The following is a 230686-nucleotide window of genomic DNA, read 5'->3' as shown; positions in this document are numbered from 1 at the left end:
ATTGATGAAGCCATGCGTGCAATCGAGGCTGATAATAAAAAACTCAAAAACGTACTTCCAAAGAATTATGCCAGTCCGGATCTTGATAAGAAAATCCTCGGCAATGTCGTTGACCTCTTTACAAACATGGATATGAGCGATACGGAAGGCAACCGTGATGTTCTCGGCAGAACCTACGAATACTGCATCGCTCAATTCGCCGAAAAAGAAGGCAAAGGTGGCGGTGAATTCTATACGCCGTCAAGCATCGTAAATACACTAGTGGCAATTTTAAAGCCTTATGCAAATTGTCGCGTATATGATTGCTGCTGTGGCAGTGGCGGCATGTTCGTACAGAGTGCAAAGTTCATTCAGGCACACTCCGGTAACCGAGGCTCAATTTCAATTTATGGTCAGGAAGCTAATCCGGATACATGGAAGATGGCAATCATGAATCTTACGATTCGCGGGCTTGATGCAGACCTTGGTGCTTATCATGCAGACACATTTACAAATGACCTTCATCCAACATTGAAAGCAGACTTCATTCTCGCCAACCCTCCCTTCAACTACAATCCGTGGGGACAGGAAGATCTGAAGGACGACGTTCGCTGGAAATACGGTGTACCTCCTGCAAGCAATGCCAACTATGCATGGATTCAACATATGATTCATCATCTTGCCCCGAGCGGAAAAATCGGGCTAGTTCTTGCAAACGGAGCATTGTCTTCCCAGAATGGTGGCGAGGGCGAGATCAGAAAGAAAATCATTGAAGATGACTTAATCGAAGGTATCATCGCTATGCCTCCCCAACTCTTCTATAGCGTAACTATCCCCGCGACGCTTTGGTTCATTACAAAGGGCAAGAAACAAAAAGGCAAAACAGTTTTTATCGATGCACGAAAAATGGGACACATGGTAGACCGTAAGCATCGAGACTTTACCGAAGAAGATATCCAAAAGCTCGCAGATACAATTGAGGCTTTCCAGAACGGCACGCTTGAAGATGAAAAAGGTTTCTGCTCTGTAGCGACGATTCAGGATATAGCAAAGCAGGATTACGTTTTGACTCCGGGACGCTATGTTGGTATTGAAGAGCAGGAAGATGATGGTGAACCGTTTGATGAGAAAATGACCAGACTGACATCAGAACTTTCTGACATGTTCGAACGCTCTCATGAGCTTGAAGACGAGATTCGTAAGAAGTTGGGGGCAATTGGATATGAAATATAAATGGACAATTAAGACTTTATCTGACATTGCAGATTTCAATCCGAGGGAGAGCCTTTCAAAAGGCACCCTTGCAAAGAAAATTGCAATGGATAAACTGCAACCATTTTGCAGGGATGTTCCATCCTTTGAGCTGGAAAAGTTCTCCGGTGGCACGAAATTCAGGAATGGCGATACGATTATGGCACGAATTACTCCGTGTCTTGAAAACGGGAAAACTGCAAAGGTCAATATCCTTGATGACGGAGAGATAGGATTTGGTTCTACAGAGTATATTGTTTTTCGAGCAAAGGAAGGAACCGATAAGGATTATCTGTACTACTTGGTATGCAGCCCATTAGTCCGTGAACCAGCTATCAAATCTATGGTTGGATCATCCGGACGGCAACGTGTGCAAACAGATGTAGTGCAAGGATTAAGTATTGCAGTTCCACCAATAGAGGAACAACGGCAGATAGGAGGTATTCTCAGGGCATTAGATGACAAAATTGAGCTAAACAACGAGATAAACAAGAATTTAGTGGCTTAAAGGTCGATGTTGGATACATCAAGTTCGCCGGACATTAGCTGCGGCAATAACGTATCTCGCAAGTCAGCAAGACGGGCAGTTTCAGTTTGTCTCTCCGAGATCATTTCAAACATTGGAGCCACGGTCTCATGAAAACGAGTTAGCATATATTTTGGTGGAATCAAAATAGAGGTATTCTTGAAATCTGTCTTATTAAATTTGGGCTGAGCAGATCCTCCTTTTATTCCCTGTATGAGTGCTTGGCTTGGAGATACTTAAACCAAATATAAAGGTAGTAACGTAAATGGTCATCCTCTGGTCTAAGCATAATAATGTTATTTCCTAGGGTCATGCGGCCATCCAGCTTCGGACAAAGGAATACACTTCCCACGTCACCAACATTGGAAATGATAATCTCTCCGCCATATAGGGTAGATTTGGACAAGAACTCATAGGAATGTTGGTCAACGAAAACTCCAAAGGAACCCGACTTCAAATCAGTGTTTCTAATGAAATAGGCATAGTTTGGCTCTTGATATAGGTTAACATTAGCTTTTAAAGACGCAAAGCTACCATTGGCCACATAGTCGGTTACGAGCATGGGTAAATTGCCAACCTTAACGACGGTGAAGTCCTCAGGTATTTCTCCAAACTCAGAGTTTACACGATGGCTTATGCGAGATAAGGAAAATATAGAAAACCAAGAGCGAAATAACTCAACAGCTTGCTCTTCTAAATTCTTGTTTAACGTACAGCCATAACTCTTGCGAGTGGCGAGAGTTAAAAATAGGGATTGCCACTCCGTAGTCTTTCTCTACGATAGAAAAGGAGAATAGACTATGAAACAGAAAGTAATCAATGAGGTTATGCAGGGCATGCTCGGCTACCTAAACAATATGCAATTAGAAAAACTGCAGGAAGTGCTGGAGCATACATTGTTCCACAAACAAATAAGCGAGACGGAGGAAGAAGTCAATGCAGGACTAACAAATGAAGAGTTCCTGAATAATTTTCTCTCGGCAAAACGGATCGAGGGATGCTCTGAAAAGTCGTTAACTTACTATCGGGCAACAATTGAAAGTATGACAACAAGAATTAAAAAGAATGTCCGAGAGATAGAAACAGATGATCTGCGTACATATTTGACAGAATATCAGCAGGAGAAAAACTCAAGCAAGGTTACTGTGGACAATATTAGAAGAATTCTATCGAGCTTTTTCTCTTGGTTGGAGGATGAGAATTATATTCTAAAAAGTCCGGCACGCCGTATACATAAGGTTAAGGCAGCATTGACCATCAAGGATACATATACCGATGAGGCCTTGGAGAAAATGCGCGATAGTTGCGAAGAGCTACGAGATCTGGCACTTATAGACATACTTGCTTCAACGGGGATGCGTGTCGGAGAACTAGTTCTCCTTAACAGAGATGATATCAACTTTGAGGAGCGAGAATGTGTGGTGTTCGGTAAAGGCAGTAAGGAACGAATGGTGTACTTTGACGCACGAACTAAGATTCACCTACTTACCTACTTGCAGGGACGTACTGATGATAACCCGGCACTGTTTGTTTCACTCCGAGCTCCGCATGAGAGACTGAAAATCGGCGGGGTTGAATGTAGACTCCGAGAGCTTGGAAATAAGCTGGATATAGAGAAAGTTCATCCGCATAAATTCCGCCGTACGCTTGCTACGATGGCGATTGACAAAGGTATGCCGATCGAACAATTGCAACAACTGCTTGGCCATAAGCGGATTGATACTACACTGCAATACGCAATGGTAAAACAAAGCAATGTAAAATTAGCACATAGGAAATATATAGGTTAGGACGGTGGCATAATGACAGATTGGGAAAATATCGAACTTGGAAATATTTGTGAGGTTGTGAGAGGAGGTTCTCCGCGCCCCATAATCGACTACATAACTGATGAACCAGATGGCGTAAACTGGCTCAAAATTGGCGATGTAAAAGAAACAGATAAGTTTTTTACTCATGCCAATGAGAAAATAAAGCCTTCGGGTATTCCGAAAACAAGAGAAGTGAAGGCGGGAGATCTTATCCTTTCCAACTCAATGAGTTTCGGAAGAGCATTTATAACGCTGATTGATGGGTATATTCATGACGGATGGCTTAGATTACGATGCGATGAGAGCAGACTCGACAAAGAATACTTATATTATTTCCTTACTTCCAATCTTGCCCAAAACCAGTTTAAGGCTATAGCAACGGGGTCAGTCGTAAATAACCTGAAGTCAGATACGGTTAAGGCGATAAAAATAGATTTGCCAACACTTGGAGAGCAGAAAAGGATTGCGGAAGTTCTCTCCATGTTTGACGATAAAATCAAATGCAATGAGGAGGTAAACAAGAATTTAGAGCAGCAGGCGCAAGCTCTTTATCGTGAGATGTTTGTTAACACAACAAACGATCAAAGACGCACTTGCCGAGCAGAAGAATACTTTGATATTGCTATCGGAAAAACTCCTCCGCGCAAGGAACATCAGTGGTTTACGACAAATCCCTCCGATGCTACATGGGTTTCCATTTCGGATATGGGTAGCTGTGGCACCTATATCATCAGGAGTTCCGAGCAGCTTACGCAAGAGGCCGTTGATAAGTTCAATATAAAAGTTGTTCCCAGCAATACTGTTCTCTTGAGTTTCAAGCTCACAGTAGGTCGAATTGCAATCACTCACGGTGAAATGATTACCAATGAGGCCATTGCACACTTCAAGACAGATAAGGCTTTTATCAATGAGTATCTGTACTGCTATCTGAGGGATTTTAATTACCAAACTATGGGAAGCACTTCCTCAATAGCAATCGCAGTCAATTCAAAAATCATCAAGGCTATGCCGTTTGTTATTCCTGCGGATGATGAGATTTCTCGTTTCCACTCCGTTGTTGGTCCGATGTTCGAGCAGATTCTAAACAATCAGCTTGAAAACGATTCGCTTGCTGATTTGCGAGATACATTATTGCCTCGCCTTATGTCTGGCGAAATAGATGTTTCCGACATAGACCCCTAAGCCGCTAAATTCTTGTTTGAACCAGAGCATAGATGAATGAAAAATACTCCAAATAGGAGGATAATGTAAGAGATAAATAAAGGAGTAAAACTCATGCCAGGATTTTATACAGAAGCGGACTATGAGAGTTCGATAATAGAATTATTCCAAAATATGGGATACAGGTATGTCTATGCACCAGATTTGGAGCGTGACTTTCATAGCCCCTTATACGAAGAGGAATTACTGTCAGCGTTACATAGGCTAAATCCAAAAATGCCGGAAGATGCTATAGCCGATGCACTGTTCAAATTGAAAAATTTTGAAAATGCTGAGCTTGTCCAGAAGAATGAACTATTTATGGACTATCTTCAACACGGAATTGAAGTTAGGTACTTCGTGGATGGCGAGGAACGCTTCGGCCTCGTATATATTGTCGACTATAAAAATCCTGATAATAACTCCTTTGTTGTAGCAAATCAGTGGACTTTTATTGAGAACAGCAATAAACGTCCGGATGTGCTTCTGTTTTTAAATGGCATGCCAGTTGTACTTGTTGAGCTGAAATCGCCATCTCGTGAAGAGACTGATGCTTCAGAGGGCTATCTGCAGATTAGAAACTATATGCAAGAAATCCCGTCGATGTTTATATATAACTGCATTTGTGTTATTAGCGATCATCTGACTAGCAAAGCCGGCACCATCACTTCCGGTGAGGATCGCTTCATGGAATGGAAAACAAAAGACGGTAGTTATGAGAATACACAATACGCTCAGTTTGACACATTCTTTGAGGGAATGTTTGAAAAAGAGCGTTTGCTTGACATCATCAAAAACTTTATTTGTTTCTCCAATGACGGGTTGAATAAGTTTAAGATTCTGGCGGGTTATCACCAGTATTTTGCAGTTCGAAAGGCTATCGAATCTACAAAAAACGCAACAGTCACTGACGGTAAAGGTGGCGTATTCTGGCATACACAGGGCAGCGGGAAATCTCTATCTATGGTTTTTTATGCCCACCTTCTGCAGGAAGTATTGGATAGCCCAACTATCGTAGTAATTACAGACCGTAACGATCTTGATGATCAGCTTTACGGACAGTTTGCTAAGTGCAAAGATTTTCTACGTCAGAATCCGGTACATGCTACCTGTAGGAAATTGACAGAGACTTCCGGTAAAAATGATATCGGATTGAAAGACTGGCTGGAAGGCAGGCAGGCAAACGGCATCATTTTTACAACGATGCAGAAATTTGAAGAATCATCAGAGCCACTTTCTAAGCGCCGTAACATCATCGTGATGGCTGATGAAGCGCATCGTAGCCAGTATGGGTTGAAAGAAAAAATTGACGCTAAAACCGGTGAGATAAAGACTGGAACGGCACGTATCATACGTGACAGTCTGCCAAACGCTACATATATTGGCTTTACTGGAACACCTATTGCCGCAAAAGATAGAAATACTCGCGAAGTGTTCGGTGACTACATCGATATTTACGATATGACGCAAGCTGTAGAAGACGGTGCTACAAGACCGGTCTATTACGAAAGCCGCGTTATTAAGCTAAAATTTGATGAGCCTACGCTTCATCTGATCGATCAGGAATACGACATTATGGCAAATAATGCTGACCCTGAAGTGATTGAGAAAAGCAAGAAAGAGCTTAGCCAGATGGATGCTGTTCTAGGCAATGACGCTACTATTGATTCTCTTACTAACGACATTATCAGCCACTACGAAAACTATCGAGAAAACCTGCTAACCGGAAAAGCAATGATAGTTGCTTATTCTCGCGAAATCGCTATGAAAATTTACAAGCGTATTCTTGAGGTTCGCCCAAGCTGGCAGAAAAAGGTTAAGGTCGTAATGACCGAGAGTAATAAAGATCCTGAAGAGTGGCGTGCTGTTATTGGAAATAAGCATCACAGGGATGAGCTTGCTAAAGAATTCAAAGATAATAATAGCGAGATGAAAATCGCCATAGTTGTTGATATGTGGCTTACAGGATTTGATGTTCCTTCTCTTGCAACAATGTATGTCTATAAGCCAATGCAGGGATATAACTTGATGCAAGCCATTGCCCGCGTCAATCGTGTTTTTAAGGATAAAGAAGGCGGTTTGATTGTTGACTACGTGGGCATAGCGTCAGCATTGAAACAAGCCATGAATGACTATACAGCTCGCGATAAAAAGAACTATGGGGATACCGATATTGCTAAAGTTGCATATCCAAAGTTCCTTGAGAAGCTTTCCATTTGCCGTGATCTATTCCACGGATATGATTATTCCAAGTTTACGAATGGTACTGATCTAGAACGCTCAAAGACTATCACCGGTGCAGTTAACTTTATTGTGAGCATTGACAAGGAAAGAGAACGTGAAGACTTCATCAAAGAGGCACTGCTATTGCATCAGGCTTTGTCGCTCTGCTCATCACTTGTAGAGAGAGGCCTTCGAGTAGAAGCTGCATTCTTTGAATCTGTTCGCGTGCTTGTTATGCGCTTAATAAATCAGGGTGAAGATAAAAAAATATCTCTGCCGGAAATGAACGCTCGCATCAATGAACTTCTGAAATCCAGCATCAAGAGTGATGGCGTTATTAATTTGTTCTCTGATGTTAAAGAAGAATTCTCCCTATTTGATCCTAAATTTCTTGAGGAAATTTCAAAGATGAAGGAGAAAAACCTTGCTGTTGAACTTTTGAAAAAATTGATTGCTGAGCAGATACAGATCTATAGACGATCAAATGTAGTCAAATCCGAGAAGTTCAGCGAAATTATTCAAGGTGTTATGAATCGATATCTTAATGGGATGCTGACAAATGAAGAGGTTATTGAAGAGCTTTTGAAAATGGCACAGCAAATTCAAGATGCCCACAAGGCTGGAGATGAACTTGGCCTTTCTGAAGATGAGCTAGCCTTTTATGACGCATTAACCAAACCACAGGCTATTAAGGATTTCTATGAAAATGATGAGCTGATTGCCATCACTAAAGAACTTACTGAAACACTTCGTAAGAATCGTACGATTGATTGGCAAAAACGTGATTCCGCACGTGCTAAAATGCGCATGATGATTAAAAGGCTTCTCAAACAGCACCGCTATCCACCTGAGGGTATGGAGGATGCTGTCAAAACAGTAATGACTCAGTGTGAGCTGTGGACGGATAGAACAGATCTATAGTTTTGCATAATTTATGATCATTCTTCCAGTTCGATTTTTCAATGACACAAAGTGATGAAAAGACCCAAACGAATATGACGACACCTGCGCCGATTTTGTTTGGGCAGGAAGGATGAGCGATTCGGTGCTATAATTGAGAGCATGACTGTACACAAAGATATTAATAAACAAGGAGAAATGCATGGCTTTTGATTTTGATGCCGATTTTAAACCGGCCGCTCCGTTCACCGGCTTAGACGACCCAGCGACAGCTGACAGCCTGAGTTTTAACGGGGGCATCGCACAAAATAAAACAGATTTGCTGGCCGGACTGAATGAGCCGCAAAAAAAAGCAGTATTACATAAGGACGGACCGTTACTCATATTAGCCGGGGCTGGCTCGGGCAAAACCAAAGTTATAACTCATCGCATAGCTTATTTAGTTGAGCATGAAAATGTGCCGGCGTCATCGATCTTGGCGATAACTTTTACCAACAAAGCGGCTCAGGAGATGCGCCAAAGAATTATCAAGCTTATCGGCAACCGGGTACAAGGTATGTGGGTAGGCACATTTCACGCAATGTTTTTGCGAATCTTGCGCAACCACGCCGAATTGCTTGGATTTACCAAACGTTTTACGGTCGCCGATACAGATGATCAGCTCAAAATGATTAAAGCCTGCTTGGATGAGCTTGAATTTAATGACAAATCTTTTCCGCCGCGGCAAGTCCTCAGCATGATCAGCAAGGCCAAAAATCTATTGCAAAATCCGGACGACTATCGGCTGAGCGGCAAGGGAAACTACTTTATCAATCGAGTTGCCGATGTTTACCGCCTCTATGCCGCCAAACTGCAATCCGCCGATGCTATGGATTTTGACGATATTTTGTATTATGCCGTGCGGTTGTTTACCGAACACAAAGATGTTAGATATCACTACTGCCAATTGTTTAACTACATTTTGGTCGATGAGTACCAGGATACGAACGGCGCACAATATCGCCTGATTAAATTGCTGACTTCCGGCAAAAATAACCTTTGTGTCGTCGGTGATGATGACCAATCCATCTATTCGTTCCGTGGGGCGGACATCACCAATATTTTAAATTTTGAAAAAGATTTCCCGGCCTGCGAAGTGATCAAGCTTGAGCAAAACTATCGTTCCACAGAGTCGATTTTGGGCGCGGCCAATGCCATTATCGCCCACAACACGGAACGCAAGGACAAAACTTTGTGGACTGCCAAGGCCGGTGGCAACAAAATAAAACTCCTGAATCTTGCCAACCAAGACGCGGAAGCCAAATATGTAGCTGCCCAAATAATCGATATGCGACGCGCCGATCCGACGCTTAATTACAGCGATTTCGCGATCTTGTACCGGCTCAACGCCCTTTCCCGTTCCTTAGAATTTGCTTTGCGTGATCAGGGAATTGAATATCGTATATATGGTTCGGTTCGTTTCTTCGACCGCAAAGAGATTAAAGATGTGCTGGCTTATTTGCGTCTCTTGGCCAATCCTTACGATGGCATCTCTTTCAGCCGGATCATCAATGTTCCGCGCCGCGGCATCGGGGACATTACTCAGGCAGCGGTGCTTAATCTGGCTGAAACGGCCTCAATAACCCCACTAGAAGTTTGCCGGCGGGCCGGAGATTTCCCGAGCCTGGAACGTGCGGCTTATAAGTTGCAGACGTTTGCAGCATTGATGGATGAGCTGGCGGCTTCTTTACAAAATGCTAAAACATTTGCCATGTTCATTGACGGAGTTATCAATGATACCGGCTTGCAGGCGGAAATTATTAATCAGGCCAAAAAAACCGGTGAAGACCCGGCAGATCGTGTGGCCAACCTGCAAGAGCTGGTTTCCGACGTCGTGCAATTTGAGCATAATCCTTTGCCGCCGGATGTCGTCATGCTGGAAGCCGAAAACGATGAAGTTACCACTTGGAGCCGCAGCGAATTGCTGGATGCCTACTTGGATCGTGTTGCCCTCATATCCGGTAACGACCAAACCGAAGACGCGGATGCGGTAAAATTGATGACGATTCACAGTGCCAAGGGCTTGGAGTTTGCCAATGTATTTTTGATCGGAATGGAAGAGGGCATATTCCCCGGCTTCCGTTCTTTGGAGACAGAAAATGGGGTGGAAGAGGAGCGTCGGCTGGCCTATGTTGCGGTGACACGGGCTATGCGCCGTCTATTCATAACCATGGTCAGGGAAAGAATGCTTTATGGGCGGACCTCACATGAGATTCCGTCCCGATTTGTTGCGGAAATTCCGACCGAATTTTTGGAAACGCAACGCATTGCTGACGCAAACGAACGACATGCCGCGTTTGGGCGCACCGCTGCAGCTGGGCATTTTACCGCCGGCACAGGTTCTTTTTCCACAGCTGCTACAGCCGGAAATTCCGCGGCATCGGTATATTCCGCTTCATCCGGGCAGATAGCCTCGTCTGGGCGCAAACCACGGCCGAAAACCGAGTGCAGTTTTCAAGCGGTAAAAGCAGCGACGCTCGGGGCGTTAAGCGACAATCTCTCCAGTCCTGCAAATCCTGCAAATCCTGCGACGGGCAATATTTTACGGCCGGCCGACCTTTTTGTCGGTCAAATGGTTAGACATCCGCGCTTCGGGGTTGGCGAAATAGTTAGCTTGAGTGAGGTCAGCAACGATGCTATCGTCAATATTAATTTTGCTGACGGAAAAAAGCGGATGTTGGCATTAAGTGCCAAACTTACTGCGGCTGAATAGGTGAAGGGGCGGCAAAATCGTATGAATAAAAAACATCATTTTTTCGGTTTGCTTAGTCGTATGCGTTTAATTAAACGCTGGAGCTTGATGCGAAATTTAAACTCAGAAAACATCGCCGAGCATAGCTATGATGTGGCAATTATTGCGCACAATCTTGCCTGGCTACGAAAACTGCGTTTCGCTGATCAATATTCATGTTGCCCTGATCCGGGTAAGGTGATGCAGTTGGCTGTCTTTCATGATGCCCCGGAGATAATTACGGGCGATTTGCCGACTCCCGTTAAATATTATGATCAAAATTTGCGTCAATCGTTTGCCTGCTTAGAGGAACAGGCGATTGCCCGGCTGATTTCTCTGCTGCCGCTGGATTTGCAGCCGATTTATGCTGATTTATTGCGGCCGGATCGCGCTACCCAGGAGATCAACCAAGCCTTGCTGCTGGTGAAAGCCGCGGATAAACTTTCAGCGTATTTGAAATGCTTGCAGGAAACTCAGCAAGGAAATTCGGAATTTGCTCCGGCTCTCGCTACGACCTTAGCCGCTATCCATGCCTTGAAACTGCCCGAAGCAGAATGCTTTTTGACGGAGTTCGCCCCGTCCTACGTGTTACCACTGGACGAACTGCAGCCGGTAGCAGAAACTGCCGAAGGCCCGGCAACAGTACAGGCGAAAGGGCAACCGACAGTGCAGCCGAGAGAGCAACCAGCAGCGCAGCCAATCAACTTGGTAAAGGACAATTGTAATGATCATCAATAATCTTGATAAATATCCGCTCCGATCCGTTCTTGGCGGGGACAGTGCCGTCTGGCACAGCTTGCGACCGATTATTTTGCCACATTTGGCGGCAATGCTTTTAAGTGAAATCCTATTTTTCATAAATGACAGACTGCCGGATTCTGCGGCCTTGCCTTGGCCACTCGTCGCCGGTTTTCCGCTTGCTCTCAACATAATTGTCATCATTATTTATTATTTGAAATTACGGCATATACGCACACTGCTTAATTTATCTTGGCCTGTACAAAAAAACGACCAATTGATTTGTATGCGCTGCCTTTTGAGTCTGGCGGGGGTAGGGGTAGGCCTATACTATGGCCAAACTGTTTTTGGTATCAGCAAATTTTTTCTTATACCGCTGATTTATCTCGGTCTTATTTTCCTGCATTACGAATTGACAGTTTTGCCGTGGGAAATAATTTTGTATCTGGTTTTCGGCGGTTTGACAACCGTGGTTAGTGTGGTGTCATTTACCATTTTTGATCACTGGCTCAATGCGGGGCGATTGAATGGAGATTTTGACTGGACTTGGCCGAAGCTCTTATCTTTTATTTTGGCTATTTTATTCGCTTACTGGACTAATAGGCGTTATGTATTCGCAAGTAAAGGGGAAATTCTGGGTGAGTTTTTCCGCTTTGTCGTCGCGCGGGTCGGCAGTTCGCTCGTTTTTGAGGGTGGCGGGCTGTATCTTCTAGTCAACGTACTTGGTCTCGGCAAGCAAGCATCCAATTTGGCCGTGGCTATTTTAGTGGTGATAGCTAATTATGTGTTGAGCAAAGTTTCGGTTTTTAAAGTGGAGCGAACGTAATAATGTGGACATATGAAGAAGCAATGCAATATTTGAATCAGTCGCTGGTTTTTGGCCGAAAAAAAGGCCTATATCCAATGCGACAACTGTTGAATTATTTCGGTAACCCGGATCATAATCTCCGGTTTATTCATCTGGCCGGCACTAACGGTAAGGGCTCTACCGCTATGGCCTTGGCCGTGATGTGTGCTGCGGCTGGCCTCAAAACCGGTCTGTACACCTCGCCTTATGTTGAAAGATTTTCCGAGCGGATTCGTTGCCTATGCAAGGAAAACTATATGGCCGCTCAGGTGCAGCGTGGCGATGGAGAAATCGACAAGGAATCGCTCGCCCGCCTTTTAGCCAAAGTAAGAGCTGGGGTCGAAGCGATAACCCCGGCAATTAGTGCTTATTATGGCGAAAAATGGCAACCGTCTTATTTTGAAATTTTGACTGTTTCAGCTATCTTGTACTACGCGGAATTGCATTGTGATGTGGTGGTTTGGGAAACCGGGCTGGGTGGAGAATTTGACTCGACGAATGTCATCGAACGGGCCGAAATTACCATTTTGACAGCACTTAACTATGATCATTGCGAATATCTCGGCAACACTTTGGCTGAAATTGCCGCTGCCAAGGCTGGTATAATTAAGCCTGGCACTACGGTTTTCCTTTATGATATCTTAACAGCTTGTCCGGATCCTGTGGCCGCCGGTGAAGCTCTGCGGGTGGTAATGGACAAATGTCAAGCCTGTAAAGTTCCGCTGTATGTTATAAAACCTGGCGATTTTGCCGTCTGTGAACGTGGCCTTGATGGGATCGAGATCGACCTGCGGCAAGCTCCGACTTGCCTGTATAAGCCGGCCGGCTGCTCGTCCTTGCCAACCGGCAGCCCGTCCATGCCAACCGGCTGCTCGTCCTTGCCAACCGGCAGCCCGTCCATGCCAACCGGCTGCTCGTCCTTGCCAACCGGTATGATGAGAAAATATTTTATACCTTTGATCGGCCAACATCAGGCGATGAATATGGCGGTAGCGATTTTTGCCGGCGCGACATTTTTACGGCAGCAAACAAATTTTACCGACGCACAGACAGTAAGCACAATTGTTGCCGCATTGCCGGAACTGTACTGGCCGGCTCGCTTGGAAGTTTTGCAAAAAAAACCGCCGGTGTTGCTGGACGGCGCTCATAATGTTCAAGGTGCAACAGCTTTGGGGGCTGCTTTACATGACTTGGGCATCGGCCACGCGGCGATTTGGGTATGCGGCTTTGTGCGTGGAAAAAATCATGTCGAGATGGTCAGGCATTTGATCGATACGGTTGGCCGAGCCCCGCTCGCGATAATTTGCTTGACACCGCCTGAACCTAAGCGTGCCGTACCGGCAATGGAGCTGCGCCAAGACTTGACCAAACTTAATTTGTTTGCGTCGGCCGGTGGCGACACGGCCTTTTTTGTGGCCGCGGATCCTGCTGAGGCTTTAAGTATCTGGCAGCGAGACTATGCGACCGCCCCGTTGGTTGCTTTCGGTTCTCTTTACTTGGCTGGTCCGTTTAAGCAGGCATGGCGCAAATTCCAAGAAACGCGAAACAATGAGTGAACTAGGAACATTGAGCTGACTCAGTTACTGAGTTACGCAACAGCCCGGTTTTGTTTACCAAGCTGCCGCTGCCGGCCATGATACAAGTTTTAGCGGCCAAGATGAATTACTAGATTGTCTTATACGGGGAGAGCAATTTATAATATATACTGACGTCGGTTACCGAATCGGAACGGTGCTGCCCGACAGCTGGCAGATTACCGTAATGGCAGCCGAAATGTAAGTCCCATATTTTATAGGAGCAGATGATGAGATATATCAGCACACGCAGTGATTTCAGTACCGAAAGTTCAGCCGAAGTTTTAATCAACGGCATTTTACCGGATGGCGGGGTATTAGTACCGGAATATTTACCGTTTTATGATGAAGCCGGTTTGGCCGAGCTGGCACCACTTTCTTTTAACGAACGAGTTGTGCGCATTTTACACGATTTTTTGCCGGATTTTTCACCGACTAGATTGCGCGAGTGCGTAAGCAAAGCTTTTAACAAGGAAGCATTTCCCTCTGAACGTGTAGTTTCCGTGGTAGGATTAAATAAGTATTTGCAACATGAATACCTACTCGAAATGTGGTACGGACCGACCGGATCATATAAAGATATTGCGATACAACTATATCCTGAACTGCTGAATTTGGCCGCTACCTCCATGGGCAAAAATTGTCGCTACTGCTTTATCAATGCTACATGCGGTGATGCCGGAATTGCCGCTACAGCCGCTTTAAAGGATTTTCCACATACTGAGGCACTCATCCTCTACCCCCAACGTGGTTTAAATGAAGTGCAACGACGACAGTTATTGGATGGCCGTGGCAAAAATATTCTTATTCACCCGGTAAACGCAGGTTTTGATCAAATCCAAATTCTGACCAAAAAGATATGTCAGTCGGAGGAAATCCGACAAGCGGCAGTGGAGGCGGGAAAGTTAGTCGTAACAGTAAACGCCAAGAGCTGGGGACGGCTTTTACCCCAGGTGGCGGTATTTGTTTCAGCCTATGCTGACCTGCTGGCCACGGGTGAAATTACAGCGCACGACAAATTGAATGTCGTCGTTCCGAGTGGTAATCTCAGCAATTTACTGGCGGCATGGTATGCGCGGCAAATGGGGGTGCCGTTTCGCCATTTGGTCTGTGCTTCCAACCGAAATAAAGTTACTTCTGATTTTTTCAGCAGCGGCAAGTTTGATGCCAACCGTAAATTGATGCATACAATCGCGCCGAGCATGGATATTTTGCGTCCGGAAAATATGGAGCGGTTGTTGTTCGAGCTGAGCGGCCATAACTATGAGCGAGTCAACGCTTGGGAGCTTGCGTTAAGCAATGACGGCGGATATCAGGTGGAAACGGATATATTGCGCCGTATTCAGGCAGTTATGGTCGGTGGTTTTGCTGATGACAATGCTATTATGCGCACGATCAGGGAAGTATATGATCGAACCGACTTTGCGGTTGACCCACATACGGCGGTTGGCTTTAATGTGTATGGCCGATACGAACAACGTTCCAAAGATGAAGCGAAAGTGCTGTATGTTTCGCCAACAAGCCCGTATAAAACGCCTAAAGTCATGTCCAATGCTTTAGGATTGGGTAAGGGGGCCGCTTCCGTGCCTGAAACCGAGCTGATCAGTGATCTAGCAAAAGAAATAGGGGTGTATTTGCCGAAACAACTGGAGAGCTTAATCAATGCGGCTACCCCTGCTGCAACGGTTGCGGCCACTGCAGAGACGGCTACGGCGATCGAAACTAATACTAATACCGCTGCGGACAACGACAACACCAAGGCTAATGTGGCGGCCACGGCTACGGTGGATGAAACTGATGTTGTCGCTGTGGACAATATCAAGGCTAATAATATGACGGCTATGTCTCAGTCTATGTCTAAGCCCACGTCTCAGCCGACATCTAAGCTCGACGTCAGTGAAGAGCCTGTTTCATTGACCCTACAACAGGTCATGCCGGCGGTGCTTGAATTTGTCAGACACGGCTGCGATTAACTGGTGAAGCAACACAACGACACGCCAGTATAACTTTTCTAACGCTCAACGGGGCAGCATGTCCGTTGCTCTTGCAACACTAATTTTTTATTAAAGCAGACAGTACATAATTGGCCATCAGCAGTCCGGCGGTTGCCGGAACAAATATCATTGAGGCCGGTGGCATTCGTTTGCCGTCTACCGCTGGGGTGCGCAAAGGAACCTCCGAGCTGAACACAACCGGAAGATGCCTTATGCCGCGATGCCGCAGTTCAGTGCGCATGACTTTAGCCAGCCGACAGTTGTAAGTTTTGCTGATGTCACTTATGCCCATTTTGCTTGGATCAAGGCGATTACCGGCTCCCATGGCACTGATAATCGGAATGCCATTTCCCAGACAATACTCAATTAAGTGTATTTTGGCACTGACCGTATCTATACAATCCAAAACAAAGTTTACATCGTCAATAAAGTTCAGCTCGGTTGTGGGGCGTATAAAAATTTGCCTGGTTACAACGTTAATCTGAGGGTTTATTTGCGCTATCCTTGCCTGTGCGACCGCAACTTTCGCCTGCCCCAAAGTCGCTTCGGTAGCGATAATCTGTCGATTTAAATTGGACAGAGCCACCGTGTCGGCATCGACTAAGATCAGATTACCTACACCGGAGCGCGCCAATGCTTCCATGGCCATCCCTCCGACGCCTCCAACTCCGAAAACAGCTACTTTACTTTGAGTCAACTTGCGGCAAGCGTTTGGGCCGATTAGCCGCTCCGTCCTGCTGTCGGCGCGTTCTTGCGAATTACAAGCAGATGTATCGCAGCAAGGTGAGCCGCCTTTGTCGCCAAGACCGCTGTGCGGGTGGAATTTAGCAGCCGCTGCAGTGGGATTTGCCGTGGGAGTTGCAACGGGGTTTGCTGTGGGACTTGCTGTGGGACTGGCAATTGGATTATCTATTGTCATGCTATTCTCCATTGGTTAAAATTAATAATAGGGATCGCGACCGGCTCAAGAATTAAAAGTGGCTAGGACGCGAACCGGGAATAGTATAACTGAAGGAGACGAAAATTTGAAGATTCATCCTCCGGAACAATATGGCGATAACTTAACGACATCTGCCGCCTCTGATAAAACCGTTCAGGATCCGAATCAAACTGCGGATAAAAATGGTCAGAATCCGGATCCGACTCACGCTGCGGATAAAAATGCCCGGAATCTGCCTTCTGCCGCGGCCGGACGATATTTTCGCTGCTTTGCAGCGCGACGAACTAAAATTTTACATGGCAAAATTGATGAAAGAGTGCTGAGCTTTTTCACCCTTTTGCTTATGGGAGGTTTTTGGTTGAGCGGGTGGGGGAAACCTTTAATGCTGTTTCCATGCTTTTTTATTATCTTTTATGAAAGAAAATCGGAACTGTTGCGTTATATGGCGACTGCCGCTTTGATGTGGACAATGCTGAACTTGATTTTGCTCGCCGGAACAGAACTTTTTGAAAACATATATGTGGCGAAACTGCTTGAGCACATCAAAACTTTGCCGCCGACATTGCTTGCGAAAACTAATAGATTATCTTACAATATTCAAGCCGATATCGTCGCCGCACAAACCAAACGTATAAGTGCGTTGCTTGGCAATTTAGCTGGCCTCGGGTTTGCCGGTCAAGCGGTTGCTGCAATCTGGCGAAAACAGCTCAAACTTCCTTTGGTAGATGACCTGACACTTCGGCTCCTTGCCTGTTTTAAAACAAACTAAACAATAAATAATTGTCTCAGGAGGGTATTATGGAAAACAAAATCATTCGCGCGTTAACAATTGCCGGCAGCGATGCTAGCGGCGGGGCGGGGATGGCCGCTGATTTAACGACTTTCGAGGAATTCGGTATCTTCGGCCAAGTCGCTTTGACTACGGTCGTTAGTATGGATCCAGCCACGTGGGGGCATAAAGTCCAAGACTTGCCGCTTCAATTGGTGCAAAGCCAACTCGACACCGTTTTCGCTTCTGATGTGCCGCTGCACGCTATGAAAACTGGGATGCTCGGAACTCCGGAAATTGTGCGCTTGGTACGCAAAACCATCGACAGCCACACTATTGGCAAGGTAGTTATTGATCCGGTTCTCGTATGTAAGGGTACCGACGAGGTGCTGAATCCGAGCACAGCCGATGCTATACGCGCTGAACTCCTGCCGGTTGCCGATGTTGTTACCCCAAACGTCTTTGAAGCAGGGGCTTTGTCGGAGATGGGAAAACTTGAAACTTTGGAAGAGATCAAGGAAGCAGCCCGCAAGATTTGTGCGTTGGGAGCGAAGACAGTAGTCATCAAGGCCGGCCGTACGTTGACTGGAGATAAGGCAATAGACGTTTTTTATGATGGCCGGGAATTTACCTTGCTGGAGATGGATAAAGTAACCTTGGCCCATACCCATGGAGCCGGTTGTACATTTGCGGCCGCTGTTACCGCTGGACTTGCCTTGGGTAAGAGCGAAAAAGAAGCGGTTGCTGCGGCGAAAGACTTCGTCTATGCTGCATTGGTACATGGATTTGCTTATAATAAATTTGTTTCCCCGGTATTCCGTCCGGCTCAACGTTGCTGCCGATAATCAAGGCTGCTGCCGATAAGCCGATAAAACGAAAAATTAGGAAGCAAAAAATTAGGGCTAAATAATAAAACAAAAGTGACAAAAGAAAGCCCAGGGAAGATAAATAGATAAAAAGCCTGCCCCGTACAATACGTACGAGGCAGGCTTTCTTCATTATCACTTATTGACTATCAATCTAAAGGACTTAATACGCTCATCCTTCGTTAAGGTTCTATCTACATCTAAAGGCAATTACAGCAAGCTTTTTTCAGTTTCCGGATCGAACAGGTGGATAGATTCCGGCCGGAAGGTGAAGGAAACTTCAGTGCCGAACGACACGCCGCCCTTGAATTCAACCGGCAAATCGGTGGTCGGAACACGTAAAACGATGTCGTATTTATCTACGGTTACGTGCAGGTGGTACTCACTACCCATCATTTCCGACACGTCAACCTTACCAGTCAATGTGTTTTCACTGGGTGTATGTACAAAGTCAATATGCTCAGGTCTTATGCCCAATGTAACATCTTTAGAGGTGATCCCTTGCGCCGCCAACTTCTTGGCTGTTTCACCTGTCAGTTTGATTTTGGCAGTGCCGACTTGCACCATATAATCATCATCTTTGCCGGTAACCTTGGCGTCAAAGAAGTTCATTTGCGGTGTGCCGATAAACCCGGCGACAAAAATATTGGCTGGATGTTCAAATACTTCCTGAGGCGTACCTATTTGCATGATGTGACCATCTTTCATGATTACGATACGATCGCCTAAGGTCATGGCTTCGGTCTGGTCATGCGTAACATAGATGAAAGTTGTATTAATTCTATGGCGCAATTGAATAATCTCAGCACGCATCTGGTTACGTAATTTAGCGTCCAAATTTGACAACGGCTCGTCCATCAAGAATACTTTAGGTTCACGGACAATTGCCCGTCCGATCGGTACACGCTGACGTTGACCACCGGACAGTTGCTTCGGCTTGCGATCCAAGTATTCGGTAATTCCTAAAATCTTAGCAGCTTCACGCACTCGCTGATCAATTTCTGCCTTAGGCATTTTGCGCAACTTAAGCGCGAAAGCCATGTTTTCATAAACGGTCATGTGCGGATAAAGAGCGTAGCTTTGGAACACCATAGCGATATCTCGATCTTTTGGCTCAACTTCGTTCATTCTTTTGCCATCGATCAGCAGCTCGCCGTCGCTGATTTCTTCCAAGCCGGCTACCATTCGTAAAGTGGTTGATTTACCACAACCGGATGGGCCAACTAGGACGATGAACTCTTTGTCGGCAATGTCCAAGTTGAAACCGTGTACCGCAGTTACTTTGTTCTCATAAATTTTTTTGACATCCTTTAATGTTACAGTTGCCATATCTACCCATCGTGATAAATTCGCCTCTGCTCATTTACCTTGCCTTGAGGGGGTCGAACCCTCAGACTTTACGACACGTCTCCACATTGTCGCACCGCCGATGTGCGGAACCTCCTGTTTGAGTTGCCCCGGATTATGGAGAGGGGCGGTTGTTGTTCTTTCTTATTATAAACTACCTTTGACAATTTGACCATGCTTAATTACCGATTTCACGGAAAAATCAGGGCTCAATACGACAATATTCGCCATTTTGCCCAAATCTAAGCTGCCATAAAGGTCATAAATGCCGACTGTTTTGGCGGAATTGACAGCTGCAGCTTTTACTGCATCAGCCGGATTGATGCCGAAGCTTATTGCCGTACGCATGCAATCCATCAGATTAGTTACGGAGCCGGCGATTGTCCCGTCTTTTAAGGTTGCTAATTTGCCCTTGACGATTACGTCTTGTCCACCTAGAGTGTAATCTCCGTCCGGCATGCCGGCGGCGCGCATGGTGTCACTTACTAAAATCATTCTTTCTGCTCCGAACATCTTGAAAGCGGCCCGAATCGCCGATTGATGTACATGAATACCGTCCGAAATGATTTCCGTACGGACTTCTGCATGATCGAGTGCGGCCCCGATGACGCCTGGATCGCGGTGCGCTAAAGGCGGCATGGCATTGAACAAATGGGTAAGAGATTTTGCCCCTGCTTCCATACCGGCTGAGGCTTGCTCATAGTTGGCCATGGTGTGAGCTATGGAAACGGTTACCGTTTTGGCTGCTTCACGGATAAAGTCGACTGCACCGGGTAGCTCCGGCGCAATTGAAACCAGTTTTACCAGATGACCGGAAACGGTTTCCAACTCGTGCAGCAAGCTTATATTAGGTTCTTGCAGCCAAGCTGCGTTCTGCGCACCCTTTTTGGCGGGAGAGAGAAATGGCCCCTCTAAATTAATCCCGACAATTGTCGCACCTGGGCGATTGGCTTCACGATGCTCCCGAGCTGTCCGGCAGATCTTTTTCAGCTGTTCGGCCGCCAAAGTCATACCGGTCGGGCAAATCTGTGTAACTCCGCAGCTAAGCTCGTATTCCGCTATTGTTGCGAGGCCTGCGGCATCGCCGTCCGAGAAATCTGCGCCGCGGCAGCCGTGAAAATGAATATCGGTAAGTCCCGGGATTATGTAGCAGCCTGACACATCATATACATTTGTATCTGAGGCCAGCGGTGTCGCGATTTTTTCACCCTGCCAAGCGACATCTGCCCGCACGAAACCGCATGCCGGATCAAATTTTAAACCGTTCTTTAAAAGCATAAATACACTTCCTTAACAATATTTTTCTATAGCTTCTTTAATCATAGTGCAGCACGCCTCGATAACTGCCTCGTCGGCCGGAACAGCCGGAGCCAACGGCTTTCTTACGCTGCCGATGTCAGGACCGCCCTGCTTACGAAGTACAGCTTTGATAATGGCATACATGTTGCCGTGTCCGGAACAAAGTTTGTAAATAATTCGACAAATATCGTTCTGGATCGCGGCGGCCAAGGCAATATTTCCTTGCAGCAATTCGGTGCGCGCCTTGAGAAACAGCTCCGGCATGGCAGCGTAAGTACCGCCGATACCGCCGACAGCCCCGATAGTCAGGCCGGAAATAAACTGTTCGTCAGGTCCGTTAAAGACGATCAATCCTTCGTCATGGAACATTTGGATATCTTGCACCGGCATTGAAGAGTTTTTCACTCCGATAACATTCTTGTTTTTCTTCATCTCGCGCAACAGTGACATAGTCAGAGCGGTGCCGGCCAGTTGCGGGATGTTGTAAATGATGAAAGGTGTGTGCGGGGCGGCGGCGGAAATATCATTCCAATATTGGGCAATGGCATGTTCCGGCAAATGAAAATAAATCGGTGGAATGGCGGCAATCGCATCTACCCCCAAACTTTCGGCATGGGCGGCAAGTTCGCAGCTGTCCGCTGTATTGTTGCAAGCGACGTGGGCAATGATCACTAACCTGCCGGCGGCCGCGGCAACGACGTTCTCCAAGACTGTTTTACGTTCGGCAACACTTTGGTAAATACATTCACCGGATGAACCACCGACGTAAACGCCTTGAACATGTTTACTTATCAAATATTCGGTAAGCGCACGTACAGCTGAGGGACTTATTGCGCCGTCAGCGTCATAACAAGCATAAAAGGCGGGGAAAACCCCTTGAAATTTTTTCGTATCCATAATGAAACTCCTATTCTAGAGCTAAAAGCTCTGTAACGTTAATTTATCAGACTGAGCGAGTGACTGCCACTGTAGGCCGTTGCGGCGACCTGATCTATTACTTGTTGTCGTATCTTAACCCTTAAGAAGCGGCAAGGCTCGTTCACCCTTTAACCGCACCCATAGTAATACCTTGAGTGAAGTATTTCTGGAAGATTAAGAAAATAGTGACAATCGGCACGGCAGCCAAAGCGGCACCGGCCATAATCAGTCCGAAGTCACTGGCCATTTCACCTTGCAGATTGGCGATACCGAGGGAAATGGTCAAATTGTTATTGCTGTTCAGCATGAGCAATTGCAGGAAATAGTCATTCCACGAGTTGATAAAGGTGAAAATGGCCAATGCTCCTACGCCGGGCTTGATTATCGGCATTACCACACTGTTGAAAGTACGTAATTCTCCGGCTCCGTCAATTCGTGCCGCTTCCAACATCTCAGTCGGGATGGTTTCGGAAAACTGCTTCATCAGGAAGACCCCGAATGGCCAACCGACAGTCGGCAAAATAACGGCCAACAAATTATCGTGAATACCGAGAAAGGCCATTTCTTTCAAAAGCGGAATCAAAATAACCTGTTTAGGCAAAGCCATGGCGGCAACCATCAGTGAAAACAGGAACACCCGCCCCTTAAAACGCTTTTTCGCCAATGCATAACCGGCCAAGGAAGCGGTGACGCAAGTCAAGCCCATCGCGGCAACTGCCATTAATACCGTGTTAAACAGCCAGCGAAAGGCCGGACGCTCAAACAAGCGAACATAGTTGTCCAATGTCGGAGCCTTGGGGAACCACTCCGGATCAATGGCGTTGATGGCCGCGGCGTCCTTCAGAGACCCGGTGAGAATCCAATACAGCGGGAAAGCGAAAAGTACGGCCAGAATGAACATTATGATCAGTGATACTACGTAGTACGGACTGCTTTTTTTTGCTTTTAACATGAGACCCTCCTAACTATTAGCCTTGCCGGCAACTTTAAATTGGACGGCGGAGAACAGGGCAATAATTATTGCCAAAATGATACCCATGGCATTGCCGTACCCGTATTGGAACAGTTTGAACGCATTGTAGTAAATATAGTACATTATGGTTTGGGTCGAGTCTTGCGGACCACCGGAAGTCAACAACTGAATTAAAGCGAAACATTGGAAACTGTTGATGGTCGTAATTACAACGATGTATAGCGTTGTGGGCATAATTTGCGGCCATTTTATCCGCCAAAAAACCTGCAGCTTTGTTGCTCCGTCGACCGAGGCGGCTTCGATCAGTGACTGATCAACGTTACCTAACGCGGAAACGTACAACACGATCGGTTGACCGATAGAAGTTGTGAAAAGGATCAGGATAATGCACCATATAGCGAAATGAGCATCTCCGAGCCAGCTGATATCCTTGTCGATGAGACCTAGATGAACCAATATGTAGTTGAAAATTCCGCTATCTTTATCAAACATCCATTTCCAAACAACTGTAACGGCGACACTTCCGGTGACTACCGGCAGATAAAAGATACAGCGGAAAAATGATCTTAGTGCAGCGCGCATCGGATAAATGGCGGAAGAGACCCACAAAGAAAAAATGGTAACGACCGGAACGGCGACAACGACAATAAGAATTGTATTGCGCAAAGCTTTATGAAATATCGGGTCGTTCAGCAAGCGTTTATAATTATTGAACCCGATAAACTCGAATGCTGTATCGGTATAATTAAAAACACTTGAAACCAGACAAATTAGCATCGGTACGACAACGAAGCCGACAAAAAATATTAAGCTGGGAAGTAAGAAGAGGTAGGCTGAAGTTGTTTCACGGCGTGCCAGAATACGACTGCGATCGCCCGGATTGGGGACGGTGGACATGATTATTCCCTCTCTTTCGATAAAAATACGTGTAGTAAAGCTGATAATGCAATAGCAATCAGGTTGCGGTTGCAATAAGAACGCACCCGCTCGCGAAGAGCGGATGCGTTAATTAATTTATGCTGTTCAGCAATTATTTCGTTGCAGCTGCTCTATTAGCTGTTTTGGAATAGGTATCTACAGCAGTCTTTACATCAGTGCCGCCGAAGATTTGTTGGAGCATGTTCCACCAAGCGGTGCGTTGTTCAGCCCAACCGGCGGTTACGTTGTAATAATCGCCTAAGTAAGGCATCATAACTGAAAATTCAGCATTCTTTTCTTTTTCAGTGCCGGTGTATATATCACCCAATGAAGCACGAGCTGGGAAGAAACCGGTGGCATAAACGCTCTTTTTGGCTTGGTCTTTGTCATCACAGACAAATTTGATGAATTTCTTGGCCGCGGCTATTTTGGCTTCGTCGCCATTGTTGAAAATACCGAAACCCCAGATACCGCCAGCTAATTGCGGCTTATCCATGGAGGTCGGGAAAGCCATAGCAAAAGGTTTGAATTTTACTTGCTTGGCATATTGTGCGGCATTGGAAGCGTTCCAGCAGAAGGATACGGCCGTCGTTCCATTGGCGAATTTCTGCAGTTCTTCTGCGGCGGCGATTCCTGCATCATAGCTTAAGCTGCCTTCTTTGACCATATCGGCGATGAGTTGAAGTCCTTTGACTCCCTTTTCTCCATCGATGGTGTATTTGGTGTGATCTTTATCAGTAAATTCGGCTCCGTATAGGTTGGTAACGAGGGCACGAGTACCTTGGTCACCGCCCTGACCGCCGCAATATACGATACCGGAGGACTTGGTTTGCTTGCTTTCGGCAACGGCTTTCATTGCTTTGCGGAAGTTTTCGGTCGTCCAAGTGCGAGTTTTTTGATCAAGATATTGCAAAGCGTTAGCTTTTTCGAATACATCATAGTTGATGGCCATGCAGTGGGTGGTCATGCAAAGTGGGTATTCGTAGAATTTACCATCTTTGGTATGGCAGGCATCGACTATAGCTTGGCTGGTAGCGACAATGTCTTTCTTAACTTCATCGGTCCACAAGTCTGAAATGTCGACCATTTTACCTTTGGCACCCCAGTTGGCTACCAAGCGTTCCGGACCTTCTAAAATGATGTCGGGAGCGGTTTTTGCTTCGAGCGCGGCAGTAACTTTATCGTCACCGGATTTGTAATCGAGGTACTCTACTTTGACCTTGATATTTGGCTCTTTTTTGTTGAATTCAGCGATGAAAGCATCAACGGTTTTGGCGTCTTTCCACTCACCGATGGGGTATGTCCACAGGGTTATTTCAGCCGCTTTACTTTCGCTTTTTTCAGCCGCTTTAGCGTCGGTTTTGCCGCTTGCCGGCGCTGTTTCCTGCTTGTTGCAGGCTGTCATACCGAGAACCATGGCTCCGGTAAGCAACGCCGCCACTATCTTTTTGTGATTCATCTTGCAATCCTCCCGTTAATTGTTTATTGATTTTGTCGTAAACAATGCGCACATATAGCACGCTTTATGGTTAAATTGTATAAGAGTGTTTCGTCTTTGTCAACAAAAAATGGAAAAAATTTTTACGATTTCTTGCTAAATGGTAAAAATTTTCAAAATCGTTTCAGGCATGTTTGTCCGCTAAAGCATCGGCAATATTTTTGCGATGGACGCGGCAGCTTTCTTCGTCGCGGCGACAAACTTCTGTAAACAATATGTCTAAGACAAAAAGCTGCGCAATGCGTGCAGCGATTGAGCCGAGTTGCAAGGGATTTTCGTTGGAGCCACATTGCAGGACAACATCGGCCGCTTTTCCTCCGGGGGAGCAGGGAAATCGGGTGACTAGGATGAATTTAGCGGCAGATTTGTGTACTATCGGCTGCACTTCAAGTAAGTCACGGGTCGCGCCAGAATAAGAAAAATATAAAACGGCGTCTTTGGCAGTCAGTTGGGTGGCGACAATGGCCTGCAAATGTGAGTCAGCGATCGCAAAGTATCCAGGCAGGGCAGTGGTGAACAGATGAGCCGCCTCTTGCGCCATAATCATTGAGCCGCCTTGCCCCATGCACAAAATCTTTTCAGAACGGCAAAGAATATCCGCTGCTGCAGTTACGGCGTTGAAATCAATGAGGTTTAGTGTCTGTTGTAAAGCCGTTTCATTAACTTTCAGAAGTTTGTTTCCAATTAATTCGAGGTCATCTTTGGGAAAAATTTCATCCGCCAGAGGATAGGGACGGGAGGGAAGGCTGCCCGCATTGGCAATGGCCAGTTTGAAAGCATTATAGCTTTTATACCCGATTTGCCGGCAAAACCGGGAGACGGTAGCTTCGGCTACTTCACTGGCGGCGGCCAACTCGGATATTGACATAAACTGAGTATTAAGCTGCTGACTGATAACAAAATCGGCCACTTTTTTTTCGGCGGCCGTGAGTTGGTAGTAGTGGTGAATAATTTTACTGAAAACATTATTGTTTTCGGTTTTAGCTTCAATGGATCGACCGGTGCAGGCGTTGCTTTGACCGATTTCAGTGGCATTTTTGTCAAGCATGGATTCTCCTTATAAGACGATACAAAGCGATGTAAATATAGTTTTAAGAATATCGGCGAGGAAGGGCGATCCTGTCGCCCTTTGCCGATCAATGATTACTTATATACTTATACTTCCCGGATGTAAGCGATTTATTTCTTAATTCGTTTTTCGACTATTTCTTTGCCAAAATTTGATCAATTATTTTATCTGTCATAATTAAGCTGCGCATGACGTGGAAGGGGCCTTTGAACGTGCTACCTTTGCAGGGCGGTTCCGTTGGCTTACCGTCGCGCCGCAGATAGCCGTACCATTCGCCATAGGTCGGATCGGAAAAGTGATCGCGGCAATATTTTACTGTTCGTTTAAACCAATCTAAATATTTTTCATCTTCGGTATCACGGTACAACATCATAGAAGCAATCATAATTTCGTTATGCGGCCACCAGAGTTTCATATCGTGTTCGTAAGCTTCCGGTGGGCAGCCTAAACAGTCGATAAAATACAACAAACCGTCGTATTCTTTGTCCCAGCCGGCTTCGATGGCATTGTTAAAAATATTGGCGGCGATGTTGTGTAACTCCATATCATGACGTCGATTGGCTTCCTCCAGCATGAACCAGCTACACTCAATATCGTGGCCGGGGTTGACGATGCGTCCTACAGTGACATCACGCATGAATTCGCCGTTCAACCCCACGGTTTCCAGGGTGCATTTCAGTTCAGGCTTATAGTGATATTTCACGATGGAGTCAGTGCATTCGGCGGCTCGGCGACGATAAATTTCCTGATAAGTTGAATCGTGGTCGACGCGTTGTAGCACCGCAGTTATGTTGAGATAAATCATCGGATCAGCGAGTGAACGGCCGCTGCGTGTTGCAGGATCGGTTTTCGGGCCGAAACCGGTTGGATCTTTGATAAGTCCATTGTTAAGTTCATAAATCAGCTCATAGGCGGCACGCGCTCGTTCCAGGCAAGCCTTTTCTCCGGTCAATCCGAAATATTCAGCATTGGCGATGCAATAAAAACCTTCCGAGAAGCAGTAACGCCGTTGACGCAAGGGTTTTCCGTCCGCAGTTACCGTAAAATACATGCGGTTGCCGGCGGCGCGATTGATACAATATTTTTCCATAAAATCGAGGCAGGAGCGCGATGCTTCGAGCCATTTCTGCTTTACGCCGTAAATGTGGCAGAGATAGGCATAAGTCCAAGCACAACGTCCCTGCATCCAGACACTTTTATCAGTAGAATAAATCTTGCCGGCGCGGTCGAGACAGGTATATACCCCGCCGTGTTCACGGTCGATACCGTGTTTTAGCCAAAATTCGGAACAGTGCATCAGTTCCGCTTTAGCCCACTGTTGGTATTGCATCAATTCTTCTGTATTCATTTTAATACCTCACCTGAAATTTACTCGGCAACTGCCGGCGGACGGTTTGATAATAACATCGCTGAAAATAATTTTCAATCGACGACGATTTGGGTAGAAATATTGTAATGGAACATGTTAAGATTAAAAAAAACTAGGTGAGGTGCAGTATGGAACGTTGGGGCATTCAAGTCGAAATTAAGAATAAACCGCAGCTAGATAAAAATTTTATACCGCTAAACAAATTCAATGAGGCTTTCTTAAAGACGGCTCATGAACCGTTTGCGGTGGCTGTGGAGCGAGCCGACAAGCAAATTGCTGCTTGGCATACGTTTATTCACGGTACCGCGGCTATGGCCAAGGCGGACATATACTTCTTGGAGCGCATGATCAAGGCAATTTTATGGCTTAAAGGCGGTTTCCGCATTTATTTAGCCGGCAACCGGAGTATCTGTGCCGAGTTGGCCAAAATTTTTGCGGCGAACGGTAAGCGCGCCTTTGATTATAAGTTTATGTCCGGAGTCTATGAACATGAATTTGAAGTGGTAGTTTGCGATAAAATTCCGCCGGAATATTCAAAATCAGAAGCTCTGGGTCGGCATTTAGATGGTTGCCGGATCGGATTTGACGCTGGCGGCAGTGATCGTAAAGTTTCCGCCGTCATCGACGGGAAACCGGTGTATAGTGAAGAAGTTGTCTGGTTCCCAAAGATAACTGCGGATCCGGAATACCATTTCAATGAAATCGTTACCGCAATGAAGACGGCGGCTGCTAAAATGCCGCGGGTAGACGCTATCGGTATTTCTTCGGCGGGCGTTTATATAAATAATCGTACGATGAACGCCTCATTGTTCCTAAAAGTAAGTCCGAGTGACTTTGAAAAAAAGGTTAAGGATATTTATATTAGAGCGGCCAAAGAAATCGGGGATGTTCCAGTTGTCGTTTGCAATGACGGTGATGTTACCGCTTTGGCTGGGGCGATGAGCCTAGATGCGGACAATATCCTTGGAATTGCCATGGGAACGAGTGAAGCGGTCGGTTTCGTCGATAAAGACGGCAAAGTAACCGGCTGGCTGAATGAACTGGCGTTCATGCCTTTGGACGCCAATCCGGAGGCGGAAGAGGACGAATGGTCTGGGGACATTGGTGTCGGATGTAAGTACTTTTCTCAAGATGCCGTCATTAAGTTGGCTCCCCAAGCAGGAATCGAATTAGATCCTGAGCTTTCGCCGGCGGAAAAACTCAAGGTAGTGCAGGGATTGATGCTGGCCGATGATGAAAGAGCAGCGGCCATATATAGATCGATCGGCACGTACCTCGGGCATGCATTAGCTTTTTATTATGATTTCTATAAGTTTGAATATGTCTTGCTTCTGGGAAGGGTGATGTCCGGCAAAGGCGGCGATATCATCATGGCTGAGGCTAAACGTGTCCTTGCTGACGAGTACTCCGATTTGGCCGCGGTTATTAAACTTACTTTGCCTGATGAAAAATTCCGTCGAGTGGGGCAATCGGTCGCGGCTGCCTCATTGCCAGAGCTGAAATGATATGCGACTTTTCGATCCGGATAACGCACTTTTCCGTCGGGTAGGTATGGTGGCTGATGTGTTTGGCCTGAGCATATTATGGCTTTTTACATCAGCACCGTTATTCACTATGGCTCTTACTTCGGCTGCTTTGTATGATGCTGTCTACCACTCGTTACGTCTGAAAGAAGGTCATGCTTATGCGCGTTTTTGGCAGAGTTGTCGGCAAAATTGGCGGATACTACTCCCGGCCGGCTTGATCTGGGGCGTTGCCGCTTACTGGCTGTATTATGCGGTCAGTTTGGCGGGCGCTCTGGCACATGGCGGTGATAAAACGGCAATTATAATTTACACAGCCGCGAAAATATTGTTAGTTATCCCGTTCGGCTGGTGCGTTTGGTCGGTCGTTATATTGGCGAGGTTCCGGCGAACCTTAAAAGAAGCGCATGTTTTAGGCTTCAAACTGGCGCTGGCTTCCTTGCCCTCCACCATTGTGATGGTGTTGCTGGTTGTGGAAATCTTTAAACTTGGCGCGAAATATTATTTTACGACGCTGGTTTCGCCGGTGCTGACGGCATGGCTGCTGTCGCTTTTTGCCGAAAGAATTTTTGCCAAATACACCAAAGATGACAGTGAGCACTGATATCAATTTGCTAATCAAATATGACCGGATTTTGCCAATTCTCTTCAAGTGTTTTATAATATAAAAAGTTTCTTGCGCCGTTGCAGCGGTGATGGCCGATGAAATTTAATTTTGTTCTCGTAGCTCAGCTGGATAGAGCGACCGCCTCCTAAGCGGTAGGTCGGAGGTTCAAATCCTCTCGGGGACGCCATAAAATGACGACATAACGGATACAATCCGGTGTCGTCTTTTTTTGTGTCTTGAAATCGTTGGTATTAGGGTGCAGAGATTACCAGAACTGAGATTCAAACGCTGTTTATTAAAGGCGCAAATATGCTGGTTAAAGATAAACAAGAAATCATCGCAACACATAAAGAGATGGTAAAAATACCGGTTTTGAGTTTGATAAATTCTAATTTAAAGACAGAGTATTCTTGGTATATTATAAATAATATCAACATGAAGAGGCTTGATTAATATGAAAATATTATTTTTACACGGACTTGGTCAGAATAAAATATCGTGGGGCGAAACGATACAATTACTTAATTGTAGAGATGTAAATTGTATTGATGTAATTCCAAACAACATCGAAAATCAGAGTTTTAGTTCTTTAGCAAATCAACTTGAGATTAAAATAAATGAGGAAAGCAGCCCTTTGATTATTTGTGGTTTAAGTCTAGGTGCAGTATTAGGACTGGAGTTATATTTTAGGCAACCCCAAAAAAATTGCAGCGTTAATTTTGGCTGCACCACAATACAAGATGCCTAAATTTCTTATTTGTATTCAAAATATGGTATTTAAGTTGACGCCAAATAAGATATTTTCCAAAATGGGAATATCAAAAATCCTGCTGAATTAGCGAGAATTATAAACAGAATTTACGAAGAAAATAAATGAAATATTTTTATAGAAAACTATATACAAGATACAACGCACGCATTTTTTGTGAAAGAGTCTAAAGAAAACCCGCCAACAATTTATTACAATGACATGTTTGAATCAGAAGGCGCAATCCGTCTTTCTATTTTTCATGAAATTGGGCATTATATTTGCGAAGATGAAGATGATTCTAAAGATGATTTAGCTGATTATTTTGCACGGCATTTTATGTGTCCAACTGCTTATCTTATGTTGAAGGGTATAGAATCACCTAATGAGATTGTGGCATTTTGTGGTGTAAGTTTTGAAGCTGCGCGCAATGCAAGCGCAAATATTGCAAGTCGTAAGAAAAAATTCGGATTTAAATTATTTAGTCATGAAGAGGAATTTATAAAAAAGATTGATCCAATAGCATCGGTTGCATGAATCGGCATAAAAGGGGGAGTAAACGTGAATGAACCAGTAAATTAAAACGCTCCTGAATTGTTGGAGCAATTCAAAAGCGTTTTATGTAGGCGTTATAAAACACCCATCTAAGTAATGAACATTTTATCAAGCCTGCTAAGTAACTACAAGACAAAATAAAGTCCGGCGGTCATGGTCAGACAGGTCTTAAAGAACTGAATAAATACGACATTGAGTATCATATCGTGAAAACATATCCTAATGGGGTGAGGGTTGGATATGTGCCGGATCATAAGAAACGTGCAAAACAAGATGGTGTTAATCCAGCGTGGTTTCCGGCTAGTTGGACTACCAAGGACATTAAGCATGCAGGAGAACATGTTGCTAACTTAAAAGGAAACAAACATATGAGAGATAGGGTTATTGTATTTGGTAATTGGAAAGGAGTGCGTGTGGGAGTTATACGAACACACGGTCAAATCGGCACATTATTTCCTGATTCAAATCAACAGTTCAAGAAAAGAGGTAATAAATAATGGATGTACAAAGATTTAAAGAGGTAATTAAAAAGCGCAATGAAACGCATGATGAATATGATTATGGCAGAGAAATAGTTGAATGTTATAAAAGCTTGATGGCAAAATTTCCTGAAGAGGCTAAGAGATATCACGTAGATTTTTGTATAGAGTGCGCCGAGGATTTTCTTGAGGCTACTGATGTCTAAGAAGGATATCAACAACTTCATTTAGAAGATTCAAGTCAAAGCCTTGTTTTTGTGCCAGTTTTAAGTCTTTTTTAAACCGATTGGATAGCACTACTTCAAGCATTTAACACCTCGGACATTGCATCAGAAAAAGAAGAATAGCGTTTATATTTTTCAGGATTTGCTTTCATTTCACTATACTCTACTAATGCAGCAATGGTTTCAGCGTTAAAGACATCACGTTTGATTTCAAATGGGATAGCTTGTTCTCGTACAGTCTGGCGTAAAAAAATGTAACAGCGGTTGTAAGATCCATGCCTAACATAGAGATAGGCTTAAGTATAAGCAGGTGGCAGGACAAGAGGAGTTTGATAGATTTTAACGCTGGTTTAATAAAAGTTGTAAATACGCATTTATTTTAAAAGTGCGCATTAAAGTCTTTACTGAAGGATGTTATAATACTATAAATGGATTTAATTAAAATGCGTATTTACAACATAGTTTTAAATGAGGTGTGTAGATGGAAGTACAAAGACCAAGATACTTAAACCAACTTATAGATAAAAAAGATAATGGAAGAGTAAAGATTATTACAGGCATTAGAAGGTGTGGGAAATCATATCTTTTATTTGAATTATACAAAAAGCACCTACTTTCCTGTGGAGTAAGTGAAAATCAAATGATAATGATTGCCCTTGACAGTCTACAGAATATTAAGTACAGGAATCCAATCGAGCTGGATAGCTTTTTAAGAGGTAAAATTGAAGATAATGGAATTAAGCACTATATTTTTATTGATGAGATTCAGTTTGTAGAAGAAATTCCCAATCCATATTTGGAAGGAAGTTATTCAAAAATTACATTTGTCGATTTGGTACTAGGATTAATGAAAATACCGAATGTAGATGTGTATATTACAGGCAGTAATTCCAAAATGCTTTCATCAGATGTATTGACGCAATTTCGAGATCGTGGTGATGAAATAAGGGTATACCCATTTTCATTTGCAGAGTTTTATTCATGTTATGAAGGGGATAAAAGAAAGGCTTTTGACGAGTATTGTCTATATGGCGGAATGCCAATGTCTGTACAGCTTAAAAGCCATGAAAAAAAGAGTGAGTATTTGAAGAATATTTTTACAAGTACCTATATTAAAGATGTAATAGAGCGTAATAAAATCTTAAAAGACACATCTATATTGGATGATTTGCTAGATATTATATCTTCATCTATTGGCTCTTTATCTAATCCGACAAAATTAGCTAATACTTTTATATCAGAAAAAAATATAAAGATATCTCAGTTTACAGTAAGCACTTACCTAGATTATTTTATAGATGCTTTTTTAATTGAGAAAGCCAGAAGATATGATGTGAAAGGGAAAAAATATATATCATCTCCGTACAAATACTATTTTTCAGATATTGGACTTAGAAATGCAAGGTTAAATTTCAGGCAGAATGAGCAATCACATATCATGGAGAATGTAATATATAATGAACTTCGAATGAGGGGATTAAATGTAGACGTTGGTGTTGTGGAATACAACTATAAAGATGAGAGTAAAAAAACTGTCAGAAAGAACTTAGAAGTCGACTTTGTTATAAATAGGGGAAGTAACAGATATTATATTCAATCGGCACTTAATGTTGATACAAAAGAAAAGCAAATACAAGAAACAGAATCTTTGAGGAGAACCGGAGATTCCTTTAAAAAGGTTGTTATAGTTAGAAATAATATTGTGCCAAGATATGATGATGATGGTATTTTATATATTGGTGTAGAGGACTTTCTTTTAGATGAAGCTGCATTGGATTTATAAAAATAGCAATATTAAATTTAATAAAAATGCGTATTTACAATATTTGAATAAATTTGAATTTATACAAAAGAGGGAGTCATGAGTGAAAATATTCCATTCAAGATAAAGAAAAAAATAAATGATATTCGATTACTTCAAGTAGAGATTAAAAACTGGAAAATGAAAACAGAAACAGAAGTAGTTAATATTCTAAAGTTATTTGAAAAAACACCTAGAGATGAAATGTCATTATACTATTCTCCGTATTTCAAAGATGACAAATTTGCTGAGGAACTTTTACAGATAGCACTTAATTATTCAGATAATGAAAAAATACTATTGAATATCATATCTATTTTGGGAAATATGATACTAAGATACCAACTTGAAGAAACCACTGAAATTTATAATTTTATTTTATCAAATGCTTATAAAAAAGGACTTGCAGGTTATGTTTCTAACTATTTACCGCGCTTAAAAAATTTTGAATATTACCCTGATAAATGGAAATACTTTATGAGTATGCAAAAAATGACACCAAAAAAAATTGCACATCAAAATTTGGTATATATTATTAATCAAAATATTCAAAGTGTCCCTGAAGAATACAAAAAAGAAGTAATTTCTTTTTTACAAACAAAGCATGATTTAGCTAATAATGATGGTGGTAAGAAATTTTATTTAGATATGATAAAAAGAATAAAGTAGACGCTTTTTCATGATTGGGAAGTTTAATTTATAATCTTAGTTTGTAGAGATAGAATGATGGATTCTTATATGATACTTAAAAAAATAGAACAAAGACTTAAAGATTTAAGTACAAGTGAGTACGAAAAGATGCAAGATGCCATAGATAACTCGAAAATATTTGATGAGTTAGTAGTTCAATTAAAAATTCTAATTGAAAAGTGTCTTAGGGAGGATAATAATGCTTTGGCTATAAAAGCTTTGGTTTTGCTTGCGGATAATATAGATTGTGCGGAGGATATGAGCGCAACAGAAAAGTTTATCACATGTTTACAAGACGAAAATCTACTTTCACAAAAAACCTATAAAGCATTTTATGATAATCTAATAAAGAAATAATAAGTTTTGTAAAATCTTTCAAAGAGGAGAATATAATTTCAATTATCTTGCCGGTTAGAGAATTTGACTTTTCATATACTGATAATACTAAAGTTAAGATTTCGGCAACCGATAAAGTGGGAAAAGAAATATTGGTTTACAATGGGAAAAATATGAAATCTGAATTATATATAAATAAAGCCTTTATGCAGTTAAAAAAGGGTGATATAGATGGTGCTGTTTGTAGCATGAAAAAGGTTATTGAAACGAATGACGATATTGTATCGCTTGTTCAAGCACATTGCCTTTTAGCTGAGTACTATTTTATCCGTCAAAATTATGCTTGTTCAAAGGAACATATAGATTGGATTATGGAGCGGCAAGGTGAATTAGAAAATGAATATGACGATTTATTAAATGATGAAATTATAAACACAAATGTTTTGGGAGAACTTATTGATAAATATTTACTGGCATAATATATTGATTAACAAATTATAATTTGTAGGAGATACATTATGTACAATAAAAATGAGATATTAGATAGATTAAACTTCTTTAGAAACAGAGTAAAAGAATTAGGTGGATTTACAGAAGAAATTGTTTGCAAAGATGTTGCAAAAGAAGAAGATATTCTAAAGCTTGAAGAAGAATTAGGTTACAGTCTACCAATAGAATTTAGACAGGCATTGAAAAGAAATTTCATCACATCTAGAGTTTTTTGGGGATACTTATATTGAAGGAAAAGAAATACTACCATTACCGAGTGAGTTGGTGGAAATTTCTGCGGGTAATTTGCATTTTGGAATAGATTTAATTCCCATTTTTGAAGAAAGTAGAAAAGGTTTGGTAGATATTTGCTATCCTAATTATGATAATCCGTATGACAAGATTTTTCACAATAAGCTGGTATTTCAGGAGCTTGACAATGGTGATTTATTAGCTATAGATTTAGAAAAAGAGTCTTATGGGAAAGTAGTCTACTTAAGTCACGATGGGAGCGACTTACATGGTTATGTAATGGCAAATTCTTTTGCAGAATTTCTTGAAGAATACACGAAATTAGGCTGTGTCGGAGGAGAGGATTGGCAGTGGGAAGTGTTTACAAACAATCATACAACACCTATTGACAGCACTTGTGAAAATGCAAAAAAGTGGCTTGAACTTATGCGTTAGTTAAATAGATAGTATAGGATCAAATTAGAATTTGAGTATAGGTATTAAAATGGAACAGTTGATAAATAATTTAAGAAAAATAAATTATGAAAATCTTAATCTTGATGAGGTCCTGACTGGAAGAGAAAACACAACCTTTGATGGCGAATGGATAAGAGTATTTGATGAAATTAAAGTATTAAAAAATAGTGTAAAAATAACTGACAATACGAATATCAGAGAATCGGCTTATTTAATAGCGTATGAGAACTCAAATTCAGACGATTTAGCAGCCTATGTTTCTGATGATTTTGGTTTAATTTTCGATAGTATTATTTTAAATTATAGAGATGAATAGTTTGATAAATTGATTAGGTGTTATGAAGAATTAAATATACCAAATGGGATATTATAAATTTAGATACGAGGATTAAGAGACTATTGGGTTATAAAAATTTAAATTTAGAGGACTTAATGAAAAATAAAGAAATACAGGAACTTGTACAAAATGAGATAAAAAATAACATGATGGATTTGGATGAATGGAGAATTAATAATCTTAAACAAATTTTACTTGAACTTAAGCAATTAGAAAAAGATCCTACATATGTACTTTCTTATCCAAGATATATAATTGATCAATGGGAGTTTGATAATCCACTAATTGTTAAGCTTTTAGAATATGCAGAAGATATAGAAAGAATGCAATCTCATCGCAAATAAATCCCGGATTGTAGAGCTGGAAAATTGAATTTGAAGAAGCTGTCCGAGGAAGAAAAGAAGTGGGCGAAAAAGATTGCACAGAAGTCGGATTTACTGAAAAATCCAAAACCCCAGCGAGGGCGGAAGTAAAGAACAATAAAGTAAAATATGGAGGAAAAATAAATGGGAATGATTGCAAATTATCAGTCAACTACTGACATTGAATTGGAAAAATTTATGTGTCTTGATGATGTGGAAGACGCACAGGAAAATGTGAACTTAGAAATTTGTGATATAGATAAAACGTGGGACGCACTTCATTTTTTGCTGACAGGAAAATCTGCCGGCGAACCGATTGAAGATAATTTAATCAGCGAAGCGATTGTAGGACAGTTTAATATTTCCGGGGAAGAAATCGAAGAATTTATATCCGGAACGAAAACTGATAGAGTGAAAGAAATTGCAAAGGCATTGCAAGAGCTTGATTTTGAAACATATATTGATAAATTTGATATGAGTGCGTTTCGCCAAAACGATATTTACCCTAATATTTGGGAATACGAAGATGAAGCAGATGCAATTAAAGATTATTTAAGAACCTCATTTGAAAGGTTGAAAAAATTTTATGAGAAAATGGCAGCACAAGAGAGCGCCGTTTTAGTGTCAATCTATTAACTGTACAATTTCAACTGTTGCGGAAATAGCAAAGCCAGCCGAGCGACCTAAGAAGAGGAACTAACAATGTTTGAAAATAGTGATTTAAAGGATTTTTGGAATAGGGGGTAACAAGCACAAGTCTTTATTTGGAAAATTTGGGAATGAATTTTGCTTTAATGAATGGGAATATCCACGAGATATAGGAATTATTATTGCAGATACAGAATCTGGTGGACATGATATGATCTATTTAGATTATCGTGAATGTGGAAAAGATGGAGAACCCAAATTATCCGTTTGTTTTCAAGAATATGATTATGAAGTTCAAGTCCTTGCAAATAATTTTGAAGAATTTATAGGGATGCTAATATCAGAGGAAGAACTTGAATAAAATGCAACCTGTCGGAAATTCCGACAAGTTCGCACCGAAAGAAATTAAGAAGAAATAAAGGTGTTAGTAAATCCCCGTTCCTAAGCCAGCTCAAACCTTTTAACGATAGCCTTGTTCTATCGTTAAAAGGTATACTTGACAAGTTTCCTAAAACAGACATCTGGAGTTTCATTCATACAGACGAATCGTTGCATGTGGAGACGGTGGTAGTGATATCTCATAGAATGCAAGAAAACGACGGAAACGGGAAGGACTGCATGATTACTGAACGATTAAAGATAAGAAAATTTACCAATAATGATCTAACGGAACTCTATAATCTACTTTCAGATGAAGATGTCATGGAATTTATAGAACCGCCTTTTTCATGGGAAAAATCAGCAAATTTTTTAAATAGTGCCGCACTGATTGAGCCTCCTTTGATCCATGCGGTAGAAGATTTTAATCAGAAGTTTATCGGATATGTAATATTCCATGAGTATGACAACGACTCCTTCGAACTTGGTTGGGTACTCAATAAGAGAGATTGGGGGAAAGGATATGCCGATGAGTTAACAAAAGCCTTTATAAAGCGTAGTTCAAAGATAGGGAAAAACTTGATTATTGAGTGTGACCCGAACCAGAAAATCTCTAAACGAATTGCGATGAAAAATGATTTTGAATTTCTTGGTGAAAGTAATGGTTGCAGTGTATTCAAAAGAAAGCTGGTTAATAAGATTTGAAAAGGTTGTGGAGTAAGAAATTGCAGGATACACAACCTTAGGTTGCTGAACAAATTCCGGTTTAAGGAGAAAAACAGATGGATTGTGAAAGTGCTATCGTTCAGGAATAGCTAGGTCATCTAAAGAGTTTGGATGTTAAAACAAAAAAGATGTTTGACTGCTTATGAATAGACGGCCAGTGAGAAAAAAACTACAAATTCTATTTCATACAATTAGCAACTAAATTAAAAATCCACTTAAAAACAGTGCCTACTTTAGAGAGAATGATATGTACCCTCTTTACCGGAGAAAACCAGTAAAGGGGGTACATATCAGAAATCTAGGGTAGGCATTGTTTTCTTGAAATTCTTAATAAATACCGTCAGATTTTACCTTTTATGACTAAAAATATTGATATTATAGATTACAACTGTCTTATTGCTACATGCTTCAATTGTAGCAATATATTATTTTTTTTACTAAACGCGGGGGCGCAAGGATATGTTGAAATGTTAAAAAATTTGACACCAAAAACCCGACTGGGTTGAGTGGTTGTCATTACATCTCGACTAAAGTGCTTGAAAGCAGGCAAGCTCAAAAAGATATTATATTTTACCCCGTGTTAATTAAGGCTGAAAGACGGCTTTGACTGTAACTTAAATGTAATAAAACACAATATATGGTGGAGGCTGACTTGAATATCCACAATCAAAGGTATACAATAACTCAGGTAGCAAGGAGGAGACAAAGTGACACCAAGTGAAAATTATCCCAAAAATTTATATAAAAATTTTGACCTCAAGGTGATAAAGCGTGATGGACGCAAGGTCGCTTTTAACGATGAAAAGATCCTACAGGCCTTGATTAAGGCGGAAACCGAAACCAATGGAATACCTACCGATGAACGCTTGGAGCGGCTCAGCCAGTTGGTTCAGATCATCAATTGCGAGATTGCCGATCGTTTTCATCAGGATATTAAAATTTATGAGATCCAGAATATAGTTGAGCATTTCTTGCTCGAAGAACATGAAGTCGAATTGGCAACTGCCTATATTCGTTACCGTTCGCAGCGGGATATTGATCGTGCCAAAGCGACAGATATCAACTATACGATTCAAAAATTGCTGCAGAAAGATCAGACGGTAGTGAATGAAAACGCGAATAAGGACAGCGAAGTTTTCAACACCAAACGTGATTTGACGGCCGGAACGGTGGCCAGAACGATGGGCTTAAAGATGTTGCCGCAGCATGTGGCAAATGCTCACCTCAAGGGAGAAATCCACTATCATGATTTGGATTATCATCCATATTCCCCGATGACTAACTGCTGCCTGATCGATTTTGCCGGCATGTTCAAGGAAGGTTTTAAAATTGGCAACGCCGACGTTGACAGTCCACGTTCGATTCAGACCGCTACCGCTCAAATGGCCCAGATTATTGCCAATGTGGCCTCGAGTCAATATGGCGGCTGCTCCGGTGACCGCATTGATGAAGTTTTGGCTCCCTATGCGGAAATTAACTATCAAAAGCATCTGGCCGATGCACGTGAATGGATTGAAGGGGAGGAAAAACAGATTGCTTTTGCGCGCAAAAAAACGCAAAAAGACATATATGATGCAATGCAGTCGTTAGAGTATGAAATAAACACCTTGTATTCTTCCCAAGGGCAGACCCCCTTTACGACCATAGGTTTTGGTCTCGGGACAGGTTGGATTGAGAGAAATATTCAGCAGTCTATTTTGCGGGTACGGATTGCCGGTATCGGCAAAGAAAAGCGCACGGCAATCTTCCCGAAACTTATTTTTACTTTGCGCCGTGGTGTCAACCTTGATCCTGGTGACCCGAACTACGATATCAAGCAGCTGGCACTGGAATGTGCGACCAAGCGAATGTATCCCGATGTAGTGAGCTACGATCAGGTTGTGCGCATTACCGGGAGTTTTAAAGTACCGATGGGCTGCCGCTCGTTTTTGCAAGGGTGGAAAGATGAGAATGGCAAAGAAGTCAACGCCGGCCGGATGAATTTGGGCGTGGTTACCTTAAACTTGCCCCGTATCGCCATGGAATCGCAGGGTGATAAAAAAGTGTTCTGGGATATATTTGCAGCGCGCCTGGAAATTTGCAAAGATGCTTTGCTTTATCGCATCAAACGAGTGAAAGAGGCTACGCCTGGCAATGCCCCGATTTTGTATATGCACGGTGCTTTCGGCAAGCGACTGAAAAGAGAAGATTCGGTCGACGAACTTTTCCGCAATTGCAGGGCGACGGTATCACTAGGCTACATTGGTCTGTATGAGGTCGCTACAGTATTTTACGGCGGAGCGTGGGAACACAATCCGGAAGCCAAAGAATTTACCCTGGAAATTATGCGGCGCATGAAAGAAAAAACTTTGGCTTGGTCCAAAGAATATGGCTATTATTTCAGCATTTATTCGACGCCTAGCGAAAGCCTGACTGACCGGTTCTGTAGATTGGATAAGGAAAAATTTGGTAGTGTGAAGGATATCACGGATAAAGATTATTATACCAACAGTTTTCATTATGATGTGCGCAAAAATCCGACGCCTTTTGAAAAATTGGATTTTGAAAAGGACTATCCTCCGTATGCTTCAGGTGGATTTATACACTATTGTGAATACCCGGTGTTGCGCCAAAATCCTAAAGCATTGGAGGCAGTGTGGGATTTTGCTTATGACCGCATCGGCTATTTGGGTACGAACACGCCGATTGACCATTGCTATGCATGCGGTTTTGACGGCGACTTTGAACCAACTGAAAATGGATTCAAATGTCCCAATTGTGGCAACACGGATCCGAGGACGTGTGATGTGGTTAAGCGGACTTGTGGTTATCTCGGAAATCCGCAGGCCCGTCCGATGGTACACGGGCGGCACAAAGAGATCTCGGCCCGGGTCAAACACATGAACATGAATGATCGCCGGACGTTGGAATTTAAATAGGCAAAACCGCAAATCTGACCGAGTGAATTTAATACAGGTAGCACGTGTTCATGCTACCTGTAATCATTTATTGCTATTATCTATCAGTAATCATTTGAATATAATTACTATAGGCAAAGACTGCGGGAAAACAGCGTGGGTAACTGGGGGTGAAATTTTGGCAAGACAAGTAAACGGGGCGACGGAACCAGGAAATGGCGGCAAAAATTCCCCGCTAAGCTGGACATCAGCGGCTTACAGTCAAAATCGGGTGGCTGATTATAAGCCGTATAATTTTGTTGATGGTGAGGGAGTACGTTGTTCTCTGTATGTGAGCGGCTGTCTCTTTGCCTGCCCGGGCTGCTACAATGCCTCAATTCAAGACTTTTCCGCCGGTTTTCCCTATACCCGGGAATTGGAACAAAAAATACTTGCCGATCTGGCGGCGCCTTACTGCCAAGGCTTAACCTTGTTGGGCGGTGAGCCGTTTTTAAATACCGGCGTTTGTTTGTCCTTGGCACGGGCAGTGCGGCAACACTTCGGCCATACTAAGGATATTTGGGCGTGGAGTGGCTACACTTGGGAAGAATTGCAGGCGGCACAAGGGGATAAGTGGGTGCTTTTGCAGGAAGTAGACGTACTTGTTGACGGACGTTTTATATTGAGCCAAAAAAACTTGCAGTTACAATTTCGTGGCAGTGAAAATCAGCGTATTATTGATGTACCGGCCTCAATCGCTGCCGGGCGGCCTGTTTTGTGGGCGCGTATGCAGACCGACAATTGACATAACGGCTCCAATCTTGTAGCCCTAACTTGCATACATATTCAATCTTTCGACCCCTCACTTGTTTAACAGCTCCGATTGCTAAAAATGAACTGAATATATTTGTTGTTTTAGAGAAATAAATATAAGATGAAATTTTATCAAAAACTTCAGTTTACGCTCTCAATTATAAATTTTTTTGGAAAAAATAATTAAATTGGCACAATTACCGTATAAACTGGTTGACAAATTCGATAATAACTATAAAATCTATATACATATATGCAAAAAATGCTGTAATTTAATTGCAAATGATTAAGAACTTGCGTTAAAATGAACGCGGCGATAATAAGATAATACTCAACGGCTTTCTATTATGTGATTACCGTAATGATGACCTTGTTGACAATCAACTTATATTTGTCGGATTATTTTAGCGGTTTTTAGGATTTGCGGGTTAATTACAGGATTTTGCAGAGTAAATATTAGGAGTGGTAACGATGAAAAGAGAAGAAACTTCGCAAAAGGTAGAGAAATCAGAAGGCATGGATATGCTGAAACTGGACAGCCAGCTTTGCTTCCCACTTTATGCTGCGGCTAGACAGATAACCAATATTTATTCACCTGTCCTTAAACCTTACGGCCTTACGTATACACAGTACCTGGTTTTTCTGGTATTGTGGGAAAAAGACGGTCAACCGGTTGGCGAATTGTGCCGCCGTTTGCATCTTGATACCGGTACTTTGACACCGGTGCTGAAAAAAATGGCCGCCGCTGGTTGGATTAAGCGGGAACGTAGCACAGTTGACGAGCGTATTGTAATTATCAGCCTGACCGAGCAGGGCCGTAATTTCAAAAAAGAGGCCGAGATTATTCCGGAAAAGGTTGGTGCTTGCTTGTCCATGACTTCAACAGATGCCAAAATGCTCTATGATTTGTTGTATAAATTATTGGCAGGCATGAAAGAGATTGAAGAACGTAGCTGATTTGGCTTGACAATTTGTATCACCGATTAGCCATTATATGAAGTTTACAAAAGCCTTGTCATCATTGGGGATGGCAAGGCTTTTATATTGTGGTTTCTATTTGCTCAGCAGCTGACGGATGGCCTTGCTGAGTTCGTTAATGGCCTCTGTATCATCTGCTTTTACAGCTTCGATCACGCAATGGTTGATGTGTTCTTGCAGGATAATTTCGCACACCCCGTTTATGGCGGATTTTATAGCTGAGAGCTGGATGAGGATTTCCGGACAATCGCGATCTTCGGCTACCATGTTTTGTACTGCTTTAACATGGCCGGCTATACGCGCTAGGCGGTTTTGCACGGCCTTAAGATGTTCCGGAGAGTGGGTGTGATGATGAGAATGCGCACGCGGGGCGGAGGTCTTAGGTCGGGACTGCAAGCTGTGGAGTCGCTTCAGATTGATCGGTTTTAAATGTAATTTGCCGAAGTTCGTATGAATACTACTTTTGAGGATCATTGTACTACCTCCGTCATCAGTATTATTTATCTGGGTGAGGGATTTCATTATACTTCATTTTTTCGGCTGCGGCGTATTGCTGCCTAATTAATCAAAATCAGAATAGCATAATCGGTGCAAGATCGGGAGGTCAAAAGTCCAATATACAGCAAGAGCCGGCGGTTGAGCCGGCTCTGTTACTGTAATTTGTAAGTTTGAATGTGGAGCGTTTGATTGGGTTGCGATTAATCATCCCACCGCCCATCCGTCCACTTCGTATCTCTGGATATCCGCTCACTTCGGATATCCGAAGCACTTAGGCCTTCACCGGGTCTTAACTTAGGCCTTTTCGGGCTGTTCTGGTAAGAAAGAAGAGGTCATACGGCGGTCGGCAATTTCAGCCACGACCTTCGATATGAACTCAGCTGTCGGAAGCTGAATATTTTCCTGGCGGTCGCGCAAGCGTAAGGAAACTCGGTGCTCATTCATCTCTTGATCACCGATAATCAGCATATAAGGAATTTTTTCCACTTGCGCCGCCCGAACTTTGAAACCGATTTTTTCATTGCGATCATCGAATTCAGCGCGAATACCGGCATTTTTCAGTTCAGCCAAAAGTTCGGAACAATAGCTGTTTTGATTATCCGAGATGGACAAAATACGTACTTGCACCGGTGCCAGCCAAGTCGGGAATTTGCCGGCCAAATGTTCAATAAGGATACCAATGAAACGTTCGATTGAACCAAGAACGACGCGGTGAATAACGATTGGACGATGACGGTTGCCGTCCGGCCCGATATATTCTGCTTCAAAGCGTTGAGGCAATTGGAAGTCGAGTTGAATCGTGCCGCATTGCCAAGTTCTGCCCAAGGAATCTTCCAAATGGAAATCCAGTTTCGGTCCGTAGAAAGCACCGTCGCCCTCATTGATGACGTAAGGAATTTTTAAGTCTTCGACTGCTAAGCGCAAAGCTTCCGTCGCCATATTCCACTCTTCGTCCGTTCCCATGCTGTCTTCCGGTCTGGTTGACAATTCGATATGATATTTAAAATTGAAATGGTGATAAACTTCATCAATCAATCGCACAACACGTTTTATTTCATCACGAATTTGATCTGGGGTCATAAATATGTGCGCATCATCCTGCGTAAAGGCACGAACCCGCATTAAGCCGTGCAAGACACCGGATTTTTCATGCCGATGAACCAAACCAAGCTCTGCGAGTCGCAATGGCAAATCACGGTAAGAGTGGATGGTGCTCTTAAAGGTCAACATGGAACCGGGGCAATTCATCGGCTTGATGGCAAAATCCTCGTCATCAATTACCGTAGTGTACATGTTGTCGCGATAATGGAACCAGTGGCCAGAAGTTTCCCAAAGATGGCGATTTAGCATAATCGGCGTGGAAATTTCGCGATAGTCCTCGCGGCGATGCACTTCGCGCCAGTAATCAAGTAACGTGTTTTTCAAAATCATGCCGTTAGGCAGGAAGAAGGGGAAACCAGGACCCTCCTCTGAAAACATGAAAAGATTCATTTCTTTGCCAAGTTTGCGGTGATCACGTCGTTTAGCCTCTTCCAGTTTCGCAAGGTAGTCATCCAAATCAGCTTGTTTGGGGAAAGCGGTACCGTATATGCGTGTCAGCATTTTGTTCTTTTCGCTGCCGCGCCAATAGGCCCCGGCGATGGAAGTAAGTTTGAAAGCCTTAACCGGTTTGGTGGAAGCTAAGTGGGGGCCGGCGCAAAGATCAACGAATTCGCCTTGTTCATAGAAACTCAGGGCGGCATCAGCCGGCAGGTCGTTAATCAGCTCCACTTTATACGGTTCACCGCGCTTTTCCATTAATGCTATCGCTTCATCGCGAGGCAAAAGAAACGACTTTATCGGCAAATTTTCTTTGACGATTTTTTTCATTTCTGCTTCTAAAGCGCGGAGTTCTTCATCGTTGAAAGGATGATCACGGTCAAAATCATAATAGAAACCGTTTTCAATCGCCGGCCCGATGGCCAATTTGGTATCTGGATAAAGTCGTTTCACGGCCTGGGCCAGAATGTGCGAGGCAGTGTGGCGAAACGCGTGCCGGCCGCCTTCATCGTCGAAGGTCAAAATGTTGAGGTGAACGTCGTGATCAATTACGTAACGCAGATCTTTCAGCTCGCCGTCAACTTCTCCGGCACAGGCCACTCGGGCCAGACCTTCACTCAGATGCCGGGCGATTTCGGCAATGCTCATCGGTTGCTCAAATTCAATTTTTGAGCCGTCTTTAAGTGTTATTTGCATAATTTCTCCTTCCGCTGTCCACAAAAAAGCACCCGGACAGCTCGATGCTGTCAAGGGTGCCCATAATTGGTACACGGTTCCACCTTGATTTTTAACTCTTAAGTTCCGTTGTCGCCGGATTACGGACTGTTCATCGCAGTCGGCTCGGGAGTGGTTTTCGGCAGGAGCAAGCGGAAACTCTCAGCAACGTTTCCTCTCTGTAGCTTACTTGTCTGCGTACTCGTTCCGTCAACGCTTGTCTCTTATTATCTAGTGTTTGAAGTTTTTTGTCAATGACCGATCAATTTGGCCACGCTTGCTTCTCATTTATTTTAACTAATATAAGGCTCTTGCGCTGCCATGAATGTGAAAATGAAAACGGCGTGCCGTATTTCGACACACCGTTAACACTGTTTCTACTTACTATTATTTGTTAAAAGGCATATAACCATCGTAAGCGGGAATCAAGATTTCCTTGATCATTTCACTGACAATCGGTGTGCGCGGATTGGCCGGCGAGCATTGATCTTCATAGGCCAGATAAGCAATTTTTTCCATTGCCGCATCCCAATCATCCTTGCTTATGCCCTGTTCACGGAATGACATCTGCACATCACATTCGCGGCCTAAGTTGTAGATGGCCTCGGCAAGCTTGGCCACGCCCTCTTCTTTGGTATTGAATTCTAAGCCTAGCATACGAGCGACATCAGCATATCTTTCATCGGCATCATAATACTTGTATTTCGGCCAAATACCGGGCTTGGAAGGCTGAGTTCCGTTAAACTTGACGACAAAAGGCAGCAGGGCGGCATTTATCCGGCCGTGAACTCCGTGGAATTCCGCACCGATTTTGTGGGCGAGAGAGTGGCTTATGCCGAGGAAAGCGTTGGCGAAAGCCATACCGGCCATAGTTGAAGCGTTGTGCATCTTTTCACGTGCTTCTTCGTCTTTGGCACCGAGATGGACAGCACGCGGCAAGTATTTGAAGACCATACGAATTACCTGCAAGGCAAGCGCATCGGTGTAGTCGCTGGCAAGGATACTTACATAAGCTTCCAAAGCATGGGTCAGAACATCCATACCGGTATCGGCAGTTACCGTTTTTGGCAGAGTCATGACTAACGCGGGGTCGACGATGGCGACTGTTGGGGTTAAAGAATAATCGGTCAGAGGATATTTTTTGCCGTTGGCCTTATCACTGATTACGGCGAAAGGCGTGACTTCGCTGCCGGTACCGCTGGTGGTAGGAATACAAACGAGCTTGCTCTTTTTGCCCAATTCAGGATAACGGAAGGCACGCTTACGAATATCCATGAATTTTTGCTTCAAATCATCGAAATTAACATCGGGTTGTTCGTAGAAAAGCCACATACCTTTAGCTGCGTCCATTGAAGAACCGCCGCCCAAAGCAACGATGGTATCAGGCCGGAACGCGTGCATCAAACTCAGGCCGCGTTTTACTGTCGTTATATCCGGATCCGGCTCAACGTCGCAGAAAAGTTGAATTTTGACATTGTTGCGGCGTTTGTGTAATTGTTCAGTAATGCGATCAACATACCCTAGATCAACCATTGCACGGTCGGTGACGATGAAAACACGTTCTACATTACGCATGTCATGTAGATAGGTGATGGCGTTCTTTTCAAAGTAAATTTTAGACGGCACTTTGAACCATTGCATATTATTTCTCCGTTTTCCGATTTTTTTAATGTTTAGCAGATTTACGGCACTGATGTTGTCGCTGACGGAGTTGTGGCCGTAAGAACCACAGCCTAAGGTAAGAGATGGAATCATGTTGTTATAGACATTACCGATACCGCCAAGGGTGGACGGAGAATTGACGCAGATACGGCAAGCTTTCAGACGGGTGCCAAATTCACGTACCAACTCATCGTTTTTGGTGTGAATGCAGGCGGTATGGCCGAGACCGTTAAACTCAACCATCGCTTCTGCTTTATCGAGACCGTCGGCGGGAGACTTGGCGACCAACAAAGCGAGGACTGGTGACAGTTTCTCACGCGTCAGAGGTTCTTGTGGCCCGACTTCTTTGCATTCACAAATGAGAATGGAGGTGTCTTCCGGGACGCTGAAACCAGCTTTTTCGGCGATCCAAGCAGCGGTCTGTCCGACCATGTCAGGATTGAGCTTAGCGTTCGGAGCTTCATCGGTATAAGAGTTTACGCCGAAAGCGAATTTTTCGACCAAAGCCTTTTCTTTCTTGTTACATATATGTGCTTTGTATGTTTTGAGCAGTTCAATGGCTTCGTTATAAATGGGTTGATCAACAATTATCGCCTGTTCGGAAGCGCAAATCATACCGTTGTCGAAAGTTTTGGACATAACGACGTCGTTGATCGCTTGGCGTAAATTTGCACTGGCTTCGATATAAGCCGGCACGTTACCGGCACCGACGCCCAAAGCCGGCTTACCGCAACTGTAAGCCGCGCGCACCATTGCATTACCACCGGTAGCGAGAATCGTCGCCACATCAGGGTGATGCATAAGAGCGGTTGTTCCCTCCATGGTAGGAGTCTCAATCCATTGAATGCAGTTCAGGGGAGCACCGGCGGCGACAGCTGTGTCGTACACAATCTTGGCGGCGGCAGCGGAAGATTTCTGCGCACTTGGATGAAACGCAAAGACAATCGGATTACGCGTTTTCAGAGCAATTAAAGATTTGAAAATAGCTGTTGAAGTCGGATTGGTTACCGGAGTTACACCGGCGATAACGCCTAGTGGTTCAGCAACGTAATACAGTTCTTCAACTGGGTCTTCTTTAATAATGCCGACAGTTTTGAGATGGCGCATGTGGTTTACTACATACTCACAGGCGAAAAGATTCTTGGTGGCCTTATCCTCGAATACACCGCGCTTTGTTTCCTCTATAGCCAATCTGGCCAATTCGCCGTGTTTGTCCAAAGCGGCTACGGAACATTTAGCTACGATGTAATCAATCTTTTCCTGATCGTAAGCGTAAAATTCACTCAGAGCAACTTTTGCCTTAGCAACCAGAGCGTTAACCTCGGCTTGGGCCGAGCTGATTTCCGGTACTTGTGCGTTCGTTTCTTTCATAGTTTCCTCCTCCGACATTCAATCAATTCGAAATTGTTATGCTTTAAATTTAACGATGGCGAGGCGTGTTTACTAGAAAGATTTTGTCACTTTGTGCAACGTTGAATGAATAAGCAAAATTTTGCTATTGCGTTTTCTCTTACGGTTAGGAACAGTTTTAGGCTGAAACTTTAAAAATAGATATTTGGTTAATTTGTAGGCTTTAGCTTTGTTGACAAAAAATACTTTAGCAGATTTCAACAAGCATAAGTGCATTTCTAGAGGTGATCAAGTGGGGCGGTCTTAAAATTTGGTAATTGTGTCTACGTTGGAGAAAAAAGGGTAGGGCAAATATTTAACATTTTGCCCCACCCTGGTTTGAAAATGTGCTTTTTTGACGTAAAAGCAGTATATAAAAATTGTTTTATTCAGATAAATTTCCGGCTTCTCCAGGCTTATTTACTGGTTGCAGCTGGGCATCGCCGTGTCTTACCCGTAACATACAAATGATGGCAAGGATCATGCAGACGGGGGCATATACGAAAATCGTTTGGTAAGTTTGGGTGAAATCGCGAATGATGCCGAAAAGAATGGGGCTGATGATGGAGGCTCCGAAAGAAAAGAAATAATAGTAGCCTGTAAACGTGCCAATTTCTTTTTCCTTGGCCAGTTCGACAACCATGGGCAGGGAATTGATGGTGACACAAGCCCAAAAAGCTCCGGCGAATATTAAGCCGATGCGCAAAAAGAGCATGAAATTGCTGAAAGCCATGCCGAGAAACAGAAGTAAAACCGCAATAAGCCCGATGAGTATCAGTTTGCGGCGACCGAATTTTTCACCTAAATAACCGGCTGGAACGGCAAAAACAACGAAGGAGACAGAAAAATAGGCAAGCAACAAGGTTGCTTGGCCTTTGCTTAGATTGAGTTCTGTTACAGCAAAGGAGGTATAAAACGTTTCAAAGGCGTTATAGCCACAAAACCAGAAAAATATGGCTAGCAACATAAATAGTAGGCTGGTTTTTTGTGCCCCGGAAAGGTTGTGAAAGGCGGCAAGTCCGCTCATAAGATTGTTTGTTACATCATTTAAGGTGGCAAGTTTAGACTTCCTTGTTGTCTCAGTTTGTACTTGTATTTCAGTTTTTGCTGGCGCGGCGGATTTTTCTGTGAGATTATGCTCGGTGATGGTAGCTGAGGTTGGGGTATTGTCTGAAGCGGCGTTATCGCTCGAAGCGGCGTTGAAATGCATTTCTCGCAGCAATTTATTCTCTTTGATGCCGGCAAACAGAATACCTACGCTGATCAGCATTATAACTGAGCCCATTAAAAAGGCATATTCCACGCCTGCGACATCGGCAAGGCGTCCCCCACCTAAAAAGGCGATTATGGCCGCTATCCCCCCCATCAGGTTGATAACACCGTTGGCCCGGGAACGCAGATGAGGCGGCGTTAAATCAGGCATTAAAGCAATCATCGGTGCACGCCAAGCAGACATGGTAAAGTTGAATGTTATAATGAACAACATCATAAGGAAAATATTTTGGGTAAAGGGGATCAAGGCGAAAAGAACACCGCAAATCGGCGCACCGATCAAAATGAACGGCATGCGACGGCCGAAACGGGTCTTTGTTCGATCGCTCATCGCTCCGAATAAGGGCTGAAAAACTACCCCAAATAAATTATCAATAGTCATAATTGCCCCGACTATGGCGGAAGAGGTAATGAATTTTTTTAGCAGCAACGGAACGAAGCTGTTATATAGCGCCCAAAGCAAGGCCCCGGCAAAGAAGCCGAAACCTATAAGTACGGTTCGCGGTATATTAAGGCGATTGTTCGGGGTGGAAAATGGTTTAAAGGGCATAGGTTCTCCTTCGAAGAATGGATTTGGTCTGGCATAAGCAAAATGAAGAAAGGATAAATAAAAAGCACTAACCAAGTTTACCCTGATTAGTGCGTTCGGTTATTTGGTGGTGGCAGTTCGCACTTCCAAGGCGATATCTGGGTGGTTAGTGATTATGGAATCTACGCCTAAGGTGTAAAGCCTTTGCATGTCGTTTCGTTCGTTTACGGTCCAAGGATTCACTTGCAGTTTGCGCGCGTGACTTTCCTTGACGTAGTCGGGAATCATAAGATTTTTATAATGCGGATGCAGGGCATCGACTCCGAGGGTATCGGCATACCGCCAAGGCATGTACAACGGTGAATCATAGAGTAGGCCACAAGGGGAAGTCGTGCCGAGGTGCTTCATTTTGACGACGGAATAATGATTGAAAGAGGAGTAAATGATTTGCTCATCTAGTTTCATATCATGCACAGCCTTTAAGGTTCGTTCTTCTAGTTCAGGATAAAAAATAATTGAATTTTTCAACTCTATATTAAGAATCATGCCGGTAGCTTTTACCAGCTCCAAAACTTCATTCAGTGTCGGAATCTGATAAAAAGGTTGAGCAGTGTAACCGTTGGCGAAGTTGAAATGACGCAATTCGTTTAGGGTATAGTCTTTGATGAGACCGGAACCGTCGGAAACGCGCTTGATGTCTTCATCATGGGCGACAACCAGAACTTGGTCTTTAGTGAGATGAACGTCTATTTCTAGACCGTCAGCGTGCATTTGATGTGCCAATTCAAAAGCAGCCATAGTGTTTTCTGGGGCGTAGGCTGAAGCCCCGCGATGCGCCAAAATTTTTGTTTGCATTGGATTAAGCCTCCTGCGTAAGCTTTTGATAGTATATGGAGTATAGCATTTTGTTCCACTTTTTTAAACGGCAAGTCGGAAGTTGGATGACGGATGACTACTTTGTACTGCGTTTGGTTTCGCGCCGGAGCAATGTTATACTTATATGTAATAGGCGAAATTGTTTGAGGCGGATCTTTGAGGAGGAACGGTGAATAAGCAGCGACTGATTTCCAGTTTTAAACCGATGGTGCCGGGACGACACGGCTCAGCCCCTATGTCCAACTGGATGGCTAGGTTTTTGTTGACTTTGCAAATTTTGGGTGGACCGATTTTGACGGCGGTTGATTATAAAAGTTTGTTAGATACGCCTTTGGGGCGGTTTCGCAATCCCGCTGTCACTTGGCGTTACGGTCTCGGCTTAACGCTTTTGCTGAATTTGCTCATTGGATTGATTGTTAGTCTGGATAGGCGGGGAATTACCAAAGCCGCTTTGGTACCGCTGCGACGGAAGGAAAAGCGCGTTATCTTCGGTATTTCCGTAGGTGTGACGGTGTTGATGCTTATTTTGACGCTGGTTTACGGCATTAGTTAGTTTACGGTAGCCGGATCATACCCCGATTAAGGCCTTTGCTAGCTTACGGTAGCCGGCATCTCGATTACAGCAGCTGGCTTAAGTGTCGGTGGACGGCGGCTATGGGCAACCCCATCACGCCATAAAAATCTCCGCTTAGGTGTTTGATCAACAACGCACCTTGATCTTGTACCCCATAACTGCCGGCTTTATCAAGCGGGGAACCGGTGGCGACGTAAGCTGCGATCTGTGATTCACTTAAATCATAAAATTCAACCTCGGAGCATACCGCAAAACTGTCAATTTTGCTCGGGGCTAAAATTGCTACTCCGGTAATGACCAGGTGTTTTTGCCCGCTTAATTCACGCAACATTTGAGCAGCGTGTGCAGAGTCAGCTGGCTTGCCTAAAATTTTCCCTTGAAAATAAATGACCGTGTCGGCACCTAAGCAGATGCAAGATTTTTGCTTCTCTAAATACACGTGTTCTGCCTTGCGCAAGGCGAGTTTTTTTATCGCCGCTGTTGCAGTCTCCTCGGAACAGGGAAAGCTGAGATCGAGAGTTTCGTCCACCCGCGGTGCAACGGAGGTAAAGTCATAGCCGGCCAAACGTAAGATTTCTTTGCGGCGTGGCGAAGAGCTAGCCAGTACTAAAGGCAAGGGCAACGATAAAGGTGAAAGTAAAGTTAATGACATAGTTGGCTTGTCTCCTTCGGTTTTGATTTTCAGACTAACTTTGTTACGGCTGCTTGTCAATCGTGCAGTTGATCGGACTGCTGTCGTCCAGCTATCGGCCGGCAGCCGAGATATTCTTGATTGATTCACAACAAGTAGCGACGTACTAATTTTTTTTTAAATATTCTAGCAAAATATTCCAAAATGACTTGAAATAAATTGATTATAGTTTACTATTGCTAACATCGTTGAGTTTTTAGGGAAACTTAATTCCTCATAGAAATAATAAGTGGGAGCGTAATATGAACAAAAAGGCCTTAAGAAGGGGATTAATCATACCGATCGTGGCGGCTTTAATTTTGAGCGGCGGTGGGTGCTCGTGGTGGCGACAGGAGAAGGATAGTTCAGCTGAAGAAACGAAACCGTCCGTTGTTGCAGAACAGATGCCGCATGATAAGCATGAGGCGGATGGCGCGGCGAAAAAGTCATCTGCCGGCAGTAAAAAAGAACTTCAAGAAAAAAGTGATTTAACCGGCAACAATGCTCAAAATGGCGGCAATCGCACAGAATCCGGCGAAAAAACTGACTTGACCATTAAACCTGGGGCGAAGGCGACGAAAAACAAGTTTAATGGCAAGGGTGGGGCGGCTCCTAAATCAGGCTTGGGAAGCAAACCGGGTGCGCCGTCCAAGGCTGTGCCGAGCGGCGGAGCTGCTCAAAAGGAAAAGTATACTCGAAAGCCGTTAGCACCATTCCCGAAAACTGAAAATGGGGCTGACAGCGATTACACTCCGGCTTTTCCCTATGACGGGTATTATTTCGGCGGCGGTAATTCGCAACCTGGTACGGGGGAACACAGCGGCAGCGGGTCGACTGACGTAACACCGCCGCAACCTGCACCGCAACCGAAAATTCCGGCCATGAACGAGATCTCAACCGGTAAATTACATCAATTGGCCAATGGGTTGGAAAAAAACCGCTATCTGGTATATCGCAAACCGGAGACGGAAACTTTGGCGCAAGCTACCGATAAAATTTTGGCGGCGGCCGTAAGCTCTGCCAAAAATGGAGTGTATTTTGTCAGGCCTTATACGGATGAAAACATAATTTTGGCCATCGCTCCGAGTTCAGCCTTTGATTTTGGTAAACTCCCGCGGTGTCGGGTTGCCGATTTGCCGGTTAAAGCTGGTATTTGGGTCAGCCAATCGGGCCAATCCGGCCAATCCGGCCACGCGACGACAACGCCCCCCGGTCAGGTTCAGGAACTGCATTTGCTTAGCCATCCCAAGGAAAATGAGCCGATTAAAGCTGATGTGGTTATGACGGCAGGAAAAGTTAAATGTGCGGCTGCGATCTCCGGCAATTTGGTGATCGGCTTACCGGGCAATGAGAGCCATTTAAGTGTAGTTGTAACTGCTGCGACCGGTAGCGTGAGCGGTATCAATTTTTATGCTTCCGACACAGAACTACCGCCGGCGGCCAACAATGCGGCCATTTCGCTGACGAAAGAAAAACTCGATGTTGATATAGAGAACAATCAGGTGTTCTTTGCCGGCAAAAAGGCAGAGATGGCTTTGGGTATTGTCGCGTTCAGCATGCAAGGTCGGGTTAACATTACTAATAATAAGTTTTACGGTAAAAATCTTGCTGAACAGAAACATACTGAAAACTATGGCGTCATCAATACGATGTCGAAGGCCAAAAATGAGTTAAATTTACAAATTAAGAATAATGAATTTACCGATATTGCCAGTACAGCCGTAAATATCATGATCGGCGATAAAGATGATGTTAATATTATCGGCAACAAAGTAAATGGCACGGATGATAATGGCATCCTGGTAAACATTTTCCCTCAAGCATACCCGAAATTTAATAAGCTCACCATAGAAAATAATGAGATCGGGAATTATGGCCGTGGCAAATATGAAGGTTTTTCCGATGGTGGTGCCGGCAAATTAATGCCATCCAATCAGAACGAGTTAGGCATATCACTGCAGTATGTCGAGCCCACCTATGGCAGCAAGGTTAACGGAACGTGGGTTTCCAACGCGGATGAGCTGAAAGAGTTACTCAACCGCCAAAACAAAATTATGCCTAAAGCCGAAAACGACTTGCAGGACAATGTGGTAGACAGTCAGCCGGTAGGCATCGGTCACAAGAATAAATTTATTGATACAAAGAAATACATAAATAAGCCCAGCCGGTTGAGTCGGAGAGCTTCGCTGGTTATCACAAAAAATGAAAACGGTACGGTAACCTATGGCCAGAGCAGTGAAGATCCGACCGCCGGGATTACCGTGAAGAACCTATACATAACCGGCAAAGGTAGTGGAACGGTAATTTTACCGACAACTTTGCACATTACCGACGATTTGATTATTGATCTCCCCAATGGCCAGGTGCAAAATAACGCGGTAATCGGCGGCAAAACAGTAATCAAAGCGCAATCTGAAATAAAAAATGACGCGGTGTTCAGTCTTTCGCCTGAGAAAATCATCAGGGGTTCGGCTCCGGCGCAAGGAATCATAATTACGGTAAGCAATATCAAAAACGATGCCGGTACGCCGATAGCCGCGTCCGAAAGTAAATTGAATGGCGTTAAAGTGTATGTAGACGGGAAACTGCTAGCAGAAGAAAAATATACGGTTGACGAAGCAGCCGATAAAATTATTCTAAAGCCTTCAACAGTTAACGCTCTGACAGACGCTACAAATATCAAGGTAAGCTTCAGCGATCCGACGCATAAGGTCAGTGAGCTGATGTCACAAAATCTTGTTTTGCAGATAGTTGATAACAGCAAAGCTGAGTTTACCATGAGCGATAACAGCTTCACCCATATGAACCCCGAAAATAAGGAAATCGCCGTTCAAGTGAAAAACTTGCACGACAAAAACGGAAAACTGATTGACGCGGCGACCTCTCAACTCCAGGCTTACTTTGAGCGGAGCGGCTTTCGGGTTGATCAGCAGTTTTTACGGGTTGATGATGCTACGGATACCGTTTATTTGACGAAAGAGCTTTTGGCAAGTTTGCCGGCCACCAAGTACAGCGGTGACGATAATCAGTCGTTTGGTGACACGTCTTCTTATACTTTGATTGTGAAAGACCGCAAAAATGATGTTGGACAGTTGAAAAAGAAACTTGAATTTGAAATTACAGATAAAAGTAAAGCTAATTTTAGCTTCGAAAGCGGTATGACTTTCACCCAAGGAAAAGCTCCGGCCGAGGGAATAAAAGTATTTGTTCGTGATATCTTGAACACAAGTGGCAACAAGGTAACGCCTGCTCAATCGGTGTTGCAGAACAATATTAATATCGAACCTTTCCCGGTCAGACGTTCCGCCAGTGACGACAGTGAGCTTATTGTTGAGCGTGACAGTAAGGGGCAGTTTATTCGAGAACGCTTTAATCCAAAATATTTGATAATTGATGATGCTGCGGACACGATTACTTTTACTCAAGAGTATTTAAACCACATGAAAGTCGACACCTCCACCGAGTCTGGAGTTAAGACATTTACCTTTGTGTATCATGATGAAAAGGCCAGGGTGGATATGCGTAGCGGCAAAATACCACTGTACATTAAGAAAGCAGAACTTCCGCGCAGTAAGACCACGGCGATTGCGTTTGAAACTGGAACTGTGGCCCTCAAAGGAAATGAAATTGTCGCGGCCGGCCAACCGATAACTTCCGAGTCAACGGTTGAATCGCTGCTGAAATGGGTAAGAAAGATTAATCCACGTCAGCGTGTCTTTATTCAGGATGCACAGGGCAAAATAAAGCCGTATTTCTATACGCTTACTAACGGAGATACTTTAGTGGTAGTTGCCGAAGACGGAGAGAGCAAAGTCACCTATAAGATACAAGTAGCGGAAGTCACTAGGCCGGCTTTAATAAAAGCAGTAGATAAGGCATATATTTTCAGTTATACAAATACGCTTATACGTTACAAACAAGGAATCAAAGTCAAAGAATTTACTGCCGCGATCACTTGTGAGCCCGGTGTTGAAGCCCAAGTGCTCTCATATAACCGGCATACCAAGGACTATCGCAAAGCTGTCGGTGAAGCTACTTTGCAAGACAAGTATATTTTGCGTATGATCCGGCAAGGCAAGAATTATGACTATATTTTGTGCGCTGAACGTGCTGGGAAACGTGTGGCCCGGGTGCTGTTGGTAGGCAATCACGATTATGCAGGCGAAAAGATGGACTTGATCGGACCGCCGAATGATCTTCGTATGATGGAAGCTGTTTTCCGGGGTAACCGTCTGGCAAATACGCAAACAGAAGTAAATATCGCAAAAAATGTGACGAAAAAAGAATTTATGAGTGCGCTGAACCAGGCTTTCAGCGGAGCAACGGAGGACGACGTGTCCTATCTTTATTACAGTGGCCACGGCAACAATGTAAACGGAATTTCTTACCTTTGCACGGTGGATAATTTGCTATTGAAGAACGGGAGTTTCGATCCTAAGGCGTGGGTAAGTGTTGATGAGTTGAAAGCAGCTCTGGACAGGGTTCCCGGCAAAAAAGTTCTGATCTTAGATTGCTGTAACGCCGGTGGTTTCATTGGCAAAGCGGCGATTGACGGAGTAAGCACACCTACGCCCCATGCCGGCGGAACAGCCGTTGTGCCGCAAAATTCAGGTATCAGACAGCAGAAAATAACAACATTTAACGGACTGCCACAAAGTGATACGAGTGTTGCTTTCATAAAAGATGTTAACGCTACTTTCCGGACGGAAGCATCGGCGGTAAATCGTCATGCTTTAAAGGAAGTTCAGAGTGACCGTGCGAATGCCTCTATGGATCGAGCTGCCGACCAGCCGCGAAGCGAGTATTACAAAAATCTCAATTACCTGACAGATAATCCGTATAAAGTTTTGGTGGCCAGCTCCGCCAATGAATACAGTTTCGAAGATAAAAAAGAAGGGGTCGGAAAGTTTACGAAAACTTTGGCGATTGCTGCTGGCCTAGAAAACAGCGTTATGAAAGGTGATCTTAACAAAGATCGGAAACTGAGCCTCGATGAAGCGTACAAATATCTGACGGGTAACGTAGCTTCAATTTCCCACATTCAAGTTTATCCGTTTAACGACCAATTTACGTTATTTGAAAACGTTGATGTAACTCCACTGAGCCGCGATACCAAAATTTCTTCTACAGTTTACAAAGTATCTATACGTGTGAACAGATTAAGTGGAAAATGCCGCGGTACCATCACGGCCCAAGCCGGTGAAGTAATTGATGCCGAACAGACGGTGGCCGAATTTATTGCCAAATTTAAAAAAGGTGAGGAACATCAGGTGCTAGCGGTTAAGGAAATAAAGAATCCCGGAGCCTCCGGTGGCACTAAAACTCTGGCTGAAGCTGAAAAACTTGGCGAAAGGTTTTTGTACTTGTCGGTTACCGCTCAAAACGGTGACGAAACACTCTATCCTTTCAGTGCTAAACGCCCCGCCGGGCATGGCAAAGCCGCATCGACGAAAATATCTTCCACGGATGCACAAAAGGTAAAAATAATTCAGCAAGGCCCGGTTACTGCAATTAAAGTTACCGGCAACATGACAGTCGCGGAATTTTTGCAAAAAATTAAAAGGGATGATCCCGCCCAGCAGCTGCAAGTATGCCATAAGGGTCCGGCGGGTGAGGCAGTCGTTAAAGCTACGACCGAAGCTTTGGCGAACCTTGACTGGTTAAACTTCATTTCGCCGGATAAATCACAAACTACAAGGTATAACATAACTTTGCTTGCCGGCAGTGTACCCGGAACCCTTTCCCCAGATGCAGCTGTACCTGACTTCGGCGATAACTTTATTGTGCGAGGTAAGGAAATTGTCAGCGGCAAGATGAAATTAACCGATAAAATGACGGTAGGAGAATTTTTAACGCAACTGAAGAACCGCGCTCAGTTTGCTGGCTATGATACACATACATCCGGCATATACGCTTCCGGAACGTCGCTTGAAAGCCCGTTTGCCATGAGAAAACGCCCGGAAAATAAGCTGGCGAATGGCGACCGGTTGGTGTTTAAACCGGGCTTTGATTCCTACCCGGGTTCACAGCCTCCGCTTCCAATCCTGGTCTATACCCTGAATATGGATGCTGTATCAGTACGCGAAGAAGGTATGCCGAGCGAAAGCTCAAGTAGGGCTGCGTATGACACCGTTCCGCAGCCTGTCATCACCATCGGCAGGGCAGTTGGTTCATACGGCGATTAAAGCAAATTAAGCAAATTAGCTTGCTTATTTAAGCGGCCGCTAAGTCTTCAAGCGAGGACTAGCCGGTCGCTTTTTTTGCTTTTTTAAATGTTCAAAAAATTCCTCTAACTTCTGGAGTTGGGGGAAAACTTGATAAGTTATTATAAAGTCATAATAAAGTTATTATAAAGTATGAGATTACACATTACTCAGCACTTGCGTGTAATGCGAAGCCGGCAATTATCTATTACTCGTACTCGTCATTTTTAAGTAATGGATAACTACTTTTGTTATTATTTTTCAGGCGTTCCCCATCCGACAAACAAACCAATTATTTTAGTATTCAGTAGCTTGCTAATGGTTATATAAGGTGGTGGATAGGTTTTATTTCCTGAAAGTAAGGTTGAAAAAAGACGGGAATGCTATTGGCAATGAGTCTTAAATATTGCATTATTAGTACGTAATCAACAAGAAAGGAGGAAATGGGACGAGCAAAGGCACAAAAAAACAACTCGATAACTTAGCCTTAATCACGATGAGAGTGGTTTTAGCAACTAAGATAATCGAGTTGCTAACAGCAATTCTCAAGTGGTTAACCACTTGAGAAACGGGGAGCTAACGCTCCTCGCTCATCTCTAATTGTACATGGATAAGCAAGAAAAAACAATGCGCACTATTTTATGGCTAATCGTAGGAATCAGTGTGATTGAGATTGTAATAACAATACTTGATTTATTGAAATGAAAGGAGCTGCAGTACGCGGCCGAAGCAAAGGCTCGAGAAAAGAAACGGATAGCTCAAGAAAAGGAGCGCGAAGCGCAGCGCAAAGCGAAAGAGCAGGCCGCAAAGCGCAAGGAGAGAGAACTGGAAGCACGGCGTAAAGAAAGGAAAGCGCAGAAAAGAATGCTAGAATAGAGAAGGTTGACAATAAATCTCGTGCAAAGGTTAGCAAAAAGACCATAAAAGAGTTGCTGGCTAAAAATTGGACTCCTGAATTTAAGAAAAAAGCGCTTAGCTTTTATTATGATATGAACAAAGCTGGAATCGAGTTTTCCAGCCATGCAGTAGGGCGGGTATTGGATCGGGTTATTTCCCAAGTATTAATGAGTTCTGACGAGGTAAAAGTTATGATGAATTCTAGTCCTAAGTTTGTCCAGGCAGATGGCCGGATGCTATACAGTAAGAAAAATGTATATCTAATCAGAGACGCTATAACGGGGGATATTGTTTCGGTTGTTGTTAGGAAAGCACCCAAGCCAGAATGGAGGGAACTCAATGAATGAATTGCAAAACATATTATGGCGGATAGCTGAATTTCTCGGAGACGAAGCAGCTAAAGAGAACGATCTTTCACTATGGTTAGAGTTTTTTATTTGCGAAAATTATGAAACTATATCTGCCATTAGTGCCGATATTGCAAGATTTTTAAATGACGATATTGTAGATATTTGCGAACAAACTGAACCCGGGCTTGAAGGTACTCAATTCAGAAAACAGATTGCTGACGCATATTATAAATTACTTGAAATGGTTAAAAGGGTTAATGACGCCAATGCCCACCAATGATTATGACGTTATCGTGTTCAAACGTTTAGTTTACTATTATGCTTGCTTAAAACGTACAACTGTATTTAAGCAAAGCGAATTTGACCTAATTACTAAGAAAGCAGATAACGAGGAGTATTTGTTATATGTGCTGGAGATGATGCAAGATGAAGGCTTAATCAAAGGCTTAACGCTTACGAGAGCTTGGGGACAAGTGCTACAAGTGGTGCGCTAATCTAGTTGGAACATTCAGATACCCGGACGAAGTACCGCCCGACGTATGGCGAAGGCCCCGGCGATGCACATGTATGGTGGACTTTATCATCAGCAAAGAGCGAACGAATGTTTACAAGAAAAAAGAGGCTGGGTCGGCGGAACACCGAGTCGCGCAAGCGGCGTTAATTGAGCGGCAATACGCGGCCGAAGCAAAGGCCCGAGAGAAGAAGAGAAGGAACGCGAGGCACGGCGCAAAGATAGAAAAAGCGTAGAAAAGAATGCTAGAATAGAGAAAAATAGTGATAAGCCCATCATTATTAGTCCCGCTCAATTTTGGAAAAAAACAGGAAAGCATATGAGTGAGTTTGGGCTAGATGCAAAGAGCATTGATGATAGGGCGAAATTTGAAACGATTGTTCGCGGAATTGTCGAAGGCAACCAAGAACTCTTGAAAGGGCTACAATGGCGAGGACAAAACGAACCCGTAACTGCCTATATCAAAGGTAAAGACGTAGTTTTGGTTAATAGCAAAAATGAATTCATAACAATACTAAAGAAGGTGTTAATAATGCGCGGATTAAGGACAAAAGAGTGTGCAAAATTCATTGATTTTTTTGAAGAAGTCCAAAAAGCTGCTGGACGGTGTAATAAAGTGTTTTTTTTAGATTTCGGCGAATGTAAAGACATAGAGGCCAATGGAGTTTTGTTGGACGACTTGTTCGGCTGGTTAGTACCTACAAGTAAGGCTTCTGAATTTGAGAAACAGTTCTTAAAAAGGGAACCGCTCGATGCTTGGGACGATTATCTGGTTTGGGCTATCCCTAGTTATGAAGGGCAAACCTTAACTGTAGAGTTTGAACAGTAGGGACTTAAAGCAAAAAATGTACCAAATATTTAAGGTAAAAGAGATAATAATGGTGTCATTATTTACTCTAAGAGTGGGGCACATATTATAGGAGGAAATCCCAATGAAACTTAAACAGTTTGAAGGGGAAACCGTAATTGTAGTTTTACAAAGTGGCGAGCGACGCGAGGGAGTGGTTACTGACTTTTTGTCCTCAGATGAAAACAACCCTCCCAAAGATAGCATTATAATGCGCTTAGGGAATAATAGCCTTACAGAAATTTATGCCGAAGAAATTTCTACTATTAGTCCCCGGAGTAGATGAGTTTATGTCCGCCAATGATTATGACGCTAAGGCAATATCTTTGAACTGCAATTTCACACGCCTGAGTCATTAGGTGTAAAAGATAACGGTTTGCACCAGTTATACGAAAAGCAGCGTATTCTGGATAAAACTAAAGATAAGAAGGAATGGGAAAAGATAAAAATAGAAATGATTAAACTAAGTGGTAGCATAAAAAATCCACCTGAAGTAGAAAGGATAAAGTAGATGGCTGATTTCCGTTTGCATGACCAATATTTTTATTGCCCTGACTACAAGAAATATGTTCACTGCAAAGATGGCATGTTTTATTGTGTGAAAAATGGCAAAGAAGTATATAATGATTTTTATAGCAAAATTTTGATAGGAAGTATCTATACCGAGGACATAACCGAGGAGGAATACAGTGCTCAATTACATTAGAGCTTTGCTAATAATGTTATGGGCTCATAAAGGCCAAAAAGATAAAGGCGGTCACTTGTACTGGGGGCATCCGTGGCGTGTGTCTTGTCATGTAAAAGGTTGGCGTGCTAAAACGATAGCTCTGCTTCATGATGTTATTGAGGATAATCCAGTTTTAACTTTAGCTAATTTTTATTTTTTAGACGATGAACAGCGTGCTGCGTTAAAATTACTCACGCATGATAAGTCGGTGCCTTATTTTGATTACGTGCAGCAGATAAAAATGAATAAACTTGCCAGAGAAGTTAAATTAGCTGACTTAAACGATAATATGGATCTGACGAGATTGGGTAAGATTACTCATAAAGATGAAGAAAGGTATAAAAAATATGCTTACTGTGTGGAGATCTTAAAAAATGCCCACCAATGATTATGACGCTATCGTGTTCAAACTTTTAGTTTACTATTATGCTTGTTTAAAACGTACAACTGTATTTAAGCAAAGTGAATTTGACCTAATTACTAAGAAAGCAGGCGTTAATGAGGAGTATTTGCTAGATGTGTTGTAGATGATGCAAGATGAAGGCTTAATCAAAGGCTTGAAATTTACGAGAGCTTGGGGCAAGTGCCGGAGTGGTGCGCCAGTCTAGTTGGTACATTCAGATACCCGGACGAAGTACCGGCCGACGTATGGCGAAGGCCCCGGCGATATACATGAATTGCGCGGCATATCAAGCATTTCTATTTAACGGTACAAAAACGGTACAAAAAAATTGCGGAGAACATAAAACCTAGTGTAAAAATCCTATATCTTCTGTATAAAATGAAGCAACCACCACAATATGTGGTGGTTGTGACGTTTGGCGGAGAGCAAGGGATTCGAACCCTCGATACCATTTAGGGGTATACATGATTTCCAATCATGCGCCTTCGACCAACTCGGCCAACTCTCCAAACGTGTTTATTCTAACAGATTAGCGAGAATAAGTAAATACCGGTATTGACATAGTATCGTGTCAATCCATTCTCGGTTTCGGTTAGCGTTTTCAGCGAATTTCCGGAGGCAGGTCAACTATCCGGGGACTACCATATTCCAAGAACTGCATATATCCTGTCAAATCAAGCACATTATTGTATACGGTACGCAGACGTAAGCTGAACGACTCCAAGGTAAGAGAGTTTTTATCAGCTGTAACGGACATATCAATTTGTACATTTTGGCCATTCAGCTCACTTAGATCCATGTGAAAAAGGTCACGACATAGCATAAAGAACAGACGGTTTTTGCCGCTGTAAGAAAATATTGTTTTATTTTCGTTCTCGCTTGCCGACAATCCCTGATTCAACTGCAGAAGATCATATATTAGAGTGTATGCCGGAGAGCTAGCCTTAGCGGTGACTGGTTGCCTGACCCAATTCCCGGAAGTAAGGACAAAGTTCCCGGACGGGCTTTCAACAAATTCTTGTAATACATCCGTGCGGTCATTCTGAACCCGACGATCTCCGCGAAACAGGTAGCCCGATTTCAGCTTGACCACCTGTCCGCTGTTAACGGTGTGCCCATGTAAGCCAGCGTTAAGCGTATTGTAAACATATTTAACATCACTTAAAATTTTATAGGTTTGATGTTTCATCAGTTCAGCTTGCAACGTGCTGAGCCGTTTCCAGCGTTCCGCTTCGTCTAAAGAGCGGTCATTTCCTTTTCTGCCAGCATTGACTGAATTGCTTGGTGCAACCAGATTCAGCGGTTGATTGATGTCATAAAAGATGAGTTGTACTTCGGCCGGCACCGAATTCTTTCTAGTGTCTATGATTTGCACATTTACTTGCTGAATTTGCCCCGATTGAGGAACAACATAAAAATGGGCTTCAGCTTTTAAGCCGTTCAGCGGGAGGTGCTGCAAATTGATATTGCCGATTTGGCTCAGTAATTCCATGATGGATTTGTTGGTGCTTCCATAAAAATACTCTACCGGTTCATGGGGATCTTTTGGGCGTATCAGGGTAAATTTATTTTCCAGTTTAGTAAAAACATTGTAAGCGGTAAGGACAGACAGGGATTGATCGGGGTTATCGTTGGTCGGCTCCCAAGCGGAATCGTTGCGTTGGATAAAAGCACAAGTGGAAAGCCAGATGAAATTTTCCGAGCCGTCATTACTACGCGATGAACCACGGGCGGAAGTTAGTGATTGATTTTGGTCATATTGATAAGCGTAGTCTCCCTCACGTTCTTCATTGATGGAGAAAAAACGAGATTCGGTATTCGATTTGAGGGAAAATTTGGTTTTTCCGGCAGTAAGTGTTGCCGCATGGCTGTGAATGTTGCGGATTATATCCTCATCTTCGAGGGGTCGTTCACTTCGAGCGGGCGAAACGGCTGCACAGCTGCTTACCGACAGCGCGAAAATTATGATCAGCAAACCGGAAAGCCTGCTGTGAGAAAAATTTAAATTCATAGAATCGACCTCTTGCCTTGCTAAATCTGTTTAAAGATGTAACAATTAGTGTTACATTAATCACAAGTGATTATAGCATATTGTATTATAAGGGCGACAATGGAGAGTGTTCGATGAGCGTTAGCACGGTGCGTAATCGTAAGAAAAATCATAATTTTGCAATCATAATCACGTTGATGTCACTTGTTTTAGTGGTTATGGCCGGTGCGGTCCTTTACTTGTGGCTGCATGGGCGAAGCGACAGCGGATCCGGTGGTTTAATTAATACAGCTAAATTAATGACTGAGGATACGACGGCTGCACAGGAATCGAGCGAAAATGGGGGGAATGGTGGCCGTAAGTCGCTTCCTTCGGCTACGGTAAGACTGTCCATGGTCGGAGACGTTTTGCTGCACAATTCAGTTTTGACAGCGGCTCGGGCTGACACTGACAATAACAGCGATTTTTCATTTATTTTTAAGCATATTGTCGATCCATACAGGAATTTTGACTTGAATATTGTAGATATGGAAGGGACGATGGGGCCGCCGCCGTTCACGGCTTACCCACTTTTCCATTCCCCGACTAAATTGGCCGAAGACATGCATAAGGCCGGTGTTGGAATGGCCATTACGGCTAATAACCATGCGATAGACGCTGGAGAGAAAGGTGTAACCGATACTTTTAACGCGCTAGTAAAAAACAATATTATACCTGTTGGTACTTCATTGGATGCTAAGAAAAAGACTTGGTGCATAAGAGAAATCAACGGGATTAAAATCGGCTTCTCGGCCTATACATACGAAACGGTGCGTCAAAATGGCCGCATCGCAATCAATGCTTTGATTTTGCCGGAAAGTTTATACGGCCGTTTGGATAGTTTCAGCTATGAAGACGACCATTTCGATGACGATAAAGCGAAACTGGCTGCTCGTGAAAAAGAAATGCGGGAGGCCGGCGCGGAGGTTACTGTCTTCTTTATGCATTGGGGGACAGAATACGATTCAAAACCGACTTTTTACCAACGTGAATTGGCCAAAGCTCTGGCTAAGGCCGGCACCAATTTAATTTTAGCCTGCGGCCCGCACGTTATTCAGCCTATTGAAACGCTACCGGCCGATAATTCTGATGGCAAATGCCTGGTATATTATTCGGTCGGCAATTTTGTATCGGCGCAATATTTTGATACGGGCGACAGTAATGGACGAGCGGAAGACGGTTTGATGGCCATGGTTGAGTTCAAGCGAGATGAAGAAGGTGAAGTAAAATTGAACCGAGCAGGATATTGCCCGCTTTATTGCTATAAACCGGTAAAATTTGGCGGAGCCGCCTCACAAGCAGTCCCTAACGCCGCCGCTTTGGCTGATCCCAAATTGGTGGACGGCAGGACATCATTAGTAGAAGCTTCTAAAATGCGCATAGACAAAATTATGGCAGAAAATAATGTTGGAAAATTGCCATTTTCCAAATTTGAATTTGGCTATTTTGACGAATAAAGTGGCATTAAAAATCTTGTGTATTGACGAACAGCGGACGAATTAGTATTCTGTCAATATATGGAGGAATGCAATATGACTGAAATAAAAAATGCGATGAGTTCACGTGTTGCTGAAGAAATCAAAGCTGATACCGGATATACTCCGGTTCAAGCATCCAAGCATGATTATTGGTATGCGCTTTCCAAAGTTGTTATGGAGAGAATTGCTGATAATTGGCAAAGAACAAACGACTTGTATTTGAAGTCTCGCCGCCAGCATTATTTTTCGGCCGAATTTTTGGTCGGGCGTGCGTTGCTTAACAATCTAACCAACCTTAATATGTTAGAAGAGGCACGTGATGCCATGGCATCGTTTGGTCTTGATATTAACGATATTTTGGAAGAAGAAACTGATCCGGCTCTCGGCAACGGCGGTCTGGGTCGATTGGCCGCCTGCTTCATGGATTCTTGCGCGACGTCAAATTATCCGGTGCAAGGCTACGGAATTTTATACCGCTACGGTCTGTTTTATCAACTTATTGAGGACGGTTTCCAAACTGAAAAACCTGATGAATGGATGGAGCGCGATTATCCATTTGTGGTAAGCCGGCCCGCAGAAACGGTGTTGGTACACTTCAGTGATTTTGATGTGAAGGCAATTCCGCACGACATGCCGATTACCGGTTACGGCACCAAGAACGTCAATACTTTGCGCCTTTGGCAGGCTAAAGCACTGGAAGAATTTGATTTCCAACTCTTTAATGATCAGCATTTTACCCAAGCGCTTAATTTTCGCAACCAGGCACAAGATATTTGCCGGGTACTTTATCCTAACGATACCACACGAGATGGTAAAACCTTGCGCCTTAGACAGCAGTATTTCTTCGTTTCGGCCTCGTTACAAGATATTTTGCATAAGTATATCGCAGAACACGGCGAAGATTTTGCGGCCTTCCCCAAATACAATTGCATACAGTTAAATGACACTCACCCGGTTATTGGTATCTTGGAACTCATGCGTCTACTCATTGATGAGTACCACCAAACTTGGGATGATGCTTGGGCGATTGTCACCAAGACGTTCGCCTACACCAACCACACGGTTATGCAGGAAGCATTGGAAAAATGGGACGTTGACTTGATGCAGGGCCTTTTGCCGCGAATCTATGAGATTGTTGCAAAATTAGATGTGCAGCTGCGCCAGGATCTGGCCGGTTTGGCAGTCTATTCCAGCCGCATTGATCAAATGGCCATAGTGGCAAATAATCAGGTACATATGGCGCGTTTGGCATGCTATGCATCATTTTCGATTAACGGCGTGGCCTCGATGCACACCGAAATCTTGAAAAAAGATACATTGAAAGATTGGTATCAGATTTGGCCGGAGCGTTTCAACAACAAAACCAACGGCGTTACCCCACGGCGCTGGCTTAGAATGTGCAATGCTGAATTGTCGGAGTTGCTTACTGAATCACTTGGTAGTGATGCGTGGGTTACGTCACTGGATGAATTGGCTAAACTGGCCAATTTAGCAGAAGATCCCAAAATATTGCGGCGTTTCTTGGCGATTAAGAAGACGAAAAAACAGCAATTGGCGAATTTCTTGCACAACTATGAAGGTGTTGACGTTGACACGACGGCAATCTTTGATGTTCAGATTAAACGTTTACACGAATATAAGCGACAACTGCTGAACGGTTTGTACATTCTCGATTTGTATTTTCGGGTCAAAGAAGATCCTTCTGCTTTGATTCAGCCGCGGGTCTTCATATTCGGAGCGAAAGCTGCTCCCGGTTACTACAGAGCTAAGTCGATCATCAAATTCTTGAATGAGATTTCTCGATTGATTAACAATGATCCTGACATGAACGGCAAAATAAAAGTTGTTTTTGTACATAACTATTGCGTGTCCGTGGCTGAAAAACTTTTCCCGGCGGCAGATATTTCCGAACAGATTTCTACAGCCGGTTTGGAAGCTTCTGGTACAGGGAATATGAAGTTCATGATGAATGGAGCTTTGACCTTAGGTACCTTGGACGGGGCTAACGTGGAAATCATTCAAGCTGTAGGTGATGAAAACGGTTATATCTTCGGTGCTAAGGAAGAAGAATTAGCTGAGATCAAACCTAAATATGATCCGTATCAACTTTATTTGACAGTCCCCGGTTTGCGCCGTGTCATGGATTGCCTGACCGATGGAACATTATGTGACGGAAAAACCGGCAGATTCTTGGATTTGTTTAACGGTTTGGTTAAAGGCTCCGGATGGCAGGCCGGCGATGTCTACTATGTACTAGGTGATTTTGCAGCTTATCGCGAAGCGCGTGATCGTGCCGCCAAAGATTATGTCGATGCTTTGGGTTGGGCCAAAAAATGCTGGATAAATATAACATCATCAGGCATGTTCAGTTCTGACCGTACGATTAACGATTATGCGAAAGAAATATGGCATTTGCAAAGCTTACCGATTGAGTAGTAAATTGCCTTAGAAATTGAGCATATCGTGTATAGAATCCACTTATACTAAGATAAAATAGTATTATGTAAATAAAGCAGTGAATCGTTTGGTTCGCTGCTTTTTTCATATTTATAATCCATATTCAATATTTAATTATCGAAATTAGTGTTGACTTTTTTAGTGACTTCGCGTTATACTATGTCGCATAGAATATCAAAATATGAATAAACTAAAATTATTATAATGAGTTTTGATAAATACGATAGTGATTGGAAAGATTTTTTAGGTGGAAGTTGGCGCCATGGTGTAAATTCAAAACATGTATGGTCTAAATACTATCATGGAAAGAAGGTGCATAAGACAACAGTACAAGGAGCCGGGAATAAAGTATCTACTTCCGGCTGGGTAACACCGGGCGAAACTGCACTTGCTTCGTGGGAAAAAGCAACATACGGCAACAAAGCATGGGCTGACGTATATGACAATTAGACTATAACATATAGGCATTACTGACTATTCATTTTAGTCAGTGATGCCAATTGTTGGGGTTGGTATTATGAAAAAAACAATTGGTCTGCTAATATTTTTTCTGTTGGTACTTATAAGCGTTGGAAAATTTTACTGGGATGAAAGCTCTATTCTGCGTACTTTTGCCGCTAAATTTGATGCAGTCGTAAATATTGCTACAAAACCAGAAAATATGGCTGTAAAAAAAGTTTTTATACTTAATTCGGCTGCAAAAGATAAATTAAGCTTGTCTACAATAACAACTGCTACAGGGGATTCTAAAGAGGAAAATGGCCAAAAAATAAACTTTTATCTTTTTTTGCATGATACGGAATGGTTTAAAGAATCTTTTAAAAGTACTAGAATTATAGAAAACAAACATGGCAATAATAAGTTTTACAAAGCCGACCAACTTAATATTCTTACGGCAAAAAAAATACAGCTTTTACCTTTAGAGGAATTGGACGCCGATTCAATCAGTGCTGATTACCATGTTAAAGGTGAACCTAAAAACATAAAAACATTTGTTGAAGAATTAAATGGCAAAAACGGACTTTCGATACAAGCCGTAATAGAATCGAATCCAAATATTGGCAGTTACTTGTCTGCATTTGAAGTTGACTTCTTTCTTAGCCTTATTCTTAATTTGAGCGTATTTATACTTTTCAGCCTTTTTGTCTACAATAGCCAAATAGCGAAAGAAATTGTCATAACTAAACTTTTGGGATATAAGCAAGCCACTTATATTTGCCAAAAAACTTGGCAGTTATTACGTTTGCCGTTTTTTCTCAGCCTAAGCGTGGTGACGGTGGCAATGTTATGGTTAATTAAGCCAAATGCTCTGCTGCCATTCTTTTATGCAACCAAAGTAATTTATTGCTTGTTTTTAATTACTTGTGTTATGTTGTTTAGCCTAGAGTATTTTTTGTTAACTCTGGTCAGCAAACGTATAGCCATAATTGCTTGGCTCAAAGGCTACAGAAATAGCTATGGCAAGAGCTCAGTCCTTGTTAAGTTAATTACTTTAATTATAGTGCTATATCTATTTGTAATCAGTGTATTAGGAATAAATCAATATCTTGAATTAAGACCGCAGCTAAATACTTGGGAGCAAGCAAAAAATTATGTTGACCTAGCTTGTACATGGCCTTGGACTTATGAAAAAGAATACAGAAAGTTTGAACTTGTAGTCACGCCAAAATTAAACAGACTATGGGATACTTTAGATAAGCAAGGGGCGATTATGTTCAGTGCGCCAAATGCCGAGGCCGAGTACGAAAAATTTCCGGATGAAAAAAACAATAATCAAGGTGCTTTTTACGGACGATATGCCTATATAAATAAAAATTATCTAAATATAAACAATTTAGTTGATTCGGAAGGCCGTTCACTAAAAGAGTATCAAACTGAGCCTAATGAGTGGATAATTTTTGTGCCGGAAAACATAAAAATAACTGATAAAGATAAATCATATATTAAAAAGCTGCATTATTTCAAGGCTAAAGCTACGTCGCAAAAGCTTAATGATAGATATGTTCGGCTTAAAGCTGATCAAACTACATTCGGTTTTGATGCGGAGAAAAAGTTAGATGGACAAATTTTTTCTAATTATAGCTTCATCTTAGTCAATGGAGAAGAACTTAGATTTAATATGTTGAAGATTGCAACACTATCTAACGGGCAATTTCATCCATTCGTTCCCGACAGATCAAACTTTACCTCGATTAAAGAGACGATTCGCAATACGGGGGCTGGACAATATATCCTCTATATCAATGGCGTATATGATCGCGTTGCCGAGCTTATAGGCCGTTTTAAGAAGGAGGCGATCCTTAATATGCTGGGTTTGGTAATCTCAATATTAATATTCTTGCTGGAGATTAAGATCGATCAAGATACCTACTACTACAATGATGGGCAAAGAATAGAGGCCTCACGTTTATTAGGATACAGTTTCTGTGATGTCCACGGAAAAAAGTTGTGGAAAAATGCCATGATTTATTTAGCCGGGGTAAGTGGCCTAATTTGGTTGCTGCGTTTTGGTAATTCCATTCCAATTGTCAGATCATTTTTCTTTGAACCGCGCGGCGGATGGGATTTCAGTAAATATTGCATCGGCTTCTTGCTGGCAGTAGGCGGAACAGTTATCGGTTCGTTTTATGAAATTATGCAGCTGAAAAGACAGGAAAAAAGTATTGTGCTTAGTCTGAAGGGGGGGAATTAAATGGAAGAGAAACATTTACAATATTGTTTGCAGAACGTTAGTAAAAAATATGGCTCGCATTTAGTATTGAATAAAGTTAATTTAAACATATATGAGGGCGATCTCATATGCATATTCGGCAAAAGTGGCAGTGGCAAGAGTACTTTACTAAGCATTATGGGACTGCTTGACACTTACAATTCAGGTAGAATTGAATGTTTTGGTCAGGTTGACCCGATTAAAAAAGCTAAAGCCTGTGAATTGTTGCGGCGGATGAACATAGCCTATTTGTTCCAAAATTTTGCCTTGGTAGAAAAAATGACGGTAGTTGAAAATATGCTCTTGGCGTTAAAATATAATCCGGAAAAAAATAAAGAGAAATTAATTGACTTGGTTAAGCAGCCGTTGGATGAAATGGGGGTGCTGGACAAACTTAGGTCTAAGATATATGAACTTTCCGGTGGTGAAGCTCAACGGGTTGCTCTGGCCAGAAACATGGTTAAACCGTTTGACATCTTGCTAGCAGATGAGCCTACAGGGTCTCTGGATAATGAAAATAAGCAAATTGTGATGAACACATTGGTTAAACTTAATAATGCAGGCAAGACTGTTGTAGTAGTAAGTCATGACATGGATTTTAAATATTTAGCTAAACGAAATTTTTTGATCGAAAATGGAGAACTAAAGGAAATTCCATAGGAGAATCCATAAATTAAAAATATGTACTAGTATACATTATAGATTTGCCCGTTAAATTGGGGACTTAAGCTGGCGGAATAAAACTGCCAGCTTAAATCTTTGTTGCACCGGTTTCAATTGCTTTTGGGAGATGTCAAATCTTTAACGTCGGTAAGTTTAGCGTATACCAACAGGCGTTGATCAAATGACGGCGGATTGACGCAGGTGATCATCAGTAGATATTTATCAGCTGTTTTCTCTTTTATTAGGGGAACTATTTCTTGTGGCTGTACTATTAAGCGCTTATCGACTTTATACGTGTACTCCTTATTGTTGCCGAGAACCTTTACTTCTGCGCCTATTTCGACTTCGTCAAGACGATTAAAGTAATGTCCTTTCTCAATCATGTGGTGTCCGAATAGAACAGATAAACCGCTATCACCGTAAAGTGGAGCTGAGGTCTGGTGATGCCCGATTCCGTAACGTAACTCAATCAAACCGGCTTTGCTGAGAATTGGTAAACTTAAGTCTATGCTGCTGATTTGCAAACGACCTATCGGCTGAATTAGGACTTTTTTACCTTGGGGGTAGGATTCTCCATTGTTGGAAAAAACTTCCCATTGTTCGCCGGCAACTTTGTTAGCATCAGGATCGACATAGATGCCTTGGCGGTTATTCGGATCTACTTGTTGCTCGACTGGAACCAAATCATAAAGCTCGGAGGATATTTTTTTCTGCTTTTCGCGCGTCGCACGGGAAGAAATAAAGTAATAAGCAGCGGAAGAAAACATAATCAGAGCCACCAACAAAATTATGGCGTCATACCATTTAAATTGCCAACGCCGCTTTGATTTTGACGGTTTGTGATGGTCTCGCTCAAGGCTTACGCGTTGATCGGCGGCAATGAAATTTTGTCTCGGCGGATAAGCGGCTTGTTGCCAGGCCTGCGGTTGCTGAAAGGGTTGTTGGTAAGGCGTATTATAAGGTGGCTGGTTTGGTGTGCCGAAATTTTGCGGATTGTTTGAGTTATCATTTGTTCCATTCAGGTGATTGTTTTTTTTCATGCTGACTCCTCATACTAATATTTACAAGAAGGAATATAACTAATTTTAGCACACTTGGAGCTCTATGCGGGAGCCTTGATTTCCGTTGAATGTTAAAAAAATACTACATAATGATAAAATTATAATTCATCCGTTATTTACAGAAAACGCCGAACGCTGATAACTATTTGTGATAAAATACAATAGCATATTTCTAGATTTATACAAGGAGGTAGCTATGCTGTGGAATGATTTCCAAAAATTGATTTCCGAACCGATGACAGTTTTTCTGTTACCTTTTTGTGACGATTATTATGAAGTTCCTTCATTCAAAAGCAAGGGCATGGAAGACTTTGCCGCTATTTTACGCTGTGCGGCGGTGTTTAATCAAAATTCATTTGAGTTTGCCAATGCACTTGAACCTTGCTTAGATGAAGCTGCGCGCACGAGATTGCTTTCTTTAGCAATATGCTTACCGCCACCTAAAAAGCACACCAAATATTTAAACCGGTTGATAAAGTCGTGGTTTGAGTTTACCCAAGTTTTTCTGCAATGCGCTGATCCCACATCTACCCCTGCGTCCGTACCTGAGGCAAATTTGTTGTCTACAGGCGCAGCGAAAGATGGAAGGCCGCTAGGTGCCGATGTGACGACTGAAAAAATCAATATCATTAAGTCGCGAGATGAAGCCCGCAAAATTGATGCTGTAGTTACTGATGAATATATAAATAAGTTACTTGCTGCTTCAGCTGAGTTTTTCGCCGCTTGCGTTGGGATCTTGACCGACATTGCTTTAGAGAGTTTCCCGGCGCAGACAAAGAAGGCTGCCGTTGCAGGGGAGGCCGAGGCTGCCAATTGCATACGAGCGGAGAAAACTAATGGCATGACCGAGATAAGCGAAGAAGATCGCAAGATAACTGACGCCGATATAGTGCGGTTACACGCCATGGCTCCGGGGTTGAATTTGCCAAAATTGGCTGTTCTCGCCACAACTTGGTCGCGACAAAAGTTTTTAGCGGCCGTAGATGTCAATTTAACCAAGTTTTACATGCAAATAGCTTTGACTGAGATGGCTTGCTTTACGAGCATTATCAATCCGATCGGCAAGGCATTCATTGATAAAGGTTATGAAATTTTGTATGAGTCAGAAATCCTGACTGACTTGCAAAAAAAAGTTGTTTGCCTGCACCAAATACAATATGAACTGAGCTTTTTTTCTCATTATACAATTACCGATTTGCATTTGTTACTGCGACATTTACAAACAGTCTGTCCATGGATTTGGCAGGAAGCTACCGGCGAAAATATTTTGTTCGCAGTCGCGGAAACTTTGAATAATAATGCTGCATGGCAAGATTTGCTGGATTTGGTAACATCGGTCCCGGAAAAATACTGGAGTTCTCGTATTTACGGACTTGTGCGGCAGGCAACTATAGAACTTAATCAATGGGAACTTTGCCTGAAATATTGCGAAAATGAATTGCAGACCGGTAAGGCGGAAGTTAAGACGTATTATGATGCTGGCTACGCCTGGTACAATTTAGGCGAATTTGCCGATTCATTGGCGGTGCTACGGCAGGGAATGGCTATTTATGGCCATTTGGTCAAACTTAGTATTGGGTCGGCTTACGCTCTGATAGCAATGGAAAAATATGATGAGGCTCTTAATTGTCTGTATGAGGTAGCAGACGAAGTGCATGAAAGTGGATATTGCGAAATCGATTATAATTTGGCACTTGCTCAGACTTATGTAGCCCTGAAGCGTCCCGGCAAAGCTCTCCCAATTTATCGGTATTTAACCAATGTTTATGGCCCGCAGGCTGTGTTTTGCCGTGATCGGGCGCGAGCTTTGTCGGAGATGGGCTATAAGGAAGAAGCTTTGCGGGTAGTACGTGAAGGGTTAAAGTTTGAACCCGAGGATACCAACCTATTGTTGACTCGGTGCTTTTTGCATGCTTCTATGCCTTATTTGAGTCATAAGCAGGCCTTACTTTCTTTTAAACAGGCCTTGGCCGGAAATAAATTGACGGCTGAAGAACTTGATCAATTAGCCGTGGCGGCCTTGCACCTCGATTTGTTTGATATTGCCGGGGAAGCTATTATAACCGCTTGGCGGCAAGACAAATATTTTGCACCTCTATACTACACGATAGCTTTGTATTGGCAGGCAAAGGGTCAGAGCGAATTGGCTCAACGCGTTCTTGATTACGTCCTACAGTTTGCTGATGATCGCTATGATTACTTAATGTTTAAGGCCACTCTCTATATGGAAAGCGGTGAGTTTACCACTGCACTGGAATATCTCGATTACTGTCAGCATATTAATGGCGTAAATCTGGAAATTGCTCTCGGCAAAATGCAAATATACCGGTTTTGGGGTCTGGAAGATGAACGCTTGGTATGGAGCACGATTGCCAAGTCCTTAGGCGAATAAATCTATTTTTGATATGTAAAAAGTCGACTGCTTTAAGTGGCCGGCTGTCGTGTGCTATTAATTGCGTTTTAAGTGGCTGCTCAGGCGCGGAAGCTATTATTTGTAGCAGTAAGCTGCGTTGCAAGCTGGTATTTCAGCAAAAAGCGAATGTCTAAGCGTCAACAGTTTTAGCTCGAACTATTTTGCAAACTAACGGACGAATAAAGCCTAGTATGGAAACTTACTTCTCAAAATGCTATTATACACGAATTTTTGGAAAAATTGTCAACATTAGACTTGTATTCAGGATTAGCTGAATTTTTATCAAAAGGGCAAGTATATTTCTGCGAATTTATGCTAGATTTTGCTAAGCAAAGAATAAAAGAGATGGACGAGATGCTTGCTGTGTATAGCTTTAAACGGAAAAAATCTTGCTACCGCCGTTTTTCAAAGGAGTAAGCGGGATTCGTTGTATAGATTCGTCAATCTATAACAGCCGGTGGTTACAAGTATTGATTTTATATTGGCTCTTGGGTTCCCAAAAACTACAATAAATTGACGCGGTCATTTCTCCGTGCCCATCTTTACTTATTCGGGAGATGGGTGTAGAATTAAAGAAGTTAGTTAGGACTAACTATAGGATAATCGATTCTAAACTAGCAGTCTATAAAGCAGAAATTTCTTTTTCTGCATGAAAGGCATCTATGAACTGAATCGAAATGTACCTAGGGTATATCCTTCCCTTTTTGAAAGAAAAACTTTATGCGTGTGATACAGAAAGGAGTTTTCATTCTATGAAAAGAACGCCCATATTTACTGTCCTACTCTTGTGTTTGAGCATTTTGCTGACGGCTTGTGGAGCTCAAAAAGAGCAAAACTTGTTGCTACGCATTGGCGGAATGAAAGACTTCAAGAGTAGTGGGAGTGCAAGAACACTTGTATTCGATCCTCTTACTCGTTTGGATAAAGACTTGAAGCCGATTCCATACTTAGTGTCGTGGGAGGCTGATGAGCAACAGAAAAAGTTTAAACTCAATGTCACAAAAGATGTCAAATTCCATGATGGAACAGCACTGAATGCCGATATCGTCCGTTGGAACATCGAAAGCTTGGGGGCGCTCTATTACTGTGGATATGCAAACTACCTTGAAAAGGTTGATGTGAACGATGATCTTACATTAACGGTATCTTTTAAGCAGAGTTACCCGCTTTTCCCTGAGGAGCTTGCCACAATCCCCGTAATGCCGATTGACAATATGTCCGAAGATTATAAAATCGCTTCCTTTAATGGCACAGGACCGTATCGTCTGGAAGAATACGTTGAGAATCAAACAACTAAATTAAAGAGAAACGAAAACTATTGGAACAAAGAAAAGAAACCTAAAATTACAGAAGTGGATTGGGTTCCTATCGCAGATGGAGCCGCCAGAGTTATGGCGGTCACTAATGACCAGGTTGATGTCGTGGGTCTGACAGATGGATACAATGCTTTCTCTTTCAATCTTCTGCGTGACTTAGAGAAAAATGATTCCGTCAGCATGATTGTAGAGCCTGCGGAGCAATTTACCAGTGCTAATTCTCTTGGGTTGAATTGGCAAAAAGGCGTTCTTGAGGACGTGAATTTGCGTGCGGTGATTTGCTATGGAATTAATCGGGAACCGTTAGCAAAAAATATCCTTTTCGGTATTCCTCAGGTTGCAGAACACTATATTGGTGGAGCCTATTGGGATGCACCCGAGCATTTTGTAGAAGGCATTGGCTATGATCCCGAAAAGTCAAATGAATTTCTAGCAAAAGGGGGCTACAAGCGGGTGAACGGGAAGATCACAAAGGATGGTAAACCAATCAAATTGGACTTCGTTGTCCGGGCAGAAGATGAACAACCCGAAGTCGGTCAGTACATTAAAGCAGAATTGGAAAAGCTGGGATTTGAATGCAATCTGATTATCCTGGAACCAACCCAAGCCTTTGAGCGTCAGAAAAAGTTAGAGTATGATGTCACGATCAGCTGGCCGTGGTACGAACCGGTAGCCGCTTCCTTGCCATCCATGGGGTTGAGCAAAGAATATCAAGGAATGGGTCTAGGAGGATTAGTGGACAAAAAGATGCTGGATTACGCAGATGAATTTTATAAAGCTAAAAATCGAGATGAGGCAAAAGTAGCTCTTCAAAAAATATGGAAGACGCAATACGACAATTACTTGGCTGCCCCACTCTATGCTACGACTCGTGTAATTATACACAACAAAAAATACGATGGATACTTATTGGACGGCAGCTACTATCAGGTTGACCTGTCCGAGATCCATTTAGCGAAATAAACAAGTGATCGGATGAGGATCAAGAATGAGAATATCTTATATTCTTCGTAAAATATTCGTGGTACTTCCGATGATATTTGTTATTTCTCTGCTCTGCTTTAACATGATATATTTTGCTCCAGGAGACGCCGGAAAGCTTCTCCTGGAGACAAAATCGGGGCGTGGAGACAGGTTTTCTGCTTCGGATATTGCGGATTTTTCGGAACGAACGGGTTTAAATTTAGATGTTGTCGAAGCCTATCGGAACTGGAGTTGGGATCTGCTAAAAGGCGATATGGGAGAAAGCGTCTTATATTCGGAGTCGGTGTCGAGTGTGGTGAACCGTTATTTCCGAAACACACTTGTCATGGTTGGCATTGCCTTCATGGTTTATCTAATTACGGGGATTTTTTTAGGCTTTGCATCAGGTCTTAGACCAGGAGGTTTTTTTGATCGACTCAACCGTTTTTGGGCGATACTAACTCTGTCGCTTCCCTCGTTTTGGATCGCGACACTTGTTTTGTTTTTATCAACGAAGTTTTTCCCGGGACTTCCTGTTCTTTACTTTGACGGATGGCGTTCTTTTGTTGTCCCCGGGGTGATTATGGGTCTGGTTTTTGCTGGTAATTTAGCTATGATGTTGCGAGATCGTGTTCTGCGTGTTTCGGAGGAAGATTTTATTGACTGTGCAAAAGCGATGGGCATTTCACGTTCAGATGTTGTGTGGCGACACATTTTCCCCAACGTCTTAGCTACGATGATCTCAGTCAGTGCCTTGGATCTTTCTTTCATGCTTATGGGGAGCCTGGTGGCGGAAAAAATTTTTTCGATTCCTGGGATTGGACAACTTTTCCTAAAAGCTGTTAACGTCAAGGACTATTTCCTGGTTGCCGGATGCACTCTTTATTTTTGTTTGTCTGTGAGTTTATGCAACCTTATCGCAGAGCTGATCTACCCTTTCATTGACAGGAGGCAGGTGTGTTCACGAAACGAAATGCTATGATCAAAATACGGTGCTACATCGCGCTCCTTTTAGTCGTCCTGATTGTTTTTGGATTCCTTGCTTATGGCACAGGAGAGCGATTCAATGCCATGTCTCCTGAAAATCAGCTTTTGGAACCATCGTTGAATCACCTTTTCGGAACTGATGTTTTCGGAAGGGATGTTTTTCTTAGAACGGTCAGAGGTTTCATGAATGCGTTCCTTCTTGCGATTTTATCATGGATTATTGCATTTGGCTTTGGGATTCTCTTGGGAATCTTTTTTGCATATGTCGGAGGTTTAGCAGATGCCATTTTTTATCATGTGTGCAATTTTATTTTTAGTTTTCCCACCATGGTATTGGCGATCTATCTGGCATCGGCAAGCGATGCGAAAATACCAATTCTTATTTTCCTGACATCGTTTGCCCTGATCTTTAGCAATGCAAAAATTGTCCGTGCATTGGTCAAAAGCCTCATTAAAGAGAATTATATGATTCAACTTCAGATTATGGGGGCGGGATTTTGGCATATGACTCGTTACCATCTATTAAGGGAGTCCATACTCAATTTGCTTCCCATTATGCCGTTGATGATCGGTCATATTATTCTTGGAATCTCAAGTTTTTCCTTTCTAGGATTTGGCATACAACCTCCGGAAGCGGAAATCGGGCTACTCCTCTCCGAGAATTTTAAGCTGATTACTATTGCTCCTTGGACGTGTCTTTTGCCGGGCCTTTTCCAATTTCTCATCATCTGGGCACTCAGCTATTTAGGCGAGATGACGCGAAAGTACTACACAAAAGAAGGAGTTTCGCATGATGAATTTTAAAAGTGACAAGCTGTGTGTTCAGCCCGATCCTTTATGCGAGAATAAGGGAGCAGAGAAAAATAAAGAAGTCCTTCTTTCCGTCCGAGAACTTTGTGTCAAAGTAAGAGAGTCAGAAAATCAAAAAATGCTATTGGACAACCTTTCTTTTTCCCTTCGAAGAGGCGAGGTTTTAGCTCTCGTCGGGGAAACTGGCAGTGGCAAAACAATGACTGCAAAAGCGATTATGGGGATGCTGAACGCGAATTTAAGTGTAGAGGGCAGGATTGTATTAGAAGGACAAAACCTGCTGGATCTCAATGCACAAGAAATGCACGCACTGCGTGGCCGAAAAATTGGCATGGCTTTTCAGAATCCTGAAACTGCCCTCAATCCGCTCCTGAAGAATGGAAACCAACTCAATTTGATTATGGGGAAAAACGAGAGCGATCAAGTGCGTCGCCTGCGTTTATTTGGCTTGTGCGATAAAAGGATTCTTAAGCAATATCCATTTGAACTCAGCGGGGGAATGGCACAGCGATTCATGGCCTCGCTTTCTCTCGGCCATGGCGTTGAAATGGTTATTTTTGATGAGCCCACTCGTGGGCTTGATCCTGATAATCGGAATCTTTTAGCCGAATTGATCTTGCTTTTATCCAAGAAGAGACATGTTGCTATTTTGCTTCTTACACATGACATGGGCCTGATTGAGAGAGTCGCCGATCGCTGTATTGTATTACAGGATGGAAAAATCGTTGAACATGGCAGCGTAGACACTATTCTTCATCATCCGACATCGTCTTATATGAAAGGCATACGTGATGAGGATCCTCGGTTTCAACGGATTTTGCCGTTGCTTGATTCAGAAGAAAAAAAGCAGGAAGAGACACCTATATTGGAGCTTAGGGATATTCATTGTTCTTACGCTCTTAATCCCTTCAGCAAGGAGCGTCACCAAGTGCTCCACGAATTGAATATGAGTGTATTTCAAGGCGAAATCTTAGGTCTTATCGGTGCCTCAGGATGTGGGAAGTCAACATTAGCATCATGCATCTTAGGATTATTAAATTATCAGGGAGAGATTTTATTTAGCGGTAAATTGTTGAAGATGCGTGGCAGACCTCAGATTGGGCACATTTGTCAATCAGCAACAAGTTCATTTGATCCGGCACGTACGATTCGCCAGAGCTTGGAAGAGGTTTTTTTAGTACACCCGGAATATGCATTGCCAGGAGAAAAAGAGAATCAAATTCATCACGTCCTAAAAGTTGTGGATTTGTATCATTTATTGGCGCGTTTGGATTCCTACCCCCACGAGTTTAGTGGTGGTCAGTTGCAACGTTTTGCCATTGCACGCACATTGCTTTCACAGGTGAAGTTTATCATTTTAGACGAGGTGACATCCATGTTGGATTTAAAAACACAGGCATCGATTATTCGTCTCCTTGCTCGTTTGCGAAAGGAACGCGGCTTAACCTATATTTTTATCACTCATGACTTACCGTTGGCCCAGCAGTTCTGTGATCGAATATTGCAGATGAAAGACGGCTGTGTAAGAAACTGTTTAGAATGGGAGGAAACAGTATGTTGATTCACAAACGTTTACGCGACCTTATTCAAGGCGTGGAAGTCTTTGTTTTTAGCAAAAGCCTTTTATCGGTCTGCGTCAGCCTTACGTATATTGCACAAGCCGTTCTATTTGGACAGGTTATCCAGATGCTTTACGAGAGTGCTGGGATGGATGCCTTGAAATGGCATGTCTTTTGGATTGCATTTTTAATTTTGGTCCGTCTATTTCTCATCACAGGACTCAATGTGTATGGAAAGTGGATTATCGGCCAAATTAAGAATCGTCTGCGCAAGCGCACCTTTATTCAATTGATGAAACTGGGTCCTGCCTATCTTCTTGATGAACGAAGCGGAGAGATCCAATCTAAGGCGATGGCCGGAATTGACTATCTTGAGGGATATTTGAGCCTTTACATTCCTCAAATCCTAACTGTTTTTATTGTCTTATCCGGCATTTCCATTTATGTTTTTTCGATTCACTTCGCTTTGGGAATCCTTATCCTCGCCACCGCTGTCACCGCACTCTTTATGCCTTATCTTTTCCTCTATAAGATAACCAGTTTCAGCGAAGAACATTGGGCGGCCTACACCAATCTGAGTGCTGAATTTGTTGAAACAGTGCAGGGCATGATGACGCTCAAGGCCTTTAACGCCTCAAAAAGGGTTGGTACAGGACTGAAGGACAAAATGCATCGTCTCTTTGACAAAACAATGAAGAGTCTTACCATCAGTTTGATGGAAACGGGACTTGCAAATTTCTGCGTGACCATTGGCAGAAACTTCACACTGGCTCTTGCTGCCTATTTTACCGTCAAAGGGACAATTCGTGTCGGTCAAATGGCTATGTTATTCTTCCTTGTAGCTGAAGCGTATAGGCCACTTCAAGAGCTGGGCCAGTATTTCCATCAAGGTTTTATGGGGATCACTTCATGTGATGGACTCTTTGAAATTTTAGATCAGAACATCAAGATTAAGGACGCGGGCACGTCGACAAAAATTAATCGTCCGAGACCTGAAGCCTCGGAGATTGAATTTTCAGGGGTGGAGTTCAGCTATCCCGAAAGCGAAACGACACTGTTCCACAATTTAAATATACACATTGCTCAAGGCGAGAAGCTTGCTTTTGTCGGCGAATCCGGTGGCGGGAAAACAACGATTGCAAGGCTTCTGCTTCGTTTCTATGACCCGGATAGTGGCAGTATTCGCTTAGGTGGAGTGGATTATAGGGAACTTCCGCTTTCTGAGCTGAGAAAGCAGTTCTCTGTGGTTTCCCAGGAAACCTATCTTTTCTATGGAACGATTATGGAAAATCTGCTTTTAGCTAATCCTAAAGCCAGTGAAGAGGAAGTCAAGCAAGCGGCAAAACTCGCACAGATCCACGATTTTATTCAGGCTCTTCCTCAAGGTTATGAAAGCAAGGTAGGGGAAAAGGGAGTTAATTTTTCTGGCGGAGAGCGTCAGCGCATGGCGATCGCCCGAGCCTTGTTGAAAAATGCGCCGATCATCATCTTCGATGAGGCAAGTTCCAGTGTGGATACAAAGATCGAGAAAGAAATTCAAGAGCATCTACAAGACGCTCTTAAAGATAAAACGACTATAACGATTGCTCATCGTCTTTCGACGATTCAGGATGCTTCGCGGATTTATGTCCTGCGCCACGGAGAAATCGTTGAAGAGGGCACGCACGAAGATTTGATGAAAGGTGATACCTACTACAGTCATCTCTTTGCCACTCAAGAGGCCGCAGAGCAAGCACAAGAATACGAGCAGGAATGGAGCTAAGACATGCATAAAAAAGTATCTTTTATGACGAAATATCATAATATTCTAAAGCTTTCGAGCTATGCTTTTCATTTTAAAGCAACCTTTTTCTCCACAATTCTCTGTGGTGTTGCCAATCAGACTTTTTCTCTGCTCACATTACTTCTTGGTGCGCTTCTGATTGGGAAAGCGTTCGCTGGCACTGCTTCAGAGAAAATTTTAAGCTATTTTCCGATATTGCTTCTCCTTTGCCTACTTCAAGGCTTGTTCACATATCTACACATGTTGGTGACACATATTTTAGCGTATAAGGTTTTGGAGGCTATGCGAAGAGATGTGTATGATGCCGTAGAACGTGGAACACCATTGACAACCTTGCATTATCAGAGTGGAAATTTGAACGCCATCATTATGGAAGATGTGGAGACGTTGGAGATCTTTTTTGCCCACGTCATGGGTGATTACGTCATCGCCTTTATTAGTACTTTTGTGTTTTTTGGCATTTTTGCCCAATTTTCGCTGCCCTATGCATGCCTAAGTCTCCTCTGCGCCGTACTAATCGCCATCGTGCCCTACACCTTCCCTAAGATCAAAGGCGAAATTGGCCAAAAATTGAGGAGGGGTAGAGGACAAAACAACGCCTTTGCACTGGATGTCATTCAAGGTCTAAGAGAAATTCTCATTTTCAACCGAGAAGCCAAGTATATCAATCGACTGGAGAAGGACACGCTGGGTCTCAACAAGCTGGAGATGAAGGACGGATTTTATCAAGGACTTCAGAACACACTTATCAACCTACTTGTTTCCGGATTTGCCCTTTCCTTTGTCCTTTTGGCGCATCACCTGTCCATGACGGGCAGTTTATCACCGGAATATCTATCTGTATTCATCGTGATGGTCCTAAACATCTTCATACCGGTACTCAGCGTTTCGGGCACGGCGGCCAGCTTAAATTCAGTGGCAGCATCAGCCGATCGTGTGGATAGGATTTTACAGGAAGAATCACCGCTCCAGGAAACAAATCCCCAGCTTCCACGTTTGAAGCGGGACACGATCTTTTCCCTTAGAGATATCTACTTTTCTTATAAAAAAGAGGATCCAGTTCTTCAGGGAATAAGCCTGGACATAGATGCCGGTGAAAATGTGGCACTTGTTGGTGCCTCCGGAGCAGGTAAGAGCACCCTAGTTAAATTGCTTCTGCGCTTTTATGATGTGGATCGTGGTGTGATCTATTTTAAGGGAGCGGATTTAAAAAGCATGGAGCCGGAAGTATTACGTGAGTCAATAGCAATTGTTCCGCAGGATTGCACCCTTTTTCGTGGTAGCTTGCTTGATAATCTTCGACTGGGGAAACCAGATGCAAGTCTAATGGAGGTAAAAAAAGCCGCCGACCTTGCTGTGGCTTCAGACTTCATTGAAGCCCTGCCCAAGCAATATGACAGTGAGATAGGTGAAGGTGGACTGAGCTTTTCTGGTGGCGAGCGTCAGAGGTTGGCAATCACCCGTGCCTTGGTCAAAAACAGCCCTGTTCTGATTATGGATGAAGCCGTCTCCAATCTTGATGCGGAGAATGAAAAGAACTTCCATCAGGCTTTAAGACAGATGAAGCAAGGTAGAACCATCCTTACAGTTGCCCATCGACTCTCAACCATTTTGGAGGCAGATCGGGTGATCGAGTTGGCAAATGGAAAAATCATCTTTGATGGAAAAACGCAGGATTGGCAGAGCTATCGTGCAAAGAAGGCGGCAGCACTCTTATGAAATGCTCATTTTATAGTTTCGTTCTTATTTCACACTTCCCAAATCACCAGTGCGATGATAGATCATGTTTCTTTGCAAAAAGCTGACAGCAAAAGAACACGAGATATACGGCGAAAGAGAAGTGATAAAAGTTTCAGGCAATGAACCGCAGCATATAGAACTTATTTACAATGCTGTGTATAGCTTTAAACGGAACAAATCTTGCTACTGCCGTTTTTCAAAGTAGTAAGCGGGATTCATTGTATATATTAGTAAATCTATAACAGACGGGGTTACAAGTATTGACTTTATATCGGTTCTTGGGTTCCCAAAAACTACAATAAATTGACGCGGTCTACGTGAATTAGGCTCTTGCAAGTGATCGAAAATTATGGTAGAATCGACCTTGCGCTTATGCAAAAGAGGAGGTGTAACAGATGGCAAAATGTGAATTGTGTCAAAAAGATATTTTATTCGGTCGTAAGATTAGCATTACGCGTTCACAGGTTTCAAGACGTGCTTTGGCCAAGCAAAAACCCAATGTTCGCAGAGTGAAGGTTGTGGTTAACGGCACACCATGCACCAAGTATGTTTGCACTCGGTGCCTCCGTTCCGGTGCGGTAACGAGAGCTTGAGGCGAGTTGACCGTTTTCGGACAAATTCGACTGATATTTGAAAGCTTGTCTGCGGACAAGCTTTTTTGTTTATAAATATAAGACGACGCCAATCTCAAGATCGGCGCCGTTTTGCGTATGCGTTCGGCCATTGCCTGGCCTGAATGTGAGTCTGTTTGCTGGTTTTGGTTTTAGTTTTATTGATTCGAGGTTGACTATACCGCTTGTCTTATTGCCCTTGCCCGCTTTTAGTTTGGCTCTGCTTACTTACCGCAGGATTTTTCAATTTTATTACCAGGCGGACCGGTAAATGGTCGGCATATTTGAAGCCAACATCGGCAACGGCAACATCGACGATTTCCACGTTGGGAGAAACTAAAAAGCCATCCAGTGAAAAATACTGTGCATCATTTTCTCGGCCTTTAATTGGCTGATCGTTGAGCCGATTGGTGTATTTTTTTGTATCGACTGCAAATTTCCAGTCCGGCGCGAAGTCATCGGCCGCAAGTTTGGGTGGATGCCAAAAATTAGTGTTTTTTACCGGAATGTCCGGTGCTCCGGGCAAAACTTGGTTCCAATCACCGCCAGCTACTACGTAATTACCTTTTTCATATTCTTTTTGCAAAAATTCTTGCAACATTTTACTTTGTGCCGTCTTACCTTCACCGTTATCATAGGCCTCTAAATGCAAGTTAACTGCCACCAGCTGGTGATCAGATTTTTCGATAGGATAGCGGTTAACCAGTAGACAGCGTTTCAGGTTGACCAAGCGTACCGGCCATTTAAACGGCACTGGTAAAGCTATCCGTTCGGCTCCTGAAATTTCGTAGGTGGATAGGGTTTGCAGTCCGCTGGCAACTTGGCCGATGGGTGGCCAAGGGTAGGGAATATAATTGCACTTGAAGTTGTAAGCGAAACTGTAGCCTAGATCCAAAGCTTTACTCAAATAGGCAGTCTGTTCGACGTTGTAACTACGGTGCGAATCCTCGTCCACTTCTTGCAGAAAATAAAAATCGGCCGGCAAAAGTTGCAGCTGTTTGCTGATACCGTGCAAATTTTTGTGAACGTCATTGATTGAATCAGGCCGCACCATTTTACCTCCGTCCATGAAGAAATCTTGCTCTTCACCTAAGCCGGCGTAGCCAATGTTGTAGGATAGAAAACTGAGCTCGCTGTCAGCTTTGATTTGGCGCGGATTAGGTGTTTGAATTATACGCGTCTGTTCTACGGGATCCGGAGAAAATTCGGTCAAAGCCAGATAGCCTATACCTCCGATCACGACCAAAAGCACAATGATCACAAGGCTTAAAACGATCTTCAAAAGTTTGGACAAAATTTTTTGCGCCATAAGTCACCTCACAGATAGAATACGTTGATTTTATCACTTATTGGCTCACTTGGGTACGGCTGTTGGCACCTTTAGGCCATCTTTGGGCTTCGTGACTTAAACTGTCGGCTCGTATATAATTAGAATAAAATGATTTTTAGGGAGGCTTAATATAGATGGTTTCAAATTCAACTTCGCTATCTGCGAGACTAAAATATTCGCCGGAACTATATCCGATAATTCCCGAACCGCGCGAGGTGTTTGAGCAATTTGCGGCGGTAAGTGCCGTGCCGCGTGAGTCAGGGCATGAGGAAGCAATCGCCGAATTTATGCTTGATTTTGCGCACAATCTGGGCTTAGAGGCTCAACGTGACAAAGTAAATAATGTGATTATTCGTAAACCGGGTACGGCTGGCCGAGAAAATTTGCCGCCTCTGATTTTACAGGGGCATTTGGACATGGTGTGCGTAAAAAGACCGGAGTCAAAGCATGATTTCCGCCGTGATCCCATCAAATGGCGGGTAGAAGGAGATTACTTGTACGCTGACGGTACTACTTTAGGCGGCGACGATGGAATAGCTGTGGCTTATATTATGGCAGTTTTGGCATCCCAAAATCTTCCACATCCGCCGCTAGAAATTTTACTGACAACTTCGGAAGAAACCGGTATGGGTGGGGCGACGGAATTGGACGGCAAGGCTTTGCACGGTAAGACTTTGCTCAACCTCGACTCCGAATGGGAAGGAATATTTTTAGCCTCCTGTGCCGGCGGTAGTAATGTTTCCTTACATCGTCCGTTGCAAAGAATTAAATGCCCGGCTGAGCAAGCGTTTAGATTAAATGTTTCCGGCTTACAAAGCGGACATTCCGGGGCGGAAATTGATAAACAACGGGGAAATGCGATTCAACTTTTGGGGCGGGCTTTATACTGCTTAAATAAAAAGTTCGGGCTGCTGCTGACCTCGGTTGAAGGAGGCAGCAAGCACAATGCCATTGCGGCCACCGCGGCAGCTGAATTTACCTTGATTAGTGATGGCTCTAAGCGCAATAGCACTGACCTGCTGAATATGATTGCTAACGAAGTGGCCGAGTTGAATGCCGCTTTTAAGCTTGAGCTGGCGAGTGCCGATCCGCAAGTCGAATTAACCTGTGAGGTCGGGGCGACGGTAACTGCAACTTTTACGCCGGATTTAAGCAAGGATATAATTGATCTTCTCTATCTTTTGCCGCATGGTGTGCAGGAAATAAGTCCGGAAATTGAAGGCATGGTGCGAACAAGCCTGAATCTGGGTGTTTTGCATTGCGAAAATGACGTGATCAGCCTGCTGATTTCCATTCGCAGCAGCTTGGCCTCACAAAAAGAATACATACGCAATAAATTAATTCTATCGGCTGAACTGTGCGGCTTTACTGCTGACATCACTACTGACTATCCAGCTTGGGAGTATGCGCCTAAGTCACCTTTACGCGATTTGGCGTGTAAAATTCATCACGAGTTGACTGGTAAGGATCCGGTCGTTACCGGGATACATGCGGGGCTTGAATGCGGGCTGCTGACCGAAAAAATCCCCGGCGCCGATATGCTGAGTTGTGGCCCTAATTTATACGATGTACATACGTTTAATGAACATTTGAGCATAAGTTCGGCCGGTAGAATCTGGCAATTTCTTCGTGCTTTGCTGGCTGCCTATCAAGGCTGATTGTACGGAAGACGTCAGTTGTTGAAATAAGGTGATAAAATGGATGAAAACAAGCAGATGATCGAAAAAACGGACGGGAGGCCTCGAGATGCTGAGTGTCCGCCGCTGCCAAATGCGAATAATTTAAGCACTTTGGCTGAACTGCAAAATTGGGTCAAGACAACTGGGCAACCCATGGCTTCCGCCGCCGCAACCGACGCTGGGGCCGGTGAAAAAATATATGCCGGGTTGATCGAAACATTTAATCGGCGATTGCAGGACGCCGTTAAAGCAATGCACGCCGCGCCGGAAGTGGCAAGTGGCGAAGGGAAGAGAATGAGGCAGAGTATGGGAAATAATGCTGATACAAACATGTGTGCGGCGGATTTAGCTGATACAGCTGACGCAGCTAATGTAGCTGCTGTTAGGCGCGATTTGGCTAATTTAAATGAAAAGGAAATAGAAGCTGTTAATTCTTTTGTCGATAAATATTACGTTGATCGGCGCGGAACCGATTGCCGCAAATGGGATGACTTGGCGGCAACTTACGGCACGACGGATTTGCTGCCGCTTTGGATTGCCGATATGGATTTCGCTTTTGAGCCGAGTTTTGCGGATCGTCTGTCAGATAGAGTGCGGCACGGTGCCTTAGGCTACCCCGTGGTCAGTGCAAGCTATTATGACACTGTAGGCAAGTGGTTGGAGGAACATTATGGCTATAAACCGTGGCCGGAATGGTTTTTGTTTTCGCCGGGGGTAGTCAGTGGACTTAGCTGGATCATACAGGCTTTGACTGAACCTCAGGATTCAATCGCTGTTTTTACCCCTGTCTATCCGCCGATCCGTAAGGTGGCAGCTATGGATGGAAGAAAAAAAGTAGAATTTGAGCTGGACTGTGACGCTGCCGGACGTTTTACTTTCGACCCGATAAAATTGGAAAAAGAATGGCGTGAAGCCGCTCCCAAGGCAATAATCATTTGTTCTCCGCACAATCCGATCGGACGCATTTGGCAGGAAGATGAGTTGCGGGTTATTTTGCAGCTAGCGGTAAAATATGATTGTTTGGTCATAGCTGATGAAATTCACCAAGATATTGTTATGCCTGGTCATAAGCAAAAATCAATTTTGGCAATTGACGACGGCCGTTATGCGGATCGTATCTGTGTTGCGCACTCAATTTCCAAAACTTTTAACATGGCCGGATTGGCCCATTCAAATATTATTATTCCTAATAGCCGCTTGCGGGACAAAGTGTCGGAGGTAAGGGAAAAATGCTGCCACGGTGGGCTGAATGTGTTGAGTTTGCTGGGAACGGAATATGCGTATGAGGTGGGACAACCATGGCTTGATAAGCTCCTTTTGACAGTTAGATATAATTATCTTCAACTGAGAAAATTGGCAAACACTTTACGAAACATACGGTTGGCCCCCCTAGAAGGTACTTACTTATCTTTTATGGACTTAGGTGCCTATTTGCCGCTTATATCTGCTGCGGCGAAAAATGTTGAGATGCATGACGCGATGGCTGATCTGGTGGAGAATAAGTGTCATTTGGCGGTCAATTACGGTGACTCTTTTGGCGAAGCTTACGGTACTTGGATTAGAATTAATTTGGCAACTTCGCCGGCAAATATTGCCGAGGCCTGTGAACGTTTGAAGCAGGTTTTGAGCATTGACGGCGCGACGGAAAAAAGGCAAAATTAATTACAAATGCAGATTCGTTTATAATGTGGTAAAATATCTAACAATATAGTTGGCAGAAAAGGAGAGAATATGCGAGTATTATTAACTAAAGATTATGCGGCAATGAGCAAGGCTGCAGCAACAGTTATGGCGGCACAGATATTGAGCAAGCCAGACAGCGTTCTCGGCTTGGCCACCGGATCTACCCCCGAAGGGATGTATGCGGAATTAGTGCGTCGTCATCAGGAAGACGGTCTTGATTTTTCCGGCTTGAGGACGGTTAATCTGGATGAGTATGCCGGTTTGGACGGTAAGCATGAACAAAGTTACCGCTTTTTTATGCAGAAACATTTATTTAACCACGTCAATATCTTACCGGAAAATACGTTTGTCCCGGAAACCACCGGTACCGATCTTGAAGCAATGTGTGAAGCTTACGAAAAAAACATTGCCGATTTAGGCGGAGTAGATATTCAAGTCCTAGGGATTGGTCATGATGGCCACATCGGGTTTAACGAACCAACGGACTATTTCCCTGATGTTACTCATGCGGTTAAGCTGGATGAGAGAACTAGGTTGGCCAATAAGCGGTTCTTTAAATCGCTTGAAGAAGTTCCTACTCACGCTTACACTCAGGGTATTGGCACTATCATGCGTGCAGCCAAAATTCTTCTTTTAGTCAGCGGTAAAGACAAACATGAGATTTTGCATAAGGCACTCTTCGGGCCGGTAACCCCGCAAGTTCCTGCCAGTATATTGCAGTTCCATCCTGATGTTTTGGTTATTGCCGATGTGGCGGCTTGGGAAGAATAAGTCGAGGTGGAATGATGTATTAGCTGGATCTGGTGCTAGCTGGATCAAAAAAAGATAATAATAGAAATTTTTTATTCAAACAGAGGAAATTACGAAAGCGGTGCAAAAACTGCCGTAAGGGATTTCCTCTGTTTCGTTCTCTGCCGCCTGCCAAGCTTTTAAATCAGCGCGGCAATTTGCAGTGGCGTTTTTGTTTTTTGGTGCTTTTTTCAACTACTAAGATGATTACGATGATTAAAAGCAAAATTAATATGAGCAAGGAAATAGAGATGACTGCTTTGCGCTTGAAGGCGGAGGTCGTGAGATCCGGCGTTATGTCATTTGCTGCGCCAAGTTCAGTTTCAGTGAGTTCGGGTAAAACATTGGTTAAAGATTCCGCCGCGCCGGCCTCTACACGTGGATCTTTTCTGCCGGCCGGAGACAGTGTGCCGGAAGTAACCCCTATTTCTTGCAAAAATTCTGCCAGCTTGTCTGCCGCTGCCCGCTGTTCGGTCTCATCCGGATGCCCTAAGAGGCCGTTGCGACCGCTGGGCAGACGTAACGAATATACATTGGCAGCATCGCCGCCCAACTGACGCACAGCGGCTTCAATTTGATACTCAAAGGGGTTGACTTCAATCATCATGCCGTAGAGCCAAACGATTTTTGCCTGGGGATTGTACTGCCTGATCAAATTCGTGAAGTTGACTACGCCCATATAAAAATTACTAGAACTTTCTTTTATCGTATGCTCAGTACTGCGGGTGTTCCAGTCGTTGGTTCCGAGGTTTACGCAAACCACATCTGCCGCCGGTTTAAAGTGGTATAAACCGCTCGCCGTTGCATCCTTGAACCAATCAGTGAATGGATATAATTTAGGCATGGTGTGATCATTTCCCCAACCGCTGATCAACCCGTAGCCGGAAATAGCCAGCAGCGAGCAGTCTAAATTTAGCTTTTGGGACGTCAAAAAAGCATAGCTACCAGTAGCATCTTGCTGATAAGGATCCCCCATCGCATAGTCTTTCGAGGGCGGGTATATCCCGAAACCAGCGGTGATGGAGTCGCCGACAAATTCGATACGGGTTTGTGGCGGCAAGACGCTTAAGCTACCGTCGAATTTTAATTTTTTTAAAAATATATCGCCGAAGCCGATTTCATTTTGTCGAAAAAATGAAATTTTATGCCGCCCGCGTGGCAGATTGCTTGCCAACTTAATTTTAAAATTGCCGTCGGAATTTTGCTTACCATCGGTCAGTTCTAAAGAGTTTTCTCGTCCCTGTCCTTGTCTTTGCCCATCGACCAAAACCGTAAAATACATGTGATTGTAATTGCCTTTAAATTTGATTTGCAACTCTAACTCAACGTCACCTTGCATTTCTCCGGCAAAGGTAATTCCAGATGCGGGATGAATCAGTTTTAGCCCTTTATCGGTATACGGTGAACGGCCGTGTACTGCAATTTTGCTTGCTGTGGCCGCTTCATCCGAGGTGTGAACCGCAAACTTATGTTCGAAGGCGGCGATTGGCTTAGTATCGGAATTTATTCCCTCGGCTAGCAGTAAAACCAAAGTAAAAGAGATCAGACGTTTAAGTATTGTTGATGTCGCTCGTAGGTGACACACACGCATGAATGGACTCCTAACTTTAATTAAAATTAAAATTAACGAATGGACATGTAACGAATTGACATGTTAGGCTGAAAAGATTATATACCATTCGGGACAATTTTGCATGTTGGGAGGGCTGCATCGTTTAAACGGAGATCGAGCACGCGGAAAATGAGCACGCGGAGATTGAGAGCAAAGAAAACACGTAGCGCAGAAAATTAAATATTGTTTAAGCAACTGCCGGATTGTATAATTATAAGAATGGCAAAAGACATCGGTTGCGGTACAGACAACGTACGGCTGGGCCGGAGGTCTGACCGGCAAAAAGATCCGTAGGGGGAGTACACAGGATGAGCCAACTCAATCGCAAACAAAATGCCAGCGTTTTTGATATTATCGGTCCAAATATGGTAGGCCCGTCAAGCTCACACACGGCCGGTGCCTTGCGTATCAGTTTAATGGCCCGTAGCTTTGTAGAAGCTTCTATCCGAAAAGTTACCTTTATTTTGTATGGCTCTTTTGCCCATACCTACAAAGGCCATGGTACGGATAAAGCTTTACTGGCCGGAATTTTGGGCTTTAAATCGGATGACATGCGAATTCGTGATTCATATCGTTTGGCTGACGAGGCGGGATTGCGCTATGAGTTCATTCCCGATACCGAGTCGGCCGCTCCACACCCGAATACGGTAGATATCATAATTGAAACTGCGACGGACGAAGTCATGACTGTGCAGGGAATATCTATCGGGGGTGGGCAGGCGGTGATAACGGCCATAAACGGGGTTGATATTGAACTTTCCGGGCAATATGATTCCCTGATGGTGCAACATTTGGATCGCCCAGGTGCACTGGCAAAAATAACGGCTCATCTAAGTAAGCAAAGAATCAATATTGCTGCCTTGAAATTATATCGTGAAAGCAAGGGCCTTAATGCTTTCGCTATCATTGAGGCTGATGAACGTATACCGCGCGAAATTGTCGATACAATAGCCGCGGATAAGGGTGTAATAAAAGTTATTTTGATCCGCAAAACGGAGATTTGAATTTATGAGTATTATCATTGATACAAAAACAGTATTGGCACGCTGCGCTGAAGGTAATCTGACGATAGGGCAGGTCATGCTCGAGCGTGAAGTTGAACTGCAAAGCGTGCCGGCAGCGGAACATTTGGCACGTATGGCAAAGTCCTGGCGGATAATGCAAGAGGCGGCCAAGGCGGCGGTTGGACATCCGATCAAGTCCATGGGCGGTCTTATCGGCGGCGAAGCTCAGAAACTTGCTCAGACGGCCAAGCGCGAGCGTATGGCTCTGTCAGGTTTGGCCAGACGGGCAGTGACTTACGCGATGAGTGTTATGGAAGTCAATGCATCTATGGGGCTGATCGTGGCCACGCCTACTGCAGGATCGGCCGGAGTGCTGCCGGGGGTATTATTGAGCTTAAAAGAAGAGTATGGTTTTGAAGACGAGGCAATGATTGATGCGTTGTTTGCTGCTGGTTGTGTTGGTTTCTTGATTAATCAATCGGCTACTTTGGCCGGGGCCGAAGGAGGCTGTCAGGCTGAAGTTGGTTCGGCTGCCGCGATGGCCGCTGCCGCCACGGTTCAGCTTTTGGGGGGGCCGCCTGAAAAGAGCATGGACGCCGCTTCGATATCCCTTACCAATATGTTGGGTCTTGTATGCGATCCGGTGCGTGGTCTGGTAGAGTTGCCGTGCCAATTGCGCAATGCGCAGGGCGCAGTTACCGCATTGACAGCTGCGGAACTTGCGCTAAGTGGTATTGGGGCGCCGGCGCCTTTGGAACAAATGATTCCGATTATGTATCGTGTAGGCCAGAGCATTAGTGTCGAACTGCGGGAGACGGCCTTGGGCGGAACGGCAACGGCACCGATTTTTAAAGCGACAGCCTGTGACGGTTGTCGTGCTTGTGAATAAAAGGACATTTTTCCCTATTGTATGATACTAATTACGAGTGTATAATTCTGGAAGTACATTTTAGGAGGGAAATATGAGCCAGAAAAGAATCATTCAAGTGGATGAGCGGGTCCCCAATAAATTATTGATTCCGCTCAGTATACAACACACATTCGCAATGTTCGGTGCCTCGGTTTTAGTACCATTATTATTCGGTATTGATCCGGGCATTGTTTTATTAATGAATGGTGTTGGAACATTGTTGTTCTTATGTATCGGAAAGATGCGAGCTCCTGCATATTTGGGCTCAAGCTTCGCGTTTTTGGGACCGGGGGCGCTGATTATAGCCGGATACGGCGGAGGCAACCTCGGTTTTCAATATGCCCAAGGAGCATTCGTAGTTACCGGTTTAGCCGGGTGCGTGCTGGCTCTGATTATTTATAAATTCGGAGTTAAATGGATTGACGTGTGTCTGCCCCCAGCGGCTATGGGCTCGGTTGTTTCACTGATCGGTTTCCAATTGGCGATGAGCACGGTAAACGGGAATACCGGTCTGGCCGGCGAGATTGGTGCGCATATTATGCATAACGGTAAGTTAGTTGCTACCGGAAATGATGTAATAATTTTTGGTGTGACGCTTTGCGTGGCCGTTTTCGGCAGCATTCTATTCCGTAAATTTTGGGGAACGATTCCGATTTTGTTGGCTATAATCGCCGGATATATTACGGCGGCACTTCTGGGACAGGTGGACATTACTCCGGTGCTTAACGCACGCCTCTTTACTTTGCCGCATTTCCAGCTGCCGCACTTTGCTCCTGGGGCGATTGCCACGATGGTTCCGGCTTTGCTGGTTATTACTGCTGAACATATAAGTCATCAGGTAGTTACTAGCAACATAATAGGACGTGATTTGTTGAAAGATCCTGGTTTGCATCGGACAATTTTCGCCGACAACTTTTCCACCGCACTTTCCGGAATGGTCGGTGGTGTTCCGACAACCACGTATGGTGAAAATATCGGTGTCATGGCTATTACCGGCGTTTATTCGGTCTACGTAATTGGAGGCGCGGCCGTAATCTCCATATTTATGGCCTTTATCGGTCCGTTGGCGGCTTTAATTTCAACAATTCCCGGTAATGTAATTGGTGGGGTTACATTCTTGCTCTATGGTATGATCGGGGCTTCAGGTATCAGACTGTTGGTGGATAAAAAGGTTGATTACAGCAACAACAAAAACTTAGTCATCACTTCAGTGGTCTTTGTAACCGGCTTAAGCCAAGTGGTTTTGCGCCTTGGCGCGGTTGAATTTTCCGGCATGGTTTTGGCCAGTGTCGTGGCGGTAATAATAAGTTTGGTTTTTGCGCTGTTTGATAAATTTAAATTGAGCAACAGCGAAGCATAATTCTGAAATTGGCATACACCGAAATTGGTATACAGTGAATTGGTATGTCCGAAATTGCTAGGCATTAAAAGATCTGTCGCGGCCGTATTCGCTCGGTCACGGCAGATTTTTTGCCTTTTATACCTTTGTTTAAAATTTTGCTTTCGAATTGCTACAGTTAATTGTATGACATAAGTTGATAAAAAATTATTGAGAGTTAAAATATTTTGCACGTCCGGAAAATAACAAATTAGATGAATATTGTTTTATTGTTGTTAGCTAAAGTTAACCGGAGTTACATCGTCAATTGTTGCTATTTTGCACAAAAAGCATCCGCGCTTTACCGAAATGAGTTAAAATAAACTTGTTTCATGAAGAAACAACCTCACGAAGAGGTGGCTTCAGGTAGAAGCAAGATCATATTTTCACTTTATGGAGGTAGTTATGAGGAGTAACGGCAAGAAAGGTCTGCCAGTCTATTTAGGAGTGGCTTCCGTTTGGTTTGGAGCGCATTGCGGTCCAGGCGTGGCATCAGGTAATCAGGTGGCAACATATTACAGCAAGTTCAGCATATGGGGGTTGTTCACCGGCATTTTAGCTATGGTTTTACTCGGCTTGTGCATTTATTATTCGGTAGAATATTCCCGTTTGGCCAAAACATTCAACTTTAAAGATTTCGCGGACAGCTTTTTCGCTCCGTATCAGAAATTTTTCGCCACATTCTTTGAATTTACTTATGTTGTAACAGTACTGCTGGTTTTAGGCTCGTGTATTGCTACCGGTGCTAAAGCTCTTAACCAACAATTCGGCTGGCACTTGTACTTGGGTATACTGCTGCTTGCTGCTTTGACCGTAGTTTTGACCATTTTCGGGTCGGCGGTGGTTCGGGCTTCCTCAACAGTGATGACTGTAATGATTCTTGCCGCTATCGGGATTATAATTATCGCTGGCTTGGCATCTTCACAAAGCCGGTTCGCAGATCATTGGCATCAGGTGGCGGATTTGCCTGCAACTTTGCCGCATTTCAGTGTTGATTTGCTGTGGCCTGCTATCTGGTCAGCTATTTTGTATGCAGGATTCCAATCGGCCGGCAATATGGCCAACGCAGTTTCGGTTGCTGAAGGCATGCGCAGCAGGAAAGATTCGGTCAAAGCTACCGTGGCTGGTATAATGAGCAATGCTGTACTTATATATGGAGTTGCTTTTATGCTGTTTGCCTATCCAAATATTTTGGGCGAATTCTTTAATCCCAACCGCACCTCAAAAAGCTTTATTCCTAATTTGGAAGTGGTAAATTCGATCGGCAATACCACTCTGCAGTACCTTTATTTATTGGTTCTGCTGCTCGCGATAATAACCACTTTGGTCGGTTTCGCTTTTGCTGTCATAGCGCGTTATGGAAAATATGTTCCGGTAACCAATGGTGTAGTACGTGATCTTATTGTTGTCATTTGTCTTTTGATCCTTTGCGGTTTAGTCTCTTTGATCGGCCTCGATGCCATCGTTTCCAAAGGCTTTAAATATCTGGCATACGCTTGCATAGTCGTTGTAATTATTCCGACGATAGTGATCGGCCATAAAAAGATTAAAAAATTAAATGAAAATTGCTAGAAATATTTACAAAATCGGTTGAAAGTACAAATATAGTAGATATCTTTACCGGCCGCAACCGATTCAGGTTGCGGCTATCGGAATAAAGGGGGCAGTTTAATGCAGTTTTTATCGTTTGACAAAATAGATTTTGCCATTCCAGGATTGGACGAAGTTAAAATACCTAAGTTTGTCAGAATAAGGCAGATCTATGAGTCTGATTATATCGCTGATTTGGCGGAGCATTTGCGCCGTGAAATGCATGAAAAATTTGCCGGTGAAACTAAGTGGCGGGGCAAAAAACTTTGCATCACGGTCGGCAGCCGCGGGATTCCCGGGCTGGGAACTATGGTGCGGACGTTGATAGAATGTTTGCAGGAACTAGGCGCGGAACCTTTCATCATTCCTTCCATGGGTAGCCACGGTGCGGCCTCCGTTGCCGGTCAGCTGGAAATCCTTGAAGGTTATGGGATTACCGAAGCTGCTATGGGAGTCCCGATAAAGGCAACGATGGATGTGGTCGAGTTAGGCAAATTGGATGACGGAACACCGGTGTTTTGCGATCGTTACGCTTATGAATCAGATGGCATTATTATCATGAACAAAATTAAGCCACACACTGATTTCCGCGCTGCTCACGAAAGCGGCTTGGCGAAAATGATGGCAATAGGAATCGCCAACCACAAGGGTGCGTCAATGTTCCATCGTATGGGGTTCCAAAGCTTCGGCGAGCGAATCCCGAAGGTTTGCCGTCTGTTTCTTGAAAAAGCACCGGTAGCTTTCGGTGTCGGCATTGTGCAAAACGCCTATGATGACATAAGCGAACTTGAGGTGATCAAGCCGGAAAAATTCTTGGAACGAGATGCTGCTCTATTGGAAATTGCCAAACGCCGAATCGCCAAATTTAAAAATCCTAATCTTGATCTGCTGATAATCGATGAAATCGGCAAGAATATCAGTGGTAACGGCCATGACCCCAATATCACCGGACGGAGTAACTCACCGGGATTCGAAAAAGAGCTGAACTGCCAAAAAATATTCATTCGTGGTATTTCTGAGGCAAGCCACCACAACGGTGCCGGGATTCGCGGTGCTGATATCACTACCAGGAGGTGCTTGAACGACATTGATTTCCAAGCTACCTGGACGAACGTGGCGACAGTTAATATTTTGACTGGCGGGGTTATTCCGATGTTTGTCGAGACTGATTTGGATGCTATAAAAGTATGTATTCGCACCTGCCTCGGCATAGATTATACTCAAGCGAAAATAGCCCATATAATTAACACTTTACACATGCAAGAAATTGAGGTTTCGCTGCCTTATTGGGAGACCATAAAAGATCGTAGTGACGTGGAATTGATATCCGAACCGTATGATCTAAAATTCGATAAAGACAATTTCTTGATTAATAATTTGTAAAAGGTGCTGCATGTAGTCATAAGATGCGTATTTGCCGAAGTTTAAGTGCGAATGCGTATCTTGTGACTTATGAAAAAACGGATACGGAAGGTATAAGTTCACAGGTAACGATTAGAAAAAGCAACCGCAAAAAGTTATAAAAAATTGTCATCGGTCTTTGGCTGCTTATACTATTTAATTATAAAAAGTATTTACAGCATAAGCTGTTATTATAGTGTTTTTGGCGGAAATGCATATATTGTTACCTCTGATAAATGTTATATTATTGCCATTTATACATAATTGGCCTCAAAACACCAAGTTCTTGCGATATAATGCAGACATCAGAACTTAAGAATCTTGTTACGTAAGGAAACAAAATTGGAGGTGTGTTATGGGTAGTAGTAAAAAGGGGCTCCCTGTATATTTGGGGGTAGCTGCGGTATGGTTCGGTGCTCACTGCGGTCCTGGTGCAGCTTCTGGCAATCAGATCGCGGCATTCTACAGCAAATTCAGCATTTGGGGATTGTTCACCGGCTTAATCGCAATGATTATTTTGGGCATGTGCGTTTACTATTCGGTTGAATATGCTCGCTTAGCCAAGACTTACGACTTCAAGTCTTTTGCCAACAGCTTTTTTGCCCCGTATGAGAAGTTTTTCTCTACATTCTTTGAATTCGTCTATGTGATGACTGTTTTTATTGTAGTCGGTTCGTGCATTGCCATGGGAGCTAAAGCCCTCAACCAACAGTTCGGCTGGAGCATTAATTTCGGCATAGCATTACTTTGTATCATAACGGTTGTCTTGACGATATTCGGGTCTGCCGTCGTGCGCGCTTCTTCGACATTCATGTCCTTGGTGATTTTGCTTGCCGTAGGTGTTGTTATCGTTGTCGGCCTCGTTTCCGCCAAAGCAAATTTTGCCGGACACTGGGCAATGAGTGCCGATCTGCCGGCCACGTTGCCTAAGTTCAGCGGCAGCCTGTTAATCCCGGCAATCTGGTCAGCTATCTTGTATGCCGGTTTCCAATCAGCTGGTAACATGGCCAATGTGGTTTCGGTTGCTAAAGGTATTCAAACTCGCAAAGATTCAGTGAAAGCTACCATGTGGGGCATAGTTACTAATGCACTGCTAATTTACGGCGTTGCCTTCCTTCTGTTCGCTTATCCGAATATTCTGGGCGAATTCTTCAATCCTAACCGTGCCTCCAAAACCTTCATTCCTAATTTGGAAGTTGCCAATTATTTAGGAATCGACGTTCTGCGGTATTTGTACGTGCTGATTCTGTTGCTGGCCATTATTACTACTTTGGTAAGCTTCGCATTTGCCGTTATTGCTAGATACAGCAAATTTATACCGATGAAGCCTGGTGTAGGGCGCGACTTGGCAGTTGTTGTAGTATTGCTTATAATTTGCGGTTTCGTGTCTTTGATCGGGTTAGATGCTCTTGTGGCTAAAGGGTATAAATATCTGGCCTATGCTTGTATTGTTGTGGTTATCATTCCGACTATTATCATCGGCCACAAAAAGATTAAAGCATTTGCCAATAAGTAGGAAATATATCGTTTGTCAAAGCGATTAAAAAATAGGTTTACAAGCAGCCGCAGTTTGTGCTGAGGCTGCTTATCGCCATAATCTCAGCATAGCGATTGCGAGATACGGCTTAAATCAACAGCTACCAGTGCAGGATTTGCGCGGTGCGTCGGCTTCTGAAAAGATAGAAATCTTAGCAGGGTCGATATTCAAAATAAACAAAGTTTTATAGAACATTAAAGAACAGGGATGAAGCTTTAATTATGTACTATCTTGGAATTGACATCGGTTCAACGACATCAAAATGTGTTTTGTTGGATGAAAACGGTAAAGAGTACTCCAAAACACTGATGATTGCCGGTATTGGAACGGACGGACCGGAGCAAGTTATGAGTCAGTTGTTACAGGAAGCGAAGATTAAGCGTGAAGATATAGCTTTTATTGTAGCTACCGGCTATGGGCGTAAAATTTTTCAAGGCGCTGACAAGCAAATGAGCGAATTGTCTTGCCATGCCAAAGGTGTAAGCTATGTTTTTCCGGCCGCACGGACGATAATCGATATTGGCGGTCAGGATGCGAAAGTTATGTCCGTAAACGAATCAGGCAAATTGGTTAATTTTTTGATGAATGATAAGTGTGCGGCTGGCACTGGGCGTTTCCTCGATGTTATGGCAAATATCTTAAAACTTGACATAAGCGACTTAGAAAAGGAAGCTTTCAAAGCTGAAAAATCGGTTAGTATTTCCAGCACTTGTACGGTGTTTGCGGAATCTGAAGTTATTTCGCAGCTGGCATCGGGTAATAAGCGGGAAGATGTGATAGCTGGAATTTGTGATTCGGTTGCGGCGCGGGTGGCTTCGCTGGCCAAACGCGTTGGGATAAGAGAAGAAGTATGCATGAGCGGCGGAGTAGCACGTAACGGGGGAGTCAGACGAGCCTTGGAACGCCAACTTGGGGTAACTATTCATTATTCGCCGGACGCCCAATTTATGGGGGCTTTCGGAGCAGCGCTGTTTGCATATGAAATGCGTTCAGCAAGCTGAAGCAGGCGCGAAAAAAATCCGATTTGATTTAACTTATTTATAAGTTGATTAATAATTGGACTAAATACGGAAACAAAAACAGGAGGTAGGAAATGGCAGAAGAAGTTAAGACAGAAGCAGCAAAACCGGAAGTAAAGAAGCCGAAAGTAATTGACACAAATTCCGCCAAGTACAAGCTCGGCCAGGTGATAGTCAAACACTATCGCGAGGTATTCGAGGCTAAAGAACGGGGCGAAAAAATCGGCTGGTGTGCAAGCAACTTCCCCGAGGAAATTTTTGAAACCTTGGGACTGAAGGTCTGCTATCCTGAGAATCAGGCGGCAGCTATATCGGCGCGTGGTGCGGGTACAAAAATGTGTGAGATAGCCGAGGATGACGGTTATTCCAACGATATTTGTGCTTACGCCAGAATCAGTCTGGCCTACATGAAAACCAAGAGTGCGCCGGAGCAGGATATGCCTTTGCCGGATTTTGTCCTGTGCTGCAACAATATTTGTAACTGTATGATCAAATGGTATGAGAATATTTCGAAAGAATTGAATATTCCTATGATATTGATCGACATCCCCTTCAATCCTGACTATGATGTGAGCCCTGAGCACATTGCCTATGTCAAGGGACAATTCTTGGATGCCATCCATCAGCTGGAAGAAATTACCGGTAAAAAATGGTCAGATGAGCGTTTCAAGGAAGTAATGAAAATTTCCAATCGTACTTCTAAGGCTTGGCTCGAAGCTACCGGCTATACCAGATTCCAACCGTCACCGCTAAATGGCTTTGATTTACTCAATCACATGGCGGTTGCAGTATGTGCCCGCGGCCGAATTGAAGCGGCTGAAGCGTTTGAAGCTTTGACCAAAGAATATGCTGAAGCAGTTAAAAACGGAACGAGTACTTTCAGAGCTGAAGAGGTTCATCGTATCATGTTTGAAGGTATCGCGTGCTGGCCGCATTTGCGTGTCACTTCGACCGGCTTGAAATCTCGTGGTATTAACATGGTTGCGACTATCTATGCTGACGCTTTCGGCATGCTGTACGATGATTTTGATGGCCTTATTCGGTGCTATTGTCAAGTGCCTAACTGCTGCAATTTGGAAAAAGCGCGCGATAATCGTATTGCGATAGTCAAGCGTACCAAAGCTGAAGGTATTTTGGTACACACCAACCGTTCGTGCAAACTGTGGAGCGGATTCATGTATGAAATGAGTCGCCAAATCGGTGAAGCCTGCGATATACCTGTAGTCAGCTTTGATGGTGACCAGGCTGATCCGCGTAACTTCTCAGAAGCACAGTATGATACCCGGGTACAGGGTTTGGCTGAAATTATGGCCGACCGCAAAGCATCAGCTAAGGAGGCTTAATCATGGCGGATTTACAAACACTATTCAATCAATTTCACGAGATCGCCGAAACTCCGGCTGTCCAATTCAAAAAGTTTTTAGATGCTGGTGAAAAGGTCGTTGGTTGTGCTCCTGGCTATACCCCGGAAGAAGTTATACATGCGATGGGCTTCGTTCCGTTCGGCGTTTGGGGTGCTTATATGCAAGTTGAAGATGCTAAAGCTTATTTCCCGGCTTTCATTCCTTCTTTGCTGCAAACTATGCTTGAACTGGGGATTAAAGGTAAGTATGACGGTATGACTGCAATCGTTATCCCTTCTTTAAGCGATAGCTTGAAAGCCTTGGGAGAGAACTGGAAATACGCTGTCAAAAATGTTCCGTTTATTCCGGCCGTTTATCCGCAAAACCGCGCCATACCTTGCGGTCGTGAGTTCACCAAAGCTGCATATAAGCGTATTGAAAAGCGACTGAATGAATTGACCGGTGCTGTTCTTACCGATGAAAAATTGGCGGCATCGATTGAAATATACAACGCTCATAATGCGGCTATGCGTGATTTCGCCGCTGCCTGCGCGAAATACGATTGCCTTACCCCATGCCGCCGGCGTGACGTTTTCAAGAGTGCCTGGTTCATGCGCAAAGAAGATCACACTAAGTTGGTGCGGGCGTTATTGGATGAGCTGGTGAACCAACCGGTTGAACACAAAAAATTGCGAATTATTACTTCAGGCATCATCGTTGATAACAATAATCTTTTGCAGATCTTGGAAGATAACAACATAAATATTGTTGCCGATGACGTTTTGCATGAGTCCCGTCAGTACCGCGTTGACGCTACGGAAGGTTCAACAGCTATCGAAAAATTGGTGGATAAGTTTGCCCGGATGGATTACTGCTCATTGTTGTATGATAAAGACAAAAAGCGCGGTCCGATGTTGGTTGACTTGGCTCAAAAGACTAAGGCCGGTGGCGTTATTGTCTTCCTGACCAAATTCAGCGATCCAGAAGAATTCGATTATGTTCCGTTACGCAGGGCTTTGCAAGCGGCCGGAATACCTGTTCTGTTAATTGAAATTGATAGCCAAATGGATCGTTTTGATCAGGCCCAGACGGCTATTGAAACATTTGTCGATCTTTTGAGCTGAGAACAATTCAGTTCAAAATCCGAGACTGACTCGGTAGAGTTTTATGAGCCTAGCGGCTCACAATAGGTCAGCTGAAAGGCGCACCAAAATTATTTACAAAAGGAATGTGTCGGTACGGGCAACGAACAATTGCCGTTGCCCAGCCGATTTTAAGAGGTAATGGATTGATTGTACTTACTATTAGCCGGTTATTGCGTCAGGTTGCAGCAATGTATCCGGAAAAAATTGGAGTGATCGCGGATGATTTCACCTTATCTTGGGGAGAAATTGATCGCAAAGTTGATGCCCGGTGTTACTACTTCCTCCAACAGGGAATAACCGCAGGTCGGCGTATAGGTGTATGGAGTATAAACTCGGGTGAATATTTATTGACCTTACTTGCATTGTGCCGTATCGGCGCAGTGCCGGTGCTTTTGAATACGGCTTTGTCGGATGAAGAACTGATTTCCCTGTGCGACCGGGTTGAAATTGACTTTCTGATATACGGCGAAGGCTATAAAGGATGTCTTTTTGCCGGGACCCTTAATCAAGTAAATTGTCGGTCCGGAAATTTAAATCTTTTGTCAATGGCAAATATAAGCGACGAGGCTGACCAATATTTGCACAGGCCGCCGTTCGTAGATTTTGCCCGACCGAACAGTACTGCACTGATTATGTGTACATCCGGCAGCACTCAGTTGCCTAAGGCGGTTCAACTGAGTCATTACAGCTTGGTAAACAATGCTAAAGCTATGGTAGACGCTATGCAGTGGGGAAAGGATGATCTGGTATGTGTGACCGTGCCGTTTTTTCACTGCTTCGGCTTGACTGGCTGTATTTTGACAGCTCTTCATACCGGGATGACCTTGGTCGTTTTACCAAGGTTCCGCAGTGTGCCGGCTTTCGCAAAAATCCAATCCTACAAATGCACGGTCTTGAACGGTGTACCTTCAATGTACTTGTCGATGTACGCCAATCCGGCGCGGCGAGACTACGATTTATCTAGTGTTCGCAGTGGAATTATTGCTGGATCACCAATTTACCAGCAAGATTTTATAAAAGTAAAATCAATGTTTGCGGACGGCTGTGCGATTCAACCCTCATACGGGCAGACGGAAACATCACCTTGTTGTACCATTGTGCCGCGGTGCAATGGCAAGGTAGCTACGGCGGACAATGTAGGTGTTCCTATCGACGGAGTCGAGATGCGAATCGTTGATAATGACGGCTATCCGGTTACCCGTGGCGAGAGCGGAAAGATTCAAGTGCGCGGATATAATGTCATGCAGGGATATTATAATCAGCCTGAGGAAACGCTTGCTGCCTTTACCGCCGATGGCTGGCTCGACACCGGTGATCTCGGCGAGTTTGACCAAGATGGCAATTTGGTTATGACCGGGCGAAGTAAAACGATTATTATTCGCGGCGGCGAGAATATTTCGCCGGTGGAGATTGAGAAGGCGATTTCTGCTTTACCGGGAATTGCCGCTGTGAGCGTGTTCGGGGTGCCAGATCCGATTCTGCAGGAGGAAATTTGTGCATGCATCGTGCCTCAAAAGACAGCAAATTACACTGCTGAAATAATTAGAGCTGATTTGGTTGAACATTTGGCTGGATACAAAATACCTAAATATATACTATTTTTTGATGAATTTCCTTGCTTGGCAAGCGGAAAAGTTGATTTGAAGAAAATACATCGGCAAGCCCAAGAACGGTTGGCCGCTGTTAATAAAAGCTAGGAGGTAGCGTAATGATTTTTACGGAACAACAAGAAATGATTAGACAGTTAGCTCGACAAATTGCTGAGCAGGAACTGACTAAAGAAGTCCTCGATGAAGTAGAGGCAAGCGGCGTTTTCCCGGAAGAAATTTTGCGGAAATTTGCCAAAGCAGGACTGTTTGCAATTAAAGTACCCCGCGATTTGGGCGGTGCCGGCGGCAACAATGTAACCTATATGATGGTTATGGAAGAAATATCCAAAATAAGCGCGATTGCCAGCATATATGTATCTACCGCCAACTCTTTGTCCAGCGGTCCTTTGCTGATTTCAGGCACGAAAGATCAAATACAAAAATACTTATTGCCGATAGCCTCGGGTGAAAAAAAGGTTTGCTTTGCTTTGACTGAACCTGGAGCCGGTTCTGATCCTAATTCAATGACTACTTCAGCCGTATTGGATGGCGATCACTATGTACTCAACGGCCGCAAGTGCTTCATCACTCAAGCGCCGCTCGCTGATTATGCAGTTGTCTATGCCCGCACCGATGCTACTAAGGGTGTCAAAGGAATCACTGCTTTCGTGGTGGATATGAAGGCACCTGGCGTTACTTGTGGTAAACCTGAAGACAAAATGGGAATCATCGGTTGTGCTACTTCAGACATTATTTTTGAAGATGTCAAAGTACCGGTGGAAGACCGTCTTGGCGCCGAAGGAATGGGCTTTATCAATGCTATGAAAACTCTTGACGTAGGACGTTTAGGGGTTGCTGCACAATCTATCGGTGTTGCCGGTGGAGCTTTGGAATTAAGCATTCAATATGCCAAGGAACGTAAGCAATTCGGCAAACCGATTGCCAAGTTCCAAGCGATAAGTTTTATGTTGGCTGAGATGGCAACCAAACTGGAAGCAGCTCGGCAGCTGACTTATCACGCCGCGGAACTCAAGGATCGCAACGATAAGAATGCCGGGCGCTATTGCTCGATGGCCAAATTGTTCGCTTCGGAAGTTTGCAACGAAATTTGTGCTAAAGCAGTGCAAATCCATGGTGGTTATGGCTTTATCAAAGACTATAAAGTTGAGCGTATGTATCGTGACTGCCGTGTCTTTACGATTTATGAGGGAACTTCTCAGGTACAACAAATCGTTATCAGCAACAGTTTATTGAAGTGAGGTGCAAGATGAAAATAGTAGTTTGTGTAAAGCAGGTACCTAATACCAATGAGGTTAAGATTGACCCGGTAAAGGGAACTTTGATTCGTGACGGTGTGCCGAGTATTTTGAACCCGGATGATGCCAATGCCTTGGAAGAGGCTCTACGTATAAAAGATGAAAATGAAGATGTTGTGGTAGATGTTATTACCATGGGGCCGCCGCAAGCTATGACCATGTTGCGCGAATGCTTGGCTATGGGCGCCGACAACGCTTACCTGTTGAGCGATCGTGTTTTCGGTGGAGCCGATACTTGCGCTACCTCAACGACGATTGCAGCCGGAATTCGTAAAATTGCCGATTATGACATTATTTTTGCCGGTCGGCAGGCCATAGATGGGGATACCGCTCAGGTTGGACCGCAGGTTGCCCGTCGACTTGGTCTTCCTTTTGTATCTTATGTTGAAAAATGCGAACTCAAAGATGGTGAAGTAAAAGTTCATCGTCAACTGGAAGACGGTTATGAAGTAGTCAGCGTCAAGACACCTTGTTTGCTGACAATGGTTAAAGAATTAAACACTCCTCGCTACATGAATCTGGCTCGCATTTTTAAAGCATATGAGACTGAAATCACGGTTTGGGATCATACAAATGTTGAAGTCAATCCAGACGAATGCGGGCTGAAAGCATCGCCGACTCGGGTATTCCGCTCCTTTACCCCGCCGCTCAAGGGCGCCGGTGAAATGTTGGAAGGCAGTGTGAAATCAATGGCGGAAACTCTGGTTGAAAAACTGGCGGCTAAGCACATTATCTGAGTCGAGGAGGAATTTTATGAAAACTTTAAACATACAAGATTATCACGGCGTTTGGGTTTTTGCTGAACAACGTGACGGCAAACTAACCCCGGTAGTGGCTGAGTTGCTGGGGGAAGGTCAAAAGTTGGCCAAAGAGATCGGAACAGAATTGGCCGCAGTTTTACTCGGCGACAAAAATGTCGATGAGCTGACTGCTGAATTAGCCGGCTGGGGTGCTGACAAAGTATACGTGGCACGCGATCCCCGTTTGCAGCAATACACTAATGATGCCTATGCCAAAGTAATTGGTGATGCTATTCAAGTATATAAACCGGAAATTGTCTTGCTCGGCGCAACACACATCGGCCGCGACCTTGGCCCTTGCTTGGCAGTCGATGTCAACACTGGTTTGACCGCAGACTGCACTAAGCTGGAAATTGATCCGAAAGATAAAAAATTACTCCAGACGCGTCCGGCTTTCGGCGGTAACCTGATGGCCACTATCATTTGCCAAGATAATCGGCCGCAAATGTCGACCGTTCGCCCCGGTGTCATGAGCAAAACTGAATTTGCTCCCGATAGAAAGGCGGAAGTTGTTGAACTGAAGGTTGATTTGACCCCGGCCAACTTGCGTTTAACGGTTGAAGAGGTAGTCAAAAATATCGGCAAACAGGTTTCTCTCGTCGACGCTAAATATATTGTCTCCGGCGGTATGGGCTTAGGCAATGCGGAAGGCTTTAAACTGTTGCAAAAATTGGCGGATCGGTTAGGCGGCACAATTGCGGCTTCCCGAGCGGCCGTAGACGCCGGTTGGATTGAACATTCATATCAAGTTGGGCAAACAGGTACAACCGTCAAGCCGGTTATTTACTTTGCCTGTGGTATCTCCGGCGCTATCCAGCATTTAGCTGGCATGAAGAGTTCGGATATAATCGTTGCCATCAATAAGAATGCCGAGGCACCTATTTTTGAAGTGGCCGATTACGGTATTGTAGGAGATTTGTACGCGGTGATTCCGGCGATAATTGATGCTATTGATCAACATGCCGCCAAACAAGCTGAATAATTTTTAAAATATAGGAGGTAGTAAAATGTCAAAGAAGCTATTAGAGGGAGTAAAGGTCGTGGAGCTTGCCAACTTTATAGCCGCTGCGACGGCCGGCCGTTTTTTTGCCGATCTGGGAGCTGATGTAATTAAAGTTGAAAGTTCGCGCGGTGATCCGTTGCGTTATACCGCACCTTCCGAAGGCCGTCCGCTCGACATGTTTGAGAACACGACTTGGGAGTTGGAAAATGCTAATAAACGTAATATTTCTATCAATACCAAGTCTGAGGAAGGTAAGGAAATTTTATTTAAACTGCTGGATGGTGCCGACATCTTGATCACCAACTGGCGGGTTGGTGCGTTACAAAGAGCCGGCCTTGACTATGAGTCACTGAAAACTCGCTTCCCTAAACTTGTCTATGGCATGGTCACCGGTTATGGTGAAAAGGGCCCGGACAAGGACTTGCCGGGATTTGACTTTACTGCCTTCTTTGCCCGTGGTGGATACTTGGAAATGTTGCGGCAACGTGATTCCGTGCCGATGAATGTTGTTCCTGGCGTCGGCGATCACAACGTAGGCTTGAATTTGGCAGCCGGCTTGCTGGCGGCTCTTTACCATGCCAAAATGACCGGTAAAGGTGAGAAAGTTGAAACGTCGTTGTTTGAAAGTGCGATTTTCAACATGGGCATGATGGTTCAGTCAGCTCAGTATACTGAAACCGGTGCGAAATATCCTATTAATATCCGTGAGGCCGACAACCCGCTTCTGGCCTGTTGGCACACCGCTGATGACCGTTACATTCAAACCTGCACACCGGATTACAACACGTATTACAAACGTTTCATAACTGCCATAGGCAGGGCGGATTTGGTTGACAGTGAGAGATATTTCCCGGTCCAAAACTTGCAAAAGAATAAGGCTTCAAGTGAAGTTTATGACATTGTCATGGCGGCATTCGGCACCAAGACGGTGGCGGAGTGGAGCAAAATTTTCACAGAGGCCGATATCCCCTTCAGCTTGGCGCAAAACTGGGAAGAAATTCTGGTGGACAAGCAAGCTTGGGCTAATGATTGTTTCTATAAGATGAAATACCCGAACGGCAACGAGCGCACTCTGGTGCATCAGCCGGTTAAATTTGAGGAGATGGGCGTGCCGAAATACGAACGTGGGCCGTTCATCGGTGAACAAAGTGCAGAAGTACTGGCCGAGCTGGGATATTCCGAAGCGGAAATCAATCGTATTAAGGCGGAAGGCGTAGTTTACTTCTGGAATCCGGATGACTTTAAAAAGTAAGAAGCTAGCGCATAGGCTGTTTGCTAAAAACTTGTAAAAGTCTACAAAAATATATACTGTTAGATCTATGGCGCAGTCCGGTTACCGGCTGCGCTTGTTTTTTGCGGAGGAGAAAAGTTAAATTGAAATATTAAACTGAAATATAAAAATGAAATATGATGCTGGCATGCTTGGTTTAAAATATGATAAAATGCCCATAGCGTATTTCTATAGTGTTATATTAGCTATATTGGTTATTATATTTTTGAGGGCAATTTTTTGTTCGCGACAGGAGGCGGCTATGAAAAAAACACTTGCACTCTTACTTATTACAGCTTTACTTTTCCAGCTAAGCTCTTGTACCGAAACGCCTGGAGGCTCCGCCCGCAGCGATAATCCGAGCAATCCGAGCAATCCGATCGCAATCAAACCTCACACCGATCCGGCTTTTGCTGTGAGCAAGGTCGCCGAATATAAAGGTCCGGCGGCTGTTCCGGCTTATGCGGTTGAGTCGGATCTAAAAAATATTTTCAATCTCAATCAGTTCCGCGCCGGCACCGATGAGCAGGGCGATTTTTATTTTGCCATCAATATTTTGCCCGATGCCGCCAAATATATTGAGCGCAACGGTTTTGTCGTCTTGCCGTCGCATAAAAGTACTTTTTACGATACTTATGAAACCAACCGTTATAATGCTGTACCGAGTTTCATCACGACTGACTCGGTGCTGCACACATTTTATTTGATGTACGACTATGTCCTGAAGGATGTGGAGCGGCAAACGTTGGATAAAACTTTGAAAGATTTGACCAGCTCAATGTTCAGAACCTCGGCCGAGCAGTATGAACGGCTGAAAGGTGGGAATTTTGCCAATGCCGCGCGGCGAAACCTAGCTTATTTTGCGGTGGCGTACAAACTTTTATTCCCGAATTTTGAGCCGCCGGAAGAGGTTGCCGAGACGGTTGCGCAAGAAATGAGTTTAATCGAAGCAGCCAACGGCATCGCGCCATCTCCGGTTGTCAATTTGGGTAGCAAGGCTAAAAGTGATACGGATCTCTACCAGCAGGATTACTCGCAGTTCAAGGTGCGGGGACATTATATCTTTTCCGAGGGAATGAAACGCTACTTTAAAGCGAACATGTGGTACGGGCAAGTTACATTTCGGGCTGCAGTTGAAGATGAGTTAAAATCATCTCTTTTGATGGCAGCAAATACCGTTAAACCGGAAATCAAAAAAATGTGGCAGACTATTTTTAATACAATCAACTTTTTTGTTGGTGAGTGCGATGATATAACCGCGCTTGATTATGAGTCTGCTTTGCGTGAAGTGTATCAAGGCGAAATGACGGAAGACAAGGTTACCGACAGTGGTAAATTGAGCAAGGCAATTAAACTAATCAACAAATTGCCGCCCCCAGCAGTTAATTCAGTTCCCATTTATAAGGAAGAAATTCAGCCGGATCAGGTAAAAGCCGTCAAAGGTTTTCGTTTTATGGGACAGCGATTCACCGTTGACGCGGCCATTTTTCAGAAACTTATGGATCGTGCCGTGAAAGGAAGGATGTTGCCTAAGGGTCTGGATATACCGGCGGCGCTTGGCTCAGCTGAGGCGGAAAAAATATTGAAACAAAACTTTGACGTAAAAAAATATCCTGCATATGCAGCTAATTTGAAGCTGTGCCGTGACTATATGCAAAATTTGAAGGAAGATGTATGGACCTCCAATCTGTATTGGTCGTGGATTAATATGCTGCGCCCGCTGGCCGATAATGCGGACCGGAAAGGCTTCCCGTTCTTCATGCAAAACGATGCCTGGCGACGCAAAGAGCTCACCACATTTTTGGCTAGTTGGACGGAATTGAAATATACTACGGCTCTTTACAGCAAACCGCCGATAGCTGAAATGGGTGGGGCAAGTGCTGGAAATATGCCACCGCCGGACGATCGGGGCTATGTTGAACCGAACCCGACCTTGTATAAGCGCATGGCCGCTTTGACACGGCAAACTGCTGCCGGACTTGAGGCTTTGGGACTAAGCACGGCTGAGTTGCAGACTCATTTCAACAAGCTTAACAATATCGCCGATCGTCTGGGTGATATAGCGACAAAAGAATTGGCCAACACGCCACGCAGTTTGGAAGAGTATGAATTTATCAGGCAGTACGGGGCGGAATTGGAGCATTTTTGGAAGACGGCCAAAAAAGATGAGATGGATAGTTTGGATTTGGATCCGGCCAGATTTCAGGAGTTCCATCCCGACGGGGTAGTAGCGGACGTGGCTACCGACCCGAACGGAGAAGTTTTGCAGGAAGCTACCGGCTTTGCCGATAATATCGTGGTCGCTTTTCCACGTGATGGCAAGGTGGTATTGGGGCGAGGAGCCGTGTACAGCCAGTTCGAGTTTACTGTGCCACTAAGTCAAAGGATGACGATTAATGAATGGCATAAATTACTGCGAGAAGCTTCGCAGACCGAACTGAACAAATATTATGCTGTATGGCAAGATTATGTCTGTACTAAAGAAAACTTGGTTCAATGAGTCGGTAAAATCCGCTGGCCGTTGGTTGTCTTTGGGCTTTGTTGTTGTTGTACAAAAATTTAATGCGCTGGTAAAGTGGAAACGATGGGTAGCCGGGTTGCTTATAGCGGTTATTGCTCTTGGCACGGCCGCCGGATTAGGTAGTTGCTTGACGTGCCGGCATGGCGAATATGGTGATACACTTGAATTTCGTGCTTTTTTTGCCGAGAAAAAAGCTCGGCCATTAGAAGTTGGCGGCATTAGTGTGAACAAAACAGGGGCCATCGGTCAGTTGACGGTTTCTTTGCATGACGGAGTGCTCAGGTTTGTCGGCGATAACGGTAAAGAAATTTGGCGAAGCAGCCCGTATTGGTTCGTGGATTCGTTTGCGTTACAGGATGTTAACGGCGACGGAGATATGGATTGTCTTTTTTCGTTGTGGAAGTCTTACAGCTTTTATGAAGGCAGCGGAAAGCCGGATTCTCCGGCGGTGAGAAATCATCTGTTTTTATACACGGTTCGCTGCGGCCGGCTTAAGCCGTTATGGTGTTCTTCCAATTTGCCACGTCCGCTTTACACCTGGTGTTTACGGCCAGGTAAGCCGGATCAAATAGCCTCGCAGGCAGTTTTGGAGACTGTTGAAGGGGAATATAAGAACGATTTTCATCGCACGGTGGGAGAATCACATACTTATTTTTGGTCCGGTTGGGGATTTACGGAGGATGATGGTCTTTATTTTTCTCGAGATAAGTCTATAGGTTAAAGATTGTTTGACGGTGATTATTTTTCAGCTGTGTTGCTTGAAGTTCGTTTCACTCTCTTGCGTTTGATATTAATTATAATAAAATGTAAAAATGTAAAAATTGTTGACATTTTTTTATGTAACATATCATATTATATATAACGTTGCGCATAGGAGGAAGCAGTATGAAAAAAGTTTTTGGAATTTGTTCGTCTTTATTGGCTCTTACGCTTGTTTTTGTCTCTCTTATGGGTGTTAATGTACATGCGCAAGAAACAGAAGGAACGCAAGACGCACAAGATGGAAATAAAGTTGTGACAAGCATTTTCAGCTCGGACGGCACGTTGGAAAGTGCTAAAACTTTAAAAGATAAACCTACAGGAAAAGTAGATGATAATAGTGTGGGTGAAATCATTCTTACCGCAGGTAAGTCTGTTAAATTCGGCGAAAAGGTTTTCTGGTTAATGGGAGGAAAAGCCACCGATAAGGGTAATATTAATACTTTTGTGACTGATGAAGTTGCTGTAGGTAAATTAAAATACGGTACGGTCACCTTTAGTACGTCAATTAGCGGTTGGTTTTTTGACGGTAAGTATCATGACTGCCAAAATAATCCTAGCGAAGTAGCAGGTTTAACCAAATATCTAGGTGATTCTCCTTCGGCTAATGCATCTGCTCAAGAGGTAAATTACGATTTTGCAAGTGGGAAGGGAAAGCCAATAATCTACTCATTTACAGGCAAAGAATCAACCAACGACAAATACATCTATTTGTACTACCATTATTCTATCCGTGGCAAGGCTGACAATGGACAGGAGATAACTCGCTTTGGTTACTTGGGCTACAAGATTAAAGTAATTCCTAAACCGCAACCGCAGCAGCCTAAAGAATATTCGGCGCATTTAAGTTATGACGCCAACGGCGGCAATTTTGAAGGAATTGGTCCTACCTTTGACGATAAGGCCGGCGCTCAGACTTCAGACAACGATAATAAAATGGTCCACGTAAACATAACGGATAAGTTGCCTACAAGGCAGGGTTATAAATTTGTCTTCTGGTATGACAAGGATGAATATCCAAAGACGAAAAACGCTTATAACAAAGACTGGGCGAAGACGGATACCACTCGATATAACGTAACTGGATTAAAACTACTTACGGCTCTGGACATGCAAACAAGTGAAAATGGTCAAACGAAAACTCTTACCGCACTCTGGGATAAAGAATACTGCCTTAAATATAATGCGGATGGCGGTAAAACAACTACAGCTGATCTTACCGGGACTTTTGGCGTAAATTTATACACACTTCAACCGAATACAGACTCGGGAACTATTAATGTGGCCGCAGCCGTTGAAAAAGACGGATTTGTGTTTAAGGGCTGGAAAGATCCAACTGCCGATAAAATTTATCAACCGGGAGACGAATTAAAAATTAGTTCTGATAACCCTGATATAACTTTGCAGGCTGTATGGGAAAAGAAATCTGACAATGTTCAGCCGGGACCGGGCGGCGACCATCATACTCCGGCAGCTTTTCCATGGTTAGCGCCGAATTACAGTTCTAACACACAGGCGCAGCTTGTTGCGGAGCAACCTACTAATGACCGCATGAATTTAGGAAAGCAGCAAGCAGTAAAACAGTCAAGAAAGCCACAGGCAGGTAAAATTGATAACACTATACCTAAAACCGGGGAGACCGACTCATATAGCACCATGCTTTCAGCATTAGGATTTTCTATTGTCCTGATTTCGGTTTGGATAAAAAGGAGAATTTTAGAAGCGAGTAAGTAATCTTGGCAGGTATCCAGCCTGTTGCATCCGCTTGTTCTATACAGGGGGCTGATAGGCAAATTAGCAAACTAATTCAGTGGGTTTTGTTGCCAAAAAAAGGCTGTGAGCTTGAACCGCTCACAGCCTTAATTTTATGCTGCTTTATGTCATTTTTTACAAATGTGAGGTTGGCACGGCGCGGGCGCGGGCGTAAAATTAAGTCGGTTTATTCGCACTTGATTTGTATGTTTATCTGGTTTTTACCCTGATTTTACCGCGAATCGGTTGTGCAACTTGCATAAATGGAGAAAAAGTGCGAAAATGCAACTGTAGTATTTTTCAAATTTTTTCAATGATTACCACCGATAAACAATGTCACCCGACAACAGGTAATTTATTCACAACAAGCGATTCAGCAGAAATGGATAAGGAAACGCAATGAAAAAATATATTTTAGCGATTGATCAGGGAACAACCAGCTCGCGTACAATAATATTTGATGATAAGGGTAAAATAGTTGCTCAGGCAAAAATACCTTTTAAACAGTATTATCCAGAGCCGGGCTATGTCGAGCATGATCCGGAAGAGATATATTTGACCGTATGTCAGTCGATACAGCTGGCTATGGCCAAAGAAAATATAACCGCCGCTGAAATCTTAGCCGTTTCGATAACTAACCAACGGGAGACCGTGGTCGTTTGGGACAAAAATACCGGCAAACCGGTTTATCCCGCCATTGTTTGGCAATGTCGCCGCACGGCCGATCTCTGCTATGAATTGGTAAAAAACGGTTGTGAAGATATGATCAGGGCGAAGACTGGTTTGGTGGCGGATGCTTATTTTTCTGGCAGCAAAATAAGATGGATTTTAGATAATGTACCGAATGTCAGAATAAGAGCTGAAAAAGGGGAGCTGCTGGCCGGTACGATTGATGCATGGTTGCTTTGGAAACTTACCGCCGGGACGGTGCATGCTACGGATTATAGCAATGCCGCCAGAACTATGCTTTTCAACATTCATTCTTTAACTTGGGACGATGAGCTTCTGTCGATGCTAGATATTCCACGCTGCCTTTTGCCTGAAGTTAAGCCTAATGCCCACATATTTGGCTATGTGCTTGATGAAAATTTCGGCGACACGGATTGGCGCGAAGTGCCGATTGCGGGGATGGCAGGAGACCAACAGGCGGCTTTGTTCGGGCAGGCGTGTTTTAATATAGGCACAATCAAATCAACCTATGGCACTGGCGGCTTTATTTTGGCTCAGACCGGGAAAACGCCTGTAAAATCACAGCATCGACTTTTGACTACCGTAGCGTGGAATGTTGGCGATGGGGTGCAATATGCTTTGGAAGGTTCAGTTTTTAATGCCGGATCTACTTTGCAGTGGCTGAAAGATGAGCTAGGCCTGATCCAGACAATGGATGAGGTTGAAATTTTGGCACGGCGGGCTGAGGGTCAGGGAAATCCGGTGATTGTGCCGGCCTTTACTGGACTCGGCGCTCCGTACTGGAATATGGAAGCTAGGGGGGCTATTTTTGGCCTTACCCGTGGGGTTAATCGCGCACAATTATGTAGGGCGGCTTTAGAATCAATTGCTTATCAGGTGGCCGATGTATATTCATGCATAAGCCGTGATTGTGTTGAGGCCGGGGTATGGAAAATCGGCGAAAAGCGGGTGATGCGGGTGGACGGCGGTGCGGCAGTCAGCGATATTATGCTGCAGTTGCAGGCTGATTTGATTGATGCGACGGTTGAACGTCCGCAAGTAGTTGAAACAACCGCGCTTGGTTCGGCCTTGATGGCCGGTTTAGGGGTAGGTCTTTGGCAAAATATTTCGGAAGTGGCCAAGTTGTGGCATCGCGACATTGCTTTTGTTCCTAAATGCACGGAAGCGAGACGAAATGAACTTATGCATGGCTGGCATCGGGCGGTGAATGCGGTGCTTTTTACCACAGATGAATGAGTTTAAAGTTGGTAACCGTAACTTCAGGAGAAAAGTATAGCTATTATAGATATATATGCTAATTATGATAGCTTTTTTGCATGCACATAGTGAATGTGCATAAGTTCTATAAATGAATATTGTGCAAATTTACAGTGGAGATCGGAAAAATTGAAGGTTATAATAAAAATATAAAGATGTTACGGAGGTGAAACAATGAAACGATTACTTAGTTCAGTTCAGATCAGATCAGTTATTTTGGCGTCCCTGTCAGTAGTTGCCTTATCCGCTGCCACCTTTTCGACACCGGTTGCATACGGCTATAACGCAAAAGTTCAGTATCAGACAGAGCTGCAAAAAAAGCTTGGCGTTACCGAGGGTATAAGCATTCGCAGTTGGTTGGCCGGCGACAAGAACTACAAGCCGCCCATGATCAACATTCCGGAAATATGTAAAAATATCTTGCCGATCAGGACGCTGACTTCAGACTATTACGGGGCTGACGGAGCGCAGGCCGCCGTTCAAATGTTGCTTAAATATCGTCGCGTTGATTTATCTCAAGAGCAGCTTGCGACTGAACTCAACGGGGCATATACTCAGGCAGCAATGAGCAAGCCAACTGACATAAGTAAGGTTAAAGAAAGCGTTAACAGTCATTTGTTCGGCTATGCCACGCCCGACAGCAATTATGATCCCGGATACTTCTTGTACAATATGAACAGTGAGACGGAGCCGAATCGTTTTCGCTCTATGCTTAAACAGAATGTAATTGACGGTTACCCGATTATTTATCACGTTGATGCCTCTTACCTTTATCCGGGGGCTACGGGATCAAAATATGTTTTAGGCATAGGTTACCGTATTGCTAAGCTAATGGATGATCAGACGCAGCAAAATAGTCCGGCCAATATCGGGCGCATATATTTCCTGGATCCTGACCAGTCTCGCCAAGACTTTTATTGGGGCGGTTTGAAATATATGGATATCAATGATTTTATCAAGGCTGTCCAACATAGCTACTCAGGTTGTTATATCGCTTAAAAATTGAAAAAAGTTTGACCCGGGTTCGGTCTTCGCCTTGCTCGGGTCATTTGTCTTATTATCCCTAAGCTATAGCTTTAGTCGTACTGTTTGCATTAAACAATCTGACTCTACATGCTTTAAGCGAGGTTCATCCATGAAAATATATATGCTCGTCTATAAGTGCGCGACAAAATCGGCGAAATTCTTTGCGTGTATATGCGTTGTAAGTATAACCATATCTTTATTGGCTAGCTTGGCCGGCTGCTCGAGCGAAAAACAACAAATGCCTGCACAAGAAGCCGCCGGAAAAATAGCAGAGAAGTCGGGACAGCGTGATAAGCAGACAGCTGAAAACAAAAGCTCTGATACGAAAAATGTAAATTTACCGGATAAAGTTGATATGGCGGCAAAATCACTTTTGGATGGCTTGGACTTTGAGCCTGGAATTGATCGCAATAAAGTTGCCGTTTACCTGCTAAGTCAAACAGGGTCAGCGATATGGCTTAAAGTTGACGAGTTATATAAATATCCGACTAATGAAACATTGAAATTGATAAAATATGATTTCAGCTCAGGTGCGGTCGAAAAAACAATTGATATAAAGAAACTCGGCTTAAACGGGGCGGAAATCAAAAGTGCCGTTGAAACTGACGATGCGGTTTGGCTCAGCGGCATTAGTGATCTGGCCGGCGAGGCCGGAATTAACGGCTTTATCGGGCGGTTTGACCTTGAGAAACAAAAAATAACCATCAATAAGGTTTCAGATGATAAGATATTTAACTTGATGTTTACCCCGGAACTATGGCGAAAAGGCCAACAAGTTATGGGAATTTGGTTGAGCAAAAAGAATACGCAGACAGAAATTTTACAGCTTAATAAAGACAATATAAAAACCTTAAAAACGCTTGCTGCTCGTCCGTTTATGCCGTCTTTGCTGAATTTGTCGTATAATGATACGGCTATTTTGAGCTATTTGAGTGCGGATGAGAAGTTGCATGGAATTTATCCGGCCGAAAATAAAGTGGAAGAATTATCTTATATTGATAAGCTCGATTTGAAACAAGGTGACAGACTGTTTCCTTGCGGTGATGATGCGATTCTCCTTGTCCCGAATGCACGGATGTTTTACTATGATTACTACTATGTAGATAGCAAAACGGAGAGCGTTTTTCCGATTCCTGAGCTTACTTCCCGCCTGGAAACTTTTTATAGCGTAACAGTCGCGTCTGATAGGCTTCTGTTGGTAGGCCGAGATTCTGAGTCGCATCAAGCATTATATTATATTTTAAAAATAAAAGTCAAAGTTAATGAAGGTTTGACCTATGAATTAAGTCAAATAAAGTTTGAAGGTTTGCAAGATTGTTTGACCCACGTTTTTGCGAAAATAGGTGATGATTTATATTTTTGTGGTCAAGATCGGCTGAACAAATCCCTACATTGGCGTAAGCTTGTGGCTTAGTCCTTAAGCTATTTGGTCAGTGCTGATGGCTCAATGCGTAGAGCTTAGTGACAAAGTTTATTTGCCACTAAGTTGCTGCGGCAGCGCAGCCGGGGTGATAGCTTTAGTTATCATTTATTGTATACGGTCGGTTCATTATTATATGGTTCGGCCGCCGCCGGGTCGAGCGGTAGAGCAACGGGCAGATTATGATTGCGACTGCTCAAATAAGCGGCAATTACCAGTTCCACCGCATTGTAGCCGTCTTTATCTCCGGCTAAAGCTCCGCGCCGCAGCGAGTAGGCTGCCGCCCCATTATCCTCACGGCAAAGATCAGCCATATCTGCATATATCCCTTGATGTGGATGCAGTACAATGCCCAGCCGCTCTTTAAATTTGCATTTTGAAGGCGACAAAACTTTTTTTATCAGTGCACCAACATAGTTCCTTCGCTTGGGTGCGCCATTCGCTGTGCCGGTAATTTTTAGCCAAGGACGGCCATTCTTCAGACTGACGGAAATTTCTCCGTGGGTGAAATAAAGGTTTATCTGAGCGGTAGGTGCCTTAGGATTGGTTGCTGTGCTGCTCCAAATTTGAAAAGTCGTGCCGTTTAGGCAATACCCTTGCATACAGGCGGTGTCTTCCGCTTCCAAATCGGTGTGGACAAATTTGCTTGTATAAGCTTGAACAGAGACCGGCCTACTGCCACTTAACCAGACGGCCAGATCGCAAGCGTGAATACCCTGATTCATTAAAGCTCCGCCGTCATTTTGCCAAGTACCACGCCAAGCTTGTCGGTAGTATGCAGCATCATGTCCCCAAGCAAGCTGACAGTTTATGTGCAGTAGACGGCCATATTTTTCTGCGACAATGTTTTGCTGCAAATCTGCCATTAGAGGAAAGTAACGATAAATATGACACATTACGATGTGACACTGATTTTGCTTCGCCAATTCGCATAATTCACGACATTCGGCAAGCTTTAAGGCCATCGGTTTTTCCAAAATAAGGTGGCAGTGATTGATTAAAGCTGCTTTGGCGGCAAAATAGTGTTCCCCGGAAGGCGTGGCAATGGCGAAAATCCGCGGCCAAGTTTTAATTGCTTCGATGGAAGTTAAAAATTCTACCTTTTCAGCGGCGACACTGCCGAGCACCCGGGTTACAATTGCTTTCGCACGCTCGGGACGGCGAGTTATGACCAAAACCAGACGAAAGGTCTTCAAACTTTTTATAGCGCGTAAGTGCTTAATACCTACCCGGCCGAGACCGATTAAGCCACAGGATATAGGAAAAGTAAAATCAGCTGTTTTAGACATGTGTTCGTACACCTCGCTTAACAGCTTACATGTTATTTGAAAACGGTACAAGTTATATTTTTATTTTTCTTCATACCCGTCCGCTTACTCCATACCCATACTATATTTGTCCTATATGTTTTGTTCCATCATATATTTGGGCAAAAATTAAATTCTGCTTTGCTTTGAACGCCTAATAAGTTAAAATATAAGTTACCATCTTCCGACATGTGGTTAATTTATAAGCGGCTTACGCGGACAGGATGTTAGCATGATCAGAGAGTCTAATCCGGAGAAATGGGAAGAAATGCAGGCCTTATCGGCTGAGGGTCAGTATATCCCGCTACGCAATATTTTAATTGAAATGCAACCAGCTGATATAGCGGAGTTTTTGGACAGTGTCGACACCACCAAAGCTGCGCTGATCTTTCGCACGCTACCTAAAGATATAGGTATAGAAGTATTTGCGTATTTTTCAGGTGAACTGCAGGAAAAGTTGGTGACGGCTTATAGTGATTTGGAAATGCAGGAGCTGATCGAAGAACTTTTTGTCGACGACTTGGTGGATTTTTTGGAAGAATTGCCGGCCACTGTCGCTAAGCGCGTCCTGCGTAACACGCCGCCGCAAAAGCGAGCCATCGTCAACAAGATATTACAATATCCGGAAGATTCTGCCGGCTCGAAAATGACTACCGAATATGTCCATTTGCGAAAGAAAATGACCGTAGCTGAGGCCTTGAAACGTTTACGCACCAAGGCTGACGAATTTGAAATGATCTATACTTGCTATGTCACCACTGCCGATCGAATTTTGGAAGGTGTGACGACGGTCAGAGAAATATTAGCCGCGTCCGACGACGCGATGATCGAAGATATAATGGAAACCAGCGTAGTTTCCGTTTATACTACAGATGATCAAGAAGTGGCGGCCAATGCCATCCAGCACTATGACCTGTTAGCTGTTCCGGTGGTAGATCAAGAGCGAAGACTTGTCGGTATTATCACGGTTGATGATGCGGTTGATGTTCTTCGCGATGAGACAACAGAAGATTTGTCCATCATGGCGGCCGTTCAGCCATCCGAAAAATCATATTTGAAAACCGGGGTTTTTGAACATGCTAAGCGGCGGTTGGGTTGGCTATTACTGCTGATGATCTCCGGCATGATCAACGGAAGTATACTACAACATTATGAGGCGGCGTTCCTGTCGCTGCCTCTGCTGGTAAGCTTTATTCCGATGCTGACCGACACCGGCGGGAATGCTGGATCCCAATCAAGCGGACTTATGATCCGTGGTATTGCCTTGGATGAGTTGAGTTATAAGGACATGGGCATCGTCCTGTGGACGGAACTGCGGGTTGCTTTGTTGGTCGGTGTTCCACTGTCAATGGTGAACTTTATCCGCATCTATTTTTTCTATAATCACAATGTGACTGTTGGTATTATTGTTTCTTTGGCGATGTTGTGTACGGTAATCGTTTCAAAACTGGTCGGCGGTGCTTTGCCGCTGCTGGCCAAACTTTGTAAGATGGATCCGGCTATCATGGCCACGCCTATAATTACGACTGTGGTGGACGCATTATCATTGATTGTTTACTTCAATGTAGCGGTTGCAATTTTGGGACAACCCTAGCACCCTTTTTTCCAAGCTCGCGGGGAGAATAGAAGAATTACCGGCAGTATTTCCAAACGTCCGATAATCATAGTTAAGGTTAGCAACAATTTGGGCCAAGTTGGGAAAAAGGCAAAGTTAGCACTCGGACCTACCGCATCTAACCCCGGACCGATGTTGTTCAAAGTGGCGGCAACTGAGCTCACGGCGGTTAACAAAGAATTGCAGTATGGACTTACCAAAAGAACGGCAGCGGCAAAAATAATTATATACAGCACGAAATAACTGTGAATTCCGTGAACCGTTTCAGCTGGCACCGGTTTGGCATTGAATTTTAAACGTACAATACGATTAGGGTTCAAAGTAGATTTAATTTCAGCACTGAAAGATTTGAAAATCAAGGCCACGCGAGATATCTTTAAACCGCCAGCTGTGGATCCGGCACAACTGCCGAAAAACATGAGCCCGAGCAAAATGACCTGTGCAAATAACGGCCAGGCACCAAAATTGACGGTGGCAAATCCCGTAGTCGATATGACCGAGCTGACCGTAAAAAACACATCACGGAACATCCGCCAATGATCTGTATAGCTGGACCAGAGGCTGCCAGAAATTAAAAGCACAGCAATACCGACAATGCTTAAGAACCAGCGCAGTTCTTCATCCTTGAAAACAGACTTAAACTGTTTTAAAAGAAGCAGATAATACAGGTTGAAATTTATTCCAAAAAGCAACATCCCAACACCTAAAACATATTCTATATATGGTGAGTGAAAAGATCCGACCCCGGCCGCGTAATTGCTGAAACCGCCGGTTCCCGCTGTCCCGAAAGCATGAATGCACGCGTCAAACAACGACATTCCGCCGGCCATGAGCAGAAGAATCAAAACCATGGTCATTGCCAAATATATTTGGTATAAAATACGTGAGGTGTCTTTGATTTTGGACAATAATTTATCGAAGGTAGGCCCTGGAACCTCGGCTTTCATCAGATAGATTGAGGAAGAGTGCCGTTCGTTAGCCGGCAAAATGGCCAGAATAAAGACTAAAACTCCCATTCCCCCGATGAGGTGAGTGAAACTGCGCCAAAAGGCCATGCTTTTTGGCAAGGCCTCCACATTTGTCAAAACACTTGCTCCGGTAGTGGTGAAGCCGCTGGCTGTTTCAAATAACGCGTCGACATAAGACGGGACGGCGCCGCTGAAATAGAAAGGCAACGCTCCGAAAATTGATAGTGCTAGCCACGACAGAGCACAAAGGATAAAACCTTCGCGTGCAAACATTTGTTTGTTTGTCGGCATTTTGATACGCAGTACTAGCCCGCCGAGCAAGGCTAAGACGATGCTTCCCGACAAGGCCAGCAGATTATGCCAACTTTCTTGGTAAAAAAGTGCTACGAACAGTGGAAAAACCATCAGTCCGGCGATTATCCATAACAATCGGCCCAACATAAGCCGAATAATTCCTAAGTTCATTCTTACTCCTAAGTTTTCCGCCCTTGCTGGCAGCTTTCAGACGCAAATTATTGCAAAATGTCGTCCAAGTCATCGAAGTTTTTGTAAGTTGTAAATACAATTACCCGATCTTCCGGCAGAATGCAATCCTGGCCAGTCGGGAAGATAAGATCACGATCGCGTAGAATGTAAGTGATAATCGTTTCTGGACGGATGGGCAAATCTTGCAGCGGAACGTTGATGCTTTTACTTTTGGCAGTTACGGTGAATTGTAAAGCTTCTACTTTGCCTCGGGCTAAACGATACAGCGATTCCACTTTTGAACCTTCTGAGTTGGCTTTGGCGCGTACCAGACGAATAATTTCATCAGCTACTAATTCTTTAGGGGTTACAATCGATTGAATTGCCTGTGAGTGCAGGAGATCAAGCAAATTTATCCGGTTGACTTTGGAAATGATTTTGGGCACTTTCTGGGTTTCGGCAAACAGGCCGATCAGCAGGTTTTCTTCGTCTATACCGGTTAAAGAAATAACCGCATCATAGTCTTGAATTCGTTGTTCCAGCAGGGTTGCCTGGCTGGTCCCATCTCCGTTGACTACAGATATGTCACTGTACATTCCGGCCAGGTAATTAGCCGGTTCAAGGGATTTTTCGATCACCTTCAACTTGATGCCATAGCGTAACAGAGCAGGGATGAGGTATCTTGTTATACGACCGCCACCAATGATCATGGCCGAGCGTATTTTTTCGGAATGGCCGCCTAAACAGTTGTAAAATTTGATCAGTTGTTTCATTTCCCCAGTAACATGGATGATGTCGCCGGCACGAATTTCAATGTAGCCGGAAGGAATCAAAACCTGTCCGTCGGTACGTTCGATAATTCCAACTAGGACATCGCTGAATTTGGGGCGCAGATCTTTCATTTTTAAGCCGACCAAGGGACTGCCGGCGTTAACCAGAAACTGTACTACGTAAACTCGCCCATTGGCAAATTGGTCAACAGCTATCGCTTCTGGAAACTGGATCATTTGAATAATTGAACGGGCTGCTTGCTGTTCGGGGTTGATCATCAGGCCGATGCCCATTTTGCGGCGAAGGAAGTTCATTTGTGTGGTGTAATCTGGGTCACGTACACGGGCGATTGTGGTGCGATGGTTAAGTACCTTGGCGGTGATTGCGGCTATTATGTTGGTTTCATCTTGGGGTGTTACCGCAATGAATATGTCGCTTTCGCCGACTCCGGCGGCCACTTGGGTTTCGTAAAGCGCTCCGTTGCCGACAACTCCGGCAATATCTGCTTGGGCAATGATTCGGTTAAGGGTTTTTTCATTTTTTTCGATGAGGACGATATCATGGCCTTCAGATGCTAAGTCGATACAAAGTTTTTCGCCTACTTTACCCGCCCCGACGATGGTGATTTTCATTCCGGCCTCCTAACCGCATATTAAAAGTGATGACTGATCATCGGTCTGCTTTATGGAATTATACTATCTTAAAAATCACTTAACAATTACCGTAATTGTAGGATCGTGGATGCCGTTGTCAGCTTGTTTACATGTTGCGCTGGCGGCGGCGGAGATAATTGTCTGTAATCGGTAAAGCAGCCAATATAATGATGATGATTAGTATCACGGCGTTGCGATAGCGATATGCATAAGTAAAGCGGCTGATGTTGAATACATAGTACATGTTGGCGGCGAGGGAGGAGGGATAGCCTTGTTGAAGCGCGGGACGAACAAGATATTTTTTTATTAATTCATGGTCTTCACCGCCGGCAGTGTCGATTCGTCCGGTAAAACGGCGGGGCAGATGAGCTAGTTCTGGCTCAAGTGAAGCTGCTTCATCTACTCTGTAAGATAAGATGACATACGGTACGCTCTGATTTTCGATCTCGACCAAGCGATAATAATATTCATCAACGCGGCTTTTGTCGCTTAAAAGCTTGTTTACTTTATAATTGACATACAGATATTTCCCGTACACCCCGTTAGTAACTGTAGAATGCAAAGCAGCTTGTCGATAGGTTATATCACGCTCTGTGTATATGTATGCAATTAGCAAAAATATACATAACGGCAGGCAGAGAAGGAAAAAACGCCGTGGAGCTGCTATGATGGGTTGGCGTTGACAAGGTTGGGCCGAGGCTGAGCTGCCGTATTTGCCATAAACCGCCGGTCGTTTGGCGAGCTTGGCCCTAGTTGGGGTAGACTTGGCTGATGTGGATGCGGCCGATGTGGATGCAGCCGATGTGGATGCAGCCGACTTTGACGCAGCCGGCGTGGACGTGGTCGAACCGGACGAATTCGAATCAGCCGACGAAGCATAAGAAGTGGATGCGAAATCTGTAACTGTTTTTGCCTTCTTCGATTGCGAATCACCTTGACGTTTATACATGTGAAAGGGCATAATATCACCTCAATGGGCAGTTCATAATAGCTGCTCTTTCTAAGAGCGACAATGAGATTTTACCACAAATGAGGAGAACTGTAAGTAATGCGGCCGAGGTAAGAAGTGTGGTAAAATACAGGTGGACATGTGACCATGCCGTAACAATATTACAATGTCATTACAACTAGGTTAATTTGCCGATGAAATACGGAAAGTTATCCGCAAAACTATCCGCTAATCCGCTTAATTTATGATCCGATATTCATCTCGGCTGCTCACCCGCGAAATAGGAGGCAAAATGGACGCCGCAAGGTTGGCATACCTTTCCAGATATATATTCATACTCATAATAGGATTTGTGACGTTTCACCTGGCTCGCTTTGCTTTGAAACAAGTGCGCGCCCGGATCAAGTTGCGTTCGGCGGCCATGCCCGGCTTTTTTCTCTTCCTTTTTCCGACTCCCTCGCCTGCTCACGGGCTTGCATCCTGGTCACAACTCAATTTGATGCCTAAAGATTGGCCGACCCAAGGGCAGCTGCGTTCTCAAGCCGGAAAGACGGCGATAGCATTGCCGCTTTATTCGACTACCGTCATAGGAAGATCAGCCGCCTGTGATCTGGTTTTCAGTATTCCTCATATGGAGCGGCGAGCTGTAATCGTTTATCGGTTCGACGGCAATTGGTATGTACGCCCTACCGGACATACCAATGTAACTTTAAACGGAGATAGCCTGACCGGTCCCCATATTTTAGTCAGCCGAGACAAAATAGGCTTTAACGGTCTGGAATTGACCTTCGTCGATGAACGGGAAGAAACTATTCGTGCCGGTTTTACCTATGATGAAAGTTTAGCTGACCGTCAGTCAGGTAATTTTCAAGCCTTACAAAAAGTTGCAACTACTGCTGAGGAAATGACCGGTTTGGCCGATATTTTGGGGGATAAAGGACCGTGGTTGCCTTGGCTCGGTATGAACTTTTTCATTTTGCTTAGCTATATGGTCATGTATATGCTTTTCCCAACCAATGATCTTTCCATCGTTAAAGCGGTGGCCGCTTACGAGATAATCATTGCCGTGCTTTTAAATGGGTATTTCTTGCTGCTGCCACTTACCAGTGCCAATTTTGACCGCTGCAGCTTTTTGACCATGGCTCAGTTAATTTTGTTGGGAAACGTGGTGCAGTTCCGACTGGCCCTGATCAACCGTTCTCAGATTGTAGCGGCCAAGTTGGCCGGTGACCACCGGGTTTTTGCCGAACTGATTGACTATGTGGTCAAGGAATATCGAACCCAGGTGACAGCTTTAATTTTGGGTCTGGTTTTGCTGCCGATTATTTATATTTTGGTAAGTCACACCAGAATTTTGGAAAGCGTAATGCCTTTTTGTTTGGCGATAACCCCGCTATTATACTTGGCAACGCTGATTTTGGGGCGAGACACTGGCGGCCACGGTGCCGGTCTGTGGCTAAGTTTAGGCGGTGTCAGCCTGCAACTTTCCGAATTTGCCAAAATAACTTATTTGATCGTTTTGGCCGGTTTCTTTAAAATCAGGCCACGCCTGAGACAACAATTGTTTTTTGCCGCCTGGGCCGGCCTGAACTTTTTTCTAATAATGATGTTGCCTGATTTAGGCTCGGTAATGATGCTTTTGCCGACTACTTTGGTAGTTTATATCATAATGACCTCGGAATATTGGCGAGCCGGTGTTTTGCTGCTTGGTGGGTCGGCCATGAGCGTTATCGCTTATCGGTTATTCCCTTATGTGCGTAAGCGTCTGTACGGTTGGCAAAGTCTGTGGACGGAAATAAATCCCGGCAATGAGCAGATTGTCTTCGGCCTGCAGGCGGTCGCGCGTGGTGGTCTGTGGGGAAGGGGAATCGGCAATGGCAGCCCGGCTGGTATACCTGAGGCCTCAGGTGATATGGTTTTCAGTGTTTTATGTGAAGAATGGGGGCTGTTGGTGGGGCTATTCGTCGTTATACTATTTTTAATAATTTGGTTGCGCTCGATTTTGGTGGCTGCGGACTCAGAAGACGGTTTCACCGGCAGCATGGTTTTGGGAATAGCGACCTTGCTATTTTTTGAGGCGATGATTGTTATCGGTGGTTCAACCGGACTAATACCGCTGACCGGGGCGACCTTACCTTTTATAGCTAAAGGAGGTAGTTCCGTTTTGGCTAAACTGATCATGTCGGCGATTTTTTTGGGCTTAGCCGGTCGACGTAATCGTTATAATGGGGCTTGAGGAGCATACATGAAAAGTTTTCTTAAAAACATTAAAATATTTTTTGTTATTTTTGTGCTGCTTAGCGTCGGCCTGTTAACCGGCCTGATATGGCAACAACACCGCAGCCAATCTAGCTTGTGGGCGGCCGCCGGAGAAAACAAGCATACTTTGCGTTCCCTTTATGCGTTGGCTGGTTCAATTTATACTCGCGATAATATAACCTTGGCGACGAGTGAACAGGGCGGGCGGCAATATTCGTCCGATCCGGTATTAGCAGCGTCTGTCCTGCAGTTGGTCGGCGATTATACCCATATAATGGGTAACACGATCGAAGCTGCCTATCAGCCGGAATTGATGGGAAACGAACGCAATATATTCCGACGCGTGCGCCTTGATTTTACCGGCGAAGGATTGCGGGGAGATGACCTGCAACTTACTATTGACAGTCGGTTAAACAAAATAGCTTACACGGCCATGCAAGGCTATAAAGGTGCAGCTGTTTTGCTTAACTACAAAACGGGAGAAGTTTTGGCGATGACCTCAACTCCATCAACTGCTCCGGTAAATGTTATAAATTATAAAAATATTCCGGATACCGCTTTGCTTAATCGGGCGATAAATGGGGTGTTTCCCCCCGGCTCAACTTTTAAAATGATAACTGCCGCCTCATTCATAAAATCTGAGCGGTATGACCCGAATTTCACCGTAAAGTGTACGGGAGCACCGCTGTTTAACGCTGCCGCCAAAGAGATTTACGGCCACGGCCACGGAATTATGAACTTAACGGACGGTTTTGCCAATTCTTGCAATATTTTTTTCGGGGAAGTAGGGCGTAAGGTAGGTCTGGGCGAGTTGCAGCAAATGGCCGAAACTTGGGGATGGAATTCGCCGCTCAGCCTTGATCGCCTGCGAGTTAATACAAGCCGGTTCAGCTGTCCCGAACATGATGAGGCAATATTGACCTGGGCATCAATTGGACAGCCTGTCGGCGACATAATTTTACAAGTTACGCCGTTGCAATTGGCGCTACAGGCGGCTACCGTTGCCAATGATGGGGAAAAGCCTGAACCTCATATCATAGCTGCGCGCCGCGACCCTACCGGCAAGGTTTATCACATCATATCCACAACAAACTCGACCAAGACGGTGATGAGCCCGGAACAGGCCGGATTGGAGCGAAAGCTGATGGAACACGCTGTCGCCACCGGTTTTGTTCGAGCTATTGACATCCGTGGCCTTGAGGTCGGAGCCAAATCCGGTACTGCTGAGGTTGCAGGCCAAGCGGCAACCGGCTTGATTGCCGCTTATGTAAAGAATGATGCTTATCCTTTAGCCGTGGCGGTAATTTTAGAAAACTGCGGTGCTGGTGCGGGCGTACCTTTGCAAGTGGCGAGGCAGCTTTTAGTTAACAGTATCGCTCTGTATCCGAATGGAATTAAATAAGAATTAATCTGTTTGAACTGCGCTTATCGGAGCGTGAAGGTAAATGTTATAAATCGCTTTTAATTTAGCTAAAGCCTCACGTCCGTAGTTGAAAGGCATACCGTAAGCAAGTTTGTCGGGCGAAGCGTAACCGTAACAATCCAACCCGAGCTTGGTGGCCAGAAACAAGGAACGTTGCATATGGTATTCAGTAGTGGCAATTAAAATCTTCTTGTAGCCGAATTTGAAGGTTGCGTTATAGCAGCTTTGGTAGGTGTTTATACCAGCATGATCCATGATAATAGACTCCGCCGGCACCCCGCGTGAAATCAGATAACGGCGCATAACTATTGCCTCATCGAAATCAGTTCCGGCTCCGCCACCCGAAACTAAAATCTGCGGTGCTTTTTGTTTGAAATATAACGAGATTGCTGCTTCAAGTCGTCCCTCAAGCATATGACTCGGCCGATCTTTGTAAACTCTAGCGCCCAAAACCATAATACACTCAGCTTTGGGTATGTCATCAGCATTGCTGATCTGGCGTCCTTTTACTGCCAACCCCATCCAAAGTGGTACGGCCAAAAACAGCAAACATAAAACCAACCCCGAACAGACGATGATTTGGTTCAAGCTAGGTCGCCTACGAGGCTTTGAACGTTTGGCTGAAGATTCTAAAGTTTGCTTTGAATGGAGATTAAATTTAGTCATTATGTTTGCCACGTAGTGAATTATACTGAACTTTGGCTCCGATCAAGGTAAGCGGCAGGGGCAGCAGAAGCAAGAAGATAGTGAAGTTCTCCCTGATAATCTGCGGCAGATATGCGCCAATATTTATGTCTGAAAGTCTTAATAACTTCAAGGCGTAGAAAACGACGCCGACACTTCCCACCCAAGCTGTTCCAAAAATAATGAAAGATTTACGCAACAATACCCCCAAAATTATTCCGACCGCCGCTCCGATCAAATATCTTTCTACTGTTGACGCCTGCCCCAGCATTTGACTATACCGGAAGACGAAATAAACACCAATAAAACCGCCGCCCAAGACGAAGGCAGCGTGATAGGCAAAGTTAAACAGCGCAGCTCCGATAGCTACTGCTGCAACTGTTAAAATCAGCAGTTTAAGATCATTGAACATAAGAAGTCGATTTATGTAGGCGGCAGCGATATAACCGCAAAACCCACCCGATACGATAAGGAATAAGCGTATGGCTTTGTATCCGTTAAGCCAGATAATTATAGCTATAACAACAAGAATAATATTTATAATTAGGAGTAGTGAAGGCATGGCTCTCCTCCTTTTGCCACTTTGCCAAAAAAAGCAATTTTTATTCATCAGTATATCACAATATAACAATACTGCTGGAGTTGGCATACGGAAAATGGTAAAATAATAATGTTATGGGATAGATTCAATATGTTTGTAATATCTTAAGACAGGAGAAGAATTATGGCTAAATTATTAAAAAAAAGCATTGAAGACATTGAGGTAACCGGCAAGCGTGTGATTGCTCGGGTAGACTTTAACGTACCACAGGACAAGGCCACCGGCGCGATCACAGATGACAAACGTATCCGGGCCGCCTTGCCGACTATTCAATATTTGATCGATCATGGCGCAAAACTTATCTTGGTTTCCCATTTGGGACGGCCTAAGAACGGACCGGAAGACAAGTTTTCCATGCGTCCAGTTGCCGCTAGGTTAAGTGAATTGCTAGGCAAGGAAGTTACTTTGGCGAAGGATGTCATTGGCGATGATGCCAAGGCAAAAATTGCCGCCATGCATGACGGCGATGTCGTTATGTTGGAAAATGTCCGTTTCCACAAAGAAGAAACCAAAAATAATCCTGCTTTTGCCCGGGAGTTGGCTTCTTTGGCTGAAATTTTCGTTAACGATGCGTTCGGTACCGCTCATCGCGCCCACGCTTCAACCGCCGGTCTGGCTAACTATCTTCCGTCGGTATGCGGTTTCCTGATCCAAAAAGAATTGAAGATCATGGGTGATGCCATCAACAATCCGAAGCGTCCTTTGGTTGCCATTTTGGGTGGAGCCAAAGTTTCGGACAAGATCGGTGTTATTGAAAACCTGATCGCAAAAGTGGACACCTTAATTATCGGTGGTGGTATGGCTTATACATTCTTTGCCGCCAAAGGGTATGAAGTCGGCAAGTCTTTGCTGGAGGCTGACAAAATCGAATTAGCTAAAGGCTTATTGGCCAAGGCTGAAGACAAAGGAGTCAAGCTCCTGTTGCCAGTTGATACCGTAGTTGTCAAAGAATTTAAAGCTGATGCTGCTGCGACCGTTGTTGCTTCCGATGCCATTCCTGCTGACCAAATGGGTATGGATATTGGTCCTGAAAGTGTTAAACTCTTCAAGGCTGCCATTGCAGATGCCGGTACGGTAATTTGGAATGGACCTATGGGGGTTTTTGAATTTGATGCCTTTGCTGTTGGTACTCGTGCTATTGCCCAAGCAGTTTCCGAGTCCGGGGCAATTTCAATTATCGGCGGCGGTGATTCAGCGGCTGCCATTGAGAAGCTCGGTTTCGCGGATAAAGTTACCCATATTTCTACCGGTGGCGGAGCTTCTTTGGAATTCCTTGAAGGCAAGGTTTTGCCCGGCATTGATTGCCTGATGAACAGCGACAATCACCGCAATCTGTCGGCCGGTAACTGGAAGATGAACCTCGGGGTACCTTCCCAAGCGGTAAAACTGCTTAATGAGCTTAAGCCGGCAGTCGCCGGGGCGGAAGCGGAGATCGTTGTTGGCGTTCCGTTTACTGCCTTAAGTGCCGCTTTGGAAGCTACGGCTTATTCAAATATTAAAATTGCCGCTCAAAACTGCCATTATGAAGAAAAGGGTGCGTTCACCGGTGAGGTTGCCGTGCGCATGCTGGCAGAAATGGGTGTGCCTTATGTCATTATCGGGCACAGCGAGAGAAGAGAATATTATGCTGAAACCAATGAAAGCGTAAATAAGAAGGTTTTGGCGGCTTTGAGTTGGGGCGTTCGCCCGATCATCTGCTGCGGTGAAACTTTAGCCCAACGTGAAAGTGGCGAAACATTCGCTTGGATCAAAGAACAGATTACCGCTGCCTTGTCCGGCGTACCGGCAAACAAGCTGCATTTGGTAACTGTTGCTTATGAGCCGATCTGGGCAATCGGTACCGGAAAAACCGCCACAGACGCCCAGGCACAGGAAGTTTGTGAATATGTTCGCAAGCTCATCGCTGAACTGTATACTGCCGCGGATGCTGATAAGGTGAGAATACTGTACGGCGGTAGCGTAAATGCCAAAAATGTCGCGGGATTATATGCCCAAAAGGATATTGACGGCGGGCTTGTCGGAGGTGCTTCTCTGAAATCGGCCGATTTCGCGGTGATTTGCAACACCTACCACGCATAAATAGCTCTTTAATCAGTGAGGCCGGATTCAGGTCGTGAACCTGGCTGCCTTACATGACCATAAAGTTTTATCAAACAAAATTAGTACTCCGATTGCTGCGGCGATCGGAGTACTTTTTTGCGTGCAAGAGATTTATTTTTCGCGCTAATGGAATAATTTTTTGCAGGGTTAATGCGATATTTGTGCAGAGTGTACATTATGATGTTAGCTTAGGCTAAATTTATGTGAGATATATCCAAGCGGCAAAATGTCCCGAAAGCGTCAAAAATATGCATGATTATACACAAACTGTGATAAAAAATACAATATATCAAATGAAATCACTGCAAAAACCCTTGTAAGCCACTATATTATGCTATAATTTTAGTTGATCTATTGGAACAAAACAAAAGACAAAATCTAATAAAGGAGAGACGTCTATGACAAAGAAGTTGAAGTACATGACATGTGACGGTAACACGGCAGCCGCCTATGCCTCATATGCATTTACTGAAGTGGCCGGTATCTATCCGATTACCCCTTCATCACCGATGGCAGACTATGTTGACCAGTGGGCGCAAGCGGGTCGTAAAAACATTTTCGGGCAAACGGTAAACGTTATTGAAATGCAATCTGAAGGGGGTGCTTCCGGTGTCGTGCATGGTTCCCTTGCCGCCGGTGCTTTGACCACCACTTACACCGCTTCACAAGGCTTGCTCCTGATGATTCCTAATATGTATAAAATCGCCGGTGAATTGCTACCATGCGTTTTCCATATTTCAGCTCGTACATTGGCGACGCACGCCTTGTCAATTTTCGGTGACCATTCCGATGTAATGGCTGCAAGACAAACAGGTTTCGCTATGTTGTTCGGCAGCAGCGTGCAGGAAGTTGTATGGATGGCCTGTGTAGCTCATTTATCGGCTATTAAGAGTCGGGTTCCGTTCATGGATATCTTTGACGGTTTCCGTACTTCGCACGAAATTCAAAAGATTCAAGTACCGGAATATGATGACTTGGCTGAGCTGGTTGATTATGAGGCGGTTAAGGAATTCCGTGAAAGAGCTCTATCACCTAATCACCCGACCTTGCGTGGTTCGGCGATGAACCCTGATATTTTCTTCCAGGTTCGCGAGGCTTCCAATCGTTTCTACAATGAGTTGCCTGATATTGTTGAACATTATATGAATGAAATCAACAAATTAGCCGGCACCAACTACAAACTTTACGATTACTACGGTGATCCGGAAGCTGAAAGAGTTGTTGTTTGCATGGGCTCAGCCGTGGAAGCGTTGAAAGAAACCGTCGACTTCTTGACGGCAAAGGGCGAAAAAGTTGGTGTGCTGAATGTTCACCTGTTCCGTCCGTTCGATACCAAGCGCTTTGTTGACGCTTTGCCGAAGACGACTAAGAAAATCGCTGTTCTGGATCGTACGAAAGAACCCGGTGCGCAAGGCGAGCCGCTATTCCAAGACGTTGTTACTGCTTATTATGGCCACGAGAATCCGCCGATTATTGTGGGCGGACGTTACGGTTTAGGTTCAAAGAACACTACTCCGGGTGATTTCTTGGCCGTATTCAAACATCTTAATGAAGATAAACCGCGTCATAACTTTACAATTGGCATTATTGATGATGTCAGCAACCTGTCTTTGGCTCCGATTAAAGGTATTAACACAGTGCCGGCCGGTACAGTTTCCTGCCGTTTCTGGGGTCTTGGTTCTGATGGTACGGTAGGTGCCAACAAAAACTCGATTAAGATTATCGGTGATCATACTGACATGTACGCACAAGCCTACTTCAGCTATGACTCTAAAAAGTCAGGTGGTATAACAATTTCCGACCTGCGTTTTGGTAAATCGCCAATTCACTCCACCTACTTGATTGATATGGCTGATTTTGCTTCCTGCTCGCAACAATCTTACGTCGACAAGTACGATATGCTTTCATCATTGAAAGATAACGGGGTTTTCCTGCTGAATACCTTGTGGACGGATGAAGAATTAAATACCTTCCTGCCGGCTTCAATGAAACGGGCTATTGCGACCAAGAAAATCCGTTTCTACACTATCGATGCGGTTGAAATTGCCAAGGGCCTCGGGCTCGGCGGCCGTACCAACACCGTAATGCAGGCAGCATTCTTTAAGCTGAGTAATATCATTCCGATTGAAGAAGCTGTCGAATACATGAAAAAAGCTATCGTTAAATCCTACAGCAAAAAGGGCGATGAAATTGTTAAGATGAATTACGGCGCTGTAGATGCCGGTTGCGAAAAAATTCATGAAGTCAAATATCCGGCCGATTGGGCGAACGCAGTTGACGGCCCGGCTAAATTACGTAACGTGCCTGAATTCGTTTCTAAGATTGCTGATGTCACCAATGCTCAGAACGGCGATAGCTTGCCGGTTTCGACCTTCCTTGGTATGGAAGATGGTACTTTGCCACAAGGTACGAGCAAATACGAAAAACGTGGTATCGCCGTTGATGTGCCGCACTGGATTCCGGAAAATTGTATCCAATGTAACCAATGCTCGTATGTTTGCCCGCACGGCGTAATTCGTCCTTTCTTGGTTACCGAAGAAGAGGCGGCTAAGGCTCCGGCTACGATGACTACCATTAAGGGTACCAAACCTTATGACGGTTATAAATTCATCATTCAGCCGTCAGTTTTGGACTGCACCGGTTGCGGATCCTGTGCCCAGGTTTGCCCGGCCAAGAACAAGGCTTTGGTAATGCAACCTATCGGCGAGAATATGCAACAGAGTGAACACTGGACTTATTTGACCGAAAAAGTCACCAAAAAGCCTAATCCGATGAAGAGCAACATCGTCAAAGGTACGCAATTCAATATGCCGTACTTCGAATTTTCCGGTGCTTGCGCCGGGTGTGGTGAGACTCCTTATGCCAAGTTGGTAACTCAACTATTTGGTGATAAGATGATGATTTCTAACGCTACTGGTTGTTCTTCGATTTGGGGTGGCTCGGCACCTTCCCAACCTTATACAACCGATGAACATGGCCGCGGTCCTTCATGGGCAAACAGCTTGTTTGAGGATAACGCTGAACATGGCTTAGGAATGTTGCTCGGTGCAAAACAGTTGCGTAACCGTCTTAAAGAAAAATTGATGGAATTGAACCGTACTGTCACTGATGAAGCGGTAAAAGTTGCCGGTGCCAATTGGTTAGACAACATGGCCAAGACTGAAGGAACGATTGAATCGGCTCAATCCTTGGTCGAAGCACTCAGCAATTATCATACGGACAATCCGGATGAACAAAAACTTATCGCCGACATCATGGAAAACAAGGATTACTTAAGCAAACGTTCTACCTGGATATTCGGCGGCGACGGATGGGCATATGATATCGGTTACGGCGGTTTGGATCATGTCCTTTCAACCGGTGAAGATATTAACGTTCTAGTCTTCGATACAGAAGTTTATTCCAATACAGGTGGTCAGGCTTCTAAATCAACTCCTATGGGTGCTATTGCTCAGTTTGCTGCCGGTGGTAAGTCGGTTAAGAAGAAGGATCTGGGCATGATGGCTATGAGTTATGGTTATGTATATGTTGCTCAGATCGCTATGGGTGCCAACCAAGCTCAAACCTTGAAAGCTATAGCCGAGGCGGAAGCTTATCACGGCCCGTCATTGATCATTGCTTACTCGCCTTGTATCAACCATGGTATCAAAGGCGGAATGACCAGATCTCAAGCCCGTGAGAAACAAGCAGTGGAGTGTGGCTATTGGCATCTGTACCGTTTCAATCCGCTATTAGCTAAAGAAGGTAAGAATCCGTTCGTACTTGATTCCAAAGCACCTGACTTGTCTAAGTTCCACGACTATCTTACGACTGAGGTTCGTTACAGCTCTTTGGCCAAAAAGTACCCGCCGGAACATGTCGAAGCGGTTTTTGCCTTGGCCGAACAGAATGCGGCCGAACGCTACAAATCTTATGTGCGTAAGTCCCAGGAATCTTATGCGGAATAAGCTGGCAAGTTGTTGCGCGTAATAACGCTGCAAGGATTGCTGATTGCTTTACGAATATTGAATGAAATTTGCGAACCCCCGTTTTTACGGGGGTTTTCGTATGTTGTTTTTTGGTGCGGTATTTTGTGAAGACGAGTTTGAGATGAGTTATTTTGTGAAGGTGAGTTTTTGTGGAATGGGTGAATAGCCGGCGAGCTATGCAGTTGTAAAACTTGGGTGGTATAATTAAAAGAATTGGAGGTATTTATGCTCTGGGAAAATTCATATGAATTGATACTACAGGATACACCCGTACCTGATTTGTTCATTGTTGATAAAATGTTTAGTTTGTCGCTTATTCCGCTCAAACTGTATCTGCGGTTGCTGTATGATTTCAAAAAGCATGAGCATAATACTTCGTCGGAACTGGCCAATATATTGGGATGTTCGGACAATGAGATTAAGAAAGCCATGACGAGTCTGGCTATTGCCGGTTTGATTGATTTGGCACCGGACGGAAATCGATATGAATTTACCGACCTCAAATTGGCTGAATTGAAGAATTTACTGCAAATGTCTGAAGCGGCGGCTGGCGGCAAGGCTAGGGTGGCTGGTGAAGGTAACGCCACCGACAATCGTGCGGCTAAAAATTCTTTTGAGCGTTATATGCAGGACATAAACAAAACTTTTTTCCACGGTGGTATGACGCCTACATGGTATCACATGATCGAAACGATAATTGATCAGTACCACTTTGATCGTCAGGTAATGTATTGTCTGGTACGCGAATGTTCCGAGCGGGGTAATTTGCGAAATTATTTTTATTTAAAGTCAGTTGCGAAGAGTTGGTCAGAACGTGGCATCATTACCTACAACGACTTGATTCGTGATCAGGATAAGTTGAGTTTATTGCGGGTGGCCTCTCGGTTGGTGGGGAAATCGCTGCGGCGAACCGTAACCGCGGCTGATGAGGAGATAATCGGAGATTGGATTTTCAAACACGGCTATAAGACCGATGTATTGGAATATCTTTTACAAAAAACGCCAAATTTGCGTAATCCGACAATTACAGCTTTAAATACAATTGTCAAAAAGTGGGTGGAAGCGGGACTGGCCGATCTGGCGGCTATTGAGGCTTTCGAACAGGCCGAGTATAGACGTTTGACTTCTGGAACATCCGTAACTTCCGCTTCATCTGCAATTTCAGCGTCTTCCGGGGGGATGAGTGCATCATTTACCGGTTCGGGGCGTTCAGGCAGAGCAGGAGCTGCCCGGAACGCAAAAGGTGTAAAGAAATTTACCGAACGTCCTTTCAGTTATGACGGCAAAGCGGATGCGGCGTTTATTAATGCGCTGCTTGGTAATGCTGCTGCTAAGGCAGATTTGCCACAGAGTTTTCTTCCACCTACTGCGAAGGGAAAAGCGGCAAACGTTGGCCAGGGAGGTTCCGCAGCTCAGAGCGGCGGTATGGCTGGGGTAGGCTCTGAAGCTGGGGCAGGTGCTGAAGGTGGGACAGGTGCTGAAGCTGGTACAGCGGTTAGCAGCAATGCCGACACGCAGGAATAGTTTGAGGTTGAAATTTAATTATGTTTGAGAATCAAATAATCCGGGCTTATGCAGCCAACCGGCAGGCGGCGGAAAAGAAACGTGACCTATATATTCACCGAATTTTTCATGCCCACCCAAATCTAAAACAGCTCATGACAGAGCTGCAACGGGCGAGATTGGCTGTTTTACAGGCGACCTTGAACGGCAAAGCGGATGCCATGGGTGCCTGTAAACAAAAATTGTTCTATATTGAAAATCTTTGGCAGACGGAATTGGCCGCGGCCGGTGTTCCGGCCGACTTTATGTCGCCGCAATATACTTGCCAATTATGTCATGACACCGGACACAGTTTGAAACAGCCGGCCGAACTCTGCCATTGCTATCAAGCGATGCGGGTTGCCCAAAGTAGCCTGCCCGAAGAAGAAACGGTCATCGCTGCCGCTGAGCTGAGTGAATTTGATTGGGCTTTGGTCGGCGAATCATTGACTGCAGCTGGACTTAATTCGGTTAATATGCCGGAGATTGCAAGCACCGCGTCCGGCAATAAAGACTATACTTCGCAACCTATCGCTATTGCTTACGCTTGGATAACCCAACTGGCGCAAGGCTGGTCGAACCCAGGTTTCAAGAATTTGCTGCTTGCCGGTCAAACCGGAACTGGCAAAACATTTTTAGCCGGTTGTGCGGTGCATGCAATTCGCAGATCAGGACGGGTAACAATATTTGTCAGTGCGGAACGTATATTAAGCGATTTCAATGAACTGAGATTGCTGCGGCAGGCTTTTTCGCCTGACCAGCAAAGGTTGGCTGAACTGCGAGAATTGACTGATGCTTATCTGCAGTGTGATTTCTTGGTTTTGGATGACTTAGGTACGGAGGCAGCCGCTGCCCCCCAGGCGGTAGTAACCTTACTCAAGCTTTTGAATGAACGTCGTCCACCCAGATGTCGTACAATGGTCACCTCAAACTTAACTTTGGAACAGTTACAATCGGCTTACGACGAGCGTGTCACCTCTCGTTTACGCAATAATTTTCTATATTTGCACTTAATTGGTGCGGATATGCGGGATCTGGTGAGAAAGAGGCAGTTTTGACTGAAGTGGGTGAAAATATCGACTGGGGCGATGATCTGGGTGGAATTTATGCACATGGGATCGATTTGGTCGAAATAGGGAGAATTAAACAGGCCTTGTCACGTTTTGATGGAGATTTTTTGTGCCGGATACTTACTGCGTGCGAAATCGAGGCTCTACCTCCCACGCGTAATGCTCGTTTTTATGAGTGGGTAGCTGGTAGGTTTGCGGCCAAAGAAGCTATTGCCAAAACTTTAGGGTGCGGCATCGGGCGGAAGCTGGCTTGGGCTGATATGGACATCAGAACAGGGAAAAGCGGTCAACCGGAGGTTTACTTGTCCGAAAACGGCTATGCCGCGTTGATGGAGTACGTCGTATCTATGAAATTCCCTGTGTCCACTGAGGTCGATGTACTGAAACTGCAGAAGGGGAAGGGCGAAGCAATTTTTAAAGCGGCTCCATGTCTGAAACTCAGTTTGACTCATACCGCTGAGTTGGCAATGGCCTCGTGTATTTTAACAATAAGTACAAAAATAATATGAATGATTTTCAAAAATATATGTGATAACTGGTGTAATGAAACATAACGGAGGTAAATATGGCAGAAAAATTACGTGATCAAAGTGGACGTTTATCGGTTGATATAGATAATATTTTTCCGATAATCAGGCAATGGCTTTATTCGGATCAGGATATTTTTATCCGTGAGCTGATTTCCAACGCCTGTGATGCGATTACTAAACGGCAAAGTTTAGTTCGACTCGGGGAGAGCGCGGTTGAGTTTACCCCGCGGATTCAAGTTACGCTAGATGAAAATGCTCGACAGCTCAAATTCTCAGATAACGGCATCGGTATGACCGCTGAAGAAATAGACAAATATATCAATCGGGTTGCATTTTCCGGAGCAGTTGATTTTTTGGCTAAATATCAGGAAGACAGCAAGTCGGCCGACGGAATTATCGGACATTTTGGCTTAGGCTTTTATTCGGCTTTCATGCCGGCGGAAAAGGTGGAAATATTCAGCCTATCTTATCTACCGGGGGCAAAGGCGGCGCATTGGCTGAGCGAAGATGGCGTTTCCTATACACTTTCAGAATGCGAAAAAGCCGAGGTCGGGACGGAGATAATCATTACTTTGTCCGATGAAGCGCAGAAATTTGTCAACGCCGGTTTTGTGCGTGCAACTTTGCACAAGTATTGCTACTTTATGCCGCAGCCGATTTTTTTCACTTCCGTAAAAGAGGAGGCGGAGGAATCTGCGCGTGAGTCCGCTGCCGCCACCGCTAAAGCGAAGAAGGACGAGACGGCCGCAACGAATGAAGCCGCTGCTGGTTCGGGCGACACTCCCGCAACGGACGAAGCTGCTACGGACACAGCCCAAAAAAGATCGACGGCACCGCAGCCGCTGAACAATACTTCGCCGTTATGGCTTAAAAAACCGAGCGAATGTACAGACGAAGAATATTTGGCTTTCTACCGCGAAGCTTTCCAAGATTTCAATCCGCCACTGTTCTGGATTCATTTGAATATGGATTACCCGTTCAATTTAAAGGGCATACTGTATTTCCCTAAACAAAACGAGGAAAAAATCGCCACTTTGGATGGTCGTATAAAACTGTATAGCAATCAGGTATTTGTTGCCGACAATATAAAAGAAGTCATCCCTGATTTCCTATTCTTATTGCGAGGTTGCATCGACTGTCCGGATTTACCGCTCAACGTCTCACGCAGCTTCTTGCAACATGATGCTTATGTCCAAAAATTGAGCGCACACATCGTCAAAAAGGTGGCGGATAAATTAAATGAAATTTTCCGTAAGGATTTACCGGCTTACGAAAAATCTTGGGACAGCATATCTACTTTCGTCAAATACGGGATGATGCGCGATGAAAAGTTTTACGAAAAGGCTAATTCAGCTTTGATTTTCCGCAAAACGGATGACACTTGGTTGCACTGGGCGGAAGCACCGAAGGAGATTTATTATACGGTGGACAAAGAAAAGCAGGCATACTATGTCGATTTGGCGATTTCTCGTAAACACGAGGTGGTTTGCCTAGGTAAGGAGATTGACGCTCCCTTCATCAATTTCCTTGAGTACAAACGTCCGGATACGCATTTCATTGCAGTCGAGGCGGAAAATAATAATGAGGCCGGTGATTCAGAGATTTTACCGCGTCTGCAAGAGGCCTTTTCTGCCTATGCCGCAGATGTTGATTTCGGCGTTGCGGCTTTGGGCGTCGATGCTTTGCCGGCGGTTTTGATGGAAACCGAGGACGGTAAGCGGGCCAAACAAATGCGGGAAATGTTCAAGCAAATGGGGCAGGATTTAAATGATCCCAATTTGAACGGCATGATGCAAGCAAAGAATAAATTGGTGTTTAACACCGACAATGCCATCTGGACTAAATTGCTCAATTTGTCCGATGCAGAAACTAAGGCGGAACTGATCGCGCAACTTTACGACTTGGCCAAGCTTAATTATGGCATATTAAAGGGCAATGAACTTACCGCTTTCCTGCAACGCAGCGATGTTCTGCTTAAAAAACTTGCTGAATAGAGGTTGGCATGGAATTTAAGTTACATGCGCCGTTTCAGCCGACAGGTGATCAGCCTGCGGCTATTGAAGCCTTGACGGCCGGTTTCACCGCCGGCCGCCGGGCTCAAACTTTACTCGGCGTTACCGGATCCGGCAAAACTTTCACCATGGCTAATATTATTGCTCGTCTGCAACGTCCCACGCTCGTGCTGGCTCCCAACAAAACTTTGAGCGGCCAGCTTTGTGCGGAGTTTAAAGCTTTCTTCCCGGAAAATGCAGTTGAATATTTTGTCAGTTACTATGATTTTTACCAGCCGGAAGCTTATATTGCCGCCACGGACACGTATATCGAAAAGGATTCGGCGATAAATGATGAGATTGATCGGATGCGTCATTCAGCCACCGCGTCATTGCTAGAACGTCGCGATGTAATCGTTGTGGCGTCAGTTTCCTGCATTTACGGCCTTGGTGATCCGTATACCTATAAGCATTTAATGGTGCATTTGCGCGAAGGTGCGACAAAAAATCGTGACGAAGTGATCCGGGAATTGGTTGATATTCAGTATCAGCGCAACGATTATGACTGCCGGCGTGGCACATTTCGCGTGCGCGGCGATAGCCTTGATATCTATCCTATTTCATCAGATAAAATAATTTTGCGGATTTCTTTTTTTGATGATGAAATCGATCGGATTGCCGAAGTGGATGCATTGACTGGTAAAACGCTGGCTCTGCGCAACTATGTGCTTATATATCCTGCTAGTCATTATGCCACTTCACGCGCCAAAATTATGGGAGCTTTATCGGACATTGAGCAGGAACTTACGGCACGGGTTAAGGAACTGCGAGCGGAAGGCAAAATCATGGAGGCCTATCGTTTAGAACAAAGAACGCGATATGACATGGACATGCTTTTGGAAACCGGTTTCGTTAAAGGTATAGAGAACTATTCGCGTTTTTTGGATGGGCGTAAACCTGGTGTGCCTCCCTATACTTTGCTGGATTTCTTTCCCGAAGATTATTTACTTATGATCGATGAATCTCACGTTACTGTGCCGCAGATTGGCGCGATGTATGCCGGAGATCGCTCACGTAAAGAAGCTCTGGTGGACTACGGTTTTCGGCTGCCCGCCGCATTTGATAATCGTCCGCTAAAATTTAACGAATTCGAGCGTAAAATGGGGCAGACTCTTTTCGTTTCGGCTACTCCTGGAAAATACGAGGCGCAACACAGCGAATTTGTGCAAGAACAGGTTATTCGTCCGACAGGCTTGCTGGATCCTCCGATCGAGATACATCCGGTTGACGGTCAAATAGAAGATATGTTGGCGGCTATCAAGAAAAAAACGGCGGTCGGTGAACGAACTTTGGTTCTTACTTTGACCAAAAAAATGTCGGAAGATTTAACGGAATTTTTTAGTTCTGCCGGGTTAAAAGTTAAGTATCTTCATTCCGATATAGCTAACGAAGAGCGTTTGCGAATCTTGAAAGAATTGCGGGAGGGAGAGTTTGACGTTCTGGTCGGAATCAACCTCCTGAGGGAAGGTATTGATTTGCCGGAAGTAGGCTTGCTGGCAATTTTGGATGCGGATAAAGAGGGCTTTTTGCGCTCGGCCACATCCTTGATTCAGATCATCGGTAGAGTTGCCAGAAATGTCAACGGAAAAGTTATTATGTACGCAGACAGTATTACTGCGGCCATGCAGAATGCTGTCGATGAAACCAATCGTCGGCGGCGTATTCAAGCTACTTATAATCAGATCCATAATATAACGCCGCATACAGTAGTTAAGGAAATCAGAGAGTTGCCGGACACTTATTCAGTTACATCTCCGAAGGCGTCACAGCGGGAACATGAGCGTGCGGCGATGAGTGAACCGGCGATGAACGAATCGGCGATGAACGAACCGGATACGAATCCTTATCTCCATAAGGCTGTGGCAAAAACGGCCGCAGCAGCGGTAACCAGTGTTATTGATGGGGCAACTGCCGCATCTACAGCCAAACCTACAGCTAAGCCGTCAACTAAACCTACAGCTAAACCGTCAGCCACTTCCCAAGCTCCTACTTTTGCCGAGTTGACTGAATTTTTGCGCCGAGGCGACTTAAAGCACTTTGAAAAATCAGCTTGCGTTTTATCGCCTAAAGAAAAAGCTAAATTGTTGAAACAATTGCAAAAACTGATGCGTCAGTCGGCAACGCGAACCGAATATGAACAGGCCGCGGTTTACCGAGATGCTATTCAAAGTTTAATGTGTTAAAATAATTCCGATAAATATAAATGCTTAGGCTTAACGACCTATGAGGAGATACTATGGCTAACTATCATGAACTTTATCAGATTTGGGCTAACGATCCGTATTTTGATGCGGAAACTCATGCAGAATTAAAGGATATTGCCGGTGATGAAACGGCGATAAAAGAACGTTTTTACCGGTATCTTGAATTTGGTACCGGTGGGCTGCGCGGCATCATCGGTGCCGGCACGAACTATATGAATAAGTATACGGTGGCCTTGGCGACCGAGGCCTTTGCCGAATACATCTCTCAACGCGGTGAAGCCGCCAAAGCAGCCGGAGTTTGCATTTCTTACGACAGCCGCAAACACTCACAGGAATTTGCCGAGATTACCGGCTTGGTTTTTGCTGCTCACGGGATTAAAGCACGTTTATTCAGCGAATTGCACCCAACGCCTATGCTGTCGTACGCCGTGCGCTACTTTAAAGCGGCCGCCGGTGTAATGATTACCGCTTCCCACAATCCCGGCAAATATAATGGATATAAGGCTTACGGCGAGGACGGCGGACAGTTGCCCCCGGCAGCGGCCGATGTAGTTATTGCCGCAATGAATAAGATCAAAGATATCCGTGACATTAAGCCAATGGATAAGGCAGCGGCAAAAGCGGCCGGGTTGTTTGAATACATCACTCCGAAAATGGATGAAGCATATTTCGATATGCTGCTTAAGATCAGCATTAACGGCGATTTGGTGGCCAAGCACAAGGACATGAAAATTGTCTATACCCCGTTAAACGGAGCCGGTAATAAGCCGGTGCGTGCCATCTGGAAGAAGATGGGCTTTAAAAACATTATTGTCGTGCCGGAACAGGAGCTGCCTGATCCGGAATTTAAGACCTGCTCTTACCCTAATCCTGAGGAAAGAGCGGCTCTGCAATTGGCGATAGATTTAGCCGCCAAAGAAAAAGCGGATATAGTTATTGCGACTGACCCGGACAGTGATCGCACCGGCTGCTGTGTCCGGTTAGCCAACGGTGAGTATCAGGTGCTGACTGGCAACCAAATCGGCATGTTGCTGATGGACTATGTCTTGTCCGCTCGTCAGGCACGTGGAACTTTGCCGAAGAACTCATTCGTAGCGACGACCATTGTTTCAACGCGTTTGGCGCATCAGGTAGCAGCTCATTTCGGTGTAAAACTCTATGAAGTGCTTACCGGATTCAAATACATTGGCGAATTGATCAAGAATTTGGACGAAAACGGTGACGCTCATTTCCAATTCGGCTTTGAGGAAAGTTACGGTTATTTGGCTGAAACCGAGGTGCGGGACAAAGATGCCGTTGTCGGCGCGATGCTTTTGGCGGAATTGGCTGTTACCGCTGCCGAGGCCGGTCAAACCTTGGCAGACCGTTTGAATGATTGTTATGCCAAATATGGTTATGGCGAGGAAAAGACGGTTTCCATTACTTTGGAAGGTCTTGCCGGTATTGAAAAAATAAAAAATGCTTTAGACAAATTGCGTAAACAACCGGTTAACGAATTCGCTGGTTACCCTCTGACGGCGCGCCGCGACTATCAGCTCAGAGTACGTTGTGGTTACCGTGACGGCAAGCTGTGGCAAGAAGACCTTACTTTGCCTCAGTCAAATGTATTGCTTTATGAATTTGACGGTTTGGATTGGGCTTGTGTTCGTCCGTCAGGTACTGAGCCAAAACTTAAAATATATTGCGGTTGCTATGGAACTGATAAAGCCATGGTACAGGAGCGTTTAGCAGTACGAGCGGCCAAAATAAAAGCGGCTATAGAAGCCGAACTTTAATTCACGGGTCGGGGCATGGCAGATTTTGTTCATTTGCATATGCATACGGAGTACAGCCTGCTCAGCGGGGCTAATCGAATCAGCGAACTGCCGCGCCGCATTGCTGAACTTGGCATGTCAGCCTGTGCCATTACCGACCATGGAGTTATGTACGGAGCCTTAGAATTTTATCAGGCTTGTCGTAAAGAAAATATAAAGCCGATTATCGGCTGTGAAGTTTATGTTGCGCTGAACGGGCGATTGGCCAAAGACGGAGTGGCTGATCGCCGGACGGCGCATCTTATTTTATTGGCAGAAAATAACTGCGGCTTGCGAAATTTAAATAAGTTGGTTACGCTCAGCTATACGGAAGGCTTTTATGGTAAACCACGGGTAGATCATGAGCTTTTGGCACTCTATCACGAGGGCTTGATAGCTCTTTCAGGTTGTATCGAGGGAGAGATACCACTTGCACTGCGGCGCGGTGACTTTGCTGGAGCCTGTGAGCTGGCGCGGCAGTATCAAGATATTTTCGGGTCGGAAAATTTCTTTTTGGAAATGCAGGCGACTGGGCTGCCGGAGCAGAATATGGTTAACAGTGGTTTGATCCGCATAGCCAAAAAACTTGGTATTCCACCGGTTGCCACCAATGATTGTCATTACATGCAGCAAACTGATGCTACGGCACACGAAATATTGCTTTGTATTAAAACAGGTAAAAAGCTTAACGATGAGCATCGCCCTCGTATTGGTTCCGATCAGTTGTACATCAAAAGTCCGTCCGAGATGGCTGCTGCTTTTCCTGATTTGCCGGAAGCTCTGGCCAATACCGTGCGTATTGCCGAACGCTGTAAGGCGGAGTTCGAGTTCGGCGTTTTACACCTGCCTAAATTCAAGCAACCGGAGGAGTTCTCCGATTCGGTAGCTTATTTGACGACCAAATGCCGTGCAGGACTGGAACGAAGACTTGCCCAAGCTGCTTTTGCTCCGCGGGAAACTTATGAAGAACGCCTGAAATATGAATTGTCCGTTATTAATTCAATGGGCTATACGGATTATTACCTTATTGTTTGGGATTTTATTGATTATGCCAAGCGCAACGGGATTTTTGTCGGACCTGGGCGTGGATCGGGCGCAGGTTCATTAGCTGCCTTTTGTTTGGGGATAACCAATATCGACCCCTTGCGCTATAATCTGATTTTTGAAAGATTTTTGAATGCCGAACGTGTAAGTATGCCGGACTTTGATATCGACTTTTGCTTTGAACGTCGCCAAGAAGTGATTGATTATGTTTATCGCAAATATGGTACGGAGCGGGTTTGCCAGGTGATAACTTTCGGGACAATGGCTGCCAAGGCTGTGGTCAGAGATGTTGCCCGAGTGTTGGACTACCCATTGCCGGAAACTGATAAGCTTGCCAAAATGATCCCCGGTGTTTTAGGTATGACCTTGAAAAAAGCCTTAAATATAAATGCCGACCTAAAAATGCTATATGAGAAAGATCCGCAGGTAAGGCAGCTGATCGACTATGCTCAAATTTTAGAAGGTTTGCCGCGACACGCCTCAACTCATGCGGCCGGGGTGATAATTTGTGGGGAGCCGGTAGTTAATTATGCACCGCTGGCCAAAAATGACGAAGCTTTGGTCGTGCAATATACCAAAAATTATATTGAAAGCATCGGTTTATTGAAATTTGATTTTTTGGGTTTGCGTACTCTCACGGTCCTGCGAGATGCGGCAGCGGCGATTAAGGTAAATTACGGCCGGGAAATTGACTTTGATCAGTTAGATTTGGCAGATGAAAAAGTTTTCAATATGTTAGGGCGTGGCGAAACGGACGGGGTGTTTCAATTGGAAAGCTCTGGCATGACCTCTTTCATCAAAGAGTTGCGTCCGACTTCTTTGGAAGACATAATAGCCGGTATATCCTTATATCGTCCTGGCCCTATGGAGCAGATTCCACGTTATGTGGCGGCTCGGCATAATCCTGCTTTGATATCTTATGACCACCCGTTGTTGCGGCCTATTCTGCAAGTTACTTATGGTTGTATCGTATATCAGGAACAGGTTATGCAAATTGTGCGGGATTTGGCTGGTTTTTCCATGGGGATGGCTGACATCGTTCGCCGTGCCATGGCCAAAAAGAAGCCGAAAGAGCTGGCCACTTATGAAGGCTTGTTTTTATTCGGCGGACATGATTTCAAAGGAAATAAGGTTCCGGGCTGCATAGCTAATGGGGTTGAAGAAAACGTCGGCCGCAAGATATTCAACGAAGTTTTAGCTTTTGCTGGTTATGCATTTAATAAACCGCACGCGGCATCTTATGCGATTGTCGCCTATTATACGGCTTGGCTGCGCCTATATTATCCTACGGAGTTTATGGCGGCGATTTTAAACAGTTTTATCGGTGATTTAAGCAAAGCAGCGCACTACGTCCAAGCTTGCCGGCAACTTGGAATTGAAGTTTTGCCGCTGAATGTAAATTACAGCCAAGTTAAGTTCGCCACGGAAGGAAAAAACAAAATCCGCTTTGCCCTAGGTGCAATAAAAAATGTCGGTTTTGGGGCGATTCGAGAGGTGGTAGCCGAACGTGAGGCCAATGGTTTATTCAAAGATCCCGGCGATTTTTGGCGGCGGACAGCTAATCTCAGTCTTAATCGTAAAATGCAGGAAAGCCTGATTAGAGCTGGAGCTTTGGATTGTTTTAACATCGACCGGGCGCGTTTGCTTACGGCTGTCGTCACGTATTTAAATACGGTCTCTGCCGGTTCGGGTTCCTGTTTGGCGGGGCAGTTTTCTTTGTTTGATGGTCCGGAGGGGGAGTCGATAAGCGTGGCTGAGCCGGTTTACTTGCCGGTTAAAGCGTTTTCTTCTTTGGAAAAACTTATGATGGAGCAGGAGCTGATCGGGTTGTATCTGACCGGGCATCCTCTGGCTGATTATCGAGCGCAAGTTGCCGCTTTTTCTGTCGCGGACAGCTCTTGGCTCTTGCCGAGCGTTGATGAACAGGGGCAGGTGATTGATGAACGGCGGGCGGCTGACGGCGACAGTGTTAAATTTATGGCATTTGTTCTGTCGGTTACAGAGCGGATCACCCGGCAAAGCACCAAAATGGCCAGGATTGTTGCTGAGGATTTTATTTCTCGGTTTGAAGTTGTTGCCTTTCCTAAAGTGTGGGAAAGACTGGGCAGAAGTCTGAACGAGGGTGGAGTATATAAGCTGTACGGGCGGGTGCAGCGGCGGGACGAAAGCGAAAATGCCTGTCTTATTTTGCAGCGAGCTGAAAGGGTGGATGAGCTTGTCGATAAGTCGTTACTTAGTGGCTCTAGCGGTTCTGGTGAAGCTAACCGCGGCTCCGGTGGCTCTGGCTGTGGTACTCAGAACGATGGCAGTAACGGTGGCCCTGGGACACTTAGCGGTGACTCTCTTGTCGCTGACACTCAGGGCAATGGCGGTCCTGCTGAAAATACTGACCTACAAGCGTTGAATACCGCTCGCGGTGAAGCAGACTGTATGGCAACGGCAGAGTTTTTACGCCATCCGGCCACCGATGTGGCAGATAACGCGCCGCCCGAAGTTTACGCTAAATTGGCAGCTGCTCTAGCAGAGCCGGTTGAACCGCCTCACATTCCACCGGTGCCGCATCCGGACGACATCGCCAAAATTAATAAAGCAAAAGTGGCCAAGAGACATGTGGCAATCAGCGGCTCTCATGCAGCGGCAACCAACGTAACCACCCACGATGCGGGCTACAGTTTGATTTGCCGCTATGAACCGCAGGTAGATCCACATAAACTGCAAAAGCTGTTACTTCTGTTCAAGGCGCATCCCGGCAAAACACCTACGGCTGTTTATGTTGTCCGTACGGCTAAATTGGAATGTTTGCCAACAGTTTATCACATAAAATTAACCCCCGAATTTATGGCTGAATTAGCCGAATTCTGGGGGTTGGACAATCTTGAAGTTAAATTGGCTGATACCGAAAAGTTTAAAAACGATACACCGAGTAAGTAGAATCGTGTAAGCGAAACTCGTAACAAACCAATTTAAGTAAAACCGCGTAAGGCAACCTAATTTAGTTGAACAGCGGGATGTATTCCAAATAGACGATGTCTTTGCGATCCCTAGCTGCGCCTTCGGCAAGTATAGCAGCTTTGGCAACGACTTCGCCTCCGGCCTGACTGACCAGTTTTTCCATAGCCGCCAGCGAATCACCGGTTGAGATAACATCATCAACGATAATAACTTTTTTGCCTTTCAAAGCTGCCGCATCAGCGCTGTCCAAGTATAGTACCTGGGGAGTTTGCGTGCTTATGGAATGCACTTCAACCGAAATAGCAACTTTCATATATGGCTTGGCCGATTTGCGAGCAACGACGTAGCGCGGCATATTCAAGCGCAAAGAAAGTGCGTGGGCTATGCTTATACCTTTGGTTTCCGCGGTGAGCAAGATATCCGCTTGGGGCAACTGCTTAGCCAATAAATCAGCGGCGGCGGTGCATATTTCCGTGTCCCCGAGACTGACGAATAAGGCTATCTGCACATTGGGGGCAACCCTAACTAAAGGAAGTTGTCGGGTAAGATTGCCGATTTTAATTTCATAAGTGGACATAGTTTTTCGCCGAACCTTTCGGTACAGCTACTGGCCTCCATTCATATTCTACTTGCATGAAACAAAAATATAACCGTTTTGATCATGCTTATCAAAACGGTTATTTTTGGCAGGGGAGACGCGATTTGAACACGCAACCGGCGGTTTTGGAGACCGCTGCTCTACCGTTGAGCCACTCCCCTATGCACGACTGCCTTGTATTATATCCGCATTATCTTTTCTTGGCAAGAGTTAATTTACTAGAAAATAGGTCAATTCATGTCAGATTTTGTGAGTCGAAAACTTATAGTTGTAGCGATTTTTAGCGCTGCTGGATATAATTTGCTAGATAAAAATTTCTGCAACAAATTTCTGGGACAAAACGATGAAAGAGGCATAGCGATTAGAGCAGTAACTTGCGATAATTTATCAAAATTTTGCTTAGTCATGGTAATTGATGCTTTTTAATCATTATATATAAATTTAAATTAAACTATCTTAAAAATTGGGGATAACTATTTTATTATCCGTCCAAATGTGCTATCATTTTAACAAAATTTATTTTAACAACTGGTTTGAGGTGAAATATGCAAGACGTAGTTTTAACGGGTGATCGGCCTACCGGTCATTTACATATCGGACATTATGTAGGATCTTTACGAAATCGCGTGGCCATCCAGGATAAATACGACCAAACGTATGTTATGATCGCAGATTTACAGGCCTTATCTGATAACGGGGATAACCCGGAGCTGATCAGAAACAATTTACTTGAGGTAGCCTATGACTACTATGCGGCCGGCATCGATCCGAGTAAAAATACGATTTTTGTCCAATCCATGATTCCGGAATTGACGGAATTTTTGAATTTCTATCTGAATTATGTCACTCTGGCGCGACTTAAGCGCAATCCGACTGTAAAAGCGGAGATGAAACAAAAGAATTTCAAGGAAGACGTGCCAGCGGGATTTTTAGTTTATCCGGTGAGTCAGGCGGCGGATATAACTGCTTTCAATGCTACGTTGGTGCCGGTCGGTGAAGATCAGCTGCCGATGATTGAGCAGACAAATGAAATTGTTCGTTACGTACACAACCATTTCAGTGAGGATGTACTGGTTGAGTGCAAAGCCGTTCTCTCTGAAGTAGGTCGTTTGCCGGGTATTGATGGCAATGCCAAGATGAGCAAGAGTCTCGGAAATTGTTTGTATCTTTCCGATGAAGCTGATGTAATTAAGCAAAAAGTTATGAGTATGTTTACCGATCCTAACCACATTCATGTTGAAGATCCGGGAACAGTTGAAGGTAATACCGTATTTACTTATTTAGATGCTTTCGATCCTGATAAAGAAAAACTTGCCGAACTTAAAGCTCAATATCGCCATGGTGGACTGGGAGATGTCAAACTTAAACTGCGGCTTAACGAGATCTTGCAGGCGGAACTTGCACCGATGCGCGAACGCCGCAAGGAAATCTCCGCCCACCCCGATGAGGTGTTGCGCATGCTCAAGGAACACAGTTTGCGTGCTCGCAAAGTCGCGGCAGAAAATTTAGTCAAACTTAAAGCGGCGATCGGGATCAATTATTAGGTCCGTCTGTGTCTGTAATGGAAAATATGATGAAAGTGACGATTTATACAGACGGAGCTTGTTCTGGTAACCCGGGGGCCGGCGGTTGGGCGGCCGTGCTGATGGTGGCGGATCGCAAGAAAGAGATCAGCGGCTATGAAGCAACTACGACCAATAATCGCATGGAACTGCAGGCAGTTATTGAAGCTTTAAAATGTCTGAAATTCAGTTGTGAAGTCGATTTGTACAGTGACAGTGCCTATGTTGTCAATGCTTTCAAGCAGAACTGGCTGGGCAACTGGCAGAAAAACGGTTGGAAAAATGCCGCCAAGCAAGATGTGAGTAATAAAGATCAATGGCAGGAATTATTGCGCCTGAGTAAATTACATCGCATAACTTGGCACAAGGTGCGCGGGCACAGCGATAACATATATAACAATCGTTGTGATGAACTGGCGGTGGCGGCGTATAAAGAGGCTGGCAAAGCAAGCAAAACGGGTGAAAAATGAATGACGGTTCAGCCGTTAATGTTGTTCAACCTTGAACGGAGGAAAAATGGAAGTAATCAGTTCTAATGAAGCGGTAGGTCGTGAAACTACGCGAAAAACCGAAAAAATATTCGTCGGGAAAGTGTTCACAGTTGAAAAATTAAGGGTTGAACAACCTAACGGACGATTGGCTGATCGGGAAATTGTACGGCATAACGGTGGGGTCACCATCTTGGCTGTAGATGCCGATGATCAGGTTTATTTTGTACGCCAATATCGTAAGGCGGCAGAAACGGTAATGTTGGAACTGCCGGCCGGAAAACTTGAATTGAATGAAGATCCTCTATTCGCAGCCAAGCGCGAGTTGTCCGAAGAAACCGGTTTGCTTGCTGAAAATTGGCGAAAATTGGGTGAAGTTTATGCCACACCCGGCTACTGCACGGAAAAGCTATACTTGTTTGCTGCAACTAATTTGTCGGCCGGAGCGGCACATCCGGACGAGGGTGAGTATGTCGACGTTATCAGGATGCCGTATGAAGAAGCGCTGCAACGAATTCAAAATGGCGAATTTACTGATGCCAAGACAGTAACGGCATTACTTTGGTACGACAAATTTTATCGCAACCCTCAACGGAGGAATTAATGGCCGGACGGAAAGAACCACAAAAACTTAATTTGTCGCGAGAAGTAACCGGGCTGATTTTGCTTGCTTTGGGAATATTTATGGGGCTGGTTTTCTTTTGGCCGCATAGTCGTAGCGGTGCTTTGGGGGCATTTTTTTATGATATCGCGCGAGGAATATGCGGACCGCTGGCTTATGTTCTGCCGTTCTTTTTGATTTATTCTGCTGTTGAACAGTGGCTTGATCGAGTAGGAAGTTCGGCAAAATGGCGCAGAATTCATTTTGCTTTATTGCTGCTGCTGATTGCCGGGAGTATCCAGCTTTTAACCTTGGATCACAAGGCAGCATTTAAGCTGGCGGTAAATGAGCAAGGCGAAGCCTTGGCTACGAAATTTATTCAAATCATATGGTCGGTGAGTGCGGACAACACGGCGGTGAAAGGTTTGGAAACTGCTATCGGTGCCGGAATTCTGGGCGGTTTGCCGGCGGCCGGTATTTTTGCTTTGACCGGCTATAGTGGTAGTCTGATTTTTTATTGCTTTGCCATAATTGCCGAAGTTATTTTGCTTTTCAATATTTCCATCAGTCGCTATGTGCGTCAAGCTCATGCCGCGGCCGGAGAACATAAATTGCCCGAATTGTCGTATTTGCTTAAGGCTGGGCGGGCAAACAAGGGGCGTGTGGCTGTGGAGGAACAGACGGACATTGGTCGGGCAAACAAATCTGGAACGAATGCCAGTACCGAAGGTTATGCAACTGGCACGGCGGGAAAAGATTTACGTGGCGGCAGGTTTGGCACGTACACAGACGGCTTTGCAATGCCGTGGGATGGATCGGAAAGCGCAGAAGAGGCTGGAGCAGCAGTCGGAGGTGTCCTTGTCGGAGAACGTGTGGGCGGCGACAGTGTTGGTGGAGGCCGGGCAGTCGGAGAACATGTGGACGGCGATAGTGTTGGTGGAGGCCGGGAAAATACTACGAATGATTCTGGCAGTTACCGTCTGGCAAATGAAACCGTGGACAAAACCTGGGGTTCGCCATTCGGGACAAATCATTGCCCCCCGCCTGAGCAGTCTACTACGGTGAATAGGCCAAATATGGCGACTAAACATAATAATTGGTCGGACGTAAACCCAGCCAATTTTTCTGCCCCACCTACTCAAACTACCACCGTTGAAGCTGAAAATAATAACGATGATGAAGGTTTTTGGGGAAAGTTACCGAGTTGGCTGCTGAAGAAGGATAAGCGGGATGATAGACGCAGCAGTGCTCCAAACAAAATGAATTTTACTGAAGGCGAAACATTTGGTTCCGACTCCAATCATTTAAAATTTGAGCCAATAAAAACTGATACTGTTGTCTTGCATGAGGTTAAAATTGATAAAATAATCAATGCTGCTGATGCTTGGAATCAAAGATCAGCCATATCCGAAAAAGACCCTCAATCGTCGGGAAACGAAAATGAAGCTGAGCATGATGTTGAGCATGAGAGCGAGGTTGAGCATGAGGGCGAGGTTGTTTCTACACCCGAACCTTCGCCAGAAAATGCTGAAGAACGTGAAATTTCAAATGATTGGGAACCTGGTATGGAACTGTTCCCAGCACCTTTGCGCGTTGCCCCTGAAGTAATGCCATCTGCTTCTGAGAAAAAGGATACACTGGGTGGGGATGTCATAACGGATGAAGCCGAAGTAAATGACATAAGTTCAGGAGACGATATGAGTTTGTCGCCGACAAAACTGCCGACTGTCCTGCGTTTTGCGGCTGCCGCTAAACCTACAGTTGAACTAAATCACATAGCTGCGCCAAGCCCTACGCTTGCATCCAACGATGATGAGCCAGCAGAAGTAAACAACGTAACCAATATCGTTGTTTCAAAAGATAACGGAGGAACGGATTTAGCCTCATCAGAGAATCACGGTGAACTCAGAGAGGAAAATGCCGACTCTGGTGATGCCGTTATGCCGACCGCCGGGGCAGCAGCATCTACAGCTATGCCGGCCGCTATGAAAACAACCAACGCGGTAAAGCATGTTTATCCGGCTGAAAAAGAGTACAAATTTCCGCCGCTAGAACTGCTTAAACCGGAAAAGCCGACTGAAGGGATTAGTCAAGCCAACAAAATTAAAGAACTTTCGGAACGCTTGGAAACTACTCTAATGAGCTTTGGCGTAAAGGCAAAAGTTATCAATGTTACCCACGGTCCGTCCATCACCAGATTTGAGTTGGCACCGGCCCCCGGAATAAAAGTCAGCAAAATTGTCGGGCTATCGGATGATATTGCGCTGAGCCTGGCGGCTGTGAGTGTTCGTATCGAAGCTCCGATCCCCGGAAAGCCTGCCATTGGTATCGAAATCCCGAATAAAGAAACTCAAGTCGTCGGTCTGCGCGAACTTCTGGCCGATCCCGCTTTCCGCCGGGCTCCTTCCAAATTGACTGTGGTTTTGGGCCGGGACATTCCGGGACAGCCGGTATTATGTGATCTGCGTAAAATGCCTCATCTGATGATTGCCGGAGCTACCGGATCAGGTAAGTCTGTATGCATAAACTGCATCCTGATGAGCATTTTGTATAAAGCACATCCCCGCGACGTAAAATTGCTGATGATTGATCCAAAAGTCGTTGAGTTAAAAGTTTATAATGGTATTCCACATTTGTTGGCTCCGGTGGTCACAGATCCTAAAAAAGCTGCCAATACATTAAATTGGGCAGTCAACGAAATGGATCGCCGTTACCGTATGTTTGCTGAACACGGGGCTAGAGATTACGATTCGTACAGTCAAATAGCTGAAAGTGAAGATCTTGAGAAAATACCGCTGATTCTTTTGGTTATTGATGAATTGGCCGATTTAATGACTACCTGCCCGAATGAGGTCGAAGATGCGATTGCTAGATTGACAGCCATGGCTCGTGCGGCCGGAATTCATTTAATTATCGCCACCCAACGTCCGTCGGTTGATGTAATAACCGGAGTTATCAAGTCGAACATACCGTCGCGCATTGCTTTTGCCGTTTCTTCACAGGTCGATTCGCGTACGATTTTAGATTCGGCAGGTGCTGAGAAATTGCTGGGAAAAGGTGATATGCTCTATAATCCGCTTAATTTGCCCAAGCCGATTCGTGCTCAAGGTGCTTTTGTTTCGGACAAAGAAGTCGAGACGGTGATTGCATTTCTCAAAGCGCAGAATCGGACGGAATACGATGAGAAAATTGCCACCGAAATTGAGACAGCGACTATAAACAGTAATTCAAGTAAAGCTAATGCTGAAGACAGTGGGGACGATTTATTGCCCCAAGCCGTGGAGATAATTTTGGACAATGGTTATGCTTCGGTTTCGATTTTACAACGCAAGATGAATATCGGCTACCCGCGCGCCGCCCGGTTGATTGATGCTATGGAAGAATTGGGTTATGTTGGTCCTTTTGAAGGCAGTAAACCGCGCAAAGTAAGGCTGACGCGAGCGGAGTGGGAGGCACAGAAGGCGGTCGAACGCGGCGAATAATTGTTTGAACAGCAGCGTAATACCATAGCAAAAAAACATTTTTAATATCATTTAAATCGCTATTTAATTAACGGAGATGAAATGGAACATTTAATTTTAGACGGCAAAGCATTGGCCGCAAAAATACAGTCTGAACTGAAACAAAAAATTGATGAACACATGGCAGCCGGCAGTCGGGCGCCCGGCTTGGCGGTTGTGCAGGTAGGCGAAAATCCGGCTTCAACTGTCTATGTCCGAAATAAACAACGCGCCTGTGAAAAAGTTGGAATTAAATCTTTTTCTTATAACTTGCCGGATTTACCGGCATCGGAAGGAATGCCGGCGTTACTTGCTTTGATTGAGGAGCTTAATGCCACTCCGAATATTGATGGAATCTTATGTCAACTCCCACTGCCGGATGGCTATGATGAGCAACTTGTTATAGAACATATAAGTCCGAGTAAAGATGTAGACGGTTTCCATCCTTTGAATCAGGGAAATAATCTTCTTGGCCGTCCAGGTTACGTCCCTTGTACGCCTTACGGGATTATGATGTTGCTGACAGCGGAAAACATTTCTCCAGAAGGAAAGCTAGCAATTATTATCGGACGCAGCAATATTGTCGGCAAGCCAATGGGCCAATTGTTGTTGCAAAAAAATGCCACTGTTATTCAGGCACATTCCAAAACAAAAAATTTACCTGATTTATGTCGTTTAGCTGATATAATAGTTGTGGCGGTGGGCAAGGCCTCGTTTTTAAAAGCTGACTGGGTTAAACCCGGCGCCGTGGTTATTGATGTCGGTATTAACCGTCTTGAAGACGGCAAGCTGTGCGGCGATGTCTCCTCTGATATTGCCTCGGTAGCCGGATATTACACACCGGTTCCGGGTGGCGTCGGACCCATGACGGTAACCGCATTGCTGCATAATACATATACGAGTTATGTGAGGCGCTTATGCTTAAATCAGTAAATGAACTTTTACCCAAAAAGGGTGTTGATGAAACTATTGAAAAGGTGGCCCTTTTAACCAGTGGCACTGAGTTGTTGATGGGGCAGATTATTAATACGAATGCAGCTTATCTGGCTGGAGAACTAAATAAACTCGGTCTTACTTGTCAATATCAGCTTGTCGTAGGGGATAACGAGGAGCGTCTGCTTGACGCTTTGAACAAGTTGTGGAAAGTGGCGGATTGCGTTATTTTAACCGGTGGTCTTGGACCTACGGAGGATGATTTGAGCATGGCTTGCGCTGCCAAAAATTCCGGGTTCAAGCTGACCTTTGATCCGGAAGCGGCGGCAACAATCGAAGCTTATTTTAAACGGTCCGGCCGCAATGTACCGCAAAACAACTATAAGCAAGCATATTTGCCTGGCGCCGAGGCTGGCTTTGCCTTGCCCAACCTCAACGGGACAGCACCGGGGGCGATCTGGCGTTTTGTGCACGATAATAAACTATGTCATTTGATTCTACTGCCGGGGCCCCCGCTTGAGAACAAGCTCATGTTTACCGAATATGTCAAACCGTATTTGGCTGCTCGTTGTTCGACGATTTTGCGCAATTTGTTTTTCCGCATGGTAGGCATCGGAGAATCGCAAGTTGCTGCAGAGCTGGAAGATTTGATTACGACACAGACCAATCCTACTTTGGCGACATATTGTTCGGTAGGTGAAGTAAAACTTCGTCTGACGCAAAATTGTCACTCCGATTCTGACTCTGAACTGATACCAGCGCTTGCTGATGTTGTACGTTCTAGACTTGGTAAATATATCTATTCAGAGAAGGACGAGAGTTTACCAGAAGTTATCTATAATATTTTAAAGCATCGCGGTGAATCCTTGGGATTGGCTGAATCGTGTACAGCGGGAGCAGTAGCTGCCGAACTCGGCAATATCCCGGGTGTATCACATGTTTTTAAAGGTTCATTGGTAGCCTACAGCCCCGAAATAAAGAAAAATGTGTTAGGTGTGCCGAAAGATATTATTGACCGTGACGGTGTGGTCAGTGCTGCTTGTGCTGCCTCTATGGCGGAGCATGCTCAGAAATTGCTAAATGTTTCGATAGCAGGAGCTGTTACCGGTTTGGCGGGTCCTACGGGTAGTGCAGTACAAGATTCGACAAATGCCGCTGCGTTGGGTAAAGCGGAGCCGCCGATTGGCACAGTATTCGTTGCTGTGACCTATCGGGGCAGAACCGTTGTGAAGCATAATCTTTTTTCAGGCAGCCGCGCTAAAGTAATCGCTTGGGCGAAGATGACTTTGCTCGGACTTATCTGGCATTGCTTAAACGATGAAGCATAATCGGAATAGTTTGCCGGAGATACGGCGCATAAGCACCGAAACATTTTTGGCCGAGGCTGGCACAGTCGGCGGAGCAAACGCGTCCGTTAGGCCGGCCGCGACTGCCGCCATGTCGAATGTGCCCGATCTCGCCGGACGCTCCGTTAGGCCGGCCGCGACCGCCGCCATGTCGAATGTGTCCGATCTCGCCGGACGCTCCGTTAGGCCGGCCGCGACCGCCGCCATGTCGAATGTGCCCGATCTCGCCGGACGCTCCGTTAGGCAGGCCACGACCGCCGCCGAGCCATCCCATTCCCGCCGCCTAGGCAAGATTTCCCTGATCGTGATGCTTGCCCTATTGCTTACCAAAGTAACTGGGCAGTTGCGTCAGATACTGATCGGAATCCGCTTCGGCTATGATACTCCTTACGCCGATGCTTTTACTCAGGGATTTTTAATTCCAGATTTCATATACACACTGTTAATCGGTGGAGCTATCCAAGCGGCGATAATACCGTATTTGTCCTCCTCCATCGAGTCCGGCCGTGAAAAAGACGGGTGGCGGGCAGTCAGCTCATTTATCACCTTCATGGCAATATTGATGGGTAGCATATTACTTATCTGTGAAATATTTGCCCCATTAATCATGCAGTATTTTACCACCTCCACCTCCTACCAAATGGCGGTTACTGCGGCGCGGGCATTGTTGCCACAAGCATTTTTCATGATGCTGGCCGCCTTGCTCATCGGAATTTTAAATACATATAAAAAATTTATAACTACGGCCTTAACCCCGTGCATTTATAACAGCTTGGTGTTGCTAAGTTTGCTAGTTTTGGCGAAACGAACCGACGGAGGTGTTAAGGCGGCGAGTGTGGGAATTACGGCGGCAGCGGCGATTTATTTCCTCATACAGCTTTTTTCGGCTCGGCGTGAAATAACAAATTTTCGCCTCGGCCTTAATTTAAACAAGCCGGAGGTACGTGAACTCTTTAGCCTAGCTGTTCCGACCCTTGTCAGTGCATCCATACCATATTTTTCATCTTTTTTGATCAGCTCTTACTACAAATATTTTGCAGATGGTACATCTTACGCGTACAGCAATGCAATAAGCACGTGGCAGCTGCCTTTCGGAATCGTTGTTATTGCGATTACGAACGTTACTTTACCGCATTTAGCCGAATTGTTTACCAGAAAAGATTTTTCTGGGGCGAGCAAAATGATCAGTACCGGCCTCCGCTCGGCCTTGCTGATAATAATTCCGGCCGCTCTTTGTTTCGGCATTATGCGACAAGACGTAATTGCCGGTATCTTCCGTTGGGGTAGAGCCATGTCCTCGGATTCCGTCAACTACACAGCACAGATTTTGCGATGGTATTGTCCGGTGATGGTAACGCATACGGTAACATATTTTCTCAATAACGTTTTTTACGCCAATCACAAAACTTGGGTGCCGATGGCTGGAGCGGCGTTCAACCTCCTAATGCTTTTTATTTTTACGCGTTATACATTTGCACATACCGGTTTCGGCCCTGAAAGCATGGCGTTTTCCTTTGCGTTAAGCTCATTTGCCTCGACCATTCTTTTACTCGTTCTGATGGCCATATTTTTCCCTAAAATCAAGCTTTTGCATTGGCAGCATTATGCGGTTATTACAGTATTCGCGACAGTGGCTGCCGGCGGTCTGCTATGGCTGTGGCAAACTATAAGCGGAGATATCCAACCAACACATAAATTAAGTCAGCTGCTATATTTGCTGGTGCGGGCTGTGTTTGCCTATGGAATATATTTTTATGTTGCCAATATATTTGGCATAACTGAAGTTAGATATATCAAGCAAAAGGTTTTCAATAAATTTAAAAAATGACCGATTTAGCTTTATATTTAGGCTTCATTAAAGCGACAATGTAGAAAATTGTCGCATTTTGTTCCATGAAATAAGCATAATTATGCTATAATTTACTCAATTACGATGACGATAGTTAAATACGGAGGTATATATGGCAAAAGCAGAAAAAAAGATCAAGTCCAAACAAGAGGTTAAACCGATCGCTCAGAATGAACGTGCTAAAGCTTTAGAGATTGCGCTTGACAAGATTGAGGAGCAATTCGGCAAAGGCTCGATTATGAAGTTAGGGGAGCAAAGTGACACTGATGTACGAGCTATTTCCACTGGTGCCCTAGCCTTAGATATAGCTCTTGGAGTTGGCGGACTGCCCCGTGGCCGAATTGTTGAGATCTATGGACCCGAGTCTTCCGGTAAGACGACTGTCGCCTTGCACTGCATAGCGGAGGCACAAAAAACGGGTGGTACGGCAGCATTCGTTGATGCCGAGCATGCACTTGATCCTATTTACGCCGAACACCTTGGTGTCAACATAGATGAATTACTTGTATCACAACCGGATACAGGAGAAGAGGCGTTGGAAATAACGGAAGCTCTGGTACGCTCCGGTGCGGTCGATATTATAGTTATCGACTCAGTTGCTGCCCTTGTGCCTAAAGCGGAGATTGACGGTGAGATGGGAGACAGCCATGTTGGCTTACATGCGCGACTTATGTCTCAAGCTTTGCGAAAACTGGCCGGCATTATCAGTAAATCACAAACTGTGGTTATTTTTATTAACCAGTTGCGCGATAAAGTAGGCGTCGTTTATGGTAGTCCTGAAGTAACCACCGGTGGTCGGGCCTTGAAATTCTACGCATCGGTTCGTATTGATGTGCGCAAGGGAGAGACTATCAAAAACGGTAGCGATTTAATAGGTAATCGTACCAAAATAAAAGTTGTGAAAAATAAAATGGCCCCGCCGTTCCGTGAAGCTGAATTTGATATATTGTTCGGTGAGGGTATCAGCCGTGAGGGTTCAATTTTAGATGTAGCAACCACACTTGGAATTGTTAAACGCAGTGGAACTTGGTTCTCCTACAATGATTTGCGCTTAGGACAAGGAAGAGATAATGCTAGAACCTATCTGAAAGAAAATAAAGACTTGTGCAATGAAATTGATCAGGCGGTGCGTGAATCCCTCCATAACAGTAACCATAAAACAACCGCTGAAACTACCGGCGATGATGATCACCCCGGCGAGACGGCAAATGCTTCAACCGACACCCCCGACTTGGATGATTTGCTCGGCTTGGATGAAATCTAATGAACCTTGCGCCTGAATCGGAACCCGGCAAAAACCGTTTGCCTAGGGAGACAAGAGCTGTGAATATGGGCAATGAGCGGACGACGACTGCGGCAAAGCGAGAAAGCAAAGCTCAAACGAAGGCTACGGCAGGGATGAATGAAGGCTTTAAACGTGCTGATTCAGGCTGTCCTTTCGGCCGATCTGCCGAAGAATTTATTCAACGACACGGGTTGAAGCTGGCCGTAGCTGAAGATACGGCTCAGATCAGCCGTAAATCTAATTCGTTGCCTATGCCGCAGACGGAAACCGAGTACATGCAAGCTAGACAAGCGGCATTTATTTACATAGGAATAAGCTTACGCAGCAGTGGAAAAGTAAGAGAAAAATTATGCCGCCGTGGTTTTGGTGACGGTATAATTGAGCAGGTTCTGCAAGATTTAATAAATGAAAAATACATAGACGACTTGCGGTTGGCTCGAAATAAGCTGCGTCTACGTCGGTCACGTGACGGTGAGAGCCGCCTTATGTTGTATCAGCGATTGCTGCGTGCCGGAATCGAGGCTGATTGTGCCGCGACGGCAATCGACGAACTGCCTCAAGACGATGAAACGACGGCCGTGGCATATATACGCAGCCGTTTTTGCCGGGAGGTTGCGGTTTGGCGATCCGAAATGGAAGCGGCAGAGGCTATGCCGAGTGCGATACATGAATATAATATATCAAATAAGTTTTTTTATCGCCCTGATGTAGTTAAAGTTGTTCGCAATATTATAAGACATGGATTTAAACCTGATACGGCCATACGCTCATTACGATTTGTTTTACAGGAGAATACGCAAATATGAATAGAGGAAACATCAACGTTGCGCTTGTTTCGCTCGGTTGTCCCAAAAATCTGGTTGACTCTGAATATATGGCCGACCGCATGGCCAAAGCTGGTTTATGCCTAGTTGATGACCCGGCCAAAGCCGAGGTAATAATAGTAAATACGTGCGGATTCATTGAAAGTGCCAAAGTTGAAGCGATAGATACTATTTTGGCCATGGCCGAATATAAAACCGATAAATGCAAATATCTTATTGTCACCGGCTGCCTCTCGCAGCGCTACCATGGTGATATGAAAAAAGATTTGCCGGAAATTGATGCCATTCTCGGTGTTGGTGCTTACGGCGAAATTGTTAATGCTATTGACACTTTATATGAACGTGATGCCGCAACCATTGCCGAAGCAGTGCCGTTTTGTGAGGTGCGCCGTGGTCACACCACTGATCACTTTGTCAATTTTCGCACACCGTCAACTGGCAGCTTTGCCTACTTAAAAATAGCGGAAGGCTGTTCCAATACTTGTGCGTATTGTGCAATTCCGGGCATTCGCGGCCACATGATTTCACGTCCGATGGAAGATATTACGGCGGAAGCGGATAACTTATTGCAACAAAATGTAAAAGAGCTGATTATCGTGGCGCAAGATACCACAGCCTACGGTGTTGATCTTTATAAAGAACGCAAATTGCCGGAACTTTTACAAAAGATTTGTGCTTTACCGTACGACTTTCATATCCGCCTGCTTTACTGCTATTCTGATGGGATGACCGAAGAACTGCTGACAGTCTTGGCTGATGAACCAAAAATTTGCCACTATATCGATATGCCGATTCAGCATGCCAGCGATCATGTACTCAAACTTATGGGGCGAAAAGATACTAAGGAAAATATATACAGAATAATGCATACATGGCGCCAACGTATTCCTGATATAGTTTTCCGCACAACCGTAATGGTCGGTTTTCCCGGCGAAACCGAGGCTGATTTTAATGAGCTTATCCAACTGATAAAAGACTTGCGCTTTGAGCGTTTAGGCTGTTTTGAATTCTCGCCAGAAGAGGGAACCAAAGCCGTGCGCATGCCAGATCAAGTGCCAGCTGAAATAGCTAAGCAACGCTATGAAACTTTGATGGAAGTGCAAAATAAAATCAGCCAAGCCTTCAATGAAAGCCGCCTGCACACCATCACAACGGCCAGAATAGAAGGTATAACGGAGGACGGCATATTTTATTTAGGTCGCAGTTATGCCGAATCGCCGGACATTGACCCAATGCTGTATATATTGGCCAAACAGCGTGAGCTCAACCCAGGCGAAATGGTAAAGGTTGAAATCATCGAAGTTGATGCTTATGATATTACTGCTGTAACTTTTGAATAATTAGCTGAGGTGAAGTATGAATCTACCAAATAAATTGACAATTATGCGTTGCATTTTGACGCCTTTCGTGGTTCTGTTCATGATTCCGATTGCGACACTCAATACGAGTAACCCTTGGAATATATTTATCGGCAAATACGGTATGGTAATTGCCCTGATTTTGTTCGCAATAGCCTCAATAACTGACCATTTAGACGGAGCCATAGCGCGCAAATACGGTTTAATTACCAATCTAGGCAAATTTTTAGATCCAATTGCCGATAAAATCCTTGTATTGGCCGTATTGATTGCTTTTGTTGCTTTGGGAGTTGTTCATACTCTAGCTCCGATAATAATTTTGTTCCGAGAGTTTGCGATAACCGGGGTGCGACTGCTCGCCATAGAGAAAGGGAAGGTCATTGCTGCGAGTAATTTGGGCAAATTAAAGACGGTTAGCCAGATTATAGCACTTATAATTTTAATGCTTTACAAAATTACCGAAGCCTTATATCCGGCATTTTCCCTACCATTATATGTTATCGGTCAAACGGCATTGTGGATCAGTGTAGTATTGACCTTGCTGTCCGGTTATGATTATATTAGGAAATCAAAGGATTTGTTCCTTGATTAATAAAATTTGTGGAGGACGAGTATGACCAAAAAACTTTTAGCCTTGCTGCTAAGCTCTGTTATTGTTCTCGGGTTGGTTGCCGGTTGTGGAAACAGTAACAAAGACGCTGAAAAAGGTGAAGAGGAAAACAAAGCTCAAGCTGCTATAGACAGCATTCCTGAAATGATGAGCTTAAAAGAGGATCCGATGGAAGCTATTCCGCAAGCCGAGATACTGGCTAAGGTTCCCAAAACTGAGCCTAAAGGACAAATTGTTTTCGGATCGGCGACGGAACCTGATGAATATATAATGGACGGATTTACCAATCCAAGCCCAAATCTGATGGCTCGCCAGATGATGTCTGGTTATTCAACATTTGTTTACGATAAAAACAATGAAATTGTGCGCAATAATGTAGTTCTTAAAGACTTTAAACGCACAGAAAATCCGGACGGTAGCGTAACTTTTGAAGAAGAAATTTACGATAACCTTAAATGGTCTGATGGCAAGCCGATAACCGCAGAAGATTATGTATGTGGTATGTTGTTTTCATCTAACAAAGTGTTAGAAGAAATCGGTGCCAACGCTACTACTGGAGATAATTTAGTCGGTTTCAAGGAATTTCATGACGGTGATGGCACAACCCCGTTTAAAGGTGTAAGGCTGTTGGACAAATATAAGTTCAGCTTTACTCTGGATAAAGAACAATTGCCTAACTACTATGAGTTTAGCTTAGGTGCTACGGCGGCTCCATTCCCGGCGCATGCCACAGGTCTTGACTTGAAAATTGTTGATTCCGGTAATGGTGCGGCCTTTGCTAAGCCCCTAAATAACGAAGAGCTAAACAAAAAATTGATGGCTGCAAATACAGGCTTTGCTTTTACTTATCCGGTTACTGACGGACCGTACAAGTTCGTTGAGTTTGATAAGGCGAATAAAGCATTGATTTTGGAAGCCAATCCGGAATTCTTAGGAACATTCGATGGATGGAAACCACAAATTAAAAAGGTTATCATTAAATTTTCCCAGGACAAAATCATGGTTGATGAATTGGCCAACGGTTCAATTGATGTCATGTCGGAAGCCTCCGGTAAAACTTTAATTGAGCAAGGCTTAAACAAGATGAAAGAATCTAATGGGAAGATCGATGTTCTGAAATTTGACCGTAACGGTTTTGGATTGATAGATTTTGCTTGTGATGTCGGAGCTGCTCAGTTTAAGGAAGTTCGTCAGGCGATAACATACGCCATCAATCGTACGGAACTCGTTAAAAAGTATACCGGCGGTTACGGTAAGCTTGTTTATTCCGCGTACGGATTGGCTCAGCCTGAATATAAGGCCAATAAAAAGTTGTTTGATGAGAAACTGAATCCATACAATTTTGACCTTAACAAAGCCAAAGAAGTTTTGGAGGCAGGCGGTTGGACCTTAAATGCCAAAGGCGGCAAATTTGTTGAAGGAACCGATGATGTGCGTTATAAAAAGCTTGATGACGGTTCGTTGATGGCCTGTCAGATCAATTGGGCCAACACATCCAGCCCGGTTGCCGAACTGCTTAATGCTGAGCTTCCGTCTAATTTAGCTAAAATTGGAATAAAGCTTAATTCGGAACAGGTTAACTTCCCGAAAATGCAAAAACATTTGCTGGCACCGATAGGCAGTGAAGACCGCAAAAAGTACAATATGTACGTTCTGGCGACAGGTTTTTCCATCATAAGCCCGTACTGGTATTACTATTCACCCGATCCGTCCTATCGCAGCTACAACCAGGTGCAAATTAAGGATGCTGACCTGTATGCTCTTACGTTGAAGATGAAAGCTACCAAGCCGGGAGATAAGAAAACTTGGTACAAGCTTTTCGGTGAATTGCAGCTTAAACTGAATGATTTGATGCCGTCTATTCCGCTGTATTCGGACCAATATCATTTGTTCTATAATACCAAAGTTAAGAATTTGAATATGTCATCCTTGGTAAGCTTCGGGCGCGCCGTAGTTTATGCCGTTAAGGACTGAGCTTGCGCTGAATAAATTTAATAGTTATACGGTTGATTAAGACGGGAGGCAATGCCTCCCGTCTTTTAGGGTTGACATTTTTTGCAGCATAGATAAAAATGTTGATAACAAAACTCTGGAGGTTCATATGAATAAAGAACAAATTTTAGAAACAGTTAAGAGCATTTTGGTTGAACAGCTGGGAATTGATGCCGAGGAGATCAAACCAGATTCAAATTTTATTGACGATTTGAGTGCAGACTCATTAGATATAGTTGAACTCGTTATGGCCATGGAGCAGGAATTTGGGGTTTCTATTCCAGATGAAGAAGCGGAAAACATTAAAACCGTAGGTGACGCGGTAGACTACATAAAAGCTAATATTTGATAATGCAGATAAAAAATAAAAATCGTTTAGATTTCTGGTCGTTATCAATTTAAAAACCCCAAATAGTCAAATTTCATTAACAAATTGTTGATACACGCTTTAACATTGCTATAATTAGTCATTATCACTTTTGGACAAGACCAATTGAGAAGGAGGATTAATATGAAGAAGTTACTAGCGACTCTTCTAAGCGTAGCGATGGTTGTAGCTATGGCTGCCGGGTGTAATGGTTCAACCGGCAAACCTGAAGGTTCAACTGCCGAAGCAGGAGAGTCAAACCCGGCCGCTGAAAGCGGCGACAAGAGTGGAGCAGAGTCGGGTATGCCTGACATGTCAACCCCGGAAGATCCGATGGCGGCAGTACCGCAGGCAGAAATCTTGGCTAAGGTACCTAAGACGGAACCTAAGGGAACAGTTGTTTATGGTACACCAACTGAACCTGACGAGAACATTATGCCAGGTTTCACCAACCCTGCACCTAACCAGAACATGCGTTATATGATCATGGGTGGGTACTCAACGTTCTCGTATTCCAAGGACAATACCCTTGTACGTAACAACGTAGCCCTGAAGGATTTCAAACAGGTTGAAAATCCCGACGGCACTTTGACCTTTGAAGAAGAAATCTATGATAATTTGAAATGGTCCGACGGAAGCCCGATCACCGCAAAAGACTATGTGTTCAACATGTTGCTGTCATCGCACAAGAACATGACTGAGCTCGGTGGCGACGGAAGTTCCGGAATGCCGTTAGTTGGCTATAAGGCTTTCAACGAAGGCGACGGTACTGTTCCTTTCAAGGGCGTTCGTTTGTTGGGCGACTATAAGTTCAGTGTTACAGTTGCTAAAGAAGAATTGCCGAACTACTACATCATGGACTTGGTAGCTACTCAATCTCCGTTCCCGATGAAAGCATTAGGGCTGTCACCTGACGTTGTAGATAAAGGCGAAGGTGCCGCGTTCAGCAAAGCTCTTGACATGGAAGAGATGAAGGCAAAATTGATGGATCCGGTGAAAGGCTTCGTTTATACTTACCCTGTAACTGATGCACCTTATAAGTTTGTTGAATTCGATAAAGCCAATAAAGCTTTAGTAATGGAAGCCAACCCGGAGTTCTTAGGTACTTATGATGGTTGGAAACCGCAAATCAAGAAAGTAATCATTAAGCATTCTCAAGACAAGTTAATAAATGATGAGCTTGCCAGTGGTGCTATAGATGTAGCGGCAGAAGCTTCAGGTAAGAAGAACATCGAAGATGGCCTAGCCAAAATGAAAGCTTCTAATGGTAAACTTGCTGTTCTTAAATATGAACGTAACGGCTTCGGTGATATCCAGTTCCAATGTGATGTAGGTGCTACACAGTTCAAAGAAGTTCGTCAAGCCGTAACCTATGCTATTGACAGAGTAGATTTGATGAACAAGTACACTGGTGGTTACGGAGCTCTCGTCCATGCTGAATATGGTTTGGCTCAGCCTGAATACAAAGCCAACAAGAAGTTATTCGACGAGAAAATGAACACTTATAGCTTCAACTTGAACAAAGCAAAAGAGTGCTTGGTAAAGGGTGGCTGGACTCTGAACTCAGCCGGCAAACCTTTTGTCGAAGGTACAGACAAGGTACGTTATAAGAAATTGGAAGATGGCAGTCTGATGGCTTGCCAGATCAATTGGGCTAACACTGGAACGGCTGTTGCTGAATTGCTGAATGCTACATTGCCTTCTAACCTTGCTTCTATCGGCGTTGCGCTCAACAGTGAGTCAGTAAACTTCCCGAAGATGATCAAAGCTATGTATGCTCCGCTTGGCAGTGCTGAACGTAAACAGTACAACATGTTCGTCTTAGGTTTAGGTTTCGCTATTGTTAAGCCGGTATGGCAGGACTATTCAGAAGATCCTGTATATCTTTCCAACAACCCTAGCCAGCTTAAGGATAAGAAGCTTACTGAACTGATCAACAAGATGAAAGCTACTAAGCCGGGTGACAAGAAGACTTGGTATGCTGAATACGGTGAACTGCAGCTTCTCTTGAATGACTTGATGGGTAAAGTACCGCTGTATTCCGATATTTACCATAGTTTCTATAATACTAAGGTTAAAAACCTGAACCTTAACTCGTTGGTAAGCTTTGGCCGTGCTGTTGTGTATGCAACTCTTGCTGAATAACATAATTTAGGTTAAGCTTATAAGATAGAGTGGCAGAAGGAACGAGGCACCTCGTTCCTTCGTGCTATCCTTAAAAGACACATGGACAGGAGAAACTTATGCCCAGATACATAATGAAACGCATACTATACATAGTTTTTGTGTTTTTCATCGTTTCAATCATCATGTTTTTGATTTACAAGGCAGTGCCGGGTGATCCGGTTGCTGTTGCTATTCAAGATCAGGCACGTACCCTTAAACCGGATGCCTACCAACGTGTATACAATGCGATGGCACATAAGTTGGGGATGGATAAGCCTGCGTATCTGCAATACTTTGTGTGGATTAAAAACATGCTGACCGGAGATTTCGGCTACTCGACTTTTTTTCGTCAAGATGTGCGTTATATAATTGGCACTCCGTTGTGGAATACCGTAAAACTTAACTTGTACAGCATGTTCTTTGTTTTCCTTATAACTATCCCGCTCGGGATTGCTACTGCGGTGCGGAGAAATTCCTTGTTTGACAAAAGTGTTCAGATTTTTACCATACTTGGATATTCTTTGCCGAGTTTCGTAATTGCTTTTATATTCATTTTCATATTTTGTATCAAACTTGAATGGTTCCCATTAACCGGCATATCAACAGTTGGCGCCGATTTCTCCGGCTTTGCCGCTTTTAAGGATCAATTTATGCATGCAGTAATTCCTACTGCGGTAATGACGTTTACCGCATTGGGCGGACTTACAAGATATGTCCGAGCTTCGATGTGCGATGTTTTGACCCAAGACTACATAAGGACGGCTCGAGCCAAAGGACTTAAAGAGAGTTCTGTAATATATGTACATGCTTTCCGTAACGCATTGATTCCAGTTATTACGATTATGGCATCTTGGCTGATCGGTGTTTTTGGTGGATCTGTAGTTATTGAGTCGATCTTTCAGTGGAATGGAATTGGATATTTGCTATACAACAGTTTGATGCGACAAGATTTCAATGTGGTTTTGACCATGCAGATGTTTTACGTGGTATTGTCTTTGGCCGGCAACCTGATAGTTGACTTGGTTTATGCGGCAGTTGACCCACGGGTAAGATTAGACGCGTAGGAGGCCGAAGTAACGTGAACAAAAAAAATGTAAGACCAAAGATTCGCCGAGCTAGCTTATTTTTAAAGCTATTTAATTTACGCAAGAAGAAACAAGGATCCAATATATTTGAAGAAGAGCTGGTTATGAGCCCGACCAGGTTGGCTATTCAGACTTTTGCTTCTAACCGTCTGGCGATGTTTTCTACTATATTGTTTCTGATCATTTTCGTGTTATGCATGATTTTGCCGTCAATATACCCAATGGACGTGCGGTATACTAATGCCACGCTGCAAGATTACCCACCATGTAGCAATTTTACTGATTTGCCTAAAGCAATGCGCAAAAACCCTAAGAAGATTGCTGTTGGCTCCGGTTTCGGAATAGGTATTGATGCTAATGGTAAGGTTCATATATGGGGTCAACTGAATGATAAACAGCGTAAGATTCCCAAGTCTATAGCTCGATCTAAAGCTTTGGACGTTGCCGCCGGGGCGAACCACTTGGTAGCACTTGGGACAGACGGTAAGATTTACCCTTGGGGGAATGATGAGTTCAATTTGAATGTACCTCCGCCGGAGGCAGATTATGAGACCCCGGTGCGCGTTTATGCCAACTACTTATATTCTGCTTATTTGTCGGAAGAGAAAAAAATACATAATTGGGGTAATGACTTAGTGACGTCGCTAATCCCGGATTATGTTGAAGATGAGGTTAAAGAGGCGTATTTCAATTCTAATACCGGTATTGCCTTGACCACTAACAAAAAACTGGTGCCGATGACCAAGCAAGCGTTTGCCTTTACTGCCATTCCGGAAGATATCCAAGGCAAGGTGGTTACAGCAGCACTTACGAATGAACAAATGTATGCAGTTACTGAAGATGGTAAACTGCATAGTTGGGGCAATCCGGATAAAGATACTTATGTGCCTTGTCCTAAAAACTTGGATGGTAAAATTAAAAAAATGGCGAGTGGCGAATTTTTCGTTGTTGCTTTGTTAAAGGATGGTACTCTTAAGGCTTGGGGCGACAATACTCTTGGTCAGCTTGATGTTCCATCCGGTAAATTTAAAGAAGTGTACGCTGGTTATCACAACGGTTATGCCGTACGGGAAAATGGTGATGTCGTTGCTTTTGGACCAAGTGGTTTCCGGATGGGCACTGATGATTTGGGTCGCGATATTTTCCGTCGTATTTTGCAAGGTGGGCGGATGACCATGACGGTAGGTGCTATTGCTGTTATTATTTCCGCTTTAATCGGTATTGCTATCGGCGGCATCTCAGGTTTCTATTCAGGGGCAGTTGACGTTTTCCTAATGCGTTTGGCGGAGGTTGTCAACTCAATTCCGTTCCTGCCGTTGGCGATGATTTTGTCAGGTATTCTTGGCAATAAAATATCAGAGAATCAGCGGATTATTTTGATAATGTTTATTTTAGGTATTTTGACCTGGCCGCACTTGGCACGGCTGACGCGGGCGCAGATACTATCTGAACGTAAAAAGGAGTTTGTCACTGCCGCCAACGCCTTAGGTATTAAAGAAAGTGTAATCATTTTCAAGCATATTTTACCGAATGTAATTAACGTGGTTTTAGTTAATATTACGCTAGGCTTTGCGACTTGTATGCTTACCGAATCTTCCCTTTCGTTCCTTGGCTTTGGTGTTCAACCGCCACAACCTACTTGGGGTAACATGTTGACCGGTTGTCAGAGTTCCCAGGTAATTGGTACTTTCTGGTGGCGTTGGGTGTTCCCGTCCGGTATCTTGGCCTTGTGTACGATAAGCATCAACTCAATCGGTGACGGGTTGCGTGACGCGATCGACCCGAAATCCAACGAGCGTTAAGGAGGGCGGCATGTCTTTATTAGAGGTAAGAGATTTACATACATATTTTGAAACAAAAAAAGGCACAATTAAGGCAGTAAACGGTGTTTCTTATTCTGTTGAGCCGGGACGTACACTTGGTGTCGTGGGTGAATCAGGGTCTGGTAAATCAGTTTCAGCTATGAGCATTTTGCGCCTTTTGGATGGAAATGGTTACATCCACTCGGGCGAAATTATTTTCCGTGGCAAAGATCTGACAAAGGTCGACATTAAAGATTTGTACAGCATTCGCGGCAATGAAATTTCGGTTATATTTCAAGAGCCGATGACTTCGCTTAACCCGGTGTTTACTATTGGCAAGCAGTTGGCCGAAGTGTTCAAAATTCACCAACATTTGAGTCATAGCGCCGCTTCCAAAGCTGCAGTCGATATTTTAGGTGATGTTAAAATCCCTAATCCAGCAACAGTTGCCAAGCAATTCCCCCACCAACTTTCAGGCGGAATGCGGCAAAGAGTGATGATTGCTATGGCTTTGGCCTGCCGGCCGAGCCTATTGATAGCTGATGAGCCGACAACGGCTTTGGATGTAACAATTCAGGCGCAGATTTTGCATTTAATGAATGCGCTACAAAAAGAAAAGGGTACGTCGATTCTGTTTATTACGCACGATTTGGGCGTTATCAATGAAATGGCTGATGATGTTGCGGTTATGTATTGCGGCCAAGTGGTAGAAAAAGCAACTACGGACGATATTTTCCGTAATAGCGAATATTCACATCCGTATACGGAGGGCTTGATGACTTCCATTCCTCGGTTGGACACTCCGGCGGGGGCAAGACTTGATGCGATTCCAGGTGCAGTTCCTCACCCGTTGGATTTGCCGAAGGGATGTAAGTTTGCACCACGTTGCAAGTATGCTACGGAAAAGTGCTTGAACGAAGAGCCTGATTTAGTGGAAATTTCGCCGACCCAGTCTATACGCTGTTTCTACCCCAAGAAGGAGGATCGTCATGCCTAAATTTAATGAGACGAAGGAACGTAAACCTTTATTTAAAATTACTAATCTCAAACAGTGGTTCCCGCTGAAACAAAAGGGGCTGTTCGTTAAAGCAAATGACGGTGTTAACTTGACTATATATGAAGGAGAGACTCTTGGCTTGGTGGGTGAATCAGGTTGTGGGAAATCTACTTTAGGCCGTGTTATCCTCCAGCTTTATCATCAAACTGCCGGGCGTACCATGTACTACGGCCGTCGTTGGGATGAAGTGGTGCCGGCTTATTTGGTGGAAACCGTCAAGGAAATGCCGAAACGCCGTGAAAAGATAAAAGAGCTGCAAGCTACAGCGGAAAAACTGCAAGCCGAATATGATAAGCTTACTGACGATAAGGACAAACATAAGGCGATTGAATCCCTTAATGCGGCAAGGACCGCGGCAACCTTGGCTTTGGTTGATTTGTGTAAAGTAATCGGTGGGTTTTATGTATGTGATGATCTACGACCGGTTCAGCATATTTTGTTAGAAAAATTGGCGGTTAGCAAAGAAAGACTCTTGCTGAAACGTGAGCAGCAACTGTTGGATTACAAGGTTAAGAATGCCGAGGCTTTGCTCAAGCATGATAAGGCGACCCCAAAAGATCTCAAGCGTGCCAAAAAAGATTTGGCGAAGGCGGATTCCTTACAAAAGAAACTTACCCCTAAGCTGAAGGCGGTTGAAGAAAAAAATGCAGCAGCCGATGACAAGTTGATGTCGTATCGGGAGGAATGCAGCAAATTGGAAGGATTTGACGAGTACGAAAAGTATAATGATTTCGGCTTGGATTTAGCCAAATTGACCGTGAATGAAATGCGGTCTTTGCGGCGTGACCTGCAACTGATATTCCAAGATCCGTATTCTTCTTTGAATCCGCGGATGTCGGTAGGCCAGATAATAGGCGAGGCACTGGGAACCCACGGTTTGTTTGAAAATAATGACCCAGTCAAGCAGGATTATATAATGGAGGTCATGGAAAAGTGCGGTTTGGCACCTTATATGATTCATCGTTTTCCGCACCAATTTTCGGGTGGTCAACGTCAACGTATCGGTATTGCCAGAGCACTTGCACTACAACCGAAGTTTGTTGTTTGTGATGAAGCGGTTTCTGCTTTGGACGTTTCCATTCAATCACAGATTGTCAACTTGTTGCAAGATCTTAAAGAGAAGGATAATCTAACTTATTTGTTCATATCACATGATCTTTCCGTAGTTAAGTATATTTCCGATCGGATTGCGGTTATGTATCTTGGGGTTATTGTTGAGTTAGGTGATATTGAAGCAATTTTTAAACATACGGCTCACCCGTATACCGAGGCTTTGCTTCGTTCAATTCCTACCACTGACACGCGGAAGGGTGAAAAGGAAATCTATATTTTGGAAGGAGATATCCCGAGTCCTGTAAATCCGCCGAAAGGGTGCAAATTCCATACCCGTTGCGCTTACTGTACGGATATTTGTAAGACGGTTACGCCTATATGGCAGGAGTTGGAGGATGGACATTTTGTTGCCTGTCACCATCAGTTAGATCGCGCCAAAAATGATTAACTTGCCTTTCCACAATAAGATAATAGCAATCATATACGCCCGTCGGCGGAAAGAGGATTGTGACGTCTCCGCTGAACGGGTCGAATATGAGGCTGCTGACCGCTTACCGTGGCTTGAGGTGGTAAAAATTTCCTTAATCGGCTTGGTCGCTTTACTTCCGGCACTGCTTATAGTCGGCGGCGGTTTTGTCGCTATTGTGGCTTTGTTGCTGTGGCTCTGGACATGATGGAAAGAAGGAATACGATGAAAACGCATTGGCAACCGTCTAAAGACTGGTTAGAACAAATTTGCAATTTTGAGAATAAAATTGGTTATTCATTTAAAAATAAGAAATACTTAATTGAAGCGTTGACGCATTCCACTTACAGCTATGAGCATTCAATGTATGGGTTGGAGTGCAATGAACGGCTGGAATTTTTAGGGGATTTGGTGCTTGGCTTAACTGTAGGTAATCATCTGTTCAAGACTTTTCCCACTTACCCGGAGGGCAAGCTGAGCAAATTAAAGGCAGCACTGGTTTGTGAGCCTACCTTGGCGATTGTGGCGCATAACTGGGAACTTGACAAGGTTTTGCTACTCGGCAAAGGTGAAGAAACTTCTGGTGGGCGTAACAAGCCTTCAAGCTTGGCTGATGCTACCGAAGCTGTTTTAGGGGCTGTTTTTTGTGATGCTGATTTTGTGGCAGCAGCGACAGTGATTTTACGAGCCTTGGAGCCGTTAATTCAGGAAGCGGTTGCGGGTAACTTGGTTTACGATTATAAGAGTGCCTTGCTGGAAAAAATTCAAACTAAATATCATTCTTCGCAACTGAGATTCGTTTTATTGGATGAAACCGGTCCCGCCCATTCTCCTTCGTTTAAAATGGGTATTTATTTGGTGAATGACCTGTTGGCGACTGCTATCGGTTCGAGTAAAAAGGAAGCGGAGCAGATTGCCGCGAAGCAAGCTCTACAATTATTGGATATGAAAAAATGCATTTGAAGTCGATTGAGTTACAGGGGTTTAAATCTTTTCCGGAACGTACAGTGATCGAATTTCACACGGGTATGACGGCGATTGTGGGGCCTAACGGAAGCGGTAAGTCCAATGTCACCGATGCGATCCGTTGGGTTTTGGGGGAGCAGAGTGTCAAAACCTTGCGTGGCAACAAGATGGAGGACATTATTTTTGCCGGGACGCAGAGCAGACGGCCGTTAAGCTATGCTGAAGTTCAGATTAATTTTGACAACACAGATTCTTCTATAGATTTGCCTTACAATGAAGTCAGTGTTACTAGGCGTTTGTATCGTTCAGGCGAAAGTGAATATCGAATAAATAAAAATTTGTGCCGATTACGTGATGTGATCGAACTTTTTATGGATACCGGGATTGGCCGGGACGGTTATTCGATTATTGGGCAAGGTCGGGTGGACGAGTTGTTGAGCAATCGTTCGGAAGATCGGCGGCGTGTTTTTGAGGAAGCGGCCGGTATTACTAAATTGAGGGCCCAGAAAGAGGAGACAAGCAAAAGATTAGCCAAAACGGAAGAAAATTTGGCTAGAGTCACTGATATTGTTACAGAGCTGGATCGGCAGCTAGACCCGTTGCGGAAGCAAGCGGCGGCAGCTCAGGCTTACCTAGAACTGCAGGGGGAAATAAAGCGCTGTGAATTAACTTTGGCGCAGCGTCAGTTGCGGCAATGTACGGATCAGCTTGATATTTTGCAAAAAGATCAGGCTAATGCGTGGGCGGAATTGAAAGAGATCGAGGCCGATTTGGCGGAGCAGTCGGTTGCGGATGCTGCGCAAGCTGATTTGGCGCAGGGGTTTGAGCAAAGGCAGATTTCGCTTGAGGAGCAGCAAAAGGCGTGGCAAAATGATCAGCTTGCTTTGGTCAGTCGGCGTACGGCCGGGCAGGAGCGGATGACGGCTCTGCGTGAACGTTTAGAATTGTGCCGTACTGAGGCGGCTGCTCTGGAAAAGACTTTAAGCGAGTTGTCAGTTGAACGGACTGAACAGTTGACCGGCAAAGAGGAGGCCGCAAATGGTTTGGCCGAGATCAGAAAAAAGCTGGAATCATTGCAAGACAAGTTATCCGATTCGGAAAATATAGTCGCGGTAATAAATCGGCGGCAGCAGGATTTGCGGCAGCAGGCCGGCCATCTACAAGAAGAATTTTACGCTTGTAAGACCCTAGCGGCGGACGCTAACGCTGAATTGAAGGCTTTTGAAGCATTGCGCGAGCGTCGGCAAAATGAACAGGACGACTTAAACAAGCAATTAAATCAGCTTACGGCAGATGGTGATGGAGCCAAGGAACGGGTGGCCCAAGCAACCATAAATGTCGAGGCGGCGGTTGCCAAAGAAAAAGAGGCGGCAGTCGATCTCGCGGAGGCTAAAGAAACTTTGGCCAAGACTGAGACGGCTTGGCAAGATTTGACAAATCGTGAGCAGCAAGCGACTTTCCGGCTCAAGACTTTGAGCGAGTTGGAAAAGAACTACGATGGTTATCAGGCTTCCGTCCAAAGTTTGCTCAGCCCGCGAGGAATTGCGCCTGATCAACGCCGGGGAATATATGGGGCAGTGGCTGAACTTATCACTGTGCCGGCTCATTTGGAAATTGCGATTGAAACGGCACTGGGGGGGGCTTTACAAAATATCGTTGTGGCTCAGGAAAATGACGCTGCTCGTTTAATAAATTACCTTAAAACACATCATATGGGCCGAGCGACTTTTCTGCCTTTGGATGCCCTGCAAGCAAAAACGTCAGATCAAGAAATGTTGCGGCGGGCCTGTGATGTTCGCGGCTGTTGGGGAGTGGCGGCCGATCTGGTAACGGTTGACGGCAAACTTGATTTGCTTAAACAATATCTTTTGGCAAATGTTTTGGTCGCAGAAGACATGGAGGTTGGTCGGTACATAGCCAAAATGTGCCGTCATCGAGTGCGGATTGTGACTTTGGAAGGTGAACTTTTCAGTCCGGGCGGCTCTTTGACCGGCGGCTCCATGCAGCAAAAGCGGCCGCATTTACTTGGCCGAACCAGAGAACTAAAGGATTTGCAGGCTGAGCTAGCGAATTATCCGCACAAAAAAGAAAATTTGCAAAAAGATTTAAAAGAATTTAAAACAGAAATGATCAATTCAGGCCAAAATTTAGCAAACGCTCAGCAGGAAAGGCAGGATGCGGAGAAAGAATATATTTTAGCTACGGCTGGCTCGGAGGAAATAGAGAAACAACTGAGAAACAGACGGGCTAAATTGGCGGAAATAGAGGCGGAATCGGCGGCTCAATCAGAACGTGAGGCAAAATTGGCCGCTGTCCGGCAAGAAAGTTTGGTGGCGGCGGAGCAAAAACAGAAAGAGCTCGGTGCGCTGCAGGACGACTTGGCGGCGGAAGAAGAAAAATATCAGGTCGCGACTGCGGATCAGAGTGAAAAACGTCAACTGAAGCAACAGCTTAAGTTGGAAGAGCAGCGACTCGACGAGATCGTACGTCAAGCTGAGGCTTGGCTCGCCCGTCTGCAAAATCAAGAAAATGAGCGGGAAACGGCCAAGCTAAAATTGCGGGATGAAACTGATCAGATCGCCCGAGAGACGGCTGAGCTTGAGGAAAGAGCTGCTGGTTTGGAAAAGGAGGCGGCTGAACTTGAGCAACGCCAAACCGACTTGCAAGCAGCCACAGAAAAATTAATGGCAGAACGCAAGGAATATGAGGCTGCCAAGACGGCTTGGCAAGAGGAACGTCGCATTTTGCGCGAGCGCCAAAATAATATTCGACTGTCAGCCGAACGGCTGAGTTCTAAAGTTGAGCGTATTGAAGAACAACGTGACACTTTGTTGAATAATGTATGGGAAACCTACAATATTACACTGCTGCAAGTAAAGGCGGAGGACTTGGCCGATGATTCGGTTGCAACCAGTAATTTGCAAAAAAGTTTAAGTCAAGCCAAGGAAAAGGTTCGCGGACTTGGTCCAGTAAATCCTTGTGCCATCGAAGAATTAGCTGCGGTGCAGGAAAGATATGATTTCTTGACAGCTCAACACGATGATATTGTTCGGGCCTCTAGGTCTTTGACCGGGGTCATGAATGATTTGCAGGCGGCCATGCAAGAACGATTCACAGCGGGTTTTGCGCAAATCAACACTAACTTTAATCAGGTGTTCAATGCTTTATTCGGCGGCGGTAAAGCTGAAGTGGTTATGGAAGATCCAACCGATGTTTTGAGCGGAACGATTGAAATTAAAGCTCAGCCGCCAGGTAAACGTCTGCAAAACATGCTTTTATTATCCGGCGGAGAGAGGGCGCTTACGGCAATTGCTTTGTTGTTCGCGATATTGAATTTACGTGCCGCTCCATTCGTTGTTTTGGATGAAATCGAGGCTGCCTTGGACGACGCCAACGTGGTACGTTTCAGCGATTATGTTCGACAACATGCGGATAAGTCGCAGTTTATTTTGGTAACGCACCGAAAAGGAACAATGGAAGCCTGTGATCGAATTTACGGGGTTACCATGCAGGAACGCGGTGTGAGTAGAGTGCTTTCAATGCAGCTGTCTGAGGCAGCTACAGCTGATTTGGCGGAGTGAAGTAAGAAGGAATGACTGCAGTGAGGCTTGCTTGTCGTTTGGTTGGTAAATGATTAAAATATAGTCGAGGTTGAGGTTACGTAAATATGGCTTTTTTTGAGCGTTTTAAAGCAGGTTTGGCGAAGACTCGCGATTTTTTAAACGGCGGCATCAATAAAATTTCGGCAGCGATGGGTCACTTTGATGAGGACATGTTGGATGAGCTGGAAGAATTACTGGTGCAGGCGGATGTGGGTGTCCCTTGCGCGACTTTCTTGATGGAAAAGGTTCGTAAAGATATTAAGGTTAATAAAGATAATTCTCGTGCGGCGGTCATCAACAGCTTGCGGGAAGGCATAGTGGCTGTTTTGGGTGATCCGCTCAAGCTTACACTTAAGCCGGACAGGCTGAATATTATTCTACTTATTGGGGTCAACGGCACCGGCAAAACTACAACTTGTGGAAAACTTGCTTTGCGCTATAGGCAAGCCGGAAAGAAGGTTTTGCTTGCTGCGGCAGATACTTTTCGTGCGGCGGCCATTGATCAACTGAAATATTGGGCGGAATTGACCGGCACGCCTTGTATTGCTTATCCGGAAGGTTCCGATCCGGCTGCCGTTGTATATGATTCGGTACAAGCAGCCAAGGCCAGAGCGGCGGACGTACTTTTGGTTGACACGGCGGGTCGCTTGCATAATAAACAGAATCTGATGGATGAGTTGGCTAAACTTTACCGTATTATTAAGCGGGAAGCACCTAATGCCGCGCTTGAGAGTATACTAATAGTTGATGCCAATACGGGACAAAACGCAGTAATTCAGGCTGAAAAGTTTAATGCTGCTGCTCAGCTTACCGGACTCATTATTACTAAGTTGGATGGTAACAGTAAGGGTGGTGTGGCCGTGGCGGTGGCCAACGCGGTTAAATTGCCCATTTATATGGTAGGCTTGGGCGAACGTGCCGAAGATTTAGCTGATTTTGCGGTTAATGAATTTGTTGATTCGCTGCTTCCTTCCGAATAATCGGCTTACCTGGTGTAAGTTCGAAAAAGCGATACGAAAGGATGGATCCGAGTTGAAAATGACAGAAAAAACAGTAGAAAATATGGATTTCAAACAGTTGTACAACCAACTCCACGGCGGTATTGGCACCAAAAATTGGCCTGAAGCATTTGCCGTTATGCGAAATATTCTTTTCCAAGCCGGTGAACTGATGCTCCGGCCTACACAGCTTGAAATTAAGTGCAAAAACCAATATGATTTTGTCACTCAAACTGATGTGACCGTACAAAAACAAATTAAGGAGGCCTTGGCCGAGTCATTCCCCCAAGTAGGTTTTATGGGGGAAGAAGACGGCGCGTGTCACGCCCTGAATACTCCAACGTGGATTTTAGATCCGGTTGATGGCACTACGAATTATATATTCGATCGCCGTCACAGCTGCATATCACTGGCATATTTTGATGGAACAGATATGTGTGCCGGAATGATTTTTGATCCTTATGCCGGCGAACTGTTTCACACGATAAAAGATGGTGGTTCTTACTGTAACTCGAGCAAAATGGCGGTAAGATCTGAAACTGATTATCATAAAATGTTATTGCTGGCCAGTGCCGGAGCATCGGACAAGCAGATATCCTGGCTACAACTGGATTTATTGCGTGACCTACACCAGGATATCGTCGATATCCGCATTTGCGGCAGTGCCGCCTTAAACTTTGCCTATTTGGCGTGTGGGCGTGGTTCAGCGTTTATTTCTACCCCGATGTACCCTTGGGACGGGGCGGCCGGCGCTTTAATGGTTAAGGAAGCCGGCGGAGTTGTGCGCGATTATGAAGGTAAAGAAGTAGACCTTGCCTCTTCAACTTCCACTGTAGCCGGCAACACTGCTCTAGTGTCTTGGCTCCAAGAGCATATACACCAAGTAAAATATGAGGAGTTACGTAAATTATGTCGCCGTTGATTTTTCTCAAAGTACTTGCCATCGTGCTGATTGTTGTCGGTGTCGGCATAGTTGCCGCCGCCAAACTTATTGTAAACAGGCGGAGTTTGGCAGATCGGGTCGAACTACCGGAAGGGCAACGCCAAAACCTAAGCATTGAAGAACAGGCGAAACAACGTTTCATATCCGCTGTTTTACGGGTGAAGCTGCAAGGCCTGGCGGTTGCTTTGCCGGGTTTTATTTTGGTACTTGTTTTATTTAAATGAAAGTCTCATAATATCCATCAAATCTATAAGGAGTGTCAAAAATATGTGCGAGAAATGTCGGCACGAATTGCCGAAAAATTACAATCCTCAAGAAGCAGATCGGCGAATATATGCCGACTGGGAGAATAACGGTTATTTTCGGGCCGTCATTGATGCTGAGCGGCAACCGTTCACCATTGTAATGCCACCGCCGAACATTACCGGCCAACTGCATTTGGGACATGCTTTGAATAATACAATGCAGGATATAATTATCAGATATAAGCGTATGCAGGGCTATGCCGCTTGCTGGATGCCTGGCACGGATCACGCCTCAATTGCCACTGAAGCCAAAATCGTCGAAGCTATGGCCAAAGAAGGAATTAGCAAAGCTGATTTAAGTCGGGAGCAGTTCCTGGAGCGGGCGTGGCAGTGGAAGAAAGAATACGGCGGCTGCATCGTTAACCAGTTGCGTCGCTTAGGGGTTTCCTGCGACTGGGAGCGCGAACGCTTTACCATGGATGACGGTATGTCGGCTGCTGTCAACCGGGTTTTTGTAAATTTATATAACAAAGGGCTGATTTATCGCGGCGAACGCATGGTTAACTATTGCCCTTATTGCACCACGAGTATTTCGGATGCCGAGGTTGAATATGAGGATCAGGCGACGAAGCTTTGTCATGTGCGCTATCCTCTGGCGGACGGTGACGGATATTTGATCGTGGCGACAACACGGCCTGAAACTATGCTCGGGGATACTGCAGTGGCCGTACACCCGGATGATGAGCGTTACAAGCATCTTATCGGCAAGGAAGTTATTTTACCTTTAGTTAATCGTAAAATCCCAATTGTCGCCGATGAATACGTAAAAATGGAATTTGGAACCGGTGTAGTAAAAATTACGCCTGCGCATGATCCGAATGACTTTGAGGTTGGCCGTCGCCACAATCTGCCGATAATTGACACTTTCACCGACGATGGTCATCTCTACGCAGCCGCCGGTAAATATGCCGGCATGGATTTTATGACAGCACGCCGGGCGATGCTGGAAGATTTGGCCAAGCTGGATTTGATCGAAAAGATGGAAGACTACACTCATGCAGTCGGCACTTGTTACCGTTGCCATACGAATGTCGAGCCCAAAGTTTCTTTGCAATGGTTCGTTAAAATGCCGCCGTTAGCCGAGCCGGCTTTGCAGGCGGTTAGAGACGGAAGCATAAAGTTCGTGCCGGAGCGTTTCAGCAAAATCTATTACAATTGGATGGAGAATATTAAAGACTGGTGTATTTCGCGTCAATTGTGGTGGGGGCATCGCATTCCGGCTTGGTATTGCGCCGCTTGTGGTAAAACTACGGTAAGCGAGACTGAACCTAAAGTTTGTGCTCACTGTGGCGCGACAGAGTTGCACCAGGATCCAGATACGCTGGATACGTGGTTCAGCTCAGCCCTTTGGCCATTTGCCGGTTTCGGTTGGCCGGAAAAAACAGATGATTTGAAATATTTCTATCAAACAGATGTCTTGGTTACCGCGTATGACATTATATTCTTCTGGGTAGCCAGAATGATTTTTTCAGCCTTGGCGCAGACCGAACAACCTCCGTTCCATACGGTTTTGATTCACGGCCTTGTCCGCGATTCACAGGGACGGAAGATGTCTAAGTCGCTCGGCAACGGTATTGATCCGCTAGGAGTCATTGACCGATACGGCGCCGATGCCCTGAGATATTCTTTGATTCAGGGTAACAGTCAAGGTAACGATTTCCGTTATCAGGAAGAAAAAGTCGAGGCTGGGCGCGCTTTCGTTAACAAAATTTGGAATGCTACACGTTTTGTGCTAATGAATTTCCCGAAAGATTATACCGGTAAGCATGATCCGTCCAAATTTTTGCCGGAAGACGCGTGGATTTTGTCACGTTTGCAACAAGTGATCGGTGAAATAAATCAAAATCTGGATAAATATGAGCTAGGCATTGCTTTGGCCAAAATTTACAACTTCATTTGGGAAGAGTTCTGCGACTGGTATATTGAAATGGTTAAACCACGTATGAATGATGCTGCTGCGCCGAGTAGGGATGAAGCTTTTTATGTTTTGAATGAAGTTGTCACGGCAGTGCTGAAGCTGTTGCATCCGTTTATGCCTTTTGTAACTGAAGAGTTATACAAGAGTTTGCCGCTGAGCGAACCTACGATTATGCTAAGTAAGTGGCCGCAGGTACAGCCTGATTTAATAAAGCCTGAGCTTGAAGAACAAATGAGTGGGTTGATGGATGCGATCCGTCAGATCCGTAATTTGCGTCTTAAGCTTAATGTGCCTTTTAGCCATAAAGCTGCTCTGATCATTGTGCCACAAAAACGGGAGACGGGTGAGGTGTTTGCGCAGGGGCTCGGTTATTTACAGCGTATGGCGGCAGTATCGACATTGACAGTAAAAGATTCCAAAGAAGGGATTCCGGCTTCAGCCGTCACGGCAGTGTTTGCAGGTGGAGAGATTTTTATTCCTTTGCAGGAGTTGGTCGACATAGAGCAGGAAACGTTGCGCTTACAGAAGGAAGAAGAAAAGCTGTTGCAGGAAGTGAAGGGGTTTGAGCTAAAGCTGAATAATGAGGGTTTCGTTTCCCGTGCCCCGGCCAAAGTTGTTGAGGGCGAGCGAGCTAAACTTGCTAAAGCGGCGGCAATGCTTGCTAATGTGCGCGAACGTATAAAGGCGTTGCAGGAACTGTAGAGTTAAGCTACGAGGAAAAGCCGGCGGAGACGAGGACGGCACTCAGCAATTCCTCAGGAGGCGATATGTTAAAAAACAGGCATGTATTGATTGGAATTACGGGCGGCATCGCTGCTTACAAAATACCTGCTTTAGTGAGTATGCTCACCAAAGCAGGTGCTGAAGTCAAAGTAATGATGACCCAGGCCGCCTGCGAATTTATCACCCCGTTGACATTGCAGACGATGTCCGGTCATGAAGTTCATGTGGATATGTTTAATCAACTGATGAATATGAATGTTGAGCATATTGCCTTGGCAAAATGGGCGGAAGTAATTTTGCTTGCTCCCGCCACCGCCAATACGATCGCCAAATATACCGCCGGTATCTGTGACAACCTGTTGACTACGGTTCTCCAAGCTGCTCGCTGCCCCGTTGTTATCGCCCCGGCCATGAACACGTACATGTTCAACAGCCCAGCCAACCAAGCCAACTTGCGCACATTGCAGGAACGCGGCTGTACCATGTTGCAACCGCTGACGGATCGTTTGGCTTGTAATGAAGTAGGCATCGGCAAAATGCCGGAACCGGCGTCATTATTTGAGGCGATAATTACTGCTCTTGCCCCCAAAGACTTGCTCGGTATACGTTTCGTCATTACTGCCGGGGCCACAATTGAGCCGATTGATCCGGTGCGCTACATCAGCAACTATTCCACCGGCAAGATGGGCAAAGCGTTGGCGGTGGCTGCCAAACGTCGCGGTGCCGAAGTCAGTCTTATATACGGACCGGCGGTCGAAGATTTGCCGAATTTGGACGAAATGGTTCCGGTAAAAACCACCCGCGACATGTTTGCGGCGGTAACAGCCAGATTTCCGCAATGTGATGTGCTCATAAAAGCGGCGGCTCCGGCCGACTATCGCCCGAGCGAATGCGCTGCAGAAAAAATAAAAAAGAACGGCAAGGAAGAATGGCACGAAATTCCCCTCACCCCCAATCCGGATATAGCGGCATATTGCGGTAGCATAAAGCAAAACCAAATTTTGGTCGGTTTTGCGGCCGAATCGATCAACGAAATGGAGTACGGTTTAGCTAAACTTCGCCGTAAAAACCTTGACCTGATCTGCGTCAATAACATCAAGCAAGCCGGGGCCGGATTCCGCACGGACACAAATATAGTGACTTTGATCGACCGTAAAGGTAGGGAGGAAAAATTTCCGCTGATGGAAAAGACGGAGCTGGCTGATATCATTTTGGATCGGGTAGCGGCTATGCGGGCGGAAAATAAACGACGTTAGTGCTAGCAGAATTTCGCTCGCCAAGTTGCACAAAAAATGCAAAAATAAATTGTATAGTATATACAAATTTACGAAAATTTAAAATAAAAGGGACAGGAGTCCTCCATAACCCCGCTGTAGACCTTATAATTAACCTATAAGGCTGATTTAACGGCAGCTTAAATGGACAAAGTACAATTCATTTTCTTGCGACTGATCGCCGAAACGGTCAAATTTAGATGAATTTACTCCATAAAATCATAATCCACCTGACTCGCGGAGGTTGAAATGACAGATTTTGAGCTTTTGCAAATGGCACTTGATGCTCGCAAACGGGCTTATACGCCCTATTCCCATTTCAAAGTTGGCGCGGCATTGCTGACCGCTGACGGCAAAGTATATCAAGGATGTAATATTGAAAATGCGGCCTATACCCCGACAAATTGCGCGGAGCGGACCGCGTTTTTTAAAGCTGTGGCAGAGGGCGAAAGATCCTTCACCGCTATTGCGGTTGTCGGCGCGCCGGAGGGGCAGGAGGCCGATCAATTCTGTCCGCCCTGCGGGGTTTGTCGTCAAGTAATGGAGGAATTTTGCGATCCGGCCGCATTCCGTATAATTCTTGCCGATCCGGAGCATGGAACGGTCAGCTATCGGCTGAATGAAATTCTACCGTACGGCTTTGGCCCAGCAAATCTGTAATTTATAACCTTAGAAAGGATGGAAGAATCGGTGGACTACTTCATTGAAATGAATCACATCACCAAGAAATTCGGTGATTTCAAAGCCAATGACGACATAACTCTCCAAGTGCGCAAAGGTGAGATCCATGCGCTTTTAGGGGAAAACGGTGCTGGCAAATCGACTTTGATGAGCGTGCTTTTCGGTTTGTACCAACCGGAAGCGGGTGAAATAAAGATAAACGGTCAAACGGTGGCCATCAACAACCCGAACGACGCCAACGCCTTAGGCATTGGAATGGTACACCAGCATTTTAAATTAGTTCATAATTTTACCGTTATTGAAAGCATTGTTCTGGGCCATGAAACAGTCAAATACGGTTGCCTTAAGATGGACGAGGCACGAAAAAAAGTAATTGAACTCAGTGAGCGTTACAGGTTGAAGATAGATCCAGACGCATATATTTCCGATATAACGGTTGGCATGCAGCAAAGGGTAGAAATCCTCAAGATGCTCTATTGCGACAACAGCATTTTGATTTTTGACGAACCTACCGCCGTTTTGACTCCGCAGGAAATTGACGAGTTGATGAAAATCATGAAAAAGTTGGTTGAAGAAGGCCGGTCCATCATTTTTATCACGCATAAACTTAACGAAATTAAAGCGGTAGCCGACCGTTGCAGCGTTTTGCGCAAAGGCAGATACATGGGAACTATTGATGTGGCCACGACGACCAAAGAAGAAATGTCGGAGATGATGGTAGGCCGCAAAGTTAACTTTATCATCAACAAAAAAGACATAAAGCCTGGTGACCCGGTTTTAACGGTAAAAAATCTTTCCGTAAAATCGACTTATCACAAAAAAGACGCGGTAAAAAACGTAAGTTTCGATGTCAAAAAGGGAGAAATTCTCTGCGTGGCTGGAATCGATGGCAACGGGCAATCCGAACTTGTTTACGGCATAACTGGTTTGATGCCGCTTTCCAACGGACAGATTTTGCTCAACGGCCAGGACATAACGAACGCCACCATTCGCCAACGTTGCCTGCTAGGGATGGCACACATCCCGGAAGATCGTCATCGGGACGGCCTGGTGCTTGACTATACTTTGGAAGAAAATTTGGTTTTGCAGTCCTACTATACCGACCGTTTCCAAAAACATGGTTTCCTCAAGTTTGATGCCATAAAAGAATATGCACAATATTTGATCAAAAAATTTGACATCAGATCAAGTCATGGCGCAACTAGCATAGTGCGCGGTATGTCCGGTGGCAACCAACAAAAAGCTATTATTGCCAGGGAACTTGATCGTAATCCGGAGATTGTCGTTGCCGTCCAGCCAGTGCGCGGCCTCGATGTAGGTGCCATTGAATACATACATAAGCAGTTGGTAGCTCAACGTGATGCCGGCAAAGGTGTTTTGTTGGTATCGTTGGAACTCGATGAAGTTATGGATGTCAGCGACAGAATAATCGTTATGTACGAAGGCGAAATCGTGGCCGATGTCAATCCGCACGAAATTACGGTGGAAGAACTTGGTCTTTATATGTCAGGGGCGAAACGAGGTGTCGGCTATGAAAAATAAAGGAAAATTAAAACTGAATCAACAAGCCGTGGACAGCTTTATTGCTTCAATACTGGCTGTTGTATGTGGCCTTCTGTTCGGCTTGATAATAATGCTGGTCAGTAAGCCGGCCAATGCTTTGGGCGGTTTTGCTATGATTGTCCAAGGGGCCTTTACCGACGGAATCATAGGTATCGGTCAAATGTTCTATTATGCCACCCCGATTATCTTAACCGGACTTTCCGTGGCTTTTGCCTTCAAAACCGGCTTGTTTAATATCGGCTGCTCGGGGCAGTTTACCGCCGGAGCTTTTGCTGCGGTTTACGTAGGTGTTCATATGGACTACTTACCACCGGTCGTGCATTGCGTGGTGGCACTGCTGGCTGCCGTATTGGCCGGAGCCGCCTTCGGCTTTGTACCAGGCTTCTTGAAGGCACGCTTTAACGTAAACGAAGTAATCTCTTCCATTATGATGAATTATATCGGAATGTATGCCGTAAATTTGCTTATTCAGAAAACCGTGTACAATCAGTTAAAAAACGAATCGGTACCGGTGGCCGAGACTGCCAATTTAAGCAAAGCTGGTTTGGACATTATCTTCCCCGACACAAACATCAATATCGGTATTTTAATCGCCGTAGCTTGTGTCATAATCGTTTACATTATTCTTAATAAAACTGTATTCGGCTATGAGCTGAAAGCCTGTGGCAAAAACGCTGCCGCCGGCAAATATGCCGGTATTAACGCCAAACGCAATATAATTTTATCCATGGTGATAGCCGGGGCGTTGGGCGGTTTGGGTGGCGCCTTGCTTTACCTGGCCAATTCCGGAAAATATTTACAAGTTTTGGATTTGATCGCGCCGGAAGGATTTGTCGGAATATCCGTTGCTTTGCTCGGTTTGTCCAACCCGTTCGGGGTTTTGTTAGCCGGACTGTTCATCGGCCATTTGACTGTCGGCGGATATAACATGCAGCTCTATAACTACGCCCCTGAAGTTATTGACATAATAATCGCTTCCATTGTTTATTGTGGAGCCTTATCCTTGTTATTCAAAATTTTGCTTGGTAAATTGCATCAAAGAAAATCGCTTAAAATTGATAAAACTATGAGCACGACCGCTCCTGGCGTTTCCGCCAAAAAGGAGGCTTGATATGAGCATCGTTTATTTTATAATTCAACAAACTATGTATTTTGCCATCCCTTTGCTGATCGTCGCCATCGGCGGCATGTACTCGGAACGAAGCGGTGTTATTAACATTGCGTTGGAAGGGATCATGGTCATCGGTGCTTTCTTCGGCGTGTTGTTCATCTTCCTGACTCAGGGCTACATGAGCGGACAACCGTTGCTTTTGCTGGCCATTCTGATTGCGGCCGTGGCTGGCGGGCTGTTCTCTTTACTTCATGCTTTCGCTTCGATAAATATGAAAGCAGATCAGACGATCAGCGGTACAGCACTTAATATGTTCGCTCCGGCCTTCGTAATTTTTATCGCACGTGAAATTAACACCATCCAACAAATACCTTTTGAAGATACTTTCCACATAGATCGCATTCCGTTTTTGGCGGACATTCCTGTTTTAGGGCCGATGTTCTTCTGCAACTGCTATCTCACGACTTTCATCGGATTGCTGATCTTTGCGGTGGCCGCCTTTGTCATTCAATATACGCGTTTTGGGCTGCGGCTGCGGGCTTGTGGTGAACACCCGGGAGCGGCGGATTCGGTCGGTATAAATGTGTACAAAATTCGTTATGCCGGCGTAGTGATATCGGGGATCATGGCAGGGGCCGGCGGTTTGATCTTCGTCGTTCCGACTTCCACCAACTTTAACGCGAGTGTGGAGGGCTACGGGTTTTTGGCTTTGGCGGTTTTGATTTTCGGTCAATGGCGTAGCAAGAAAATTTTCTTCGCTGCTTTCTTCTTTGCCGTTATGAAGACGATGGCCAGTGCCTACTCGGCCATTCCGTTTTTGAAAGTCCTTCCGATACCAAACGAAATTTATAAGATGATTCCGTACATAGCAACATTGATTGTATTGGCTTTCTCTTCCAAAACTTCGCAGGCACCGCGGGCTGAGGGCATACCGTACGATAAAGGCAGCAGGTAATAATTGCCGTGGATGGCAAATGCTTTGGGTGAAAAATTTAATGCAGATTGACAAAATTTAAATTTCATTTTCTCCGGCCGTGACGGCTGGATGTGGAGGATTTAATATGAGAATGTACGATTTAATTATGAAAAAACGTAACGGTGAGGCGCTTACTTCCGTTGAAATAAAAGAGCTGATCAACGGTTATGTAGCCGGCACCATTCCTGACTATCAGATGGCCGCCTTCCTTATGGCCGTCTATTTCCGCGGTATGACGGAAGCAGAAACTTTAGCAATGACCTTGGCAGTGGCTCATTCCGGCGACATGGTCGATTTATCTGGGATTGACGGAGTAAAAGTAGATAAACATTCCACCGGTGGAGTGGGCGACAAAACCACACTGATTATTGCCCCAATTGTAGCAGCTTGTGGCGTTAAAGTCGCCAAAATGTCCGGGCGTGGGCTGGGTCATACTGGTGGTACGGTGGACAAAATGGAGTCGATCCCTGGCATGCGCACTACCCTCGAGCAGAAGGAATTCTTCGAAGTTGTCAATAAAACTGGCCTGAGCGTAATCGGCCAATCGGGCAATCTTGCTCCGGCGGATAAAAAGTTATATGCTTTGCGTGATGTTACCGCCACGGTGGACAGCATTCCGTTGATTGCCACTTCAATTATGAGCAAGAAATTGGCAGCCGGTAACGATTGTATTTTGCTCGATGTCAAGACCGGCAGTGGCGCCTTTATGAAAACAATAGACGATTCGATTAAATTGGCACAGACTATGGTTAAAATTGGTGAAAACGCCGGTAAGCGCACGGTCGCTTTAATTACTAATATGGATATCCCTCTGGGTCATAATATCGGTAACAGCCTGGAAGTGGTCGAAGCTATAGAAGTTTTGCGTGGTAAAGGCCCGCAGGACCTCGTTGGCGTTTGCGAAAGCCTTGCAAGCAATATGCTTTATCTGGCCGGCCGCGGCGACCTCCCCACCTGCCTTGCGCAAGTTCGAAGTGCAATTGCCGATGGTTCGGCTTTGGAACGGTTAAAAGCTATGGTTGCTGCCCAAGGCGGAGATGTTGCAGTTATTGAAGATCCGGACAAGTTTACTAAGGCCAAGTACACTTATGATGTGCTTTGCCCCCGCAGCGGGTATATAAGTTTCATGGATACCGAGGGCTGCGGCATCGCGTCGGCGATGTTGGGAGCCGGTCGCGAAACGAAAGACAGCGCAATTGATTACAGTGCCGGGATTATTATTCATAAGAAAACGGGGGAAGCGGTCAAACAAGGGGAAGTTATGGCAACACTTTACGCTGATGATGCGCAATTGTTTGAAGCGGCGGCCGCAGAGTATCGCGCGGCGGTGCGTATTGAAGATGAAAAACCGAAAAAAGAACCGCTGATTTATGCCAGAGTTACCGCCGATGCGGTTGAACGTTTTGACTTGACCTGAGTAATGGGGATGGCTGAAAGATATCGGCCTAAGGAACAGATTAAATTTAAGTGATTGAGGGGAGACCAAATGGGACAACAAGAAATTTTACGACATGTGGATCATACGATTTTGAAAGCTTTCACTACTTGGCAAGATATCGTCAAACTTTGTGATGAAGCTATTACCTACAAAACGGCCTCGGTGTGTATACCACCTTGCTATGTCAAGCGAGTACATGACACCTACGGCGAAAAATTAAATATCTGCACCGTGGTGGGTTTTCCGCTAGGCTACAGCTGCACCGCGGCCAAAATCGCTGAAACCAAGCAGGCATTGGCGGACGGGGCGAATGAAATAGATATGGTTATCAATATAACTGATGTAAAAAATGGCGATTTCGCAGCGGTAGAGTCAGAGATTCGTCAATTGAAAACTGCCGTAGGTGGTAAAATATTGAAAGTTATCATTGAAACCTGCTACTTAACAGAACCGGAGAAAATTGCTATGTGTAAGGTAGTTACGGCGGCCGGCGCGGACTACATAAAAACTTCGACCGGCTTCGGGACGGCGGGAGCGACAATGGAAGATATTCTACTTTTTAAAGCCAACATCGGTCCCAAAGTAAAAATGAAAGCGGCTGGCGGAGTGAAAACCGTCGCCGACATGGAAAAATTTATTGCTGCTGGCTGTGATCGTATCGGTACCAGCTCAGCCATTCGCTTAATACAAGAAGCGAAATAACAAGTTTGCTGACAGCCTTAGGCTGTTTGACAATAAAAAAATGGAGGAGAAAAAAATGAAGAAGAACATTATCAGTCTGGCTTTGATAGCTGCGATGGCTTTATCAATGTTTACCGGTTGCGTCAAACCCAAAATGGAACCAGTCGACAAAAAAGCCAATGCTGGCGCGACTGAGGCGGCTAAAACTGAGGGCGGCAACAATTACGAATTGGCTTTGATTACTGATGTCGGTACAATTGACGACAAGTCATTCAACCAGGGCTCATGGGAAGGCTTGGTAAAGTATGCCAAAGAGCACAACATCACCCATAAATACTACAAACCAACCGAAAAATCGGACGCAGCTTGCTTGGCTGCTATTGACTTGGCCGTTAAAGGCGGAGCTAAAGTCGTAGTAACTCCCGGCTTCCTGTTTGAAACTTCTGTATATGAAGCGCAAACCAAATACCCGAAGGTAAAATTTGTCATTATTGATGCTGCACCTACTAAGAATAAGAAAACTGACATCAAAGACAACGTTTTGTCTATTTTCTACGCTGAGGGTCAGGCCGGATATTTAGCCGGTTATGCTGCTGTTGTTGAGGGCTATCGTAACCTCGGCTTCATGGGCGGTATCGCAGTTCCGGCTGTAGTAAGATTTGGTTACGGCTTTATTCAAGGTGTCAATGCTGCGGCTAAAGAACTTAACGTACCTAAAGACGCGATTACCTTAAAATATACTTATTTAGGCAATTTCGCCGCTACTCCAGAGAACCAAACCAAAGCTGCTGCTTGGTTCAATGAAGGTGCTGAATGTATCTTTGCTTGCGCAGGTGGTGCAGGTAACTCAGTTATGAAAGCTGCTGAATCAGCTAACAAGGCGGTAATCGGTGTGGACGTCGACCAATCAGTTGAATCAAAGACGGTAATAACTTCGGCCATGAAGAACCTTTCTGACTCTGTTTACAATGCTTTGGCCAGCTACTATGACAACAAGTTCGTTGGCGGCAAGAGCGTGGTTCTTGGCGCGGCTGAAAATGGTATCCAACTGCCTATGGCGACTTCCAAGTTCAAGAAGTTTACCCAAGCCGACTATGATCGCCTTTACAAGGGCCTTAAAGATGGTACCATCAAAGTGGTCAAAGATACCGATGTCGATGCTCCAGAAAAAGTACCTGCCGACAACGTAAAAGTTGAAGTAATCAAGTAAGTACGCAAGTACTCAGATGAATATTTAGAAAGTCTGTGTTAAATAAGTGAATATTTAGAAGATCATATTATGCAGGCTGAGTAGTTAAGGATGACAAGGGCGGGGTAACTGCCCTTGTCGCGCCTTAAATCGGCGGCACGGGAGGATTTATGCAATTAAATGAACTATTGGCTCTACCCAAAATTGATTTGCACTGCCATTTAGACGGTTCAATAAATCTAGGTTTAGTCAGCGATCTATTAGGGCGCGATGTAGCCCCTTCCGAGCTACAAGTTGCTGAAGACTGCAAAAGTTTAGCGGAATATTTGCACAAGTTCGATCTACCGTTACAATGTATGAATACGGCTGCTGGCTTGTATCGAACTGCCAAACAGTTTATGTTGGACTTAAGTGCTGAAAATGTAGTTTATGTAGAAGCGCGATTGGCCCCGCTGCAGTCGGTTAATCAAAATATTTCTGCGTTCCAAGTAATGGAAGCGGTAATCGACGGAATGGAAGCCGGACGCCAAGAAACTGGCATAGATTATGGGGTAATCGCCTGTGTCATGCGCCATCATGCGCTGGATGACAGCCGCCAAATGATCAGAGATATCAATGATTTTTGGGGGCATGGTTTATGTGCATTGGATTTGGCCGGAGATGAAGCGGCTTATCCGATGTCGATGTTTAGCGATTTATTTGCCTCGGTAGCCAAAGAGGGCCATCCTTTTACCATTCACGCCGGGGAATGCCACGATCATAAAAATGTAGCGGTTGCTTTAAATACTGGTGCCAGACGTATTGGTCACGGTATTGCTATAAGTGGGCAAGCGCAACTCATTGATACCTGCCGTGAGCATAAAATCGGTATTGAGATGTGTCCAACCAGTAATTTGCAAACTAAAGCGGTTGACTCACTCCACGAATTTCCTTTGCGGGAATTTTTGGCAGCCGGTCTGAAAGTTACGGTCAACACTGACAACCGAACGGTAAGTAATACCAGCCTGACGCGAGAAATGGCGTTGTTGGTGGATAATTTTGGCCTTACCGAAACTGAGTTACGCCAAATTACGGCCAACGCGGCGGATACCGCCTTCGCGTCGCCTGAGATAAAAGCAAAGTTAAGAAAGAAGATTTGGCATGAAAGGTAACAAATATCTGTACCAAGCTTTCCCATTTTTACGTGAAATCGACAGCAAGCGGCGGGAAGAGTTTGAACGTTATTTTCAAAGTGCTCCGATTTGGTTGCTTGATGCCTGCAAGATAGAAACGATGCCGGCCGGACATGTTTTTGTGGAAGAAAATACTCCTTTGGAAACTATATTTTTTGTCGGCAAAGGTAGTATTAGAGCTTTAGATTACCGCATCGACGGAATTACCCACGAATTTATGCGATTTGATCATGTCTATGCTATGGGCGGCATGGAAATAATTATGGATCTGGATTTTTACCGGACGACCTTACAAACGGTGACTCCTTGTATTATGGTTAAATTGCCTAAGGCTAAGTTTAAAGAGTGGATTTTATCTGATCCCAACGCTTTGCGGTTGGAAGCAAAATTAATCGGGGAATATTTGTTACAACAGGGACGCGAAAGTCGGTTGTTTTTGTTCCTACAAGGCTCTGATCGCTTGGCAATGTTGTTGGCCAATCGTTTTGAGCGTTTTTCTCAAGACGGGATACTGAAAGTTAAAGGAACTCGTCAGGATCTGTCCGATGCCACTGGCTTATGTGTTAAGACCATCAATCGGGCGGTAAAAAAGTTTGAGAGTGAAGGTGTGATAACTCAGATGGGTCACGATTTGTATGTTAATGAAGAACAATATCACAAGTTAGTGAAAATTGTTTCGCGTACGGCGAATATATAGCATTTATAACTGATTGACGGAGGAAATTATGACAACTTATGAAAAACTTACGAGATGCCTGGAAAGTGTTCGCAGCAAGACGAATTTTGTGCCGGAAGTCGGCCTGATTTTGGGCTCTGGTTTGGGGGATTATGCGGAAACAATCAAGGTCGAACAGGTTATTCCTTACGCGGAAATCGAATCTTTCCCGCAATCGACGGTCGCCGGACACAGCGGACGCTTGATTTTTGGTTATGTCGGTGCGGTTAAAGTGGTAATTATGCAAGGTAGGGTACATTACTACGAAGGCTATGCGATGAGCGATGTCGTTTTGCCAACGCGACTGATGGGTTTACTTGGAGCGAAGGTGATTTTCTTAACTAACGCAGCTGGTGGGGTCAATTTCAAATTTAAGCCTGGCGATTTTATGATGATTACCGATCATATAACCACCAATATTCCTAGTCCGCTTATCGGGGCTAATTTGGATGAGCTGGGGCCGCGTTTCCCGGACATGAGTACTGTTTATAGCCCACGGCTTCAGGCCATAATCCGGGCGCAGGCAACTAGCTTGGGCATTGCTTTACAAGAAGGTGTATACATGCAATTTACTGGGCCAAATTATGAGACTCCTGCTGAAATCCGTGCCTGTCGTACTTTGGGTGGGGATGCAGCCGGGATGAGCACAGCGTGTGAAGCCATGGCAGCCCGGCACATGGGGTTGGAAGTTTGTGGGATTTCCTGTATCACTAATTTGGCGGCCGGTATGGCCAAAACTGAGCTTAATCATAAGGAAGTTCAGGAAACGGCGGACCGGGTGGCTGTCGATTTTAAACGCTTGGTAACTGCAGTTATCGAAGCAATTAAGTAAGTTACTAATTTTTCGGAGCGGCCGAAATTGATCCGGTATAAGAAGTGTTAGCAGCATCCGGTTTGCTTGGAGCGTCCGGTTTGTAAGCGGCGAGTAAATCTTTCTTCTTCACTCGTCGCAGACCGGCGGCTTCGACATCGGTGGTCGGAGGAATGGTACGCCCGTATTTTTCTTGCAGCAATTGGCAAATTCGTGGACCACAAAAGTTGCCCTGGCAAAAGCCGGTGCCGGTACGGGTGCGGCGTTTCAGGGCGTCAAGCGATAAGATGGGGATGGGGCGGCGCATTGCCTCGTCGATAGTTTTTTCCGCAACCTGCTCACAGCGACAAACTAAACGTTCCGGATCGCCCAAAGGCAGGTTGACGGCAGCGGATAGCTCATGTCCGTTCAACCAAGCTTTATTTTCCGGTCGCTCAGGCAAAATAGCTGGGCGGAAGGGATTGAAATCAGGTTTCGGCAGACAGTGCAAACCTTGTTCATGCAATATTTCGACCAGTCGGACGGCGATGGCTGGCGAGGCGGTTAAACCAGGGGATTGGATGCCGGCGGCATAAACTAAGCGGGGATAACATGAGCTTGCCTTCAGAATAAAATCATCCGTAGAAGCGACAGCGCGGGCCCCGGCATAACTGCGAATGAAATCATTTATATTAAGGCCGTTTACGGTTTTGGCGGCGGCAGCGAAAATTTTTATAAGCCTATCCACGTGAGTGTCCAGGGATGCGGCAGAGTCATTTAGAGCGTCCGGCCCGATTAAGAGGTTGTTGTAATAGGTCGGGGTGACCAAAATTCCTTTCCCCATGGCTGTGGGCATTGAAAATAAGACATGGTTAATTATCGAGCCCGAGCCGTGGCGCATCAAGAGATATTCTCCGGTACGGGGAGTGATTGCGATCTCGTCTTTTTCCGGCAAGCTGGGATCGAGCAGGGCGGTAACTTTTTGGGCTGCGACCCCTGCTGCGTTAACTAAGTATCGCGTCTGTACTACAGTGTCGTTTCCATTGATCCATACGTAAAAACCTTCAGAAGTCGGAGTGATGGCGGTAACTGCTGCCTGTAATCTTAGTTCTACGCCGTTAGTTATGGCGTTTTCAATCAAAGCGATGACGTACTCATAAGGCGAACACACTCCGGCACCGGAACAGTGAAGCGCGTATTTTACCGCTGGATTCAGCGCTGATTCGATCGCTGCAATTTTTTCGTGCGATAGAATTGCCAAGTCCGGCACGGAATTAGCTAGGCCATTGGCGTAGAGCGCCTGAAGTGCGGGCAACTGCGACTCATCCGTGGTCAGTACCAATGAACCGATGGGGCGGAATCCGAAATTAAGCTCGGCATCCAAATGTTCAAATTCGCGCCGGCCGCGGTAGCACAGGCGGCCTTTTTCTTTGTTGTGGCTTTCGGCATAGCCACCGTGCACTATGGCAGAATTAGCTTTGCTTGCGCCCATGGCAACATCATTACTGGATTCCAAAATAATTACCTTTAGTTGATATCGGCTTAATTCCCGGGCGAGGGCAGCACCGGTAACTCCGGCTCCGATAATGCATACATCATAGTGTTCTTGTCCGGCTGAATTCGGGGCTGAAAGCGGTTGGCGGTTGGAAATTACGGAAATTACGGAAGGACTTTCGGTCGAAATTACGTTTCCTTCCCTTTCTGATCCGCGATAGTTTAAATTATTCATAAGTTTCTCCTGCTTATTGTTCTGACTTGATGATCTGCTTAGCGACTGTTCCAATTTGCCGCTGTAGCCATGCGCTTATTTTAACAAAAAGTGGTGTATGGCTTTGATACATTTGCTACTTATACATTCGCTACTTGATTGAAAATATACTATTTTGATGAGAAAATATATTTGGCAGCCGTTTAATAGCGGTCGCTAATGCGATTGTTTTGGGGATGATTAAATGCAAAATAGCAATTTCCCGTTCGATAGAAGACGAACTTATCATAGACGAAAACGTCATCGTGCCGGCTATAGTTTATCTACTTTATTGGTGCTGCTTATAGTGGCTGTGTTTAATAAGTTCGGTTGCAATCAGCTTCCAATAAAAGACTCGGAAAGAAGCCGGACCACAGCAACCTCATTTGTACATACAACCGTAAGGGCCGAGGCAAGTTCGACCACGGCTTCAGTCTCGGATTTGGCTTCAGGGGAGGCGACAGATCAGGCGAAAGACCCGTTAAAAGTCCGGATCACAGCAGCCTCAATTGCACCGACAGCCGGAGAAAATGCAGAAGGTTCGCCGAAAGCGAATCAACTTCTGGCCCCACAGCCACGATCAACGCTGACGGCTGAAGTTAAAAGAACTGTCGACGGCGACACTTTGGTTGTGGTTGCAGATGGGGTGAAAGCTCACGTGCGCTTGATCGGCATAGATGCTCCGGAATCGGTTCATCCCGATCCTCGTCGAAACACGCCGGCCGGCAAAAAAGCTTCGCAATACACGGATGGACATTTGACCGGTAAAACAGTGCAGCTGGAATTTGACGAAGAAGTCAAAGATAAATACGACCGTTTATTGGCTTATGTATGGTGTGACGGTAAATTGTATAATGAACAGATTGTGCGGGACGGCTATGCCAGAGCAAAAGTATATCGTCCTAATGTCAAGTATACCAAACGTTTAAAACTAGCTGAAAAAGAGGCACGTCGGGCCGGTCGGGGAATTTGGGGAAATAACGGATAGCGGATAGCGGATAGCGGAACCTCGTCAAGAACGGTATTTTTTAGTATAATTAAAGTGTTCGTAGCTTGAAGCTTACGCTGATTTATTAAAAGATAAGTCCATACGACACCTTCATACGACGATTTTATACGGAAAAGTTCGCCCGGCGGAGAAAATATATGCTAGAAATTTACAAAACAGTTGATGACACCTTGACAGAAATTCCTACATTTGAAGAAGGTATTTGGCTTAACATGGTAAATCCGACACCGGAAGAAATTACCCTGGTGGAAGAAAAATTGGCAGTTAACCCCGACTTTATTCGTGTTGCTTTGGATGATGACGAGCGCGCGCATACAGAACGCGAAGATGATCAGACCTTGATCATAGTCGACACCCCGTTTTGGGATACGGAGCGCAAAATGTACAGCACGATGCCATTGGCGATCATAATTACGCCACAAGCGTTTTTGACAGTTTGCTTGCGCGAAGCGACCGTTCTAAATGATTTTACTAAAACGAAGGTCAAACATTTTTATACCCAGTACAAAGCTCGTTTTGTGCTGCAAATACTTTACCGCAACGCTACGAAATTTCTTCAATCACTGCGCACGATTGACAAACTTTCCAACCAAGTAGAAAGGGAATTGCACGTTTCCATGCGCAATAAAGAACTGATTGATATGTTGGCTCTAGAAAAAAGCTTGGTTTTCTTCTCGACTGCTTTACGCTCTAATGAAATGCTACTGGAAAAACTTTTAAAATATAAATATATTACCAATTATCAAGACGATCGCGATTTGTTAGAAGATGTTATTATCGAAAATAAACAAGCTATGGAGATGTGCAATATTTACAGCTCTATCTTATCAGGAACAATGGATGCGTTTGCCTCAGTGATTTCAAACAATTTAAATATTGTTATGAAAATTCTGACATCGATTACCCTGGTCATGGCTATCCCCAACATCGTTTTTGGCTTATTCGGCATGAATGTGGTTTTGCCTTTTACCGAATCCCCTTACGGGTTGTTGATAATTTTGGCTGGCACGGTAGTCTTGTGCTGTCTCGTTGCCTATATATTAAAACGCAAAGACTTATTTTAAATTTTGGCGGCGGCATTTGCGTGCGGAAACCATGGCTGATCAAAACATGTGCCAATCAGGATATTGCGTCTGCCGAGTTTGCTACGCTCGATCGGATTCTGCATTATATAATTTCCACACTTCGCCTAATCTTTAACTGGCATGGTCAACTTGGTCATACTAGCCTTGGCTTCCGGCGTTAACTCTGCTGGTAAGTTGATTTCCAACAGCGAAAACTCAGGGCGCGAAAGAAACCGCCATGGCAGACATACGCACCCGACACCGCGGCTGATAAAAAGTTTGCTCTTCTGCCAAATGTGAACGCCGCGGATTAGGCCGTGACGACCCAAAACCTCGTGACGAAGCAGCTTAAATTCCAAATGCCACGGCATGTATATCTGACCGCCGTGAAAATGCCCGGCGATCATATAATTCGGCGGTTCAGTCATGGCCAAAATACTGTCTGGATTGTGGGCAATCAGAAGAGTAGTGACATTGTTGTCTATCACATTTGAGGTTTCTTTGGCGGAATGACCGGAATGACCGGAATGAATAGGCAAGTCAGCTATAAAAGATGGGTTTGAGGTAAGAGCGAAGTTCAGTGCTGTGCCGTGACTTAAACGGTAATCATCCGCCCCGAAAATGAGGAAAGGATGGCCGTCGGTAAGACTGAAAGCAAGCGAATCATTGCATAATAAACGGAAGCCGGCCGCAGCGAAATCCGCCGCTGTCAAGCCCGCGTCGTGGTTACCGCGCACCGCCAAGCAAGGGACATCGTACCGCTGCATTATTTTGCTTATCAGAGCCAGATCGGCTAGCCCTTCGGCATAAAAACGCGCGGAATTGGCCAAATCTCCGGCAAAAACGCAAAGGTCGGCTTCCTGCGCTAGTAAAGTGGCGGCAGCAGTTATTTTTTGTTGCGGTACCAGCATGTAACCGGCGTGCCAGTCTGAAAAAAAGGCGATCCGCAAAGTCGGACGCAGTCGGATGCAGTCAGATGCATTGGCTGAATTGCTAGTTTTGATTGTTCTTTCGGGCGCAGCGGCTACGTTGAAGATGGTTTTGCGAGACAATTTGGTAAGGTCAGACAGATTAAAACAATCTATTTCCAGCCGACGCGGTTCAACGTTAAGCCAAAGTAAAGTTAGCCCGGCCGAAAGGACAGCTCCGACAATTAAAATTTCCAAGTACGGCATTGGCGTTTTACCTGTATAATAAATATTGCTTTTTTGATAATGATACACTAGGATTATCGTATATATTATTTTAGCATAGAGAGGTTATTAATATGCCTGAAAAAAAAGAGTTTACATTTGAGATTAAAAAGCATATCGAAACATTGTCAGGCGGGCAGGGAAAATGGGCCCGGGAAGTAAATGTGGTCAGCTGGAACGGGGCGAAACCTAAACTTGATATTCGTGACTGGTCGCCGGATCATTCTAAGATGGGCAAAGGCGTTTCGTTGACCTCGGAAGAGGTAGCGTTGTTGAAAGAAATTCTAAGCGAATATGACCCTTATTCAACTGAGGAATTATGATGAAACCGCGGCAAGTTCAACTTGATTTGTGGGCGGATGTGGACGCAATCGGTTACGATCATGCAGCTGATGAAGACACGGGGAATTTGGCGAATGATTCGACTATTGCCGTAAAGCCGGAGCTGCAAGCACAAGCACCCGGTGCAGCAGTAGAGGGTGCCGATACCGACATCGACCGACCCGACTTAGCCGCGACCGTGGAACCGGAAAAAAAGCTTAAAGAGGCTGTTGCGGCTGCCTTGGCCAAACTTGACAAGACAGCATCACCTGAACTAAGAGAAATAACCGAGTTGCGAGCTGAGCTCAATTTCCATAACAATTTATATTATGTGGAAGACAGCCCAATCATCTCTGATTATAGCTATGATGCCATGTTGCGCCGCCTTGAAGAACTGGAAACAGCTCATCCGGAATATATGACTACTGATTCGCCGACCGTCAAAGTCGGTGGCCGAGCATCAGAAAAATTCCGCAAACTTACTCACATTGTTCCAATGCAGAGTTTACGCGACGTTTTCAGCCGGGAAGAGTTGCAAGAAGCCGTTGAGCGTATGCAAGAACAGTTGCCGGTGGGGGCAGAACTGGTGGTCGAAGAAAAAATTGACGGCCTGTCCGTGTCGCTCGAATATGAGAATGGTGTGTTTGTACGCGGCTCTACCCGAGGTGACGGTCTAGTCGGCGAAGAGATAACGGAAAACCTGAAACAGATCAAAAGCCTGCCGCTGAAGTTACAAAAACCTTTGCCGTATTTAGAAGTGCGGGCGGAGATATATTTAAACAAAGAAAATTTTGCAGCTTTGAATAAAGCTCAGTTGGCGGCAGGGCTGAAGCCGTTTGCCAATCCTCGCAACGCGGCGGCCGGATCTTTGCGCCAATTGGACCCGCGCATAACCCGAGATCGCAACCTGTCATTTTTCGCGTTCAACATTCAGCGGGTTGAAGGCATTACATTTACCACCCATGACGAAAGCTTATTTTATATTTGTAATGAAGGATTCCCAGTGGTGTATTCATCATTTGCGCACAGCGATTTCGCCAAAATTTGGGAATGTGTAGAAAAGATTGCCACGCGGCGTGCCAGCTTGCCTTACATGATCGACGGAGCGGTAATCAAGATAAACAATTTACAATATCGTGAAAAACTGGGCGTTACGGCCAAAACACCGCGCTGGGCGGTAGCTTACAAATATCCCCCGGAAGAACAAGAAACCGTGGTAAAAGATATTAAGCTGCAAGTTGGTAGAACCGGCAAAATCACGCCATTAGCGGTCTTGGAGCCGGTCATGGTTGACGGAAGCTGTGTCAGCAGCGCGACCCTACACAATGCCGATTACATCAAAGCCAAGGACATACGCGTCGGTGATACGGTGCTTATTGCCAAAGCTGGCGACGTTATTCCGGCGATACAAAAAGTTGTTTTGGATCGGCGTCCGCTGAAGGCCAAACCCTTTGTTATGCCTGACAAATGCCCCGTGTGCGGTGAAAAATTGATTCGCCGCAAAGAAAATGAGGTTGACTTGCGCTGTGGCAATTTGAGCTGTCCGGCTCAGGTTTTCCGCCGCTTGCTGCACATGGTGGCTAAGGATGCCTTGGACATTGCCGATTTGGGACCGGCGGTGCTGGCACGTTTACAGGAAGCTGGCCTTATCAATGAACTCAGTGATATTTTCCGCTTGGCCGCTTACCGCCCGGAGATGCTCAATTTGCCCGGTTTTCAGCAAAAGTCCGTAGATAACTTATTGAACGAAATTGAAAAAGCTAAAGTGAAGCCGCTGGATCGTTTCATAGTTGCTTTGGGAATCGATTATGTCGGCGTAGTGGCGGCAAAAAAACTGGCGGTAGCGTTCAGAAAAGGTGGGTTATCAGCCTTGGCTGCTGCCGATATAGAAACTTTGCTTAGTGTCGAAACTATAGGCCAAACTGCGGCACAGAGTATCATTGATTTCTTTAAACGTCCGACCACTGTGGCACTTTTGCAAGCTTGGCAAGAGCTTGGGGTTAAGCCGGCGTCACCGCCACTGATCGAGGAAAACGGGGTATGGCAGGGCAAAATTTTTGCTGTAACTGGGACGTTGGAAAATTATAAGCGCAGTGAAGTCAAACAACTTATCGAAGCACGTGGCGGTACAGTTGCTAACACCGTTTCGAGCAAAATTTTCGCGGTGATTGCCGGCGAAAAAGCGGGTGGGAAACTCGCCAAGGCCAAAGAACTAGGGATCCCGGTTTGGTCGGAAACGGACTTTGCCGCCAAGCTGAGTTCGATGGCAAAGTAAGCAGACAACAAAAGACTTGTAACTGTAGTTATGATGAAGGGGTGGCTTTTAAAATTTAAAGCCACCTTTTTGAGATTTAGTCAAAGTACAAATCTATAATCTGTGAATAAATCCCTTTAAAAAGCAGACGGTGCTGGCAAGAAGGATTCCAATTATATAGACTAATTACCACAAAAATTGTATAAATTGCACAAAATAACTACGAAATAACCTGGATATATATTTACAATAAACAAGATAGGTGATAATATTCTTGCAAGATGATATTTGACTATCGTCCTCGACCACCTGATGGAAACAGGAATTATTATACGGAATGTAAAATAAAGACCTAGACTAGGCATTGTAGGCGAAACTATGATTTTCGTGCAATGATTAGGTGTAAGAAAAATTTTTCCATCCACTATTTCCGCAAGAACGGTGGAATTCGATGAATAATAACAAGGAGAGAAACATGCCGATTAAAAGTTATGCCCAAAAAATGATGCAAGAAAAACCAATTCTGCAGTCTGTTGCAGAGCAAAAAGAAGTGTTATGGATAAATGATAACTACTTACCTTTTGAACAAAGTAATCCTATCTGTGAATTGATTGTGTCAGATTCAGATATTGCTGATGCTGCTGCTAGATTGGTACGATTTGCCCCGTTTATTGAAAAATGTTTTCCGGAAACTGAGACAACAAAAGGAATAATTGAATCTCCGTTAAAACAAATTTCAAAAATGAAAAAAGCTTTAAGCGAGAATTATAAAGTGGATATCCCGGGACGTTTTATGTTAAAAATGGATAGTCATTTACAGGTGGCAGGTTCTATCAAAGCCAGAGGTGGAATTTACGAAGTTCTTAAACATGCGGAAGATTTGGCAATTAAATCGGGAAAATTAAAAATAACTGACAATTATGCTAAATTAGCTGAGCCTGAAATGAAAAAGTTCTTCAGTCATTATACAGTTCAAGTAGGCTCGACCGGAAATTTGGGCATGTCAATAGGAATTAGCAGTGCAGCACTGGGCTTTAAAGTTAAGGTTCATATGTCTGCAGATGCCAGACAATGGAAAAAAGATTTGTTACGCAGCAAAGGCGTTGAAGTTATTGAATATATTGACGATTATTCTAAAGCAGTTAAAGAAGGAAGGAAACTGTCCGATTTAGATCCCAACAGCTATTTTGTTGATGATGAAAAATCAGTTAATTTGTTTTTAGGATACGCAGTTGCCGCTTCAAGATTGAAGCAGCAACTGGATGAACAAGGAATTGTTGTCGATAATAATCATCCTTTAATAGTTTATATCCCTTGTGGCGTAGGTGGAGCCCCTGGAGGCGTTACCTACGGACTTAAGAGATTATTTAAAGATAATGTACACGTATTCTGGGCAGAGCCGACCCTTTGTCCTTCATGCCTATTAGGAATAGCTACAGGTTTAAGAGAAAAAGTCAATGTGCATGATTTCGGCATTGAGGGAATTACAGAAGCTGACGGCTTAGCATGTGCCAGCCCTTCGGGCTTCGTTACGCGTATCGACTCTACTTTGGTTTCCGGCGATATAACCGTAGAAGACGGAAAATTGTATGATTTCTTAAGGCTGTTGTATACAAATGAGAACATTTTGATTGAACCTTCAAGCTGTGCAGCATTTAATGGCCCGCTGAAATTAATGGGAACTTCGGAAGGTAAATCTTATTGCAAACTTCATGGCCTGACAGAAAAATTGCAACAAGGCACCCAGATTGTATGGGCTACAGGAGGCAGTTTGGTTCCGGAAGATGCTTGGAAGGAATATTTGAATAAAGTTATTTGATTGATTAATTAAAAAATTTAGTTACTAAAAGGAGCGAAAACATGGGTACTACTATGGTTATAGCAGGTCTTATTTTATCTGTAGCTGTTCTGGTTTTACTTACAGTAAAATTTAAAATTCACCCTTTCTTTTCACTGATTGCCACCAGCGCAACATTTGCGATTGTTTCAGGCATGGCTTTTCAAGATCTCATTAAGGCTTTTACAAACGGAATGGGAGGGACCGTAGCTGATATAGGGCTTGTTATTGCACTCGGAACAGTGACCGGTGCGTTGCTGGAAAAGTCAGGTGCGGCAGAAAAAATGGCCGAAGTAATCTTGAAAATTACGGGTCCGAAACATGCCGCCTTAGGCTTAGCTATTACCGGATATTTTGTTTCGATTCCGGTGTTTTGCGATTCAGCTTTTGTTTTGTTAAGTCCAATCGCAAAAAAATTGTCAAAAGACACTAAAATTTCGATGACAACGATGGCTATAGCTATGGCCATGGGTTTACATGCAACGCATATGTTTGTTCCACCAACGCCAGGCCCCTTAGCTGTTGCAGGTATACTAAATGCCGATCTAGGTTTAGTTATTTTGTTAGGCATGCTGGTCTCTATCCCGGTCACACTTGTAGGATATTATCTTTCAATTTATTTCGGTAAGAAATATTATTATATTCCGGATGAAGAAACGGCTGAACTTAGTAAAGAAATTATTAAAACAAATGCTAAGTTACCGGGGGCTATGGAAGCATTTTTGCCCATATTAATGCCGATATTATTAATGTTGATTAAAACTATTGGTGATATGATCAAGTTAAGTGGGGTTTTAATGAGTGTATTCGATGTAGTCGGCACCCCTGTTGTTGCTTTGTTGATCGGTCTGCTGCTGGCCTCACTCACATATGTGCGGATTCATCCGGAGGATAAGACTGCGTGGAGCTTTGACGGCGTGATTGCAGACTCTTTAAAAACAGCCGGACAGATTGTTTTGATCGTTGGCGCCGGCGGTGCATTCGGCGCTGTTCTGAAGGCTTCTTCAATGCAAGGGATTTTAACAACAACATTTTCAGGTTTGACAATAGGAATTCTTGCCCCGTTCTTGATTGGTTTTATCTTCCGTACATGCGTTGGATCTGCTACGATAGCAATGGTTACAGCGGCGACAATGACTGCTCCTCTGATGGAAGTTTTAGGATTTGCTTCTCCCATGGGCAGAGTTATTGCCATGTTGGCTTGTGCAGCAGGTGGCCTAATGGTTTTCCATGGAAATGATGATTTCTTCTGGGTAGTCGTTACTACATCAAAAATGAATTCGTCTACTGCCTACAAATCAATTCCGATTGCCAGTGTTTGTCAATCAATTGTCGCTTTAATGAGTGTGTTTATACTAAGTCTAATTTTCTTAGCCTAAAGCAAGTACATTTTGCGCTGGTATGTGAATTTGAAGATGGCTCCGGCTATATGCCTGGGCCATTTTTTATTTTTATACGAGGTAGATGCATATTTACAAAATTAATACAAAAGCCATGTGCTCTACGAGAAAAGTATTGACATAATCAATAAGAATGGCTGATACGACTGAAGATGATTTAATGTTTTTGCCGGAAATGTGAATGAATTATTTTTTTTGCTTTGCTAATATATTACAAGGAGGTTCGCATGAAAAAGAATAGATCATTGCCAAAATCTGAAACTCCTAAGCTACCGTTGCATCGTAATCCGGCGTTTATCCCGGTATATCAAGCGGCAATCAACCGCCACCCGGACAGAACGCCGATAATTCAAGTGCGCAATTTGCGCAAAGTATATCGAATGGGTGAAGAACGGGTGATTGCGTTGGACGACGTTAGCTTGGATATCTATAAAGGGGAAGTAGTCTGCATACTCGGCCGATCAGGTTCGGGGAAATCGACTTTCCTGAACATGTTGGCCGGCCTTGAAAAACCAACTCGCGGCACGATTAAGTTCGGCAAAATTTCGATTGAGAACCTATCTGAGCGCGATGTTACCTATTTCAGGCAACGAAATATCGGCTTTATTTTTCAGGCGTACAACTTGTTGCCTACCTTGACGGCCTTGGAAAATGCGGCCATGCCACTCAATTTTAAAGGCGTCCCAACGGCGGAACGCAACCGCAAGGCAATGCATTTTCTGGACAAAGTAGGAATAGGCAATCTGGCCAAACGTAAGCCGGCCCAAATGTCGGGCGGACAACAGCAACGTGTCGGCATAGCCCGTGCTTTGACAGCCGAGCCAAAGATAATATTTGCTGACGAACCAACTGGAAACTTGGACAGCCATACGACTGAAGACGTTTTACAGCTTATTTTAAACTGTGTCCGAGAAAACAATCAGACATTGATTTTGGTTACCCATGACCCCGGCCTGGCTAAAGCAGCGGATATAGTTGTTACCGTTTCAGACGGCAACATTGTAAAAATAGAAGAGAAAGGTAAAGTTTTAGCAGCACTTGATGCTTAAAATGAGGAACTGATATGAAAAAAGGTGCATTTTTTACCAAACTGACCGCCTTAGGCTTGGCAATTGCCTGCAGCTCCGTGATGCTTATCGGCAAGCCTATGATAAAAGCCGTCGATAATGAAAATTTATTGCAAGTTCGTCATTCCATTGGACGTAGCGGCAGCGGCAGCGAAGGCATTTATCGTGACAAAAACGGCACGATACGCGATATCACTGCCGCTTTTAAGTCAGAACTAAATAATTACACAGTAAAAAAAATAGATTTGCCCAAAGGGATTGAGCTGCTCGGGGAAAATTCGGAAGACAACCCGTCGCTTACCATCAAAGATGGGAAAATCACCTACACCGTCCTCATCGAAAAGGGTTTCAATCCTGGCAAATACAGCGTTACATACACATTGCTGGACGCACTCAATCAGGCACGAACCAAAACGGTTACCGGATATATAGAGATTAATGAGGACTTTGTCTGGGAGACGAATTCTGAATTGCGGATATCCGACGTACGGATTCCCAAACAGGTGAACGTGGAAACCATTTTTGAACTCTGCTTTTCGGTAACCAATTTCGGCACTGCGGCGGCCAAAAATGTCGAGGTCGGTCTGCAGCTGCCGGAAGGTATGGTTAACATGAGCCAGGAGAATTTTATCATACCGGTATTGCCGGCTTGGACAAAGAAAGACTTCAGCGTTCGCCTTAAAGCCGGGCGCGAAATGGAAAATAAATTTCATAATATCAAGATAAGCGCCAACCCCGGCGGTTCGGCTACTCCTGCTCCGCAATCCGATGGCAAAGGCGGGTCCGGCTCGTCTGGCGGCGGGATCAATGTTTCGGAGGGTCCGGCAGCGGCGGCAATGTTGCATACCGGGACCTTGGTCGTCGGGGGTACTGGTGGCAAGGACGGCAAAGAAGGAAAGCATTCCAAAGCCTTGTTTATTGTCGATTCTTATTCTTTTACCAAGGAAAGCGGCGAAAAAACAAGTGAATTGGTGGCCGGCGAAAATGTAACCTTTGACTTTAAACTGAAAAATACCAGCAATCAGTTGCTGCGCAATATCAAACTAACCGTGACCTCCGAGGGTGGCATCATGCCGAATAATACATCAAATGCTTTCTACGAGCCGAGTGTTGCGGCCGGCGGCTATGTGTTTGAAAAATTGCCACTCACTATTTTGCCATCAGCTGAGCAAAAGCCTACACCAATTACAATCGAACTGTACTATGAAACCCCTAACGGTGACGCTGTCGAGGGCAAAGAAACCGTCACCGCCAATATTCTGCAAAAAACCAAACTAGACATTGTCGAACAGCAGCAACAAAATCAAGGGATGCCGCCTCAGCCGAACATGCCACAGTTTAAGTCCTTTGACCTGATTAACCTAGGCAAGACAACCCTCAACAACTTGTATATGAAAGTTGAAGGGCAGGACGTGGTATGCGAGAATGCGACGACTTTTGTTGGAACCGTAAATCCCGGCTCGACGCAAAGTGTTGAAGCAAACTATTCGTTTACTTCACCGGGAGAGAAGAAAGTCAAGTTTATTTTCAGTTTTGACCCCGGCACCGGAATTGAGCAAAAAGTGGAAAAAGAGTATACGGTGCAAGTCGAGGAAAATATTATGCCGAGTGGTGATGGGATGATGCCGCCGGAGGAAATGCCTGAAACAGGTGGCCATGGCTGGGTTAAATGGGTCGTAACCGTTGTAATACTGCTCCTGATTATTCTGTTAATTATCTTCATACGCCGCGCCAAAAAGAAGAAGAAACAAGCCGGTCTATCCATGGATGACTTCTAGGAGGACTTATGCGTTTTAGCGATATCCTTAAGCAATGTTTTTTCAACATGTGGCGACGTAAGGTGCGAACAATTCTGGCCGTGCTGGGTGTGTTCATAGGCGTGTTTTCTATACTTGCCACGGTTTCCATCGGTTTGGCCATTACCTATACCCTCGACAATTCTATTGAAAACATCGATGGAATTCGGGTAATCAAGGTGTTTGGGTTTGAAAACGGTAACAAAGGCGATGGACGCATGGCGATGCGAGGTCGCGGTCAAAATGGCGAAAAGATGGATGACAATTTGATTATGCGCATCAAGCAGATCCCGGGCGTGGGTGAGGTTACACCGGCTTTCACTTTGAGCGGGGCCGTGCAAATTAAGAGTAAAAAGACCTATTCTTCATTGGATGCGGTAGATTTGAAAATTTTGCCCTACATGGGGCTGAAAGTTACGCCAGAAGAAATTGCCGCAGCCGAAAAAAACGGGGTCTTTCTCAAAGGGTCCTTTATTACGCAGCAAATATTAGGCAAGCAAATTGAATTTGACGAAAAAGGACATCCTACTCAGCCAAAACTCACGCCTGAAGAAGAGGAAATGTATGCTCATGAGATGCTTGTACATTCCTTTGACTATTCAAAAATTGATAATGGCCGCGGCAATCGTCGTAGCCGTGATTCTGAAGCTGAGAGTGATACACCAAAACTGGTTTTTCCGGAAACTAAGTTTAAAATTCAGAAGATCTTTCCTAAATATGATTATGATCAAACCGGATATGTAAGTATTAAAGCTGGTCTGCAAGCTTTTCAGGAATTTGCCCGCAAAAATCCGGCCAACGCAAATAAGGTTAAAGAGTTTGCATATGAATACAGTGAGTACAAAAAAAATCATAGCTACACAAACTTGATGGTCGGGGTTGATAAAGTGGATCAAGTGAAGCTCGTTTTGACTAAGCTAAAAGATATGGGCTTGTCGGTTTTCAATCCGATAAATATGTTTGACGAGATGCGTAAGGTTTTTATGTGGGTTCAACTAGTTTTGGGCGGACTCGGCGGCATTTCCCTTTTGGTGGCGACAATCGGCATCACTAATACGACCATCATGACGATTTATGAGCGTACCAAAGAAATAGGAATCATGAAAGTTATCGGCGCAAACCTAAAAGATATTCGCAATTTGTTTCTTTTTGAGTCCGGTATGATAGGTTTTACTGGCGGCTTTTTCGGTTCAGTGGTTGCGCTGATTTTATCTAATTTGGCCAACTTTATTATGCGCGATTCCGGTTTGTTTAACTTTGCCAGTGCCACGGATGAAACCGTCCAGGTTGTTTCCTACATCCCGGCTTGGTTGGTAATTGCTGCTTTGGTTATTTCTACTTCGGTAGGTTTGATTGCCGGGTATTTCCCATCGCGTCGTGCCATGAAAATGAGTGCTTTGGAAAGCCTGAGATCCGAATAAGGTTGTGGGGCAAGGCAGCTTGTGGTACGGAAGCTGATTCCATGTGATATGGCGAAAGAAGTTTGGCTTAACCATCTTATCTTTGCGCCGTTACTGAATTAAAAAAATAGGCGAACTTGGGTAAACCAGATGTACCGACCCCCAAAAGTTAGACCAAAATCTAAAGATTGGGAGGTCGGTATTTTTATGGCAAAACATAGTTTCGAATTCAAGAAGAAAATTGTTTTAGAATATTTGGATGGGAAATGTGGGTTAAAATATCTTTCTAAAAAATATGGACTTGGCTCTGACTCACAGTTACGCAAATGGATTAATGCATACAAGGAGTTTGGCGATGAAGGATTAATGCGTTCTTGTAAAAAAGCAAAATATTCTTTCGAAAAGAAGCTTTCTGTTGTAGAGTTATATCTATCAAGTGAGATTTCATACCAAGATTTGGCGATTCAAGAAGGTATATACAATCCAAGCATGATTTGTATCTGGGTTAACCGTTTTCGTGCTGCCGGTCCTGATGCGTTGAAACCTCGCAAGAAAGGTCGAAAGAAAAAATTGGATAAACCTAAGATAGATAGTAAAGCAAAACAAGCGGAAAAAAGAATAGTTGATACAAGTGCAGAACATGTTAAAGAACTAGAAGATGAACTGCTTAAACTAAAAATTGAGAATGCCTTTTTAAAAGAACTGAGGAGGCTGCGTTTAGAGGACGAGGCAAAAATGAGAGAACGGCACTCGTCATCAACAGTCTCCGAGGAGAATTCAAACTAAAAGACCTTCTCTCTTACACAGGCATGCCTAAAACAACTTATATGTACTGGCAGAAAAGATTCTATAGAGAAAACCCTGACAAAGAAATCGAGGATAAAATTCTTGAAATCAGAGATACACACAAAGATTATGGTTATCGTCGAGTGGTTGGAGAGTTAAGAAATCAAGGCTACTGTGTAAACAAAAAGAAAGTACAACGTATAATGCAAAAGCTTGTTTTACAAGTTACTTCCTTCACTCGAAAGAGCCGAAAATACAGTTCTTATCAAGGCTGGGCTTACCAAATGAAAGCATACTCTCATCGTCTAAAGGAAGAACGAATCTTCCAAAGTATGTCTCGTAAGGGTAACTGTCATGATAACGCTGTTATGGAGAACTTCTTTGGATTACTTAAACAAGAAATCTATTACGGTGTTACTTACTATAGTTATGATGAGCTAAAGTCAGAAATAGAACGATACATAAAGTATTATAATGAACAAAGAATTAAAGAAAAACTAGGATGGCTAAGTCCAGTGCAATACAGGCTTAGACTCTTGGCTGCATAAAAATAGCGTAGCAGTCATATAAACTGCTACGCTAAAAAAGTCTAACTTTTGGGGGTCGGTACAAGATTTCGCCTATTTTATATTTTCATCTAAAAATTTTGAATCAGAAGGTTGCTGGGTGAATCGGCACTCTGGAAAGTGTTATTACCCAAAGTGCTCACCGCCTTGGCGGTCGTGTTAAGCTTAGTTTGAGATAAGTTGCTAAGTCAACCTGAGTTTCAGCTAAGTCAACCTAAGTTGTTGCTAAGTTTTATAACTGATTACTTGATGGATTCCTGCGCTGGCAGCCCGTTGTCGATGCTGCCCTTAACTTCCGCTTCATGAAATTGGCGGATGTAGGCGAACCACTTGTTGCGCGTTTCCATGCTTATTACATGCTCCATACGGCAAGCGTCCTCTTCGGCGACGTTATCTGCAACGCCAAGCATATGTACCAGAAAATATTTGAGCATCTTGTGCCGATGCAAAACTTCTCCGGCAACCGCTTTGCCTTCGTCAGTGAGCGTAATCAAACCATAGTGTGGTTGTTCGATCATCCCGGCCTCACGTAAAACTCCCATGGCTTTACTTACACTGGCTTTGGACACTCCAAGCATGTCGGCGACATCAACCGATCTTACACTGGGCGAGTGGGCGGATAATTGTAATATTGCTTCCAGATAGTCTTCATTTGACATAGTCAAAACAGGTAATTCAGCCATGTTTACCTCCGTAGAAATGTAATTTACTTTATTATAGCAAATTTTTTTTTTTTTTCCAGCAATTAGCCCGATCTGCTGAACACCTTGCGCCTTCCTGCCAATACGGTAAAATAATACAGACGGGTATTGCGCACTTAACTTTGTGCCGTCTGCCTATCTTAATAATAAATACACAGAAAACTTGGAAGAAACGGAAAAAATTATGTACTATGCCGGTTTTATAACATCTTTGATTATAAGTGTCGCCGCTTTGGTCGGAAGCCTGTACTTGTTTATAAAAGCAATTAAATGTTGGGCGGAGCGCAAGATAACTTGGCGTTATCAATTTTTCCTACCGGCATTACTTTTACCGATAATTCTCTGGCTTAGTTTTGCCATGGTTTTACCGCGCTCTCTAGACTGCATCAGCTTGGTGCAAGGACAAATCCGGAAGGTGACGGCAGAAGTGACGGCGTATAATCGTATATTAGGGAGAGTGTATACGAAACAAGGTATTTTTTATGTCAGCCGTTGGAGTGCCGTGCCAAAAGAGGGTCAAAGCTATGCCATCCATTATTTACCGCGCTCCCATTACGCTGAATTCAAACTGGAACAAAAACAAAGCAATTAAACGCTATCCTGCAAGTCTGTAGCAGTTTGGCCATCATACTAATTGGTCCTTTTGTATAATTTGCTAATTCTCAGTAAACGGAGCAATCCGTAATAATTCTAAGTGATTCGGAGAAGTTCATAGTAATGAAAAGTGTGCAAAAAACATTTATAATTTTGACTGCTTGCCTAGTTGTCCTGATATTGGCTATAATCGGTTGCCGCCTTTTTTATTTCCACTCGCAGGCGAAAAATGATGACCGCTTGTTCAGCGAAGGTATTGCAGCACTGAAATCGGGGGACAGCTATACTGCTTTTGCAAGATTTACCGCGCTAAAAGATCAGCAGCCCGATGATCCGGAAGTCAATTATGGCCTATTTCTGAGCAGTATAGATTTAAATTATTTAGAAGAAGCAGCTAAGGCTTTTGCCAAAATTCTGCCGGAACAACGACGCAAGCAGAGTGAAACTACCTATGTTAACATGATTACCATGGCGCATCGCCTCGCTTTTTCTGATCTTGCCGAACGTTGGCTGGCAGAGGCAACAAAAATATTCGGCGAAACTGATGCGATTAAGAAGATCAAGCAAGGCCACTATCCTTATCTGCAAGTTAAGCGGCCGTTGCCGAGTGACAAAAGTCGCGATTTTGCTCCTTCCCAATCTGACTCTTTTTCGGACGCCTCAGCGGTTGATCTTGATTCCACCTCTCTTGCCGCTGCGTACAAAGACGGTGACTACGCTGGAATTGCCAAAGCCTTATCATCCAATGTCGGAACGGGAGATTTGACGGAAACACAGGCGATACTTTTGGCCAAGTCCTATATAATGCTTAATCAAGCGGAGGCATACACAAATTTAGTCGAAAGATTAACCGCTTCAGGCAAATTTAATGCGAAGAACCGGCCGAATTATTATGGCACGACTATCGGCAATATGCAGAACGGTGGGGAGGCGATCCGCATTGACGGGGAAATCTATGCCGCGGCTTATTCAACGTATTTTTTACAAAAATGGCCGGCGAGTATGTTGGAAAAAAGTAGGGCAGAGTTGGCTGCGACTTTGCCTAAGCCGAAAGTTATCGCTGATATTCCGGTCGCCTGCCTCAATTGGCGTGACGGATGGCTATATTACGTTGACCGCCGAGCTGGAAATATTTGTCGCCGCCACTTGGCTGACGGACGCACTGAAACGATCATCGCCGTTAAGGCTGACTACATGATTTTGGCCGGTACCAAGCTTTTTTACCGCGACACCGGCGACGGGCGTAAGTTGAAAAAAATTGATTTGACGACACTTTTACGTGATGAGCACGCGACAATTGCCTCTGTTGGAAAAAACCTACGCCCGGAAGTTTGTCTTGATATGCCGATCCGTTCCTACACGATGGATGGCGAACATATTTTTGCTATTCGGGCGGAAACTTATCAAGTCATGTCTTATAAACTGCAAACTGGCGAAGTGCAGCAATTACCTTTGGATGAAACGGAAGAAATTGTTTCTAACGGGGTTAATTTATTCTATGTAAATATCGCTGATGGCAACCGACTTTGGACATCCGATGCGGACGGAGGCCGGAGCAGACGCTTGTTACAAGCCGAAAACATCAGCAATTTACACTTGAAAGACCGAAAAACGTTGCTGTTCAGCAATTGGCAATTGCAGGAAATTAATTTGTCTGATGGGAAGATAGACATTCTTAACGATTTTTCCACTAGTGGCATCACTAGCTTGGGCGATCGATTCCTCGTCGCCAACGAAACTCTTGACCGCTTTAAATATTTGGTATTCCCAGACACCGGGGCATATCTGAAAATTGAGCCGTAAGATTCTTAGCATCATCTAGGGTGTGATTTTTTCTTAGTTGCGTCCCCTTGGCGAGGAACACATCTCAAAAAATCAACTTTATTTACAATTTTAATTAAAGAAATTTTAATAATTAGCAACGTCCGCTAAAATTTAACGAATTCGAGCGTAAATCTTGAATAATCTCAAGAAATAATGGATTTAAAATGAAAAATACTTTAAAAAACGTTGTATTAAATGTTCAATAATAGTAAAATATCAGTTGCAAAATAGTTAACAAGGAGAGAGAAGAATGCTAGACAGGCTAACTGATGAATTTCAACAAATCGGTGTCCGCATCAATGGGATCTTGGATGAAATTACCAAAGATGAACCTTTAAGCCGTAATGAAGTGCTGATTCTTTTCCATTTATACTACAGCGGAACTATGAGTATTAAGGAAATGACTACCTTTTTGCATGCCAATCAAGGAAATACGTCAACAACGTGTAAACGATTGGGCAATCTTGGCTTTGTCAGACGCGTGCGGAGTGCTACCGATGAACGTTCCGTAGAATTGCATTTGTCTGAAGAGGGGCGGGATAAGTGTGACCATCTAAAAGGAAAAATTTATGGGAAACTTGAGATCCGTGAAGATGATTTAGATGAATTGCTACACAACGCCCAAAGTATCAATGCAGTTTTAGCTCGTGTTCTGGACAACATTTGTCAAGATTGAGCAGCAGGATTTACGGAACTCATACATTAAGTATCATATAGGACGGTTCCGCACAGCATAACAGAATGCTGCACATAGTTGCGCATTCATTAGCAGCATATTTGTTTTAAAATAATAAAATATCAAGATTGTTTACATGGATAAGGCACGATCCAGTTGCGGGATTGTGCCTTTTTATAATCTTGCAATGTCAAGGCGTTTACGGCATTATCTTTACTAAGAATAGTACTAAATCAATTTTTGATTGACTAGGAGGATAGCTATGAACGTGAACCCGATAAGAATAAAATCGGAAATAGGACGCTTAAAATCCGTCATTTTGCACCGTCCAGGCCGGGAACTGATTAACATTACGCCAGACCTGATGGAAGAACTTCTTTTCGATGAAATTCCTTATCTTGAAATGGCACAAATTGAGCATGATAGTTTTGCGCAAGTGCTGCGTGATAACGGCGTTACTGTGTATTATTTGGAAAAGCTGGTTGCGGAAGCGGTGGACGATCCAGAGGTGAAAAAAGAATTTATTGAAACCTTTCTTGAAGAGGCAGATATTGCGGTGCCAAAGGAACGAGAATTGGTAAAAGAGTTACTCTACACCTTGGACAACGAAAGCCTGGTCCTCAAAATGATGGAAGGGGTACGCCGCACTGAACTACCGTCCTACACAAAATTGACGCTCAACGAAATGATTGAGCGTGACGGATTTTTTGTCGTTAAACCGATGCCGAATCTTTACTTCACTCGCGATCCTTTTTTCTTCATCGGCAATGGGGTCAGTTTGAACTGCATGTGGTCACAGACTAGGCGGCGGGAAACGTTGTTCGGCAAAACTATTTTGCTACATCATCCAATGTTCAAGGATAATCAAATCCCGTTTTGGTATGATCGTGATCTTCATCCTTCGATCGAGGGCGGGGATATTGCCGTGCTTTCGGATAAAGTCGTTGCCGTTGGCGTCAGTCAACGCTCAAAACCGCGGGCAATCGAACTGCTGGCGAAAAATTTGCTTACATCTGATTGCGGTTATGAAACTGTATTGGCTTTTACGATTCCTCAATCGCATGCGTTTATGCATCTGGACACAGTATTTACGATGGTAGATTATGACCTGTTTACTTTGCATCCTGAGGTTGACCATACTTTGCAGGTTTTTTCGATGCGCCTGAAAAATGGTGAGGTTGTTACTCGCCGGGAAAGTAATGTCATGGAAGATGTTTTAAAGAAATTTTTGCGGACAAAAGAAGTGCACCTGATCCGCGAAGGTAACGGTACGGTTATGGACGCGATTCGCGAACAATGGAATGATGGCTATAATACTTTGGCGATTGCGCCACGAGAAGTTGTCGTTTATGATCGGAATACATTGACTAATGCGGAGCTTACTAAGTATGGTGCCAAGTTGCATGTTATTCGTTCCGGGGAGCTTTCGCGTGGGCGAGGTGGGCCGCGTTGCATGTCAATGCCTTTGTACCGGGAGTGAAACGGCCAGCGAACCGCAACGATATGGCTGGGGCGTTGAGAAAATCAAGGCTAACTGCCGACAGAAACCGGGTGATTAATTGTTCTGCTCGGGTAAATGTGGTAATATGAAAAAGCCTTAAATCTTCTGATTTAAGGCTTTTAATATGGAGCTAATGGCGGGACTCGAACCCGCGACCTGCTCATTACGAGTGAGCTGCTCTACCATCTGAGCCACATTAGCAACTGCGATATACGCAAGATAGCATATAACTTTGGCTGAGGTTTGTCAAGCAACGCGTCGGCAGCCTGGAAAGTTAAACTTCGAAAGTGGCCGGAAATTTTAAACTGATAGGAGAAACTCGTTATATGGATAACTACGCTTTATGGGGGATAGATAAATCCTTTGTCGAAAAAGCGAAAGAGATCGAGAAATCATTAGCAAAAGTATTTAAACGTTTAGATGATTTGCGCGAATACAACCAACTAAAAGTCCTCCATGCTATGCAGGAAGCCAGATTTTCTGAGGCCGGCTTTGCCGGTACTACGGGTTACGGCTATGACGATATGGGACGCGAACAGCTGGAGACAGTCTACGCTAAAGTTTTTGGCACCGAAAAGGCTCTGGTGCGACCGCAACTTTGTTCAGCTACCCAGGCTTTAAGCCTAACTTTATCTGCTATTTTGCGTCCTGGAGATGAACTTTTGGCGGCTACTGGTGCGCCTTATGATACTTTGCGACAAGTGATAGGCGCAGGGACTGCTTCCGCGGAGGCTGCGACAACCCCTGGCCATGGACACGACACTGGTTCACTTCGTGATTTCGGCGTTACTTTTAAGCAAGTCGAATTAAATGCTGACGGTACGATTGACCTTCAAGGCATTTTGGCTGCCATCAATCCAGCGACCAAAGTGGTACTGTTTCAACGTTCGCGCGGCTATGGATCGCGACCGGCTTTGTCCGTCTATGCTTTGGCTGAAGCTTTTGCGGCTGTGCATGCACTAAATGATAAAATTATATGTATGACCGACAACTGTTACGGCGAATTTACGGAAAAAGCTGAGCCGACCGACCTAGGATCTGACTTAGCTGTAGGCTCATTAATTAAAAATCCGGGGGGGGGTTTGGCGGCTACCGGAGCTTATGTAGTTGGAAAAGGTGATTTGGTTGAATTGGTTGCCAATCGTTTGTATGCACCCGGGTTAGGTCTGCATGTCGGGCCGATGCTGGGTCAGACAAGGTCGTTAGCCCAGGGATTTTATATGGCGCCACATGTTGTTACCGAATGCCTCAAGGGTTTGGCGTTGGCGGCGGCTGTTTTTGCCGAGGCCGGTTTTAAAAGCTCGCCTTCAGCTGAAGAAGAAAGATATGATATAATTCAGACTATTACATTTAATGCGCGCGAACCGATGTTGCAGTTTTGCCGAGCTGTTCAGGCGGCTTCTCCGATCGATTCCTACGTAACTCCGGAACCGTGGGCTATGCCGGGCTATGATTGTGAGGTTATCATGGCAGCAGGGGCTTTTGTGCAGGGTGCTTCTATTGAACTTAGCGCAGACGGACCGGTTAAACCTCCATTTACCGCTTTCATGCAGGGCGGTTTGGTATATGAAAATGTTAAACTTGCCGCTCTGTTGGCGGTGCAAAAAATAGCGGAGCAAAAGCGTAGCGCGAACAACTGAGTCAAATGCTGGGCTTGCGGCGGGTAAAAGTGCGGCTAGGGTAGCTGAGCAAGTTGCTGCAGCGTTGTAAAATATATTGTTATAAATAGGTGTGCATTGATTTTGAGGTGAAAATGTCAAATAAACAAGATGACTTTCTATATAATGCGGGCCGCTCCGGCAAACGAGCCGGCGGTGAATCGGAACGCCGCGACAAACGTCAGACCGATTATCGAACCGAGCAATATTCCGAGTCGCACAAGGTCGGCCGGTTCGAGCATGAATTCGACCGTCTGTCTGACGATTTTACCTTTCTTGGCAGCGACTCTGGCAAGCCGGATTCCGACAAATATATGTCGGCGGCCGATTTGTGGTGGCAAAAAAAATCCGCTTCCACCGAACGTCAAAGTCAATTTGTCGCTGACTACCGCGACAATCGGTTAGATCAGCCGAATGCTGCTTACCCAAGACAAACCGCTTCACCTAACAGCGAAACAGATTATGATGTGCAAACTGTTGCCGAACGCGAACGACGGGCTGCTGAACAGCGTGAGCTTAGACGACATCGAATGCGCCGCCAACGTCGCGTGCGCTTCCGCGCCGGCATTTTGTTGAGTTTGATTTTACTAACGCTGATACTTACATTTGTTCTCATCCGACTAATCGTCAACCGCAGTGCTAATCAAACCGGCTTAAGATTTATAACTTCAGGAACTTTGTATCGCACAGTGGACGGAAAAGCAATTGTTATCAGAAATGAAAAGGTGGAAAAAGCCGCGGCGGATGGTTTTGTTCAACCCCTAGCCGGCGAGGGGGAGCGCGTAGCCTATGGACAAAAACTGGCGTTGATTTCAGCAGAGGACATCGCGCCAATTCGTGGCCAACTTAATGACGTTTTACAAAAAATAAGCGGACGCGAGATGGAATTGATTAGCTTGGGCCAGTCCGAAGATGCCCAGAAAATTTACAACAAATCTGAAGATTCCTTGCGAGAACTTGTGCGTTCAATAGCTGTAGCAGCGGCCGGAGGCGAGGTACGAGAAGCGAAGGCGGCAGGACTTAGAATAAATTCCGTGCTTGAAAATCGAAATCGTGAGCTGAAAAAAATAAGTTTTAATGATCCCGTGCTAAAAGATTTGACGACAACCAGAGATAGGCTAGAACGTGAACTAACCAAGAAATCGCGCGTCATAAAAGCGGGGGTGGCCGGTTTGGCAACTTTCAGTGTCGACGGATTTGAGGACAAATTGCCTGGGGACAAGATCGACACAATCACCGGCGATAATTTGCAGGAAATTTTTAAAGCCAACTCCGATTTCAGTGATATTTCCGGTCAAACTGCCAAAGATCATCCAGTAATTCGCATGGTCAACGGACTTTATCAATATTTTGCCGTTTTAGTAAAAGAAAAAGATCTGGGAAATTTCAATGATGATAAAGTAGATATATATCTTCCTGATATGAAATATGAGTTGAAAGATTGCAGGATTACGCATCGTTTGCCGGCGAACGGCGGAACGTATTTGTTTATACGTACAGAAAAGAAAGTTGAAGGCTTACTGCGCGAACGCCGTGTCAATATTCAATTAAGGGTTTCGGCGGAACAAGGCTTGATCGTTCCTTTTTCTGCCCTGAAGTTTTCTGGCAACGAGTCTGATCTGGGGGAAATGGCCGTGGTGCAGTCAGGCTTTGCTCATTTTGCGAAAGTTAAAGTCGGTATTAGAAGTGGCGATAAAGCAGTGGTGACGCCCTTGAACGAGGACGCCAAGATAACGGCTGGTAGTTTGGTTGTGCAGAATCCGGCCGGAATAAAAGAGGGTGACAAACTTGAATGAAATGATGAAAAACGAAGAGATAAACATCGGCACGGTAAATAATGAAACGATAAGTAATGAAGCGGCAAGCAGTAAATCGGTATGCAGTGGACCTGCTTATACGGATTTGTTGCGTGAGCGCTTAGACGTGGTTCAGCAAAAAATTGTCGCCGCGTGTGCTGCAGCCAAGCGCGATCCGCGTGAGGTGCGGCTAATTGCGGTAACTAAAACCAAAAGCTTAGAGGAAATTAAGCCATTGTTAGAACTGGAGATTTACGATTGGGGCGAGAACCGTTGCCAAGAGATGTTGAGCAAACAGGCCGAATTGACGGAATTTGATTTGGCGGCTGGGCCGGGGAAGAGAGCGGAGATCGAGTTGAGAGAGGCGGCATCGGAAAATTCAGGTCGTCCAGGTCAGACTCAGGCCAACGTCGTTGCCGATAACCCGATCAACTGGCATCTTATCGGCAGCCTGCAAAAAAACAAGGTTAAATATGCCGTCGGAAAAACTTGCCTTATTCATTCAGTTGATTCGCTTGAACTGTTGCTGGCTATTAATGCTAGAGCGGCCAAACTGGCTCAGGCTGGCGCGGATGCTTTTTGCCAACCCGTTTTGCTCGAAGTAAACTACAGTGGTGAGACCTCAAAACACGGGTTTGCGCCTACCGCCATTGCGGAAATTTTAAGCAGCTTGAAGCCGGGAGATGTGAGTAATATACGTATTGACGGCTTGATGACCGTGGCACCGAAAGACGCAGCCCCGGCTGCTTTGATTGAAATATTCAACGGTGTCAGAAATCTGCGTGATCATTTGAATAAAAGTCACCCCTGGTCCGATACGCCTGAATTGAACAAAGCCGTCAATTTACGAGAACTTAGCATGGGCATGAGTCATGATTATCCATTGGCGATTGAAGCCGGAGCTACTATGATAAGATTAGGTACGGTTTTACTCGGCCCTAGAGTGATTCATCCAGCTGAATAATATTAAAATATAATTACAAAAGAAATACAATATAATAACTAATATTGTGTTTTGATTAAGCCTAAAACGATAGTAATGCCAATATTGCCTATCCTATATGTAGTTTTAATTTATAAAACATATATTATATTGCTTAACATCAGATTGACTAAACACCGCAAATATTTTAAGGTGTATGAAGAATTTATTTGAGGTGATACGATATGGCTGTCAGTATGACTGAAGTTAACAATGTTTATGATGAACCCGTCCGGTCAGAAAAATTGACCACCAGAATATTCAACCGTATCAAGAACACGGTATTTAATGATGTGGATATGGAAGACAACGAACACAGACCTGCCTATGAAGTAAACGTAAATGCTGAAGATATGCGTTTAAATGAATTGCCGAATCGAAATGCCGCTTGGAATCGCCGCTCGTATAGGACGAATCCGACCGAAACCGAAGCTGCTGCGCCGGATACCATGTACAATCATCGTATTGTCAGTTTGCAACCGTATAGCTTGGAGGCAGCGCGCAATATCATAGCACAAGTGAGAAATAATAATTCTGTAATTTGTAATTTCGAAGGAATGGATGAAAAAAGCTCCGAACTAGCCTATTGTTTCATCAGTGGCGGTGCAAGTGCGCTCTCAGCCGGATTTCAGCAGGTGAGCAAATATATTTTTGTCCTTACGCCGCGCTCAGTGGTTATGATTAATGGTATGAACGAAGAAGAGAAACGCTATCGTTCTGAGAATGATATGGAAAGATGAATGAATTCAAAACGTCCGGAAAAATCAAAGCGATTGCTTTCGACCTTGATGGAACTTTGCTGAATACAATAACAGATCTCGCAGCCGCTATGAATTTTGCTCTGGCCAAAAACGGGTTGACACCGCGAAATTTGTCGGAATACAACCACTTGGTGGGAGGGGGCATACCTAAACTCATCGAGCGGATTTTTGCCCGACAAGATCCGCCGTGGACAAAAGCTGAACACCAAGATTTATTCAATATCCTTCAGGCGGACTTTGACACCCGTTATCGCGAGCATTTGACTGACGCTACCCAACCTTACCCAGGAATTATTCCGTTGCTCAAAGGATTGGTTGCATGCGATTATTCGGTAGCTGTTTTGACGAATAAACCGGATAAATTTGCTCAGATATTGGTAGAACATTTTTTCTCATTTATACCGTGGCGAGCCGTTATCGGGCAGAAAGCGGGATTTTTGCCCAAGCCGGACTTGCGAAATTCACAGCAGCTTGAGGAAATAACTGGCCTGTCTTTACAAAACTGGGCGATGGTCGGCGATTCGGATGTCGACGTTTATACTGCAAAAACTGCCGGCATGCTCGGAATTGGTGTTGACTGGGGATTCCGTGGCGAAGCTGAGCTGCGTCGAGCCGGTGCAGACTTCGTGGCTATAAAGCCATCCGATATCTTTGCTTTTCTGAATGTGGCAGGCAAGTAGGGATGCAATGAAAATTTTTTTTAATTCCGAAGTTGATGCATATGGAATACAAGATTTGCTGCGTTTGTTTTTTGGAACTTGCACGCGCCTTGTTGAACCGACAAATAACGTCTTGCTTGGTTTCGCGGTTGATTTAGCAGATAATTTAGCTGAAGGCTCTGCAAAGGAGTTCGCAGAAGATTTGACGTGGGCTATCTTGGCTGAAGATGACGACTGCCGCATATTCGAATTGAGCGGAATGCACGGATGGACAAGCGATTGCCTAAATACAACGGATGCCTGCCTAAATCTTAACTTAGCGGAAAATAGAGCCGCGGTTTTAGCTTCAGCGAGGCTTTTGGCTTGTCGAGATGACAGCCTCAATTTACTTATCCAAATCGGTCTGGTCGGAAAGCCGGCTGAATTTTGCCGTCCTAAACGTGATAATAAGCGTTTGCTGTACTTTGCCCTATGTAAGCTTACCGGCAAGACATTCCCTTGGGGCAGCTTAACCGGAATCAGACCTACTTTGATCGCTGCGGAAGCCATGAAAATTACACCGAACCACGCGGCAGCGGAAAATTTACTGGTTCGTTATTATGGTGTGAGTCTTTTCAAAGCGCAGCTGGCCTTGACTACGGCGCGGGAAGAACAGCATATTTTACGTCAGCTTCCGCCGGATACCTGCGGGGTTTACATTGCCATTCCCTTTTGCCCCACAAGATGTCTGTACTGTTCTTTCAGCACTAATGAAGGAATAGATCCTCCCAATGATTTGATTAATCGCTATATTGATGCACTTAGTGAAGAAATTGAACTCACTTTCGCGCAGTTGCCGTTTAAAATCTCCACCCTTTATGTTGGTGGTGGCACTCCGGGCATACTTTCGGCAGAGCAAATAGCGCGGCTTGGGCAAATTATTCATCGAAATATCGAATTTATTCCAGGCGCAGAGCTGACCTTCGAGGCCGGCCGACCGGATCGAGTAGATCAGCCCGCTTTATCCGCCGTATATGAAGCTGGTTTTCAGAAGATTTGCCTTAATCCCCAGACTTTCCATGACCGCACCCTCGCTTTGGTCAATCGTCAGCATACGGTGGAGCAACTTATCTCAACTTACGAAATGGCGCGTCGAATGCCGTTTACCAATATAAACATGGATCTTATCCTTGGATTGCCAGGTGAGACGGAGGCTGACATGCGTTATACCCTAAAAAAATTGGAAAGTTTGGCCCCAGACAGTTTTACCCTACACAGTCTGGCAATTAAACGCGCTTCCAACTTAAAGTTGCAGGCAGAAGATTGGTTGGATGTAGGAGCGGTTCATCGCCGTAATAAAGTGTTGGAAAGTTTGCAAGAAGAAGGACGCGCCTTGGCCAACCGACTCTGGTTGGTTCCGTACTACATGTATCGGCAAAAAGATGGAGTCGGCGGGTTAGAAAATTTAGGCTATGCCCGTCCAGGCTGCGGTAATCGCTATAACTTGGCCATGATGGGGGACGGCTTGTCAATACTGTCCTTTGGGGCTGGGGCTATGAGCAAGGCGGTGAGTGGTGACAAAGTTGAACGCAGTCCAAATGTGCGGTCAATTCAAGCTTATATAGAGAGACATCGCGAGATGAGCGAGCGGAAAATCATTCTGTTCCGGCAAATGAATGATAATGTGATAAAAAGTGTTCATTTTTAGTAAAGAATTTTGTCCGATTTAGAGATTGTTATGCATAAGTGCAGAGAAGTATTGTTTTTAAAATATTTAATACTATAATGTATTGAAATGAGTTGCAACAAAAGTATCAACTAAACAAAGTAAGAGTAAAAGACAAGAAGTAAGAGAAACTTGCCGCGGCGGTTGACACTAGGTAGCCTAGTAAGAATCCAGGCAATAACGCAAAACCAGGCGATTCCAACAACCCCAGCAGTAGCGGTAATCGGCACTTCGCACAATGATGCAATATTGGCATAGGAGGAGGGACTATGACAAAAAAGTTTAAGCTGTCACTAGCTATTCAAATTCTTATAGCTCTTTTTTTGGGCATAATTTTTGGCCTTGTTTTAATGAAGACAGGACATGTTGATTTTGCCAATTCTTATCTTAAACCATTGGGGCAGATTTTCCTTAATTTATTGAAATTCGTTGTTGTACCGCTAGTTTTAACCTCTATCATAGATGGGGTAATTTCCTTAAAAGATATAAGAAAGGTAGGCACGATCGGCTTAAGTACGATTATTTACTATGCTTTAACCACGGCTTTTGCCGTCGCCGGCGGACTGCTTTTTGCCAATCTTTTTAAGGGAACATTCCAACTGTTACAAACAACAAATTTGAAGTTCGATCCTGGTAAAGCCACCAGCTTCATGTCAACCTTGGTAGGACTTTTCCCAAAAAATGTTTTAGGCCCTTTGGTTGAAGCCAATATGTTGCAAACCATCGTTATTTCTCTTTTAATAGGTTTTGCGATTATAATTGCCAAAGAAAAGGGTACCCCGCTTGCTAAAATCAATCGCTCGATTGAAGACATATTCATGATCATAATGGAGATGATCGTCAAAATATCCCCGTACGCCGTCTTTTGTTTGATAACTCCGGTTATTGCCGCTAACGGTGCTCAGGTAATCGGATCTTTGACAATGGTTTTACTGGCAGCATATATAGCTTATATCGTTCATTTGACCGTTGTTTACTCATTTACCGTTAAGGCTTTAGGAAAAACTTCTCCCCGCAAATTCTTTCAAGCCCTTATGCCGGCTATGATCTTCGCTTTTTCTAGTGCATCTTCTGTCGGAACTTTACCTATTAATGCGTCTTGTTTGGAAAAAAACTTGAAAATAAGAAAAGATATTGTCAGCTTCGTTCTTCCTTTAGGAGCAACGATAAACATGGACGGAACTGCTATTTACCAAGGTGTTTGCGCAGTCTTTATCGCGGCCTGCTACGGAATAGATTTGTCGGCAAGCCAATTACTTACCATTGTCTTGACCGCTACTTTAGCAAGTATAGGTACCGCAGGAACCCCTGGATCAGGGATGATTATGCTGGCGATGGTTTTGCAAAGTGTCGGATTGCCGGTGGAAGGAATAGCCTTGGTAGCCGGAATCGATCGAATCTTCGATATGGGCAGGACGGTTGTCAATATAACGGGAGACGCCAGCTGCGCGGTAATTGTCAATCGCCGCGAAACATTGCGAGAATTGAGAGCAGCGGCTGCACATGCTGAAACAAGTGCCGATAAAAACGATAACCAGAGTGAAACAGTGACGGATTAACTTCAGACGCAGCTTACCACGTAACTTGAACAGTTGACTTTGATAGCACTAAATTGTATAATTTCGTGGTACCGTTCGATTCCGGTCTCCAATGCCAGCAGTTGTGGCAACCAAAAATCGACGAGTCTGATTACAGGAGGAACAATATGTACGCAATTATCAAAACAGGCGGCAAACAATACAAAGTTGCCGAAGGCGATGAAATCTTTGTTGAGAAAATTGCCGGAGAATCCGGTGCAACAGTTGATTTCAACGAAGTTTTAGCTTATTCAACCGAAACAGGATTGGTCATGGGCGAGGCTGCTGAGGCGGCCAAAGTAACCGGCGAGATCGTGAAACAAGGCAAAGGCAAGAAACTTGTTATTTTCAAGTATAAAGCCAAGAAAGGTTTTCGTCGCAAACAAGGACATCGTCAACCGTACACTCGTGTACGCATAACTGCGATTAAAGCATAAGCGATACGAAAAAATAAGACGGTGATTACGGTAACATTTCATTCACTAGCGGCGGAAAGTCAACTGAACGGTTTCAGTTTAGTTGGTCATGCAGGGTACGCCAAACCCGGTCAACCGGATATCGTTTGTGCAGCCCTTACGGCCTTGAGCACAGGAACGATTGGAACTTTGCAAGATATATTGCAAGTACCGATTGCTTACGAAGTTGAGGATGGCAACATTGCCTGCATGGTTCGCACCGATGGCCTTGATGCCGGTAAGTTACATGATGTCGATTTGATTCTGCGTAGCCTACAGTTGGCTGTACAACAGATCGAATTGAGCTATGGCGATGAATATGTTAAGATTAATTAGTCTGTAATAGGAGGACACCATGATTTTAGTCAATTTACAATTACTCGCTCACAAAAAAGGTGGCGGTAGCACCAAGAACGGTCGTGATTCAGAAAGCAAACGTTTGGGAACCAAGCGTGCTGACGGACAGTTCGTCTTAGCCGGCAACATCTTAGTGAGACAACGTGGTACTAAGGTTCATCCAGGAACTAACGTTGGAATCGGGTCAGATGATACACTTTATGCCCGCGCTGACGGTAAGGTCAAGTTCGAGCGACTCGGCAAAGACCGTAAACAGGTTAGTGTTTACCCGGTTGAAGCTTAAAGATATAAGTCTTGATGATCAAAGTCCGGTTATAGCAACCGGACTTTTTTAAATTAAGCGGCTAAGTACGGCGTGACTGTAGCGGAAATGCTGCTTAAATTGTAACAGTAGGAGATTCTGGCAGGAGATTTTATGTTTATAGATTATGCCAAAATATTTTTAAAATCTGGTAAAGGTGGCGACGGCAGGGTTAGTTTCCATACCGCCAAATACGTTCCTAATGGGGGGCCGGATGGTGGCGACGGCGGTGACGGCGGCAGCGTTATATTTGTTGCTGATGCCAATTTATCAACCTTACAAGATTTTCGATATAAGCGAAAGTATATGGCCGAGGACGGCGAAATGGGTGGTAGACGCAACAAAACTGGTAAGAATGGCGCAGATCTATATGTCAAAGTTCCGGTTGGCACGATTATTAAAGACGCCCAAACCGGTCGCCTGTTGGCAGATTTCACTGCCAATGGTGAAGAAGTAGTAATTGCTGAAGGCGGTAAAGGCGGCAAAGGAAATGTCCGCTTCGCTAACCCTGTGCGTCAGGCACCTAACTTTGCCCGAGCTGGTGAGGCAGCGACGGAAATGGAAGTTATAATCGAGCTCAAATTGCTTGCAGATATCGGTCTGATTGGTATGCCTAACGTTGGTAAATCAACTTTACTCTCGGTGGTTTCTGAGGCTAGACCGGCAATTGCTGACTACCATTTCACGACACTTGAACCAAATCTCGGCATTTGTACCGTCGGTGAAAAACATTTTGCAATAGCTGATATCCCTGGTCTTATTGAGGGCGCTTCGGACGGCTTGGGTTTAGGTCATAATTTCCTCCGTCACATCGAACGCACACGACTATTGCTTCATCTGGTTGATGTCAGCGGCTCAGAAGGTCGTGATCCTCTGGATGATTTTAAACAAATAAATAATGAACTGGCCAAGTTCGACAGCGATTTGGCGAAGCGTCACCAATTGGTTGTGGCCAGCAAAATTGATTTAGCAACAGAGGCGCAGCTTAAGTCTTTCCATACCGCAATTGAGGGGCAAGGCTATGAGGTGTTCGATATTTGTGGCCCGATACATGAAGGTGTGAATAAGTTGATGCAAAGGGCAGCTGCTTTATTGGATGAGTTGCCGGAGACTGTCTTGCGCCCGCAACCGGAGCTGGCGACAAAGGTTTACACTTATGACGCGCAATTGTTCAACATAAAAGCTGTGCCAGGCGGTTTTGCCGTAGTTGGCAAGTGGGCGGAAAACTTGGTTAATTCAACCAATTTCGAGGATGTCGAATCTTTGCAATATTTCCAACGTCTGTTAAAAACCAAGGGTGTTATTGATGCATTGGTTGCGGCCGGAATAAAAGAAGGCGACACAGTTCATATATATGATATAGAATTTGAATACGTGCCTTAAAGGCAAGACGGCTGTTTCGATACATTAGCAAATCAGACTTTCACGGTGTATTTTTATGCCGGAATTTTAAAGGAGAAATAAATGTTAACCGGTAAACAAAGAGCGTTTTTACGCGGTCTAGCAACTGAAATCCCGGCTGCGATTCAAATCGGCAAGGACGGACTTGATGCGGCCAATATAACTACTTTTCAGCAATATTTAAGTAAGCGGGAGTTGGTAAAGGCAACGGTTCTCAAGACCTGCCCGGTTACTCCTCGCGAGGCGGCCGAAGCAATGGCTGCAGCTTTAAAAGCTGAGGTTATTCAAGTGATCGGACGAAAGTTCACGTTATATTTACCCAATCTTGAGTTGCGAAAAATAGGCAAAGCCATAGTCTTGCCCTAAGCCTGGAGCCGGCAAGAATGAAACGCAAGATGAAAACGGCAAATACTTACGATAAACCTGTGTTTATTGCAGAGACGACATGGGGTGACGACAAGTTTTCGTCACATGTGTTTCTAAAAAGACTTTACTTTGCGCTATAATACTATTGGAAACAAGAATTATATTCCGCTTTGGACATACAGCTAATGCAGTTTAAAAAGTTATTTGGCTGTGTGGGCTGGAGGTGCAGCTGGTTTGTACAGGTCGGTTCTACAGTTCAGTTCTACAGGGCAGTTTACAGTCAGCTGTCTGTTCTGATCTAAGGCGGAGTTTTAATAATGATTTGCCATTGCTTGACTGGTGTAGCGAACCGCAGGCAGTAGCAATTTTGGTGCTAGACGTAAAACACGTTAAACGTAAAACAAAAACAGGGAGAGAAACAAAATGACTAAGTATGTATGCGATCTGTGCGGCTATATTTACGATCCGGAAGTGGGCGACGAGGACAATGGGATTGAACCTGGTACTGCATTCGCTGATTTGCCGGAGGATTGGCTGTGCCCGTTGTGCGGAGCTGCTAAGGATCAGTTCAGTGTTGCTGACTAGTTCAGTGCGAACGGCAGCTTGATGCCGTGAGTGGCTAAGACTATTTCACCGCAGTGCCACCAATACGGCAGCATCAGTTCGGTCGGCATCCGGCTAAATCGGGTAAGCAGTATTGCGAATTTCACCTTTATTTTCGATATGAGTGGAATTCGGACAGACAAAGGCCGCTCTATGGAGCGGCTTTAATATTTTGCTTAGTTAAAATTATTTTATGACTTGTTTTGTAGTAAAATAAGTGAGGATATTGATTTTTGAACGCAGCCGGGCTGATTTTGCCGGTTTGGCTTGAG

General features: G+C 44.6%; 181 protein-coding genes, 4 tRNA genes and 2 pseudogenes (1 of these 187 cut by a window edge). 153 read left to right on the top strand and 34 right to left on the bottom strand.

The window, feature by feature from the left end; genetic code table 11:
* Together HMPREF0868_RS05850 and HMPREF0868_RS05845 are read left to right on the top strand one after the other, a co-directional pair.
* Positions 1-1212: the 3' portion of a type I restriction-modification system subunit M gene (locus HMPREF0868_RS05850; protein ID WP_012993797.1), read on the top strand. 294 nt of this gene lie to the left of the window's left edge; 1212 of the gene's 1506 nt are visible here — the last part of the coding sequence; its start codon lies beyond the left edge, outside the window; the stop codon is at positions 1210-1212.
* Positions 1202-1738 (top strand): restriction endonuclease subunit S, encoded by a 537-nt coding sequence (locus tag HMPREF0868_RS05845; protein ID WP_012993796.1) that lies wholly within the window; start codon positions 1202-1204, stop codon positions 1736-1738. The genes HMPREF0868_RS05850 and HMPREF0868_RS05845 overlap by 11 nt, the downstream gene beginning before the upstream one ends.
* On the opposite strand, the gene HMPREF0868_RS08550 is transcribed toward HMPREF0868_RS05845, so the two are convergent.
* Positions 1735-1851 carry a hypothetical protein gene (locus HMPREF0868_RS08550; RefSeq protein WP_012993795.1) on the bottom strand — a complete coding sequence of 39 codons (117 nt, stop codon included), beginning with the start codon at positions 1849-1851 and terminating at the stop codon, positions 1735-1737. The two genes, HMPREF0868_RS05845 and HMPREF0868_RS08550, sit on opposite strands and share 4 nt — an antisense overlap.
* Before the next feature lie 107 nt (positions 1852-1958).
* On the bottom strand, positions 1959-2318 hold the full coding sequence (locus HMPREF0868_RS05835; RefSeq protein WP_049779015.1) for a restriction endonuclease subunit S domain-containing protein: 360 nt from the start codon (positions 2316-2318) through the stop codon (positions 1959-1961).
* Positions 2319-2556: 238 nt separating this feature from the next.
* Between HMPREF0868_RS05835 and xerA the strand changes: the two genes are divergently transcribed.
* The 8 genes from xerA to HMPREF0868_RS05795 all read left to right on the top strand — a co-directional run bounded on the left by xerA (position 2557) and on the right by HMPREF0868_RS05795 (position 15792).
* The gene (xerA, locus tag HMPREF0868_RS05830; protein ID WP_012993794.1) at positions 2557-3546 is read left to right on the top strand and encodes a site-specific tyrosine recombinase/integron integrase; all 990 of its coding nucleotides are present in this window, start codon (positions 2557-2559) and stop codon (positions 3544-3546) included.
* A gap of 12 nt (positions 3547-3558) precedes the next feature.
* Positions 3559-4749 carry a restriction endonuclease subunit S gene (locus tag HMPREF0868_RS05825; RefSeq protein WP_012993793.1) on the top strand — a complete coding sequence of 397 codons (1191 nt, stop codon included), beginning with the start codon at positions 3559-3561 and terminating at the stop codon, positions 4747-4749.
* Between the two features lie 93 nt (positions 4750-4842).
* Complete coding sequence (locus tag HMPREF0868_RS05820; RefSeq protein WP_012993792.1) at positions 4843-7911, top strand: type I restriction endonuclease subunit R; 3069 nt, start codon at positions 4843-4845, stop codon at positions 7909-7911.
* A gap of 181 nt (positions 7912-8092) precedes the next feature.
* Positions 8093-10642 (top strand): ATP-dependent helicase, encoded by a 2550-nt coding sequence (locus tag HMPREF0868_RS05815; RefSeq protein ID WP_012993791.1) that lies wholly within the window; start codon positions 8093-8095, stop codon positions 10640-10642.
* A 21-nt stretch (positions 10643-10663) separates the two neighbouring features.
* Positions 10664-11398, top strand: a complete 735-nt coding sequence (gene yfbR, locus HMPREF0868_RS05810) for a 5'-deoxynucleotidase (RefSeq protein WP_012993790.1) — start codon at positions 10664-10666, stop codon at positions 11396-11398.
* Complete coding sequence (locus HMPREF0868_RS08015; RefSeq protein ID WP_012993789.1) at positions 11385-12224, top strand: GtrA family protein; 840 nt, start codon at positions 11385-11387, stop codon at positions 12222-12224. The genes yfbR and HMPREF0868_RS08015 overlap by 14 nt, the downstream gene beginning before the upstream one ends.
* Positions 12225-12226: 2 nt before the next feature.
* Positions 12227-13801, top strand: a complete 1575-nt coding sequence (locus HMPREF0868_RS08010; protein WP_012993788.1) for a bifunctional folylpolyglutamate synthase/dihydrofolate synthase — start codon at positions 12227-12229, stop codon at positions 13799-13801.
* A gap of 248 nt (positions 13802-14049) precedes the next feature.
* Positions 14050-15792 (top strand): PALP domain-containing protein, encoded by a 1743-nt coding sequence (locus HMPREF0868_RS05795; protein ID WP_012993787.1) that lies wholly within the window; start codon positions 14050-14052, stop codon positions 15790-15792.
* A 79-nt stretch (positions 15793-15871) separates the two neighbouring features.
* On the opposite strand, the gene HMPREF0868_RS05790 is transcribed toward HMPREF0868_RS05795, so the two are convergent.
* Positions 15872-16732, bottom strand: coding sequence for a tRNA threonylcarbamoyladenosine dehydratase (locus HMPREF0868_RS05790; RefSeq protein WP_012993786.1), 861 nt, complete (start codon positions 16730-16732; stop codon positions 15872-15874).
* A 106-nt stretch (positions 16733-16838) separates the two neighbouring features.
* On the opposite strand from HMPREF0868_RS05790, the gene HMPREF0868_RS05785 reads away from it, so the two are divergent.
* A complete protein-coding gene (locus HMPREF0868_RS05785; RefSeq protein WP_012993785.1) occupies positions 16839-17522 on the top strand; it encodes a hypothetical protein in 684 nt (227 codons plus the stop codon).
* A 29-nt stretch (positions 17523-17551) separates the two neighbouring features.
* Positions 17552-18367: a bifunctional hydroxymethylpyrimidine kinase/phosphomethylpyrimidine kinase gene (thiD, locus tag HMPREF0868_RS05780; protein ID WP_012993784.1), complete on the top strand. Its 816-nt coding sequence runs from the start codon at positions 17552-17554 to the stop codon at positions 18365-18367.
* Between the two features lie 231 nt (positions 18368-18598).
* Here thiD and HMPREF0868_RS05775 read toward each other — a convergent pair whose 3' ends face one another.
* The 8 genes from HMPREF0868_RS05775 to HMPREF0868_RS05740 all read right to left on the bottom strand — a co-directional run bounded on the left by HMPREF0868_RS05775 (position 18599) and on the right by HMPREF0868_RS05740 (position 27758).
* Entirely contained in the window at positions 18599-19717 is a 1119-nt protein-coding gene (locus HMPREF0868_RS05775) for an ABC transporter ATP-binding protein (RefSeq protein ID WP_012993783.1), read from the bottom strand.
* Between the two features lie 165 nt (positions 19718-19882).
* Entirely contained in the window at positions 19883-21013 is a 1131-nt protein-coding gene (nagA, locus tag HMPREF0868_RS05770; RefSeq protein ID WP_012993782.1) for an N-acetylglucosamine-6-phosphate deacetylase, read from the bottom strand.
* Between the two features lie 12 nt (positions 21014-21025).
* Positions 21026-21934 (bottom strand): dihydrodipicolinate synthase family protein, encoded by a 909-nt coding sequence (locus HMPREF0868_RS05765; RefSeq protein ID WP_034573877.1) that lies wholly within the window; start codon positions 21932-21934, stop codon positions 21026-21028.
* Between the two features lie 139 nt (positions 21935-22073).
* On the bottom strand, positions 22074-22904 hold the full coding sequence (locus tag HMPREF0868_RS05760; RefSeq protein ID WP_012993780.1) for a carbohydrate ABC transporter permease: 831 nt from the start codon (positions 22902-22904) through the stop codon (positions 22074-22076).
* 9 nt (positions 22905-22913) lie between these two features.
* Positions 22914-23822: a carbohydrate ABC transporter permease gene (locus tag HMPREF0868_RS05755; RefSeq protein ID WP_012993779.1), complete on the bottom strand. Its 909-nt coding sequence runs from the start codon at positions 23820-23822 to the stop codon at positions 22914-22916.
* 133 nt (positions 23823-23955) lie between these two features.
* Positions 23956-25302, bottom strand: a complete 1347-nt coding sequence (locus HMPREF0868_RS05750) for an extracellular solute-binding protein (RefSeq protein ID WP_012993778.1) — start codon at positions 25300-25302, stop codon at positions 23956-23958.
* Positions 25303-25465: 163 nt separating this feature from the next.
* The gene (locus HMPREF0868_RS05745) at positions 25466-26389 is read right to left on the bottom strand and encodes a MurR/RpiR family transcriptional regulator (protein WP_012993777.1); all 924 of its coding nucleotides are present in this window, start codon (positions 26387-26389) and stop codon (positions 25466-25468) included.
* 154 nt (positions 26390-26543) lie between these two features.
* Positions 26544-27758: an AGE family epimerase/isomerase gene (locus HMPREF0868_RS05740; protein ID WP_012993776.1), complete on the bottom strand. Its 1215-nt coding sequence runs from the start codon at positions 27756-27758 to the stop codon at positions 26544-26546.
* Positions 27759-27907: 149 nt separating this feature from the next.
* On the opposite strand from HMPREF0868_RS05740, the gene HMPREF0868_RS05735 reads away from it, so the two are divergent.
* From HMPREF0868_RS05735 to HMPREF0868_RS05645, 22 genes and pseudogenes are all read left to right on the top strand, one after another.
* On the top strand, positions 27908-29284 hold the full coding sequence (locus HMPREF0868_RS05735) for an ROK family protein (RefSeq protein ID WP_012993775.1): 1377 nt from the start codon (positions 27908-27910) through the stop codon (positions 29282-29284).
* Position 29285: 1 nt separating this feature from the next.
* Positions 29286-29906 (top strand): DUF624 domain-containing protein, encoded by a 621-nt coding sequence (locus HMPREF0868_RS05730; protein WP_012993774.1) that lies wholly within the window; start codon positions 29286-29288, stop codon positions 29904-29906.
* Positions 29907-30019: 113 nt separating this feature from the next.
* Positions 30020-30096, top strand: a tRNA-Arg gene (locus HMPREF0868_RS05725).
* Positions 30097-30363: 267 nt separating this feature from the next.
* The gene (locus HMPREF0868_RS05720; protein WP_012993772.1) at positions 30364-30657 is read left to right on the top strand and encodes an alpha/beta fold hydrolase; all 294 of its coding nucleotides are present in this window, start codon (positions 30364-30366) and stop codon (positions 30655-30657) included.
* 177 nt (positions 30658-30834) lie between these two features.
* The gene (locus HMPREF0868_RS05715) at positions 30835-31194 is read left to right on the top strand and encodes an ImmA/IrrE family metallo-endopeptidase (protein ID WP_012993771.1); all 360 of its coding nucleotides are present in this window, start codon (positions 30835-30837) and stop codon (positions 31192-31194) included.
* 155 nt (positions 31195-31349) lie between these two features.
* Positions 31350-31709, top strand: coding sequence for an EndoU domain-containing protein (locus HMPREF0868_RS05710; protein WP_081470259.1), 360 nt, complete (start codon positions 31350-31352; stop codon positions 31707-31709).
* Positions 31709-31897 (top strand): hypothetical protein, encoded by a 189-nt coding sequence (locus HMPREF0868_RS05705; protein WP_012993770.1) that lies wholly within the window; start codon positions 31709-31711, stop codon positions 31895-31897. The genes HMPREF0868_RS05710 and HMPREF0868_RS05705 overlap by 1 nt, the downstream gene beginning before the upstream one ends.
* A gap of 499 nt (positions 31898-32396) precedes the next feature.
* Positions 32397-33698, top strand: coding sequence for an ATP-binding protein (locus tag HMPREF0868_RS05700; protein ID WP_012993768.1), 1302 nt, complete (start codon positions 32397-32399; stop codon positions 33696-33698).
* 78 nt (positions 33699-33776) lie between these two features.
* On the top strand, positions 33777-34385 hold the full coding sequence (locus HMPREF0868_RS05695; RefSeq protein ID WP_012993767.1) for a hypothetical protein: 609 nt from the start codon (positions 33777-33779) through the stop codon (positions 34383-34385).
* 69 nt (positions 34386-34454) lie between these two features.
* A complete protein-coding gene (locus tag HMPREF0868_RS05690; RefSeq protein WP_157667971.1) occupies positions 34455-34763 on the top strand; it encodes a hypothetical protein in 309 nt (102 codons plus the stop codon).
* 152 nt (positions 34764-34915) lie between these two features.
* Positions 34916-35221: a hypothetical protein gene (locus HMPREF0868_RS05685; protein WP_041705970.1), complete on the top strand. Its 306-nt coding sequence runs from the start codon at positions 34916-34918 to the stop codon at positions 35219-35221.
* A 39-nt stretch (positions 35222-35260) separates the two neighbouring features.
* Complete coding sequence (locus HMPREF0868_RS08420) at positions 35261-35482, top strand: SMI1/KNR4 family protein (RefSeq protein WP_012993764.1); 222 nt, start codon at positions 35261-35263, stop codon at positions 35480-35482.
* A 34-nt stretch (positions 35483-35516) separates the two neighbouring features.
* Entirely contained in the window at positions 35517-35918 is a 402-nt protein-coding gene (locus tag HMPREF0868_RS08260) for an SMI1/KNR4 family protein (protein ID WP_012993763.1), read from the top strand.
* Positions 35919-35967: 49 nt separating this feature from the next.
* Positions 35968-36255, top strand: a complete 288-nt coding sequence (locus HMPREF0868_RS05675) for a hypothetical protein (RefSeq protein WP_012993762.1) — start codon at positions 35968-35970, stop codon at positions 36253-36255.
* 116 nt (positions 36256-36371) lie between these two features.
* Positions 36372-36620, top strand: a complete 249-nt coding sequence (locus HMPREF0868_RS08800; protein ID WP_012993761.1) for a hypothetical protein — start codon at positions 36372-36374, stop codon at positions 36618-36620.
* Between the two features lie 9 nt (positions 36621-36629).
* Positions 36630-36749, top strand: a pseudogene (locus HMPREF0868_RS08795) (helix-turn-helix domain-containing protein); the annotation flags it as partial.
* Between the two features lie 33 nt (positions 36750-36782).
* Positions 36783-37274: a YfbM family protein gene (locus tag HMPREF0868_RS05665; RefSeq protein WP_012993759.1), complete on the top strand. Its 492-nt coding sequence runs from the start codon at positions 36783-36785 to the stop codon at positions 37272-37274.
* Between the two features lie 91 nt (positions 37275-37365).
* Positions 37366-37647, top strand: a complete 282-nt coding sequence (locus tag HMPREF0868_RS08255) for an SMI1/KNR4 family protein (RefSeq protein ID WP_081470258.1) — start codon at positions 37366-37368, stop codon at positions 37645-37647.
* 257 nt (positions 37648-37904) lie between these two features.
* Positions 37905-38369: a GNAT family N-acetyltransferase gene (locus HMPREF0868_RS05660; RefSeq protein WP_012993757.1), complete on the top strand. Its 465-nt coding sequence runs from the start codon at positions 37905-37907 to the stop codon at positions 38367-38369.
* A 728-nt stretch (positions 38370-39097) separates the two neighbouring features.
* Positions 39098-41308, top strand: coding sequence for an anaerobic ribonucleoside-triphosphate reductase (nrdD, locus tag HMPREF0868_RS05655; RefSeq protein WP_012993756.1), 2211 nt, complete (start codon positions 39098-39100; stop codon positions 41306-41308).
* Positions 41309-41465: 157 nt separating this feature from the next.
* Positions 41466-42071: an anaerobic ribonucleoside-triphosphate reductase activating protein gene (nrdG, locus tag HMPREF0868_RS05650; RefSeq protein ID WP_041705968.1), complete on the top strand. Its 606-nt coding sequence runs from the start codon at positions 41466-41468 to the stop codon at positions 42069-42071.
* A 479-nt stretch (positions 42072-42550) separates the two neighbouring features.
* Entirely contained in the window at positions 42551-43036 is a 486-nt protein-coding gene (locus HMPREF0868_RS05645; protein ID WP_012993754.1) for a MarR family winged helix-turn-helix transcriptional regulator, read from the top strand.
* A 96-nt stretch (positions 43037-43132) separates the two neighbouring features.
* Here HMPREF0868_RS05645 and HMPREF0868_RS05640 read toward each other — a convergent pair whose 3' ends face one another.
* The 5 genes from HMPREF0868_RS05640 to HMPREF0868_RS05620 all read right to left on the bottom strand — a co-directional run bounded on the left by HMPREF0868_RS05640 (position 43133) and on the right by HMPREF0868_RS05620 (position 51515).
* Positions 43133-43531 (bottom strand): metal-sensing transcriptional repressor, encoded by a 399-nt coding sequence (locus HMPREF0868_RS05640; protein ID WP_081470257.1) that lies wholly within the window; start codon positions 43529-43531, stop codon positions 43133-43135.
* A 318-nt stretch (positions 43532-43849) separates the two neighbouring features.
* The gene (gene thrS, locus HMPREF0868_RS05635) at positions 43850-45790 is read right to left on the bottom strand and encodes a threonine--tRNA ligase (RefSeq protein ID WP_012993751.1); all 1941 of its coding nucleotides are present in this window, start codon (positions 45788-45790) and stop codon (positions 43850-43852) included.
* A 405-nt stretch (positions 45791-46195) separates the two neighbouring features.
* Positions 46196-48841: a bifunctional acetaldehyde-CoA/alcohol dehydrogenase gene (gene adhE, locus HMPREF0868_RS05630; protein WP_012993750.1), complete on the bottom strand. Its 2646-nt coding sequence runs from the start codon at positions 48839-48841 to the stop codon at positions 46196-46198.
* Between the two features lie 403 nt (positions 48842-49244).
* A complete protein-coding gene (locus tag HMPREF0868_RS05625; RefSeq protein WP_012993748.1) occupies positions 49245-50681 on the bottom strand; it encodes an MFS transporter in 1437 nt (478 codons plus the stop codon).
* Between the two features lie 99 nt (positions 50682-50780).
* On the bottom strand, positions 50781-51515 hold the full coding sequence (locus HMPREF0868_RS05620) for a glycerophosphodiester phosphodiesterase (protein WP_012993747.1): 735 nt from the start codon (positions 51513-51515) through the stop codon (positions 50781-50783).
* Between the two features lie 190 nt (positions 51516-51705).
* On the opposite strand from HMPREF0868_RS05620, the gene HMPREF0868_RS05615 reads away from it, so the two are divergent.
* Positions 51706-52089: a hypothetical protein gene (locus HMPREF0868_RS05615; protein WP_012993746.1), complete on the top strand. Its 384-nt coding sequence runs from the start codon at positions 51706-51708 to the stop codon at positions 52087-52089.
* A gap of 64 nt (positions 52090-52153) precedes the next feature.
* Here HMPREF0868_RS05615 and HMPREF0868_RS05610 read toward each other — a convergent pair whose 3' ends face one another.
* On the bottom strand, positions 52154-52762 hold the full coding sequence (locus tag HMPREF0868_RS05610) for a Maf family protein (RefSeq protein WP_012993745.1): 609 nt from the start codon (positions 52760-52762) through the stop codon (positions 52154-52156).
* Positions 52763-53043: 281 nt separating this feature from the next.
* Here HMPREF0868_RS05610 and HMPREF0868_RS05605 point away from each other — a divergent pair, with 281 nt between their 5' ends.
* From HMPREF0868_RS05605 to HMPREF0868_RS05565, 7 genes are all read left to right on the top strand, one after another.
* Positions 53044-58965 carry a caspase family protein gene (locus HMPREF0868_RS05605; RefSeq protein ID WP_012993743.1) on the top strand — a complete coding sequence of 1974 codons (5922 nt, stop codon included), beginning with the start codon at positions 53044-53046 and terminating at the stop codon, positions 58963-58965.
* Positions 58966-60219: 1254 nt separating this feature from the next.
* Positions 60220-60510, top strand: coding sequence for a response regulator (locus HMPREF0868_RS05595; RefSeq protein WP_012993741.1), 291 nt, complete (start codon positions 60220-60222; stop codon positions 60508-60510).
* Positions 60488-60724 (top strand): hypothetical protein, encoded by a 237-nt coding sequence (locus HMPREF0868_RS05590; RefSeq protein WP_198300171.1) that lies wholly within the window; start codon positions 60488-60490, stop codon positions 60722-60724. Before HMPREF0868_RS05595 ends, HMPREF0868_RS05590 begins: the two co-directional genes overlap by 23 nt.
* 336 nt (positions 60725-61060) lie before the next feature.
* Positions 61061-61570 (top strand): hypothetical protein, encoded by a 510-nt coding sequence (locus HMPREF0868_RS05580; RefSeq protein ID WP_012993738.1) that lies wholly within the window; start codon positions 61061-61063, stop codon positions 61568-61570.
* Positions 61571-61673: 103 nt separating this feature from the next.
* A complete protein-coding gene (locus tag HMPREF0868_RS05575) occupies positions 61674-61874 on the top strand; it encodes a hypothetical protein (RefSeq protein ID WP_012993737.1) in 201 nt (66 codons plus the stop codon).
* 225 nt (positions 61875-62099) lie between these two features.
* Entirely contained in the window at positions 62100-62294 is a 195-nt protein-coding gene (locus tag HMPREF0868_RS05570) for a hypothetical protein (RefSeq protein ID WP_012993735.1), read from the top strand.
* Entirely contained in the window at positions 62278-62703 is a 426-nt protein-coding gene (locus tag HMPREF0868_RS05565) for a hypothetical protein (RefSeq protein ID WP_012993734.1), read from the top strand. The genes HMPREF0868_RS05570 and HMPREF0868_RS05565 overlap by 17 nt, the downstream gene beginning before the upstream one ends.
* 431 nt (positions 62704-63134) lie before the next feature.
* On the opposite strand, the gene HMPREF0868_RS05555 is transcribed toward HMPREF0868_RS05565, so the two are convergent.
* Positions 63135-63226: transfer RNA gene (locus HMPREF0868_RS05555), tRNA-Ser, on the bottom strand.
* Between the two features lie 93 nt (positions 63227-63319).
* Positions 63320-64729, bottom strand: coding sequence for a hypothetical protein (locus HMPREF0868_RS05550; RefSeq protein WP_012993732.1), 1410 nt, complete (start codon positions 64727-64729; stop codon positions 63320-63322).
* Positions 64730-64842: 113 nt separating this feature from the next.
* Between HMPREF0868_RS05550 and HMPREF0868_RS05545 the strand changes: the two genes are divergently transcribed.
* The 5 genes from HMPREF0868_RS05545 to HMPREF0868_RS05525 all read left to right on the top strand — a co-directional run bounded on the left by HMPREF0868_RS05545 (position 64843) and on the right by HMPREF0868_RS05525 (position 72052).
* The gene (locus HMPREF0868_RS05545; protein ID WP_012993731.1) at positions 64843-66204 is read left to right on the top strand and encodes a CapA family protein; all 1362 of its coding nucleotides are present in this window, start codon (positions 64843-64845) and stop codon (positions 66202-66204) included.
* 75 nt (positions 66205-66279) lie between these two features.
* Positions 66280-68661, top strand: a complete 2382-nt coding sequence (locus tag HMPREF0868_RS05540; RefSeq protein ID WP_012993730.1) for a glycogen/starch/alpha-glucan phosphorylase — start codon at positions 66280-66282, stop codon at positions 68659-68661.
* A 225-nt stretch (positions 68662-68886) separates the two neighbouring features.
* Positions 68887-69132: a lactococcin 972 family bacteriocin gene (locus HMPREF0868_RS05535; protein ID WP_049779013.1), complete on the top strand. Its 246-nt coding sequence runs from the start codon at positions 68887-68889 to the stop codon at positions 69130-69132.
* A 67-nt stretch (positions 69133-69199) separates the two neighbouring features.
* Complete coding sequence (locus HMPREF0868_RS05530; protein ID WP_041705701.1) at positions 69200-71374, top strand: bacteriocin-associated integral membrane family protein; 2175 nt, start codon at positions 69200-69202, stop codon at positions 71372-71374.
* Positions 71375-72052, top strand: coding sequence for an ATP-binding cassette domain-containing protein (locus HMPREF0868_RS05525; protein WP_012993727.1), 678 nt, complete (start codon positions 71375-71377; stop codon positions 72050-72052).
* Between the two features lie 113 nt (positions 72053-72165).
* On the opposite strand, the gene HMPREF0868_RS05520 is transcribed toward HMPREF0868_RS05525, so the two are convergent.
* Positions 72166-73095: a class D sortase gene (locus HMPREF0868_RS05520; RefSeq protein WP_012993726.1), complete on the bottom strand. Its 930-nt coding sequence runs from the start codon at positions 73093-73095 to the stop codon at positions 72166-72168.
* Positions 73096-73312: 217 nt separating this feature from the next.
* Between HMPREF0868_RS05520 and HMPREF0868_RS05515 the strand changes: the two genes are divergently transcribed.
* From HMPREF0868_RS05515 to HMPREF0868_RS05480, 8 genes are all read left to right on the top strand, one after another.
* On the top strand, positions 73313-75508 hold the full coding sequence (locus HMPREF0868_RS05515; RefSeq protein ID WP_012993725.1) for a tetratricopeptide repeat protein: 2196 nt from the start codon (positions 73313-73315) through the stop codon (positions 75506-75508).
* 773 nt (positions 75509-76281) lie between these two features.
* Positions 76282-77808 carry an ABC transporter substrate-binding protein gene (locus HMPREF0868_RS05510; protein WP_012993723.1) on the top strand — a complete coding sequence of 509 codons (1527 nt, stop codon included), beginning with the start codon at positions 76282-76284 and terminating at the stop codon, positions 77806-77808.
* Between the two features lie 25 nt (positions 77809-77833).
* Positions 77834-78790 carry an ABC transporter permease gene (locus tag HMPREF0868_RS05505; protein WP_012993722.1) on the top strand — a complete coding sequence of 319 codons (957 nt, stop codon included), beginning with the start codon at positions 77834-77836 and terminating at the stop codon, positions 78788-78790.
* Positions 78766-79599: an ABC transporter permease gene (locus HMPREF0868_RS05500; RefSeq protein ID WP_012993721.1), complete on the top strand. Its 834-nt coding sequence runs from the start codon at positions 78766-78768 to the stop codon at positions 79597-79599. The genes HMPREF0868_RS05505 and HMPREF0868_RS05500 overlap by 25 nt, the downstream gene beginning before the upstream one ends.
* On the top strand, positions 79586-81166 hold the full coding sequence (locus tag HMPREF0868_RS05495) for an ABC transporter ATP-binding protein (RefSeq protein ID WP_242821309.1): 1581 nt from the start codon (positions 79586-79588) through the stop codon (positions 81164-81166). Before HMPREF0868_RS05500 ends, HMPREF0868_RS05495 begins: the two co-directional genes overlap by 14 nt.
* Positions 81160-82926, top strand: a complete 1767-nt coding sequence (locus HMPREF0868_RS05490; RefSeq protein WP_012993719.1) for an ABC transporter ATP-binding protein — start codon at positions 81160-81162, stop codon at positions 82924-82926. Before HMPREF0868_RS05495 ends, HMPREF0868_RS05490 begins: the two co-directional genes overlap by 7 nt.
* Positions 82927-82929: 3 nt before the next feature.
* Positions 82930-84666, top strand: a complete 1737-nt coding sequence (locus HMPREF0868_RS05485) for an ABC transporter ATP-binding protein (protein WP_012993718.1) — start codon at positions 82930-82932, stop codon at positions 84664-84666.
* Positions 84667-85082: 416 nt separating this feature from the next.
* On the top strand, positions 85083-85280 hold the full coding sequence (locus HMPREF0868_RS05480) for a large ribosomal subunit protein bL28 (RefSeq protein WP_034574351.1): 198 nt from the start codon (positions 85083-85085) through the stop codon (positions 85278-85280).
* 208 nt (positions 85281-85488) lie between these two features.
* Here the strand turns inward: HMPREF0868_RS05480 and HMPREF0868_RS05475 are convergent, their stop codons facing one another.
* Complete coding sequence (locus tag HMPREF0868_RS05475; protein WP_012993716.1) at positions 85489-86607, bottom strand: exonuclease/endonuclease/phosphatase family protein; 1119 nt, start codon at positions 86605-86607, stop codon at positions 85489-85491.
* A gap of 155 nt (positions 86608-86762) precedes the next feature.
* Here HMPREF0868_RS05475 and HMPREF0868_RS05470 point away from each other — a divergent pair, with 155 nt between their 5' ends.
* From HMPREF0868_RS05470 to nagB, 3 genes are all read left to right on the top strand, one after another.
* Positions 86763-88286 (top strand): aminoacyl-histidine dipeptidase, encoded by a 1524-nt coding sequence (locus HMPREF0868_RS05470; protein WP_012993715.1) that lies wholly within the window; start codon positions 86763-86765, stop codon positions 88284-88286.
* 39 nt (positions 88287-88325) lie between these two features.
* Positions 88326-89969, top strand: coding sequence for a MalY/PatB family protein (locus HMPREF0868_RS05465; RefSeq protein ID WP_012993714.1), 1644 nt, complete (start codon positions 88326-88328; stop codon positions 89967-89969).
* A gap of 69 nt (positions 89970-90038) precedes the next feature.
* Positions 90039-90761, top strand: a complete 723-nt coding sequence (nagB, locus tag HMPREF0868_RS05460) for a glucosamine-6-phosphate deaminase (protein WP_012993713.1) — start codon at positions 90039-90041, stop codon at positions 90759-90761.
* 163 nt (positions 90762-90924) lie between these two features.
* Here nagB and HMPREF0868_RS05455 read toward each other — a convergent pair whose 3' ends face one another.
* The gene (locus HMPREF0868_RS05455) at positions 90925-92370 is read right to left on the bottom strand and encodes a GDSL-type esterase/lipase family protein (protein ID WP_012993712.1); all 1446 of its coding nucleotides are present in this window, start codon (positions 92368-92370) and stop codon (positions 90925-90927) included.
* A gap of 329 nt (positions 92371-92699) precedes the next feature.
* Between HMPREF0868_RS05455 and sdaAB the strand changes: the two genes are divergently transcribed.
* The 20 genes from sdaAB to HMPREF0868_RS05350 all read left to right on the top strand — a co-directional run bounded on the left by sdaAB (position 92700) and on the right by HMPREF0868_RS05350 (position 119115).
* Positions 92700-93395 (top strand): L-serine ammonia-lyase, iron-sulfur-dependent subunit beta, encoded by a 696-nt coding sequence (gene sdaAB / locus HMPREF0868_RS05450; RefSeq protein WP_012993711.1) that lies wholly within the window; start codon positions 92700-92702, stop codon positions 93393-93395.
* 4 nt (positions 93396-93399) lie between these two features.
* Positions 93400-94284, top strand: coding sequence for an L-serine ammonia-lyase, iron-sulfur-dependent, subunit alpha (gene sdaAA / locus HMPREF0868_RS05445; RefSeq protein WP_012993710.1), 885 nt, complete (start codon positions 93400-93402; stop codon positions 94282-94284).
* A gap of 73 nt (positions 94285-94357) precedes the next feature.
* Positions 94358-95665 carry a uracil permease gene (gene uraA / locus HMPREF0868_RS05440; protein ID WP_012993709.1) on the top strand — a complete coding sequence of 436 codons (1308 nt, stop codon included), beginning with the start codon at positions 94358-94360 and terminating at the stop codon, positions 95663-95665.
* A gap of 423 nt (positions 95666-96088) precedes the next feature.
* Entirely contained in the window at positions 96089-97255 is a 1167-nt protein-coding gene (locus HMPREF0868_RS05435) for a YkvI family membrane protein (protein WP_012993708.1), read from the top strand.
* Positions 97256-97354: 99 nt separating this feature from the next.
* The gene (locus HMPREF0868_RS05430; protein ID WP_012993707.1) at positions 97355-98656 is read left to right on the top strand and encodes a nickel pincer cofactor-dependent isomerase, group 22; all 1302 of its coding nucleotides are present in this window, start codon (positions 97355-97357) and stop codon (positions 98654-98656) included.
* A gap of 373 nt (positions 98657-99029) precedes the next feature.
* A complete protein-coding gene (locus tag HMPREF0868_RS05425) occupies positions 99030-100190 on the top strand; it encodes a YkvI family membrane protein (RefSeq protein ID WP_012993705.1) in 1161 nt (386 codons plus the stop codon).
* Between the two features lie 242 nt (positions 100191-100432).
* Positions 100433-101212 carry an acyl-CoA dehydratase activase gene (locus HMPREF0868_RS05420; RefSeq protein WP_012993704.1) on the top strand — a complete coding sequence of 260 codons (780 nt, stop codon included), beginning with the start codon at positions 100433-100435 and terminating at the stop codon, positions 101210-101212.
* 92 nt (positions 101213-101304) lie between these two features.
* A complete protein-coding gene (locus HMPREF0868_RS05415; protein WP_012993703.1) occupies positions 101305-102573 on the top strand; it encodes a 2-hydroxyacyl-CoA dehydratase subunit D in 1269 nt (422 codons plus the stop codon).
* A gap of 2 nt (positions 102574-102575) precedes the next feature.
* Positions 102576-103697, top strand: coding sequence for a 2-hydroxyacyl-CoA dehydratase subunit D (locus HMPREF0868_RS05410; protein WP_012993702.1), 1122 nt, complete (start codon positions 102576-102578; stop codon positions 103695-103697).
* 164 nt (positions 103698-103861) lie between these two features.
* The gene (locus tag HMPREF0868_RS05405; protein ID WP_049779012.1) at positions 103862-105415 is read left to right on the top strand and encodes a class I adenylate-forming enzyme family protein; all 1554 of its coding nucleotides are present in this window, start codon (positions 103862-103864) and stop codon (positions 105413-105415) included.
* 11 nt (positions 105416-105426) lie between these two features.
* Positions 105427-106566, top strand: coding sequence for an acyl-CoA dehydrogenase family protein (locus HMPREF0868_RS05400; RefSeq protein WP_012993700.1), 1140 nt, complete (start codon positions 105427-105429; stop codon positions 106564-106566).
* A gap of 8 nt (positions 106567-106574) precedes the next feature.
* On the top strand, positions 106575-107360 hold the full coding sequence (etfB, locus tag HMPREF0868_RS05395; RefSeq protein WP_012993699.1) for an electron transfer flavoprotein subunit beta: 786 nt from the start codon (positions 106575-106577) through the stop codon (positions 107358-107360).
* Between the two features lie 16 nt (positions 107361-107376).
* Positions 107377-108405: an electron transfer flavoprotein subunit alpha/FixB family protein gene (locus tag HMPREF0868_RS05390; protein ID WP_012993698.1), complete on the top strand. Its 1029-nt coding sequence runs from the start codon at positions 107377-107379 to the stop codon at positions 108403-108405.
* A 25-nt stretch (positions 108406-108430) separates the two neighbouring features.
* Positions 108431-109678 carry a CaiB/BaiF CoA transferase family protein gene (locus HMPREF0868_RS05385; RefSeq protein WP_012993697.1) on the top strand — a complete coding sequence of 416 codons (1248 nt, stop codon included), beginning with the start codon at positions 108431-108433 and terminating at the stop codon, positions 109676-109678.
* 280 nt (positions 109679-109958) lie between these two features.
* Entirely contained in the window at positions 109959-112196 is a 2238-nt protein-coding gene (locus HMPREF0868_RS05380) for a DUF3160 domain-containing protein (protein WP_049779011.1), read from the top strand.
* Positions 112165-112938: a hypothetical protein gene (locus tag HMPREF0868_RS05375; RefSeq protein ID WP_041705699.1), complete on the top strand. Its 774-nt coding sequence runs from the start codon at positions 112165-112167 to the stop codon at positions 112936-112938. Before HMPREF0868_RS05380 ends, HMPREF0868_RS05375 begins: the two co-directional genes overlap by 32 nt.
* A 164-nt stretch (positions 112939-113102) precedes the next feature.
* Complete coding sequence (locus HMPREF0868_RS05370) at positions 113103-114710, top strand: InlB B-repeat-containing protein (RefSeq protein ID WP_012993694.1); 1608 nt, start codon at positions 113103-113105, stop codon at positions 114708-114710.
* Positions 114711-115127: 417 nt separating this feature from the next.
* Complete coding sequence (gene glpK, locus HMPREF0868_RS05360; RefSeq protein ID WP_012993693.1) at positions 115128-116654, top strand: glycerol kinase GlpK; 1527 nt, start codon at positions 115128-115130, stop codon at positions 116652-116654.
* Between the two features lie 195 nt (positions 116655-116849).
* Positions 116850-117674 carry a hypothetical protein gene (locus HMPREF0868_RS05355; protein ID WP_012993692.1) on the top strand — a complete coding sequence of 275 codons (825 nt, stop codon included), beginning with the start codon at positions 116850-116852 and terminating at the stop codon, positions 117672-117674.
* A gap of 136 nt (positions 117675-117810) precedes the next feature.
* Positions 117811-119115 carry a hypothetical protein gene (locus HMPREF0868_RS05350; protein WP_012993691.1) on the top strand — a complete coding sequence of 435 codons (1305 nt, stop codon included), beginning with the start codon at positions 117811-117813 and terminating at the stop codon, positions 119113-119115.
* A gap of 110 nt (positions 119116-119225) precedes the next feature.
* Here the strand turns inward: HMPREF0868_RS05350 and HMPREF0868_RS07995 are convergent, their stop codons facing one another.
* Complete coding sequence (locus HMPREF0868_RS07995; protein ID WP_012993690.1) at positions 119226-120410, bottom strand: Gfo/Idh/MocA family protein; 1185 nt, start codon at positions 120408-120410, stop codon at positions 119226-119228.
* A gap of 250 nt (positions 120411-120660) precedes the next feature.
* On the opposite strand from HMPREF0868_RS07995, the gene mgtE reads away from it, so the two are divergent.
* Complete coding sequence (gene mgtE / locus HMPREF0868_RS05340; protein ID WP_012993688.1) at positions 120661-122022, top strand: magnesium transporter; 1362 nt, start codon at positions 120661-120663, stop codon at positions 122020-122022.
* Here mgtE and HMPREF0868_RS05335 read toward each other — a convergent pair.
* The 3 genes from HMPREF0868_RS05335 to HMPREF0868_RS05325 form a co-directional block, all read right to left on the bottom strand.
* A complete protein-coding gene (locus HMPREF0868_RS05335; RefSeq protein WP_012993687.1) occupies positions 122019-123476 on the bottom strand; it encodes a TrkH family potassium uptake protein in 1458 nt (485 codons plus the stop codon). The genes mgtE and HMPREF0868_RS05335 overlap by 4 nt on opposite strands.
* A 47-nt stretch (positions 123477-123523) precedes the next feature.
* Entirely contained in the window at positions 123524-124879 is a 1356-nt protein-coding gene (gene trkA, locus HMPREF0868_RS05330) for a Trk system potassium transporter TrkA (protein ID WP_012993686.1), read from the bottom strand.
* A gap of 127 nt (positions 124880-125006) precedes the next feature.
* Positions 125007-125861, bottom strand: a complete 855-nt coding sequence (locus HMPREF0868_RS05325; RefSeq protein ID WP_041705696.1) for a hypothetical protein — start codon at positions 125859-125861, stop codon at positions 125007-125009.
* Positions 125862-126141: 280 nt separating this feature from the next.
* On the opposite strand from HMPREF0868_RS05325, the gene HMPREF0868_RS05320 reads away from it, so the two are divergent.
* Together HMPREF0868_RS05320 and HMPREF0868_RS05315 are read left to right on the top strand one after the other, a co-directional pair.
* Entirely contained in the window at positions 126142-128085 is a 1944-nt protein-coding gene (locus tag HMPREF0868_RS05320; RefSeq protein ID WP_012993683.1) for an FtsW/RodA/SpoVE family cell cycle protein, read from the top strand.
* Positions 128086-128094: 9 nt separating this feature from the next.
* Complete coding sequence (locus tag HMPREF0868_RS05315) at positions 128095-129510, top strand: penicillin-binding transpeptidase domain-containing protein (RefSeq protein WP_012993682.1); 1416 nt, start codon at positions 128095-128097, stop codon at positions 129508-129510.
* Between the two features lie 3 nt (positions 129511-129513).
* Here HMPREF0868_RS05315 and HMPREF0868_RS05310 read toward each other — a convergent pair whose 3' ends face one another.
* Both HMPREF0868_RS05310 and HMPREF0868_RS05305 read right to left on the bottom strand, forming a co-directional pair.
* Positions 129514-130197 (bottom strand): SanA/YdcF family protein, encoded by a 684-nt coding sequence (locus HMPREF0868_RS05310; protein WP_049779010.1) that lies wholly within the window; start codon positions 130195-130197, stop codon positions 129514-129516.
* Positions 130190-130777 (bottom strand): hypothetical protein, encoded by a 588-nt coding sequence (locus tag HMPREF0868_RS05305; protein WP_012993680.1) that lies wholly within the window; start codon positions 130775-130777, stop codon positions 130190-130192. The genes HMPREF0868_RS05310 and HMPREF0868_RS05305 overlap by 8 nt, the downstream gene beginning before the upstream one ends.
* A 162-nt stretch (positions 130778-130939) precedes the next feature.
* On the opposite strand from HMPREF0868_RS05305, the gene tpiA reads away from it, so the two are divergent.
* The 9 genes from tpiA (at position 130940) to HMPREF0868_RS05260 (ending at position 150049) form a co-directional block, all read left to right on the top strand.
* Positions 130940-132895 carry a triose-phosphate isomerase gene (tpiA, locus tag HMPREF0868_RS05300; RefSeq protein ID WP_012993679.1) on the top strand — a complete coding sequence of 652 codons (1956 nt, stop codon included), beginning with the start codon at positions 130940-130942 and terminating at the stop codon, positions 132893-132895.
* Between the two features lie 419 nt (positions 132896-133314).
* Entirely contained in the window at positions 133315-136863 is a 3549-nt protein-coding gene (gene nifJ, locus HMPREF0868_RS05295; protein ID WP_012993677.1) for a pyruvate:ferredoxin (flavodoxin) oxidoreductase, read from the top strand.
* Between the two features lie 246 nt (positions 136864-137109).
* Entirely contained in the window at positions 137110-138408 is a 1299-nt protein-coding gene (locus tag HMPREF0868_RS05290) for a DnaD domain-containing protein (protein ID WP_012993675.1), read from the top strand.
* Between the two features lie 20 nt (positions 138409-138428).
* The gene (locus HMPREF0868_RS05285) at positions 138429-139484 is read left to right on the top strand and encodes an ATP-binding protein (RefSeq protein ID WP_012993674.1); all 1056 of its coding nucleotides are present in this window, start codon (positions 138429-138431) and stop codon (positions 139482-139484) included.
* Between the two features lie 5 nt (positions 139485-139489).
* Positions 139490-140005 carry a holo-ACP synthase gene (gene acpS, locus HMPREF0868_RS07990; RefSeq protein ID WP_242821333.1) on the top strand — a complete coding sequence of 172 codons (516 nt, stop codon included), beginning with the start codon at positions 139490-139492 and terminating at the stop codon, positions 140003-140005.
* A 56-nt stretch (positions 140006-140061) separates the two neighbouring features.
* Positions 140062-142020, top strand: a complete 1959-nt coding sequence (htpG, locus tag HMPREF0868_RS05275; protein ID WP_012993672.1) for a molecular chaperone HtpG — start codon at positions 140062-140064, stop codon at positions 142018-142020.
* A gap of 8 nt (positions 142021-142028) precedes the next feature.
* Positions 142029-144260, top strand: a complete 2232-nt coding sequence (uvrB, locus tag HMPREF0868_RS05270) for an excinuclease ABC subunit UvrB (RefSeq protein ID WP_012993671.1) — start codon at positions 142029-142031, stop codon at positions 144258-144260.
* A 53-nt stretch (positions 144261-144313) separates the two neighbouring features.
* Positions 144314-146056: a phospho-sugar mutase gene (locus HMPREF0868_RS05265; RefSeq protein ID WP_012993670.1), complete on the top strand. Its 1743-nt coding sequence runs from the start codon at positions 144314-144316 to the stop codon at positions 146054-146056.
* Between the two features lie 15 nt (positions 146057-146071).
* Entirely contained in the window at positions 146072-150049 is a 3978-nt protein-coding gene (locus HMPREF0868_RS05260) for a DNA polymerase III subunit alpha (RefSeq protein ID WP_012993669.1), read from the top strand.
* A gap of 61 nt (positions 150050-150110) precedes the next feature.
* Here HMPREF0868_RS05260 and HMPREF0868_RS05255 read toward each other — a convergent pair whose 3' ends face one another.
* A complete protein-coding gene (locus tag HMPREF0868_RS05255; RefSeq protein ID WP_012993668.1) occupies positions 150111-150647 on the bottom strand; it encodes a phosphoribosyltransferase family protein in 537 nt (178 codons plus the stop codon).
* Between the two features lie 107 nt (positions 150648-150754).
* A tRNA-Trp gene (locus HMPREF0868_RS05250) sits at positions 150755-150829 on the bottom strand.
* A gap of 384 nt (positions 150830-151213) precedes the next feature.
* Here HMPREF0868_RS05250 and trpS point away from each other — a divergent pair.
* From trpS to HMPREF0868_RS05060, 36 genes are all read left to right on the top strand, one after another.
* Positions 151214-152212, top strand: coding sequence for a tryptophan--tRNA ligase (gene trpS, locus HMPREF0868_RS05240; protein WP_012993666.1), 999 nt, complete (start codon positions 151214-151216; stop codon positions 152210-152212).
* 26 nt (positions 152213-152238) lie between these two features.
* A complete protein-coding gene (gene rnhA / locus HMPREF0868_RS05235) occupies positions 152239-152700 on the top strand; it encodes a ribonuclease HI (RefSeq protein WP_034574544.1) in 462 nt (153 codons plus the stop codon).
* Between the two features lie 46 nt (positions 152701-152746).
* A complete protein-coding gene (locus HMPREF0868_RS05230) occupies positions 152747-153322 on the top strand; it encodes an NUDIX hydrolase (protein ID WP_012993664.1) in 576 nt (191 codons plus the stop codon).
* Complete coding sequence (locus HMPREF0868_RS08790) at positions 153322-156801, top strand: FtsK/SpoIIIE family DNA translocase (RefSeq protein ID WP_012993663.1); 3480 nt, start codon at positions 153322-153324, stop codon at positions 156799-156801. Before HMPREF0868_RS05230 ends, HMPREF0868_RS08790 begins: the two co-directional genes overlap by 1 nt.
* Before the next feature lie 81 nt (positions 156802-156882).
* Positions 156883-157752 (top strand): bifunctional methylenetetrahydrofolate dehydrogenase/methenyltetrahydrofolate cyclohydrolase FolD, encoded by an 870-nt coding sequence (gene folD, locus HMPREF0868_RS05220; RefSeq protein ID WP_012993662.1) that lies wholly within the window; start codon positions 156883-156885, stop codon positions 157750-157752.
* Positions 157737-159080, top strand: a complete 1344-nt coding sequence (locus HMPREF0868_RS05215; RefSeq protein ID WP_012993661.1) for a competence/damage-inducible protein A — start codon at positions 157737-157739, stop codon at positions 159078-159080. Before folD ends, HMPREF0868_RS05215 begins: the two co-directional genes overlap by 16 nt.
* The gene (murJ, locus tag HMPREF0868_RS05205) at positions 159070-160926 is read left to right on the top strand and encodes a murein biosynthesis integral membrane protein MurJ (protein ID WP_049779009.1); all 1857 of its coding nucleotides are present in this window, start codon (positions 159070-159072) and stop codon (positions 160924-160926) included. Before HMPREF0868_RS05215 ends, murJ begins: the two co-directional genes overlap by 11 nt.
* 133 nt (positions 160927-161059) lie before the next feature.
* On the top strand, positions 161060-162211 hold the full coding sequence (gene recA, locus HMPREF0868_RS05200; protein WP_012993659.1) for a recombinase RecA: 1152 nt from the start codon (positions 161060-161062) through the stop codon (positions 162209-162211).
* A complete protein-coding gene (locus HMPREF0868_RS05195) occupies positions 162211-163038 on the top strand; it encodes a regulatory protein RecX (RefSeq protein WP_012993658.1) in 828 nt (275 codons plus the stop codon). Before recA ends, HMPREF0868_RS05195 begins: the two co-directional genes overlap by 1 nt.
* Positions 163035-164396, top strand: coding sequence for a 30S ribosomal protein S12 methylthiotransferase RimO (gene rimO / locus HMPREF0868_RS05190; RefSeq protein WP_012993657.1), 1362 nt, complete (start codon positions 163035-163037; stop codon positions 164394-164396). Before HMPREF0868_RS05195 ends, rimO begins: the two co-directional genes overlap by 4 nt.
* Before the next feature lie 16 nt (positions 164397-164412).
* The gene (gene pgsA, locus HMPREF0868_RS05185; protein ID WP_012993656.1) at positions 164413-165006 is read left to right on the top strand and encodes a CDP-diacylglycerol--glycerol-3-phosphate 3-phosphatidyltransferase; all 594 of its coding nucleotides are present in this window, start codon (positions 164413-164415) and stop codon (positions 165004-165006) included.
* Positions 165007-165027: 21 nt separating this feature from the next.
* On the top strand, positions 165028-166998 hold the full coding sequence (locus HMPREF0868_RS05180) for an ABC transporter substrate-binding protein (protein ID WP_041705692.1): 1971 nt from the start codon (positions 165028-165030) through the stop codon (positions 166996-166998).
* A gap of 127 nt (positions 166999-167125) precedes the next feature.
* The gene (acpP, locus tag HMPREF0868_RS05175) at positions 167126-167365 is read left to right on the top strand and encodes an acyl carrier protein (protein ID WP_012993654.1); all 240 of its coding nucleotides are present in this window, start codon (positions 167126-167128) and stop codon (positions 167363-167365) included.
* A 162-nt stretch (positions 167366-167527) separates the two neighbouring features.
* The gene (locus tag HMPREF0868_RS05170; RefSeq protein ID WP_012993653.1) at positions 167528-169528 is read left to right on the top strand and encodes an ABC transporter substrate-binding protein; all 2001 of its coding nucleotides are present in this window, start codon (positions 167528-167530) and stop codon (positions 169526-169528) included.
* 98 nt (positions 169529-169626) lie between these two features.
* Complete coding sequence (locus tag HMPREF0868_RS05165) at positions 169627-170613, top strand: ABC transporter permease (protein WP_012993652.1); 987 nt, start codon at positions 169627-169629, stop codon at positions 170611-170613.
* 14 nt (positions 170614-170627) lie between these two features.
* Complete coding sequence (locus HMPREF0868_RS05160) at positions 170628-172436, top strand: ABC transporter permease subunit (RefSeq protein ID WP_012993651.1); 1809 nt, start codon at positions 170628-170630, stop codon at positions 172434-172436.
* 10 nt (positions 172437-172446) lie between these two features.
* Positions 172447-173433 carry an ABC transporter ATP-binding protein gene (locus tag HMPREF0868_RS05155; protein ID WP_012993650.1) on the top strand — a complete coding sequence of 329 codons (987 nt, stop codon included), beginning with the start codon at positions 172447-172449 and terminating at the stop codon, positions 173431-173433.
* Positions 173426-174994 carry an oligopeptide/dipeptide ABC transporter ATP-binding protein gene (locus tag HMPREF0868_RS08785; RefSeq protein ID WP_012993649.1) on the top strand — a complete coding sequence of 523 codons (1569 nt, stop codon included), beginning with the start codon at positions 173426-173428 and terminating at the stop codon, positions 174992-174994. The genes HMPREF0868_RS05155 and HMPREF0868_RS08785 overlap by 8 nt, the downstream gene beginning before the upstream one ends.
* Positions 174987-175220: a hypothetical protein gene (locus HMPREF0868_RS05145; RefSeq protein ID WP_012993648.1), complete on the top strand. Its 234-nt coding sequence runs from the start codon at positions 174987-174989 to the stop codon at positions 175218-175220. The genes HMPREF0868_RS08785 and HMPREF0868_RS05145 overlap by 8 nt, the downstream gene beginning before the upstream one ends.
* 17 nt (positions 175221-175237) lie before the next feature.
* Positions 175238-175975 (top strand): ribonuclease III, encoded by a 738-nt coding sequence (rnc, locus tag HMPREF0868_RS05140; protein ID WP_012993647.1) that lies wholly within the window; start codon positions 175238-175240, stop codon positions 175973-175975.
* Complete coding sequence (smc, locus tag HMPREF0868_RS05135) at positions 175966-179559, top strand: chromosome segregation protein SMC (RefSeq protein WP_012993646.1); 3594 nt, start codon at positions 175966-175968, stop codon at positions 179557-179559. Before rnc ends, smc begins: the two co-directional genes overlap by 10 nt.
* Positions 179560-179645: 86 nt before the next feature.
* The gene (gene ftsY / locus HMPREF0868_RS05130) at positions 179646-180560 is read left to right on the top strand and encodes a signal recognition particle-docking protein FtsY (protein ID WP_012993645.1); all 915 of its coding nucleotides are present in this window, start codon (positions 179646-179648) and stop codon (positions 180558-180560) included.
* 58 nt (positions 180561-180618) lie between these two features.
* Positions 180619-181500, top strand: coding sequence for an inositol monophosphatase family protein (locus tag HMPREF0868_RS05125; RefSeq protein WP_157667970.1), 882 nt, complete (start codon positions 180619-180621; stop codon positions 181498-181500).
* Positions 181488-181745, top strand: coding sequence for a hypothetical protein (locus HMPREF0868_RS05120; RefSeq protein ID WP_012993643.1), 258 nt, complete (start codon positions 181488-181490; stop codon positions 181743-181745). Before HMPREF0868_RS05125 ends, HMPREF0868_RS05120 begins: the two co-directional genes overlap by 13 nt.
* Before the next feature lie 43 nt (positions 181746-181788).
* Positions 181789-184446, top strand: a complete 2658-nt coding sequence (locus tag HMPREF0868_RS05115; RefSeq protein ID WP_012993642.1) for a valine--tRNA ligase — start codon at positions 181789-181791, stop codon at positions 184444-184446.
* A 65-nt stretch (positions 184447-184511) separates the two neighbouring features.
* Positions 184512-185723: a bifunctional phosphopantothenoylcysteine decarboxylase/phosphopantothenate--cysteine ligase CoaBC gene (gene coaBC / locus HMPREF0868_RS05110; protein ID WP_012993641.1), complete on the top strand. Its 1212-nt coding sequence runs from the start codon at positions 184512-184514 to the stop codon at positions 185721-185723.
* Positions 185724-185990: 267 nt separating this feature from the next.
* Entirely contained in the window at positions 185991-186401 is a 411-nt protein-coding gene (locus HMPREF0868_RS05105; RefSeq protein ID WP_012993640.1) for a cytidine deaminase, read from the top strand.
* A gap of 30 nt (positions 186402-186431) precedes the next feature.
* Positions 186432-187964: an ABC transporter ATP-binding protein gene (locus tag HMPREF0868_RS05100; protein WP_012993639.1), complete on the top strand. Its 1533-nt coding sequence runs from the start codon at positions 186432-186434 to the stop codon at positions 187962-187964.
* A complete protein-coding gene (locus HMPREF0868_RS05095; protein ID WP_012993638.1) occupies positions 187954-189096 on the top strand; it encodes an ABC transporter permease in 1143 nt (380 codons plus the stop codon). Before HMPREF0868_RS05100 ends, HMPREF0868_RS05095 begins: the two co-directional genes overlap by 11 nt.
* 1 nt (position 189097) lies before the next feature.
* Positions 189098-190051: an ABC transporter permease gene (locus HMPREF0868_RS05090; protein ID WP_012993637.1), complete on the top strand. Its 954-nt coding sequence runs from the start codon at positions 189098-189100 to the stop codon at positions 190049-190051.
* A gap of 106 nt (positions 190052-190157) precedes the next feature.
* A complete protein-coding gene (locus HMPREF0868_RS05085; RefSeq protein WP_012993636.1) occupies positions 190158-191489 on the top strand; it encodes a pyrimidine-nucleoside phosphorylase in 1332 nt (443 codons plus the stop codon).
* A gap of 69 nt (positions 191490-191558) precedes the next feature.
* Complete coding sequence (deoC, locus tag HMPREF0868_RS05080; protein WP_012993635.1) at positions 191559-192212, top strand: deoxyribose-phosphate aldolase; 654 nt, start codon at positions 191559-191561, stop codon at positions 192210-192212.
* 55 nt (positions 192213-192267) lie between these two features.
* Positions 192268-193401, top strand: coding sequence for a BMP family lipoprotein (locus tag HMPREF0868_RS05075; RefSeq protein WP_012993634.1), 1134 nt, complete (start codon positions 192268-192270; stop codon positions 193399-193401).
* Positions 193402-193550: 149 nt separating this feature from the next.
* Positions 193551-194531, top strand: coding sequence for an adenosine deaminase (add, locus tag HMPREF0868_RS05070; protein WP_012993633.1), 981 nt, complete (start codon positions 193551-193553; stop codon positions 194529-194531).
* A complete protein-coding gene (locus tag HMPREF0868_RS05065; RefSeq protein WP_012993632.1) occupies positions 194521-195249 on the top strand; it encodes a Crp/Fnr family transcriptional regulator in 729 nt (242 codons plus the stop codon). The genes add and HMPREF0868_RS05065 overlap by 11 nt, the downstream gene beginning before the upstream one ends.
* A gap of 28 nt (positions 195250-195277) precedes the next feature.
* Complete coding sequence (locus HMPREF0868_RS05060) at positions 195278-196099, top strand: purine-nucleoside phosphorylase (RefSeq protein ID WP_012993631.1); 822 nt, start codon at positions 195278-195280, stop codon at positions 196097-196099.
* A gap of 4 nt (positions 196100-196103) precedes the next feature.
* Here HMPREF0868_RS05060 and HMPREF0868_RS05055 read toward each other — a convergent pair whose 3' ends face one another.
* Complete coding sequence (locus HMPREF0868_RS05055) at positions 196104-197786, bottom strand: NAD(P)/FAD-dependent oxidoreductase (protein WP_012993630.1); 1683 nt, start codon at positions 197784-197786, stop codon at positions 196104-196106.
* 223 nt (positions 197787-198009) lie between these two features.
* Between HMPREF0868_RS05055 and HMPREF0868_RS07980 the strand changes: the two genes are divergently transcribed.
* Positions 198010-198792 carry a thermonuclease family protein gene (locus tag HMPREF0868_RS07980; protein WP_012993629.1) on the top strand — a complete coding sequence of 261 codons (783 nt, stop codon included), beginning with the start codon at positions 198010-198012 and terminating at the stop codon, positions 198790-198792.
* Between the two features lie 158 nt (positions 198793-198950).
* Positions 198951-199877 (top strand): magnesium transporter CorA family protein, encoded by a 927-nt coding sequence (locus HMPREF0868_RS05045; protein ID WP_012993628.1) that lies wholly within the window; start codon positions 198951-198953, stop codon positions 199875-199877.
* A gap of 125 nt (positions 199878-200002) precedes the next feature.
* Here the strand turns inward: HMPREF0868_RS05045 and HMPREF0868_RS07975 are convergent, their stop codons facing one another.
* Entirely contained in the window at positions 200003-201052 is a 1050-nt protein-coding gene (locus HMPREF0868_RS07975; RefSeq protein WP_049779007.1) for a metallophosphoesterase, read from the bottom strand.
* A gap of 92 nt (positions 201053-201144) precedes the next feature.
* Between HMPREF0868_RS07975 and HMPREF0868_RS05035 the strand changes: the two genes are divergently transcribed.
* The 8 genes and pseudogenes from HMPREF0868_RS05035 to HMPREF0868_RS08250 all read left to right on the top strand — a co-directional run bounded on the left by HMPREF0868_RS05035 (position 201145) and on the right by HMPREF0868_RS08250 (position 212479).
* Positions 201145-201393, top strand: a complete 249-nt coding sequence (locus tag HMPREF0868_RS05035; protein ID WP_012993626.1) for a YdbC family protein — start codon at positions 201145-201147, stop codon at positions 201391-201393.
* Positions 201390-203666, top strand: coding sequence for an NAD-dependent DNA ligase LigA (ligA, locus tag HMPREF0868_RS05030; protein ID WP_012993625.1), 2277 nt, complete (start codon positions 201390-201392; stop codon positions 203664-203666). Before HMPREF0868_RS05035 ends, ligA begins: the two co-directional genes overlap by 4 nt.
* Before the next feature lie 430 nt (positions 203667-204096).
* Positions 204097-205464 carry a D-serine ammonia-lyase gene (gene dsdA, locus HMPREF0868_RS05025; protein ID WP_242821308.1) on the top strand — a complete coding sequence of 456 codons (1368 nt, stop codon included), beginning with the start codon at positions 204097-204099 and terminating at the stop codon, positions 205462-205464.
* 41 nt (positions 205465-205505) lie between these two features.
* Complete coding sequence (locus HMPREF0868_RS05020; RefSeq protein WP_012993623.1) at positions 205506-206861, top strand: GntP family permease; 1356 nt, start codon at positions 205506-205508, stop codon at positions 206859-206861.
* 248 nt (positions 206862-207109) lie between these two features.
* The gene (locus tag HMPREF0868_RS05015) at positions 207110-207931 is read left to right on the top strand and encodes an ABC transporter ATP-binding protein (protein ID WP_012993622.1); all 822 of its coding nucleotides are present in this window, start codon (positions 207110-207112) and stop codon (positions 207929-207931) included.
* Positions 207932-207945: 14 nt separating this feature from the next.
* The gene (locus HMPREF0868_RS05010) at positions 207946-209727 is read left to right on the top strand and encodes a COG1361 family protein (protein WP_012993621.1); all 1782 of its coding nucleotides are present in this window, start codon (positions 207946-207948) and stop codon (positions 209725-209727) included.
* 8 nt (positions 209728-209735) lie between these two features.
* On the top strand, positions 209736-211166 hold the full coding sequence (locus tag HMPREF0868_RS07970; RefSeq protein WP_012993620.1) for an ABC transporter permease: 1431 nt from the start codon (positions 209736-209738) through the stop codon (positions 211164-211166).
* 186 nt (positions 211167-211352) lie between these two features.
* Positions 211353-212479: pseudogene (locus HMPREF0868_RS08250) on the top strand (transposase).
* A 260-nt stretch (positions 212480-212739) separates the two neighbouring features.
* Here the strand turns inward: HMPREF0868_RS08250 and HMPREF0868_RS04990 are convergent.
* Positions 212740-213180, bottom strand: coding sequence for a metal-dependent transcriptional regulator (locus HMPREF0868_RS04990; RefSeq protein ID WP_012993617.1), 441 nt, complete (start codon positions 213178-213180; stop codon positions 212740-212742).
* Positions 213181-213322: 142 nt separating this feature from the next.
* Here HMPREF0868_RS04990 and HMPREF0868_RS04985 point away from each other — a divergent pair, with 142 nt between their 5' ends.
* The 4 genes from HMPREF0868_RS04985 to arcA all read left to right on the top strand — a co-directional run bounded on the left by HMPREF0868_RS04985 (position 213323) and on the right by arcA (position 217772).
* The gene (locus HMPREF0868_RS04985) at positions 213323-213790 is read left to right on the top strand and encodes a hypothetical protein (RefSeq protein WP_034574268.1); all 468 of its coding nucleotides are present in this window, start codon (positions 213323-213325) and stop codon (positions 213788-213790) included.
* Between the two features lie 125 nt (positions 213791-213915).
* Positions 213916-215595: a DUF5050 domain-containing protein gene (locus HMPREF0868_RS04980; protein WP_012993616.1), complete on the top strand. Its 1680-nt coding sequence runs from the start codon at positions 213916-213918 to the stop codon at positions 215593-215595.
* A 271-nt stretch (positions 215596-215866) separates the two neighbouring features.
* The gene (locus HMPREF0868_RS04975) at positions 215867-216292 is read left to right on the top strand and encodes a MarR family winged helix-turn-helix transcriptional regulator (RefSeq protein ID WP_012993615.1); all 426 of its coding nucleotides are present in this window, start codon (positions 215867-215869) and stop codon (positions 216290-216292) included.
* A gap of 262 nt (positions 216293-216554) precedes the next feature.
* Positions 216555-217772, top strand: coding sequence for an arginine deiminase (gene arcA, locus HMPREF0868_RS04970; protein ID WP_012993614.1), 1218 nt, complete (start codon positions 216555-216557; stop codon positions 217770-217772).
* Between the two features lie 146 nt (positions 217773-217918).
* Here arcA and HMPREF0868_RS04965 read toward each other — a convergent pair.
* A tRNA-Thr gene (locus tag HMPREF0868_RS04965) sits at positions 217919-217994 on the bottom strand.
* A 125-nt stretch (positions 217995-218119) separates the two neighbouring features.
* Between HMPREF0868_RS04965 and HMPREF0868_RS04960 the strand changes: the two genes are divergently transcribed.
* The 13 genes from HMPREF0868_RS04960 to rd all read left to right on the top strand — a co-directional run bounded on the left by HMPREF0868_RS04960 (position 218120) and on the right by rd (position 230396).
* Positions 218120-219433 carry a methionine gamma-lyase family protein gene (locus HMPREF0868_RS04960; RefSeq protein ID WP_012993612.1) on the top strand — a complete coding sequence of 438 codons (1314 nt, stop codon included), beginning with the start codon at positions 218120-218122 and terminating at the stop codon, positions 219431-219433.
* A gap of 113 nt (positions 219434-219546) precedes the next feature.
* On the top strand, positions 219547-221247 hold the full coding sequence (locus HMPREF0868_RS04955; RefSeq protein WP_012993611.1) for a biotin/lipoyl attachment domain-containing protein: 1701 nt from the start codon (positions 219547-219549) through the stop codon (positions 221245-221247).
* Positions 221240-222211 carry a YggS family pyridoxal phosphate enzyme gene (locus tag HMPREF0868_RS07965; protein ID WP_012993610.1) on the top strand — a complete coding sequence of 324 codons (972 nt, stop codon included), beginning with the start codon at positions 221240-221242 and terminating at the stop codon, positions 222209-222211. Before HMPREF0868_RS04955 ends, HMPREF0868_RS07965 begins: the two co-directional genes overlap by 8 nt.
* A 203-nt stretch (positions 222212-222414) precedes the next feature.
* Complete coding sequence (sepF, locus tag HMPREF0868_RS04945; RefSeq protein WP_012993609.1) at positions 222415-222969, top strand: cell division protein SepF; 555 nt, start codon at positions 222415-222417, stop codon at positions 222967-222969.
* On the top strand, positions 222966-223670 hold the full coding sequence (locus tag HMPREF0868_RS04940) for an HAD family hydrolase (RefSeq protein ID WP_012993608.1): 705 nt from the start codon (positions 222966-222968) through the stop codon (positions 223668-223670). Before sepF ends, HMPREF0868_RS04940 begins: the two co-directional genes overlap by 4 nt.
* Positions 223671-223677: 7 nt before the next feature.
* Positions 223678-225336 (top strand): coproporphyrinogen dehydrogenase HemZ, encoded by a 1659-nt coding sequence (gene hemZ / locus HMPREF0868_RS04935; RefSeq protein ID WP_012993607.1) that lies wholly within the window; start codon positions 223678-223680, stop codon positions 225334-225336.
* Positions 225337-225623: 287 nt separating this feature from the next.
* Positions 225624-226913, top strand: coding sequence for a dicarboxylate/amino acid:cation symporter (locus tag HMPREF0868_RS04930; RefSeq protein WP_012993606.1), 1290 nt, complete (start codon positions 225624-225626; stop codon positions 226911-226913).
* Between the two features lie 146 nt (positions 226914-227059).
* Entirely contained in the window at positions 227060-227368 is a 309-nt protein-coding gene (gene rplU / locus HMPREF0868_RS04925; protein WP_012993605.1) for a 50S ribosomal protein L21, read from the top strand.
* 21 nt (positions 227369-227389) lie between these two features.
* Positions 227390-227722: a ribosomal-processing cysteine protease Prp gene (locus tag HMPREF0868_RS04920; protein WP_012993604.1), complete on the top strand. Its 333-nt coding sequence runs from the start codon at positions 227390-227392 to the stop codon at positions 227720-227722.
* Positions 227723-227741: 19 nt separating this feature from the next.
* On the top strand, positions 227742-228026 hold the full coding sequence (gene rpmA / locus HMPREF0868_RS04915; protein WP_012993603.1) for a 50S ribosomal protein L27: 285 nt from the start codon (positions 227742-227744) through the stop codon (positions 228024-228026).
* 132 nt (positions 228027-228158) lie between these two features.
* Positions 228159-229427, top strand: coding sequence for a GTPase ObgE (gene obgE / locus HMPREF0868_RS04910; RefSeq protein ID WP_012993602.1), 1269 nt, complete (start codon positions 228159-228161; stop codon positions 229425-229427).
* 81 nt (positions 229428-229508) lie between these two features.
* Positions 229509-229811: a YhbY family RNA-binding protein gene (locus HMPREF0868_RS04905; protein ID WP_012993601.1), complete on the top strand. Its 303-nt coding sequence runs from the start codon at positions 229509-229511 to the stop codon at positions 229809-229811.
* Between the two features lie 423 nt (positions 229812-230234).
* Positions 230235-230396 (top strand): rubredoxin, encoded by a 162-nt coding sequence (gene rd / locus HMPREF0868_RS04900; RefSeq protein WP_012993600.1) that lies wholly within the window; start codon positions 230235-230237, stop codon positions 230394-230396.
* The last annotated feature ends 290 nt before the right edge of the window (positions 230397-230686 follow it).

The organism is Mageeibacillus indolicus UPII9-5 (genome assembly GCF_000025225.2).
Taxonomy (GTDB): Bacteria; Bacillota; Clostridia; order Saccharofermentanales; family Fastidiosipilaceae; genus Mageeibacillus; species Mageeibacillus indolicus.
The sequence above is the reverse complement of the archived record's forward strand: the minus strand, read 5'-3'. Positions and strand labels throughout refer to the sequence as shown.

Coding starts and splice junctions, on each gene's coding strand:
- HMPREF0868_RS05775 (WP_012993783.1), bottom strand. CDS start 19,717: ATGGCAACTGTAACATTAAAGGATGTCAAAAAAATTTATGAGAACAAA.
- HMPREF0868_RS05230 (WP_012993664.1), top strand. CDS start 152,747: ATGGAAGTAATCAGTTCTAATGAAGCGGTAGGTCGTGAAACTACGCGA.
- HMPREF0868_RS05310 (WP_049779010.1), bottom strand. CDS start 130,197: ATGACTAAATTTAATCTCCATTCAAAGCAAACTTTAGAATCTTCAGCC.
- obgE (WP_012993602.1), top strand. CDS start 228,159: ATGTTTATAGATTATGCCAAAATATTTTTAAAATCTGGTAAAGGTGGC.
- HMPREF0868_RS05305 (WP_012993680.1), bottom strand. CDS start 130,777: ATGCCTTCACTACTCCTAATTATAAATATTATTCTTGTTGTTATAGCT.
- HMPREF0868_RS05530 (WP_041705701.1), top strand. CDS start 69,200: ATGAAAAAAACAATTGGTCTGCTAATATTTTTTCTGTTGGTACTTATA.
- HMPREF0868_RS04960 (WP_012993612.1), top strand. CDS start 218,120: ATGGATAACTACGCTTTATGGGGGATAGATAAATCCTTTGTCGAAAAA.
- xerA (WP_012993794.1), top strand. CDS start 2,557: ATGAAACAGAAAGTAATCAATGAGGTTATGCAGGGCATGCTCGGCTAC.
- HMPREF0868_RS05335 (WP_012993687.1), bottom strand. CDS start 123,476: ATGAACTTAGGAATTATTCGGCTTATGTTGGGCCGATTGTTATGGATA.
- HMPREF0868_RS05020 (WP_012993623.1), top strand. CDS start 205,506: ATGGGTACTACTATGGTTATAGCAGGTCTTATTTTATCTGTAGCTGTT.
- HMPREF0868_RS05690 (WP_157667971.1), top strand. CDS start 34,455: ATGATACTTAAAAAAATAGAACAAAGACTTAAAGATTTAAGTACAAGT.
- nagB (WP_012993713.1), top strand. CDS start 90,039: ATGCGAGTATTATTAACTAAAGATTATGCGGCAATGAGCAAGGCTGCA.
- HMPREF0868_RS05470 (WP_012993715.1), top strand. CDS start 86,763: ATGGTTTCAAATTCAACTTCGCTATCTGCGAGACTAAAATATTCGCCG.
- HMPREF0868_RS05720 (WP_012993772.1), top strand. CDS start 30,364: ATGAAAATATTATTTTTACACGGACTTGGTCAGAATAAAATATCGTGG.
- ftsY (WP_012993645.1), top strand. CDS start 179,646: ATGGCTTTTTTTGAGCGTTTTAAAGCAGGTTTGGCGAAGACTCGCGAT.
- HMPREF0868_RS08550 (WP_012993795.1), bottom strand. CDS start 1,851: ATGTTTGAAATGATCTCGGAGAGACAAACTGAAACTGCCCGTCTTGCT.
- HMPREF0868_RS05595 (WP_012993741.1), top strand. CDS start 60,220: ATGAATGAATTGCAAAACATATTATGGCGGATAGCTGAATTTCTCGGA.
- HMPREF0868_RS05015 (WP_012993622.1), top strand. CDS start 207,110: ATGAAAAAGAATAGATCATTGCCAAAATCTGAAACTCCTAAGCTACCG.
- HMPREF0868_RS05415 (WP_012993703.1), top strand. CDS start 101,305: ATGGCAGAAGAAGTTAAGACAGAAGCAGCAAAACCGGAAGTAAAGAAG.
- HMPREF0868_RS05665 (WP_012993759.1), top strand. CDS start 36,783: ATGGGAATGATTGCAAATTATCAGTCAACTACTGACATTGAATTGGAA.
- HMPREF0868_RS05065 (WP_012993632.1), top strand. CDS start 194,521: ATGAAAGGTAACAAATATCTGTACCAAGCTTTCCCATTTTTACGTGAA.
- rd (WP_012993600.1), top strand. CDS start 230,235: ATGACTAAGTATGTATGCGATCTGTGCGGCTATATTTACGATCCGGAA.
- HMPREF0868_RS05605 (WP_012993743.1), top strand. CDS start 53,044: ATGAACAAAAAGGCCTTAAGAAGGGGATTAATCATACCGATCGTGGCG.
- HMPREF0868_RS05410 (WP_012993702.1), top strand. CDS start 102,576: ATGGCGGATTTACAAACACTATTCAATCAATTTCACGAGATCGCCGAA.
- HMPREF0868_RS08790 (WP_012993663.1), top strand. CDS start 153,322: ATGGCCGGACGGAAAGAACCACAAAAACTTAATTTGTCGCGAGAAGTA.
- HMPREF0868_RS07980 (WP_012993629.1), top strand. CDS start 198,010: ATGCAAAATAGCAATTTCCCGTTCGATAGAAGACGAACTTATCATAGA.
- HMPREF0868_RS05485 (WP_012993718.1), top strand. CDS start 82,930: ATGCATAAAAAAGTATCTTTTATGACGAAATATCATAATATTCTAAAG.
- HMPREF0868_RS05370 (WP_012993694.1), top strand. CDS start 113,103: ATGAAAAAAGTTTTTGGAATTTGTTCGTCTTTATTGGCTCTTACGCTT.
- HMPREF0868_RS05425 (WP_012993705.1), top strand. CDS start 99,030: ATGGGTAGTAGTAAAAAGGGGCTCCCTGTATATTTGGGGGTAGCTGCG.
- HMPREF0868_RS08010 (WP_012993788.1), top strand. CDS start 12,227: ATGTGGACATATGAAGAAGCAATGCAATATTTGAATCAGTCGCTGGTT.
- trkA (WP_012993686.1), bottom strand. CDS start 124,879: ATGAAAATCACCATCGTCGGGGCGGGTAAAGTAGGCGAAAAACTTTGT.
- HMPREF0868_RS05165 (WP_012993652.1), top strand. CDS start 169,627: ATGCCCAGATACATAATGAAACGCATACTATACATAGTTTTTGTGTTT.
- HMPREF0868_RS05750 (WP_012993778.1), bottom strand. CDS start 25,302: ATGAATCACAAAAAGATAGTGGCGGCGTTGCTTACCGGAGCCATGGTT.
- thiD (WP_012993784.1), top strand. CDS start 17,552: ATGGAAAACAAAATCATTCGCGCGTTAACAATTGCCGGCAGCGATGCT.
- HMPREF0868_RS05505 (WP_012993722.1), top strand. CDS start 77,834: ATGAGAATATCTTATATTCTTCGTAAAATATTCGTGGTACTTCCGATG.
- HMPREF0868_RS05145 (WP_012993648.1), top strand. CDS start 174,987: ATGATTAACTTGCCTTTCCACAATAAGATAATAGCAATCATATACGCC.
- sdaAA (WP_012993710.1), top strand. CDS start 93,400: ATGAGTATTATCATTGATACAAAAACAGTATTGGCACGCTGCGCTGAA.
- trpS (WP_012993666.1), top strand. CDS start 151,214: ATGCAAGACGTAGTTTTAACGGGTGATCGGCCTACCGGTCATTTACAT.
- HMPREF0868_RS05510 (WP_012993723.1), top strand. CDS start 76,282: ATGAAAAGAACGCCCATATTTACTGTCCTACTCTTGTGTTTGAGCATT.
- HMPREF0868_RS05535 (WP_049779013.1), top strand. CDS start 68,887: ATGAGTTTTGATAAATACGATAGTGATTGGAAAGATTTTTTAGGTGGA.
- HMPREF0868_RS05125 (WP_157667970.1), top strand. CDS start 180,619: ATGACAGAAAAAACAGTAGAAAATATGGATTTCAAACAGTTGTACAAC.
- dsdA (WP_242821308.1), top strand. CDS start 204,097: ATGAATAATAACAAGGAGAGAAACATGCCGATTAAAAGTTATGCCCAA.
- HMPREF0868_RS05845 (WP_012993796.1), top strand. CDS start 1,202: ATGAAATATAAATGGACAATTAAGACTTTATCTGACATTGCAGATTTC.
- HMPREF0868_RS05215 (WP_012993661.1), top strand. CDS start 157,737: ATGCTTAAATCAGTAAATGAACTTTTACCCAAAAAGGGTGTTGATGAA.
- HMPREF0868_RS05085 (WP_012993636.1), top strand. CDS start 190,158: ATGAGAATGTACGATTTAATTATGAAAAAACGTAACGGTGAGGCGCTT.
- HMPREF0868_RS05580 (WP_012993738.1), top strand. CDS start 61,061: ATGAGTGAGTTTGGGCTAGATGCAAAGAGCATTGATGATAGGGCGAAA.
- HMPREF0868_RS05155 (WP_012993650.1), top strand. CDS start 172,447: ATGTCTTTATTAGAGGTAAGAGATTTACATACATATTTTGAAACAAAA.
- murJ (WP_049779009.1), top strand. CDS start 159,070: ATGAAGCATAATCGGAATAGTTTGCCGGAGATACGGCGCATAAGCACC.
- HMPREF0868_RS05490 (WP_012993719.1), top strand. CDS start 81,160: ATGTTGATTCACAAACGTTTACGCGACCTTATTCAAGGCGTGGAAGTC.
- HMPREF0868_RS05060 (WP_012993631.1), top strand. CDS start 195,278: ATGACAACTTATGAAAAACTTACGAGATGCCTGGAAAGTGTTCGCAGC.
- HMPREF0868_RS05075 (WP_012993634.1), top strand. CDS start 192,268: ATGAAGAAGAACATTATCAGTCTGGCTTTGATAGCTGCGATGGCTTTA.
- HMPREF0868_RS05590 (WP_198300171.1), top strand. CDS start 60,488: ATGACGCCAATGCCCACCAATGATTATGACGTTATCGTGTTCAAACGT.
- HMPREF0868_RS08015 (WP_012993789.1), top strand. CDS start 11,385: ATGATCATCAATAATCTTGATAAATATCCGCTCCGATCCGTTCTTGGC.
- coaBC (WP_012993641.1), top strand. CDS start 184,512: ATGTTAAAAAACAGGCATGTATTGATTGGAATTACGGGCGGCATCGCT.
- HMPREF0868_RS05695 (WP_012993767.1), top strand. CDS start 33,777: ATGAGTGAAAATATTCCATTCAAGATAAAGAAAAAAATAAATGATATT.
- pgsA (WP_012993656.1), top strand. CDS start 164,413: ATGAATCTACCAAATAAATTGACAATTATGCGTTGCATTTTGACGCCT.
- HMPREF0868_RS05035 (WP_012993626.1), top strand. CDS start 201,145: ATGCCTGAAAAAAAAGAGTTTACATTTGAGATTAAAAAGCATATCGAA.
- HMPREF0868_RS05115 (WP_012993642.1), top strand. CDS start 181,789: ATGTGCGAGAAATGTCGGCACGAATTGCCGAAAAATTACAATCCTCAA.
- HMPREF0868_RS05545 (WP_012993731.1), top strand. CDS start 64,843: ATGAGCGTTAGCACGGTGCGTAATCGTAAGAAAAATCATAATTTTGCA.
- hemZ (WP_012993607.1), top strand. CDS start 223,678: ATGAAAATTTTTTTTAATTCCGAAGTTGATGCATATGGAATACAAGAT.
- HMPREF0868_RS05645 (WP_012993754.1), top strand. CDS start 42,551: ATGAAAAGAGAAGAAACTTCGCAAAAGGTAGAGAAATCAGAAGGCATG.
- HMPREF0868_RS05685 (WP_041705970.1), top strand. CDS start 34,916: ATGAAATCTGAATTATATATAAATAAAGCCTTTATGCAGTTAAAAAAG.
- acpP (WP_012993654.1), top strand. CDS start 167,126: ATGAATAAAGAACAAATTTTAGAAACAGTTAAGAGCATTTTGGTTGAA.
- HMPREF0868_RS05705 (WP_012993770.1), top strand. CDS start 31,709: ATGGATGTACAAAGATTTAAAGAGGTAATTAAAAAGCGCAATGAAACG.
- thrS (WP_012993751.1), bottom strand. CDS start 45,790: ATGCAAATAACACTTAAAGACGGCTCAAAAATTGAATTTGAGCAACCG.
- HMPREF0868_RS05515 (WP_012993725.1), top strand. CDS start 73,313: ATGCTGTGGAATGATTTCCAAAAATTGATTTCCGAACCGATGACAGTT.
- yfbR (WP_012993790.1), top strand. CDS start 10,664: ATGAATAAAAAACATCATTTTTTCGGTTTGCTTAGTCGTATGCGTTTA.
- HMPREF0868_RS05755 (WP_012993779.1), bottom strand. CDS start 23,822: ATGTCCACCGTCCCCAATCCGGGCGATCGCAGTCGTATTCTGGCACGC.
- HMPREF0868_RS04975 (WP_012993615.1), top strand. CDS start 215,867: ATGCTAGACAGGCTAACTGATGAATTTCAACAAATCGGTGTCCGCATC.
- HMPREF0868_RS05350 (WP_012993691.1), top strand. CDS start 117,811: ATGAAAATATATATGCTCGTCTATAAGTGCGCGACAAAATCGGCGAAA.
- HMPREF0868_RS04940 (WP_012993608.1), top strand. CDS start 222,966: ATGAATGAATTCAAAACGTCCGGAAAAATCAAAGCGATTGCTTTCGAC.
- HMPREF0868_RS07970 (WP_012993620.1), top strand. CDS start 209,736: ATGCGTTTTAGCGATATCCTTAAGCAATGTTTTTTCAACATGTGGCGA.
- htpG (WP_012993672.1), top strand. CDS start 140,062: ATGGCAGAAAAATTACGTGATCAAAGTGGACGTTTATCGGTTGATATA.
- HMPREF0868_RS05795 (WP_012993787.1), top strand. CDS start 14,050: ATGAGATATATCAGCACACGCAGTGATTTCAGTACCGAAAGTTCAGCC.
- HMPREF0868_RS05520 (WP_012993726.1), bottom strand. CDS start 73,095: ATGAAAAAAAACAATCACCTGAATGGAACAAATGATAACTCAAACAAT.
- HMPREF0868_RS05835 (WP_049779015.1), bottom strand. CDS start 2,318: ATGCTCGTAACCGACTATGTGGCCAATGGTAGCTTTGCGTCTTTAAAA.
- HMPREF0868_RS05495 (WP_242821309.1), top strand. CDS start 79,586: ATGATGAATTTTAAAAGTGACAAGCTGTGTGTTCAGCCCGATCCTTTA.
- HMPREF0868_RS05760 (WP_012993780.1), bottom strand. CDS start 22,904: ATGTTAAAAGCAAAAAAAAGCAGTCCGTACTACGTAGTATCACTGATC.
- HMPREF0868_RS05435 (WP_012993708.1), top strand. CDS start 96,089: ATGAGGAGTAACGGCAAGAAAGGTCTGCCAGTCTATTTAGGAGTGGCT.
- HMPREF0868_RS08420 (WP_012993764.1), top strand. CDS start 35,261: ATGTACAATAAAAATGAGATATTAGATAGATTAAACTTCTTTAGAAAC.
- HMPREF0868_RS04980 (WP_012993616.1), top strand. CDS start 213,916: ATGAAAAGTGTGCAAAAAACATTTATAATTTTGACTGCTTGCCTAGTT.
- uvrB (WP_012993671.1), top strand. CDS start 142,029: ATGGAATTTAAGTTACATGCGCCGTTTCAGCCGACAGGTGATCAGCCT.
- HMPREF0868_RS05550 (WP_012993732.1), bottom strand. CDS start 64,729: ATGAATTTAAATTTTTCTCACAGCAGGCTTTCCGGTTTGCTGATCATA.
- HMPREF0868_RS05525 (WP_012993727.1), top strand. CDS start 71,375: ATGGAAGAGAAACATTTACAATATTGTTTGCAGAACGTTAGTAAAAAA.
- HMPREF0868_RS05120 (WP_012993643.1), top strand. CDS start 181,488: ATGTCGCCGTTGATTTTTCTCAAAGTACTTGCCATCGTGCTGATTGTT.
- sepF (WP_012993609.1), top strand. CDS start 222,415: ATGGCTGTCAGTATGACTGAAGTTAACAATGTTTATGATGAACCCGTC.
- HMPREF0868_RS05825 (WP_012993793.1), top strand. CDS start 3,559: ATGACAGATTGGGAAAATATCGAACTTGGAAATATTTGTGAGGTTGTG.
- HMPREF0868_RS05355 (WP_012993692.1), top strand. CDS start 116,850: ATGAAACGATTACTTAGTTCAGTTCAGATCAGATCAGTTATTTTGGCG.
- HMPREF0868_RS05105 (WP_012993640.1), top strand. CDS start 185,991: ATGACAGATTTTGAGCTTTTGCAAATGGCACTTGATGCTCGCAAACGG.
- HMPREF0868_RS05255 (WP_012993668.1), bottom strand. CDS start 150,647: ATGTCCACTTATGAAATTAAAATCGGCAATCTTACCCGACAACTTCCT.
- HMPREF0868_RS05285 (WP_012993674.1), top strand. CDS start 138,429: ATGTTTGAGAATCAAATAATCCGGGCTTATGCAGCCAACCGGCAGGCG.
- HMPREF0868_RS04905 (WP_012993601.1), top strand. CDS start 229,509: ATGTTAACCGGTAAACAAAGAGCGTTTTTACGCGGTCTAGCAACTGAA.
- HMPREF0868_RS05420 (WP_012993704.1), top strand. CDS start 100,433: ATGTACTATCTTGGAATTGACATCGGTTCAACGACATCAAAATGTGTT.
- smc (WP_012993646.1), top strand. CDS start 175,966: ATGCATTTGAAGTCGATTGAGTTACAGGGGTTTAAATCTTTTCCGGAA.
- uraA (WP_012993709.1), top strand. CDS start 94,358: ATGAGCCAGAAAAGAATCATTCAAGTGGATGAGCGGGTCCCCAATAAA.
- HMPREF0868_RS05730 (WP_012993774.1), top strand. CDS start 29,286: ATGCGACTTTTCGATCCGGATAACGCACTTTTCCGTCGGGTAGGTATG.
- HMPREF0868_RS05745 (WP_012993777.1), bottom strand. CDS start 26,389: ATGCTTGACAAAAATGCCACTGAAATCGGTCAAAGCAACGCCTGCACC.
- HMPREF0868_RS05625 (WP_012993748.1), bottom strand. CDS start 50,681: ATGCCCTTTAAACCATTTTCCACCCCGAACAATCGCCTTAATATACCG.
- HMPREF0868_RS05380 (WP_049779011.1), top strand. CDS start 109,959: ATGAAAAAAACACTTGCACTCTTACTTATTACAGCTTTACTTTTCCAG.
- HMPREF0868_RS04930 (WP_012993606.1), top strand. CDS start 225,624: ATGACAAAAAAGTTTAAGCTGTCACTAGCTATTCAAATTCTTATAGCT.
- HMPREF0868_RS05320 (WP_012993683.1), top strand. CDS start 126,142: ATGGACGCCGCAAGGTTGGCATACCTTTCCAGATATATATTCATACTC.
- HMPREF0868_RS05010 (WP_012993621.1), top strand. CDS start 207,946: ATGAAAAAAGGTGCATTTTTTACCAAACTGACCGCCTTAGGCTTGGCA.
- HMPREF0868_RS05260 (WP_012993669.1), top strand. CDS start 146,072: ATGGCAGATTTTGTTCATTTGCATATGCATACGGAGTACAGCCTGCTC.
- adhE (WP_012993750.1), bottom strand. CDS start 48,841: ATGAAAGAAACGAACGCACAAGTACCGGAAATCAGCTCGGCCCAAGCC.
- arcA (WP_012993614.1), top strand. CDS start 216,555: ATGAACGTGAACCCGATAAGAATAAAATCGGAAATAGGACGCTTAAAA.
- nagA (WP_012993782.1), bottom strand. CDS start 21,013: ATGCTTTTAAAGAACGGTTTAAAATTTGATCCGGCATGCGGTTTCGTG.
- mgtE (WP_012993688.1), top strand. CDS start 120,661: ATGATCAGAGAGTCTAATCCGGAGAAATGGGAAGAAATGCAGGCCTTA.
- HMPREF0868_RS05265 (WP_012993670.1), top strand. CDS start 144,314: ATGGCTAACTATCATGAACTTTATCAGATTTGGGCTAACGATCCGTAT.
- etfB (WP_012993699.1), top strand. CDS start 106,575: ATGAAAATAGTAGTTTGTGTAAAGCAGGTACCTAATACCAATGAGGTT.
- HMPREF0868_RS08785 (WP_012993649.1), top strand. CDS start 173,426: ATGCCTAAATTTAATGAGACGAAGGAACGTAAACCTTTATTTAAAATT.
- HMPREF0868_RS05640 (WP_081470257.1), bottom strand. CDS start 43,531: ATGATCCTCAAAAGTAGTATTCATACGAACTTCGGCAAATTACATTTA.
- HMPREF0868_RS07995 (WP_012993690.1), bottom strand. CDS start 120,410: ATGTCTAAAACAGCTGATTTTACTTTTCCTATATCCTGTGGCTTAATC.
- HMPREF0868_RS04955 (WP_012993611.1), top strand. CDS start 219,547: ATGTCAAATAAACAAGATGACTTTCTATATAATGCGGGCCGCTCCGGC.
- HMPREF0868_RS05325 (WP_041705696.1), bottom strand. CDS start 125,861: ATGCCCTTTCACATGTATAAACGTCAAGGTGATTCGCAATCGAAGAAG.
- HMPREF0868_RS05430 (WP_012993707.1), top strand. CDS start 97,355: ATGCAGTTTTTATCGTTTGACAAAATAGATTTTGCCATTCCAGGATTG.
- recA (WP_012993659.1), top strand. CDS start 161,060: ATGGCAAAAGCAGAAAAAAAGATCAAGTCCAAACAAGAGGTTAAACCG.
- rplU (WP_012993605.1), top strand. CDS start 227,060: ATGTACGCAATTATCAAAACAGGCGGCAAACAATACAAAGTTGCCGAA.
- HMPREF0868_RS05610 (WP_012993745.1), bottom strand. CDS start 52,762: ATGTCATTAACTTTACTTTCACCTTTATCGTTGCCCTTGCCTTTAGTA.
- HMPREF0868_RS05315 (WP_012993682.1), top strand. CDS start 128,095: ATGAAAAGTTTTCTTAAAAACATTAAAATATTTTTTGTTATTTTTGTG.
- HMPREF0868_RS05400 (WP_012993700.1), top strand. CDS start 105,427: ATGATTTTTACGGAACAACAAGAAATGATTAGACAGTTAGCTCGACAA.
- sdaAB (WP_012993711.1), top strand. CDS start 92,700: ATGAGCCAACTCAATCGCAAACAAAATGCCAGCGTTTTTGATATTATC.
- HMPREF0868_RS05170 (WP_012993653.1), top strand. CDS start 167,528: ATGAAGAAGTTACTAGCGACTCTTCTAAGCGTAGCGATGGTTGTAGCT.
- HMPREF0868_RS05290 (WP_012993675.1), top strand. CDS start 137,110: ATGCTCTGGGAAAATTCATATGAATTGATACTACAGGATACACCCGTA.
- HMPREF0868_RS05095 (WP_012993638.1), top strand. CDS start 187,954: ATGAAAAATAAAGGAAAATTAAAACTGAATCAACAAGCCGTGGACAGC.
- HMPREF0868_RS05480 (WP_034574351.1), top strand. CDS start 85,083: ATGGCAAAATGTGAATTGTGTCAAAAAGATATTTTATTCGGTCGTAAG.
- HMPREF0868_RS05180 (WP_041705692.1), top strand. CDS start 165,028: ATGACCAAAAAACTTTTAGCCTTGCTGCTAAGCTCTGTTATTGTTCTC.
- HMPREF0868_RS05820 (WP_012993792.1), top strand. CDS start 4,843: ATGCCAGGATTTTATACAGAAGCGGACTATGAGAGTTCGATAATAGAA.
- add (WP_012993633.1), top strand. CDS start 193,551: ATGCAATTAAATGAACTATTGGCTCTACCCAAAATTGATTTGCACTGC.
- HMPREF0868_RS05735 (WP_012993775.1), top strand. CDS start 27,908: ATGGAACGTTGGGGCATTCAAGTCGAAATTAAGAATAAACCGCAGCTA.
- HMPREF0868_RS04990 (WP_012993617.1), bottom strand. CDS start 213,180: ATGGCTGAATTACCTGTTTTGACTATGTCAAATGAAGACTATCTGGAA.
- rpmA (WP_012993603.1), top strand. CDS start 227,742: ATGATTTTAGTCAATTTACAATTACTCGCTCACAAAAAAGGTGGCGGT.
- HMPREF0868_RS05195 (WP_012993658.1), top strand. CDS start 162,211: ATGAACCTTGCGCCTGAATCGGAACCCGGCAAAAACCGTTTGCCTAGG.
- HMPREF0868_RS05700 (WP_012993768.1), top strand. CDS start 32,397: ATGGAAGTACAAAGACCAAGATACTTAAACCAACTTATAGATAAAAAA.
- ligA (WP_012993625.1), top strand. CDS start 201,390: ATGATGAAACCGCGGCAAGTTCAACTTGATTTGTGGGCGGATGTGGAC.
- rnhA (WP_034574544.1), top strand. CDS start 152,239: ATGATGAAAGTGACGATTTATACAGACGGAGCTTGTTCTGGTAACCCG.
- HMPREF0868_RS05055 (WP_012993630.1), bottom strand. CDS start 197,786: ATGAATAATTTAAACTATCGCGGATCAGAAAGGGAAGGAAACGTAATT.
- HMPREF0868_RS05385 (WP_012993697.1), top strand. CDS start 108,431: ATGTCAAAGAAGCTATTAGAGGGAGTAAAGGTCGTGGAGCTTGCCAAC.
- HMPREF0868_RS05815 (WP_012993791.1), top strand. CDS start 8,093: ATGGCTTTTGATTTTGATGCCGATTTTAAACCGGCCGCTCCGTTCACC.
- HMPREF0868_RS05790 (WP_012993786.1), bottom strand. CDS start 16,732: ATGACAATAGATAATCCAATTGCCAGTCCCACAGCAAGTCCCACAGCA.
- HMPREF0868_RS05375 (WP_041705699.1), top strand. CDS start 112,165: ATGTCTGTACTAAAGAAAACTTGGTTCAATGAGTCGGTAAAATCCGCT.
- rimO (WP_012993657.1), top strand. CDS start 163,035: ATGAATAGAGGAAACATCAACGTTGCGCTTGTTTCGCTCGGTTGTCCC.
- HMPREF0868_RS05575 (WP_012993737.1), top strand. CDS start 61,674: ATGAAACTTAAACAGTTTGAAGGGGAAACCGTAATTGTAGTTTTACAA.
- glpK (WP_012993693.1), top strand. CDS start 115,128: ATGAAAAAATATATTTTAGCGATTGATCAGGGAACAACCAGCTCGCGT.
- HMPREF0868_RS05475 (WP_012993716.1), bottom strand. CDS start 86,607: ATGGCGCAAAAAATTTTGTCCAAACTTTTGAAGATCGTTTTAAGCCTT.
- HMPREF0868_RS05455 (WP_012993712.1), bottom strand. CDS start 92,370: ATGCGTGTGTGTCACCTACGAGCGACATCAACAATACTTAAACGTCTG.
- HMPREF0868_RS05465 (WP_012993714.1), top strand. CDS start 88,326: ATGGATGAAAACAAGCAGATGATCGAAAAAACGGACGGGAGGCCTCGA.
- HMPREF0868_RS05390 (WP_012993698.1), top strand. CDS start 107,377: ATGAAAACTTTAAACATACAAGATTATCACGGCGTTTGGGTTTTTGCT.
- HMPREF0868_RS08800 (WP_012993761.1), top strand. CDS start 36,372: ATGAAAAATAAAGAAATACAGGAACTTGTACAAAATGAGATAAAAAAT.
- folD (WP_012993662.1), top strand. CDS start 156,883: ATGGAACATTTAATTTTAGACGGCAAAGCATTGGCCGCAAAAATACAG.
- HMPREF0868_RS05660 (WP_012993757.1), top strand. CDS start 37,905: ATGATTACTGAACGATTAAAGATAAGAAAATTTACCAATAATGATCTA.
- HMPREF0868_RS05045 (WP_012993628.1), top strand. CDS start 198,951: ATGCTAGAAATTTACAAAACAGTTGATGACACCTTGACAGAAATTCCT.
- HMPREF0868_RS05620 (WP_012993747.1), bottom strand. CDS start 51,515: ATGCAAACAAAAATTTTGGCGCATCGCGGGGCTTCAGCCTACGCCCCA.
- deoC (WP_012993635.1), top strand. CDS start 191,559: ATGGGACAACAAGAAATTTTACGACATGTGGATCATACGATTTTGAAA.
- HMPREF0868_RS05675 (WP_012993762.1), top strand. CDS start 35,968: ATGGAACAGTTGATAAATAATTTAAGAAAAATAAATTATGAAAATCTT.
- HMPREF0868_RS05540 (WP_012993730.1), top strand. CDS start 66,280: ATGACTGAAATAAAAAATGCGATGAGTTCACGTGTTGCTGAAGAAATC.
- HMPREF0868_RS05090 (WP_012993637.1), top strand. CDS start 189,098: ATGAGCATCGTTTATTTTATAATTCAACAAACTATGTATTTTGCCATC.
- HMPREF0868_RS07975 (WP_049779007.1), bottom strand. CDS start 201,052: ATGCCGTACTTGGAAATTTTAATTGTCGGAGCTGTCCTTTCGGCCGGG.
- HMPREF0868_RS05570 (WP_012993735.1), top strand. CDS start 62,100: ATGGCTGATTTCCGTTTGCATGACCAATATTTTTATTGCCCTGACTAC.
- HMPREF0868_RS05740 (WP_012993776.1), bottom strand. CDS start 27,758: ATGAATACAGAAGAATTGATGCAATACCAACAGTGGGCTAAAGCGGAA.
- nifJ (WP_012993677.1), top strand. CDS start 133,315: ATGACAAAGAAGTTGAAGTACATGACATGTGACGGTAACACGGCAGCC.
- tpiA (WP_012993679.1), top strand. CDS start 130,940: ATGGCTAAATTATTAAAAAAAAGCATTGAAGACATTGAGGTAACCGGC.
- rnc (WP_012993647.1), top strand. CDS start 175,238: ATGAAAACGCATTGGCAACCGTCTAAAGACTGGTTAGAACAAATTTGC.